The 230,686-nt window shown below is 46.5% G+C and carries 190 protein-coding genes and 1 tRNA gene (2 of these 191 running past the window's edge); 123 read left to right on the top strand and 68 right to left on the bottom strand.

Annotated features, from left to right (window positions below; all coding sequences use genetic code 11):
• From ACT6NU_RS08720 to ACT6NU_RS08685, 8 genes are all read left to right on the top strand, one after another.
• On the top strand, positions 1–1,250 hold the 3' portion of the coding sequence (locus ACT6NU_RS08720) for a GNAT family N-acetyltransferase (protein ID WP_445381292.1). The gene continues 289 nt to the left of window position 1, outside the view; only the last 1,250 of its 1,539 coding nucleotides appear in the window; the start codon falls outside the window, past its left edge; its stop codon occupies positions 1,248–1,250.
• Positions 1,251–1,266: 16 nt separating this feature from the next.
• Positions 1,267–2,241 carry a metallophosphoesterase family protein gene (locus tag ACT6NU_RS08715; protein WP_445381291.1) on the top strand — a complete coding sequence of 325 codons (975 nt, stop codon included), beginning with the start codon at positions 1,267–1,269 and terminating at the stop codon, positions 2,239–2,241.
• Between the two features lie 102 nt (positions 2,242–2,343).
• Positions 2,344–3,417, top strand: coding sequence for a pyridoxal-phosphate dependent enzyme (locus ACT6NU_RS08710; RefSeq protein ID WP_445381290.1), 1,074 nt, complete (start codon positions 2,344–2,346; stop codon positions 3,415–3,417).
• A gap of 48 nt (positions 3,418–3,465) precedes the next feature.
• The gene (locus ACT6NU_RS08705; protein ID WP_445381289.1) at positions 3,466–4,533 is read left to right on the top strand and encodes a DUF1611 domain-containing protein; all 1,068 of its coding nucleotides are present in this window, start codon (positions 3,466–3,468) and stop codon (positions 4,531–4,533) included.
• A complete protein-coding gene (locus tag ACT6NU_RS08700; protein WP_445381288.1) occupies positions 4,530–6,047 on the top strand; it encodes a hypothetical protein in 1,518 nt (505 codons plus the stop codon). The genes ACT6NU_RS08705 and ACT6NU_RS08700 overlap by 4 nt, the downstream gene beginning before the upstream one ends.
• Positions 6,031–6,828 (top strand): creatininase family protein, encoded by a 798-nt coding sequence (locus tag ACT6NU_RS08695; RefSeq protein WP_445381287.1) that lies wholly within the window; start codon positions 6,031–6,033, stop codon positions 6,826–6,828. Before ACT6NU_RS08700 ends, ACT6NU_RS08695 begins: the two co-directional genes overlap by 17 nt.
• A 1-nt stretch (position 6,829) precedes the next feature.
• The gene (locus ACT6NU_RS08690; protein ID WP_445381286.1) at positions 6,830–7,891 is read left to right on the top strand and encodes a mandelate racemase/muconate lactonizing enzyme family protein; all 1,062 of its coding nucleotides are present in this window, start codon (positions 6,830–6,832) and stop codon (positions 7,889–7,891) included.
• A 100-nt stretch (positions 7,892–7,991) separates the two neighbouring features.
• Positions 7,992–9,863: a CocE/NonD family hydrolase gene (locus ACT6NU_RS08685; protein WP_445381285.1), complete on the top strand. Its 1,872-nt coding sequence runs from the start codon at positions 7,992–7,994 to the stop codon at positions 9,861–9,863.
• A 30-nt stretch (positions 9,864–9,893) separates the two neighbouring features.
• Here ACT6NU_RS08685 and ACT6NU_RS08680 read toward each other — a convergent pair whose 3' ends face one another.
• The 15 genes from ACT6NU_RS08680 to topA form a co-directional block, all read right to left on the bottom strand.
• Positions 9,894–10,334, bottom strand: a complete 441-nt coding sequence (locus ACT6NU_RS08680) for an RDD family protein (RefSeq protein ID WP_445381284.1) — start codon at positions 10,332–10,334, stop codon at positions 9,894–9,896.
• Positions 10,331–10,807 carry a hypothetical protein gene (locus ACT6NU_RS08675; RefSeq protein ID WP_445381283.1) on the bottom strand — a complete coding sequence of 159 codons (477 nt, stop codon included), beginning with the start codon at positions 10,805–10,807 and terminating at the stop codon, positions 10,331–10,333. The genes ACT6NU_RS08680 and ACT6NU_RS08675 overlap by 4 nt, the downstream gene beginning before the upstream one ends.
• Before the next feature lie 285 nt (positions 10,808–11,092).
• A complete protein-coding gene (locus ACT6NU_RS08670) occupies positions 11,093–11,275 on the bottom strand; it encodes a CPXCG motif-containing cysteine-rich protein (RefSeq protein ID WP_445381282.1) in 183 nt (60 codons plus the stop codon).
• 1 nt (position 11,276) lies between these two features.
• Positions 11,277–12,599, bottom strand: coding sequence for a TolC family protein (locus ACT6NU_RS08665; RefSeq protein WP_445381281.1), 1,323 nt, complete (start codon positions 12,597–12,599; stop codon positions 11,277–11,279).
• Positions 12,596–15,892 carry an efflux RND transporter permease subunit gene (locus ACT6NU_RS08660; RefSeq protein WP_445381280.1) on the bottom strand — a complete coding sequence of 1,099 codons (3,297 nt, stop codon included), beginning with the start codon at positions 15,890–15,892 and terminating at the stop codon, positions 12,596–12,598. The genes ACT6NU_RS08665 and ACT6NU_RS08660 overlap by 4 nt, the downstream gene beginning before the upstream one ends.
• 3 nt (positions 15,893–15,895) lie before the next feature.
• Positions 15,896–17,044, bottom strand: coding sequence for an efflux RND transporter periplasmic adaptor subunit (locus tag ACT6NU_RS08655; RefSeq protein ID WP_445381279.1), 1,149 nt, complete (start codon positions 17,042–17,044; stop codon positions 15,896–15,898).
• Between the two features lie 142 nt (positions 17,045–17,186).
• Complete coding sequence (locus ACT6NU_RS08650; RefSeq protein ID WP_445381278.1) at positions 17,187–18,077, bottom strand: leucine-rich repeat domain-containing protein; 891 nt, start codon at positions 18,075–18,077, stop codon at positions 17,187–17,189.
• Between the two features lie 165 nt (positions 18,078–18,242).
• Positions 18,243–20,162, bottom strand: a complete 1,920-nt coding sequence (locus tag ACT6NU_RS08645; RefSeq protein ID WP_445381277.1) for an ABC-F family ATP-binding cassette domain-containing protein — start codon at positions 20,160–20,162, stop codon at positions 18,243–18,245.
• 79 nt (positions 20,163–20,241) lie between these two features.
• Entirely contained in the window at positions 20,242–21,306 is a 1,065-nt protein-coding gene (locus ACT6NU_RS08640) for an NAD(P)/FAD-dependent oxidoreductase (RefSeq protein ID WP_445381276.1), read from the bottom strand.
• Positions 21,307–21,409: 103 nt separating this feature from the next.
• Entirely contained in the window at positions 21,410–22,312 is a 903-nt protein-coding gene (gene porN / locus ACT6NU_RS08635) for a type IX secretion system ring protein PorN/GldN (protein WP_445381275.1), read from the bottom strand.
• Positions 22,313–22,390: 78 nt separating this feature from the next.
• On the bottom strand, positions 22,391–23,956 hold the full coding sequence (gene porM / locus ACT6NU_RS08630) for a type IX secretion system motor protein PorM/GldM (RefSeq protein WP_445381274.1): 1,566 nt from the start codon (positions 23,954–23,956) through the stop codon (positions 22,391–22,393).
• 59 nt (positions 23,957–24,015) lie between these two features.
• Positions 24,016–24,666 (bottom strand): type IX secretion system motor protein PorL/GldL, encoded by a 651-nt coding sequence (porL, locus tag ACT6NU_RS08625; protein ID WP_445381273.1) that lies wholly within the window; start codon positions 24,664–24,666, stop codon positions 24,016–24,018.
• An 81-nt stretch (positions 24,667–24,747) separates the two neighbouring features.
• On the bottom strand, positions 24,748–26,103 hold the full coding sequence (gene porK, locus ACT6NU_RS08620; RefSeq protein WP_445381272.1) for a type IX secretion system lipoprotein PorK/GldK: 1,356 nt from the start codon (positions 26,101–26,103) through the stop codon (positions 24,748–24,750).
• A gap of 115 nt (positions 26,104–26,218) precedes the next feature.
• The gene (locus ACT6NU_RS08615) at positions 26,219–27,376 is read right to left on the bottom strand and encodes a formimidoylglutamase (protein WP_445381271.1); all 1,158 of its coding nucleotides are present in this window, start codon (positions 27,374–27,376) and stop codon (positions 26,219–26,221) included.
• An 18-nt stretch (positions 27,377–27,394) separates the two neighbouring features.
• Positions 27,395–29,860: a type I DNA topoisomerase gene (gene topA / locus ACT6NU_RS08610; RefSeq protein WP_445381270.1), complete on the bottom strand. Its 2,466-nt coding sequence runs from the start codon at positions 29,858–29,860 to the stop codon at positions 27,395–27,397.
• A gap of 179 nt (positions 29,861–30,039) precedes the next feature.
• On the opposite strand from topA, the gene ACT6NU_RS08605 reads away from it, so the two are divergent.
• The 15 genes from ACT6NU_RS08605 to rodA all read left to right on the top strand — a co-directional run bounded on the left by ACT6NU_RS08605 (position 30,040) and on the right by rodA (position 47,809).
• Complete coding sequence (locus ACT6NU_RS08605) at positions 30,040–33,177, top strand: WD40/YVTN/BNR-like repeat-containing protein (protein ID WP_445381269.1); 3,138 nt, start codon at positions 30,040–30,042, stop codon at positions 33,175–33,177.
• 117 nt (positions 33,178–33,294) lie between these two features.
• Positions 33,295–34,740, top strand: a complete 1,446-nt coding sequence (gene miaB, locus ACT6NU_RS08600) for a tRNA (N6-isopentenyl adenosine(37)-C2)-methylthiotransferase MiaB (RefSeq protein WP_445381268.1) — start codon at positions 33,295–33,297, stop codon at positions 34,738–34,740.
• Between the two features lie 3 nt (positions 34,741–34,743).
• Positions 34,744–36,009: a sigma-54 interaction domain-containing protein gene (locus ACT6NU_RS08595; protein WP_445381267.1), complete on the top strand. Its 1,266-nt coding sequence runs from the start codon at positions 34,744–34,746 to the stop codon at positions 36,007–36,009.
• A 1-nt stretch (position 36,010) separates the two neighbouring features.
• Positions 36,011–36,541: an LptE family protein gene (locus ACT6NU_RS08590; protein WP_445381266.1), complete on the top strand. Its 531-nt coding sequence runs from the start codon at positions 36,011–36,013 to the stop codon at positions 36,539–36,541.
• Positions 36,542–36,545: 4 nt separating this feature from the next.
• Positions 36,546–37,478, top strand: coding sequence for a hypothetical protein (locus ACT6NU_RS08585; RefSeq protein ID WP_445381265.1), 933 nt, complete (start codon positions 36,546–36,548; stop codon positions 37,476–37,478).
• Positions 37,475–37,837, top strand: coding sequence for a preprotein translocase subunit SecG (gene secG, locus ACT6NU_RS08580; protein ID WP_445381264.1), 363 nt, complete (start codon positions 37,475–37,477; stop codon positions 37,835–37,837). The genes ACT6NU_RS08585 and secG overlap by 4 nt, the downstream gene beginning before the upstream one ends.
• A 141-nt stretch (positions 37,838–37,978) precedes the next feature.
• The gene (locus tag ACT6NU_RS08575; protein WP_445381263.1) at positions 37,979–38,257 is read left to right on the top strand and encodes a co-chaperone GroES; all 279 of its coding nucleotides are present in this window, start codon (positions 37,979–37,981) and stop codon (positions 38,255–38,257) included.
• Between the two features lie 68 nt (positions 38,258–38,325).
• Positions 38,326–39,960 (top strand): chaperonin GroEL, encoded by a 1,635-nt coding sequence (gene groL / locus ACT6NU_RS08570; RefSeq protein ID WP_445381262.1) that lies wholly within the window; start codon positions 38,326–38,328, stop codon positions 39,958–39,960.
• A 116-nt stretch (positions 39,961–40,076) separates the two neighbouring features.
• Positions 40,077–40,529 (top strand): GAF domain-containing protein, encoded by a 453-nt coding sequence (locus ACT6NU_RS08565; RefSeq protein WP_445381261.1) that lies wholly within the window; start codon positions 40,077–40,079, stop codon positions 40,527–40,529.
• Positions 40,530–40,618: 89 nt separating this feature from the next.
• Positions 40,619–42,151: a bifunctional phosphoribosylaminoimidazolecarboxamide formyltransferase/IMP cyclohydrolase gene (gene purH, locus ACT6NU_RS08560; RefSeq protein ID WP_445381260.1), complete on the top strand. Its 1,533-nt coding sequence runs from the start codon at positions 40,619–40,621 to the stop codon at positions 42,149–42,151.
• Between the two features lie 57 nt (positions 42,152–42,208).
• Positions 42,209–43,237 (top strand): rod shape-determining protein, encoded by a 1,029-nt coding sequence (locus tag ACT6NU_RS08555; protein WP_445381259.1) that lies wholly within the window; start codon positions 42,209–42,211, stop codon positions 43,235–43,237.
• 52 nt (positions 43,238–43,289) lie between these two features.
• Positions 43,290–44,108, top strand: a complete 819-nt coding sequence (gene mreC / locus ACT6NU_RS08550) for a rod shape-determining protein MreC (RefSeq protein WP_445381258.1) — start codon at positions 43,290–43,292, stop codon at positions 44,106–44,108.
• On the top strand, positions 44,098–44,604 hold the full coding sequence (locus tag ACT6NU_RS08545) for a rod shape-determining protein MreD (RefSeq protein WP_445381257.1): 507 nt from the start codon (positions 44,098–44,100) through the stop codon (positions 44,602–44,604). The genes mreC and ACT6NU_RS08545 overlap by 11 nt, the downstream gene beginning before the upstream one ends.
• Before the next feature lie 63 nt (positions 44,605–44,667).
• Positions 44,668–46,536: a penicillin-binding protein 2 gene (gene mrdA / locus ACT6NU_RS08540; protein ID WP_445381256.1), complete on the top strand. Its 1,869-nt coding sequence runs from the start codon at positions 44,668–44,670 to the stop codon at positions 46,534–46,536.
• Positions 46,526–47,809, top strand: a complete 1,284-nt coding sequence (rodA, locus tag ACT6NU_RS08535) for a rod shape-determining protein RodA (protein WP_445381255.1) — start codon at positions 46,526–46,528, stop codon at positions 47,807–47,809. Before mrdA ends, rodA begins: the two co-directional genes overlap by 11 nt.
• Here rodA and ACT6NU_RS08530 read toward each other — a convergent pair.
• Positions 47,806–48,624 (bottom strand): DNA/RNA non-specific endonuclease, encoded by an 819-nt coding sequence (locus ACT6NU_RS08530; protein WP_445381254.1) that lies wholly within the window; start codon positions 48,622–48,624, stop codon positions 47,806–47,808. The two genes, rodA and ACT6NU_RS08530, sit on opposite strands and share 4 nt — an antisense overlap.
• Before the next feature lie 125 nt (positions 48,625–48,749).
• Between ACT6NU_RS08530 and msrB the strand changes: the two genes are divergently transcribed.
• Positions 48,750–49,217, top strand: a complete 468-nt coding sequence (msrB, locus tag ACT6NU_RS08525) for a peptide-methionine (R)-S-oxide reductase MsrB (protein ID WP_445381253.1) — start codon at positions 48,750–48,752, stop codon at positions 49,215–49,217.
• A gap of 4 nt (positions 49,218–49,221) precedes the next feature.
• Positions 49,222–49,749, top strand: a complete 528-nt coding sequence (gene msrA, locus ACT6NU_RS08520; protein WP_445381252.1) for a peptide-methionine (S)-S-oxide reductase MsrA — start codon at positions 49,222–49,224, stop codon at positions 49,747–49,749.
• Between the two features lie 66 nt (positions 49,750–49,815).
• Here the strand turns inward: msrA and ACT6NU_RS08515 are convergent, their stop codons facing one another.
• Positions 49,816–51,945, bottom strand: coding sequence for a carboxy terminal-processing peptidase (locus ACT6NU_RS08515; protein WP_445381251.1), 2,130 nt, complete (start codon positions 51,943–51,945; stop codon positions 49,816–49,818).
• A 178-nt stretch (positions 51,946–52,123) separates the two neighbouring features.
• On the opposite strand from ACT6NU_RS08515, the gene surE reads away from it, so the two are divergent.
• The 5 genes from surE to ACT6NU_RS08490 all read left to right on the top strand — a co-directional run bounded on the left by surE (position 52,124) and on the right by ACT6NU_RS08490 (position 56,960).
• Positions 52,124–52,903 carry a 5'/3'-nucleotidase SurE gene (gene surE / locus ACT6NU_RS08510; RefSeq protein WP_445383846.1) on the top strand — a complete coding sequence of 260 codons (780 nt, stop codon included), beginning with the start codon at positions 52,124–52,126 and terminating at the stop codon, positions 52,901–52,903.
• Positions 52,896–53,180, top strand: a complete 285-nt coding sequence (locus ACT6NU_RS08505) for a hypothetical protein (RefSeq protein ID WP_445381250.1) — start codon at positions 52,896–52,898, stop codon at positions 53,178–53,180. The genes surE and ACT6NU_RS08505 overlap by 8 nt, the downstream gene beginning before the upstream one ends.
• A gap of 1 nt (position 53,181) precedes the next feature.
• On the top strand, positions 53,182–54,303 hold the full coding sequence (gene lpxB, locus ACT6NU_RS08500) for a lipid-A-disaccharide synthase (RefSeq protein WP_445381249.1): 1,122 nt from the start codon (positions 53,182–53,184) through the stop codon (positions 54,301–54,303).
• Between the two features lie 85 nt (positions 54,304–54,388).
• Entirely contained in the window at positions 54,389–54,943 is a 555-nt protein-coding gene (locus ACT6NU_RS08495; RefSeq protein ID WP_445381248.1) for a C40 family peptidase, read from the top strand.
• Between the two features lies 1 nt (position 54,944).
• A complete protein-coding gene (locus ACT6NU_RS08490; RefSeq protein WP_445381247.1) occupies positions 54,945–56,960 on the top strand; it encodes a ComEC/Rec2 family competence protein in 2,016 nt (671 codons plus the stop codon).
• Here ACT6NU_RS08490 and ACT6NU_RS08485 read toward each other — a convergent pair.
• Both ACT6NU_RS08485 and ACT6NU_RS08480 read right to left on the bottom strand, forming a co-directional pair.
• The gene (locus tag ACT6NU_RS08485; protein ID WP_445381246.1) at positions 56,957–58,486 is read right to left on the bottom strand and encodes a peptide MFS transporter; all 1,530 of its coding nucleotides are present in this window, start codon (positions 58,484–58,486) and stop codon (positions 56,957–56,959) included. The two genes, ACT6NU_RS08490 and ACT6NU_RS08485, sit on opposite strands and share 4 nt — an antisense overlap.
• Positions 58,487–58,501: 15 nt before the next feature.
• Positions 58,502–60,664: a S9 family peptidase gene (locus tag ACT6NU_RS08480; RefSeq protein ID WP_445381245.1), complete on the bottom strand. Its 2,163-nt coding sequence runs from the start codon at positions 60,662–60,664 to the stop codon at positions 58,502–58,504.
• Between the two features lie 153 nt (positions 60,665–60,817).
• Here ACT6NU_RS08480 and ACT6NU_RS08475 point away from each other — a divergent pair, with 153 nt between their 5' ends.
• Positions 60,818–62,137: a hydroxymethylglutaryl-CoA reductase, degradative gene (locus ACT6NU_RS08475; protein ID WP_445381244.1), complete on the top strand. Its 1,320-nt coding sequence runs from the start codon at positions 60,818–60,820 to the stop codon at positions 62,135–62,137.
• Positions 62,137–63,057 carry a GYDIA family GHMP kinase gene (locus ACT6NU_RS08470; RefSeq protein WP_445381243.1) on the top strand — a complete coding sequence of 307 codons (921 nt, stop codon included), beginning with the start codon at positions 62,137–62,139 and terminating at the stop codon, positions 63,055–63,057. Before ACT6NU_RS08475 ends, ACT6NU_RS08470 begins: the two co-directional genes overlap by 1 nt.
• Positions 63,058–63,109: 52 nt before the next feature.
• On the opposite strand, the gene ACT6NU_RS08465 is transcribed toward ACT6NU_RS08470, so the two are convergent.
• The 7 genes from ACT6NU_RS08465 to ACT6NU_RS08435 all read right to left on the bottom strand — a co-directional run bounded on the left by ACT6NU_RS08465 (position 63,110) and on the right by ACT6NU_RS08435 (position 70,825).
• Positions 63,110–65,230: a peptidylprolyl isomerase gene (locus tag ACT6NU_RS08465; protein ID WP_445381242.1), complete on the bottom strand. Its 2,121-nt coding sequence runs from the start codon at positions 65,228–65,230 to the stop codon at positions 63,110–63,112.
• 86 nt (positions 65,231–65,316) lie between these two features.
• Positions 65,317–66,594: a hemolysin family protein gene (locus ACT6NU_RS08460; protein ID WP_445381241.1), complete on the bottom strand. Its 1,278-nt coding sequence runs from the start codon at positions 66,592–66,594 to the stop codon at positions 65,317–65,319.
• A 16-nt stretch (positions 66,595–66,610) separates the two neighbouring features.
• Positions 66,611–66,814, bottom strand: coding sequence for a hypothetical protein (locus ACT6NU_RS08455; RefSeq protein ID WP_445381240.1), 204 nt, complete (start codon positions 66,812–66,814; stop codon positions 66,611–66,613).
• Positions 66,811–67,413, bottom strand: coding sequence for an LPS export ABC transporter periplasmic protein LptC (gene lptC / locus ACT6NU_RS08450; RefSeq protein ID WP_445381239.1), 603 nt, complete (start codon positions 67,411–67,413; stop codon positions 66,811–66,813). The genes ACT6NU_RS08455 and lptC overlap by 4 nt, the downstream gene beginning before the upstream one ends.
• Before the next feature lie 2 nt (positions 67,414–67,415).
• On the bottom strand, positions 67,416–68,786 hold the full coding sequence (locus ACT6NU_RS08445; RefSeq protein WP_445381238.1) for a tetratricopeptide repeat protein: 1,371 nt from the start codon (positions 68,784–68,786) through the stop codon (positions 67,416–67,418).
• A 41-nt stretch (positions 68,787–68,827) separates the two neighbouring features.
• On the bottom strand, positions 68,828–70,096 hold the full coding sequence (locus ACT6NU_RS08440) for a hypothetical protein (RefSeq protein ID WP_445381237.1): 1,269 nt from the start codon (positions 70,094–70,096) through the stop codon (positions 68,828–68,830).
• A complete protein-coding gene (locus ACT6NU_RS08435; RefSeq protein WP_445381236.1) occupies positions 70,097–70,825 on the bottom strand; it encodes a type III pantothenate kinase in 729 nt (242 codons plus the stop codon).
• A 102-nt stretch (positions 70,826–70,927) separates the two neighbouring features.
• Between ACT6NU_RS08435 and ACT6NU_RS08430 the strand changes: the two genes are divergently transcribed.
• From ACT6NU_RS08430 to ACT6NU_RS08415, 4 genes are all read left to right on the top strand, one after another.
• Positions 70,928–71,000 (top strand) — tRNA-Phe (locus ACT6NU_RS08430).
• A gap of 281 nt (positions 71,001–71,281) precedes the next feature.
• The gene (locus ACT6NU_RS08425; protein WP_445381235.1) at positions 71,282–73,036 is read left to right on the top strand and encodes a hypothetical protein; all 1,755 of its coding nucleotides are present in this window, start codon (positions 71,282–71,284) and stop codon (positions 73,034–73,036) included.
• A 354-nt stretch (positions 73,037–73,390) separates the two neighbouring features.
• Entirely contained in the window at positions 73,391–73,978 is a 588-nt protein-coding gene (locus ACT6NU_RS08420) for a hypothetical protein (RefSeq protein WP_445381234.1), read from the top strand.
• A 43-nt stretch (positions 73,979–74,021) separates the two neighbouring features.
• The gene (locus ACT6NU_RS08415; protein ID WP_445381233.1) at positions 74,022–74,633 is read left to right on the top strand and encodes a hypothetical protein; all 612 of its coding nucleotides are present in this window, start codon (positions 74,022–74,024) and stop codon (positions 74,631–74,633) included.
• 64 nt (positions 74,634–74,697) lie between these two features.
• Here ACT6NU_RS08415 and ACT6NU_RS08410 read toward each other — a convergent pair whose 3' ends face one another.
• Positions 74,698–75,051: a DUF6814 family protein gene (locus tag ACT6NU_RS08410; protein WP_445381232.1), complete on the bottom strand. Its 354-nt coding sequence runs from the start codon at positions 75,049–75,051 to the stop codon at positions 74,698–74,700.
• A gap of 312 nt (positions 75,052–75,363) precedes the next feature.
• A complete protein-coding gene (locus tag ACT6NU_RS08405; RefSeq protein WP_445381231.1) occupies positions 75,364–75,780 on the bottom strand; it encodes an RDD family protein in 417 nt (138 codons plus the stop codon).
• A 287-nt stretch (positions 75,781–76,067) separates the two neighbouring features.
• Between ACT6NU_RS08405 and ACT6NU_RS08400 the strand changes: the two genes are divergently transcribed.
• Positions 76,068–76,784 carry a hypothetical protein gene (locus ACT6NU_RS08400; RefSeq protein WP_445381230.1) on the top strand — a complete coding sequence of 239 codons (717 nt, stop codon included), beginning with the start codon at positions 76,068–76,070 and terminating at the stop codon, positions 76,782–76,784.
• 55 nt (positions 76,785–76,839) lie between these two features.
• Here the strand turns inward: ACT6NU_RS08400 and ACT6NU_RS08395 are convergent, their stop codons facing one another.
• Positions 76,840–77,304: a hypothetical protein gene (locus ACT6NU_RS08395; protein WP_445381229.1), complete on the bottom strand. Its 465-nt coding sequence runs from the start codon at positions 77,302–77,304 to the stop codon at positions 76,840–76,842.
• A gap of 667 nt (positions 77,305–77,971) precedes the next feature.
• Here ACT6NU_RS08395 and ACT6NU_RS08390 point away from each other — a divergent pair.
• Positions 77,972–79,153 (top strand): hypothetical protein, encoded by a 1,182-nt coding sequence (locus ACT6NU_RS08390; RefSeq protein WP_445381228.1) that lies wholly within the window; start codon positions 77,972–77,974, stop codon positions 79,151–79,153.
• Here the strand turns inward: ACT6NU_RS08390 and ACT6NU_RS08385 are convergent.
• The 8 genes from ACT6NU_RS08385 to ACT6NU_RS08350 all read right to left on the bottom strand — a co-directional run bounded on the left by ACT6NU_RS08385 (position 79,140) and on the right by ACT6NU_RS08350 (position 87,051).
• A complete protein-coding gene (locus tag ACT6NU_RS08385; protein WP_445381227.1) occupies positions 79,140–81,218 on the bottom strand; it encodes a hypothetical protein in 2,079 nt (692 codons plus the stop codon). The two genes, ACT6NU_RS08390 and ACT6NU_RS08385, sit on opposite strands and share 14 nt — an antisense overlap.
• Positions 81,219–81,361: 143 nt before the next feature.
• Positions 81,362–82,033, bottom strand: coding sequence for a hypothetical protein (locus tag ACT6NU_RS08380; protein WP_445381226.1), 672 nt, complete (start codon positions 82,031–82,033; stop codon positions 81,362–81,364).
• A 72-nt stretch (positions 82,034–82,105) separates the two neighbouring features.
• Positions 82,106–82,489, bottom strand: coding sequence for a hypothetical protein (locus ACT6NU_RS08375; protein ID WP_445381225.1), 384 nt, complete (start codon positions 82,487–82,489; stop codon positions 82,106–82,108).
• Positions 82,490–82,491: 2 nt separating this feature from the next.
• On the bottom strand, positions 82,492–83,331 hold the full coding sequence (locus ACT6NU_RS08370) for a hypothetical protein (RefSeq protein WP_445381224.1): 840 nt from the start codon (positions 83,329–83,331) through the stop codon (positions 82,492–82,494).
• A gap of 1 nt (position 83,332) precedes the next feature.
• On the bottom strand, positions 83,333–83,611 hold the full coding sequence (locus tag ACT6NU_RS08365; protein ID WP_445381223.1) for a helix-turn-helix domain-containing protein: 279 nt from the start codon (positions 83,609–83,611) through the stop codon (positions 83,333–83,335).
• Positions 83,612–83,687: 76 nt separating this feature from the next.
• Positions 83,688–84,581, bottom strand: coding sequence for a hypothetical protein (locus ACT6NU_RS08360; RefSeq protein WP_445381222.1), 894 nt, complete (start codon positions 84,579–84,581; stop codon positions 83,688–83,690).
• A complete protein-coding gene (locus ACT6NU_RS08355) occupies positions 84,581–85,849 on the bottom strand; it encodes a tyrosine-type recombinase/integrase (RefSeq protein ID WP_445381221.1) in 1,269 nt (422 codons plus the stop codon). The genes ACT6NU_RS08360 and ACT6NU_RS08355 overlap by 1 nt, the downstream gene beginning before the upstream one ends.
• 377 nt (positions 85,850–86,226) lie before the next feature.
• Entirely contained in the window at positions 86,227–87,051 is an 825-nt protein-coding gene (locus ACT6NU_RS08350; protein WP_445381220.1) for a DUF7151 family protein, read from the bottom strand.
• 160 nt (positions 87,052–87,211) lie between these two features.
• Between ACT6NU_RS08350 and ACT6NU_RS08345 the strand changes: the two genes are divergently transcribed.
• Positions 87,212–87,952: a DUF6090 family protein gene (locus ACT6NU_RS08345; RefSeq protein WP_445381219.1), complete on the top strand. Its 741-nt coding sequence runs from the start codon at positions 87,212–87,214 to the stop codon at positions 87,950–87,952.
• A 272-nt stretch (positions 87,953–88,224) separates the two neighbouring features.
• Here the strand turns inward: ACT6NU_RS08345 and ACT6NU_RS08340 are convergent, their stop codons facing one another.
• Positions 88,225–90,045 carry a hypothetical protein gene (locus ACT6NU_RS08340; protein WP_445381218.1) on the bottom strand — a complete coding sequence of 607 codons (1,821 nt, stop codon included), beginning with the start codon at positions 90,043–90,045 and terminating at the stop codon, positions 88,225–88,227.
• A gap of 230 nt (positions 90,046–90,275) precedes the next feature.
• Between ACT6NU_RS08340 and ACT6NU_RS08335 the strand changes: the two genes are divergently transcribed.
• On the top strand, positions 90,276–91,151 hold the full coding sequence (locus ACT6NU_RS08335) for a DUF6090 family protein (protein ID WP_445381217.1): 876 nt from the start codon (positions 90,276–90,278) through the stop codon (positions 91,149–91,151).
• Between the two features lie 340 nt (positions 91,152–91,491).
• On the opposite strand, the gene ACT6NU_RS08330 is transcribed toward ACT6NU_RS08335, so the two are convergent.
• Complete coding sequence (locus ACT6NU_RS08330) at positions 91,492–93,666, bottom strand: TonB-dependent receptor (protein ID WP_445381216.1); 2,175 nt, start codon at positions 93,664–93,666, stop codon at positions 91,492–91,494.
• Positions 93,667–93,865: 199 nt separating this feature from the next.
• On the opposite strand from ACT6NU_RS08330, the gene ACT6NU_RS08325 reads away from it, so the two are divergent.
• The 15 genes from ACT6NU_RS08325 to ACT6NU_RS08255 all read left to right on the top strand — a co-directional run bounded on the left by ACT6NU_RS08325 (position 93,866) and on the right by ACT6NU_RS08255 (position 108,738).
• The gene (locus ACT6NU_RS08325; RefSeq protein ID WP_445381215.1) at positions 93,866–94,453 is read left to right on the top strand and encodes a hypothetical protein; all 588 of its coding nucleotides are present in this window, start codon (positions 93,866–93,868) and stop codon (positions 94,451–94,453) included.
• A 75-nt stretch (positions 94,454–94,528) separates the two neighbouring features.
• The gene (locus ACT6NU_RS08320; RefSeq protein ID WP_445381214.1) at positions 94,529–95,665 is read left to right on the top strand and encodes a helix-turn-helix domain-containing protein; all 1,137 of its coding nucleotides are present in this window, start codon (positions 94,529–94,531) and stop codon (positions 95,663–95,665) included.
• A 184-nt stretch (positions 95,666–95,849) separates the two neighbouring features.
• The gene (locus tag ACT6NU_RS08315; RefSeq protein ID WP_445381213.1) at positions 95,850–97,229 is read left to right on the top strand and encodes a S41 family peptidase; all 1,380 of its coding nucleotides are present in this window, start codon (positions 95,850–95,852) and stop codon (positions 97,227–97,229) included.
• A gap of 64 nt (positions 97,230–97,293) precedes the next feature.
• Positions 97,294–97,839, top strand: a complete 546-nt coding sequence (locus ACT6NU_RS08310; RefSeq protein ID WP_445381212.1) for a hypothetical protein — start codon at positions 97,294–97,296, stop codon at positions 97,837–97,839.
• Positions 97,840–97,928: 89 nt separating this feature from the next.
• On the top strand, positions 97,929–98,696 hold the full coding sequence (locus ACT6NU_RS08305; RefSeq protein ID WP_445381211.1) for a DUF6090 family protein: 768 nt from the start codon (positions 97,929–97,931) through the stop codon (positions 98,694–98,696).
• 16 nt (positions 98,697–98,712) lie between these two features.
• On the top strand, positions 98,713–99,456 hold the full coding sequence (locus ACT6NU_RS08300; RefSeq protein ID WP_445381210.1) for a DUF6090 family protein: 744 nt from the start codon (positions 98,713–98,715) through the stop codon (positions 99,454–99,456).
• A gap of 17 nt (positions 99,457–99,473) precedes the next feature.
• Positions 99,474–100,217, top strand: coding sequence for a DUF6090 family protein (locus ACT6NU_RS08295; protein WP_445381209.1), 744 nt, complete (start codon positions 99,474–99,476; stop codon positions 100,215–100,217).
• Positions 100,214–100,981 (top strand): DUF6090 family protein, encoded by a 768-nt coding sequence (locus ACT6NU_RS08290; RefSeq protein ID WP_445381208.1) that lies wholly within the window; start codon positions 100,214–100,216, stop codon positions 100,979–100,981. The genes ACT6NU_RS08295 and ACT6NU_RS08290 overlap by 4 nt, the downstream gene beginning before the upstream one ends.
• Before the next feature lie 80 nt (positions 100,982–101,061).
• On the top strand, positions 101,062–101,403 hold the full coding sequence (locus tag ACT6NU_RS08285; protein WP_445381207.1) for a VOC family protein: 342 nt from the start codon (positions 101,062–101,064) through the stop codon (positions 101,401–101,403).
• Between the two features lie 48 nt (positions 101,404–101,451).
• Entirely contained in the window at positions 101,452–103,137 is a 1,686-nt protein-coding gene (locus tag ACT6NU_RS08280) for a VanZ family protein (protein WP_445381206.1), read from the top strand.
• A gap of 221 nt (positions 103,138–103,358) precedes the next feature.
• Positions 103,359–103,688, top strand: coding sequence for a hypothetical protein (locus ACT6NU_RS08275; RefSeq protein ID WP_445381205.1), 330 nt, complete (start codon positions 103,359–103,361; stop codon positions 103,686–103,688).
• Positions 103,689–103,700: 12 nt separating this feature from the next.
• Positions 103,701–103,997: a hypothetical protein gene (locus tag ACT6NU_RS08270; protein ID WP_445381204.1), complete on the top strand. Its 297-nt coding sequence runs from the start codon at positions 103,701–103,703 to the stop codon at positions 103,995–103,997.
• A 202-nt stretch (positions 103,998–104,199) separates the two neighbouring features.
• Positions 104,200–105,927: an amidohydrolase gene (locus ACT6NU_RS08265; RefSeq protein WP_445381203.1), complete on the top strand. Its 1,728-nt coding sequence runs from the start codon at positions 104,200–104,202 to the stop codon at positions 105,925–105,927.
• Between the two features lie 70 nt (positions 105,928–105,997).
• Positions 105,998–106,474, top strand: a complete 477-nt coding sequence (locus ACT6NU_RS08260) for an SRPBCC family protein (RefSeq protein WP_445381202.1) — start codon at positions 105,998–106,000, stop codon at positions 106,472–106,474.
• 131 nt (positions 106,475–106,605) lie between these two features.
• Entirely contained in the window at positions 106,606–108,738 is a 2,133-nt protein-coding gene (locus ACT6NU_RS08255; protein WP_445381201.1) for a glycoside hydrolase family 97 protein, read from the top strand.
• 91 nt (positions 108,739–108,829) lie between these two features.
• Here ACT6NU_RS08255 and ACT6NU_RS08250 read toward each other — a convergent pair whose 3' ends face one another.
• From ACT6NU_RS08250 to ACT6NU_RS08240, 3 genes are all read right to left on the bottom strand, one after another.
• Entirely contained in the window at positions 108,830–110,179 is a 1,350-nt protein-coding gene (locus ACT6NU_RS08250; protein WP_445381200.1) for an MFS transporter, read from the bottom strand.
• Between the two features lie 157 nt (positions 110,180–110,336).
• Positions 110,337–110,510, bottom strand: coding sequence for an Arc family DNA-binding protein (locus tag ACT6NU_RS08245; RefSeq protein ID WP_445381199.1), 174 nt, complete (start codon positions 110,508–110,510; stop codon positions 110,337–110,339).
• Positions 110,511–110,513: 3 nt separating this feature from the next.
• Positions 110,514–111,368 carry an SPFH domain-containing protein gene (locus ACT6NU_RS08240; protein WP_445381198.1) on the bottom strand — a complete coding sequence of 285 codons (855 nt, stop codon included), beginning with the start codon at positions 111,366–111,368 and terminating at the stop codon, positions 110,514–110,516.
• Between the two features lie 165 nt (positions 111,369–111,533).
• On the opposite strand from ACT6NU_RS08240, the gene ACT6NU_RS08235 reads away from it, so the two are divergent.
• The 10 genes from ACT6NU_RS08235 (at position 111,534) to ACT6NU_RS08190 (ending at position 123,607) form a co-directional block, all read left to right on the top strand.
• Positions 111,534–112,145, top strand: coding sequence for a MarC family protein (locus ACT6NU_RS08235; protein ID WP_445381197.1), 612 nt, complete (start codon positions 111,534–111,536; stop codon positions 112,143–112,145).
• Between the two features lie 416 nt (positions 112,146–112,561).
• Positions 112,562–113,617 carry a bestrophin family protein gene (locus ACT6NU_RS08230; RefSeq protein WP_445381196.1) on the top strand — a complete coding sequence of 352 codons (1,056 nt, stop codon included), beginning with the start codon at positions 112,562–112,564 and terminating at the stop codon, positions 113,615–113,617.
• A gap of 169 nt (positions 113,618–113,786) precedes the next feature.
• The gene (locus ACT6NU_RS08225; RefSeq protein ID WP_445381195.1) at positions 113,787–114,869 is read left to right on the top strand and encodes a 3-oxoacyl-ACP synthase III family protein; all 1,083 of its coding nucleotides are present in this window, start codon (positions 113,787–113,789) and stop codon (positions 114,867–114,869) included.
• A 101-nt stretch (positions 114,870–114,970) separates the two neighbouring features.
• The gene (locus tag ACT6NU_RS08220; RefSeq protein WP_445381194.1) at positions 114,971–115,606 is read left to right on the top strand and encodes an intradiol ring-cleavage dioxygenase; all 636 of its coding nucleotides are present in this window, start codon (positions 114,971–114,973) and stop codon (positions 115,604–115,606) included.
• A 6-nt stretch (positions 115,607–115,612) separates the two neighbouring features.
• Positions 115,613–116,128: a GNAT family N-acetyltransferase gene (locus ACT6NU_RS08215; RefSeq protein WP_445381193.1), complete on the top strand. Its 516-nt coding sequence runs from the start codon at positions 115,613–115,615 to the stop codon at positions 116,126–116,128.
• A 44-nt stretch (positions 116,129–116,172) separates the two neighbouring features.
• Positions 116,173–116,565, top strand: coding sequence for a hypothetical protein (locus tag ACT6NU_RS08210; RefSeq protein ID WP_445381192.1), 393 nt, complete (start codon positions 116,173–116,175; stop codon positions 116,563–116,565).
• 17 nt (positions 116,566–116,582) lie between these two features.
• The gene (locus ACT6NU_RS08205; RefSeq protein WP_445381191.1) at positions 116,583–117,515 is read left to right on the top strand and encodes a carbon-nitrogen hydrolase family protein; all 933 of its coding nucleotides are present in this window, start codon (positions 116,583–116,585) and stop codon (positions 117,513–117,515) included.
• Positions 117,516–117,605: 90 nt separating this feature from the next.
• The gene (locus tag ACT6NU_RS08200) at positions 117,606–119,342 is read left to right on the top strand and encodes a glycoside hydrolase family 13 protein (RefSeq protein ID WP_445381190.1); all 1,737 of its coding nucleotides are present in this window, start codon (positions 117,606–117,608) and stop codon (positions 119,340–119,342) included.
• A 42-nt stretch (positions 119,343–119,384) separates the two neighbouring features.
• Positions 119,385–122,504, top strand: coding sequence for a VPS10 domain-containing protein (locus tag ACT6NU_RS08195; protein WP_445381189.1), 3,120 nt, complete (start codon positions 119,385–119,387; stop codon positions 122,502–122,504).
• A 62-nt stretch (positions 122,505–122,566) separates the two neighbouring features.
• Complete coding sequence (locus tag ACT6NU_RS08190) at positions 122,567–123,607, top strand: zinc-dependent alcohol dehydrogenase family protein (RefSeq protein ID WP_445381188.1); 1,041 nt, start codon at positions 122,567–122,569, stop codon at positions 123,605–123,607.
• A gap of 57 nt (positions 123,608–123,664) precedes the next feature.
• Here ACT6NU_RS08190 and ACT6NU_RS08185 read toward each other — a convergent pair whose 3' ends face one another.
• Together ACT6NU_RS08185 and ACT6NU_RS08180 are read right to left on the bottom strand one after the other, a co-directional pair.
• Positions 123,665–126,940 (bottom strand): glycosyl hydrolase, encoded by a 3,276-nt coding sequence (locus ACT6NU_RS08185; protein WP_445381187.1) that lies wholly within the window; start codon positions 126,938–126,940, stop codon positions 123,665–123,667.
• Positions 126,941–126,991: 51 nt separating this feature from the next.
• The gene (locus ACT6NU_RS08180; RefSeq protein WP_445381186.1) at positions 126,992–127,525 is read right to left on the bottom strand and encodes a DinB family protein; all 534 of its coding nucleotides are present in this window, start codon (positions 127,523–127,525) and stop codon (positions 126,992–126,994) included.
• Between the two features lie 202 nt (positions 127,526–127,727).
• Here ACT6NU_RS08180 and ACT6NU_RS08175 point away from each other — a divergent pair, with 202 nt between their 5' ends.
• The 5 genes from ACT6NU_RS08175 (at position 127,728) to ACT6NU_RS08155 (ending at position 132,877) form a co-directional block, all read left to right on the top strand.
• Positions 127,728–128,183 carry a GNAT family N-acetyltransferase gene (locus tag ACT6NU_RS08175; protein ID WP_445381185.1) on the top strand — a complete coding sequence of 152 codons (456 nt, stop codon included), beginning with the start codon at positions 127,728–127,730 and terminating at the stop codon, positions 128,181–128,183.
• A gap of 85 nt (positions 128,184–128,268) precedes the next feature.
• On the top strand, positions 128,269–128,742 hold the full coding sequence (locus tag ACT6NU_RS08170) for a (2Fe-2S)-binding protein (RefSeq protein WP_445381184.1): 474 nt from the start codon (positions 128,269–128,271) through the stop codon (positions 128,740–128,742).
• A gap of 14 nt (positions 128,743–128,756) precedes the next feature.
• Entirely contained in the window at positions 128,757–130,934 is a 2,178-nt protein-coding gene (locus tag ACT6NU_RS08165; protein ID WP_445381183.1) for a molybdopterin cofactor-binding domain-containing protein, read from the top strand.
• 4 nt (positions 130,935–130,938) lie between these two features.
• Positions 130,939–132,468 (top strand): glycosyltransferase family 39 protein, encoded by a 1,530-nt coding sequence (locus tag ACT6NU_RS08160; RefSeq protein WP_445381182.1) that lies wholly within the window; start codon positions 130,939–130,941, stop codon positions 132,466–132,468.
• Between the two features lie 28 nt (positions 132,469–132,496).
• A complete protein-coding gene (locus ACT6NU_RS08155) occupies positions 132,497–132,877 on the top strand; it encodes a VOC family protein (RefSeq protein WP_445381181.1) in 381 nt (126 codons plus the stop codon).
• A 110-nt stretch (positions 132,878–132,987) separates the two neighbouring features.
• Here ACT6NU_RS08155 and katG read toward each other — a convergent pair whose 3' ends face one another.
• Entirely contained in the window at positions 132,988–135,234 is a 2,247-nt protein-coding gene (gene katG, locus ACT6NU_RS08150) for a catalase/peroxidase HPI (RefSeq protein WP_445381180.1), read from the bottom strand.
• A 349-nt stretch (positions 135,235–135,583) separates the two neighbouring features.
• Between katG and ACT6NU_RS08145 the strand changes: the two genes are divergently transcribed.
• The 9 genes from ACT6NU_RS08145 (at position 135,584) to ACT6NU_RS08105 (ending at position 142,311) form a co-directional block, all read left to right on the top strand.
• A complete protein-coding gene (locus ACT6NU_RS08145; protein ID WP_445381179.1) occupies positions 135,584–136,981 on the top strand; it encodes an alpha/beta hydrolase family protein in 1,398 nt (465 codons plus the stop codon).
• A gap of 60 nt (positions 136,982–137,041) precedes the next feature.
• Positions 137,042–137,830: a DUF6090 family protein gene (locus tag ACT6NU_RS08140; protein ID WP_445381178.1), complete on the top strand. Its 789-nt coding sequence runs from the start codon at positions 137,042–137,044 to the stop codon at positions 137,828–137,830.
• On the top strand, positions 137,827–138,342 hold the full coding sequence (locus ACT6NU_RS08135; protein ID WP_445381177.1) for a GyrI-like domain-containing protein: 516 nt from the start codon (positions 137,827–137,829) through the stop codon (positions 138,340–138,342). Before ACT6NU_RS08140 ends, ACT6NU_RS08135 begins: the two co-directional genes overlap by 4 nt.
• Positions 138,343–138,764: 422 nt before the next feature.
• Complete coding sequence (locus tag ACT6NU_RS08130) at positions 138,765–138,935, top strand: DUF6747 family protein (RefSeq protein ID WP_445381176.1); 171 nt, start codon at positions 138,765–138,767, stop codon at positions 138,933–138,935.
• Between the two features lie 59 nt (positions 138,936–138,994).
• Positions 138,995–139,126 carry a hypothetical protein gene (locus tag ACT6NU_RS08125; protein ID WP_445381175.1) on the top strand — a complete coding sequence of 44 codons (132 nt, stop codon included), beginning with the start codon at positions 138,995–138,997 and terminating at the stop codon, positions 139,124–139,126.
• A gap of 191 nt (positions 139,127–139,317) precedes the next feature.
• On the top strand, positions 139,318–139,938 hold the full coding sequence (locus ACT6NU_RS08120; protein ID WP_445381174.1) for a TIGR04282 family arsenosugar biosynthesis glycosyltransferase: 621 nt from the start codon (positions 139,318–139,320) through the stop codon (positions 139,936–139,938).
• 1 nt (position 139,939) lies between these two features.
• Positions 139,940–140,764, top strand: a complete 825-nt coding sequence (locus ACT6NU_RS08115) for a purine-nucleoside phosphorylase (protein WP_445381173.1) — start codon at positions 139,940–139,942, stop codon at positions 140,762–140,764.
• Positions 140,765–140,878: 114 nt separating this feature from the next.
• Positions 140,879–141,583: a DUF547 domain-containing protein gene (locus ACT6NU_RS08110; protein ID WP_445381172.1), complete on the top strand. Its 705-nt coding sequence runs from the start codon at positions 140,879–140,881 to the stop codon at positions 141,581–141,583.
• Positions 141,580–142,311, top strand: coding sequence for a TIGR04283 family arsenosugar biosynthesis glycosyltransferase (locus ACT6NU_RS08105; protein WP_445381171.1), 732 nt, complete (start codon positions 141,580–141,582; stop codon positions 142,309–142,311). Before ACT6NU_RS08110 ends, ACT6NU_RS08105 begins: the two co-directional genes overlap by 4 nt.
• Here ACT6NU_RS08105 and ACT6NU_RS08100 read toward each other — a convergent pair.
• Both ACT6NU_RS08100 and ACT6NU_RS08095 read right to left on the bottom strand, forming a co-directional pair.
• On the bottom strand, positions 142,274–143,314 hold the full coding sequence (locus tag ACT6NU_RS08100) for an N-acetylmuramoyl-L-alanine amidase family protein (RefSeq protein ID WP_445381170.1): 1,041 nt from the start codon (positions 143,312–143,314) through the stop codon (positions 142,274–142,276). The two genes, ACT6NU_RS08105 and ACT6NU_RS08100, sit on opposite strands and share 38 nt — an antisense overlap.
• A gap of 29 nt (positions 143,315–143,343) precedes the next feature.
• Positions 143,344–144,342 carry a glycoside hydrolase family 113 gene (locus ACT6NU_RS08095; RefSeq protein ID WP_445381169.1) on the bottom strand — a complete coding sequence of 333 codons (999 nt, stop codon included), beginning with the start codon at positions 144,340–144,342 and terminating at the stop codon, positions 143,344–143,346.
• Positions 144,343–144,449: 107 nt separating this feature from the next.
• Here ACT6NU_RS08095 and ACT6NU_RS08090 point away from each other — a divergent pair, with 107 nt between their 5' ends.
• The 4 genes from ACT6NU_RS08090 to ACT6NU_RS08075 are packed head-to-tail and all read left to right on the top strand — an operon-like array spanning position 144,450 to position 149,554.
• Entirely contained in the window at positions 144,450–145,754 is a 1,305-nt protein-coding gene (locus tag ACT6NU_RS08090) for an NAD(P)/FAD-dependent oxidoreductase (protein ID WP_445383845.1), read from the top strand.
• A complete protein-coding gene (locus tag ACT6NU_RS08085) occupies positions 145,751–147,334 on the top strand; it encodes a 4Fe-4S binding protein (protein WP_445381168.1) in 1,584 nt (527 codons plus the stop codon). Before ACT6NU_RS08090 ends, ACT6NU_RS08085 begins: the two co-directional genes overlap by 4 nt.
• A 43-nt stretch (positions 147,335–147,377) precedes the next feature.
• A complete protein-coding gene (locus ACT6NU_RS08080; protein WP_445381167.1) occupies positions 147,378–148,067 on the top strand; it encodes a glycosyltransferase family 2 protein in 690 nt (229 codons plus the stop codon).
• Positions 148,068–148,069: 2 nt separating this feature from the next.
• Positions 148,070–149,554 carry a cellulose synthase family protein gene (locus tag ACT6NU_RS08075; RefSeq protein ID WP_445381166.1) on the top strand — a complete coding sequence of 495 codons (1,485 nt, stop codon included), beginning with the start codon at positions 148,070–148,072 and terminating at the stop codon, positions 149,552–149,554.
• Between the two features lie 8 nt (positions 149,555–149,562).
• On the opposite strand, the gene ACT6NU_RS08070 is transcribed toward ACT6NU_RS08075, so the two are convergent.
• On the bottom strand, positions 149,563–150,072 hold the full coding sequence (locus ACT6NU_RS08070) for a VOC family protein (RefSeq protein ID WP_445381165.1): 510 nt from the start codon (positions 150,070–150,072) through the stop codon (positions 149,563–149,565).
• A 137-nt stretch (positions 150,073–150,209) separates the two neighbouring features.
• Between ACT6NU_RS08070 and ACT6NU_RS08065 the strand changes: the two genes are divergently transcribed.
• The 10 genes from ACT6NU_RS08065 to argH all read left to right on the top strand — a co-directional run bounded on the left by ACT6NU_RS08065 (position 150,210) and on the right by argH (position 160,615).
• A complete protein-coding gene (locus tag ACT6NU_RS08065) occupies positions 150,210–151,571 on the top strand; it encodes a mannosyltransferase (protein WP_445381164.1) in 1,362 nt (453 codons plus the stop codon).
• A gap of 208 nt (positions 151,572–151,779) precedes the next feature.
• Complete coding sequence (locus ACT6NU_RS08060; protein ID WP_445381163.1) at positions 151,780–152,394, top strand: GNAT family N-acetyltransferase; 615 nt, start codon at positions 151,780–151,782, stop codon at positions 152,392–152,394.
• Positions 152,394–153,581, top strand: coding sequence for an argininosuccinate synthase (locus ACT6NU_RS08055; protein ID WP_445381162.1), 1,188 nt, complete (start codon positions 152,394–152,396; stop codon positions 153,579–153,581). Before ACT6NU_RS08060 ends, ACT6NU_RS08055 begins: the two co-directional genes overlap by 1 nt.
• A complete protein-coding gene (argC, locus tag ACT6NU_RS08050; protein WP_445381161.1) occupies positions 153,578–154,552 on the top strand; it encodes an N-acetyl-gamma-glutamyl-phosphate reductase in 975 nt (324 codons plus the stop codon). Before ACT6NU_RS08055 ends, argC begins: the two co-directional genes overlap by 4 nt.
• Before the next feature lie 27 nt (positions 154,553–154,579).
• Positions 154,580–155,374 carry a pyrroline-5-carboxylate reductase gene (gene proC, locus ACT6NU_RS08045; protein ID WP_445381160.1) on the top strand — a complete coding sequence of 265 codons (795 nt, stop codon included), beginning with the start codon at positions 154,580–154,582 and terminating at the stop codon, positions 155,372–155,374.
• A 2-nt stretch (positions 155,375–155,376) separates the two neighbouring features.
• Positions 155,377–156,504, top strand: a complete 1,128-nt coding sequence (locus ACT6NU_RS08040) for an aspartate aminotransferase family protein (protein WP_445381159.1) — start codon at positions 155,377–155,379, stop codon at positions 156,502–156,504.
• Complete coding sequence (locus tag ACT6NU_RS08035; protein WP_445381158.1) at positions 156,501–157,445, top strand: acetylornithine carbamoyltransferase; 945 nt, start codon at positions 156,501–156,503, stop codon at positions 157,443–157,445. The genes ACT6NU_RS08040 and ACT6NU_RS08035 overlap by 4 nt, the downstream gene beginning before the upstream one ends.
• Positions 157,442–158,221 (top strand): acetylglutamate kinase, encoded by a 780-nt coding sequence (argB, locus tag ACT6NU_RS08030; RefSeq protein ID WP_445381157.1) that lies wholly within the window; start codon positions 157,442–157,444, stop codon positions 158,219–158,221. Before ACT6NU_RS08035 ends, argB begins: the two co-directional genes overlap by 4 nt.
• Entirely contained in the window at positions 158,218–159,297 is a 1,080-nt protein-coding gene (locus ACT6NU_RS08025; RefSeq protein WP_445381156.1) for a M20 family metallo-hydrolase, read from the top strand. The genes argB and ACT6NU_RS08025 overlap by 4 nt, the downstream gene beginning before the upstream one ends.
• 31 nt (positions 159,298–159,328) lie before the next feature.
• Positions 159,329–160,615 carry an argininosuccinate lyase gene (gene argH, locus ACT6NU_RS08020; RefSeq protein WP_445381155.1) on the top strand — a complete coding sequence of 429 codons (1,287 nt, stop codon included), beginning with the start codon at positions 159,329–159,331 and terminating at the stop codon, positions 160,613–160,615.
• Positions 160,616–160,622: 7 nt separating this feature from the next.
• Here the strand turns inward: argH and ACT6NU_RS08015 are convergent, their stop codons facing one another.
• The 5 genes from ACT6NU_RS08015 to ACT6NU_RS07995 all read right to left on the bottom strand — a co-directional run bounded on the left by ACT6NU_RS08015 (position 160,623) and on the right by ACT6NU_RS07995 (position 165,579).
• Positions 160,623–161,504 (bottom strand): pseudouridine synthase, encoded by an 882-nt coding sequence (locus ACT6NU_RS08015; RefSeq protein ID WP_445381154.1) that lies wholly within the window; start codon positions 161,502–161,504, stop codon positions 160,623–160,625.
• Between the two features lie 29 nt (positions 161,505–161,533).
• The gene (locus ACT6NU_RS08010) at positions 161,534–162,493 is read right to left on the bottom strand and encodes a carbon-nitrogen hydrolase family protein (protein WP_445381153.1); all 960 of its coding nucleotides are present in this window, start codon (positions 162,491–162,493) and stop codon (positions 161,534–161,536) included.
• Positions 162,490–163,395: a geranylgeranylglycerol-phosphate geranylgeranyltransferase gene (locus ACT6NU_RS08005; RefSeq protein WP_445381152.1), complete on the bottom strand. Its 906-nt coding sequence runs from the start codon at positions 163,393–163,395 to the stop codon at positions 162,490–162,492. The genes ACT6NU_RS08010 and ACT6NU_RS08005 overlap by 4 nt, the downstream gene beginning before the upstream one ends.
• A gap of 11 nt (positions 163,396–163,406) precedes the next feature.
• The gene (locus ACT6NU_RS08000) at positions 163,407–164,345 is read right to left on the bottom strand and encodes a mevalonate kinase family protein (RefSeq protein ID WP_445381151.1); all 939 of its coding nucleotides are present in this window, start codon (positions 164,343–164,345) and stop codon (positions 163,407–163,409) included.
• 151 nt (positions 164,346–164,496) lie between these two features.
• The gene (locus ACT6NU_RS07995; RefSeq protein ID WP_445381150.1) at positions 164,497–165,579 is read right to left on the bottom strand and encodes a diphosphomevalonate/mevalonate 3,5-bisphosphate decarboxylase family protein; all 1,083 of its coding nucleotides are present in this window, start codon (positions 165,577–165,579) and stop codon (positions 164,497–164,499) included.
• Between the two features lie 73 nt (positions 165,580–165,652).
• Between ACT6NU_RS07995 and ACT6NU_RS07990 the strand changes: the two genes are divergently transcribed.
• The 3 genes from ACT6NU_RS07990 to ACT6NU_RS07980 all read left to right on the top strand — a co-directional run bounded on the left by ACT6NU_RS07990 (position 165,653) and on the right by ACT6NU_RS07980 (position 168,785).
• Positions 165,653–166,135, top strand: a complete 483-nt coding sequence (locus tag ACT6NU_RS07990; protein WP_445381149.1) for a TspO/MBR family protein — start codon at positions 165,653–165,655, stop codon at positions 166,133–166,135.
• 399 nt (positions 166,136–166,534) lie between these two features.
• Positions 166,535–168,034 (top strand): glycerol kinase GlpK, encoded by a 1,500-nt coding sequence (gene glpK, locus ACT6NU_RS07985; protein WP_445381148.1) that lies wholly within the window; start codon positions 166,535–166,537, stop codon positions 168,032–168,034.
• 19 nt (positions 168,035–168,053) lie between these two features.
• Positions 168,054–168,785, top strand: a complete 732-nt coding sequence (locus tag ACT6NU_RS07980) for an MIP/aquaporin family protein (RefSeq protein ID WP_445381147.1) — start codon at positions 168,054–168,056, stop codon at positions 168,783–168,785.
• Here ACT6NU_RS07980 and ACT6NU_RS07975 read toward each other — a convergent pair.
• Both ACT6NU_RS07975 and ACT6NU_RS07970 read right to left on the bottom strand, forming a co-directional pair.
• Positions 168,782–170,068 carry an NAD(P)/FAD-dependent oxidoreductase gene (locus ACT6NU_RS07975; RefSeq protein WP_445381146.1) on the bottom strand — a complete coding sequence of 429 codons (1,287 nt, stop codon included), beginning with the start codon at positions 170,066–170,068 and terminating at the stop codon, positions 168,782–168,784. The genes ACT6NU_RS07980 and ACT6NU_RS07975 overlap by 4 nt on opposite strands.
• Positions 170,068–170,814, bottom strand: a complete 747-nt coding sequence (locus tag ACT6NU_RS07970; protein WP_445381145.1) for a glycerophosphodiester phosphodiesterase — start codon at positions 170,812–170,814, stop codon at positions 170,068–170,070. The genes ACT6NU_RS07975 and ACT6NU_RS07970 overlap by 1 nt, the downstream gene beginning before the upstream one ends.
• A gap of 142 nt (positions 170,815–170,956) precedes the next feature.
• On the opposite strand from ACT6NU_RS07970, the gene ACT6NU_RS07965 reads away from it, so the two are divergent.
• A complete protein-coding gene (locus tag ACT6NU_RS07965) occupies positions 170,957–171,388 on the top strand; it encodes a hypothetical protein (protein ID WP_445381144.1) in 432 nt (143 codons plus the stop codon).
• A gap of 50 nt (positions 171,389–171,438) precedes the next feature.
• On the opposite strand, the gene ACT6NU_RS07960 is transcribed toward ACT6NU_RS07965, so the two are convergent.
• The 5 genes from ACT6NU_RS07960 to ACT6NU_RS07940 all read right to left on the bottom strand — a co-directional run bounded on the left by ACT6NU_RS07960 (position 171,439) and on the right by ACT6NU_RS07940 (position 179,363).
• Positions 171,439–173,274 (bottom strand): alpha-amylase family protein, encoded by a 1,836-nt coding sequence (locus tag ACT6NU_RS07960; RefSeq protein WP_445383844.1) that lies wholly within the window; start codon positions 173,272–173,274, stop codon positions 171,439–171,441.
• 56 nt (positions 173,275–173,330) lie between these two features.
• Positions 173,331–175,154, bottom strand: coding sequence for a glycoside hydrolase family 13 protein (locus tag ACT6NU_RS07955; RefSeq protein WP_445381143.1), 1,824 nt, complete (start codon positions 175,152–175,154; stop codon positions 173,331–173,333).
• An 82-nt stretch (positions 175,155–175,236) separates the two neighbouring features.
• On the bottom strand, positions 175,237–177,543 hold the full coding sequence (locus ACT6NU_RS07950) for a glycoside hydrolase family 65 protein (protein ID WP_445381142.1): 2,307 nt from the start codon (positions 177,541–177,543) through the stop codon (positions 175,237–175,239).
• Positions 177,544–177,547: 4 nt separating this feature from the next.
• Positions 177,548–178,219 (bottom strand): beta-phosphoglucomutase, encoded by a 672-nt coding sequence (gene pgmB / locus ACT6NU_RS07945; protein ID WP_445381141.1) that lies wholly within the window; start codon positions 178,217–178,219, stop codon positions 177,548–177,550.
• A gap of 109 nt (positions 178,220–178,328) precedes the next feature.
• Positions 178,329–179,363, bottom strand: a complete 1,035-nt coding sequence (locus ACT6NU_RS07940; RefSeq protein WP_445381140.1) for a LacI family DNA-binding transcriptional regulator — start codon at positions 179,361–179,363, stop codon at positions 178,329–178,331.
• A gap of 355 nt (positions 179,364–179,718) precedes the next feature.
• Between ACT6NU_RS07940 and ACT6NU_RS07935 the strand changes: the two genes are divergently transcribed.
• The 9 genes from ACT6NU_RS07935 to xylA all read left to right on the top strand — a co-directional run bounded on the left by ACT6NU_RS07935 (position 179,719) and on the right by xylA (position 199,751).
• A complete protein-coding gene (locus ACT6NU_RS07935; protein ID WP_445381139.1) occupies positions 179,719–182,844 on the top strand; it encodes a SusC/RagA family TonB-linked outer membrane protein in 3,126 nt (1,041 codons plus the stop codon).
• Between the two features lie 19 nt (positions 182,845–182,863).
• Positions 182,864–184,471 carry a RagB/SusD family nutrient uptake outer membrane protein gene (locus ACT6NU_RS07930; protein ID WP_445381138.1) on the top strand — a complete coding sequence of 536 codons (1,608 nt, stop codon included), beginning with the start codon at positions 182,864–182,866 and terminating at the stop codon, positions 184,469–184,471.
• Positions 184,472–184,641: 170 nt separating this feature from the next.
• Positions 184,642–187,923: a VCBS repeat-containing protein gene (locus tag ACT6NU_RS07925; RefSeq protein WP_445381137.1), complete on the top strand. Its 3,282-nt coding sequence runs from the start codon at positions 184,642–184,644 to the stop codon at positions 187,921–187,923.
• Between the two features lie 8 nt (positions 187,924–187,931).
• Positions 187,932–191,273: a VCBS repeat-containing protein gene (locus tag ACT6NU_RS07920; RefSeq protein WP_445381136.1), complete on the top strand. Its 3,342-nt coding sequence runs from the start codon at positions 187,932–187,934 to the stop codon at positions 191,271–191,273.
• Complete coding sequence (locus ACT6NU_RS07915; RefSeq protein WP_445381135.1) at positions 191,270–194,509, top strand: VCBS repeat-containing protein; 3,240 nt, start codon at positions 191,270–191,272, stop codon at positions 194,507–194,509. The genes ACT6NU_RS07920 and ACT6NU_RS07915 overlap by 4 nt, the downstream gene beginning before the upstream one ends.
• Before the next feature lie 12 nt (positions 194,510–194,521).
• Entirely contained in the window at positions 194,522–195,883 is a 1,362-nt protein-coding gene (locus tag ACT6NU_RS07910) for a vanadium-dependent haloperoxidase (RefSeq protein WP_445381134.1), read from the top strand.
• Positions 195,884–195,944: 61 nt separating this feature from the next.
• Positions 195,945–196,850, top strand: a complete 906-nt coding sequence (locus tag ACT6NU_RS07905) for an AraC family transcriptional regulator (protein WP_445381133.1) — start codon at positions 195,945–195,947, stop codon at positions 196,848–196,850.
• A 96-nt stretch (positions 196,851–196,946) separates the two neighbouring features.
• Positions 196,947–198,422, top strand: coding sequence for a xylulokinase (locus tag ACT6NU_RS07900; RefSeq protein ID WP_445381132.1), 1,476 nt, complete (start codon positions 196,947–196,949; stop codon positions 198,420–198,422).
• Positions 198,423–198,425: 3 nt separating this feature from the next.
• On the top strand, positions 198,426–199,751 hold the full coding sequence (xylA, locus tag ACT6NU_RS07895) for a xylose isomerase (protein ID WP_445381131.1): 1,326 nt from the start codon (positions 198,426–198,428) through the stop codon (positions 199,749–199,751).
• 35 nt (positions 199,752–199,786) lie between these two features.
• On the opposite strand, the gene ACT6NU_RS07890 is transcribed toward xylA, so the two are convergent.
• Positions 199,787–201,439 carry a solute:sodium symporter family transporter gene (locus ACT6NU_RS07890; protein WP_445381130.1) on the bottom strand — a complete coding sequence of 551 codons (1,653 nt, stop codon included), beginning with the start codon at positions 201,437–201,439 and terminating at the stop codon, positions 199,787–199,789.
• Between the two features lie 218 nt (positions 201,440–201,657).
• On the opposite strand from ACT6NU_RS07890, the gene ACT6NU_RS07885 reads away from it, so the two are divergent.
• On the top strand, positions 201,658–202,509 hold the full coding sequence (locus tag ACT6NU_RS07885; RefSeq protein WP_445381129.1) for a hypothetical protein: 852 nt from the start codon (positions 201,658–201,660) through the stop codon (positions 202,507–202,509).
• On the opposite strand, the gene ACT6NU_RS07880 is transcribed toward ACT6NU_RS07885, so the two are convergent.
• The gene (locus ACT6NU_RS07880; protein ID WP_445381128.1) at positions 202,483–206,208 is read right to left on the bottom strand and encodes a metallophosphoesterase; all 3,726 of its coding nucleotides are present in this window, start codon (positions 206,206–206,208) and stop codon (positions 202,483–202,485) included. The two genes, ACT6NU_RS07885 and ACT6NU_RS07880, sit on opposite strands and share 27 nt — an antisense overlap.
• Before the next feature lie 37 nt (positions 206,209–206,245).
• Between ACT6NU_RS07880 and ACT6NU_RS07875 the strand changes: the two genes are divergently transcribed.
• A complete protein-coding gene (locus tag ACT6NU_RS07875; RefSeq protein ID WP_445381127.1) occupies positions 206,246–207,451 on the top strand; it encodes a Pycsar system effector family protein in 1,206 nt (401 codons plus the stop codon).
• Here the strand turns inward: ACT6NU_RS07875 and ACT6NU_RS07870 are convergent, their stop codons facing one another.
• Positions 207,452–209,812, bottom strand: a complete 2,361-nt coding sequence (locus ACT6NU_RS07870) for a GAF domain-containing protein (RefSeq protein WP_445381126.1) — start codon at positions 209,810–209,812, stop codon at positions 207,452–207,454.
• Between the two features lie 128 nt (positions 209,813–209,940).
• On the opposite strand from ACT6NU_RS07870, the gene ACT6NU_RS07865 reads away from it, so the two are divergent.
• From ACT6NU_RS07865 to ACT6NU_RS07845, 5 genes are all read left to right on the top strand, one after another.
• On the top strand, positions 209,941–210,834 hold the full coding sequence (locus tag ACT6NU_RS07865) for a metallophosphoesterase (protein ID WP_445381125.1): 894 nt from the start codon (positions 209,941–209,943) through the stop codon (positions 210,832–210,834).
• Between the two features lie 174 nt (positions 210,835–211,008).
• On the top strand, positions 211,009–212,325 hold the full coding sequence (locus tag ACT6NU_RS07860; protein WP_445381124.1) for a gluconate:H+ symporter: 1,317 nt from the start codon (positions 211,009–211,011) through the stop codon (positions 212,323–212,325).
• A 7-nt stretch (positions 212,326–212,332) separates the two neighbouring features.
• Positions 212,333–212,797, top strand: a complete 465-nt coding sequence (locus tag ACT6NU_RS07855) for a RidA family protein (protein WP_445381123.1) — start codon at positions 212,333–212,335, stop codon at positions 212,795–212,797.
• A 3-nt stretch (positions 212,798–212,800) separates the two neighbouring features.
• A complete protein-coding gene (locus tag ACT6NU_RS07850; RefSeq protein WP_445381122.1) occupies positions 212,801–213,919 on the top strand; it encodes a D-TA family PLP-dependent enzyme in 1,119 nt (372 codons plus the stop codon).
• A gap of 83 nt (positions 213,920–214,002) precedes the next feature.
• On the top strand, positions 214,003–214,653 hold the full coding sequence (locus ACT6NU_RS07845) for a hypothetical protein (protein WP_445381121.1): 651 nt from the start codon (positions 214,003–214,005) through the stop codon (positions 214,651–214,653).
• A gap of 10 nt (positions 214,654–214,663) precedes the next feature.
• On the opposite strand, the gene ACT6NU_RS07840 is transcribed toward ACT6NU_RS07845, so the two are convergent.
• Positions 214,664–216,841 carry an acylase gene (locus tag ACT6NU_RS07840; protein ID WP_445381120.1) on the bottom strand — a complete coding sequence of 726 codons (2,178 nt, stop codon included), beginning with the start codon at positions 216,839–216,841 and terminating at the stop codon, positions 214,664–214,666.
• Between the two features lie 222 nt (positions 216,842–217,063).
• On the opposite strand from ACT6NU_RS07840, the gene ACT6NU_RS07835 reads away from it, so the two are divergent.
• From ACT6NU_RS07835 to ACT6NU_RS07805, 7 genes are read left to right on the top strand one after another with little or no spacing between them, the layout of a single operon-like run.
• Positions 217,064–217,492 carry a SoxR reducing system RseC family protein gene (locus ACT6NU_RS07835; protein WP_445381119.1) on the top strand — a complete coding sequence of 143 codons (429 nt, stop codon included), beginning with the start codon at positions 217,064–217,066 and terminating at the stop codon, positions 217,490–217,492.
• A 6-nt stretch (positions 217,493–217,498) separates the two neighbouring features.
• The gene (locus ACT6NU_RS07830; RefSeq protein ID WP_445381118.1) at positions 217,499–218,377 is read left to right on the top strand and encodes a Fe-S cluster domain-containing protein; all 879 of its coding nucleotides are present in this window, start codon (positions 217,499–217,501) and stop codon (positions 218,375–218,377) included.
• Entirely contained in the window at positions 218,370–219,704 is a 1,335-nt protein-coding gene (rsxC, locus tag ACT6NU_RS07825; RefSeq protein WP_445381117.1) for an electron transport complex subunit RsxC, read from the top strand. The genes ACT6NU_RS07830 and rsxC overlap by 8 nt, the downstream gene beginning before the upstream one ends.
• On the top strand, positions 219,701–220,711 hold the full coding sequence (locus ACT6NU_RS07820; RefSeq protein WP_445381116.1) for an RnfABCDGE type electron transport complex subunit D: 1,011 nt from the start codon (positions 219,701–219,703) through the stop codon (positions 220,709–220,711). Before rsxC ends, ACT6NU_RS07820 begins: the two co-directional genes overlap by 4 nt.
• 2 nt (positions 220,712–220,713) lie before the next feature.
• The gene (locus tag ACT6NU_RS07815) at positions 220,714–221,310 is read left to right on the top strand and encodes an RnfABCDGE type electron transport complex subunit G (protein WP_445381115.1); all 597 of its coding nucleotides are present in this window, start codon (positions 220,714–220,716) and stop codon (positions 221,308–221,310) included.
• Between the two features lie 4 nt (positions 221,311–221,314).
• Positions 221,315–221,920 (top strand): RnfABCDGE type electron transport complex subunit E, encoded by a 606-nt coding sequence (locus ACT6NU_RS07810; RefSeq protein ID WP_445381114.1) that lies wholly within the window; start codon positions 221,315–221,317, stop codon positions 221,918–221,920.
• 1 nt (position 221,921) lies between these two features.
• Positions 221,922–222,497, top strand: a complete 576-nt coding sequence (locus tag ACT6NU_RS07805; RefSeq protein ID WP_445381113.1) for an electron transport complex protein RnfA — start codon at positions 221,922–221,924, stop codon at positions 222,495–222,497.
• A 22-nt stretch (positions 222,498–222,519) separates the two neighbouring features.
• Here ACT6NU_RS07805 and ACT6NU_RS07800 read toward each other — a convergent pair whose 3' ends face one another.
• A complete protein-coding gene (locus ACT6NU_RS07800) occupies positions 222,520–223,530 on the bottom strand; it encodes a 2-oxoacid:ferredoxin oxidoreductase subunit beta (RefSeq protein WP_445381112.1) in 1,011 nt (336 codons plus the stop codon).
• 2 nt (positions 223,531–223,532) lie between these two features.
• On the bottom strand, positions 223,533–225,392 hold the full coding sequence (locus ACT6NU_RS07795; protein WP_445381111.1) for a 2-oxoacid:acceptor oxidoreductase subunit alpha: 1,860 nt from the start codon (positions 225,390–225,392) through the stop codon (positions 223,533–223,535).
• Positions 225,393–225,543: 151 nt separating this feature from the next.
• On the opposite strand from ACT6NU_RS07795, the gene ACT6NU_RS07790 reads away from it, so the two are divergent.
• The 3 genes from ACT6NU_RS07790 to ACT6NU_RS07780 all read left to right on the top strand — a co-directional run bounded on the left by ACT6NU_RS07790 (position 225,544) and on the right by ACT6NU_RS07780 (position 230,100).
• On the top strand, positions 225,544–225,897 hold the full coding sequence (locus tag ACT6NU_RS07790) for a 4Fe-4S binding protein (RefSeq protein ID WP_445381110.1): 354 nt from the start codon (positions 225,544–225,546) through the stop codon (positions 225,895–225,897).
• A 226-nt stretch (positions 225,898–226,123) separates the two neighbouring features.
• On the top strand, positions 226,124–229,654 hold the full coding sequence (gene nifJ / locus ACT6NU_RS07785; protein WP_445381109.1) for a pyruvate:ferredoxin (flavodoxin) oxidoreductase: 3,531 nt from the start codon (positions 226,124–226,126) through the stop codon (positions 229,652–229,654).
• Positions 229,655–229,722: 68 nt separating this feature from the next.
• Positions 229,723–230,100 carry a HEPN domain-containing protein gene (locus ACT6NU_RS07780; protein WP_445381108.1) on the top strand — a complete coding sequence of 126 codons (378 nt, stop codon included), beginning with the start codon at positions 229,723–229,725 and terminating at the stop codon, positions 230,098–230,100.
• A gap of 110 nt (positions 230,101–230,210) precedes the next feature.
• On the opposite strand, the gene ACT6NU_RS07775 is transcribed toward ACT6NU_RS07780, so the two are convergent.
• On the bottom strand, positions 230,211–230,543 hold the full coding sequence (locus ACT6NU_RS07775) for a ferredoxin (protein ID WP_445381107.1): 333 nt from the start codon (positions 230,541–230,543) through the stop codon (positions 230,211–230,213).
• 22 nt (positions 230,544–230,565) lie between these two features.
• Positions 230,566–230,686, bottom strand: the 3' portion of a protein-coding gene (locus ACT6NU_RS07770) for an NAD(P)/FAD-dependent oxidoreductase (RefSeq protein ID WP_445381106.1). The gene runs 941 nt beyond the window's last position; the window shows 121 of its 1,062 coding nt (coding positions 942–1,062); its start codon lies off the right edge, out of view; its stop codon occupies positions 230,566–230,568.

Raw genomic sequence — 230,686 nt, 5'->3', positions numbered from 1 at the left:
CTGACGGGGATATGCTTTATGGGATAGAGGTAATTATTCGCAGGGAGTTCAGGGGGTTGCGGCTGGGGCGCAGGCTGTACGATTACCGAAAGGAACTTTGTGAAAAATTAAACCTCAAAGGCATCGCCGCCGGTGGCCGCATCCCCAATTACCACCGCTATGCAGATACGCTTAGTCCAAAGGAATACATCGAAAAGGTCCGGCGTAAGGAAATTGATGACCCCGTCCTGAATTTTCAGATCTCCAATGATTTCCATCCGGCGCGTATCCTGAAAGGCTACCTGGCAGGAGATCGGGCTTCCAATGAATACGCTGTTTTACTGGAGTGGGATAATATTTATTACGAAAAACCCGAAAAACAACCGGTGAGCCAGAAAACAGTGGTGCGCCTCGGCCTGATTCAATGGCAGATGCGCCCTTATAAAAGCTTTGAGGAACTCATGAACCAGGCTGAGTACTTCCTGGATTCCGTTTCGGCCTATCGTTCGGATTTTGCAGTATTCCCCGAATTCTTCAATGCGCCGCTGATGGCCGAAAACAACCATCTTTCCACCCCGGATGCCATACGGGAACTGGCAGGCTACACCGAAAAAATTGTGCAACGGTTCTCAGAGTTTTCCATTTCCTATAATATAAACATCATCAGCGGTAGTATGCCCGAGATGCGCGATGGAAACCTGTACAATGTAGGGTACCTGTGTAAAAGGGACGGGAGCACGGAGCGCTATGAAAAGCTGCATGTTACCCCGGATGAGGAAACGGTATGGGGAATGCAGGGAGGCTCAGAGCTAAAGACCTATGAAACCGATTGCGGCAGGATTGGGATTCTCATTTGTTACGATTCCGAATTCCCGGAACTCAGCCGTATTCTGGCCGATGAAGGGATGGACATTTTATTCATCCCATTTCTGACGGATACCCAGAATGGCTACTCCAGGGTCCGAAACTGCGCCATGGCACGGGCTATTGAAAACGAATGCTATGTGGCTATTACGGGAAGTGTGGGTAACCTGCCCAAAGTACAGAACATGGACATACAGTACGCCCAATCTATGGTTCTCACTCCTTGCGATTTTGCCTTCCCGACCAATGGGGTCAAGGCGGAAACCACTCCTAATACCGAAATGATTCTGATTGCCGATGTAGACCTGAGCCTGCTGCGGGAACTGAACCAGTTTGGCAGTGTCCGTAACTTAAAAGACAGGCGTAAAGACCTGTACGAATTGCGCAGGAAAAAACCCCGGAAATAACCATACCACCAACCCTATGAGTTTTAAGACCAATGCTTTAAGTTGTGTATTGCTGCTGTCCATTTTGCAGACCGCCTGCAAGAAACAAGAAGCAATACAGGCCCCTTTCCGTCACTCAATAACGGAAGGCCCTGTACCCTGGACTTCGGATCAGTTTGAAGAAACCGAAGAAGATTTCACATTCGCTATCATTTCAGACCTGAACGGGGGCGAAAGGGAAGGGGTTTACAGTAAGGCTGTGAACCAGCTGAACCGCCTGGATCCCACTTTTGTGCTAAGTGTCGGAGACCTGATTGATGGGGGTACCGAAGACAGCCTGCAACTGGCAAAGGAATGGGATTCCTTTGACCAGCGGACAGCTCGTTTGAACATGCCGTTTTTCCACCTGGGGGGCAACCACGACCTCACCAACCCTGCCATGCGGGAGTTCTGGAAAAACCGCTTTGGCCCGCGTTATTACCATTTCCTATATGAGGATGTGCTTTTTCTGATGCTGGATTCAGAAGATTATACAGAGGCCCGGATGATGGAAATATATCAGGCCAGGGATTCGGCTATCCGGATCGTCGCCGGGGAACTCCCGGGGATCTACGAAGAAACCACTTATTACCACATGCCCGAACGCAGGATAGGTGCCATGGGTACCGAGCAGTTAGAGTACTTTAAAGGGGTACTAAAAGAACATCCGCAGGTCCGCTGGACCTTCGTCCTCATGCATAAGCCGCTCTGGATGCGGGAAGATACCAAGGGCCTCGGGCCTTTGGAAGATGCCCTGGCAGGTAGGAACTATACGGTAATCAACGGACATTTTCATTCCTTCTCCTACCGCCAAAGAAAGGGGATGGACTATAGCATACTGGGAACTACAGGAGGCAGTCAGAACCCGGCCGATTCCCTTGCCTTTGATCATATCTCCCTGGTACGCATGGATACTGTACCCATTGTCACCCACCTGAGGATGGATGGGATCCTCAATGAAAAAGGGTTGTAAACCCAGTGGGCAAAATCCTCAGAAATACCCGGTATTTATCATGGGAGAGGCCATTTATTTTTTACATTTATTAAAACCCTGCAAGGGTTCTGCAAAATAAATATGAGTACAGCCATAAACATGCTGGATGGGGTCAAGCCCAATCCCATAAAAGTTACCCGGGACGTAAGCCTGCTCAGTGAGGAGGTCAAAGATGAGAACCTCTCTGTAGTAGACCGCCTTGAGGCCCTCGAGGATATTATAAACCTTGAGGTTGGAGATACGGCCCTGCTGCGTCTGCGCAATTTGGAACGCGAATACGGGATGCGACAGTTGTATATCAAATTTGAGGGAGACAACCCCACAGGGACTCAAAAAGACCGTATTGCTTTCGCCCAGGTATACGATGCACTGCGGAGGGATTACGATACCGTGGTGCTGGCTACCTGCGGGAACTACGGGGTGGCCATGGCCTTTGCCAGCTATCTGGCAGGGCTCAGGTGCCGTATTTATATCCCGAACAGCTACCATACCGAACGCATTGAGGAAATGAAGGCATACCGGGCGGAAATCGTCCGGGTACCCGGAACCTACGAAGATGCGGTATTGACCTCCAGCCGGGAGGCAAATGAAAATGGGATGTACGATGCAAACCCCGGGGGAACTAATACCCCCCTGCAGCTTAAGGCCTACTCAGAAATAGCCTTTGAAATCTATGATCAGCTGCGGGATGCCCCAAAATACCTGGCCTGCCCGGTTTCAAACGGGACCCTTCTGGCGGGGGTCTACCGGGGGTTTGTAAATTTATACAAACGGGGTAAAACCTCCCGCATCCCTCATTTTATCGCGGGTTCCTCGAGCAATAAAAACCCGATTGTTTCTTCCTTTAACCGCGGCTTGAAACAGTGCGTAGACCTCAAACCCGAAAAAATAAAGGAAACGTCCATCAATGAACCCCTGGTAAACTGGCACAGTTTTGACGGGGACGAAGCACTTTATGCACTGATCCATTCTCAGGGAGCCGCCGAACCGATCAGTGACCAGAAGATGCGAATGATGACCTCAACCCTTTTGAAAACAGACGGGTTTAAAGTTTTGCCTGCGGCAACAGCAGGGTTGATAGCCTTGCTTCAGAAACACCAGCAGGAACCTTTTCCCAATGACCGCTATGTGGCCATTGTGACCGCCCGGAATTAAACCGGTATTAAGCAGGACCTAAGGTGTCCTTATTTAAAACACGATTAAATGGAACGTATTATAGATGGAAATGCCCTGGTATATGCGGATGGGGCTTTTAATACCCCCAATGGCAAAACAGCACACGGCCTGGTCCGTTTTACAGAACGCTACAAGGTGTTAGGGGTGATAGACCGGCAATACGCGGGGCAGGACGCAGGCATGGTATTGGATGGCAAGGCCAATGGTATCCCGGTTTATGAAAATTTACAGCAAGCTGTGAAGGCCCATGCCGGACAGGAAATCCCTTATTTCGTAATCGGCCTGGCCCCAGATGGTGGGAGGTTGCCGGCTGCAGCCCAGTCCGTTATTTCAGAAGCCCTGAAATTGGGGATGAATATAGACAGTGGCCTGCACGATTTCCTGTATAAAAACCCTGACTTTGTAAAGCAGGCAGCAACCTATGGAGGTAAACTGAGGGACATCCGTAAAACCCCGGAGCGGGAGGATTTACATTTTTTCAGCGGTAAAATTGAAAAAGTTAATTGCCTGAAGGTGGCTATACTGGGCACCGATTCTGCTGTGGGAAAGCGCACCACCGCCTGGTTGCTGGTCCATGGTTTCAGAGATGCCGGACTGAAAGCAGAACTGGTGGGTACCGGACAAACGGCCTGGTTACAGGGAGCCAAATATTCCATGGTTATGGATAGCTGTATAAATGATTTTGTCTCAGGGGAAATTGAACATGCCGTATATGATGCATGGAAAAATGAAAATCCCGATCTGATTGTAATTGAAGGGCAGGGAAGCCTGATGAACCCGGCCTACCCCGGGGGGTTTGAAATTCTGGCTGCCGGAAGACCGGATTACGTCATCATGCAACACGCCCCCAAACGGCTTGAATACGATGGCTTTCCGGGATATCCCCTGCACCCACTGGACGAACAGATTGCCGCCATAGAGATGATTTCAGGACGTAAGGTAATCGCCATTACGGTAAACCATGAAGGAATGCAGCCGGAGGAAATTTCTCCGGCCTGCGAGGCCATTACAGCAGAAACCGGCCTGCCGGCCTTTGATGTGCTGGCACATGGCCCGGCAGGATTGAGCAACCTGGTCAAGTCTTATTTAAAATGAGCCAGTTATCAGACTTTTTGGTTATCGACCAGCTCAGGGTTCATCAGATCGAGGTCAAACCCGGCCAGATTAAAGCGGACTATACGGTGAAGCAGGCCGGCAGGCCGGAAGAACATTGCGAGCATATTTTTTCCTACAAAAAGCCCTTTTTCGACCCCCGTAAACCCGAAGATATCAACCTGGCCTGTATGGCCCTCTGCCAGGTAGCCCTGAATTATGGCTTGTTCTGCCGTGAAATTGTTCTGGACGGGCTTTTCGATACAGCAGACCAGGAATTCCTGAAAGCCATGCTGGAAAACACCAGCAGAGAAATCCTTACCAATAAGCTGCTGATAGACAATGAGTTCATCAAGGAATCCCATAAAAACCTGCAGGTTAAAAAACAGCAAAACTATACCCAGGCCAAACTGATATTTGAGAATACGGCCTACTCTGAATACGAGATCCCCAGGGTGCAGCAGCAGCCGGCCAGGGATCATTACGCCATTCTCAGCAGCGGTGGAAAAGACAGCCTGCTCAGCTATGGCATCGCCAGGGAATTGGGGACCGCCCATCCTGTTTATATCAATGAATCCGGAAGGCATTGGTTTACCGCCGTAAATGCCTACCGGTATTTCCAGGAAACGGAGCCGAACACCGTGAAACCCTGGACCAATTCCGACAGGGTTTTTAACTGGATGCTGAAACAATTTTCTTTTATCCGGGAGAATTATGCCCATATCCGGGCCGATATTTATCCCATACGTCTTTGGACCGTGGCGGTTTTCCTCTTTGGTGTACTTCCCGTGGTGAGAAAGCGCAATATCGGGAACGTCCTGATCGGGAATGAATACGATACTACAGTCAAAGGCAACACAGCCGGAATTTCACATTATAACGGCCTGTTTGACCAGAGTAAATATTTTGACAATACCCTGAGCCGCTATTACCGCAAGAAAGGGTGGAATATTTATCAGTATTCCATTTTAAGAAGCCTTTCCGAATTACTCATAATGAAAATACTGATCAGTCGCTATCCACAGTTGCAAGAGCATCAGGTTTCCTGCCATGCCGCCCACGAGCGGGACGGGAAGATGAAACCCTGCGGAAATTGTGAAAAATGCAGAAGGATCATTGGGATGATGGTTGCCCTTGGCGCAAATCCGGAAAACTGCGGGTACAGCCAGGAACAAATCCGGAACGGGCTGGCACAGCTGGCCTCTAAATCCGTAAAGCAAATCGGCAGCGATGCGGCACATCTGTACGCCCTGCTGCTGGAAAAAGGAGCTATTGCCTCTAATCCCTTTACCAAAAAAGCAGCCAGGGCTCATCCTGAGATTTTAAAGCTTCGCTTTGACAAAGAGCGCAGCAACCTTCAGGACCTTCCTGTTCATATTAGAAAGCCTTTGTTGAATATTCTTGAACCCTATGCACATGAGCTGGTTCAAAGGGAAGGTAAACACTGGAAAGCAGTAGCATTTACTGAGCTGCAATTAGAACAAACGAAATACAAACCTTATGAAATTCAATCCTGAACAATCCTATTTGTGGGAACAAATGAAATGGCCGGAAATAGCCGAAAAACTCAAAGTGATGGATACTGCCATTCTTCCCTGCGGCGCCATAGAACAACACGGACCCCACCTGCCGGTAGATGTGGACCATTTTGACGCCTATTATATGGCCAAGGCCATTGCCGAGCGTTGTTCGGGGATCAAACCCTTCGTCCTTCCCCCCATACCCTATGGGGTTTCCTATCACCACTCGGAGTTTAAAGGGACTATCAGCGTAAGCAATAATGCCCTGGCCGCCCTGATCCACGATATTGGCATGAGCCTGGCGCATAATGGGATCAAAAAAATAGTGATCCTGAACGGGCACGGAGACAATAAACCCACCCTGACCTTTGCGGCCCAGCTGATCAACCGGGATGCTAAAATATTTGTCTGTGTGGAAACCGGGGAAACCAGCGATATAGACCTCTACAATTTAATTGACACCCATAATGATATCCACGCAGGAGAAATAGAAACCAGCACCACCCTGGCCCTTCGCCCGGAGCTGGTAGATATGGACAAGGCGGTAGATGAAACCCTGGACCTGGAAAACGAATATCTGGATTTCACCTCAGACCGGGGCGTAAGCTGGTATGCCCATACCCAAAAGCTTTCCAGGTCAGGGGTTATAGGGAATGCCACCAAAGCTACTGCCGAAAAGGGGCATCAGATGTGGGAGATCTCCATTCAGAAAATGGTTGAATTTATCGAAAGCATTATGCATACTCCACTAGAGGAACTGCATCAGAACCGCTATTAACATGCGCATCCAAAGCCTGGAATACGATTTACTGGAGTTAAAACTGGCGGTTCCCTACCAGATTGCCTATGAAACCATAAGCAGCTGCGAGAATGTAATCCTCAGGCTGGTTACAGACAGCGGCTTTGTTGGCTATGGTTGTGCGGCTCCGGACTGGGAAGTGACCGGGGAAAAGGCCAGGGATATCATGCAACAGATAGAAGGACCCATTACCAGGCTGCTAAAAGGCAAAGACCCCTTCCAGCAGGGAAGGTACATGCAGGCCATTCGGAATACTGAAGGTATTGGTACCTCTGCAAGGGCCATGGTTGATATGGCCCTTTACGACCTGCTGGCACGAAAAGCGGGTTTGCCCCTTTATAAGGTGTTGGGAGGGTATCGACATCAAATTCCCACCAGTATCACCATCGGGATTCTTCCATTGCAGGAAACCTTGGAACTGGCCCGTAAATTTATAGGTCAGGGCTTTACCATCCTGAAACTAAAGGGCGGGATCAGCCCGGAAGAAGACCTTGAAAAGGTCCATAAACTGCGGGAAACCCTGGGCAACGACTTTGCCATTCGTTTTGATGCCAATCAGGGCTATACGGCCACCGAGGCAATCGAATTTGTTAAAAAATCCAAAGGCGCCCGTATCGATATCCTGGAGCAGCCCACCCCGGTGAAGCATCCGGAAGCCATGAAGGAGGTAAGCCTGAACACCTTTATCCCGATCATGGCAGATGAAAGCATAAAATCCCTGGATGATGCCTACCACTTTACCCGGCAAGGGATGATGGATATGGTAAATATTAAATTACAGAAAGTGGGTGGTATACTGGAGGCCTCCCATATCAATTCAGTAGCAAAAGCCGGAGGGCTGGAAGTAATGATCGGATGCATGGATGAATCGGCACTGGGGATCTCAGCAGGCTTGCATTTTGCCCTGAGCCGCCCCAATATACATTTTGCAGATCTGGACGGACACCTGGACCTGCTCGGGGATCCATTTACAGCACTCTTCACCATTGAAAACGGAATTATGATCCCGTCGGACCACCCGGGGCTGGGCCCAATTAGCTGAGCTTCAGAATTTACCCCTTGCACGTCCGGAAAGCTCAGAAATTAATTAACTTATGCTCCGCTACTGAAAAAATAATTGATCAACTAATTGAACCATTGAAATGTCTATTCGAAAATTCCTGTTACTACTTTCCCTTTGTTTTGTTATAACGGGCTTCGCCCAGGAAGAACTGCTTGAAGAACTGGGCGAAATTGCCATAATTGATCAGAAAGTTATGATGCCCATGCGAGACGGGGTACGGCTGGCAACCGACATCTACCGTCCTAAAGGCACGGAGGCTGTCCCCGTGGTCTTTTCCAGAACTCCATACAACTTCAATACCTGGGGAGATGGCGAAATGCGCACCCGTACGCTGCAGCAGGCCCTGGACTGGGTTCGCAAGGGTTATGCCTATGTGGTGCAAAATGAAAGGGGCCGCTATTTCTCAGAAGGGCAATGGGATATTCTGGGCGTTCCCCTTACCGATGGTTACGACGCCTTCAGCTGGCTTTCCGGGCAGCCCTGGTCCAACGGGAAAATAGGGACCATTGGTTGTTCTTCTACAGCAGAATGGCAAATGGCTGTGGCCTCTCTGGACCACCCTGCACATGCAGCCTTAATTGCACAGGGTTTTGGCGCAGGGGTAGGTAAAGTGGGGCGCTTTAACGAGCAGGGAAACTGGTATCGCGGAGGCGCACACCAGATGTTGTTTACGGCCTGGCTCTATGGGGTGGAACACGACAAATTCAAACCGAGGATTCCTGCCGGAGCCAGCCAGGAAGACCTGATCCGCATCTCCCGCTTCTATGACCTGGCACCTGAAAACCCCCGGGTAGACATGAAAGAAGCATTATCCCATTTACCGCTAACCGACCTCTTGCAGAACATAAAGGGGAAACGCGAAATATTCGATAAAATGATTATTCGCAAACCCAATGACCCGGCCTGGAGAACAGGAGGCCTCTACCACGAGGACATGCCCTTTAACAAGCCTGGATTCTGGTTCGTTTCCTGGTACGATGTATCCACGGGCCCCAACCTGGAACTTTTCAACAAGCTCAGGCAACACCCGGACCCGGCGGTTGCAGATTCGCAGTTTTTGATCATTGCCCCCACCCTGCACTGCCGCTATACCCGGGCCAAAGAAAATACGGTTGTGGGGGAACGAAACCTGGGCGATGCCCGCCTGGATTATTACAAATTGTACGATAAATGGTTTGAGGTATGGCTAAAAGGGGGTAGCCCGGACTTATTAGATGACATCCCAAGGGTACAGTATTACACCATGGGGCTGAACCAATGGCAAACATCAACCTCCTGGCCTCCTGAAGGAACGCAAATGAAGCGATTTTACCTCAGCAGCAACGGCCGGGCCAACAGCTTATATGGAGATGGAAAATTAATTGAAACAAAGCCGGAAAATGATCCGCCGGACACTTACGCCTATGATCCGGAAAACCCGGTTTATTCCTATGGCGGAAATGTTTGCTGCACCGGAAATGCAGTAGAAGGCGGGGCCTTTGACCAGCGAAAGATGGAAGCCCGGAACGACATTCTGGTCTACACTTCTCAGCCACTGGAAGAGGACACAGAGGTCAGTGGCTTTATAGAGGCTACACTCTTCGTTTCCTCAGATGCCAGGGACACAGACTTTACCATTAAACTTATAGATGTGTATCCGGACGGGACGGCCTACAACCTGGATGAAACCATACAACGTGCCCGTTACAGAAATGGCTATGACAAGGAACAATTCATGAAGGCCGGGGAAGTTTATAAAATAGAGATGAGCCCGATGTCTAGCAGCAATTATTTCAAAAAGGGCCACCGGATCCGAATCGAAATTTCCAGCAGCAACTTCCCTCGTTTTGCGAGGAATCTCAATACGGGAGGAAATAATTATGACGAAACGGAAGGGGTCATTGCTGTCAATAGCATCCACCACTCCGGGGCCTATCCCTCAGAGATCAGGATTCCTGTAGTTCAAAAATAGGGGCCCGAAACGGGCCCCATGAGAACTAAACTAATTAAACAAATGGTTTTTTACCGGCTTGCCTTGCGGGAAGACACTTGTATTGAAATAAGCATCGTGTAAACTGAATTCCCCTTCCCCGAAAAGGTATAACAAAGCTGAAACCGGGCAGATAATCATACTGACCAGTTTGAGCAGCGTCCGCTTTATAGACCGCTTGCGTTCCAGTTTTTGTCCGCTCATATCCCGTGTCTGAAGCTTCAATAGTTCCTTCCCCGGAGAGTCCCCGGAATTCGTAAAATCAAACAGCAGGAAATAGACTAAAAAAGTCCCGTAATACAGCAAGGTGCCAGTTTGAAGCACCCAACCGTACTGCTGGGTTGTTGTTAACCACTCCTCTGGGATAAAATTAAAAATAAGCGTGTAGGCCAGGCTTATGAATATCAAATCAATGATTAAGGCCCCTACACGATTCAGTTTAGCTATTTTCATTTGGTTGACGGTTTCAGATTGTTACGGATATACACCCTGTACTGAAGGTCTACTAACCGCTTCGTTTTTGCATCTAATGCATAAGTACCCGGGTTAATTTGGATATCGTACTGATTAAATTTAATAAAACTGGAGGATTCTATGGTTATTTCTTTAATATTTTGTAGGTTTTTTCCTCCAATAAAATAATCTATCACCTCCAGTACAGCCGGGGAATTACAAACCAGGTTCACACAGCAATTAAGTACGGTAAAACGCACTTCTCCGAAAAAAGGAACCTTGGCCTTAACATCGAACTCCTTGCATCCATTTACGGGCCAGCCTTTGGCAGTTAGCCCATCCTCTTCGCCAAGGAGGAACGAGAGGTCCCGGGTTACAAAATAATCGGGAGTGACTTCTTCTGCAGATTCCTCACTACAGGAACCGAGGAACAACACAATCAACCCCAGAAAGGGGATACATAAATTTTTCATAATACAGCTTTTAAGATTAGAAAATGGGAAATATCCGTCCGAAGCAGATATCAGTAACTGAAAGACGAGACAGATATTCCTGTATCCGCCTTAGATGGGTATTCCCTGTTTGCCAATCTTCCCGGCCGGGATTCCAATTGACGGTAGCGAAACTAATTTCCCGGGCTGCAGAATACATTCATCCTGGACAAACACCTGGCAAATTGCAGCACAATGACCAAAAAAAAATAGTGGGATAGGGTTATCCGGAATTCAGCAATGGCTTTCATACCTAATAAAACCGGGCTATTGCCCGAGTTCATTAGCCTCAAAAGAAATTACCTGCCCCGGTTCGCAGACTATCTGGAATTCCATAGGATTGCAGCAGATTTCGCAATCTTCCACATAGCTTTGCCTGCTAATGGAGGTATCTATAAGTACTGAGACTTCCTCCCAGCAAAACGGACATTGGAAAAAATGTTCAACCATTTTAGAAATCTTCGTTGAGCAGCTGACCGCTTACCTGCAGCAATTGTAATTCTGCGAGCTTGGCATTGTATTTTGCCTGGCTTTTGGCAAGCTCTGCATTCAGCAGGTTTAATTGCGCCTGACGGAATTCTATAGAGGTAATCTGCCCCAGTTGATAGCGCTCCTGAGACCTGTTAAAGTTGTCCTGATTGGTCTGCAGGTTCTTTTCCTGTACCTCCAGTACAAAGAGCGCATTCCGGTAACTGTCCCAGGCATTTTCAATATCCCGGGCCACTTCCTGTTCCGTTTGCGTTTTCAGAAGCTTTTGGTTTTCGTAATCGATACGGGCGTTTTTCCCGTTGGTAAGGGTAGTTCCCCCGTCGAAGAGGTTCCAGCTTATATTGACGCCGGCAGAAATCCCGGTACTTGTATTTTGCAGCACGAATGCCAGGGGGCTGTTGTTGTTGGATTCGTTCCAGCCGTAAGAGCCCGTTAAGCCCACTGTAGGCAGGTAACCGCTTCGGTTGGCTTTCAGGGAGTACTCCGAGATCTTGATATCCTTTTCTGCCAGTAACATCCGTACATTGTTCTGTTTGGCCTGATCCCGGATTTCTTCCATTTTCAGAGCCGGCACAAACCGGACTGTGGTATCGGCGGCAAAGGACTCACTCAGGTCCCTGTTTAAAATCAGGTTCAGGTCTCTTTTGGTGTTCCGCAACAACTGTTCGGCATTCAGCAGGTTTACACTGTCGGTGTTAACGTCTACTTCGGCATTGAGGACATCCAGGCCGGTATTTTGGCCGTATTCAAATTGATATTCTGCCCGCTGCAGCCTGCGTTGTGAAATAGTCAGTGCCTCCCTGAGGTTTAGGGCGTTCTCCTCCAGCCGGGCCACCTCGTAATAGACCGAAAACAATTGTAAAAGGGTTGTTTCAATCGTTTGCCTGACCTCCAGTTCGGACTGTGCAGAGCGCTCCTTAAAACGCTTATAATCATAGTACCGCCCCAATCCGTCGAACAACACATAATTCAGGTTTACAGAGGCGTTATACCTGCGGGTTTCAGCCCCGTCTGCCGTCCTGATATCTCCATTGGCCAATTCCCCTTCTGTGGTTTGGCGGTCAAAGGTTCCTCCTCCTATGGCTGTAACCGTAGGTAGATATCCGGAATTCAGAATACCGGCATTGTTCTGGTCTATTGCCCTGAGGTTTTCGGAAACCCGGATTCCCAGGTTATTTTCAAGGGTGATTGAAATCGCTTCCTGTTTCGTCAGAACAGACTCCTGGGCAGCGATGCTTACCGGCAACCCAATTGCAGTGATCAATAGCAGGTAAAAATGTTTCATTTGGAATGCGCTTCTATTACGTTGGACCCTTCTGCTTTCCCGGAAAGATCGTTTCCAGTACCAGCTGCGGCACCATTGGTTTCGGCCAGTTTATCCCGCAGATCATCCTGTGTCTTCATCTCTTTGATAACTCTTTCCACAGATTCCCTGTCTACAGCTTCCCCTGTCCGCAGCCACTTCATTTTGGCTTTGGTATCATTGACAAGGGATAAGAACAGTGGCAAAAGCAAAAGGGTTAGAACAGTGGCAATGCCTATTCCATACGAAATGGAAATAGCCATAGGTTTTAGGAATTGAGCCTGCCGGCTTTTCTCCAGCAACAAGGGAGCCAACCCGGCAATGGTTGTCAGGGAGGTCAGGAAAATCGCTCTGAATCGGGACCGGCCTGCTTCAAACAGGGCGTCGTCAAATTTCATGCCCTCCCTTAAATAAGTATTGAATTTCCCAATAAGCACCAGGCCATCGTTTACCATAATTCCAATGAGTGCAATAATCCCCAAAGCAGAAAGTACGTTGATAGGGAAGCCATGGATTACATGTCCCCAGGCCACCCCGATTATGCTGAATGGGATAAGCGACAACAAAATAACGGGCTGGCTGTAGGTCCTGAAGGTAAATGCTATAACGGCAAAAATGAGGAAAAGTATTACTGGAAATACCTTATTTGCCGAACTGGATAATTTCTGAGCTTCCCGGTTCTGCCCCTCGTAAGATACGCTCAGACCCGGGTAGCGGGACTGTAGTTCCGGCATAAAATTTTGCTGTATGTCCAAAAGGATTTCCGTGGCGCTTTCATTGGGGTCCTCCATATCGGCCTCGATCCGGATTTCGCGCTTACCGTCCAGGTGGCTGATAGATTCATCACCCCGGGCTATAGAATAGCCGGCGATTTCAGAAAATGGTACCCGCTGCCCAGCAGGTGTCAAAATACGCATGTCATCGAGGTCATTGATGGAAGAGCGGTTGGCCTTGTCGTAACGGACCCATACCCTTATCTCGTCCTGTCCGCGCTGAAAGCGCTGTGCCTGGGCCCCGAAAAATCCTGCCCGTACCTGGCTCATTACCCCCTGTAGGTTTAATCCCAGGGCATAGGCATTGTTTTTTAATTCAATACTGATTTCTTTGATTCCTTCCGGATCCGTATCCGTAACATCTGTCAGCTTCGGGTTGTTTTCCAGATACGTTCGGAGTTCATCCTTGGCCGACTCCAATTGCTGGTTGTTATTGCTCAACAGGGCAACAGAAACCGGGCTTCCCCCAAAGTTCCCCCCGGAACCGAAGGTAAGCCGTTCCACCCCATATACTTCTCCTACCGCTTCGCGAATGGCGTTGGTGATCACAGGGCTGGGAAAATCGCGTTCCTCTCCAGGCAGAAGGTTTACACGGATTGACGCCTTGTTATTTCCGGGACCCACCCGTTTGATAACATTTTCGACTACCTGCTGATTGCCGGTTTGCCTTTTGGTAAAATCCTCATTGACCTTCCAGGCAGCTTCCTCTACCCGGGTTATTACATCGTAGGTGATCTGTGGGTTGGTCCCTTCCGGCATGAGCAGGTCAATACTGACCTGATCGCTGGCGATACTTGGGAAAATGGTTACCCTGATAATCCCAGCCGAGATAGAGGCAAAAGTGATAATTAGTAAACCGAGGAAAACAGAGAAACTCATAAAGCGGTGTCCCAGCACAAAGCGCAGGGCCGGGGCATAGAGGGTATCCCGGCAAAAAGACATAAAGCGGTCCCCTACCCGGTTGAAAACACGCAGTTTCAGGAAAATTCGCTCCATAAAGTTTTTCTCGCGGGCTTTTTCTTCTTCAGTTTCCTGCACCAGCGCCTTGGAATGGGCAATGTGGGCCGGAAGGATTATCAGCGCTTCAATCAGGGATACCGAAAGGGTCAGTATTACCACCGTGGAAACTTCCCCGAAAAACTCCCCTATCCGGCTATCGAGGAACAGGAAGGTGGAGAATGCCAGAACAGTTGTAATGATGGCGGAAATAATAGGCGGGATCACCTCCATGGTCCCATCAATGGCGGCCTGAATGGGCGGTTTCCCTTTTTCGTAATGCTGGTAGATATTTTCTGAAATAACAATACCGTCGTCTACCAGGATACCAATTACGATTATCATCCCAAACAGGGAAAGTATATTGATGGTAACCCCCAAACTCCCGGCGAATATAAACATCCCTAAAAAGGAAATCGGCAATCCGAAGGCAACCCAGAATGCCAGTCGGGTATTGAGGAAAAAGGACAGGAAAATAAGGACCAGCAGTATCCCCACAGCACCGTTTTCGATCAAGAGGGCCGTTCGCTGTTTAAGGGTCACTGAGCGGTCAGAGACCACATCCAGATGAACGTTATTATTGGTGGCGTTGAAATTCTCAATGTATTCATTGATCTTGTCGGCTGTTGGGATGAGGTCTTCATTATTGGTATTGCTCACATCGATGTTTACAGCCAGGTTCCCGTTGAAATAACTGGAGTTTGGGGTTTCTGAAAAACGATCGCGGACCTCAGCCACGTCACTCAGGCGAATGATATTGCCGGAAAGATCGGATCGCACCACCAGGTTGTTGAGTTCGTCCCCGTAATAGGATCGATTATTGGCCCGGATCAGGTAATCTTCTTCTTCGGTCTTTATATCTCCCCCAGTAGTCAGGATATTGGCGCTGGCAACCGCCTGGGCCACTTCCTGAAAGCTCATATTATAGGCTAGCAGGTCGCTTTCGCGAACAGCAATTTCAATTTCTTCTTCCGGATAACCCGATATTTCTATCTGTGAAACCCCATCCATAGCCCGCAGGTCGTACTCTATCTGCCTTGCGATTTGCTTCAACGACCCCAGGGAGATGCCCTCACCACTTACTGCAAAACTAATAGTCGAGCGGATGGCCTCCTGTTTGGCTACCACCAAAGGCTCCATTCCTCCGGGGAAATTCGGAACCCGGTCCACCGCGTTTTTTACCTCTGTCAGGATCACATCGATGTCTTCATCCTGATCTATTTCCACTGTGATGCTCCCCCCATTTTCACGGGAAACGGAAGTAACCCGGTCAATCCCCACAAGGCCTTTCAGGTTATCTTCTATTTTAAGGACGACCCCTTCTTCAATTTCTGCAGGGGCTGCCCCCGGATAATTGATGCTTATGGAAATAATCTGGGAATCAATCAGCGGGAAAAAGGATGAACGCATCCTCAGGGCCCCGATTATCCCAAAAACCACAAAAGCCAGAATTACGACATTTACAGCTACGTCAAATTTTATAAAATAACCGATGATCTTTTTCATGGCTTACTGAATCTGGTTGGTCTGTGCCTTTTCGGACGGGGTTTCCGCTCCATAGACCTTTACCAGCATCCCCGGATAAGCTCCGGGAACCGAACGGGACAGGTAGATGGTTCCTTCAGGAATTCCTTTCAGGATGGCTGTCTGGTCTGTAAAATAGATCGGGTTTACAGGGATGACATCCAGAACACTGTCTTTCAGTATAAATAGCTCCCCCTGTTCTGTAATGAGCTTTCTGGGAATCTCTATGGCATCCTCCTCTTCTTTTCCTTCAATAATAGCCTCCAGATACATACCTTCTTTTAGTGAAGGATCCGAAACATCTATAAAAACAGAAACCGTTTGAGATTGCTGGTTTACTGCCGCGTTAATACGCGAAACAGTGCCTTCGTATTCCCGGTTCCCATCCAGGTTGGTGAGCGCAACCTTCTTACCCAACTTAAGAAAATCGCTGTAACTCTTGCTAACGGCGACCTCCAGTTCGTATACCGAAGGGTTGATGAATTCACCCAGTGACTGCCCGGGCCGAACAAGGGTTCCCTCCGTTACCTGCGCCTGCGTAAGCACCCCGTTGTATGGCGCCCGAAGGATATATTTATTTAAGCGCTGCTCTAAATTCTTGACATTGTAATAGGTAGTGACAATATTACGCCCGTTTATAAAATACCGCTCCTTCTCAGTGCTCATTTCCGGCAGCGGGGGCGTTGTACTGGTGATATCGAAGCTGTTCAGATAGGCCTGCCATTTTGGATAGATTTCGGGATAATCCAACCGCAAATCCGGTAAAGTGGATGTTATGAGGTTAAACAAATTGCTTTTGGCACTTTGCACGCTCGCCCGGTATTCGGAGGCGTCAATTCGGAGGAGCACCTCCCCTTTCCTGAAAGGCTGACCCGCTTTAAAAGGACGCGCACTATTGCGGAGGACCCCCTGTACTTCAGCAAAGAGCGATACTCTTTCCTTGGCAATAAGGTTTCCATTGGATTTTACCCTGACGGGGACGGAACTGAGCCGAACCGTATCTACAAAAACAGTCTTAATTTGTTTGGGAGGGGTGGGCCGTTTCTGATCTTCTCGATTTACAAGCAGGTATGATATCCAGCCTGCAAGTATCAGGACAAGGACTCCAAGTACATACAATAAAATTTTTCTCATTTGCGCGTTGGTTAGAATAGGTCGCAAATGCAAAATTATTATAAGTTTCTGCCAAGCCCGTTAAATAAATCATAAATGAAGTTAAACAAAATGGGGTGCCCAAGGCACCCCAAAACAGCTACGTATCAACCTAAAAAGCTATCTAATCATTCTCGTTGTCGTCTTCAAATTTTGTATCAGCCATGCGGGTCCTGGAGAAATTGAGGTCCCTGAAATCAATTTCGGCCTTATCCACATCGTAATCAAAAACCAGGAGCTGCCGGGTATTTAGCCTTCCCAGGTTGCGGTACTCCTCAAAATTATTGTGTTGTATCTGCAGTACTTCCAAATTGGCCAGTTGCCCGAAACTCTCCGGAATAGCACCCCCTAACTGGTTATTGGCCAGCACGAGTTCTTTCAGGGCAGTAAGGTTACCAATGGTCTCCGGAATATCCCCAAATAACTGATTTTCAAAAAGACCCAGGCTTTGTAACTGGCTTAACGAACCAACACTTTCGGGGATTCGCCCAATTAAATTATTACTGGAGAGATTTAAAATTTTCAATTCCTGCAAAGAGCCTATTTCTGCAGGAATCCTTCCGGATAAGAAGTTATTGAACGCGGAAAACTCTTGCAGTTGGGACAATTGCCCTATGGACTGGGGCAGATTGCCTTTTAAGCGATTCATTTCAATTTTCAGTACCTGAAGTTCTCTGAGGTTAAACAGGGATTCAGGAAGTTCCCCTGTAAGATTGTTGAATGCAAGGTTGAGGCGCTCCAGTTTGTCGAGCTGCCCCAGGCTTTCCGGAACAGGACCCATCAGATTATTGTGGAAGAGTTCCAGACCTACCACGCGGTTATCTCGTACCGAAACCCCATACCACTGCGATACCGGTTGTTTCAGATCCCATTTGCGTACCCAGTGCGTGCCATTGGTTACCTCATACAATTCCAGAAGAATTTCCTTGTCCTTTTTTAAGGACTGGGCCGGGAGAGCAAACAGCCAGAATAAACAAAAAATCAGAATTGGATTACAGCGCATTTTCTTAACCATTTAAGAATACTTACCTCTTGTATAACATTTTATCCTATACTGAAATAGGGAATTTACTTACAAGTATAAGAATTATCGAGGATTAAAAGCAGGTATTATCGATGAACAGCAGCCATTTTGTTGTGTAGGCCACAATTCTTGTGGTTTGCATTTTCGAAAACCTGTTTATTCGAGTGCTTCCAGCTGAGAGGATACCTCTTCCCACTGCTCCATCAGGCTCTCCAACTCGTCTTTTCGGGCCTGGTAGGCATCAAAAAAGCCGGGAGCCGCAATGGTCTGGTCGTACTCCATCAGGAGCTGATGGTCAATATCGGCCAACTCCTTTTCCTGTTGCTGTATTTTCGACTCCAGATTACTCAATCGGTTTTTGAGGGCTTTCCGTTTTTTTTGTGCTTTGTAATCACTACCTCCCTGCTTTTCAAATTTTGAAGCCGATTTGGAATCGGTTTCATCCCGTTTTTCTATAGCCCTGAAATTATCCACCTTCCGCTGCTCCAAATAGAAGTTGATATCCCCCAGAAATGGTTTAATCTGTCGGTTGCGGAACTCGTAAACCGTATTGGTCAACCCCTGCAAAAAATCCCGGTCGTGCGAGACCAGAATAAGGGTTCCCTCAAATTTCTGCAGGGCTTCCTTCAGCACTTTTTTGGAAGGGATATCCAGGTGGTTGGTCGGTTCATCCATTACCAGCACATTAAAGGGCTGCAACAACATTTTTGCCAGGGCCAGCCGGTTCCGTTCCCCTCCGGATAAAACTTTTACGTATTTGTCTACTTCCTCTCCTCTGAAAAGAAAGGCTCCAAGGATATCGCGAACCTTAGGCCGGTTTGTTTCGTTGGCTGCATCCAGCATGGTATCCAGCACGGTTTTGGAGCCATCCAGGTATTCCGCCTGGTTCTGGGCAAAATACCCGATCTGTACGTTGTGCCCGAGCTTGCAGCTGCCTGTGTGAGACAATTCCCCAACCAGGATGCGCGCCAGGGTGGTTTTTCCCTGTCCGTTCTGCCCTACAAATGCAATTTTATTCCCGCGCTCTATTGACAAATCTATTCCCTGCAATACCTTCTTTTCACCATAGGACTTTCCCAGGTCTTTTATCTCGGCTATCACTTTCCCTGGTTGCACGGAAACCGGAAAACGGAGGTTCATGGTTCGGGTATCCTCTACGTCTACCTCAATACGCTCCATCTTGTCCAGCTTTTTAATCAATGACTGGGCCATGGATGCCTTGGATGATTTTGCCCGGAATCGCTCGATCAGCCTTTCGGCCTGTTGTATCTCCCGTTCCTGATTTTTTTGTGCACTTAGCTGTTGCTGGCGGATTTCATCCCTTAATTCCAAAAAGGCAGAATAGGGCTTGGGATAGTCGTAAATCCTGCCAAGCGAAATTTCAATAGTACGGTTGGTTACCTGGTTCAGGAACATTTTATCGTGGGAGACCAGGACTACCGCCCCGCTAAATTGATTTAAAAAGTCTTCCAGCCATAGAATAGATTCGATATCCAAATGGTTGGTGGGCTCATCCAGCAATAAAAGGTCATTGTTTTGCAGCAGTAGTTTGGCCAGTTCAATCCGCATGCGCCAGCCGCCTGAAAAGGTGTCCGTCTGTTTTTCAAAATCTTCCCGCTGAAAGCCCAACCCCAGCAGTATTTTTTCGGTCTCCCCCTGATACTGATACCCGCCTATGAGCTCAAAACGGTGGGTGAGTTCACTTAAGGAAACCATCAGGTTATGGTAGCCTTCACTTTCATAATCTTCCCGCTCGGCCAGTTCCCCGTTCACCCTTTCAAGTTCCTGTTCCAGCTTGCGGATTTCCGTAAAGGCCGAATAGGCCTCTTCCAGAACGGTACGGCCTGTCTCAAATTCGAGGTCCTGTTTCAGAAAACCAACAGACTTTCCCTTTTCCCTGGAAATAGTACCTGAACTGGGTTCAGACTCTGCTGCCAGGAGTTTTAGCAGGGTAGATTTACCAGCCCCGTTTTTTCCGATCAGGCCGACCCGGTCTCCCGGATTCAGCCTGAAGGAGATTTCTTCAAAAAGGTCTTCCCCTCCAAAAGCTACCGATACCTTGTGAACATCTAACATTTACTGGTTTTATTAACGGTGTCTTTTCCGCGCTGCAAAAATCTGAAAAATTAAGTGGAAAATAAACCTCAGCCTTAAATTATGATTTTGTGGTTTTTGCGTAATGCTTTTCAAAGCGGCTGATATCCATTTCCGGAGGCAGGTTTTCCCCCTTGTGTATCAAATCGAAAAGTGCCTGGGATGCATAGGGAGCCAGGAGCACTCCCCTGGAACCAAAACCGTTTAAGGTGTATAAATTATGGTGTTCCGGATGCCGCCCCGCCAGTGGCCTCCGGTCTGCAACTGTTGGCCGGATCCCTGCGGTCTGCTCCACAATCTTGTAATCACAGCTAATTAGTTTTTCCAGCTTTAGGAGCAACTCCTCACGTGCTGCTTTGCCCGGTTCCGGGTTTTGGTCTTTCCAATTGTAGGTGGCTCCAAACTGATAGCGGTCATCCCCCAGAGGGAGCAGGAACATACCTGCCTTGATTGCCGCAGGCTCTTTTAAATCCGGAGCTTCAATAATCAGGTATTCCCCTTTGGTTCCCTGCAGCGGAAGATAGCTGAAGTAAGGGTTCTGCCGCATCCCGAAGCCCTCACAAAAAACGATATGCCTCGCTTTAATATCCTTATATGAGAGGGTATCCCCGTTTATCTGCAGCTGTTTATGATCGAAACGCTCTTCCCTGAAGCATGCGCTGTCTTTCATTAATTTCCTGAAGGCCGTCAAAAAAGCAGTAGTATGCAAGCGCCCACATCCCTGCAATTCCCCAAAACCAAAGGGGGCATCTATATGCGGGTTCGTGTTTGGAAGGCATTTGGGGTTCAGGAATTCGGATAAACCCGGCTGGTCGCTGGCTGTAACCCAGGTATTTTGTTCTTCCACGGAAGCCAGGCGGCGAAATATTCTGAGCTCTTCAAGGAGTTGCAGCCCAAGGATGGCTTCATATTTTCGGTAATAGGGAAGGGACGTCTGCATGAGTAACTGCCCCTGCCAGGTCATGTTGAAGCGTTTTAAGACCACAGGATTGTACAAGCCTGCAGCAACTTTGGAGGCCCGCTGAGAACCGTTTTCAAAAACCATTACCTCAGCCCCTTCCTCCAGCATTTTAAGTGCAAAAGCTGAGCCTGCCAAACCCGAACCGACAACAATTGTATCCAGCATGCCGCAAAGGTAGGTAACTATCTCTGGAAAACAGCCATAATAAAAGGGCCCGGACAGTATTGCCCGGGCCCTTATTTATTAAAGAATTGGAAATTGCAGGTCCTTAATAGGCCCACATATCTTGTTCGCGATCCCGGATAGACTCCTTGATCCGCTTGGCTTCCAGTAACTGGAAGAGTGCATTATCTGCAATGTAATCTTTAATCTCACGATCTCCGTGAACGTTTTCCTCTTTATAGATCACCGCATTGAATCGCCTGGCATTCAACAGCATGTCAAAGGATATCGGCTGGGCCGAATTCCGCTGGTTGAAAACCTTGGCTTCATGCAGGATATTCCTGGCGCTTGGGAACCAAACCCAGAAGAGTTCTACTTTGGCATCCTCAAAGGACATGGTCTCATCATCGATAAAGTTTACGTCCGGGGCCACCGGGGCGATCCCTAGTAAACGATACTTCAATTCTCCCTGCCGCTTGTCAAAATACCAGATTCCTTTAATGTGATATTCCTCAATATCCGCAGCGGTAAGTTCCCTCTGGTTAATAAATTCCGGGGAAATTTCCTCGCCTGCGTTGTATTGCTCATATCCGAGGTCGGTGGTATCCACCTTCTTGAGGGCGTCTTTCAGATCGTCCAGAGTCCTTTTCTCAGTAAAGTAACTGTCCGCATAAACGTCTGTAAGATTGCCATTACGCATATTCTTGATCAGTACGTCGTAAAGCGATCTGCGGTTTGCACTGATATCTACCGTATCGATCGGGTAATAGAGGGGGAAATTCACCCGCTCGTCCAGGTCTATGACCTCCCAGATCGTTGTAGACCACAGTATGTCGCGATCATCCACATAGCCGTAGTCCAGGGGCACATCATTATCAATGGCCTTCTGGTCTTCCGTTCGCTCTCCAATTTGCTCCGGCTTTTTTGCGTTCAGGATATTAGCCTGTGACAGACCGGTAAAAGGCAGCATTCCTACGAAGCCGACTACTAAAACATTTTTCCAATTCATTGTATTAATTTATTAGTCTGATTAAATGCCGGTGCAGCGAACAGCTGTTCAACCGCACCGGAATTTACTTTGCACTTTCTAATTAGTAACCTCGATAATAACCGGGGATACCTTCTTCAACTTATAACTCTTGTTGTTACTGATATACGCTTCGATATCAAATATCTGAACCGCATCGCCTCTGCCGGCTCTTCTCAGAGCAGACTTGGCCCTTGCATCCAGTTTATTTCCATTCACACTTACCGTAGGCTGTCCGGGTACCTTGATTTTGAATCCGCTCACCGCAAGGTTCAGGTCAAAGTCAAAGTCTTCCAGCACGGCACTGATGGTAGAAATCTCCAGGTTCTTCTTCGGCATCTTAACACTTCCTGTTTCCCCTCGGATTGCTCCGGAAGGCCTTGGGATGTCTTTGATACGGAATGTTTGTTTAGACGGGAAGGACTTTCCATCAATAGTTCCAGTAACATTAATGGTAACCTCGCGTCCTTTACCAGGATTCATAATATAATTACTACCAGCGCGTTTTGACAGGCCAGGAGCTGACGCACTAACTTTATTGTCAGGTACTCCGGGCATTGAGATGGTCATTGGATTCGCTACGCCACGGTAAACAACATTCATTTTATCCGCAGAGATAACTGCAGCGTTCGGCCTTGGGATAGTAGAGAAACCATTCTTTACAGGAACTTCGGTCTCTTGCCCATCCTGCATATAGATCAGGGTTCCGGCAATCTGGTGATCTCCGGGGCTCCCCGCTCCAATCAGCAACTCTACACCGCCTTCTTTTAACTGATAATCCTTTCCTTCGCTTAGTTTGCGTCCGTCCAGAGTCAGCTCAGCCTTAACCGGCTTGGCAGATTTATCCGTTTTTCCAAGGACAATACTTCCTTCAAATTTCTCGCCAGAATAAAAAGCATTTCTTTCCGTATCTAGCATAGTAGAGAAGTTTGTCAGGGATACCTGAGAAGTCAGCTCTCCCTGCAGCATGGATTTCAAAGCGGCCTCTTCGGTTGCCTTGATATCGGACTGCAAAGCTGTAAGCTTGGTAAGGGAAGCGATCAGTGGGAAACCTTCATAATTATAGTTAATCCAGTCTACCTTTACGCCATCCCGACGTTCAACCTTTCCGTTTTCATCTCCTGTTTTAAAACGTGTTTCCACGGTTTCTTTCACTTCCGGGAAGTCATCCCCAAGAATAGCGATTACAGAAGTACGGTAATCATTGATACGCTTCATAAACTCCTTTCCTTCCGGAGCCAGGTTGTCTCCCTGAAAGAATTTCTGGTCCAGGTAATCGGACTTATCCATGACCTGGTAATCCGTAGGATCTTCAATATCCTTGGTCATGAAATCTTTCAATTCTTCCAGGTAGGTAAAGTACTCCTGGGAAAGTTGCTTGATTTTTTGGGCGTCCTGGTACAGCTCCGCATACTTAGCTGCATCTTCTTCCGCCTTAGTCTCCAGGCTGGCCAGAAACGCATTGTTGCTCTCTGTAGCCTTGGAATTGGAAGCTTCAAACTTTTCGTTCATAAGACCGAAAGCAGCAAGAACTTCCTTGCTCATATTTAACGCCAGCATAGCGATGAAGATCAAATACATCAAATTGATCATCTTCTGACGTGGTGTTTGTTTTCCTGATGCCATTGTTTCTAATTAGTTGTTAATAGTTACTTTAATTTGGGAATACTAGAACAATGACGCCTTTAGTTTCTGTTCATTGCGGTCAGCATACCTCCGTAAACCCCGTTCAGGGAAGAAAGGTTACTGGCCAGAGACTCCATTTGGTCTTTAAGGGCACCGGCATTCTGTACTACTTCCTCATTGATGGAAGCCTGACGGCTGGCGCTCTCCAGTTGAACTTTGTAAAGGCTGTTTAATGATTCCATTTGAGAAGCTGCCTGAGACAGTTCCTCGGAATATTTCTTGGTGTGCTCAATAGCATCGGCTGTAGGGGCAATTCCCTTGGCAGCTCCTTCGAAGTTCCGGATACTTTCTCCCAGACTGTTGAACAGGGAAGCGTCAATATTGGCTTCCTTAAGCAGTTCATCAAGTTTTTTGGAAAGCAGTCCTTCTGCTTCTTTGGCTTCCTGAGCAGCATTCTTTTTGTTGCTCTTCTCTCCTCCGGCTAATTCCGGATACACCAGTGACCAATCGAATTCGTCGTCTACCGGTTCAAAGGCGCTGATCGCGAAAATAAGGGCCTCTGTAATAAGACCTACCGCGAGTAACAAACCTCCTGTAAGGGGTCCAAATTCCCAGTGAAGGATTTTAAACAACGCCCCGATGATCACCACCGAAGCACCCAGGCCGTAGGCCATGTTAAAGAGCTTTTTAGTTGATTTAGACTGTGCCATAATTTGAAATTTAATTTAGGTTAAAGTTAATAATAAGTATTTGGTTAACGTTTGATCTGTTTAGTTGGCCAGGGCCTGTTATTACTGAGTTGAATCTTCTTCACCCATGTAGTCCTGCACCGTGCGGAAGCCTATATAGCTCCTCGCGGAATCCTTGTATTCGTAATCTCGTGTACTCACCTGCAGGAAATAAGCCACATCCTTCCAGGATCCTCCGCGGATCACTTTTCGGTTGTTGTCCTTAGAATCTGCATTAGGGTTCATGGTGGAAGCGTATTCGTAGGAACCAGGGTAATAACTGGAGTTAGTCCATTCCGAAACATTTCCGGCCATATTGTACAGGTTAAAATCGTTTGGCTCATAAGATTTCGCTTCTACCGTATACATTGCGGCATCGGCGGCATAATCTCCCCGTTGGGGTTTAAAGTTGGCCATAAAACAACCTGTATCGCTGATCACATAAGGGCCTCCCCAGGGGTAGGTTCCCCCTTCGATCCCTCCACGGGCTGCGTATTCCCACTCCGCCTCTGTGGGCAGACGGAACTGGTTAACAAACTGCTTCCCGCGATCGCGCTGATCGTCATTCTTGAATTTGGTCCTCCAGTGGCAGAAGGCTTTCGCCTGGCTCCAGGAAACCCCCACAACCGGATAATCACTATAGGCATCATGCCAGAAGTAATCGTTGTGCATGGGTTCATTGTAAGAGTACTCAAAGTCCCGGATCCAAACAGTGGTATCCGGATATATCAGGGTTTCTTCCTGAATGATAAAATCTTTGCGGCGTCCGTTTTTGGAGCGCGCGGCAGACTCGATATCCATCCAGTTGTACTTGTACTTTAATTTGTTTACGTCTATGGTACGCTGTCCGTTGTAAGACTCTTCCTCCGGCAGGTACATGGAATCCATTACCTCAGCGTAGTATTCGTCCGGATAATCCGAAGTCTCCCAAACCAGGTCCTCATCCTTGTTTAAGGCGCGGCCCTCGTAATAGTCATCTCCCATCCCGGCGTAATTGTCCAGCATGTATTTGTCATAAACAGAAAGGTTGGCTGTATCTGCATCATTAAATGCATAAAGCCCGATTCCGTCATCTTCCGGACCCAGGCCCAGCTCATCGGCCAAAATGGCCAGTCTGGTGCGCACAACAGAATCCTTTACCCACTCCACAAACTGCCGGTACTCACTATTGGTGATCTCGGTGTCATCCATATAAAAGGAACGTACGGTAACCGTTTTGGTAGGGGCATTGAGAACTTGTGCCATGTCTTCTTCACTCTTACCCATAATAAAAGCACCTCTTGGGATCAATTCCATCCCATAAGGTTTTTCCGGGTACCATTTTTTTCCCTGCACGCCTACCAGTTCCCCCTTGGATTTGGAACCACAGCTGCTGAGCAAAAAAACAAACGCTATAGATGATAACAATAGCTTCTTCATACTTTAGGTTAATTTCAATTAAGACTGTAAACGATACTATCAATGATTATTCACTAAAACTGAAAATTGAATAATTTATTGTACAATACCCTTTATCTGGTGCAAATAAATTGGTTTAGTTAAAACCTTTCTTGTAGGCCTTAAACCACCTTTCCGGAATATTCTGATCGCAGGCGTCCAGATAGTCCTTCTCGGTGCAAGGTAATAACGCAGCTGAATTGGATTTAGTATGCGCACTGATCAGGTTGGGAACCTCTACCCACCATCTGCTGGTGAGGGCGCTTTTATAGAAGACTAATTCCTCGCTGTCACAAGGAACGATATATTTAGTAAAATCGGGGTGGGAATCGGAAGGGGATTCGTCTACTCGGAAGTTATGACCCTCCATAAAATACCAGATCATCTGGGCCACGAGCTGGTAAGACTGCATGTTGTTCTCAATTTCGAAAATACCCAAAACGGAGATGTCCTCCCCCATTCCCGCATAACGGGTAATGGCACAGATTTCCCTGCCTGTAAAGCCGTTTGGTGAAAAAGCCTCGTGCATCCCCATCTCACTGGCCCGGATAGCCCGCGCATCCAGGCTTAGCAGGTGGGCATTTCTCAGGGCCGGTTCCGCAAGGGTAATGTCTGAAGCAATCTCCCCAAGCCGGTAGGCATCGAAAAAAAGGCGCTCCATCAAATCAATTTCCTCCTGGGCATTGAAATAACTCTGGTAGCCAATATTGGTAAAATTGAATAAGTTATTGGGTTTATCCGTAATGATACGGCTCATATAGGAATTGGAAGAAATGAGTTCCTCATCGGCCCCAAAATCAAAACGACTGTCTACGGAAACCAGATTCACCATGTCCTGTATCCCGTCAAATGCGCGATATACAGGATAGGTGATATCCTGAGTGGCCCCGATGATTACCGGGATGATATTTTCCTCCAGCAGCCCGGCGATTATTTCGCGTACCACAAAATAAGTATCCTTTACAGTCTCCCCTTCCTCGATATCCCCCAAATCCAGGATCCCCTGTTCCCAGTTCCCCTGCATCAATTTATACAACTGAATGCGGATTTCGTCCAGGTTGAGGCGGGAGGTCTTTTTTACAAAGGCATTGCGCGATTCCAAAACCCCCAGTATTGCAAAAGTGGCTCCCGCAAGTACCGGCAAGCCTTCCTGTTCTGTATGCTTATAAATACTGTGACCCAACGCCTGTGGCGGTAGCAGTTCGGTATGTGCCAAAACTTTCTGGGAAACGGGTTTTAGAAAATCGAAAGCCATAATTGAGCTGCCGTATTGCTATTTGGATTTTTTAGTCGGTTTCTTTTGAGCCAGAAGTTCTTCAGCCTGTTCCAGGGTGAGCTCCTGAGGATCCTGTTCTTTGGCCAGGTTCACCTTGGTCTTGCCCTTTATTAAGGTGTGCCTGCCCCAGCGGGCCTTTTCTATGCGTATGTTTTTATCGGGCCATTCCCGAACCAGTTTTTCCGCCTCCTTTTTTTTCTTCTCCTCTATCAGGGTGCTGATATCTTCCTTGCTCAGGTTGTCAAAATCGTATTTCTTACTGACATTGATAAACATACCGTCCCATTTGATAAAAGGTCCGAAGCGTCCTTTGCCTTTGGTAACGTCTTTACCCTCGTAGTTGGCAATGGGTGCATCTGCCTTTTTCTTTGCCCGGATCAGCTCAATTGCGCGCTCGAGGTCCACATCAAAAACGCCCTCTCCCGGATCAAGTGAAACAAATTTCTTTCCGTAGCGTACATAGGGTCCGTAGCGCCCCACATTGGCTTCCACCTCATCCCCCTCAAAGGTCCCCAGTTTTCTGGGTAACTTGAAGAGTTCCATAGCTTCTTCATAGGTAATCGTACTGAGTGACTGGTCGGGAAGCAGGCTGGCAAACTGTGGTTTTTCCTCTTCCTCTGCAGTCCCGATCTGCACCATGGGCCCGAAACGACCCAGGCGTACGGAAACCTGACGCCCCGTCTTGGGGTCTTTCCCCAGTACCCGTTCGCCGCTGGCACGGTCTGCGTTTTCTTCCACGTCTTCCACCCTTGGGTGAAAACCTTTATAAAAATCCCTCAGGACCTCCTGCCAGTCTTCCTCCCCGGTTGCAATATCATCGAAGTCTTTTTCCACCTTAGCCGTGAAATTGTAATCCAGGATATTGGCGAAGTGGCTTACCAAAAAGTCTGTTACAATCATGCCGATATCCGTAGGAACCAGTTTCCCCTTATCGGAACCCACCGTTTCTGTGAGCTTTTTCTCATTTATTTTCTGGTCTTCCAGTATAAATTGGAGATAATCGCGCTGTTGACCGTCTACACTACCCTTTTCCACATAACCCCTGTTCTGAATGGTGGAGATGGTTGGGGCATAGGTAGAAGGTCGTCCGATGCCGAGTTCCTCCAGTTTCTTAACCAGGGAAGCTTCCGTAAATCGGTAAGGAGGGCGGGTAAACCGCTGGGTTGCGGAAATATTCCTGACTTTGAGGACTTCCCCTTCTTTCATGGCCGGGAGCATTCCGTCCTGTTCTTCCAGGTCCTCTTCATCCTTACCTTCCAGGTATACTTTTAAGAATCCATCAAATTTGATGACCTCCCCATTGGCACTAAAGAGGTCTCCCTGCTGGTCATTTTTAATTTTAACGTTGGTTCTTTCCAGTTTGGCATCGCTCATCTGGGAAGCGAGGGTCCGCATCCGGATCAATTCATATAACCTGGCCTGATCCCGCTCCAGGTTTGGATTTTGCAGATTCATATCCGTAGGCCGGATGGCCTCGTGTGCCTCCTGTGCCCCCTTGGATTTTGAACTGAACTTGCGGACTTTACTGTATTGCTCGCCAAATTGGTCCACAATTGTATTCTTTGCTGCGGTAATGGCTTCTCCGGACAGATTGACGCTATCGGTACGCATATAGGTTATAAGCCCCGCCTCATAAAGGCGCTGGGCAACCTGCATGGTTCTCGATACAGAGAAATACAGTTTTCGGGAGGCTTCCTGCTGCAGGGTTGATGTTGTAAAGGGGGGTGCCGGAGATTTGGTTGCCGGTTTGGTATCCAGGCTATCCACACTGAATTGGGCCGGGCTAACGCTTTCGAGGAATGCACGGGCCTGCTTGGCACTGTCGAAACTCTTAAGCAATTTGGCGGTAAATCCGGTGCCGGAACTGGTTTGGAATTCGGCAGCCACCTTAAAACTACTTTCGGGGGAAAATGCTTCAATATCGCGCTCCCGTTCTACAATGAGCCTAACGGCCACAGATTGCACCCGGCCGGCGGAGAGGCCCGGCTTTATCTTTTTCCATAGCACGGGAGAAAGTTCATAGCCTACCAGCCGGTCCAGGATCCTCCTGGCCTGCTGTGCATTAACTAAATCGTAATTGATGGCCCTGGGGTTTTCAATAGCCTTCTGAATGGCGGATTTTGTAATGGAATTAAATACAATCCGCCTGGTTTTGTTTTTATCCAGGTTCAGGGTTTCGGCCAAATGCCATGAGATGGCTTCCCCTTCCCGGTCCTCATCACTGGCCAGCCAGATAGTCTCAGCTTTGGATGCCAGGTCCCTGAGTTTTTTGACAAGGGCTTTCTTTTCCTTATCCACAATGTATTTGGGGGCGAAGTCATTATCAACATCCACCCCAAGCTCCTTGGAGGGCAAATCGGCAATATGGCCAAAACTCGAAGTGACCTTGTAATCCTTCCCGAGGAAGCGTTCAATGGTTTTTGCCTTGGCCGGCGATTCTACTATTACCAGATTTTTTGCCATTCATGTGAATTTTGGATCACAAAAGTAGGTCAATTTTTTTATTTACTTCTGCAACCTCTTTGCAGTTGTCCGGACCAGAATAGAATTCACATAGCCTTTTCCCCACTTTTTCACTTTTGCATAATTGTATATTCCGGGCTAAAAATATTCCTTATTTTTAAAGGATTAAACCAACGGAAATGAAACCGACCCATCCCCTTTTAATTTTTCTATTACTATTGTTGATCCCCCTGAATATGCAGGGGCAGCGAAAATCGAAAAAGCCCTCTAACAGTTTTGACCAGACCCTCTATAATGGAATGGAATGGCGTTTGGTTGGCCCCTTCCGGGGAGGGCGTGCCGGGACAGTCTGCGGAGTAGTAGGCAATCCTAACCTTTATTACATGGGAACCGCCGGAGGAGGCGTCTGGAAAACCGAAGATGCCGGAAGTAGCTGGGAATGTATTTCCGATGGCTTTTTTGGGGGCTCCATCGGGGCGGTTGCCGTATCCCAATCGGATCCCAATATAATATACGTAGGGGAAGGGGAACAGACCCTCAGGGGAAATGTCTCTTCGGGAAATGGCCTTTGGAAAAGCATGGACGGGGGGAAGACATGGCAATTTATAGGCCTTAAAGGCTCCGAACACATAGCCAGGATCCGCATCCATCCAAAAGATCCCAATACGGTTTATGTTGCCGCTATCGGAAACCTGTGGATTCCGAATGAAACCCGGGGGGTTTATCGCTCCACGGACGGGGGGCAAAACTGGGAACGTATACTCTACATCAGTGATAAGGCAGGTGCGGGAGACCTCATCCTGGACCCGAACAACCCGCGGGTACTGTATGCCTCCACCTGGCAGATGAAGCGCAATGGCTACCGAATGGATAGCGGGGGGCCAGACAGCCGCCTGTTCAAAAGCACGGACGGGGGTGACAACTGGACTGATATTTCGGAGCGCAAAGGGCTGCCGGGCTTTCCATGGGGCATCTCAGGTATTGCCGTATCCCCTGTGAATTCCGAAAGGATTTGGGTAATCATTGAGGCTGCAGAGGGGGGCGTATTTCGCTCAGACGACGGGGGAAAAACCTGGGCCAAGGTAAACGAAAACCGGGCCCTGAGGCAAAGGGCTTGGTATTACAGCCGCATCTATGCAGATACACAGAATGAAGACAAGGTATATGTAATGAATGTAAGTTACGGGGTTTCCTCCGACGGGGGTAAAACCTTTGAACTTAAAAATGCTCCTCACGGAGACCATCACGACCTCTGGATAGACCCGCTTAACAACCAGCGGATGGTCATCGCCGATGACGGGGGTGCCCAGGTTTCCAATGATGGGGGCAATAACTGGTCTACCTACTACAACCAGCCAACGGCCCAGTTCTACCGGGTAACCACAGACAATCAGTTCCCCTATCGGATCTATGGGGCCCAGCAGGACAATTCCACCGTACGCATAGCACACCGGACCAATAGCAATGCGATTACAGAACAGGATTGGGAACCCACTGCAGGAGGCGAAAGTGCCCACCTGGCACCGGACCCCCTGAACAATGAGATCGTCTACGGAGGAACCTACAAAGGCTATATGATGATGGAGGACCACAGGCTGGGGCAAACCCGTTCCGTAAATATATGGCCGGATAACCCGGCGGGCTCCGGAGTTGAAGTCATGAAATACCGTTTTAACTGGAATTTCCCTATCGCCTTCAGCATCCACAATCCCAAAAAGCTCTACGCCGGCTCCAACTACCTGCATGCCACCACCAATGGCGGACAGAGCTGGGAGGTTATTTCACCAGACCTCAGCCGCGGCCTGCCCGAAACGATCAAGTCTTCCGGAGGGCCCATTACACAAGACAATACAGGGGCCGAGTTCTATGCAAACCTTTTTGCCATTGCCGAATCGCCCTTGGAAGAAGGGGTTATCTGGACCGGCAGCGACGATGGACTCATACACATCAGCAGGGACAACGGTACAAGCTGGGAAAATGTTACTCCGGCCGCTTCACTATCCCCCAAACTGAATATGATTAATTGTATAGACGCCAGTCCTTTTAAAAAGGGAACAGCCTATGTGGCTGCTACTTCCTACAAGTTCGGGGATTATACCCCTTACCTCTATAAAACGGACGACTATGGAAAAAGCTGGAAACTGATCACTTCCGGGATTCCTGAAAATTATTACACCAGGGCCATTCGTTCGGATAAAGTTCGCGAAGGCCTGCTGTATGCAGGGACCGAATGGGGGATGTACCTCTCCTTCGACGATGGGGAAAGCTGGAGCCCTTTCCAACTGAACCTCCCCATAACTTCCATCAGAGACCTGCATGTGAGGGATAATGACCTGATTGCAGCAACCCACGGTAGGAGTTTCTGGATGATAGACGACCTGACTCCCCTGCATCAATTATCAGCAGAAGTAAAAAACAGTACATTTTTCCTCTACAAACCGGACAGGGCTTACAGAATGCAGCAATCCGGCTGGGGAATCCCGGACAGCCTCAAAGAAGGCAGCAACCACCCGAATGGGGCCATCATTAATTTTTACATCGGAAAACTGGCAGACACGGATACCGTTGAACTTGAAATACTACAGGCCAATGGCAGCAGCATCCGCAAATTCAGCAACAAGGCCAAAGCGCAAAAACACCAACCCGATGCAGCCGAACCTATAAAGGTCAAAAGTGGTGGCAACCGGTTTGTATGGGATTTGCGCTACCCCGGGTTCTTAAGTTTTGAAGGGATGGTACTGTATTCTTCACCCAATAACGGGCCAAAAGCCGTACCAGGGGATTACAAGGTACGCCTTAGCTATAACGGCCAGGTAAGCGAGGCTTCTCTTAGTGTTGAAAAAGACCCGAGACTACCCAACACAATGGCCGATTTTCAAAAACAATTCGATTTCCTGATTGCCGTTAGGAACGAAGTAAGCCGCGCCAACAGCGCCATTGTCCGTATTCGGAAAGTGGAAAAAGACCTGAAATACCTGAAGGAGAAAGCAAGCGAAAAACCCGAATTGCTGGAAATGGCCACAGCCTTTGAAGAAAAGCTCGAGACCATTGAAAACAACATCCATATGACCAAAAATCAAAGCCGTCAGGATCCGCTGAACTACGGTATCCGCATAAATAACCGCCTGGCATTCCTGCTGGCCGATTCACAGCGCGGGGATTACCCCCCTACTGAGCAGTCCCTCGCCTTTTTCGGTGAAATCAAAAAGGAATTGCAACGGGAACTGGATGCGCTGGACACCTTGCTGGCAAGCGAAGTTGATAAAATCAACAAAAGGGTGCAGGATGCGGGTATTCCAATGATATCGGCTCATTAAGTCAGGCATATCTTTTACAGACCCGATTTTTACAAAATTTTAGGGCCTGCCAAATTGTCATAATTGTTTTATGTGCTATCTTTGCTGCCCTCCCGCAAGTATCGGGAAGCATGTGGCATGGAAAAGACAATACGCGAAGAACAGCAGGGTACTGCCCTTGAGTTGAGGGGAAAAGACAACAACAAACGCAAACTCTACATAGAGAGTTACGGGTGTCAGATGAACTTTTCCGACAGTGAGATAGTGGCATCCATCCTGGGACAGGAAGGCTTTAACACGACCCAGGAAATGGAAGAAGCAGACCTGATCCTGGTAAATACCTGTTCCATCAGGGAAAAGGCGGAACTAACCGTACGCAAGCGACTTGAAAAATTCAATGCTGTAAAGCGAGAAAAACCCAACCTGAAAGTAGGTGTGCTGGGATGCATGGCCGAGCGCCTCAAGAGCCAGTTGCTGGAAGAAGAGCAGATCGTAGATATGGTAGTGGGCCCGGACGCTTACAAAGACCTGCCCAACCTGGTGCGGGAAGTGGACGAGGGCCAGCAGGCCGTAAACGTGATCCTGTCAAAAGAAGAGACCTATGGGGATGTGGCGCCGGTGCGGCTGAACTCAAATGGGGTAACCGCTTTTGTATCCATTACAAGGGGCTGTGACAATATGTGTACCTTTTGTGTAGTGCCCTTTACCCGGGGGCGGGAACGCAGCAGGGACCCTCAGTCTATTTTGCAGGAGGTGGGACAGCTTTGGGAAAAGGGATTTAAGGAGGTTACCCTCCTGGGCCAGAATGTAGATAGTTATTTGTGGTACGGGGGCGGCCTGAAAAAAGATTTTGAAAAAGCCAGTGCCATTCAGCAGGCTACCGCGGTTAACTTTGCCAATTTACTGGAACAGGTTGCCACGGCTTATCCGAAAATGCGTATTCGCTTTTCAACCTCCAACCCACAGGACATGACGGTTGATGTGATCGAAAGCATGGCCCGCCACCGCAATATCTGCAATTATATCCACCTGCCAGTCCAAAGTGGCAGCGACCGGATATTGAAAGCCATGAACAGGCTGCATACCCGTGAGGAATATATGGCCCTTATAGATACTATTCGGGACCTAATCCCCGATTGTGGAATCAGCCAGGATATGATTGCCGGTTTTCCAACGGAAACCGAAGAAGACCATCAGCAAACCCTGAGCCTGATGGAATATGTCAAATACGATTTCGGCTTTATGTTTGCCTATTCACAGCGCCCCGGAACCCTTGCAGCCCGTAAACTGGAAGACGACATCCCGGAGCCCGTGAAAAAAAGGCGGCTGCGCGAAATTATCGAACTGCAGCAGCAACACAGCCGCCTGAGGAACCAGCAACACCTCGGGAAGGTGGAGGAAGTTTTGATTGAAGGGACTTCCAAAAAATCTGACGCCCAGTGGATGGGCCGAAATACCCAGAATACGGTGGTGGTATTTCCAAAAGAACAGTACAAAGTAGGAGATTTCGTAATGGTTGAAATCCATGAGTGCACCTCGGCAACGCTTATCGGGAAAGCAGTCGGTTATTCTCAAAATATGTAATCCATGGAGCAGGTACAAGCCATAAAACAGCGTTTTGAGATTATCGGGAATGATACACACCTGAACCGCGCCCTTGAAAAAGCTATTCAGGTAGCCCCCACAGATATTTCGGTTTTAGTAACCGGAGAAAGCGGGGTCGGAAAAGAAGCCGTACCCAAGATCATCCATTCGCTTTCCCACCGAAAACACGCCAAATACATAGCGGTCAACTGCGGGGCCATTCCGGAAGGAACCATAGACAGCGAATTATTCGGGCATGAAAAAGGGGCCTTTACCGGGGCAACCCAAACCCGCAGCGGGTATTTTGAGGTGGCAGATGGCGGAACGATTTTTCTGGACGAGGTGGGGGAACTTCCACTTACCACCCAGGTTCGGCTGTTGCGCGTGCTGGAAAACGGGGAATTCCTGAAAGTCGGATCTTCCCAGGTACAAAAGACCAATGTGCGTATTGTGGCCGCCACCAATATAAATATGCTGGAAGCCATCCGTAAGGAAAAATTCCGGGAAGATTTGTTCTACCGTTTAAGCACAGTAGAAATCCATATCCCTGCCCTGAGGGAGCGGCGGGAAGACATTCATTTGCTGTTCCGGAAGTTCGCCTCGGACTTCGGCCAGAAATACAAAATGCCCACCATCCGCCTGGAAGACGATGCCATTTTGCTCCTGCAACAGTACCGCTGGCCCGGGAACATCCGTCAGCTTCGCAATGTAGCGGAACAAATCTCTGTACTGGAAAAAGAGCGGTCCATCTCAGCGGAAACACTCCGTTCCTACCTTCCCAATGCAGGAAGCCCGAACCTCCCAGCCGTAATTGAAAAAGGCCGGAAGGAAGGGGATTTCAGCAATGAACGCGAAATACTGTACAAGGTCCTGTTCGATATGAAATCGGACCTGAATGACCTGAAAAAACTCACCCTGGAAATGCTGAAGCATGAAGACAGTGAAAAGGTTCAGGAGGAAAATGAAAACCTGATCCGCAAAATTTACGGGGATGATGATGAGGCAACTGAGGAGCAGCCGGAAGTGGCTGTTTTACCGGCAGCCCCTTCCAATAAGGAAATCCGGGTGCCCCAGTCCCCGGTAGTGGAAGACAAGTACCACTTTGCAGAAGAAATCGAAGAAGAAGAAACCCTATCTTTACAGGAGAAGGAAGTGGAACTGATTGCAAAGTCCCTGGAGCGCAACAAGGGAAAACGAAAGGCCGCTGCCGCCGAACTGGGGATATCGGAACGCACCCTGTATCGAAAAATCAAACAGTACGACCTCTGATATGAGTTTAAAAAGAGTGGCCTTAAATCGAAAAGCCTTTTCCCTGTTTGCTGCACTGTTGCTCTGCAGTTGCGGGGTTTATAATTTTACGGGAGGGGATGTTGGCACCGCTAAAACCTTCCAGGTAAATTATTTCCAGAACTATGCCAGCCAGACCCCCGGCTCTGTATTTGACCCCGGCCTTGACAGGGATTTTACCCTGGCCCTGCAAGACCTGATCAACAGCCAGACCAGCCTGGACCTGGTGGGGACCAACGGGGACCTCCTCTACGAGGGGGAAATTGTGGAATACAGGATATCCCCCATGACGGCCACCGCACAACAACGGGCAGCACAAAACAGGCTTACCATAGCCGTGAATGTTCGGTTTTACAACAATACCAAGGAGGATGTAAATTTCGAGCAGCGCTTTTCGTTTTTCTACGATTATCCGGCCACTTCCCAATTGGCAGCGGTTCGCGATGAGGCCCATCTGGCTATTTTTGAGCGTATCCTCCAGGATATTTTTAACAAATCCCTTGCAGACTGGTAAGCCTATGAAAGTAAGTGACTTCACAAACCTGCTGCAAACACCTGAAAAGGTAAACAGCCCTTTGCTGGTAAAGCAGCTGGAGGAAGTTGCGCATTCCTATCCCTACTTTCAGGCCGCACGGGCCCTGCACCTTAAAGGTCTGAAAAACCTGAACAGCTACAAATACAATCAGGCGCTGAAATATACAGCTGCCTGTACCGCAGACCGGGAAGTACTTTTCGATTTTATCACTTCTGAAAATTTTCTGCAGAACAGCATTGCCGATGCCATTTCCGGGAAACAGTCCCTGGAGGAACAGGAAACTTTTGCAGAGGAAGTGGGCCCGAGCCCGGATACCGACACGAGCCTGGTTGAACAGGAAGAAGACAGCCCGCTGCCGAGATCCAGCAAGGAGGCAGACCAGATCCTGGACCCGAAACTGTTCCGTTCCAAAGACCCCAGTATAGATGTATCTATTGAAGCTTCGCGTAAGGCGGCAGAAAAGGAATTACAGCTGGGAAAACCGCTGGAGTTTACCAAATCCGAACGGCATTCCTTTACCGAATGGCTGCAGTTAACCAGTTTTAAAAAAGAACCCCAGAAGGAAAGCGGGAAACCGGCTGCCACTCCCGAATCAAAAGACCTTCCGGCAACCGGAACTACTTCCCGAAAACGCAAATTTGAACTGATCGACAAGTTTATAGAGGAGAATCCGAAAATTAGTCCGGACTCCAAAAACGTTGCCGAAGTCAACATAAAAGAATCGCTGCAGCTGGATAAAAGCGAGCTGATGACCGAAACGCTGGCGCGGGTTTATCTCGAGCAGGGAAAATTTAAAAAAGCCGTACAGGCCTACCGAATTTTAAGTTTGAAATATCCGGAAAAAAGTGGTTTCTTTGCGGACCAAATTAAAGCCGTGGAAAAGCTCCGGCAAGATAAACCGAATAAAAAGAAATGAGCACATTTTCAATATTCCTGATCCTGATCATAGTAGTTTGTTTGCTGCTGATGCTGGTGGTAATGGTTCAAAATCCTAAAGGTGGAGGGCTGTCTTCCTCTTTTGGAGGTGGCGGAAACCAGGTAGTAGGCGGGGTTAAAAAAACAGGGGATTTCCTGGATAAAAGTACCTGGACCCTTGCATCTCTGCTTATCGTTCTGATCCTGCTTTCCAATGTTGCCCTTAAGAGCAACTTTCAGGAAGCGGAATCCAAATTATTACAGCAGGATGATATCGAAAACGTTCCTGAAGTTCTGGACGAAATTCCCGAAGAAACCCCTGCACCTCAAAACGGCAGCCCGGTAGACACACTTCAGTAAATAACATTGAGAAAAAACTTATGAATGCCAGCTTTTGTGACAAGCTGGCATTTTTGTTTAACAAACTGTCAGGTTTTATGACTTGGCACAATTTCTGTCTTTTGAATCGCGAAACTTTAATATCCAATAAAATCAATCAATATGGCTAAAGTAAATATCAAACCATTGGCAGATAGGGTTCTTATCGAACCAATGGCTGCCGAAACCAAAACGGCATCGGGAATATATATCCCGGATACGGCTAAGGAGAAACCTCAGAAAGGAAAGGTTGTTGCCGTAGGACCAGGAACCAAAGATGAGAAGATGACTGTGAAGGTTGGTGATACGGTCCTGTACGGAAAATATTCCGGGACTGAATTAAAACTGGATGGCGGAGACTATCTGATGATGCGGGAAAGCGATATCCTGGCTATCATATAAAGACACCTCAAAATTATTCTGGCCGGAAACTAAGCCGGCTGTAAAAACTAAAAAACTCAAGTGAAATTATGGCAAAAGAAATAACTTTTGATATTGAAGCACGTGACGGCCTGAAAAGGGGTGTAGACGCCCTGGCGAATGCCGTTAAGGTAACCTTAGGGCCAAAGGGACGTAACGTAATCGTCAGCAAATCCTTTGGAGCCCCGGTAGTAACCAAAGACGGGGTTACAGTGGCTAAGGAAATTGAATTAGCAGATGCTCTTGAAAACATGGGCGCCCAGATGGTTAAAGAAGTTGCCTCCAAGACCAACGACCTGGCCGGAGACGGGACTACTACTGCAACTGTACTGGCGCAGGCAATCGTAAAAGAAGGCCTGAAGAACGTAGCGGCAGGCGCCAACCCAATGGACCTGAAGCGCGGAATTGACAAGGCTGTTGAAGCTATAGTAGAGAACCTGTCTAGCCAGTCTAAGAAAGTCGGCGATTCTTCAGAAAAGATAAAGCAAGTTGCCTCTATCTCTGCCAACAACGATGAAACCATCGGGGAGTTGATAGCAGAAGCCTTCAACAAGGTTGGAAAAGAAGGGGTGATCACTGTGGAAGAAGCTAAAGGTACGGACACCTATGTGGATGTGGTTGAAGGAATGCAGTTTGACCGCGGATACCTCTCGCCTTATTTTGTAACCAATTCAGAAAAAATGGTTGCAGATCTGGAGAATCCGTATATCCTGATCTTTGACAAGAAGATTTCTACCATGAAAGACCTGTTGCCGGTTCTTGAACCTGTAGCCCAGTCCGGAAAGCCCCTTTTGATCATCGCAGAAGATGTTGATGGGGAAGCCCTGGCCACCCTGGTAGTAAACAAACTAAGGGGAAGCCTTAAGATCGCAGCCGTAAAAGCACCCGGATTTGGTGATCGCAGAAAAGCCATGCTGGAAGATATTGCTATCCTGACCGGAGGTACAGTAATTTCAGAAGAGCGTGGATTCTCCCTGGAGAACGCCACCCTGGATATGCTGGGAACCTGCGAAAAAGTGAGTATCGACAAAGACAATACAACTATCGTAAACGGGGCTGGTGCCGCCAAGGACATCAAAACCCGAGTTAACCAGATCAAGGCGCAGATCGAGACTACCACCTCAGACTACGACAAGGAAAAACTTCAGGAGCGCCTGGCCAAACTGGCCGGAGGTGTTGCTGTTCTCTATGTGGGGGCTGCATCCGAAGTGGAAATGAAGGAGAAAAAGGACAGGGTAGACGATGCACTGCATGCCACCCGTGCCGCTGTGGAAGAAGGCATTGTTGCCGGAGGGGGTGTTGCCCTGGTACGTGCAAAGAAAGTGCTCTCCAAGGTGAGTGTGGAAAATGCCGATGAGGAAACCGGTCTTCAAATTGTGGCCCGCGCCATTGAATCCCCACTGCGTACCATCGTGGAAAATGCAGGAGGTGAAGGATCGGTGGTAGTTGCCAAGGTACACGAAGGCAAAGGGGATTTCGGATTTGATGCGAAATCAGAGACCTACGTAGACATGATGAAGGCAGGTATCATTGACCCGAAAAAGGTAACCCGTATAGCCCTTGAAAATGCAGCTTCTGTTGCCGGGATGATCCTGACCACAGAATGTGCCCTTACTGAAATCAAAGAGGACAATCCTCCAGCCGGCCCACCAATGGGCGGGGGTGGAATGCCCGGAATGATGTAATACGGCTTACGTGTATTAATAGATAAACCGGCAGGGCTTCCTGCCGGTTTTTTGTTTTTTAATATTAGTCGAAAGCAGTAAGAGTTTTGTACCTTTTGACCCTTAATAATATCAGCATGCTATCGAAACTGAAAACGGATGTGACTTCCATCCTTAAGGACCCAGAGCTACCGTCTAATGAACGCCTGCAGGGTATTTGCGAATTGCTCCGGGAAAATATTTCCTATTACAACTGGGTAGGTTTCTACTTCAGGAACGGAGACAAAGAGGAGCTTAAACTGGGGCCATATGCCGGAGCCCCCACAGACCATACCATCATCCCTTTTGGCAAAGGGATATGCGGGCAGGTTGCCCTGAGCAACCAGAACTTTGTAGTCCCCGATGTGGCGGCACAGGACAACTATATCGCCTGCAGCATTGACGTGAAAGCTGAAATTGTGGTTCCCATCTTTGTAAATGGTCAGAATATCGGACAGATAGATATCGATTCACACCATCCGGACCCCTTTACAAAAGAAGACGAGGAGTTTCTTGAATTTATCTGCGCTGAGGTAAGTAATATTCTTTAAAACTTTCGGGCTATTGTTGATAACCCACCCGGAATTTTTTGCTTAAATAAAGTACATTTGCTTGCCTGAACCCTATCAAACAAGCAATTATGAGTACCCAGAAAAAGGCGAAATCCGCCCTTATCTCCGTTTTTCACAAAGACGGGCTTGAGCCCATTGTCCGTAAACTCCATGAGCTGGGTATAGCCCTGTACTCCACCGGTGGCACGGAAGCCTTTATTCGAAAACTGGATATTCCGGTTATCCCTGTGGAAAGCGTTACGGGTTACCCGTCTATCCTGGGGGGAAGGGTAAAAACACTGCACCCAAAAGTTTTCGGGGGCATTCTGAGCAGGAGGGACCTTAAGGATGACAGGGCACAATTGCGGGAATATGAAATCCCCGAACTGGATATTGTTATAGTAGACCTCTACCCCTTTGAAAAAACAGTGGCCGAAGGTGCCGGGGAGCAGGAAATCATTGAAAAGATCGACATAGGGGGAATCTCGCTGATTCGCGCTGCAGCAAAGAACTATAAAGATGTACTCTGTGTGGCCACCATGCAGGACTACGGAAAACTGCTGGAATTACTTGAAAAAGGAAATGGGGAAAGCTCCCTGGAAGACCGGCAGGGCTTTGCAGCCAATGCCTTTAACGTTTCTTCACACTACGATGCGGCAATTTTCAATTATTTTAACCGCAAGGCCGGGATCCCGGCCCTGAAAATAAGCGAGCCCGGAGGGCGAAGCCTCAGGTATGGAGAGAACCCGCACCAAAAGGGTATTTTTTACGGAGATTTTGATGCCCTCTTTGAGCAGTTGCACGGCAAGGAGCTCTCTTACAATAACCTGCTGGACATAGACGCAGCGGTTAACCTGATGCAGGAATTTGCCGGAGACGACCCCACATTTGCCATCTTAAAGCACAACAATGCCTGTGGCCTTGCCACCCGCTCCAGCCTGTCTGAAGCCTATACCGACGCCCTGGCCGGAGATCCGGTATCTGCCTTCGGGGGCATCCTGATCTGTAACCGCACCATGGATGCCGAAACTGCTGCCAAGATACACGAGCTGTTCTGCGAAGTAGTCATAGCACCTGCTTTCGAGGCCGATGCCCTTGAAATCCTCAAAGGGAAAAAGAACCGTATCCTGCTCGTTCAAAAACCAACAGAGCTTCCAAAAGACCAGATCCGGACCTGCCTGAACGGAATCCTGTATCAGGACAAAGACCTTAAGACAGATTCAGAGGAAGACCTGAATTACGCAACTGAAAAGCGTCCCGATAAACGGGAACTGGAAGACCTGCTTTTTGCATCTAAACTTTGCAAGCACACCAAATCCAATACCATTGTCCTGGCCAAAAACAAACAGCTCTGTGCCAGTGGGACGGGTCAGACATCCAGGGTGGATGCACTAAACCAGGCAATACACAAAGCCGGGAGCTTTAATTTTGACCTGGACGGGGCCGTTATGGCCAGCGATGCTTTTTTCCCTTTTCCGGATTGTGTGGAGATTGCCCATGGCAGTGGAATAAGTGCTGTCATACAACCGGGAGGCTCTATCAAAGACCAATTGAGCATTGATTTCTGCAATGAAAACGGAATTGCAATGATACTCACCGGCACCCGTCATTTTAAGCATTAATTTTACTACTTTTGTCGATAAATTTTACCCGTTTAACGGGAAACAAACGAATAACCAATGGGATTTTTTGATTTCTTGACTGAGGAAATTGCCATCGACCTGGGAACGGCGAATACCCTCATTATCCACGACGATAAGGTTGTTGTGGACAGCCCCTCCATAGTAGCACGCGACCGGATCAGCGGGAAGATTATCGCTGTTGGCCGGGAGGCCAATATGATGCAGGGGAAAACACACGAGAATATCAAAACCATCCGACCGCTCAAAGACGGTGTAATTGCAGATTTCGATGCCTCCGAGAAGATGATCAATATGTTCATCAAAAATATCCCTGCCCTTAAGAAAAAATGGTTTCCCCCTGCATTGCGCATGGTAATCTGTATTCCTTCGGGAATAACGGAAGTGGAAATGCGGGCTGTTAAGGAGTCTGCCGAGCGCGTTAATGGCAAAGAAGTCTATCTGATACATGAGCCCATGGCGGCTGCCATAGGGATCGGCCTGGACATCATGCAGCCCAAAGGGAATATGATTGTTGACATAGGGGGCGGTACCACGGAAATTGCGGTGATCGCACTAGGTGGGATTGTCTGTGACAAATCCGTAAAGATCGCAGGGGATGTTTTCACCAATGATATCATTTACTACATGCGAACCCAGCACAACCTTTATGTTGGGGAAAGCACTGCAGAAAATATTAAGATCCAGATCGGTTCAGCTACTGAGGACCTTCAATCGCCTCCGGATGAAATGTCCGTTCAGGGTCGGGACCTGCTAACCGGTAAACCCAAACAGGTTTCTATTTCTTATCTGGAGATAGCCAAGGCCCTGGATAAGTCTATACTCCGGGTGGAGGACGCCGTTATGGAAACACTCAGCCAGACCCCGCCTGAACTGGCAGCAGACATATACAACACAGGGATTTACCTTGCCGGCGGAGGGTCTATGCTTAGAGGGTTAGACAGAAGGCTTTCCCAAAAAACAGACCTGCCTGTTTATATTGCGGAAGATCCGTTGCGGGCTGTAGTAAGGGGTACCGGTATTGCGCTGAAAAACCTGGAGCGTTACAAGAGTATCCTGATAAAATAATTTCGTTTTCAGCTAACCGGCAAGCTGCCGGCTGAAATAATAGGGCAAGCGCATGCAACGCATTATAAATTTTATTCTCCGGTATAAAACTAGCCTGCTGTACGCTTTCCTGATGTTCCTCTCCCTTATCCTTACTGTTCAAAGCCACAGTTACCACCAGGCGCGTTACTTTAATTCTGCAAACTGGCTGAGCGGCAACATTTATGACGCTTCTTTCTCCGTCAGCGGCTATTTTAACCTCAAAGAAGAAAACAAAAAGTTGCTGGAAGAGAATAAACGCCTCCGCACACGGCTGTTCAACAAGGAATTCAAAGAAAGTACAGCCCTGGATAGCAGCGCTTTGGATTATGTTGTAATGCGGGCACAAATAATCAAAAACAGCTATTCCAAACCCAACAACTACATTACCCTGAACCGCGGAAAAAATGACAGCATTCAACAGGATATGGGGGTGATTACCTCCAAAGGCATACTGGGTATTGTGGAAAAAAGCAGTGCCAACTACGCCTCTGTGCAAAGTATCCTCAATTCAAAATCGAATATCAACGCCAAAATAAAGAATACCAATTATTTTGGTTCCCTGGTGTGGAATCAGGAAGATTACCAGCTGGTTCAGCTGGAAGACATCCCCAGGCTGGTCCCGCTGCAAATCGGAGACACCATAGTAACAGGAGCCATGTCGAGCATTTTTCCGGAAGGCATCCCCATTGGGGCAATAGATAATTTTGAACTCAAGGAGTCTGCCAGTTTCTACAATATTGATGTAAGGTTGTTTAACGACATGACCAACCTTAAGGAAGTTTACATCATCAAAAACCGCAATCGGGAAGAAATCCTGCAACTTGAATCTGAAGTAGCCAATGACGAGTAACTATTTCATAGGTGCCATTCGCTTTATTGCGCTGCTGCTAGCTCAGGTGCTTATTTTTAATAACCTGAACATCTTCGGTTTCATCAACCCGATGATCTATATCATCTTCTTTTACTGGTACCCGGTAAAGGAAAACCGAACCCTGTTGCTGGGTATTGCTTTTGCGCTGGGCTTTAGCATTGATCTTTTCTCAGATACAATGGCCATGCATACCGCTGCATCCCTTACGACAGCTTACCTCAGACCTGCGCTGATGCGTTTTGTTTTCGGGGTAAACCTGGAGTTTCAGAATTTCAGGTTATCCAATTCCACCCGTGTACAACAAATCACCTTTTTGGCGTTATTAATACTGGTACACCACCTCGTATTCTTTGTGCTTGAAATTTTTAGTTTCTCTAATTTGCTATTAATTTTGAAAAGGGTACTTTTTACAGGGCTAAGCACTTTTATTTTTACCATTTTGCTGACCTCCCTATTCGCCGTTCGCAAAGAATAGTTTTAAAGAATTACAAGACAGGGGATCCTTGGGCCCCCTGTTCTGTCTGAACCGGAAAATTAGATGAAAAAGCTAGTATTGTCTTCTATCATTATCCTGATTGGGATAACCTTCATCGGAAGGTTGTCCTATTTGCAGCTTTTCCGGTCCTCCGCAAATCAAATCCTGGAAGACCCTGCCATTAAGGTAGTTTATGATTATCCGGAACGGGGCTACATTTACGACCGTAACGGAGAGCTGCTGGTGGCAAACCAGCCGGCCTACGATGTTATGGTAATCCCCAGGGAGGTAAAGCCCCTGGACACCCTGGAATTTTGCTCCCTGCTGGGAATCTCCAAAGAACGCTTTATTTCCCAATTGAAAAAAGCCAGGGTTTATTCCCCCCGGCTGCCATCGGTACTGGTTCCGCAACTTTCCAAGGAAGACTATGCCGGGCTTCAGGAAAAAATGAGGAAGTACAAAGGGTTTTATATTGAGAAACGCTCCCTCAGGGATTACAACACCCCTGCTGCCGCAAATGTACTGGGCTATATCAGCGAGGTAAATGAGTGGGACCTGGAACGAAACCCCTACTATGAACAGGGAGAGCTTACCGGCCGTACCGGGATCGAAAAGCAGTACGAAGAAGAACTCAGGGGAAGGAAAGGGGTTAAAGTTATTCAAAAAGACCGCTTTAACCGGGATATCGGCCCTTATAAAAACGGGACCCTGGATACGCTTCCGGAACCCGGTAAGGAAATACAACTAAGCCTCGACAAGGACCTGCAGGAATACGGGGAACGGCTAATGAACGGCAAGCGCGGAGGGATTGTAGCCATTGAGCCCGCAACGGGGGAAATCCTGGCCATGATCTCCGGCCCCACCTATAACCCTGCTTTGCTGGTGGGTCGGGAACGCTCAAAAAATTACAGCAAACTGCATTACGATACCATCTCAAAACCCACCTGGGACCGCTCAATCCTGGCCGAGCCCTCCCCGGGATCCCCTTTTAAAACTCTGAATGCCCTGGTGGCGCTGCAGGAAGGGGTAATCAGCCCGGAAACTACTTTTCGCTGCTATAACGGCTTTTATGTTGGAAACAAAAAAAGGGGCTGTCATTGCGGGGGCGGACTGAGAACCATGAACAGTGGAATTTACAAGTCCTGCAATGCCTATTTTGCGGGCACCTTCCGAAAATTCTACGAAAAATACCCAACTACGGACGAAGGCATGGATGTGTGGGAAAAGCACATGAAAAGCTTTGGCCTTGGCGACTATCTTGGCTACGATTTACCAACCGGTCGCAAGGGCAGGGTCCCCAATACCGAATACTACGACGGCGTTTACGGAGACGGGCGCTGGTCTTCCACCTACATTATATCCAATGCCATCGGGCAGGGAGAAGTGGCTGCCACCCCAATTCAACTGGCGAATATGACAGCAGCCATTGCGAACCGGGGTTATTATTACACCCCTCATTTTATTAAGAAAATAGGGGAGGAAGAGATCAGGGATCCCCGATATACCCAAAAAAAATACACCACCATCAACCCACAGCACTTTGATCCTGTCATTCAGGGAATGGCAGATGTTTATGAAAAAGGGACGGCAAAATGGCTGCAGGTGCGGGATGTTTCCATAGCGGGGAAGACTGGTACGGTTGAGAATTACACCCGAATTGACGGGGTTCGTACCCAACTGACAGACCATTCCATTTTTGTTGCCTTTGCCCCTGTAGACAATCCTAAAATTGCCCTGGCGGTGTACATTGAGCACGGCTATTACGGTGCCCGCTATGCCGGACACATTGCATCTCTGCTTATTGAAAAGTATATCAAAGGTGAGATCAGCCGAAAAGATCTTGAAAAGCGAATGCTGGAGAAAACACTGGAGCACGAATATGCGAAACCTTACAGTGGGGAAGAATTCAAGATAAACGAATATGTCTGGTAGCAATGTCCTCAGGCGGGTCGATTGGCTGACTGTTTTGCTTTACCTTGTCCTGGTAGGAATAGGTTGGTTAAACATCTATTCAAGCACCTTTAACGACGAGGCTTCGACCGTAATCGATTTTGGCGAGCGCTACGGCAAACAACTAGTCTTTATTCTTATTTCATTTGCAGCCATCATCCTGATCATGGCATTGGAAGCCAGTTTTTATGAACGTTTTTCCAGTGTTTTATATGTAGCCTCCATATTGCTCTTATTAGGGCTTTTTGTGTTTGGCAAGACCATAGCCGGAGCCACTTCCTGGTACGACCTCGGGTTTTTTAACCTGCAGCCTTCCGAATTGGCCAAAACAGCTACGGCCCTGGCCCTGGCCAAATACCTAAGTGACATTCAGACCGATATTAAGCAGCGAAGGGATCAGCTATTTGCCCTTGCCATTATTATTATTCCTGCGCTCCTGGTGGTGCCGCAACCGGATCCCGGAAGCGCCCTTGTATTTTTCGCATTGATCTTTGTGCTTTTCAGGGAAGGGCTTCCACTCTGGTATTTGGGAATAGCCCTGTTTGCTATACTGGTTTTCGCTTTAACCCTGATGTTTGGAACCGTCTGGGTTGGCATAGGGCTGGCGCTGCTAATAGGAATATTCCTGATGGTGAAACGAGCCTCCCTGAAAGTCAGGGTTTTGCCGCTTATTGCCATATATGCCCTGGCGATTTTATTTTCACTTTCCGTCAATTTTGTATTTGAAAATGTTTTTGAGCAGCGCCATCGCGATAGGTTCAGCCTGTGGCTGCGCCTTGAGAAAGATCCCGAAAAGCTTGAGCAAATACGCAAAACTATTGGATACAATACCTATCAGTCCGAAAAAGCGATCGAGGCCGGAGGAGCATGGGGCAAAGGATTCCTCGAGGGGACCCGTACAAAGGGAGATTTTGTCCCCGAACAGGATACTGATTATATCTTTACAACCATTGGCGAGGAGTGGGGCTTTATTGGTACGGCCGGGGTGGTTATTCTCTTCACAGCCTTACTGATGCGCCTGGTGATCCTATCTGAACGCCAGAAGAACCAATTTAGCAGAATGTACGGCTACGGGGTGATCTCTATTCTACTGGTGCATTATTTTATCAATATTGGAATGGTAATTGGCTTATTGCCAACCATAGGCATACCGCTGCCTTTTATCAGTTATGGAGGATCCGGGCTACTCGGTTTTACACTATTGTTGTTTATTTTCCTGAGGCTGGACGCCAACCGGCTGAATGAGTGGATCTAAAATTCCCAGTTTCCATGGGCTATCTTGCTTTCAAGGCGTTTCTGCAGAGTTTCCGGAAATTGTCGATAAAAATCAATTCCCGACAGGGACTCCAGTTCGTCTATGCTGACCATAAAAGCCTCCAGGGGCTCCTCAGAGGGCTGATTGGGAATTAAAAATGCAATAAGAGCTATCTCCGTTCCTTCTCCCCTGAAAACGAGTTTATAAAAATACTCGGGGACACTTACTGCTTCCTCTCCGATTGAATTAAGGCCACCCGAAAGGACGCCTCCTGTAATCACATAGAGCTTTCCGTATTTTTTACACCATCTCCTTACCTGCATTTCTAGGCGGTTCCATACGCCAGAATTAAAGTCCGGATGCTGCGGACTGATGTTACTGGTATAAAAGGTTTGGTTATAGGCCCATTCAGAAAAGCGACGGTCCCCTGCTGGGCAAAGATGCCCTCTGTTAAAATCAGACCCCCGATAATTCCACCAAGCCGCAGAACGCGTGGGAACCTTAGGGTCTTCAACGTAATAGGGACGTTTTCTTCGGGCCCTGGAAAGATGATCAGGTTGCAGGGTATAGGCTACCCAGGCTGCCTGTTCATGGGGTTCGCTATAGGCAAGGGAATAAAAGTCGTGGTGCACGATTTGTCCGCCTTCAAATTCGGGAAGATACAATTCCGGGAAAAAGGCAGTAGTGCCAGTGGTTTCAGCACTGCGAAAAGGATCCGGGCGGTAGTACTGCTCAAAGAGCCAGAACCCCAGAATACACAATGCAAGGAGCAATGAGTAAATGATTCTATTTTTGCGGAACCGGCCTGATGACATGCCGCAAATTTAAAGTAAATTCGCCTTAATTACCGATGACTTTCATGTAAGTCTGAGGACGAAACAACGACTGAAGGATCAGTAAGTAAGAACAGCCTTAATACCTATAAAAAGATTTAGCTAATATGCCTTCATTAAACTGGAATGACATCATCAGATACGCCAACAATGGCAGTCCGGAACCGGACCGGCGCGTAGAGAAAACCGAGGAACAATGGCGAGAGCAACTTTCCGCCGAGGCATTCCGGGTGACCCGCCAGCACGGTACGGAAGCCCCGCATACCGGAGCCCATTGCAGCACCTACGACCCTGGTATTTACGGTTGCGTTTGCTGTGGCACCCCCCTGTTCGATTCGCGGATCAAATTTGATTCGGGGACCGGATGGCCCAGCTTTACCGAACCTGTAAGGGAAAATGTTATCCGGTATCGGAAAGATACCTCCTTCGGGATGATACGGGTCGAAACCCTGTGCAACACCTGCGATGCGCATTTGGGCCATGTATTCCCTGACGGGCCGCCTCCAAGCGGTTTGCGCTTTTGTATAAATTCTGCGGCCCTGAGCCTGGATACCACGGAACAAAATGTATCCTGAGGTTATGGAAACTGCAACCCTGGGCGGAGGGTGTTTTTGGTGTACCGAGGCAGTTGTACAGCGTCTTAAGGGCGTAGTTGAAGTTGCGTCGGGCTATAGTGGCGGGAATGTTCCCGGAAGGCCTACCTACAGGGAAATATGCTCAGGGCGAACCGGGCATGCCGAGGTCATTCGGGTGACTTTTGACCCGGATGTCATTTCATTCAGGGATTTGCTGATTATTTTTATGACCACGCATGATCCTACCAGCCTGAACCGGCAGGGAGCAGATGTTGGAACCCAATACCGTTCTGTGATTTTTTACCACAATGACCGGCAAAAACAAATTGCCGAAGCCGTTATCGGGGAATTACAGCCTTATTACGAGCAACCCATCGTCACGGAAGTGAGCCCCCTGATCAATTATTACGAGGCAGAGGCAGACCATCAGAATTACTACAACCAGCATAAAACCCAGGGGTATTGCCAGTTTGTAATAGACCCCAAACTGCAAAAACTGCGGCAGGCTTACAGCGAGTTTTTAGCTGACTGATTTATTAGCAATGAAAAATTACTGTCAAAAAAAAAATCCCGGGAATTACCCGGGATTTTTTTATAACTATTTTCTGTTCTCCAGCCGGCTGGCCAGTTTATCCTTTTTGAAGTTGTTGAGCTTCAGATCTTCCAGCACATTTATGGCTTCTTCCACATACACATCCTTGGCCAGGTTATTATGCCAGCGATTGCGTTTTTCGCGAAGGACTGAATCTTGTGTAAACAGTTCTTTTTCGTATTGCAATGAACTGAAGGTCAACTTGGAGTCATAAGTCATATTAGACTTGAAGTACTGAGACTTTTCCTTGTTTCGCTGCTCCCGCTCCCTGTACAAATCATAGTTTAGGGGAACTGCTGTTTGCTCCTGCTGTTCTTTAAGCCATCTGGCATTCTCCTCTATAAGCGCAATCTGAGGATGAACTTTCATCCGGGCGCTGCTCTTGGCGATGGTAGCTTCATAATCGATATAGCCGTCCCATGGCTCATAGTCCGCCGGGCTGATCTTATCCCATTGCAGGGGGTTCTGCTGGTCCCTTTCCCCAAGGTCTATATAGCTGTAGCGGTCCGGGACAACCACATCACTCTTTACACCTTCCAACTGGGTAGACCCCCCGTTGATTCGGTAAAATTTCTGGGTGGTAAGTTTTATAGCTCCTAAATCCCCGTATTCATTGCTTCTTACAATATTTTCCAATGGGATTACATTCTGAACGGTTCCCTTCCCGAAAGTCTGCTTGCTTCCAATCACTACAGCTCTCTTGTAATCCTGCATAGCTGCCGCAAGGATTTCTGAAGCCGATGCGGACAACTCATTTACCAGAATTACCAATGGGCCATCCCATTGTATCCTTTCATCCAGGTCCTCATAAATTTCCTTGTCGCGGGCAGATGAACGCACCTGTACTACCGGTCCGTCTTTGATAAAAAGTCCGGCCATTTCAACAACCGTTTTCAGCGATCCGCCTCCATTGTCCCTGAGGTCCAGTACCAGACCCTGCATTCCTTCGCTCTTCAGCCTTTCAATTTCCCTGGCTACATCCGAGGCAGCATTTCGGTTGGTATAATCGTTAAAATCCACATAGAACTTCGGCAAATTAATCAGTCCGAATTTTTGATTCCCCTTGATTACTGTTGCCGACTTGGCAAAGGATTCCTCCAGCTCCACAACATCCCGTGTCAGGGAGATTTCCTCGACAGTCCCGTCTACCCTTCTTACAGTGAGGTCTACCACAGTACCTTTGGGTCCTTTGATAAGTTTGATGGCATCATCCAGGCGCATTCCTACTATGTTAACAGGAGGCTCACCTGCCTGCCCTACCTTCAGGATTTCATCTCCTACTTCCAGTCGCTGGTCTCTCCAAACCGGACCTCCTGAAATGATTTCCACGATTTTGGCTCCTTCAGGCTTTTTCTGCAAACGGGCGCCAATCCCTTCAAATTTCCCGGACATGCTAACATCGAACCGTTCTTTGTCTTCCGGGGCGAAATAATAGGTATGCGGATCAAATTCATCCACTATGGTATTGAGGTATTGTACAAACCAGTCTTTACGCTCCAGGTCATCCACAAAATCAAAAAATTCATCCAGGGTCTTTCGGGTAGATTCCCTGGCTGCCATTTCTGCCTCTTCGGGCGTCAGGGCTTCAGCCTTATTATCCGAAGATTTACTCAGGCTGAGTTTGGAATCATAGGTTCCTATGGTAGCGTACTTCAATTGTATTCTCCATCGCTCCTTTAATTCAGCAATTGAACCAGCGTATCCCTGTTTTTCATAATCCACTTTGATACTTTCCTCAACGTTGAAGTCAAAAGGAGTGTCCAGTACTTCGTCATAGATCTTCCTGGCATCTCCCATGCGTTGCATAAGGCGTTCGTATACCAGGTTGAAGAAGCTAATATCGGTATTCTTAATCTGGTCGTCTAATTGAAATTTATATTGTTCAAATTCAAAAATGTCAGACTCCAGGAAGTAGCGCTTGGTGGGGTCCAGTACGTCTATAAAATCTTCATAAACGCTTACGGAAAAATCATCATTGATATCTTTGGGTTCATAATGCCCTCTTTCCAGTACGTAGGTAATTAAATCCAGAAGTAGTTTGTCCTTGTCATCTGTCTCAAAAGAGCTGCTTCTGAAACTGCAGGAAGCCACTGCGATTAGGAGGACTAAACATGCTAACACAAAATTCCTTTTCATGTATATCTTTTTTGCCGCCGCAGGAATATCTGAGCCTGCGTCTATTAGTTTGTGATTCAACTCCCTAAGATACTGAAAAAACCATGCCAGTCTGGGCGGTCCCCATTAATTTTTTGTTAAAGCAGGGGCGGGAGCGCTATTTATGAAAAACGTATTTTTGTACGATAAAGTATACCGGATGTCGAAACCCCTGATATTAGTTACAAATGATGATGGAATTACAGCCCCGGGGCTCAGGCACCTGATTCGCTACATGAAAGAAATCGGGGATGTGGTTGTGGTGGCTCCGGACAGTCCTCAATCCGGTATGGGCCATGCCATTACCCTGGACAACACGCTCTACTCCAAGAAGGTTGTAATAGACCGGAACGAAGGGGCCCCTGAGGAATACAGCTGCAGTGGCACCCCTGCCGACTGTGTAAAACTTGCCCTGCAGGAATTACTCCCCAAAAAACCGGATATCTGCGTCAGCGGCATCAACCACGGGTCAAACGCTTCCATAAACGTAATTTACTCGGGTACCATGAGTGCAGCCATTGAAGCCGGTATTGAAGGTGTTCCGGCTATCGGCTTTTCCCTCTGCGACTATTCCTGGGAAGCGAATTTCAGCCCGGCAGAAGCCGCAATCAAACAAATTACCAGGGAAGCACTCCGCAATGGGATGCCCAGGGGGGTAGTTCTCAACGTCAATATTCCAAAAACGGAAGCCGGCGGCATCAAAGGGGTGAAAGTCTGCAGGCAGGCCCGTGCAAACTGGAAGGAAAAATTTGACAAAAGGACTAATCCCATGGGCAAGGATTATTACTGGCTGACCGGGGAATTCGAATTGCTGGATAAAGGGGAAGATACAGATGAATGGGCCCTGAGCCAGAACTACGTGGCAGTGGTCCCCACTCAGTTTGACCTGACCGCCCACCATTTCATTCAAGATGTAAATAACTGGATTCTCAATGAATAGAAATAAAGAAGTGCTGATAGGGTTTATAGTGGGCCTGATCGCCAATACTATAGGAGTATTATTATACATCCTCCTGTTTTCGGATCTGGGCATTATCGAGACCTATCAGGCCGCAGTAGAACAGGGCTATGTGGGAAGTTTGCTTGCCCTGGGGGCCATCCTTAACCTGATAGCCTTTTTCGCCTTTCTGAAAATTCGGCGGGATTACCGGGCCAGAGGCGTATTAATGGCTACTGTCCTGACCGCATTGATCATATTGTTTTACAAACTCAGTTAAGGTGAAATACTATCTGATAGCCGGAGAAGCATCGGGCGACCTGCACGGTTCCAACCTGATCAAAGCGCTGCATAGGGAAGATCCGGATGCCACTATCCGTTGCTGGGGAGGTGACCTGATGGAAAAGGCCGGGGCAACGCTTGTCAGACATTATAAAACCCTCTCTTTTATGGGGTTCCTGGAGGTTCTGGCCAATATCCCCGCCATCCTTAAAAACATCGCATTCTGTAAGAAAGACATTCAGGCCTTTCAACCGGATGCCCTTATTTTTATAGATTTCTCCGGCTTTAATTTGCGGATTGCCTCCTGGGCCAGGAAGCAGGGTTTTAAAACACATTATTACATTTCGCCCCAGGTATGGGCTTCACGGGAAGGCAGGATAAAGAAAATTAAACGCGATATAGATGCCATGTACGTCATCCTGCCCTTCGAAAAAGCTTTTTATGAAGAAAAGCACCGTTTTCCAGTGCATTTTGTGGGCCACCCGCTTATCGATGCCATGGATGGCCTGGTTTCGCCAAAGGGGGAAGAATTCAGAAACCGGCATGATCTGGATCCGGGTAAACCCATAGTTGCCCTTTTACCGGGAAGCCGCAAACAAGAAGTGGATAAAATCCTGTCCATTATGATTGAAGTTACTGCCGCCTTTCCAGACTATCAGTTTGCAATTGCCGGAGCCCCGAGCCTGGACCCCGAATATTACCATCCCTTTTTAGAAAATAAGCAGGTAAATCTGGTAATGGGGGAAACCTACCACCTGCTGCAGCTCTCTACCGCGGCCCTGGTTACCAGTGGAACGGCAACCCTGGAGACAGCCCTGCTCGAAATCCCCCAGGTAGTCTGCTATAAAGGAAGTTGGATTTCCTATCAGATAGCCAAACGGATCATAACACTTAAGTATATTTCTCTGGTGAACCTGATTATGGACCGGGAAGTAGTTCGGGAACTGATTCAAAAAGACCTGAACCCGCAGCTGCTGACAACCGAACTCAGAAAAATCCTGGAGGGACCCGGGCGTAAAAAGCAACTGGAAGCCTACCAGAGCCTGCGCGAAAAACTGGGAGGAGCAGGTGCCAGTAAGAACGCTGCCAAACTGATCGTAAATTTCAGCCGGCAGTCTTAGTTTGCATCCAGATAGAACAGCTGAGGCCCAATCCAATTTTTAATTTTTATATAATTTAGCAGTAGCTTCAGCGTTAGAAATTTGTATGAGGTACCTCCTTCCCATTCTGACTCTTGCCCTGCTTCTGGCCAGCTGCGGAAGTAAAAAAAGAACCTATAGTGCTACCCGCAGCCCGGAAGTAACCACAGACTCTATTACAGTACTTGCAAACTCCGGTCCTGAGAAAAATATCGAGCCGGATATTGGGGAACCCCGCGGTAAAATTGAAGCGGTTATCAAAACAGCCCTTACTTTTGCAGGGGTGCGCTACCGATATGGAGGCACTACCCGTAAAGGGATGGATTGCTCAGGCCTACTGTATACTTCTTTTATGGAACACAATCTGCCCTTACCCAGGACTTCAAAATTAATGGCTCAGGAAGGTCGCAAAATAGTGGAAGGAAAGATACGGAAGGGCGATTTGCTTTTTTTTAAAACCGGAAGGCGAAATAACAAGATCAACCATGTAGGCATGGTTGTGGATGTAAACGGGAAAGAGATTAGGTTTATCCACTCTACTACTTCCCGTGGTGTAATCGTTTCCAGCCTGGATGAAGGGTATTGGAATTACGCCTTTGTAAAGGCGACCCGGATATTCTGACATGCCCCAGCCAAAAACCCCGGTACTATGGTTGCTGCTATGGCTATCAGCTGGGATTTTAGCAGGCTATTATTTAAAACCCAGCCTGCTCCTTTGCCTTCTTCTGCTTTTGTGCTCTTTGTTGGTGCTTATCCCGGCGTATTGGAAAATGGGGAAAGCCCAGCCCTGGCTTCAGGCTTTTTTGATAGGTTTTGGATTTCTTGTTCTGGGCGTGCTTACTGTGGCGATCCGCCTGCCTGAAAACAATGCCACACATTTCGTACAACATTGGGAGAGTGGGAAGGGAAATATTCGCGCCCATGTTATCAAAAAACTAAGAGCTTCACAATGGAGCCAGCCTTTTCTGGCGGAAGTACAACGCCTGCAGCCCCCCCTGTATAGGGGCAAGGTATTGCTCAAAATACCCCGGGACAGTACCCATCAGCTACCGGCAGTCGGAGATCAATTACTACTATGGGGCGAGATTTTGCCTATAGGACCTCCTTTGAATCCCTATCAATTCGATTATAGTGAATACATGAGGAAAAATGGGGTCTGCGGGCAACTTCAGCTAAAACCCGGAGGCTTTTTGAGGATAGATGGAAAAAGCAAAGGGAAACAATCACTTGGAACTGTCCGGGATGATCTGGCAGCCGGCCTTTCTGAGACGGGCCTGGATGCTTCCGCCCTTGGCCTGTTCAGGGCACTGATCCTCGGCGATCGGACCGAATTAGATGCCGGCCTCTATCGTTCCTACCAGCGTGCAGGAGCCGCCCATATTCTGGCGGTTTCCGGCCTGCACATTGGCATCCTGGCAGGTATGCTGTACTGGTTTTTGAAACCACTTGCCCGCAGGTTGCAAAATCCCTGGCCCGTGTTACTGATCATCCTCTCTGGCTTGTGGGGATATGCCGCTCTAAGCGGCCTGAGCCCCTCTGTGGTACGCGCAAGCCTGCTTTTTTCATTTCTGAGTATTGGCCAGGCTTTTAAACGACCGGGATTTTCCCTTCATTTTCTTGGGTTGGCCGGGATATTTATGTTAAGCATCAACCCCTTATGGCTGTTAGATGTGGGGTTTCAACTGAGTTTTGCAGCTGTAGCCAGTATACTGGTATTCTTTAAGCCCCTCATGGAACTATGGCCCTGGAAAAAGGGAGTTTTAGGTAAAACGGGGGGGATAATGGCTGTGAGCATTGCCGCCCAGGCCGGAGTGCTTCCTTTCAGCCTGTATTACTTCCATCAGTTTCCCGGTATCTTTTTGGCATCTAACTTGTTGTTGATTCCGGGCCTCGGCCTCCTTTTGCTGCTGGGGTTTGTCTTTCTCGGTCTGTCTGTTTTGGGCTGCATCCCGGAATTTCTTACCACTCTTTACGGCCAATTGCTCAGTCTTATGAATGCTTCTGTCCGGATTCTCAGCAATATGGATGCCTTCTTCTTTGAAGATATCCGTTGGGATCTCCCGGCATCCATCTTCCTGGTATTGATGCTTTTGGGACTGGCTGCACTGAGGTTTCGGAATTACCGTTGGTTTATTTCCCTGTCCATTGCAGGGGTATTTAGTTTTCTGGGATGGAATCTTTATTCCGTAAAGCAGGATCAGTCTATCCGGGAATTCTGTATCCCACACAAAGTTGCGGCCAGTGGCTTCTGGCTGAGACAGCAGGGGAAGCTTGATTTATACGGCACAGACAGCCTTGCCTTTACACCCCTGTTGGAAGACTTGAAAGACCATGTAAGGATAGATCAACAGGCCTTTTTGCCTTTGCAGAATTCATATTCCCTGGCAGCATTCAAACTGCTAATCATTGACAGCAGCGGGGTTTATCCCTGCCCATTAAAAGCACCTGATCTGTTATGGCTCCGGGAATCCCCTAAAATCCATCTGGAAAGGGTATTGGCAGAGCTGAATCCCAAACTACTGCTAGTAGACGGAAGTAATTACAAAAGTGATATTTCCCGTTGGGAAAAAAGCTGTAAAAAAATGGGAATACCCCTGCATGTTACGGCTTCAGACGGAGCCTTCCGGCTAAATCTCTAATCGTCCATTTTCCTTTCGGCTTCCTCTACACCGTGGGTAAGCCTTTTAAGGGGTTTGATTATGGTAATTACCAATAATCCAAAAATGACGCAGAAAATCGTTATTCCGGCAAAAATGGTGAGTTCCCCTGCCTCGGAAGCCGATTCCCCCAACAAGCCGGCCACCTTGTTCCCAAGGCCTGTAGCGGCAAAATAAACCCCCATCATAAGCGCACCATATCTTACAGGGGCCAGCTTGGTGATGAAGGAAAGCGCCACCGGAGAGGCACTGAGTTCCCCTATGGTGTGGAAAAGATAAGCCAGGGCGAGCCAGTACAAGGCAGATTCTCCTTCAGCTTCATACTCCATGGACGCGAAAACCATAAATACAAAGCCCAGCCCCATGATGATAACACCATTCGCCATCTTGAATAGCGAAGAGGCCTCTTTCCCCCTGTTTTTCCACCACATCCAGAAGTTAGCCACAGGAACCGCGAATAAGATTATGTAAAAAGGGTTAAAGAATTGAAAGGCCGCTGCCGGTATCTCATAGCCAAGGAACATACGGTCGGTACGGTCCTGTGCATAAAGGTTCATCAGCCCCCCGGCCTGTTCGAAGGCACCCCAGAAGACAATGACAATTATAAATGAAAGCAGCAAAACTATATAGCGGTCCTTTTCCTCCCGGGAATCCAGATCCCCGAAAATAGCAACCATCATCCCCACAACCAGGGAGAGGAAGAGGAAGAAAATCATGTACGCCAATTGCTGGTCTTCAATAAAAAACCAGGCTCCCAGAAAAGAAAAAATTCCAAGCAAAAGAGTAACCACCAGCGGCGTCTTTTTACTGAATTGGTCTGAAAAAATCTTCCCGATGGAAACATGGGTGGAATCCAATTCCGCCTTTACCGGCTTGTTTCCCACCTCGGTGAGGTAACGCTGTCCGAATAAGTAGACCACCTGCCCTAAAACCATCCCGATTGCTGCCAGTCCAAATCCGGCATGCCATCCATAGAGATCGGCCACGTAGGCTACAGAAAGGGCTGCCAGGGCCGCCCCGGTGTTAATCCCGATATAAAATATGGAGAACCCCTTATCACGTTTTATATCCCCGGGCCGGTACAATCCGCCCACAAGGGTGGAAATATTGGGTTTCAGCATCCCAACTCCCGATACAATCAGGACAAGGCCCGTATAAAAGGCCCACATTTCTTCTATCGATAAGATCCCATGGCCCATTACCAACAAAAAGCCACCTATCATAACCGCTCGCTTCTGTCCGATTATCTTATCGGCAATTATCCCCCCGGGAATAGATGCCACGTACACCAGCATGGTATACCAGCCATAAAGCGAAAGGGCCTCTGCATTGAGCCAGCCCAGTCCGGGATTATCCCCCATGGTTTCGGCTGTTAAATACAGCACCAGGATTCCCCGCATCCCGTAATAGGAAAATCGCTCCCACATTTCAGTGAAAAAGAGGATATAAAGTCCAACAGGATGTCCGAAAAGTTGCTTTTTGTGAGCCGGTTTGGTTTGAGTCTGCATGGGTCGCTTTTTTGGTTAGAGGTTTTCCAGTACGAAATTGGTCATTTTATTAAACAGGTGCAGGCGCGTATTGCCTCCGTATATCCCGTGGTTTTTATCCGGATAAATAGCCCAGTCAAAAGGCTTGTTCGCCTGAACCAAAGCCTCTATCATCCGCATGGTATTCTGAACGTGGACGTTGTCATCCGCCGAACCGTGTACCAGCAGGTATTTACCCTTTAACTGGTCCGCAAAAAATATGGGCGAATTATCGTCATAGCCGGATGGATTTTCCTGAGGAGTCTGCATGTAGCGTTCGGTATAAATGGTATCGTAAAATCGCCAGCTGGTAACCGGTGCCACCGCAATAGCCATTTCGAAGACCTCATTCCCCTTTAAAATACAATTGGAAGACATAAAACCACCGTAGCTCCAGCCCCAAATCCCGGTCCTGTCCTCGTCAATGTAGGGCAGCTTACTGAGTTCCTGGGCAGCGGAAATCTGGTCTTCCACTTCGTATTTGCCCAGTTCTTTCTGGGTCACTTTTTTAAAATCCCGGCCCTTGAGCCCGGTTCCCCGGCCATCCACACAGGCAATAATATATCCCTTGGATGCCAGCATCTGATGCCAGTAATCGTTAGACCCAAACCAGCTGTTGGCAACCTGTTGGGATCCGGGGCCACTGTACTGGAACATAAAGAGCGGGTATTTCTTTGAAGGATCAAAATCCACCGGTTTGATCATCCACATATTCAGCTCATTCCCATTGATCGTTAGTGTACTGAATTCTTTTTGGGCCAATTCATAGCCTTTTAGCTTTTCTGCTAATGCCTGGTTATTTTTAAGTTCTGTGACCTGTTCCCCATCCGAAGCCTTGTGTAAGGTGTAAACCGGCGGCGTATTTACATTGCTGAAGGTATTGATGAAATAACTGAAATCGGCACTAAAGGAGGCCCGGTTGGTGCCCTGCCCTGCAGTAAGCCTTTGTTTGCCTTTGCCTTTATCACTTACGCTGTAGACATCCCTGAGGATAGATCCCTGCTCAGAAGACTGATAAAAGATCCGTTTTCGTTTGGCATCATATCCGTAATAGGAAGTTACTTCCCAGGGACCCGAGGTTAACTGGTACTGCTGCTCCCCATTGGCCTTATGCAGATAGATATGATTATATCCGTCTTTCTCGCTGGTCCAGATAAAACGGTCATCCGGGAGAAAAGTAAGGTTGTCCGTAATATCCACATAGGCTGCATCCCGCTCTTCCAGCAATACTGAAACCTCCATGGTCTTTGCATTGACCTTATGCAGGACCAGATGGTCCTGGTGCCGGTTCAGGCTCTGAACACTCAGGTGATCGGGGTGCTGCATCCATTCCATGCGCGGGATGTAGTAGGGCTTCCCCAGGTCCACCTCAGCAGTTTGCCCGCCATTCAGGTCGTGAATAAAAAGGGACACCTCGGCATTATCCTCACCGGCCTTGGGATATTTAAAGACCGATTGATCCGGATACAGTTCGCCGCCATAAACATCCATGGAAAACTCCGGTACACCGCTTTCATCAAAACGCATAAAGGCGATTTTATCTCCCGAGGCATTCCAGTCGAAGGCACGGACAAAGGAAAATTCTTCCTCGTAAACCCAGTCGGTTACCCCATTGATGATGGCGTTTCTCCTTCCATCCGTGGTAATCTGCATCCTGTCTGAATGCTGCAGGTCCAGCACATAGAGGTTGTTTTCAAAAACATAAGCCACCTTATCCCCGGTCGGGGACAGGGTAGGTTCCTGGATTTTGGCTTCTGATATTTTTACGATTTCCGAGGTTTTAAAGTCATAGATGTAATAAATCCCCAGGCGCGAGCGGCGAAAGATTGCCTCCACCTCCGTTGCGAGCAATACTTTTGATTCATCTTCACTAAAACTGTAAGAAGTGAAGAAGGGGATTCCCTTATCCGGATCAGTCTGAAGGAGGGTGGCCACCTGCTGTTGTGTCCGGTATTCAAATTTATCAATGGAACTTATTCTTTGCTCTCTGTCTGTATTGAGCACTGTGTAATGTTGCCCGTCATTCATGGAGCGCAGGACATCCAGCCCTTCAGTGCGGAAGGCACCTCCCCAGATTTCCTCCAGGGTTATTTCCTTCTGGGCTGAAAGTACAGCCCCGATCAGCAAACAAAAACACAATATCCAATATCGATTTTTCATGAATTGACAAAAATGGGTTAACAAACCTCCAAGTTTATGAATATTTTGCCAATTATAGCAATTTTGCCCCTATTTTATTACCCCTTTGCGTCTCGCTGAATGGCCGCTTAATTCTGGGGGTTTCCCTATCTTTGCCGACAGAAATACGATCTGATGACAGCACCCGTTGAAGGCTTTTCAAAACTGAGTAAAGAAGCAAAAATCCGGTGGATTGCCTCCCGATATACGACACATCCTGAGGCAACTGAGGCCTTGTTGAAACGCTATTGGAATGAAGATTCCAAATTGCAGCAACTACACGATGAATTCATTGAAAATACGATTACCAATTTTTATCTCCCCCTGGGCGTTGCCCCCAATTTCCTGATAAACGGGAAACTTTATGCCATCCCTATGGCCATTGAGGAAAGCTCTGTTGTGGCCGCAGCCAGCAAGGCAGCTAAATTCTGGCTCGAAAGAGGCGGGTTTAAGGCTGAGATCCTTGGTACTGAAAAAATAGGGCAAGTCCATTTCCTCTATCAGGGGAATCCGGAACTCCTAAAAAGCTTTATCTCGTACCTGATTCCGGTTATGAAACAGGATGCCTCCTCCATAACTGCAAACATGGAAAAAAGAGGTGGCGGCATTATTGGGATTGAATTGCGCGACAAAACTGCCGATATACCAAACTATTACCAATTGCATTGCCGTTTCGAAACCCGGGACGCCATGGGCGCTAATTTTATCAATTCCTGCCTGGAACAGTTTTCGGCCAGCCTGTTGAGAGAAGCTCAAAACTATGACGGTTTGATAAAGGACCAGGGAGATATAGAGGTGTTGATGAGTATACTCTCTAATTATACACCTAATTGCCGTGTGCGGGCCGAGGTGAGCTGCCCAGTGAAAAAACTGGATGAAGAAAGCGGGCTGTCTGGAGATACTTTTGCCCGTAAACTGGTACAGGCCGTTTCCATTGCCGACAACGAGCCCTATCGGGCGGTTACCCACAATAAAGGGATCATGAACGGCATAGATGCCGTTGTACTTGCCACCGGGAATGACTTCAGAGCTGTCGAAGCCGGAGTACATGCCTATGCTGCCCGCAGTGGGCAATACCGCAGCCTTACCCGGGCCGAAATCCAAGGGGGCCAGTTCAAATTTACCCTCGAAATCCCTTTGGCCCTTGGCACGGTGGGGGGGCTAACCAGCCTGCACCCCCTGGTCAAACTTTCCCTTGAAATACTACAGCATCCTTCGGCAGAGGAATTGATGAAAATTGTCGCAGTTGCGGGCCTCGCCCAGAATTTCGGCGCATTGCGGTCTCTTGTAACGGTAGGCATTCAACAAGGGCATATGAAAATGCACCTGCTCAATATTCTCAATCAGATGGGGGCCAGCAAAGCCGAAAAAGAAGCTATGGTAAATTATTTTAAAACCCATACGGTAAGCCACAACGAGGTTGTCAAAGCCCTGGAAGCGCACCGCAGCAACTAATGGAAAAGGAGTTTTACAGCCATGGAAAATTACTCTTATCCGGAGAGTACCTGGTGTTGGACGGGGCACGTGCCCTGGCCCTTCCATGCCGGTACGGACAATGGTTGCGCACCGAAACGCTGAAAGAACCGGTCATTCACTGGGTTTCACTAGACCACGAGAAAGAGGTCTGGTTCGAAACTACAATACCGAAGGTAAGTCTGGAAAAGCCGGTATCGGGCCAGCCCTTCCCCAAGGAGATCTCTCAAAGGCTTCTCTATTTATTAAGGCAGGCCCGCTTACTCAAACCTCAATTTCTTTCAGATCCCAACGGAGTCCGGGTTACTACCTTACTGGAATTTCCAAGAAAATGGGGCCTTGGCAGTTCCTCAACGCTTATTTCCAACCTGGCCCGGTGGGCTGAAATAAACCCCTATGACTTACTGGCGGGGAGTATGGGCGGCAGCGGCTACGACCTGGCCTGTGCCACCGCTTCAAGCCCGGTCTTTTACAGGCTGGATCTAAAATCACAGCCATTGGTTGAACAGGTTGCATTTGACCCACCTTTCCGTGAGCAGCTGTTTTTTGTCTTTCTCAATGACAAGCAAGATTCGGGTGAGGCCATCCGGCGTTACCGAAAAAAGAAATTCGACCAGAGCAAAATGGTCCCGGAAATCTCACGGATTAGCGAAGCCCTGGTACAGGCCACGGAATTGACCGACTTTGAAGCTTTGCTGGACCGGCACGAAGAGCTTCTTTCCCAGATCCTGGACCTGCCTCCTGTAAAACAAAGCAGGTTTCCTGGTTTTCCGGGTAGTATCAAAAGCCTTGGGGCCTGGGGAGGAGATTTCGTATTGGCAACGGGTCGTGCAGATGCGCGGCAGTATTTTGTCAATAAAGGATATCCTACCGTTATCCCGTTTGCTCAGATGGTATTATAAAAAAATCCGCAACCTGATGGTTGCGGATTATCCTTTTAAAGCGAAGTTTGTCTTAGTAGAAAACCGATCGGTTATCTTCTATTTCAGCTTTTTCTTTCAGGGCATTATAAACATCTGCTGCCACCCTTGAACCCAGGCTGTTTTTAAGCGTGTTTGCATAAGGGGCATAATTATCCAGTGAAGGCGCATCTTCCCTGTTGGTAACTTCCAGCTTGTATACTCCCGTTTCTCCCTTGAGTAAGCCTGATGTGCTTCCCTGATCCATGGCAACCGCTGTACCGACCACAAGGGGCTCTCTTCCGGCACCCGGAATGGTTGGGGTTTTAACATTCAGCGCACTGGCGCTGGCTATGGTAACTCCATTATCTGCTGCAATAGTCTGCATGTCTTTTCCTTTGTTCGCCTCCATGATCCGCGCCGTTTTCTTTTCTTTTCGCAAAATGGGCAACACCCTCACCGAAGCGTCTTCCACACTCATAAGTCCTTTCGCGTATTTTGCAGTAAGCTGGACAACGGCGTATCCATTACTTAAATCAAAGCGGCGGATATCTCCCAATTCGGTTTCGGGATTGAACGCCCATTGTACAATGCGGCGTTCAGAACCCAGACCTGGCAGGTTCTCATCCATGGCCTTTAATTTGTTCACAGGACGTGCCTGATACTCTTTCTTTCTCGCCTCCTCTGCAAAGGAAACCCCTTCGTTGCTTACAGCCATTTCAAAGCTGGTAGCCTCTGTAAACAGGCTATTAACTGTTTCAACCGAGGGCTCAATTAACCTGGCGAGCGTAGCCAGTCGGATAATATCCTGTTTGTCATCCACACGTACGATATGAAAGCCAAATTCTGTTTCTACCAGGCCAATGGTTTCCACCTCGTTTCCAAAGGCAAAGTCATTGAATTTAGGGGTCATAATACCTTCCTGGAAATAACCCAGATCCCCTCCCCTTGGGGCGGAAGGACCGTCGGAATTATCCCTGGCTAATTGTGCAAATACCGTTTCCGGTTTCTGGGCTTCAGCCAGCAATTCTTCGGCACGTTCTTTCGCCTCCTCCTTGGTACGTGTGATATTTGGGTTGGCTCTTTCCGCTCCTTCATACGTAATTAGGATGTGGCTGGCTTTTACACTTCCATTAAGCCGCTTTTCCATCATACGGCTCATCTTGAAATATTCCCCGTCGCGATATGGTCCGTATACTTCGCCAACGGAAAGGGACAGAAGCGAATCAGCATGCTGTGCGGGTAAATCGTTTCTAAGTTTAAAAATAGTATCGTACTTCAGATCTGAGTTCCTGTCCAGGAAGGCATCCATGTCTGTAGTGTTGCGGAACCCGGGGATAACCAGGGTGGTGTCTTCCTGGGCTATATACTCCTCCCTGTCGATAAAAAGTTCCTTCATGGCTTCGTTAATGGCCGCCTCATCTGCTATGGATGCTTTTTCTTCAAAGAAAACATATTGGATATCCCGGGCAGCCTCCTGCTGGTAGTCCTCTTCGTGCTCTTTAATATAGGCGGCAATTTCCTTCCTGTTTACATTTACCGTGCTGTCCGGGATACTGCTGAAGGGAATGCGTACATAACGGATGTCTACCTTGTCATTGGCAAGGTGGTAATCCAGCTCCCCTTCCTGAAGGCTGGCGCCTGCTCCGGCGCGAATCAGATCCATGTAGGTCTGTTCCTTTGCAGATTGGATAAGGGCTTGTTCATTTTGCAGCCACAGCCGGTATTGTTCGGGAGCATTGACCCTTAAATCTGCGATAAAGGAACGGAAAGCCGTTTCATCAAAAAACCCATTTTCATCCTGGAACTGAGGGTTCTGTGTAAAACTCGGATTGGTGCGGATCAGTTCCATAATCTGGTCCTGTTCTATATTGATCCCGAGCTTTTCGAATTCCTGTTGCAGTATAGTGGATCGCACCTCCTGATCCCAAACGGTATTGACAATTTGTGTAGCCGTAGCCTGGCTTCCAAATCTCCCGGAGGCCACTTCCATTTTTGCCCGGAAATCATCAATGGAAATTGCTTCCCCATTGATTTCTCCAACTGCAGAACCTACCTTGACCCCGCCAAAATTGTTTCCCGTGAAAATACCGGAAATCACGAAGGCGAAAAGTGCCATCCCTATAATGAAAATAAGCACCGTAGTGCGCTTTCTAATTTTCTCTAAAATTGCCATCCTGTGGATTCTTTAAATCAGTGGGCGAAATTAGTATTTTAAACGCAATAATAAAAGGGAAAAAACAGGGAATCAGGCCTTAGCCACTAATCCGAATCGATCAGCTGTAGCGTCACCAGGTCTATCTTGGTATTGGAGACTTCTAGAACAGTAAAGAGAAACTTGCCAATGCGGATTTCGCTGTCCTGTTTGGGGATATCGCCGGTCTCGTTTACGATCATCCCGCCCAGGGTTCCGTATTCATCGCTTTCGGGGAGTTCCAGGCGGTATTGTTCATTGATATAATCGACTTCCAGCCGGGCCGAAAATTTGAAAGTGTCTGCTCCGAGCTGTTCTTCAATAAGTTCTGTGCTGTCGTGCTCATCTTCTATCTCCCCGAAGAGTTCCTCAATGATATCCTCAACGGTTAGGATACCGGAGGTCCCCCCGTACTCGTCAAGGACAACTGCCATGCTTTTGCGTTTTTTGGTGAGAACATTCAGAATTTTCTGTATGAGCATGGTTTCAGGAACAAATTCCACCGGCAACAGAATACTTTTGATGGTCTTGGGCTTTTTAAATAGTTCATAGGAGTGCACATAGCCGATTATATTGTCTATAGTATCCTTGTAAACCAGGATTTTGGAGTAGCCGGTTTCGGAAAAAAGCCTGGTCAGGTTTTTGGGAGTTTCGTGCAACTCCACAGCCGTAATCTCGGTGCGCGGAACCATCACCTCACGGGCCTTGACCTCCGAAAATTCCAGTGCATTCTGAAAGATCTGAATTTCAGAATCTACCTCATCGGCCTCCTCAACTGTTTCCATTTGCTCGGTTATATAGTCGCCCAGTTCCAGTTTACTGAATGCCAGTTGTACCTGGTCCCCATCAGTCTTAAAAAAGGTTTTGAGGATCAGATCGGAAATACGGATAACAAATTCAGAAATGGGCCAGAAAACCATATAAAACAGAAAAGCTGGGATAGCAAGTGCTTTCAGCAGGGAATTCGCATATATCTGAAATAGGACTTTGGGCAGGAATTCGGCTGTCAGTAAAATGATAATGGTGGATATCAGGGTCTGGGACAGCAGGCTGAAATCTGTCAAAAGGAGTTGAAGCAGGGTGTATTCAGAGGGTAGCATCCCAAGGAACCATTGCATCAGTAATTCCCCCATATACAAACCGTACACGACCAGGGCCACATTGTTCCCGATAAGCATGGTAGCAATGAACTTAGAGGGTTTGGCCGTAATCCGGCCCAGGATTTTAGCCAGTATCCCCCCCTGTTTTTTCTCAATCTCAATATGGATTCGGTTTGCCGAGATATAGGCAATCTCCATGCCCGAGAAAAAGGCGGAACACAAAAGACTAATCAGGATTATAGTCATAACAGGTCAACAGACATTAGGCATCCGGGTTGTCCCGCCGCTTTTCAAATTTTTTACGATAATTTCTCCTGAAAAAAAACATGGCCGTGGAAACTACTGCGAAGAATATAAATATGTAAGTCTCTTTTGGGTTAACACCCCATAGCTCCCCAATTTTGTAAATGGAAATCAAGGCCACTGCCAGGTATAAATACTCGGTATATCTTAATATTTTAATCATAATTCTTCTTCTTTAACCAGCATTTCTCCGCCGGTTTTATGTGCCTTAAAATAGCTAAAATCGCGGTTAAAATCCATTCCAATCCCATTTAAAACAGTTCCCTCTTCCGGATTGCTGAAAGTAAAACGGTCCTGGGTAAAGATCCATTCACTGCTTCTGTCCCAATAAAGCTGCGGGGTCTCCAGGCGTTTTCCGTCATGTGTTTCCAGGACAACATTCCCTCTGAGGTCTATCAGGTTCGTTCGGGAATAAATGATAGCAGAGTCCGCAACAATAGTGCTTTTCAGGCCCTGTTCATCGTAATAATCCACTTGCAAACCACTGGGAAAGGTCCTGAACGGAAATTTCAGGTTGTCATAATCCTCGCTCAGGGGGCTTTTTAAAATGGCAATTACCCGTGAAGCGCTGCTATCCTGCGTATTTAATTCCTTTTGAGTTTCTGTGTATGTAAGGGTGAAATCGCTCGCAATTCCCTGTGGATATACCTGCAGGGCAGCCTCATCTCCTACCCGCTTATAGCTGTCTTCACAAGCACAAAAAAACATTGCCACAGCGCTAACCATGGCAATGTATTTAATGATATGTTCTTTCAAATGCATCCTTATAGGTTCGGAACCGTAACGCTGCCACCAACCCAGCAAGGGAAAGATACCTGTTTTCCGGCCATTCCGGAGTTAAAGATATCCGTTTTGGATGGTGCTTTAGCTTCGTAGCTGGCAGCCGACTGACTGGCTCGGCCACTTATGGATGGATCTACCCTTCCGGCCCTTCTGGCCATATCCGCAGCCAACCAGTAAACAGAGCGCTTCTCAAAAGGAGTGCTTCCACATTCGTTGGCACTGCTGGCATAAAGGCTTGCGATTAACAAGTAGGCGTTTCCGTTGGAGCCGTTGGCGTCAATAGCTCTGCGGGCATAAGCCCTTGCCTGCGACTTACTGAACTTCCGGGCAATAGTGGCCGCTTTATAAAGTATGCTTGATTTCTTCCGGGCATCCGTTTCCAGCTCGGCCGCCTTATCAAAATCTGCGATTGCTCCCCGGTTATCCCCGTCTTTGGCTTTTAAGGTACCCCCATACAGATACGCACTGGCAGAGGGCTCAAGGGCCAACTGGGCTTCAAACAATTTGCGGAAAAGCGGGTCGTCTGTACACTCTTTGGCGAACATCCTTCCAACGGCACGTTTTACCCAGGCAATGTCACCTTTCTTCTCCTCAAAGGACCTCTGGTAAAGCGGAATAAGGTTTTCACAATCGGCCAGGGCTCCCAGTTTGGAATCTATACTCCCGGCGATTTTACCGTAGTTTTCAGAGTAACTGTTGTAAGACTTCAACCTGCGGGCATCTTTTGAGGAAAGCGTCCCGGCCTCTTCCTTGGGAAGCAGCAAGTTAATTTGCTTGAGGTACTTCTCGTTCTCCTCTTCGATTTTCTCAGTAACATCATCGTAAACATCAAAAACTTCCTGCAGCTCCTTCTTGCCGGCCCCGTGCAGGTCTACCAGGCTGGAGAAATACAGGTAAAGGGATTTTGGATTATCGAAGTTGGCACGATCTTCTTTGAAGGCCTGAGACAATTGTAAATAGATCTCGTCGTCCGAAATCATCTTGTTATCATACATAAGGTTGACCTTATCTGTGATGTCTTCTGCCTTTGTATAGTTTTTTGAGAAATACTGTCGCCTGGTATCATAAAGATTTGTCAACTCCTTTATGAAAGCCTGTTTTTCAGCTCCACTGGAATTATCGATCTTATGTTCCAGAATTTTTTCACCATAGGAAAAGTTGGCCTTATTGATGCCCGGACAGGTCTCGTAAACCATTTTCCAGGGTTGATAAGCGGCTTCGTAGTTTTTTACTTTTGCATGTTCAGCATAAATGGAAAGATTGGTCATACATTCAGGGTTCTGCGCCTGGCCATAAGAAAGGCCGGCCATCCCCAAAACCAGAACCATCATTGCGTAAAAATCCTTTTTCATCTTGTCATTTATTTAGAGTGGGTTAATGTACTAAATTTTTATCAATTAATTTGTCTTTTCAGGAACCATCTGGCGTTGAGGGACAGCCCTATACTGACTTTAAAATAGCTTTCCCGGACCAGATTATTCATTGTGGTCCCCCTTCTTCCGAGCTCAAATCCGAGGTTCAGATTTGTAAAATCGGCTCCTATGGGTAGACCCATTCCAAATGTTATGCCAAAGTTGCTTAGCTCCTTGTCATTTACGACAAAACCACTATTATCCAACCGAAGGCCTGCCCGGTAAACCACCCTTTTTAAATAGGAGTCAAAGCTGGAGTAATCCGGGATAAAGTAGCCCCCAAAGGCAATTGCACTCGCATCTTCATAGCGCGTATTGGATGCCTCAAGAAACGGGCTGGAATAATCGCTGAATTGCTGCAAGCTGTACTCCCCGCCAACAAACCAATGCTTGTCTTCCCCTATACCCAGACCGAAGCTGTAGGTTGTAGGTATTTTTATCTCCGTAAACCGGAGGTTAACCTCGTCCAGGTTAACATCAAAAACCTCAATCTCATTTCCGCTGAGCGGAACAAAGGTCCCTATAGTTTGCGTATTCTCGGAAGTCAGGTTTGTCTGGGTCCGTACCCGTACAGAACTAAAAAGGGTGTGTTTTGAGCTGATTTTAGGTTCATAAGTAAGGGCGTAGTTAAAATCAAAACCGGAAATTTGAGACTCGCGCAGGTCCAGGGTTCCGAATTGTACACCTTCCGTAGTTTGCTGCCGGTTGTTTTCCAGTCGACCAAAATGGTAATTAACCGTTGCCCCCAGATGCAAGCCTGGCATCAGGCGAAATCCCGCAGAGAGGAAAAGTTGGTTTATACCCCCGTCTCCCGAAAACTGATTGGTTACGGCATTCCCGGAGGAATTTGTGCGCTCATCCAACAAGTTATAGCCCACGGAACTGAAGGGTTTAAGCCCAAAATTGAGCCCCATCCGCTGAACTTTTAAGGGTAGCGCAATGGCCAGGTAATCCAGATTGGTTACTGAGGTATTTTGCTCGGCACTAAAAGTTTCCAGGCGCAACTCCCTGTGCGAAACGGCCGCGGCATATATAGTCGGGCCAATTTTACCCAGGGAAGCTGGGTTGTTTATATTCAGGTGAATGCTGTCCGTATACATCGCCAGCCCTCCCATCATCTGGTTTTCGACAGTACTTATGGAGCGCAGGTCCCCAATACCGAAAAATGAATAAGGTGATACCGTTCCGTTCTGAGCGGAAAGTGTAATGGTCGCAAAACAGCAGATTGCGAGAACGATTTTTTTTACCATCTAGCTTTTGTTGTATTCCAGCAGCTGGTTTAAGCCCTCCAGGAGAAAATTAGAATGGGCAAATATGGTGTTTTTTAGCCGTTTTGACAAAAATTGAGCATCACCCCCTGTTAAAATCACTGTTAAATCTCTGAATCGCGATTTGTACTGCCCGATAACCCCGTCTATTTCCAGGCAAATCCCGTTTACTACCCCACTGTGCATGCTGCTTTCAGTAGCATTTCCTATAAAATCAAAAACCTCTTCCGGGGTAAGCAGCGGTAGCCTGGCAGTGTATTTATTGAGGGCATTATACCGCATATAAAGGCCCGGAGAAATAGCTCCACCCAGATATTCCCCGTGATCGTTGACCATATCGTAAGTGATACAAGTGCCCGCATCTATAACCAGGGTGTTTCCCTTAGGATTGTGATAGAAAGCCGCAGTGGCCAGAGCCAGCCGATCCGGACCCAGGGTCTGAGGGGTGGCATAAGAATTTTTAAACGGCAGCTTTAAACTCGGGTTTAACTCATATACCTCACAGAAAACCGATACCGCTTTTACCGTGCAGCGGTCCAGATTACTGACCGATGAAATAACCGCCCTGCTTATATTGGGATACTTTGTAAACACCCCTTTCAGGTGACTTGCAAAATCTGCCTCGTTACTGGATTCGACATGCAAAAGCTTGTTCCGCCGGAAGACGGCGAACTTGATTTGAGTATTGCCTGCATCGATTACCAGATTCATATTACAAAGATCAGAATTTACGAAAAAACAACCTCCTTTTTTCAGGTTTTTGTTGGTTGTTGCTAAAATTGAATTTATATTTGCCCCCGCTTAATTACCAATGGTACCTTAGCTCAGTTGGTAGAGCAACGGACTGAAAATCCGTGTGTCCCTGGTTCGATTCCTGGAGGTACCACCTTAAACCCCTATAGTCTTAACGATTATAGGGGTTTTACTTTTTGGTTGACAATCTGGTTGACAAAAAAAGTAGATCAGAAGATAATAACAACAAATTTGATCCTAGCCAACCGCAGGCATATTCCCTAGGCAACAAATATTCAAGTAACATTAAGTGTGACTTAATCCGAAATTTTGAATTTCAAATAATTTTAGCTTTCTTACGAATCCTCAAATATTTCACCAGGTCTTTGTCTTCTTTTGGCTATTAGGCGCCAACAAAATAATACAGCTATCCTGATGAACATTTATAAGCTATCTCTCCTCTTTTTTACTTTTCTAATATTGGTCAGTTGTTCTAAAAGTGATTCTGATACAGTAACTAATGACACTGATCCAATTAACATCAACGATAATCCTACTCCCACAGAAAAACCTACAGAAACAGTCGTTTCAGGTAGCATAAAGTTACCGGAAGGAAGTGGTTTGAATTTAAGCTCCCTTACCGTACTATCATCAACCAACAACAGTACGATTTCCAATGGTCGATTTGAACTGGATGTGTATGGAGATTACACAGCATTATACGTTACTGATTCTAATGACAATGTATTTTTGATTGGATACAAGTATCCTGGAAGTACAGACAATAACATAACTCCTACATCAACGGCTTTGGGTATGCTGATGATGTCACCAGCAGTTTTAGATCTCTCTGAACAAGGAAAAAGATTATTGATCAATAGATTTCTGGAAGACAGTAATTTTCAGATACTAGTAGAGGCAATTGAGCAAAATATTGTGGTGGGCAATGATTTATTTGACTCTAACAATACGGCAATAATGGAAGCCCTTGTTGCAGTTTTTCAGTCTTCCTCGTCTCGTTCTAGTATAAATAATGATGAATTGCCTGTTTTTATGGCAAGAGCAGGTAGGAATTTTGTTTTTAACGCCGGACAAGGCGATGTTCCTAATGTGTATAATACAACAATAGGAATTTATAAAGATGGAGCGAGAATTGATAAAATAAAGGTAGAAGGCGTCCAAATCGTACCTTCTTCCTTATCCGAGCTTTTTCAAGGTGGCGGGGGTTCTATAGGTGATCCAATTGATAAAGAGTACACCTTGCCAGGAGATGGTGATTTTACCTTTAAATTTAGAACAGGCAAACCCGGGACAAATGATGGTAGTACAGAGCATGAAGAAGCATTCTATGACAACTTAGGACAATTTTGCTATAATCTTTTAGTGACCGTATTTCCCTTTCTTGAATCTACTAATTGTGCTGCCAATATCGTCATTGCTTCTATTAGTGCCCTTCAAAGTAGTTCTGAAATTAGTTCGGATACTAAGGATATAGGCGTCCTCTTACAAGCTGCAGACATAGTTTTAGGTAAAGCAGAAAGCATAATTGGTAATTGTGTTTCCGAAATACCGTTAGATAATAAATGGTTATTTCGATTTTTAAAACATTGGAATTTTGTAAGTACAGCTTTTGGAGTAATTGCCAACGGCGCTAATACCACAATCTTTGGAACGCAATGGATAGCCTCTAATTCAATTACTGATTTATGTTTTAATGCGTCTGGGAATATAGTAGAGGCAAGGGATTGTTTAGACTTATCCGGGGTATGGAGAATACCTTTATTGGGATCAGGAGGCTTGGATTGTGTTACAGGGGATGGAAGTTTATCTTCTTTACAATTGCCTCCGGCATTTATACTTAATTCTGATGAGATGTCGGTCCAAGGAACTGAGGGAAAGAGAGGTTTAATACTACCACCTGGCGAGGGAACCTATACCTTTGACGGAAGCAATATCTTAATAGAATGGAGTGGTATCGCAGGTCCAAATGAAGTTACTGGTTCATGTACAGATCTTACAACTACACTTACTGAATATACCTTCTCTTTTAGTGGAGTTTATAAGCCAATAAATAAGTTATTTGAGGGAGAATATTCTTTTAAAAGAGAAATTATTGAGACAACAGCAGTTTGTAATCTTGGTATTATCAAGTCATGTGGAGGATTATCGATATTTCAAAGGGACCAATAGTTAGTACCAATGGTGAAAGTTTAGTTTATTGCGATTCCACATATAATTGTTGCACTACTCTTCTTAATTTCCTTTTTGAGGATTGCACTTAGAGCCAGTTCAGTTTAGAAATACCCAACAAATTCATTCATACTGTAGCGATTATATGGCGTCATAGGCTCAGATGAGTAGATGTGTATTTGCTGTAGTTGAAAGCTCTTGATACACCAGGCAAAGAAGGCCTTGCTTTTAATAGCTGGATTGGTCGCTGTCTTCCAAAGGCCCTTATATCTTCGACACTTACTTAGTTCTTTTTCTGCGAATTCTTGGAACTTCAACTCTTTTTTCATAACCTTTTAGAATAAATAATACAATATGTTTAAGACAGCCTTTTGGAAACCAATAAAGTTAGTATTGATTATTGGTTTTATTATTCCTTCCGCCTTTGGACAAATTACTTTCGAAAAATCGGAAAACCAAGAAATAAATATTGGTCGGGTTGGGAATATAAATGCCTTTGTTCGTGAATTAGGAACGGATAAATTGTCTTTAAGGTGGATAATATCAGATCTGCAAGCAACGGGGTCCGATAATATTTTTATGGCATATGAAACCGAGACGCATAATATTGAATTTGAAGCTTCTTATGAAGAGTTAAATGCTCTTAGCGACTGGATGGAAGAAAGACAAAAATCTAAAACAGGAGGCTCTGTAATGTTAGGAGAATGGAAGGTTACATACGCTCAGTCTGCTTTAGGTATGCCTCAATTTAATTTTGAAGGGACTTCAGGAAGCTTTGTTGTTGCATTTAGTTCTGAAATGAGAAAGCGTTTAATGCAACGTAGATATCTTGAAGAAGCAATTGAAGACTATAAAACACGCCAAGCAAAAGAAGCTGAACGGGAAGCAAAGCGAAAAGCTAGAGAAGAAAGACGTAAATCAAAAAATAAAGAAAAGGGGTAAATTATTAATTCTGCTTTTATTCAATTCACCTAAATTATCATTCATGTCACATTCTAAATCTGATTATAAGAATCAAAAAAAAGAATTTGAGTATATCCTTAAAGAGGTCAGAAAAGAAAAAAAAGAAATAAGGCAACTTTTAAATGACTATTCAGATAAAAATAACAGTAGAAAAGCCAATTGCGAAGTGTTTATTCAACAGAACGAATCTAGGATTGCCCTAGTAGACACAAAAGTTTCGATTATACTAGCCTCGTATGGAATTTTATTGACTTCAAATGAATATTTAAATGGTGTTCTTACTCTGTTAGATATTCCCGCAGAAATATGTTATATAATTCTTGTTCTAATACTCTTATCTGTTTTTTTCTTTTTGAATACCCTAAGACCACCCAGTATTAATACCTCAACATGGATAATTTTTGTCAATCATTTTTTTCATGCATGGAGAAATAATAGCCGAAAATTTTCAGATGCCTGGAATCGCAATAATGAAAGGCATAAGATTAATGGTTTGGAAGAACTCGATACTTGGCTTGAGAACTTAAGAGTAAGGAAATATTACTATAATAATTTAGGAATGTTCTTTTTAAAACTTTCCGTCTCAATATCAATATTGACACTATTTATTTATTTAGTAAAGTTCCATTTTTAAATAGCAATTAGGGAAACTTTTGTTTATTCCAATCAAGAATTTTCTTAAAGTAAGGATAATATTTCTATCCCCCATATTGCTGATTACTCCAAAAAAAACCTCCTTGCTCTAGGAATATTTTTTCCATCAGCTTTACATCTTTATAAGTGTTAAAGGAGTCTCGAATGCTAGATACTCCAAACCAGATAGGACCTATGGTGATAATTGGGACAATAATAATTCCCAGGATCCAATTTGTAATATCTTTCATATTCTCTTCCCTTGCAATTCTGGTCGCCTCATCCACATTGAAAAACATCATATAAATGAGGAATAAGCCCATAAATATTCCAATCAGACCAAACAAAGGTTTGATTACTCCTCGCCCCATCCAAAACAAAACTCGCTTATGGATCGACATGTCACTATACAGTTGCATCCTAGTCTTATTTAACGCTTTACAATAGGCACATTTAATGATCGGAGGGCCACAGTAACTATCTTCACCATACGTCATAAATTCCCAATTCTTCCCGCAATTACCACATTTAGTTGTTTGATAAATAGCCATATAATAATATCGTTTGAATCAAATAAGTTTAAATATTCTCCTTTTATACCTAGCGAAATTTTATTAATCTATTACCTATGAAGGAAACCAAATAATGAGCCAGGGAAAAGTTCTTAAACAATTAACTATTCTAATAATTAATATTCTTTTTACAATTTTAGTTTTGTATAAAAGCTACTCTTAAGAGGCTCGCTGAATGACTACAGAATTGGTAAGCCAATCGTGAAAAGTTTGATTCTTCTTGTTAAGAAAAAACATTAAGAATCCTAGTAAAAAGAAAGACGAGAAAAATTTATTTAATGTTCGAGCAGCGGCCCTTCTAAACGTAAGAGGCTCTCCATTTGTGCCGGCAACTTTTAGATTCATTACTTGCTTTCCGTAGGTTGCTTGTTTTGATCCGCTTTCCATTATCCCGTAATATAATATACCCGAAATCCAACCAATGGGATTTAGAAAGAATACAAAGACATAAAATTGAAAATTTGGTTCAGGTATTGGCATTGAAAGAAAATACCATATGAATGAGAGTGGAATTGCAATAATCAAATAGTCAATTATATAAGCTAAAAATCTATTACCGAAATCTCCGTAAATCACGACAAGCTGGTTATATTTTTAATCTGCATGGTATTCAAGGTCATACTTTATTATAACGAAATGATTACGCTGAAATTGTATCATTTTCAGAGCAATTGAATCAAAATGAACAACCCCAGCATTTAGCCAGGGAAGTCCAGAAAAGCATCAAACACGATGCTAATCTATAATCTTACTCTGCAAGTAGTATGCAGAGAAACTCTATCCCAACATTCGAACCTAGCTATCGCACCAAGACGTAAATTGAAAAACTTCATTATATTCCTTGTGTATATTAAATCCAGCATATGAGTCTTTTTAGCGATAAAGAACTAGAACCTATACATATAAACAATCTGAACAATCTTCTTCCAGAGAAATTTAGAAAGGAAACCTGGAAGATGAGTGACTTTAAAGGGCAAGAAAGTATTTATGAACGCTTTGAAAGTTTTTTAAGAGCTAAGCAAAAGGAATATAAAAATCTTCTCATGACACTTAATGAAAATGTGGAAGAGAGGGAATCCACTCAAATAAAGCACATCCAAATATTCAATATTGAATTGCATGAGGCAGAACCCTTGGGTATGGTTGATATTGGACTTGTAGAAAGATTTGGCGCTCAATCTTCAGGTGACAGGTTCGCAGCTGGTGCCATTGGCTACGCTATTGAAACAGCAGCTGATGATGCTTTCGCCAAAAGTAATATTCAGGAAAAAGCCGTGAATAATACAAAATATGAGTTACTAAAAAAGGCTAAGCAAATTTACCCAGAGTGTAACCTTCTATTTAAATTCGAAGTAGATTTCAGGGAAATTGGTTCTTCGGGGAATGTCTTCATTTACATGAGAGGGACGGCTGCAAAAGGTAAAAATGATGCTCTAATTAAGGCAGTAAAGGAAGTTGATGTTGAAATATCCAAGATTGAACAGAGCCTTTCTGAATTAAAAAATGAAATCCAGAAAATGCAAGAGATAAAGAGTAAAATTCCCCAAAATAAAAAGCAAATGGAAAAGCTTCTAAATTGAGTAAAACGTCACTTGAACTGTAAAGTTTTAACTGGTTATTTTAAGCGAAAAGCATTCATTTTTTCTTAATATTTAAAATAACTTCCCCTTGTAAAGTAACTCGTGATATATCACTATGGGATCTATGCGGACCATTTCTATTTTCATTATCATAATAATGACTTCCGAAACTATCAATGAAAATCAAGTATCTAATTAATGTTCCCTGGCCTTGGTTTACACGTGTAAGGAATATCTGAAAAGGCACACGGTCGCAATTAAGTTGTAAGCTCACCCCAGATGAATTTATATAATCCCAGTCGTTAATGTATCCTAATCCCTCTAAAGCAATGGAGTCTTCGGACAACTTCAATGAGCTAATTGGTATTTGCAACCTAAGTTTATATTTAAGATTAGCGAATGAGCTATATTTATGAAGCTTCAAGAAAGAAAAGCTTAAAATATCTTTACCCTCTGTTGAAATTTGCATTTCCTCTTGTTCGTTATTGTAAACTCCGAGGTACGGAACTACATCAAACATTGATGGGGTCCTTTGAGCTGTAGAACTTATTGATATAAATAAAATAATTAGTGCTAAGAATCTAAAATTCACTTCTTTCCTATTATTAGATCATTTAAAAAGTCTGATCATATTGGTATTTAGACTATCTATATTTTGATGCTCATGTCCGCAAAAAATAAACTTATTAATTTAAATTAAAAAGAAAACTTACTTTAATGAAAAATATAGAGGATTTCGGATTATTAACTTTTATTTATGTTCCAATCTGAATTAAAAAAAATCCCGATATAATCGGGAAAGTCTTAAATACCTCTAATCTCTTTGCCAAGAGGTTATTTACTCAGAAATTTACCTGCATTAACATATCCAAAAAAATAGCTATCTAGCTAAATCTTTGTTAATTTGAATTTATGGAAATGATGGAATTTCCTTACTATCTTGTATAATAGCCTCTTGAATTTTCCTCTTTTCTTATAATCAAAATATAATTAAACTGTTCGCTTCAGACTTCCTTTAAGATAGACTTTTGCAGCTTAACAAGAGACCATTTCCAGTCTGCTAGGTATTTCGACTAATGCATGTTCTTCTATTTTTGGCTTTCGGCAATGTCCTAGTACACATCCTACTTTTCAGTTATCATTTTCACAAATTCATTACCTTTCAAGTAAATCTTTCTTTATAGACAATGAGGAATATCCAATCTTTTTGCACTTTATTAATACCTTTAATTCTGATTTTACCCATACCCAGTAATTCACAGAGCATCATCACAAGTGGCATAACCAGCAACTACGAGATTGTTCAATCATCCGCAAGTTTCAAAACACAAATATCCCAATTGTTTCCTGCCGGTTATTCTTCTGAACTATTTAAAATATTAGAGAAAAGCGGAGAAATAAGCTTCAATTATGGAATGCTTTCAGCCAAATTAAACCCTAATGAAGACCTTACTAATATAAGTCTTGATCTGAAGGTGGTTGAGGTCTACGGGGGATTAAAAGGATCTAATAGATTTATTGGCCTATCGGGTAATTTTGGTGCTGTAGATATAGAAGTAGAAATTGAATTTGATCCCGGTTTACAGGCCATAACAGGATCAACTGTTGCATTTCCGGAAAATCAAAAATTTTCATTAAAGGTATTTAATAGAGTTAATAAAAGACTTATTTATCAAGTTGAGGGTGGAGGTGACGTTACAGATGCCAAACCTATTAAATGGGTCAATAATTCACGATCTATTCCATCCTCACTGAAACTATCGGATAAATTCTTTGAACAAAATCGAAATCTTTACCAAGGTAATCCTGGGAATATACATTTACTGGAGTCTTACATTCAATTAAACTATCCTCCCCAATTTGGTATGCTATTAATAGTCGAAGCAGAGTTTCCTCAAGAAGTTCAAGGAGGTATTAATCAAAGATTTCAATTTTATGCATATCAGAAGAAAAATCTTGACAATTTTTCAACTAATATTGAGGATTGGGTGATTTCAACCCCAATGAGTGATCTTGGTAAATACTCAAATTCTACTTTTTATCCCTCGAGGGAAGGCGATTTGTTACTGACTTATTCTCAAGATGGGCAGCGTGGATCTTGGACTAAGGTATTTACCATTTGGAAATTTAATCTTATCAAAGAAAGTGGCTGGATAATTCCTGAAGCCATTTATTCAAAAGAGTTCAATGCAGATATGAAGTATGACGTAACCTTCGAAATCTTAGCTTCAAATAGAAATATTAAATGTATTGAAACGCATTATTCATTTGAGGATTATAGTAGATCAATAAAAAATTCGAAATCAAGAATAATCCAATATTTTCTTGATTACAATGGAACTTTAATTGAACCTCTTAATCTTGATTAAAGAAGTTCAATTTTTTCTTTACTGTTTTACTATTAATTTCCCAAATTGTGTTTTCTGACTGACTTTTTACACTTGCAGTAGATAATTTCTCATACGGGGTTTTTGAATAAAAAGAATCCCATTGATCGAAGGGTTTAAATTCGAAATCTCCTGCACCGACATCATATTTAAGACCATATTTCTCAAATTCCCTTTTATCTTTTTGATTAGGCAGAATATTAACAGAGTATGGCAAGTAATATGTATCAGCCCCAGCATCGTTTCCGGCATAATAACCAGTTGACTTATTTTCAATTATTACTGTATAATCGCCAAATGTTATCTTAGAATTTCCATTTTTTTTAATTGTACCTGAATATTGATAAGTTTTCAGGTTTTCGAATAAGTCCAAAAATAACAAGTCCCTTTCATTCAAAATCCAAATGCTCCAAGGCATATTTCCAAGAGCAAAAAATTTTGTTGGGACTTGAGCACTTTTTACTTTATCAAAGAATTCCCAATTGGTAACAGTACCTGTTAAATTTTCTTTACGATGAATATTACTTAAAGAATCAGAAAATGAATTTAACAGTTTCTTATCCCCTGCCCCGATCAAATTATTAAATCGTATACTGTAAGGAAATATTCTATCTGACATACCGTCTCCTGTTGGCTCTTTGGTTATGGTAAGTTGTAGGATGCTCCCTTCCAACTCTATTATCTGATACGGTATACTTTGATTAAACTTATTCTTTAATTTGTAAACCTGAAGATTACCAATATCATTAATAAAAATGAGATTCTCCTCGGTAAGGTAAAGATCAGCAAATGGCTCTGTAAATATTCCTTGAAAGACAACGGGTATCTTCCCCGATTGAATTTGACTCTTTATTTCTTCTAAGTCTCTCTCCGTGATCTTTCTATTGGAATTATTAGTAATTAATTGTTTTATTTGAGGCTTTAATTTCATGTCTTTACCTCGTTTAAATACTTTGGTTTCTCTACTGTCTTGATGAAGATAGATTTCAAAGCGCTCAATTTGCCTAACACTTGATCTATGATCGGTCGGTTGGATTTCTATTCTAAATAAATTTGAAAAGTCATCATAACCATTTTTTTCAAAAAGTAGATTAAGGTCAATTACTTTACTATTTGGGTTGGGCCTTAAAAAGTAGTAGTAAACACCCTCTTTTTCTGCGTTCTCTTTATAATGAGGCTTTCTGTTCAGATGAGCGATTGGATAAATGTGCATCGAGTAATCAGGACCAGAAACAAAATCTTTCAAAGGATGATTCGATTTATTTACAATTTGTCTAAAAGTCGCTGAATAAGGATTCGATAAAGCTGGTGCATTGACCAAATCTGAGAGGTTTTCACTTAGTAAGAGCCCTTCTGAATCTAGAGTGGTTATTTTTAAATCATCTTCAAGTAGTCCAGTTTTGGAATTAAGAACTTTAATTTCAAGAACAATAAAAGGGAAAGAGACATTGAAAATCTTTTGATGGTCAAAATAATTTATAGGAGAAACTTCGTATGTAAATGGTTCGTTTAGTAGTTTTCCTTTTATATTCTTAGATTTTGCTTCTACAGCTATTTTAGATATTTCTTTCTCATTGTAAGGTTTTTTAGAATTGAAAGTTCCTCCCCAGGTACTAAATCGACGAATTATGATCCTCCCGGGGGATGATTTTATCGAGTATTTTAACACCTCAGGATCGTAATTTCTCTTTAGAATCTTTCTTGGTGAACTTAAAGGAGAAATTCCAAGAAACTTATTTTCTAACAATTCCTTGGCTTCCTTATTGAATATTTTAATTTCAAATTCTTTCTCCGTGGTATATTTTCGCAAATATCCTACCGGCAAAATATTACTATCACTATATCCGGTTGTTTGAGCGCAATCAAAACCCTCGCAACTAAAACTGACCATCGGAACTTTCCACTCCCGAGATTTTGATAACCAAAACTGAAATCTTGGAACATCATAATTTTTAGCAATACTTGGGGAATGAATATATAATTGAGCGAAAGAAGAATTAAATGAAAGTAAACATGTATATAAGACTATGATAGTAAGACGGCCCATTGTTTTTCTAATTTCTCCAATATATTAAAAATACGCAAGTTTAGTTTTTTGTTACGGCTTTAAATGGTTGAATTGCCTAACCTTATTGATTAGCGTTAGAGCAAATATCAATTCTGGCATATTCTCTAATTATTTTGCACCTGTTATTGCTGATTTTTATTTTTAATTAGCTCAATAAGAATTAAATCTTCAATCTGTTTTGTTGTTTTCTTTGGTAGCTGTTCAAATTCTTCTCTAGTAATCTTTAGATTATTTATCTGGATATAGTTGTTTATGTTGGTCGCTGATGATTTTTGGGAAAATCCTGTAAGTTCAATAAACGTCTTCAAGGCACCTGCGTTTCTATCAACCACACCAATGTAATAAAGATGCTCTAGTGCCTTTTTAACCATCAGTTCATGCTTTCCTCTTACCAATTTATCATAAGCCCCGAAATCGTCTAATTTTAAATGCCTATAAATAGTGGTTCGGGAAAGACCAGTTTCTCGCTGTATTGTTGTTACCCCTGGAAAGCCTACATTGTTTATAATGTGGTTATGTATGCAAGCACCTATAATTTGGTAATTGGCTTCATAGGTTGAGTTTCTGACTTTTAATGCTGCCTGCTGTTTCTTCTCCCATTCCTCTAATGAAACCAACAAATCTTCATATTCACTTTCGGTCCCGTTCTTTTCGCTGTAAGCCTCATTAAGCTTTTCAATAAAATACTCTCCTAAAGCATCATTATCATTTTGGGTATCTTCTAAATAATCATGAAGATCCTTAACCGTTTTAATAGCGGCAAAATCTGCCATCTTTTGTAAACCTTTTTCCATACGAATTTTTCAAGATTTTATACCCACGGTTTTTATTGTTTCATTATAAGAGCTTCGTAAAAACATTCCTACTCAAAATAAATCTTCGTTGTCCGATTTATTCCACATATAGCTCAGCTCTAATTCCAATAATCGTTTATCTTCTTTGAGTTTTTTTATGGATTCTGTTACTAGTTGGGTGGCATACTGTTGCAACCTAATGGCCATTTCGCTTCTCAAACGCAATCCAATTGCTATGGTCTCTTCTAGAGTAAAAACTTCTTGTAGCCTTTGTTTTCCGTCTCTCGCAACTGTGCGGATTTTCGCCCCGTTAATTAGTCCATCTTCCTGCAGATTCCTAATGTTATCCAATAAGGTTCTTTTAGGCACACAGTATAATAACTCAATTTGTTTATGAGTTGCATATACCCCATCATTTGTTTTGATTCCGAATTTTTGAAGTGATTTAATATCCATCCCTAAACTTGCTTTTTTTTGTTACCTACTAAAGGAGAAGTACCTAGTTCTATTCTAGGAGATGTTTCATAATAAATTCCTGTTTTACCTATAAAAAAGCCCCCATAAGACTCTGAGAGCACCAACTCTTCTAATCCCACTCGAGATTTTAACCTGGAAACCCTTTGTACATTTCTGCATTGGTGAATTAAACCTCTTTTTAGTAGCCTTTTTTTGAAATAGTGCCCAATTCTCTTATGGTTTTCGGTACTCCCTTCTTCATTTTTAAGTAATTTGTAAAAGCCTAGATTGGAAATCGTGCTGTTTGACAGGTAGCGGGATTTAATGGTCTTTAATCCACCTTGCTGAAGTAGCCTTTCAGAACGCTTATAATCAGCCTGGGTTTTAAGAGTGCCATTAAGTTTCTCCTTTAACAGTTTAATCTGTTCAGCCTTCCTTCCAATCCGGCTTTTTTGTTCTGTGATATTAGAATGTACCCTAACAAATGCGGCATATAACTGTGTGTCAGTAAATTTTGGACCAATTTGTATGGGGATTAATTTGTTGTATTGAATAAAGGGCAGGTTCCTTCTTGACCAGTTACGCCCTCTAATAGCCACATTGCCATTGTAATGAATATCAACTAAGCCATGTTCTATTAACAATGGTGTATATTTTTCTACAATTGCCCTTGAAAGACCTGTTCTAGCTCTCAATAATGATAATGCACCTTTTTTTCCCTCTGTCTCATAGACAACGCCTGGTTTATGGCACCTAAAAGTTGCAAAAAGAGCAATTAGAGGATCTCCACCGACGTTCAGCAGATAATGATATTCTATGTTTGAAAGGAGGATAGTTTTCATTTTATCGCTTGTATTTAAGCGATTTCACCTCCTGACAGGCACGGTCAAACTCCAATTGGGTAATAAGATATTTCCTGCCTATCCGCTCAGCCTTGATCCGGCCATCCTTTATCATTGCCCAAACAGTCTGAATACTTAAAGGAGTGTTCTCTGCTATATCCTTCGGTGTATACCTTTTGATCTCTTGATTTTCAGGAACCCTATCGAGAAGAAGGGTTAGATCCTTCTTTAGAGATCTTATTTCGTTTAAAATGGGCGTAAAAAAAATTGTAGAATCCATAACTTCGATTATTTGTTAATCGAGGATGAAACTACAATTAGTGGTAGGAGCTAACCGGTTGTAACCGGTTACGAATTTACAATAAGAACTTTTTCTCGAAGTTCGCTAATTCATTTATAGCCTTCCGTTGGGGTTCAATCAAATTGTCATTTCCCAACAATTCAATTACCTCTTTTAGGTTTCTTTGGTGGTTCTTGTTCTTCCTTTCTCCTCTATCAGAGTTTCGATCAGATGATGCATATTCAGCATATAATTGGGGGAGTTTAGTTGCCTTTGTATTTGAACCAATTATGTGTGATAGTTTTTTTCGAACAGTTTCCAAATTATCAATTCTAACAGAGATACCTGAATAAATACAGTAAAGGGCGACAACACGTAATCTAGGCTGGCTTTTGTTTTCTATATTGTTTCTTTTAAGAAATTCCTCTTTCTTAACAATATATGGGTATTCAGTGGCACTATCATTCCTCCTATAAATAGAATTGTTTTGCAACACGGTAGGTTCAATGAACTGTGAAAGAAAAACCCAAAACTTTTGATATTCAATTGACAGGTTAATTGATAACCTTATTTTCTTTAGTTCACTTTCAATTTCTACACTGGATAAATTAGCCTTCTCTTTAAGCATATACTTCTGCTTAGATTCCATGAAAGTTTCCAACTGATCTAAAACGCCTTCAACCTTGAGCAAAAGATAAATAAGCCTAGTATTTATAATTGATTGTTTATTTGCTAATTGCACTAGGTCCTTAATTAGATTTTTATTATCCAACCATGCTCCAGTATTTTTATTTGACTCCTTTAAGAAATCGTAAGTATTTTTATTTTCTTCAAAAATATTGTCTGTATTGTAAATATGATCCAGAGTTCCACTTTGAAGAAGATTTAGTATTTTCACAATGCTATAGTGATGTTCTATGGATTCCTCAATCCTTCTACTAATGGCATTTAATTCATAATGATCAGTCATCAATTGACTTTTCTTAGTGGGTTAATAATATCATTAAACACATCGCCAACCGCCTCCTTTTTAGCTTCTTGATCAACTTGATAATATTGGTTAAGAGTCTTCAGGTCACTATGTCCTGTAATCTTGGAAATGAGCTTGTCGCTTTTACCTTTTCTCTTCATCATTGTTATAAAAGTCCTTCGCGCTGTATGCGTTGATATTCGGTCGTAGAACGGGATCTTTTCACGCACAATGGTTTTTCCTTTTACTATAACCCTTTCAGTTTCCTGATTATATCCAGCCTCTTCAAAAACCTCTTTGATATACTCATTCTGTTTCTGGTTTGCAATTAGAGGAAGACAATAGTCGTATTTCCTTAGAATTATCTCCGAAAGATTATTCAAGGGGATTTCACGAGGTTTTTTAGTAGATCCCTTCTCCTCTTTAAGCATTATGTATCCATCTTTGATATTATGCTTGCCAATAAGTTTTAATTCTCCAAACCTCATTCCCGTAGAACATGCAAAAACAAATACATCCCTTGCACGCTCCAACCTAAGCTTGCTTGGCTTATAGTTCATTATTGCCGACAAGTCATCAGCTTTAAGGGCGACCTTTTCTGTAAATGCTTCTTGCATTCTCTCGAACTGCCTAAAATCGTCTTGGTAGGTATACCCATTATCAAATGCCCAGCGCATAAATGTCTTAAATAAGCCTACATTTCGTCTATGCGTATTTGTTGCATGCTGACGGTCTTTCATGCAGTAATCTGTGAACTCTGTGTGAAACCGCTTTTTTATCGCTTTAAATGTAATTTTAAAACCTTTTTCTCTCTCGAAATCCTGTAGTATATTTCTAATGTTCTGGTAGCGTTTAATGGTATTGACAGACCACTTTTGTTCCTTGATCTTTTCCTGCATAAATTCATCGTATGCCTTGTAAAACATATTCTTACCGGAAGGTGCATTCTTAAACTCTTTGTCAAATTCTTCTCTTAGTAACTTTGAAGTAAAATCTTGAGAATATGATTTACATCGTGCCTGAACCTCATAAAACTTCGATGAATAACGATTAAGTTGCCCCTGAATGGAACTTGCAAATGGAGCTTTATTCTTGCCACGTTTTATAGGTTGTCGCTTCTTAAAGTCCCAATTTTTCGGGCTGACGCATTCGCCTGTGGAATAAACAAATTTTCGTTCCTCGTATTTGAAATAACAAGAAAACAAAATCAATGTTTCTTTTTCGCCTTTTGGCTTCTTTAGATTGAAAGTGTGAGATAGGGTTGACATTCAAGTTGACAATATAGTTGACAAATAATAGATAAGTAAAACAAATTTTGACCTATATATAAAGATAATAAATGCTGTATTTACTGACTTAATAAGCTTTAAATATTATTTAACGACTTATTAACTATAAAAAGGTTCAATAACTGGAGGTACCACTTAAAGCGCCAAAACCCGCTCCGATTGGAGCGGGTTTTTTATTTTCAGGCGAGGGACCGGTCAGGAACAACGAGCGAAGCGAAGTTATTCCTGTTCTTGAAGCAGGCAGTGACAGTTGGCAGTCAGCAGAAGCAGGGTTTTGGCATTTTCAGGTACGAGATCAGTCTGTAGAAATTAGCGTAGATTAAATCGGGCTTATAGTTTTGTTTAACACGAGTTTCTTAATTTCTAGTCAAATACCCCTCAAAATATACAACTAGCGGATTTGAACTACTTGGATTTGGATTCCTGATAAGTACATAAAGCCTTTCGTTTACCAAACCAAAGTTTTCAAATTCCAGTCCTTCAATTACCCTGTCAGTCCCTATTAAAACCGCCACTGGGTCCATTCTGAATATACCACTGGTGGTGGCAACAAAACTTACTTGTTCGGCCAGTCTGTTATCGTAAAGAATATCAACATAATAGGTATCTCGACCATTCGTGCCACTGGGAACAAACAATGAATTGGATAAAGTCAATTGTATCGGTGATCCTTGTAAAACTTCATCTGTAGTCCAAACTCCATTTAGATTAACAATAGTATCGCCGCTTTCACCCTGACAATCTAATCCATTGTACTCTCCATCGCCGTTAACATCCTCAGATGGGTCGTTCACTCCATTTCCGTTAGTGTCCCAGCAGTTGATCCCATCAGATCCGTTTTGTCCATCCGTGCCATCCTGACCGTCCGTACCATTTTGGCCGTTACAAACAATTTCGGAACCCTCAACCTCATCTTGATCGAGCAGACCATTTTTATTAATGTCCAATCCAAAGAATATCTCAAACCCACCATTTAGGCAGGTTGTTCCAGGGTCAATTGTCACTGCAGAAACAACAGTATTATTTCCGTCCTGACCATCCTGTCCATCTTCTCCAGCATCCCCTTTGACACCTTGGATTCCCTGGATTCCCTGGGGCCCGGGTTGACCTTGAATTATAGTCTCCTTTGTACAGGATAGGCAAATCAAAACTGTCAGAAGAAAAAGAGAAATTTGTTTCATTGTAGATTGGCTGATACGGTTACAACTTGCATAACGAGCTGAATTGTTAATTATTGCTGGGAAATTCCAATGACATTTGGAACTTGTCATTTAAAACTTATTTATACGTTATCACAGATTCAGGTCTTTTTTCTTAATTTGAGAAAGCAACAACCAACCCATGCTCCGCTTCTTCCGCCAAATCCGCCAACGCCTTTTAACTGATAACAAAATCAGCAAGTACCTGCTATATGCCATTGGAGAAATCCTGTTGGTGGTGATTGGAATATTGATCGCCTTGCAGGTGGATGACTGGACCAATAAAAAAGAATTGAAGGCCGCAGAAATACAGACCTACGCTGTCCTCTTAACTAGCTTGCGTAAGGATTCCCTAGAACTGGTGCGGATCATTGATGTTCAAACCAAAAGTCTCAACGCTCAAAACACCATTCTAAATTCAAGTGCCAAAGAACTGTTGGACGAGCATTCGAACAGGGAAATCTCGGAATTAATTTTCGATGTACACAATGGGGCATATAGTTTTTTTCCAAAGTACGGGACGTATAATTCACTGGTATCCAATAAAGGAATTGACCTTATTAGTTCGGAAAAGATTAAGTCTGATCTCATCGACTTATACGATTATTGGTGCCCCAGGTATGAAAATGTTGATGATGTAATTGACATAAAATTCCACAACGTATTATTCCCCTTTCTTCAAAGAGAAGTAGGCTTTTTTGTAAATTCTGATTTGGAACTTACAATTATTGACCCTGTTCGCTTAGAAGAATCTTATGCTGAGCTGCAACTGCAGTGCGGGAACGTAAATTTCCTAACTACGCATTCCATAATCCAATTAAAGATCATACAAGAAAAAGTTAATTGGCTTATCGATGAAATAGAGTCTCAACGCAGTAAATAGATTTATAATAAAACTATAAACCAGAAATAACCCATGCTCCGCTTCTTCCGCCAAACCCCATGACAAAACGAATTAGCCTCCTCTTTCTAATGCTAAGTTCCACCGCCTGTCTACCAAAAACGGCATAGCAAAAGGAGGCAAAGTCTTAAGTTTATAAGAGAACCCTTAAAAATGCTCCTGAGAGAGCAAATTCCACCCCGATAGCCCCGATAGTTATCGGGGGGGGGGGACCAAATCTCAGGAATCAATCATTTAGCAAACCAACTATCAGCCTAATAGGGTCCTTTAGGAATATCATTAAACCCCATTTCCTCCATTAATTGCTCCCATCGGGGATCATCGTGCAGGGGCTCGAATGGAGGTTCCACTTTCAGCCAGAACAGCTCCACTTCTTTATCCTCCCGGGCCTTGTCAAGCCACTTAAAAGCGGCATCGTGGTCTCCTGTCTGGGCATGCACCATGGCAAGGTGGAAAGAAGGACTACCTATAGGGGAGGTAGAAGCCTGTATTTGCAGTTCTCCCATCAGGGATTCATATTCCTTCAGATGTCCAAGTTTGTAGTGCGCAGCAGCCAGGTAACCCAGGATTCGGCCAGGTCTTAAATCAGGTACCTGATCAAAATACGATTGGCTTGTATTGATAACCTTCTCGTACTTTTCCAATGCATAAAAAACACGTACGGCCGTACCCTGGATGACACCGTTTTTAAACGCTTCCATGGCCATGGCTTCTTCTAAGGTCTGTATCGCAGCATCATGCATTCCGTTGAAATATTCCGCCAGGCCCTTGGCGGTCCAGGAACTTGGCTCATATGGCGATTCCCTTATGCCAGCCATTGCCCACTGATAATGTTTTTCGGGATCCTCCCCTAATGCCGGCAAAAACAAGTTCCCCCTGCCTCTTAGTTTGGGAGTTAATCCCACGCCTTTCATATACAGAGCGTAGGCATTGAGATCCTGTTCATACCAAATCTTACTGATGGCCAGGTGAAGGTAGGCCATACCATAGGTGGGTGCCTTTTTAATAACAAATTCAAATAATGCATTTGCTTTTCCGATGTTTTCGTAGAAATCATCTGGCAATTCCCCCCCGTCCCATGTATACTGGGAGATCAGATGATATCCCAAATCGACGTAAGCTGCGTAGAATGAGGAATCCAGTTCAATCGCCTTTTCGAGATATTCTCTTACAATAGCGGGTTCTGCCCCGATAACCTTACTTCCTTCATACCTGGCTTTTTGCAATAGATCCCATGCCTGTGTATTTGATGTTCGTTCGGCGGCCGGGATCCTGATCTCTGAGGGGTTAAACTCATAATTGAGTTCACGCCCAACTAAGGTGGCTACTTCGTCAATAATTTCATTTATGGATGTCATATCCTCGTCAAAATTCCTGGACCAAAGCTGGGAAAAATCATCATTTGATATTAAAGTAACAATGATTCTGACCCTATCTCCAATACGTATGACACTTCCTTCCAAATAATGTGTCAATTCGAGGTTTTCAGCAAGGCTTTCCGGGGTGGAATTGGTGCTCTCCAAATAAGCCGCCGAGGGTCCTATAACCACCCTGAGCCCTTCTATGTTTTTCAGCGAATTATTTATAACATCTACAAGTGCCGAGGCGAGCCATTCATGGTCTGACGCCGGGCTGTTATCCCTGAAGGGCATCACGGCAATAGACTTTAAAGTATTATTCGAATTTATTTGCGTATTCGGTGTCTTATCTGATTCTGACTCAGAACTCCCAAACTGGTTGAACAGCAAAAGGATAACGGCAATGGACAAAAAGCCGATTATCACCCTGTTCAGGCGCCGCCCCTTGATCTGTGATGGGGCTTTAGAGTCTGGCAAATTCTCTGTTTTCTTAAGGCCGCCGGGCGTTACATCATAAACCCAGGAAAAGACAAGATTGACCGGGAATCCCAAGGCAAGCATTATGATCAGAGCCTTCAGTACTAAAGGAGGTGTGTCAAAAGCGGGCAGGACAGACGAGGCGACTTCAATAAGTACCCAGGCCACGGCAAGGTAAGCCACGGCAGCTTTGAATACCTTCCGCCTTTTGAGTTCCTCGAAGTACTTCTTAAAGTCCATGCTGGTCTGAAGATACTAAAATCTAGTAGCTCCACGGGCTGGTTCAAGCTACAAATCAATTATTTGCTTATCCTTAAAGGATTATCAGTAAGGCTTGTTAGTAATTTTCGGATTACTTTATGGAAAGTATATTCGAAACACCAAATTCCAAAGGGGCTACCTTTTGGTATTTTATAGTTTAACACGGCTTTAGCCCTTTTTTTGTAATTTGAAGGAGCAACAACCAACCCATGCTCCGCTTTTTCCGCCAAATACGCCAACGTCTCTTGATTGATAGCAAAATCAGTAAATACCTGCTATATGCCATTGGAGAAATCCTGTTGGTGGTGATTGGAATACTGATTGCGCTGCAGGTGGACAACTGGAATGAGCAAAGGCAGGAGAGGGATCGGTTAAACAATTACCTCTTTGAGCTAAAGAACTCTTTAAAAAAAGATATAATAGACCTTAGAGGACTTGAAAACGTTAACCTTTTTAGATTCCGCAGCCTCTACTACTTAACTGAAAATATGTCCGAAATAAAATCCAAGGAAGGTGGTCGAGCTAAAACGGGGTCAAAAAGCATAAAATTTCAAATTCATGACAAGGAGTTTTATGAGAATATTAACTCTGACTCCATTTCAAATCCGACACTCATTCTTGCCCTCCTGTCTCTGCATATCGATGATGATCCAGATAATGATAGTTCGGAAATTATTCAAAGAGCCTTTGATTATTTACATTTTCAACCTCTAATGAGAACAAACTCAGAAGCATATGAGGAATTAAAGAATACCGGATATTTTTCAATGATTCAGGATACGTCATTAAGGAGTGAAATTAACCGCTATTATACCTCCTCTGAATGGTATTTCAATGATCTAAGACAATCTATTGCCCTAAAGGAGATCGAAAAATGGAGATATTATTTGATAGAACATCACGGGATCCTAACAGATGAATTGGATGCCTCATTAGATCAATTTAAAATCTTGAATGATCCACTTACCCTCCTATACATTAAAGAATTAAGTTATACTGCCGAACACCGTTCAGTGCAAGCAAGGCTGATGAAGGAAGAGGCCTGGAAACTAATCAGACTAATTAATAATAGGTTAGGCATTTAAATTGAACGTCTGCCAAGGTTCAAATAATTCCAGGGGCGTGAATATAATTTACCGATCAATCCAACTAATTCCATTATGACCATAAGGTTAAGTCTCCTCCTTCTTCTGCTATGTTCCACCGCCTGTCGTCCTACAACCACAAAGTAACAGGACACAGTCTAGGGCAAAGTAGTAAGCATAGCAGGCGGAGACACCTGCACTATGCCATTGTATACTCCTGACAGAGCAAATCCCAAGTACCACCCCGATAGCCCCGATAGTTATCGGGGGGGCCAAATTCCAAAAATCGGGTTTTGGTATTTTCAGGCGCGCAACCGGTGGGGTAATATGTATACTCTGCTCACAGGTTCAACTTAAGCCCCCCATTGACCACAAAGCCGTCAACCGGGGCGTAAATATCCCGGAATTGAGGATCACTCAAGTCTCCCGTAAAAATGGTGTCGAAAGCCGTTTGGCGGGTGTCCAGAAAATTTTCAAAATTCAGGAAAACGGAAAGGTGTTCCCCTATCCTTTTCTCGGTCATGACCCCGGTAATCCAGTAAGATTTGCCCGTTGTTCCATCATTGAGTTGCTGCGGGCTAAAATAATACGCCTCCAGTCCTATCCAGAAATTATCGTGTTTCTCGTACATCAGGACATTATTGAGCCGGTGTTTGGCCACAAGCGGGAATTCAGACGTTACCCCGTTGTAATGCTCTTTGACGTTGGCATAGGTATACCCCACAAACAGTTTCAGGTCCCTGTAGCTCCACTTCAGATTTACTTCCACACCTTGTGTATCCACGTAACCTGCTGGCTGGGTAAATTCAAAAAACCCGTTTATGGATGTAAGTTGCAACGGATCGCGGATCTGAGTGTAGTAAAAAAGCAGGTTGGAAGTCATTATAAGATCCGGGGACAGGGGCATTCTGTGATTGATGTCAAAATTTGCGCCTACCGAGCGTTCGGCACTGAGCGCCTCTGTATCCAGCGGCCTGATGTTCCAGAATTGCAAACGCTCTGCCTCTTCCGAGAATACCGTGGGCGTCTTATACCCCAAACCACCACCGAGGCGGAAGGTCCAGGTGGAGGCCGGGTTGAACATCAGGGAAAAACGAGGCAGGGGAAACCAGCCATACTGATTCTGATAATCCAGTCGAAACCCGGCTTCCAGTGTCCAAAGGGAATGCAAATTCCAGGTATTCTGCAGAAACCCTCCCAGGGTCGCATTGGAGTAACTCAAATCTTCGTCAGGATTGCCTTCAGACTGCCGGAACTGATCCGTCCACAGGTTCAGCCCGCTTATCCATTCAATTTGATCGTCCCCCCAGGAAAAATTCAGCTCGCTGAAGGATGAAAATTGATTTCCTGCAAAAACATAGTCGGGGACTGCAATGGAACGATCGTAGAAATTCAGGCTGTTCTTGAATTCCAGGCGCTTCGAATCACCCATTTTGCTGCTGAGTTGCATTTGGGTGGAAATCCGCTCCGTTTTGTTCTCTTCAAAATAGGGGTCCGCAACCGCTTCCCCTTTGGCAAATTCCAGATTGCCCCCTACCCTATTTTCAGAAATGATATTTACCCCGGCATTCAAGGTGGTTTGGTCATTAAAATAAATGAAGAGTCTGGGGTTGAGTGTAAACCGATTAAAATCAGGAATGGCCGTTAAGCCTATATCTGCAGGATCATAAGGTGTTCCCAGGTTATAAGAGGCAAATACCGTTGTCCCGACCTTTCCATTGCGCCCGGAGAAAAAGCCGCTTGCATCCAACCCGAGGGCTGAAGTTCCGTTGAGCATGAAGCTCAGTTCGGACTCTTCCCCTGGCATTTTGGTTATGAGGTTCACCAGGCCGGCAATTGCACCTCCTCCGTAAAGCGTAGAAGTAGCTCCTTTAATGACCTCAACCTGTCTGAGGTCCAGAGGGGCAATCTGCATCAGGCTGAGGCCTCCTGAAAATCCTGAATACAGCGGCATCCCATCCCTGAGGAGCTGGGTATACTTCCCATCCAATCCCTGGATCCGAATACTGGAATTGTAACTGGTAGCCGAAGTTTGCTGGGTTTGAATCCCTGTGCTCTCATTGAGGAGCATCCGGATATCGCCGGGCTTCATATTGCCCTTTTCTGACAATTCCTCCCCTGCAATGAACTCGATCCGGGTAGGGATATCTTCTATGGATCGGGTACTTCTCGTAGAGGTAACGGTTACCTGTTCCATTTCCTCAAATGTGGCGTGTAGTTCTATAACGAGCCTTCCCTGGTCGGCTACGAGGGGAAACCTGAATGAACGCTCTAGGGTTTGGTAGCCTACATAACTAAAGCGCATCGTAAACTCGCCATCGGGTATGCCATCTATAGTTATTTCACCCGATTCTCCAGTAGTTCCCCCCATTTTCAGCTCGGGTATCAGCACGGTGACTCCGAAGAGCGGATCACCCGTTTCATGGTCAATGATTTGCGCCCTGAATTCATTCTGGGCGTGTAGACCGAAAATTCCACACAGGGCCAATACTGCAAAAATAATTTTGAGTTTCATCAAAGTGTAATCTAATAAATTAATCGTTGCCAAGTTCCAGAGTTTGCGGATAAGGTCTCAAATAATCTGAGACCCCTAACTCTTCATCTCGGAGGTCTCAAATCATGATTTAGGTCGATTGTGAAACAGCTCTTGTCTACTTTGGCCCTGAGATTCACAAAGAGGTGGATCCATTTTATAAACCTATAATTTAATTAAGATGAAAAAATTAGTATTAGTACTTGGGCTTCTTTTTGCCGGCTTTCAGATGTCTGCAAAAGAAAAGGTTGAAATTCCCGCCGGGCAGTCCGTAGAACGGACCTATGAAGAATTTGCAAACTATAATGTAAAACTGGTCAACAAATCGGGAAAACAGGTCAATGTTAAAGTCCTGGACAAGAATTCACGGAAACAGGTCAGTGGATTTGGTCTGGGGCCAATGGGCAATGCGGTCTTATATGTGGCAGAAGGCAACATCCTAAAATTAAAAAACACCTCTTCCAGGGATATTTCGATCACACTGCATTTTGTAGAACGCAAACCTGCTTCCGTATCCGGAACGGATGTCGAGAGAAAAAGCTTTACCCTTCACAATTCCTCATTAAAATCCATCCCCCTGATCATTCCGGGTGTTATGAACCCGAATCTTTCACCTGTTTCAAACAGTGGCGTTTCTTTGGCATTAGGCCAGAAAATCTACTATAAAAAAGGCCTATCAAAAATCCTGATCATGACCGTGGACGAAAATATAAGCGATGGAGACAAGGTTGACATTGCCAAACTTGTCAGGAATATCAAAAAAAGATAATTAACTTGACTAATTCCTAAGTTGTCGGGGCTTTCCTTTCCAAAAAGCCCCCATCTTTGGTTTGAAACCACAAATATGTCCTTATATACCACCCCGCTGCAAATCGGATACTTTTTCAGCCTGCTGATGTGGGTCCTTTTCAATATCAGGGGTTTTAAAGAACAACGCCTCTCGGATAAACTGCTGGGGTGGATCATGTTTATCCTGGCCATGGAACTGCAGGACTACACTTTTGGTTTTGCGGGCATTAATTTCCTCTGGAACGAACTGAATGGCTTTCCCAGGGGAGTGAGCCTTTTGTTCGGACCCATGGTGTATTTCTATTTCCGGGCCCAGGTAAACCGCGCATTCAAACTTAAAGGGGAACACCTTTGGCACTTTGCCCCTTACCTGCTCTATTTTGTATATGAAATTTCCGCATTTATTCAGGGGCCTGAAGCCGTCCTGCACAGGCAGGAAGCCCTCTATAACGAGATAATGGGCTATATACTGCGTTTTGTCTTATGGTCTTCCTATATCTATTACCTGGCGAAATGCCTGGGGATTTATAAAAAATACCGCGCCTGGGCTATCCACCAGTTCAGCAATACAGAACTCATAAATTTTAAATGGTTCCGGAATTTTGTCTATGCCATGATTTTCTGGCTTTTGTTCCGGGAGGTTATGAATGTTCTGGACACCTTTATGGACCTGGATTTTTACCAGGACTGGTGGTGGAACCTTGCCCTGGTAGCTGTGGCGTTGTACATCGGGCTCACGGGTTTTGCCCAACCTCAGCCTGCGCGTATTCATTTTGTCCCGCCTACAAAACAAGCTACATCTGAAAATTTTATCGATACAGCTCAGAATGAAACTGAAAAAAAGGATCAGGAACTATCGGCCCTTGCCAAAAAGCTGAACTCCCTGATGCAGGAAGATCGCCTCTTCCTGCACCCGGACCTCGACTTGCAGGAATTGAGCCAGCACCTTCAAACCAATACCGCAAGGGTTTCGGCTACAATCAACCAGGATTTTAAGCAGAATTTCAATGACTACATCAACAGCCTGAGGATTGAGGAATTTATCCGCCTGTACCGACTCAACAACCATAAATACACCCTCCTTTCCCTCGCCTTTGACTCGGGCTTCAATTCCAAGGCTACCTTTAACAGGGCTTTTAAAAAGATCAAGGGAATGTCGCCGAAGGAATTCTTTGAAACCTACCCCAGCTGAGCCCTGAAAAAGCTTTTTAAGAATGTAAAGAAGTGTAAAGCACATCGAACAACGGGTCTATTTCCCCTTTTTTGAATGGGATCAAATCCGGGCTGTCCTGCAATACTTCCTGTTATTTTCAAACCATCCCTGCAATACTTTCCTAATGATTCTTTAACTTGTTAACAATCGAACTGTAAAAAGAATGAAGAGAGGATTAAAAATTTTCCTGATCTCGACTTCAGTAGTATTTCTGATATTCGTCCTGCTGGGGGTGGCTTTTTACAAGCGCTTTGTTGTCTATCCCCCGGATCCGGAATTTCGCGAGGCCAGGGATATGAAAGAAGCACAGCAACAGGATCTGGACTATTTGGCCCTTTACCAGAACTACGATAAAAGTCTGGATACCCCGGAAAAAAGGAACGCCTTTAATACGGTCCTCAAAGAAACTTCAGGGCAGCTGCCCCTTTCCCGGGGCGCCTTTGAAATGGCGGTGTCCCGTGCACTCGCAACTGCAGACAATGCCCACACAAACACCAGCGCAGGTGCCCGTGCCCGCAGGCTTAATGCTGTCCCCCTGAGGTTTTATTGGTTTGAAGAAGGCCTGTATATTATTCTGGCATATGAAGGCTATGAAGAATTACTGGGAAAAAGGGTTGATAGTATTAACGGATTCACGCCCGATAGCCTTCTTAAAAAATTAAAGCCCTGGTACGGGGGGCCTGCAGAGGCGCTCAAAGACAGAAGCCCTCTGTTTTTTATGTCACCCGAGGTTTTGCACGCAACAGGACTTGGTAAATCTCCGGATACTTTACATCTATACTATAAAAACAAAACGGACCTGATCCATGCAGCCATCCCCATCTCAGAGGAGGAAAAAGACGTTCCGGGATACTGGCCGGCATATTGGTTAAACCCATTTTCCAGAATAGCTGAAAGCAATTGGAAATCCTGTATAAAGCAAGGAATATCGGCTGCCCCTTTCAGTGAACTGGAAACAAATGTAAATCATAGAACCATTGGAAGTACAATGTACGTACAGGTAAATGAAAATACTGATTCTCCGGATCGCAAACTGAGGAAATACCTTCGGAATGTTCAGCGGGAAATGGAAAATGGCAATTATGACAAAGCCGTTTTGGATCTGCGCTTTAATCCCGGCGGGAATTACAGATATGTAAACCCCTTTATCGAATTTCTGGATAAAAAATTTACCGACGGGCAGCAGGTTTACCTTATTACCGGAAATGGCACTTTTTCTGCAGGGATTATTACTGCCGCGTACGCCCAAAAGATCCTGGGGGAAAAAGTTATTATTTTGGGCGAATCCGTTGGGGACCGGCTTCAGTTCTGGGCAGACGGAGGGGCTAAAATGGTCTTGCCCAATTCCAAAATCTCCTTGCGGATCTGGACCGCTTATAACGATTGGGAAAATGGATGTGAAGACCTGAGCAAATGTTTTTGGATTACTTATTTTATTGGGATAGCTGCCGGAGAATTGAGATTGGACAAAGAAATTCAATTGTATTTCAGCGATTACCAGAATGGTAAAGACACCTCCCTGGAATATATTTTAAAAAGATAAGGTTTGAATAAAAGTAGATTGTTTTCCTTTTGGAGCACGAAAATAAAAACAACCAACCATAGCTATGCAACCTATCCTGCCCTTTAATAAACGCATCCTCTACACCCTTATCGTCTTTTGCGGTACCCTGATCCACATCTTGTGGGATTATTTTCATGATGGAGTCCCAGTCCACCATCCGCTGCAACGGGCAGACCTGCCGGGGATTTCCAATTGGTGGGGCCTTATAAGCCTTCCTTTGCTCTGCTGGATTGTTTTGGTCCGCATCAACAGTAGATATAAAAGCGAAACCATCATACGGGCCATGCAGCAAAAACGGGGTATTTACACCCGCTTTGCAGCCGGCCTGCTTTTTGGCTCCGCCCTTTCCTATTTCTTCATTATAGGATCTGTAGTTCCCGGATATATGATGGCGGTCCTTTTTGTAGTCGCTTTCATCATCCCCCTTTACCTGGGGGAATACCTTATTGGCTTTGCCCTTGGAACGGCACTTACGCTGGGTGGTGTCCTTCCCGTGCTGGTGGCCTGCATCCTTGCCCCTGTTTACTGGTTGTTGCATAAAATTGCACAGGCCGTGATACGGTTTGCCGGGAACCTTAGTAAATCCTGAAGGCTTTCCGGAAACAGCAGTTCGCGCAAGCAGCCTTTCCCGACTGTAATTATTTTGTACTTTAATGATCTGACAAAACCAACCAACCAATGATCAGTTTCTTACGAAAAATCCGCCGGACGCTACTAGCGGATCAGAAATTCACCAAATATCTGCTATATGCTATCGGTGAGATTGTGCTGGTAGTGATCGGGATCCTGATTGCCCTGCAGATTAACAATAGCAACGAGGCGCGAAAGGAACGGGCTAAAGAAATTCACTACCTCTCCAACCTGAAAACAGACTTACAAACCACCATTGAAGAACTGGACCGCTATATGGAAGTTCGCAATGGCAACATCCTGGCTGCTGAACAGATTATTGAGCATATAGAGGGAAAGCCCATTGAAAATCTGGAAGATTTCAACGCTTTGGGCTTGCCTATCTACAACTGGCAAAAATTCTATCAGAACAACAATACCTTCCAGGAACTGGTCAATTCCGGGAATTTGGCGCTCATTTCCAATGATTCCATAAAGAATACCCTGCTGAATATTGAGACCCTCTACAAAAAGCTAAAAAGTGAAGAGGAGCACTACCGTTTTGACACGGAAGAACTCATTTATAAACCCTTATACAACACCATGGACCTCAACCCCATGGTCAATAATTTTTTATATCGGGTAAGCGAGGGGGCCCAGGGGAAAAGTGACCCCCTCCCGGCAGACTATTTTGACGGGTTTCTGAAGAACACTCAGATAAAGAATGGATTTTTGATGACCATCCTGGAATACGGGACTATGAATGCCCAAATGCAGGAAATGAAAGCGATGGCCGAAAAACTTATCGGCCTAATCGATCGCGAAATACAGTCCTAATCATCTTACTTTAAACATGATCCAGATTTTCCGAAAACTCCGCCAACGCCTCCTTACTGATAACAAATTCAGTAAGTATCTTCTATATGCTGTTGGGGAAATAGCCCTGGTGGTAATCGGGATCCTGATTGCCCTGCAGATCGACAACTGGAATGGGCAAAGGGTTGCGGAATACGAAACCCAAACCCTGCTGAAGGCCCTGAAGGCAGACCTTATTCAGGATACGTTGCTAATTACAGCAAATCTGCCCGAAGTGGACCATCAGCTTGCCCTTAATGAATCTTTGCGCAAGCGTGTTGCCCAAAAACGGGCCACCCCTGATACGCTGGTGAAGATCATGCGGTTTGAGTTTAACCCTAATTGGAACGACCCCGTTATTTACAACACCAATGCCTATCAAAGCCTGAATCAGACCAATTACATTGAAAACCTTCCGGATACGCTTAAGTCGCATATCAAAAATTTCTACAACCGGAAATTCCACCTCAACAATAAAGTGCTCCGATTAACGGAAGATTACCGCCAAAAAGTTGCTGACTATGTTAACCGCTATACCTTTGGCTCCACCGCCCTGCACGATCAGGGGCCCCTTATCGATTCACTGGTTTGGGACAAAATTAACCTGTCAGACCTGGCCGCCAAGTTCCAGGGAATCAGCAATTTTAAACGGATCGTCTTTCGCCTGAGCCAGGACGACCTGCAATATTCCCTTCAAAATTCAAAGTTACTGATCGAACATATTAACACCCATTTGAAATAAACCCTTACGCGCTTACAATGATTACATTATTCCGAAATATTCGACATAAGTTACTCTCCAATGGCAGCCTTCCCCGGTACCTGCTATATGCAATCGGAGAGATTGCCCTGGTGGTAATCGGGATTCTGATCGCTTTGCAGATAGATACATGGAATGATGAACGCAAGTCGCAATCTGAAGAAAAGGCGATCCTGGCCAATTTGAACCGTGAATTCATGCAAAACAAGGAAGCCCTGAATGCGGTCCTGGACCTGAACGGGAAGTCTTATGAAAGCGGCCTGAAAATTATGGAATTAATCGGCGGCCAGCCCGGGGCACTCGGGAAGGTAAACACAGACAGCCTGATCTTTAAAACAGTGGATTTCCGGCGTTTTACCCCATCTGAGAACGCCCTTTCCGACCTTATCCAATCGGGGCGGTTGCAGTTGTTGCAGAACGAAACCCTGAAAGACCTGTTGTATGACTGGTCGCGGGTATTGAAAAAGGCGGATGACAATTTTGAAGGCTACGATGACAAGGTCGAAAGGGATCTGATCCCCTACCTTACCACCCGTTACCCGTTAAAAGACATCGATATTTATGGGGAGCTGCAATGGAAAACCAAATCTTCCCTTCAAGCAGACAAGTTTGCCATTTTCGGGGAGTTGGAGTATGAAAACCTGATGGACGACTTGTTATACCGCCTGTTGGTATACCGAAATGATCTAACGGAAGCAGGGGCTATAATTGATGGGATTATTGCAGAAACCGAAGCATTATGATTTCCTTTTTCAGAAAGATTCGAAACGCGCTTATGGCACAAAAGAAATGGCAGCAATACCTCGCCTATGCCCTTGGGGAAATTATACTGGTGGTAATTGGGATCCTCCTGGCGTTGCAGTTGGATAATTGGAATGACGAGCGGATTGAACAGAAAGCCCTTAAAAGTACCTTTGGCTATGTCTTGGAAGACCTGGCCAAAGACAGTTTACAATTGACTCAGCTAAAAGAGCAAAGACAGGAGGCTGTGGACTACTGCAGTGGGTTGATCCTTAGCTATCTCAAAGGTCAGCCCTTTTCAGTAGATACCCGCAAACAGCGACTGGGCCTGGTGTTTTATGAACAAAAATTTATCCGGAACCTGGAGAGTTTTAAAAAACTGGAGGTATCTGAATTATTTGAGTCGCCCGATTTTTATTCGGTCCGGGAAAAAATCGATGCCTACAAGAAGGAAATCAATCGATTGGTATACGATGAGGAGCGACTGAATTATTTTATCGAGGAAAATGAGCGGTCTATGATAGAAGATACCTCCCTCCTGGGTATTTACGAATATTACAGGGGTATAAAGGGTTATCCTATGACTGAAAGGCTCCCAAACGAGATCAACTGGCTGGGATTGCTAAAAGGCAGCCCTGCTTTCAGGGGAATCTTACTTCGTTTTGAGGATGACGTCTATAAATTGCTGCTCCCACAATATTCGGTGGTAATCGAGAAAGGGGCGGCCCTGAAACAGGAAATAAAAAAATATCTGGATAACTCCTGAATTCAAATGCTTTAGCACGCAGGCATTTTGATAATTAGAAAAAGCTTCTGGATGTTTAACAGCACATAATAAAAGTAGATATGCAAAACAACCACATAGACTACATCGAATTCAAAGCGCTTGACCTCGAAAAGACTAAAGCCTTCTACAGCAGTGTGTTTGAATGGAAATTCACTGATTACGGCCCTGCCTATACCTCTTTTGAGGGAAGCGGGGTTGCCGGCGGCTTTGAATTATCCGAGAAACCAGTCGTAAACGGCGCCCTGATTGTCCTTTACCATGAAAATCTTAAAGCCGTAATGGACAAAGTTGAAGCCGGCGGGGGATCGATAACCAAAGACATTTTCACCTTTCCCGGGGGAAAGCGATTTCATTTTCAGGATCCCAGTGGGAATGAACTGGCCGTCTGGACCGATAAGTAGGTGATATTTTCACCTTAAACGGCAAATAAGGTAGACATATAGCCCTTAATGAAATATTTCACTACATCACGGGAAAAAAAAAGCTGGCTCCTTGCTTTATTGGTTTACGGCACCATCCTTTCTACCTTGTTTATAGGAACACCCTTGTCTAAACTGCTGCGCAACCAGGATACACAGGTAATACTGTTTCTGAGCGGGATGGTCCTTATTGCCATATCTATTGGGTTACATTCATTCAGCAAACGACCCGCTAAAATGGAATTAACGGTCTTCTTTGGAATTGTTGCAGTCTACATTATGTTCTTTTTCCGTTTGGGGGCTCCCGAACGCAGCCATCTTATCGAATACAGCGTACTGGCCATATGCATACATATGGCAATGCAGGAGCGCATAAAGTCCAGGACCTGGGTTGCGGGAATAATTGCATTTGGTATCACTTTCTTCCTGGGGGCACTGGATGAGATTATACAATTATTTATCCCCGAAAGGGTTTTTGATTTTCAGGATATTGCCTTTAATGGGCTGGCAGCTGCCCTTGCCATCGGGAGCAGATTAGTTCTGAAATTGGTCTCCGGTCTTTTTATCTGCCTGTTACTTCTGTCAGTAAGTTGTAAAAATGAAAGTGATAAGGAGGCTGCCGGGCAGATACCTTTCCTGGAAGAAAGCCGGTATTATTATCCCAAAGAATATCCGAAAGGCGAACCCTACAAACAAAAACTCGTCTATAATTACAGCAATGGCAATCCATACAAGGTTTTGAAAATTGATAAAAACGGGGAAGTTTTTGAGGATTTTACTTTTCAATATGATTCAACCTGGAACCCATTAAATAAAAGAAATTCAGACAAAAAGGTTGCATCCCATTCTTTTGAAACGATCTCAATACTTGAAGGATATTCAAAATTCACTAAAAGAAATGTCCTGAAAAAATTCAGGGGAGATACGCTCATCGGGATACAGCTAACAGATCACATTCTAGAAGAAGGACACCCCTCCCATTCCGGAATTTATTATCCCGGGGTTTTGTCTTCTGCCCAATGGTCAGAAAATACCTTTAGTTTTTCTGAAAATGGAAACAGGATTTTTATGACACGGACAAAGGGATGGGAAACTCAATTTCCTTTTATAGCTAAAAAAAAGGCGGGAATATTTACCAGCCCTTTTCCTTTTGAGAGAATTGATTCTCTTTACAACGGTGCTATCTCACCAAGCGGAGAGAGGATTCTTTATTCCACACGAGTGGGAGATATAAATTCAATTTACTTGCTACAGAAAGAAAATGGCAATTGGAATATGCCCGTTAACCTTTCCGAAAAATCCGGAATTACAGGCGGCTACTTTTACTGGTACAGTGAGGAAGAGATTTACTTTTATATACCCGATGGAAACGGCGATTTAGTACGTGGCGAGTTAAAAGGGGGTAATTTAAGGATTGCAGATCGGCTGGAAAGCCTGAATAATCCAACTAGTACTGAGTTTAGCCCTTTTGTAGATAAGGACAAGCGATTTATAATCTTTACGCGCTATTTGGATGGAGCTGAATCACAGCAGGGATTTTTTGTTGCGTTCAATAAGGGAGCTATGTCTGAGCCTGTTTGGGGAATTCCCGTCCGTATCAACGAACTCTCATACGGATGGAATGCCTGGATATTAAAGGAAAAAAAATTATTTCTTTATACCAATGGTATCGATATTATGGGAGCTTCACTAGATAGTTTAAGCCTTTTGAAATGATTTATACCTTAAAAACAACAAAAGATAATCAGAAAATTTATGAGACAGCTACAAGTGGGGGTTTTGAAACCCTCAGAGTTAAAACGCTATAGAACCAGGGGCATCAAGTAGTAATAACCAAACGCGATAAAACCACAAAAAGTGCAAAAAAATAAGTAACTTATTAGCACTTAAAAAGTGCGATTACCTGCGTTTCCGTCAAATGCAAAATTCATAAAACAATGTCTTCAGAACTTATCATTATCATTATTGGAATTTTATTCCTGCTTCTGGGATTGAGTACGGCCATCAAACGGCAGGGAGAACCCATAGGACTAATCAATACCAACCTTGGGGTAGGCCTTGGACTAATAGGGATACTACTGGTCATTTATGGTGGGTTTTCTTATGGAACCCAGGTACCGCCCGGACAAATTGAAACGGTTGCAGTAGAAAACAAGAAACCGGTTGAATATCCGATAAAGGACATACAGGTCATTTCACCGCTGCAAGGGGACACTGTAAAATGCCGAATCCTCACCATGGGTGTCTACCCAGACGGACATAACTAGGATATATGGGTTTTGTTAAAACCTTCAGACGAGAGATATTATCCACAATCTGATAACACCAACACTTCCTTTAAGCACAATGGGGAATGGCAGGTTATTACCCGTTTCGGTGGAGACCAGGGAGAGGCCTTTGATGTGGTTATTTATGAAACCGATATGGCAGCCTCAGAATTCTTCAGCAACACTATTGCAGACTGGAAGGCTGCTGAAAGTTACCCAGGCCTGGAGGTGGAAGAATTACCTGTCGGGGCAGTAGAGGTAGACCGGATAACGGTATACCTTGAGGGGAATTGCAGGGGGGTATTTTGATTAATCTTCTTTTGTTTCAGTAACTAAAAATCTCAACAAAGCTCGTATCAACCTTCAGGACCCGGACGGCAACCTGCTGTTCCTTCCTGAAAATAAATAATTCCGAATTCCGGAAAGCTACAAAATTCACAATCCTATAGGGTGAATGAAAAGAAACATATCCCATTTAATATTGTAAATTCAACCCAATAAACGTAAACCAATGCATGTACAAAAAAGTGTCATAGGGAGCTTGCTGGCTGCCTGCCTGATTTTAACGGCCTGTTCCAAAACTGAAAAAGAATCGGCCACCTTATTGATCTTCGGAGGTCCCATCTATACTGTGGATACCACCCAGGCAGTGGTGGAAGCCGTTGCAACCAAAGACAATACCATACTCTTTGCAGGAAGCCTGGAAGAGGCAAGGCAATACCAGACAGAACAAACCCGGCTAATCGATTTGCAGGGGAAGACTATGACCCCTGGCCTCATTGAAGGGCACGGGCATTTTATGGGCCTGGGGTATAACGAACTGGACCTGGACCTGATGAATACCACCAGCTACCAGGAAATTGTGGATGCGGTGGCTGAAAAAGTGGCTTCCGCCGAACCCGGGGAATGGATTACGGGCCGCGGGTGGCACCAGAGCAAATGGGAAGAACTGCCAGAGGAAATGGTAAAGGGTTTTCAAACCCACGACTTGCTAAGTGCTGTTTCGCCGGATAATCCCGTCTATCTTCGCCATGCCAGTGGCCATGCCGGCTTCGCCAATGCAAAAGCCATGGAGATTGCGGGAATCAGCATTTTACCAGGAGAAGGCGCAAATACTTATGAAGTAGAAGGCGGAGAAGTCCTCAGGGATGACCTGGGTAGGCCCACCGGGATCTTTAACGAAAGGGCCCAGACGCTTATCACCCGCCACATTCCTGAAAACACCCCGGAACGGGATATAAAAGCTTTTGAAATGGCCGTAGCAGCCTGTCACAGAAATGGGATCACCGGCTTCCACGATGCAGGAATTGGACGGGAAACCATTGCGCTCTATGAACAAATGAAAGAATCAGGCAGGATGAATGTCCGGTTGTATACCATGCTAACTGGCTGGGATCCGGAATTACTGGAAGAATGGTATGAAAGGGGACCCCAGATAGATACGGCCCACTTGCTTACCATTCGGTCTGTTAAATTAAACTGTGACGGGGCCCTGGGATCCCGTGGCGCCTGGTTATTGGAGCCTTACACAGACCGTCCAGGGCATTTCGGGCATGAAACCCTGCCCATGGCATTTGTTAAGGAAACGGCACTGAATGGCCTTAAAAACGGTTTCCAGGTTTGTTCCCATGCCATTGGGGACCGTGCCAACCGGGAAATTTTGGATCGTTATGAGATCGCTTTTAACGAATATCCGGACCAAGCGAATGACCATCGCTTCCGAATAGAACACGCCCAGCACCTGCATCCTGAAGACATCCCACGTTTTGCCGAATTGGGGGTTATCCCTGCCATGCAGGCCATTCATATGTCTTCGGACCGTCCCTGGGCCATAGACCGCCTGGGAGAAAAACGGATTGTGGAAGGTGCCTATATGTGGCAGTCCCTGCTGCAAAGCGGGATTCCTATCGTAAACGGAACTGACGTTCCGGTAGAGCCGCTGGATCCCATCCCCAGTTTTTATGCAAGTATCAGTCGTAAAACCCTGAAGGGAACCCCGGAGAGAGGGTATGAACCTGCAGAGCGGATGACACGGGAACAGGCCCTAAGGTCTTATACCCTGGACGCAGCTTACGGGGCCTTTGAAGAGGACATAAAGGGATCTATTGCGCCTGGGAAACTGGCAGACTTTACCATTTACAACCAGGACCTGATGACAGTACCCGAGGCATCAGTGCTGGATACTGAAGTAATGATGACCATTTTTAATGGGGAAGTAGTTTATGAGAAGGAGGAGTAGGTCCAAAGACAAAACCAGCTAGCTCCGGGACCCTTAAATTAGTAGACAGGCCGAACAAAAACCAAAAACAATGGACTTGAAGAAATCGAATGCTTTTGCCGAAGCCGGAATGCTTATTCGCAAACCTGTCTCAGAAGTCTTTCTGGCCATAACCGACCCACAAATTACGACGCACTTCTGGTTTACCAAAAGCTCCGGAGCGCTTAAAGAAGGCCGGCAGGTTCGCTGGACTTGGGAAATGTACAACCACAGCGTAGATGTTTTGGTAACTAAAATAGAGCCTGATAAAAGTATAGAGATGCGCTGGGGAAACAAAGGGCAGCAAACTCAGCTCAGTTGGTCTTTCAGGCCCCTTGCGGATGATAAAACCTTTATTTCTGTTGTAAATAGTGGTTTTGAAGGGAGTTCAGATGAAGTCCTTTCGGCGGTGCGGGATGCAACTGGCGGTTTTTCCTGGGTACTGGCGGGTTTAAAGGCCTATCTGGAGCACGGCATAGAACTGAACCTGATTGCCGATCGCTACCCCAAAGAATTGGGAGCCCACTAAGATTTCTATAGAACTACCCAGATAAGCAGTACTTTCTTCCTGCTGATAAATTCCGTAAATTAAGGCCTCAAATTTCAATTTTCTGCAAATCCTCTTGCCTTAATGCAAGGGTCTTAAATACGTTTAAACCAATGAACAAATATTATTTTTTTTCCTTTATGCTCGTACTTTTCAGCTTTTCCTCCTGCGTAACAGAACCAGAATCCCTGACGCTCAGTTCGCCGGATGGAAACAACCAGATCACTTTTGACCTGTCTGATAAAGGAGAGCCCTATTACATCGTTTCGCATAAAAACGAAACGGTGGTAGACAGCTCTTATATGAGCTTCGAACTAAAAGACCTGCCGGCACTTGCAGAAAACTTCAGGATTACAGGCACTCAGGTAGAAACCATGGATGAGACTTGGGAAATGCCCTGGGGGGAACAGTTGCAAGTCCGTAACAACTATAACGGCCTGCTGGTTTCCCTGGAGGAAAAGGATGGGGAAAAGCGCAAGGTCAATATCCACTTTAAGGCTTTCAATGACGGGGTGGCCTTCCGTTATGAGTTCCCCGAACAGGAAAACCTGAAGGACGTCCTTATCCTTGATGAAAACACAGAGTTCAACCTTACCGGAGATCATACGGTCTGGTGGATTCCAGGAGACTGGGACATTTACGAACACCTGTATAACGAAACCAAATTCTCAGAAATTGATGCCCTCTCCAAGCGGGACGTCCCGGACCTGGCAGCCACCTATATTCCTGAAAATGCAGTGAACACCCCGGTAACCATGAAAACCGATGCCGGGCTATACCTGAGCTTCCATGAGGCCGACCTAACCAACTATGCCGGAATGACCCTCAAGGTTGACCCTGAAAACCACCGTATGGTTAGTGAACTGGTTGGTTCCGAGCGACTGGGCGGGAAAGCCCAGGTAAGCCTGCCCTTTAATACCCCCTGGCGGACCATACAGATAGCCGAAAAAGCAGGAGACCTTATTGAATCTAAAATGACCCTGAACCTGAATGACCCGAATGCCATAGGGGATGTTAGCTACTTCACCCCCATGAAATATGTAGGGATCTGGTGGGAAATGCATATCGGCAAATCTACCTGGGACATGGAGGGCAGCCAGGACATGAATACCTGGACAACCGGTAAAGTAGGGTCTTCCCAGCACGGGGCTACAACTGAAAACGCCAAGCGCTATATCGATTTTGCCTCTGAAAACGGGATCAAAGGCCTGCTGGTAGAAGGCTGGAATACCGGCTGGGACCAGTGGCTGAATTCCGAAGACCGGGAAGGTATTTTTGATTTTATGACGCCCTATGACGATTACGATTTTGACGAGGTAATGCGCTACGCCAATGAAAAAGGAGTAGAGGTAATCATGCACCATGAAACCTCAGCAGCACCCCTGACCTATGAAAAGCAAATGGAAGAGGCCTATGATTTTATGAAGGCCAATGGGATGAATTCCGTTAAAACGGGTTATGTAGGCAAGATCATCCCGAAAGGGGAATACCACCACGGGCAATGGATGGTAAACCACTACCAAAAGGTTCTGGAGAAGGCTGCCGAGAAAAAAATCGCCGTAAATGCCCATGAACCCATTAAGGCTACCGGCAAGCGCAGGACCTTTCCGAATGCCATAGCCCGGGAAGGCCTGAGGGGGCAGGAATTCAACGCCTGGTCTGCCGATGGGGGCAACCCTCCGGACCACCTGCCAACGGTAGCGTTTACCCGTATGCTTTCCGGCCCCATCGATTTTACACCTGGTGTTTTCAATATCAAATTTGAGGAATACAAAAAAGACAATAGAGTAAGTACGACACTTGCCCACCAACTGGCCCTGTACGTTGTAATTTATAGCCCTATACAAATGGCTTGCGACCTGCCCGAGCACTATATGCTGGATGGCAAGGTCCACCCGGCCTTTCAGTTTATTACCGATGTGGGGGTAGACTGGCAGCAATCCAAAGTCCTGAACGGGGAAGTTGGAGACTTTGTTACCATAGCCCGGCAGGAACGGGAAACCGGAAACTGGTTTGTAGGCGGAATTACCGATGAAAAGGAAAGGGACCTTAACCTGGCCTTTGACTTCCTGGAAGATGGGAAAACGTACTCAGCAAAAGTATACCGGGATGCGGATGATGCTCACTGGGAAACCAATCCGCAGGCCTATGCCATCGAAGAAATGGACCTGAATAAGGGCGACCAATTAGATATCCACCTCGCCCCGGGTGGTGGTTTTGCGATCAGTATTGTAGAAAAGGAGTAAATGAACCTATTGGTAAAAACCTGATCTCTGAATGCCAGAGCAGCACTAATGAAAAAGAGTTCTCTTATACCCTTATTGGAAAATTAAGAAATCAGTGCCCTCCCCCCATCGGAATGGGCGCATCCTCTTCATTTACGGATTTAGGCTCTTTCAGGCGAAGCGCCAACAGCCCGGCAATGACAAAAAACACCCCTCCAAACAGGATGGCATTGATGGCACTGTTGCCCAGCAGGTTTTTAACGATAGGGCCGAAAGAAAGGGTCTGAATCCCCATGGGAATTACAATCATCATATTGAGGATGCCCATATACACCCCACGGCGTTCCTGTGGCACTATTTTAGACACCATGGAATACGGTATCCCCATCATGGCAGCCCAGCCAATCCCGAATAAAACCATGGGAAACAAGACCAGCATTGGGTCATCTATATAGGGGATGGAGAGCATCGCAATGCCGGTGAGGAATAAACTGGCCGTATATACTTTCTTGCCGCCAAAGCGCACGGCCAGTGGCACCAGGGCCAGGGCAACAACCATGGTGGTAACATTATAGGTGGTATTCATCTTGGCAGCCTGGCTAAGCGCCTGCGACTGGTCAAAATTCATGGATTCCCTAAACAGCGGGGCTATAAATTGCCAATAAACAAACAGGGCATACCACTGAAAAAGATATACGCCCGAAAGTTTCCACATAAAATTGGGCATATCCTTAATGGCTTCCACAATTTCCAAAAAGGGAGCCCGGATGCGATCTTTCAAAGGTTTGGCATTATGGACTTTCATTTCCTCCATCTCTTCGTAAGAAGGCGGGATTTCCGGTGTCCTCAGGACCGACCACAAAATAGTGGTAACCGAAAGGATAGCCCCAATAAAGAAGGAGTAATACAGCCAGCGGGGAATGGAATCAGCCGCCTCGGTAACCGTTTCGGCCCCTCCAAACCAATCCTGAAAGAGGAAAATAGAAGCATTGGCCAGTACAATCCCTGCTCCCACAAACAGGCTTTGCATCTGGTAACCAAAGCTCATTTGCTTATCGTTTAACTTGTCTCCCACAAAAGCACGGTAAGGCTCCATGGCCATATTGTTCCCCACATCCAGTATCCACAATAGGCCAACTGCAAACCAAAGGGCCGGGCTGAACGGAAAGGCAAATAAACAGAGGCTTCCGATAAGGGCGCCTATAAGAAAGAAGGGCTTTCTTCTTCCCCATCTGGGAGACCAGGTTTTATCCGAAATCGCCCCGATTATTGGCTGGACAATGAGTCCTGTAACCGGTCCCGCAATATTGAGTATGGGTAAATCTTCGTGGTTGGCCCCTAAAAATGAAAAAATCGGGTTCACTGCGGTTTGCTGCAACCCGAAACTGAACTGAATCCCCAGGAATCCAACATTCATATTAAAGATCTGCCAGAACGTAAGCCTTGGTTTAATAATTTTCATCCCGGTGGTTTTGGGTGGTTTGGTTTGTCTGTATCCAACATTTCGGACCGTTAAATATAGAAATTATATCAGGACGTGAAGAAATATGAAACTTCAAACTAAAAAACAGGGCGTATCAGCCCGAAGAAAAAACACCTGAAATTGCCGCCAAGCATTATCAGGTGTCCTTCTTTTTTTGATCCCGCGGATGTCTTTTGGCATCTTTCAGGCTTTTGTTGATAATCCACTCCAACTGCCCGTTTACAGAACGGAATTCATCCTCGGCCCATTTTTCTATTTGCTTAAAGGTTTCCGGGTCAATCCTAAGTACAAAAGACTTTCGTTTACTCACAAACTAGGCATTTAGTGTGCCGGCATTCACTACGGGAACAGCCTCTTTATCCCCGCATAGTACCACCATCAGATTGCTGACCATTGCAGCTTTTTTGTCGTCGTCAAAATCGATAATATTGTCCCTGGAAAGCTGGGCCAGGGCATCCTCAACCATGCCTACAGCGCCTTCAACAATCTTTTTACGGGCCGCAACAATGGCGACGGCTTGTTGCCGTTTCAACATGGCATTGGCAATTTCAGGGGCATAGGCCAGGTATCCGATGCGGGCCTCCATTACTTTTATCCCCGCCATTGCGAGTCGTTCGGTTATTTCATTTTCAAGGGCCTCGTTTACCGCATCCATCCCGGACCTAAGCGTGAGTTCTGCTTCTTCATCCTCGAAATTGTCATAGGGATAGGAACCTGCGAGCTTCCGCACGGCTGCATCGGTCTGCACCCTTACAAATTCTTCGTAATTATCCACATCAAAGGCCGCCTTATAAGTATCCTGTACCTGCCATACCAGAATCACGTTGATCATGATGGGATTCCCGATCTTATCATTCACCTTTACGCGCTCGCTGTCAAAGTTTCGGGCCCTGAGCGATATCCTGCGGCGGGTATAAAAAGGATTGGCCCAGAAAAACCCGTTCTCTTTTACCGTACCCATATAAGCCCCAAAAAGAACCAGCACCTTTGAACTATTGGGGTTCACAATAAAGAAACCCCGCATGGTCAGGATAATAATCGGAAAAAGGATCAGCCAAAGCGGATTTCCCATAATGATCAATCCGGTTATCATTATGGCGATCAAGGCAAATAAGACGAATAGTATCAGATAGCCGCTACTGGGCTTGATGGTATTTTCATTTTTCATTTGATATCATTTTAATATCATAATAATACTAATTATTTTTTTATTATCAAAGGAAGTTGATCCAAAAAAGAGTTTACCTTTAATCGGGGATACAAAAAAGCGGACCCGGGTGTTTCGTACCCATCTGTTTGTGCGATCTCCGTTTAATTTTGCATTTAAAAAGGTATGGTAGAAATCCTTACAACTATTTTCTTTCTCTTTGCAGTAATTGACCCCATAGGATCTGTTCCGGTCTACCTGGAGGCGACCAAGGAATTCGATACCCTCCACAAACGGAAAATTGCCATCCGGGCCAGCTTTATTGCTTTCCTTATTTTGCTCTTCTTTATCATTATTGGACAACTAATCCTGGAAGGAATGTCGGTTTCCCTTGATGCCTTCCAGATATCCGGCGGCGTTATCCTCTTCCTTTTTGCCCTTACCATGATTTTCGGGGATGGAAAACCGGAACGCGAAAAAAGCCAGATTACCGACTATAAACACGTTACTATTTTTCCTGTCGCTATCCCATCCATAGCCTCCCCAGGAGCTATTATGGCGGTAGTATTGATGACTGATAACCACATTTATACCATAGAGCAACAATTACTTACAACGGCACTGGTTTTCCTTGTAATTGTGCTGACTGCACTTATTTTACTGGTTGCAGGGGTGGTACAGCAGCGGATCGGGACCTATGGGATTACTGTAATCAGTAAGATTATGGGGCTTATTTTGGCGTCCTATGCCGTACAAAGTATTTTAAGCGGGATCAGTAATTATTTTATGAAACTTTAGCTTCGGATTGTGAGGAATCCAAAAAAACGTCCGTATACCCCTGGCCCACCGCTACGAGGTAGATTCAGTCAATTAATCAAGTGGCTGTTCTATGGGTGCCACTCTGCGCCCTGCTGGCAGGGAATTTAACGAATACTTTTTCAGAAAAGGCTTCCTTTCAGGGAGGACAATTAGCCGTACAACTGTTCTGGATCTATAGCTACGGCCTTGTAGTGGCCCCCCTCCTTGTTTTATTGTGCCACTGGATTGCAGGATTTTTCCACGGCAAAAAGTCATTAGGGTAATCACTTCATTACATTACTTTTAAGCACAAAACAGTTTTGCTTTTGTATTAATAATCCTATCTTGTTGAAGAGCGCTGCCGGTGGAAATCAGCAAGCCGAGGTGGCCTTTTTACCCTTTAAACAACCTGACCCATGTATACAAAAAAAGTCTACCGCATATTTGACATGGTGCGCTGGACGCGTTACGAAACCCTGGTGTTTATACTTATTATTGGCCTTTGGGTCTGCGCCTATTTTTTCCTGGACCTGGATTGGCTCAGGATCCCCTGGACCCCTATGGCCCTGATCGGGACGGCGGTCGCTTTTATCATCGGGTTTCAGAATAACGCAGTATATGGCCGAATCTGGGAATCGCGGAAGATCTGGGGTGGGATTGTAAATACATCCAGGACCCTGGGCGTATATGTTAAGGATATGATCACCCTGGAACAGGGGCCGAAGGGATTCACTGAAAAGGATATCACCGATATCGTCAGAAAAGTCACGTACCGGCACCTGGCCTGGCTTACCGCTTTAAGGCATTCCATGCGGCAGCAAAAAAGCTGGGAAACCACCTTTAGGCATAAAACCAATTCGGAATGGGGCATTCTGCCCCCGGAAAGAAAATCCAGCCTGGAAGCAGATCTCAGGCCCTACCTTTCTGACGAAGATTTAAAGTATGTACTAAGCAAGGGAAATCCGCAGACAGCTGTCCTTTACCTGCAATCCCATCATTTCAGAAAGCTAAAAGAACAGGGGGTGATCTGGGAGTTTTCCTTTCTGGAACTGGAGGGCCTTGTACAGGAGCTCTTTACGCTGCAGGGTCAATCGGAACGCATCAAAAATTTTCCATACCCCCGCCAATATGCCTCCCTGAATCATTACTTTATGTGGTTGTTACTGATGCTGCTCCCTATGGCGCTAATCCCCCAATTCATGGATATCGGCAAGGAGTTATCGGAATCCTATCCGCTTATTTCTAGTGTATTTATCTGTTTCAGCATTCCCATCTATGTAGCGGTAGCCTGGATGTTCCATACCATGGAACGCATCGGAAGGACAGGGGAAAACCCCTTCGAAGGCACTTCCAATGATGTACCCATCTCCACTATTGCCAGGGGGATAGAAATAGACCTCAGACAGAACCTGGGGGAAGATGCTGACAACATCCCACAGCAATTTCCTGCAGATTTTGGGGTGCAGTTTTGAGCGGTTTACGAAAAAAAACAGGGGATCGGCTGGGATACAGCGGAGGATATGGAATTCTTGCCGTACCTTTACAAAACAGGATCCACAGTATGACCCCAGAGCCGCTTGGCGTTTGTCAAACTCCTGTTTAAAAGGTATTTAATAGCGGCAATTCTTGCCAGGTTGAATTATGAGTAGTAAAATTTACAGCGTCATTACGGGGACGGGAAGTTATATACCGACCCAGAAGGTGAAAAATGAAGCCTTCCTTGAGAATGAATTTTACGGGGCTGACCAACAAAAGTTAAAAAAGTCCAATCAGCAAATAATCGAAAAACTTGAGGAAATCACAACCATCAGGGAAAGGCGCTATGTAAAGGACCACCTCGTTACCTCAGACATCGCATACTTTGCAGCCATGGATGCCATAACCTCTTCAGGAGTGGATCCGGAGACCCTTGACTACATTATTGTGGCCCACAATTTTGGGGATGTAAAACACAACAGCCAAAGAATTGACCTGGTACCCACCCTGGCGGCAAGGGTTAAACATAAATTGGGCATTAAGAACCCTGCCACGGTTGCCTATGACCTTCCTTTTGGTTGTCCTGGCTGGTTACAGGGACTCATTCAGGCAGATTACTACATCAAATCAGGGGATGCAAAGAAGATCCTGGTAATTGGAGCAGAGGTTCTCTCCAGGGTAATCGATTCGCATGACATGGACAGCATGCTGTATTCCGACGGAGCCGGAGCAACGCTTCTGGAGGCACGGAAAAGTGAGCAGCCAACAGGGATTCTTGCCCATTCGACGCGATCGGATACCTATTTGTATTCGGAAATGTTGTATATGGGCCCCTCCTATAAACCGGAAACTAAAAAATCGAGGAATATTTTCTTAAAGATGCACGGGCGCAAACTCTACCAGTATGCCCTGGAAACCGTGCCGCAGGCTATTAAGAGTTGTTTGGAAAAAAGCAATACCCCCATTGAGAAGGTCAAAAAAGTTCTGATCCATCAGGCCAATGGAAAGATGGACGACGCAATCCTGAAAAGGCTATACGCACTCTACGGGATAGATTCCTCCCCGGTAGGTGTTATGCCCATGACCATTGATACCCTGGGAAATTCCTCTGTTGCTACCGTGCCCACCCTGCTGGATCTCATCCTGAAAAACCAAATGGAGCCCCATAACCTGCAAAAAGGAGACCTTGTTGTTTTTGCCTCGGTAGGGGCAGGAATGAACATCAATGCTGCCGTTTATAAAATGTAGTTCGAAGCGAATTACAATCACCGGAATCCAGACTTTGGCCAGCCGATAATTTAATAGGTTCTTAAGAAACCTCATATTGATTTTTGACTACCTTAATAGGTATGAAAAAAGCTTTCAGTTTTTTATGGGGAGTTGTTTTCCTACTCAGCTTTTCCTGCGGGCAGTCCCAGTCTGGAAAGACAGCTGCCCTTCCCATAGGTGGTGGCTGTGAAGGATGCGAAGCACTTTTGGAATTTGGCAGGCGTGTCCTTAGCCCGATAGATACACTTCCTAAATTCTCTGAGACAGAACCCAAACTTAAAATCACGGGAATTGTTTATCAGAACGATGGACGCAGTCCAGCCGCAGATGTTATCCTGTATGTATATCAAACCAACCGAGAGGGGATTTATGAAACACATGGTAATGAAAAAGGCTGGGCGCGCAGGCATGGCATAATTCGGGGCTGGGTCAAAACTGCTGAAGACGGGCGGTATACCTTCTATACTTTTCGCCCTGCCTCCTACCCGAACAGCCTTGAACCGGCCCATATCCACCTGACGGTCAAAGAGCCTGGCAAGGACCCTTATTACATGGATTCTTTTGTTTTTGAGGATGACCCGCTTCTCACCCCAAAAGAGCGCTCTGCTCTGGAAAACCGGGGTGGCTCCGGTATTTTAAATCCACCTTTGGAAAAAGGGATGAAAGTCGCCACCCGCGATATTATCCTTGGTCTGAATATTCCGAACTACCGCTGAGCCCAAATGGACTTACAACCCACCCTGAAAAATGAACTCCTCAAAATAAGGCCGCTTCAGGCAAATGACAAAGCAGCCCTTTTTAAGGCAGCCTCCGACCCGCTCATCTGGGAACAACACCCGAATAAGCGAAACGAAGCTGCAGAATTTGAACGCTTTTTTGCGGAATCCCTGTCATCCGGTGGGGCACTGGTAATCATCGGCAAGTCATCCCAACAGATTATCGGAAGTTCGCGATTCAAGCCGGTTTCAGGTTTTCCAACTGGAATTGAAATTGGCTGGTCTTTTCTGAAAAGGGAGTATTGGGGCGGAACCTACAACCGCCTTTTCAAGGAATTAATGATTAACCACGCTTTTGAGCAGGTAGACTATGTTTTCTTCCATATTGCCCCGGAAAATATCCGATCACAGAAAGCAGTTGAGAAACTTGGGGGAAAACCCATAACTCCCGGGCTCAAAAAGCAGCTCCCTGAGCGCAAGGACCGAATTACCTATTTCCTGGAAAAACAGAAGCAGCCCTGAATACCCAGAGGCCCGCTTTTCAATATTTCCCTATCTTTAAATATATGAAAGCCGGCCTTGCAATTTATGGGCATCCCATCCGCCTTTACCCAGGGCTATTGTTTTTTTTTGGTCTGTTGCTGGTTTTTTCCTGCACCCCGGATGGGGATAAAGCGGAGGAAAGCCCGTTCGACAAAACAAAATGGGGCGAAAAGCAGGGGGATAACTACCTCTACAGAGAGGCCATGCTCAATGGAATCCTCTATAATGACAGTATCCGGGAATTACGGGAGGAAAAGATTATGGAACTGCTGGGGAAACCAGACCGGCGAAACGGGGAGTATCTCTATTACGAAATCTCCCGCCGGCGTTTATTGGGCTGGACACTGCACGCTAAAACAATGGTAGTGAAAATGAAAGCCGATAAGAGTGTAGACTGGATAAAAGTGCATCAATAAACTTAAGTGTGAGATAAATGACCGTTAAGGTATGCTTAATCCAGGACAGCCCGGTTTTCTTTGACAAAGTCGCCACCCTGGACAAAATCGAAACCCTGGTACAGACCTATTCCAGGAAAGGTGCAGAACTCATTGTTTTTCCTGAATCCTTTATTCCCGGCTATCCCAGGGGGTTTACGTTCGGGACCAGCATCGGGAGCAGAAGTGCCGAAGGCAGGAAACTATACGCTGAATACCACGAGCAAAGCCTGGACCTGGATTCCCCCGACCTGAAACGGCTGGAAGTGCTATCCAAAAAAACCGGGGCCTACCTGGTAATAGGAGTTACCGAAAAACAACGGCAAAACGGCAGTCTGTACTGTTCCATGCTTTATATCTCCCCCTCGGAAGGGTTGCTTGGGGTACATCGAAAAATCAAACCTACTGCTGCCGAGCGATACGTTTGGGCAGAAGCCGGTGGCGATTCCCTGGTTACTTTTCAGACGCGTATCGGTATACTGGGAGGCCTTATTTGCTGGGAGAATTACATGCCGCTGGCCCGAATGGCCATGTACCGGCAGGGGGTTGAAATCTATATAGCCCCAACCGCAGATTCCAGGGAGAGCTGGGTTAGCAGCATGCAACACATTGCCCTTGAAGGTCGCTGCTTTGTACTGGCCTGCAACCAGTATTTTACGAAAGCCATGTATCCCGGGCGTTTTCAGGACCAGCTTTCCGATAACCCGGAACCCTTTTGCAGGGGCGGCAGCCTGATCGTTTCCCCCCTTGGAGAAATCCTGGAAGGGCCCCTCTACGATACCGCCGGTGCCCTGATGGCTACGCTCAACCTGCAGAAAATACCCGAAAGCCGAATGGACTTTGATCCCGCCGGGCATTATTCACGTGATGATATCTTTAAATTCGAAGCAATCGGACAACCTCCTTTAAAGAAAGAGCGATCAGATAAATAATTGATGATTTAATTGTAACCTGCTTTGAGCTATTAATTCTGAATGTAAAGCCTTAAATTTAAGGTTCCGGCCCGCTTAAAACCAAACCATATGAAAAAATCACTTTATCTCTTACTGCTACTGCTGATTCCCCTGGCCTGTGTGGAAAATACGAACAAGACTGACGAAAAAACTGAAATTGCAAACCGCGCATGGTGGAAGGAAGGGGTTATTTACCAGATTTATCCCCGAAGTTTTAAGGACAGCGATGGGGACGGGGTTGGAGACCTGAGAGGGGTGATTGACAAACTGGATTACATTGAGAGCCTGGGGGTGAAAATGGTCTGGATGAATCCCTTTTTTGAGTCTCCCATGGTAGACAATGGCTACGATGTAAGTGATTACCGGGCTATTTTACCAGCCTTTGGCAGCATGGAGGATTTTGACGAATTGCTGGCAGGCCTGCACCAGCGCGGTATCAAATTTGTGCTGGATGTGGTGGTGAACCACAGCAGTGACCAGCACGAATGGTTTAAGCAGTCCAGGAGTTCCAGGGACAACCCCTACCGGGATTACTACCACTGGTGGCCGGCAGAAAAAGGGGACCCCCCTTACCGCTACAGCCTTTTTGATGCAGAAGGGAATGCCTGGAAATACGACTCCATTACGGATGCCTATTACCTGCATTATTTTGCGGCCGAACAACCGGATCTGAACTGGGAAAACCCAAAAGTCCGGGAAGAAGTATATGACATCATGAAGTTCTGGGCAGATAAAGGCGTTGATGGCTTTCGCCTGGATGCCTTCCAGTTTGTCAGCAAGGATACCACTTTCCCTGCCTGGCCCAAAGGCTATGAAAAGGATTTTATCAAATACGTGGGCATGGGCCCGCATCTGCACAGTTACCTGCAGGAAATGAACCGGGAGGTTTTCAGCAAGTACGATGTATTCTCTGTTTCCGAAGGGGCCGGCTCTACTTTTGAGGATGCCCATTTACTGGTAGATGCAGACCGGAACGAATTGGATATGGCCTATCATTTCGAGACGGTAGACCTGGTAAATTCCCTGGAGGGCTATAAGCTGAAGGAATTAAAAGAGGTCTTTTCCAGATGGGACAGTGCTTTTGCTGAAAAAGGCTGGATTTCCATTTTCCTCTCTAACCACGACGTTTCCCGTATTGTCAGTCGGTTTGGGAACGATACCCCCGAATACAGGAGCCCGTCTGCCAAACTGCTGACAACCTTTTTACTGAGTATGCGGGGTACCCCATACACCTATTACGGGGACGAATTGGGGATGACCAATATCGATTTTCAAAGCATTGAGCAGTACCAGGATATCGCCGCTATAAACGGCTACCAAAAAGCACTATCGGAAGGTGCCGATATGGAACTGCATATGCAGGCCCTCAATTTCCTCTCAAGAGACAACGGTCGTACCCCCATGCAGTGGGACAGTACAGAACATGCCGGGTTTAGCACGGCAACCCCCTGGTTGCCGGTAAATGAAAATTACACGGAAATCAATGTAGCCGCCCAGGACTCCGATCCGAACAGCGTGCTCAACCATTTCCGTGCGATGACTGCGCTAAGAAATAACAACCAGGTACTGATTTACGGGGATTACGAAATGCTGGCCCCCGAGCACGAACAAATTTATGCCTATACCCGAACCCTGGGGGAAGATCAAATGCTGGTCTTGCTGAATTTTTCGGAAAGCACGGCCCGGATGGTATTAGCCGACGGCTGGAGGAGTGCCAGGGAAGTAATAAACAACTACACAACACTCGAAAATGACGGTACCACAGTGTCCCTTAAGCCCTGGCAGGCCGTCATCATGCAACCCTAATCAGATAAGACAAGAACTAACATCCTCTTTAAACCTTTTAAAATGAAATCAACCCGAACACTGATAAGCCTGATTGCCCTGGGCAGTTTTCTGATGGTAGCCGCCCAAAAAAAAGATTCGAAGAATACTGCAAATTACACCCTCCCGGCAGGTTTTTATGAAGGCATGGAATGGCGCAATATCGGACCCAATCGGGGCGGACGTTCCCTGGGGTGCGCTGGCAGCCCCAGCCGACCCTATGAGTATTATTTTGGAGCTACAGGGGGCGGTTTGTGGAAAACCACGGATGGCGGGAATGAGTGGAAACCCGTTACCGACGGGAAAGTTAGCAGTTCTTCTGTAGGGGCAGTGGCCGTGGCCGAAACCAATCCGGATATTGTTTATATCGGGATGGGGGAAGTGCAACTCAGGGGAAGTATTACCCAAGGGGATGGGGTTTATAAATCAACAGATGCAGGGGAAAGCTGGGAGCATTTAGGACTAAAGGAGACTCAGGCCGTGGCCCGCATCCGGATCCATCCCGAAAATCCCAATATCGTTTACGTGGCAGCCCTCGGCCATCCTTATGGTGAAAACGAGGAACGCGGGGTATTTCGTTCAGAAGACGGGGGCCAAACATGGGAAAAAGTTTTATACGCAGGCCCCAAGGCAGGGGCCGTAGACCTTATTATCGATAGAAACAACCCTGAGGTATTGTACGCCAGTACCTGGCAGGTGTATCGCAAGGCCTGGAAGATGTGGGGTGGCGGGGGCCAGAGTAAACTCTGGAAATCCACCGACGGAGGAGACAACTGGACCGACCTGACCGGCAACGCTGGTATGCCCGAAGGCCCGATAGGAAAAATCGGGGTTACGGTTTCTCCGGTTGATTCCAATCGGGTCTGGGCCATTGTAGAGGCAAACGAAGGAGGGGTTTTCCGATCCGAAGATGGCGGTAAAACCTGGGAACGTACCAATGACGAGCGAAAACTCCGGCAACGTGCCTTTTACTATTCCCGGATTTACGCAGACCCAAAGGATAAAGAAACGGTGTATTGCCTGAATACCCGTTTATACAAATCTACCGACGGGGGTAAAACCTTTGACACTACCCTTCCGGTACCGCATGGCGATAACCACGACCTCTGGATTGACCCTGAAAATCCTGAGCGCATGATCAACTCCAATGACGGCGGGGGAAATGTGAGCATCAATGGCGGGAAGACATGGACCGAGCAGGATTACACCACTACGCAATTCTACCATGTTATGACTACTAGTGATGTGCCGTATCACGTCGCAGGCGCACAACAGGACAACAGTACCCTGGCCATGCCCAGTGATGGCTGGGACCACATGCAGGCCAGAGGGCCCAACCATGGCTGGTATTATGCCGTTGGCGGCGGGGAAAGTGGCTGGATTACCCAGCATCCGGACAAACCCGATGTTTTTTATGCAGGCAGCCAGGGTGCCCTGCTTACCCGCTATGACCGCAGTAACGGCCAGATCAGGGACATTCAGGTGTACCCACGTTTTTTCTCGGGTGAACCGGCAGAGGCCCTTCCGGAACGCTGGCAGTGGACCTTCCCAATCATGTTTGCCCCTCAGGATTCTCGGGTTATGTACACCTGCTCCCAACACGTGTGGAAAACCACAGACGACGGGCAATCCTGGGAAAAGATAAGTCCGGACCTCACCTATGCCGATCCGGAGACCCTTGGAAAAACCGGGGGAGTCATTACCATGGATATGAACGGTCCTGAAATTTACGCTACGGTTTTTGCCCTGGCACCCTCCTATCACGACATCAACACCATCTGGGCCGGTTCGGATGACGGGAAAGTGCATATTACCCGGGACGGCGGCAAAAACTGGCTGGATATTACCCCCAGTGGCCTTCCGAAATATTCCAGGGTCAGTATTATTGATGAGTCCAGGCACAGGCCGGGAACCCTCTACCTGGCGGCAAACCGCTATCAGGTAGACGACCGGCAACCCTACGTCTTTAAAACGCATGATTACGGAAAGACCTGGACTAAAATCATAAATGGGATCGCAGACGGACATTTTGCCCGGGCAGTCAGAGAAGACCCGGTGCGGCAGGGCCTGCTGTTCCTGGCAACCGAACACGGCGTTTATTTTTCAATGAATGACGGGGCCTGGTGGCAACCCCTGCAACTTAACCTGCCAGACACGCCTATTCGCGATCTGGTAATCAAGGATGATGACGTGGTCCTCGGGTCCCACGGACGGGGTTTCTGGATCCTGGATGACATCCATTCGCTGAGGCAATACCAGCCTGAAATGAAAGATGCCGGCGCCGTGCTTTTCAAGCCCTCAGATGCGATCCGCGGGATCAGCGATGCAGCCATACCCTATTACCTCAGCAAAGAAATTGATAGTATTACTTTTGAGATACTCAATGAGAATGGCCAGCTCATTGACACTTTTACAGGAAGCCAGCCCAAATACGAGGTAGATCCGGATCTCCCCTGGTGGCAACGGGGCGGCTCCAGCAAACCCACAACGGCCAAAGGCCTGAACACCTTTACCTGGGACCTTAGGTACCCGGGAGCCACAACCTTTGACGGGATGATCATCTGGAGCGCCCGTCCGCAAAGGGGACCCAAAGCCCCGCCCGGGGAATACAGAGTACGGATGAAAGCCGGATCCTATGAACAAACCTATCCGTTTTCCATCCAAATAGATCCCAACCTTAAAGGGGTTACAGAAGCGGACCTTAAGGAACAATTTGATCTCGCATCTGAAATTATGAAAAAGACCAGTTTAGCAAACCAGACGGTCATTGATATTCGCAAGGTTCGCGATTTTCTGGAATCCAATAAACCCGGAATTAATGAGCCAGGCTATACCAATATCATTGTTCCGCTTTTAGGTAAATTATCTGTCATCGAAGAAAACCTCTACCAGGTCAGGAACCAATCCGGGCAAGACCCTCTGAATTTCCCGATTAAATTGAATAACCGCCTGGCTTCCCTGAGGAGAAGCGTGGAAACAGGGGATGCCCGGCCCACCGATGGGGCTTATATCGTTTTTAAGGAGCTTTCGGCAGAATTAAAGGAGTATGTTGTTGCATTTGGGAAAGTCATGAATGAAAACCTGCCAGAGGTGAACCGTTTACTGGAGAGCTCTGGCATCACCCCAATAGGTGACGGAAAGTAGCCACAGGCCACGTATATAATTTGACAGGAACAGGGAAATGAGACAAATATGAATGAGCGCAGATGAAAGCATTGATTTATGATGCCTTCCAGGAAACCCCGGAAATCCGGCAGGTGCCTGATCCGGAACCCAATCCTGACGGAGTGGTGATCCGGGTTAAAGCCACCGGCCTCTGCCGGAGCGACTGGCACGGATGGATGGGACATGACCCGGATATTTCCCTGCCCCATGTTCCCGGGCATGAATTGGCAGGCACGGTGGAGGCTGTTGGACCGGAGGTGAGGGCCTTTAGAGCAGGCGACCGGGTTACCCTTCCTTTTGTCTGCGGCTGCGGTCATTGCAGGGAATGCGCCTCCGGAAATCAACAAGTTTGTGATAAGCAATCCCAGCCGGGCTTTACGCACTGGGGCTCCTTTGCAGAGTATGTGGCGGTTGACTATGCAGACACCAACCTTGTTAAGTTGCCTGATGATATTGAGTATGCCACCGCAGCCGTGTTGGGGTGCCGGTTTATCACGTCATTCCGGGCCATCGTGGCACAGGGAAAGGTTAGCGGGGGCCAATATGTAGCTGTTCATGGTTGTGGGGGAGTAGGGCTTTCCGCCATTATGATTGCCTATGCATTGGGAGCAGAGGTAATAGCAGTAGATATCCGGCCAGCAGCTTTGGAACTGGCACGCGAACTGGGAGCGCAGCATTGCCTGAATGCCAGGGAAACAACCGATATCGCGGGGGCCATAAGATACCTGTCCGACGGAGGGGTACAGGTTTCACTGGATGCCCTGGGAAGTCAGGAAACCTGTTTCAATTCCATCTCCGGCCTTCGAAAAAGGGGAAAGCACATTCAGGCCGGCCTGATGACAGGAAACCATAAAGCTCCAAAAGTGCCCATGGGCAGAATAATTGCAGATGAACTTCAAATTCTGGGTACTCACGGGATGCAGGCGCATAAATACCCCGAAATGCTTAAAATGATCCAGAACGGGATCTTAGAGCCACAAAAACTTATACAAAAGCGGATTTGCCTGGAAGAAGCCGCCAGGGCCCTCCCCTTAATGGATAGCTTTGACCATCCGGGCGTACAGATAATTGACTCCTTTTAACGGGTCAGGACTGCTTCCTTTTATTCCAACCCAGTTACCGTAAAAATTCCTTCAGGGCTAAAACCTGCGACCTGGAGTGTAGGGGGCTCCCGCTTTTTCCATATCTGACTCCAATTGCTGGAGGGCATCCAGAAAGGAGCGGATCTTCGGCTGAAAAACAGAAAAGGCCTCCCCTGCCCTGGCTATGCTTTGCTTTTGGGTTTCCGTAGGAGTGCGGGTAGTCTCCCAATGCCCGTAAATAACGCTTCCCACCATAGCTTGAAGGCTGGGCGGGCTATTTTCATTAAGGCGTTGTTGTGCCCGATTCCCCGAGAGATCTGTTTGGAGGTCTGCCCTGCGGTCTTCCAAAGACTTAAGCCGGTTAAAGAAATCCGGCCCTGCTTTGGCGGTTTGTGTCAGGGCTGCTTTCATATAGCGCATCCGTTCCCCGGCCTCCCTTAGTTGGCGGTTAGCAGAAGCAAGCTGGCGGGAAAGTTCACTGGTCTGTTGCTGGAAGGCAGCTACCTGGCTAAAATCAGCGCTTCCCAATAGGGCGGGAATAGGTTTCACTTCAAATTTCTGGGGCGGGCCCTGGGGTTCCAACGTACCGGAAAACATCACAAAGAGCTCTGCACTATAGTTTCCAGGAGCCGCAAGCGGGCCCTGTTCTTCTCCTGCCCAGGGGGGTACAAACCCGGGCTGTGTTAAATCAATTGGGTCGGGCGCAGCGTATCGCAAATCCCAGTTTATACGGTGCATTCCTTTGGAAGCCGGAGCTTTCAGCCAGCGAACCGGCTCATTCGCTTCATTTCGGATGAGTACCAGGGCCACTGCCGCTTCATCCTTGTTTTCCTCCAGTAAGTTTTCCCAACCGGGGAAGGGGATGTCTTTACCTTCTTTACGCAGGGTTTTTTCATTTTGCTGCCTTTTACTTTTTGCAGTTTGGGGTATGTCCTGAAGGAAGAAAGTAATAAAGGCTCCATAGGGCGGGTTATCTGCCACAAAACTGCTGGTTCCCAGGGTAGGCATCCCTTTTGCCTGCATGGGAGCGTTGGGGATATACCACCAGGCATCCCGTACCGGGAAAAGGGTATTTTCACCTGCCTGCGGCATGCGGGCAAGTGTGCGTAGTGGGCTGTAATCGTCCAGGATAAAGAAGCCCCTGCCGAAGGAAGCCCCAACCAGGTCGTTATCCCTGGGGTGCAGCTCAATATCCCTGAATGGAATGGTAGGCACTCCAGCGGTTAATTGAATCCAGTTCTTACCATTATTGAGGCTGAAATAGATTCCGTATTCCGTTCCAATAATTAACAAATCCGGATTCAGATGGTCTTGTTTTACAGACCAGACGATTGTCTTAGCCGGCAAATCGCCGGTAATGGATTTCCAGCTGCGACCCCGGTCTGAACTCATAAACAAATAAGGTTTGAAATCACCAAGCTTATGCGCATCTGCAGCGGCAAACACCACCCTGGAGTCATGAAGGGAAGCCTCCACATCGTTGATAAAAGACCTGGCGGGAACCTGAGGCAATGCTCCGCTTTTCCTCCAGTTCAGACCGCCATCTTCACTAATATAAATCAGGCCATCATCCGAACCGGTATAGAGTAAGCCTTCCTCCAGGATAGATTCTGAGATATTCGTTAGGGTTGCATATTTAGACATGGCACCATTGTCGTAAAGGGCATCCACACTCCAGACCCTGCCGATCATCTCTAGTTCATATCGGTTAGTATTGGTAGTCAGGTCACCACTTACGGGAGTCCATGAATTGCCCTGGTCATCGCTCCTCCAGAGGCGCTGGGAGCCATAATACAAACGCTTGGGGTTATGCGGGCTGATCAGTATCGGGCTATCCCAGTTCCAGCGCTCCGCAGGGTCATTGGGCCCGGGCTTTGGCTGGATATTGAGCACCTCTTCGTTGCTTTTATGGTAGCGATGCAATTGTCCTTCCTGTATCTCCATATAAATGATATCCGGATCTTCCGGGTCTACAGCTGTATCATAACCGTCTGCGCCCAGGGGAACATACCAGTCCTGATTACGGACTCCTTCCGTATTGGTGGTTGCAGAAGGGCCAATGAGGGTCCCGAGATCCTGTGCCCCGCCGACGATATTGTAAAATGGTTGGGAGTTATCCAGTGCAAGTTTGTAGAACTGGGATATTGGCAGATTTGGAAAATGCCGCCAGCTTGTGCCCTCGTCAAAGGACTCGTACAAGCCGGCATCGGTACCGGCCAGCAAATGCGACCCATCTGCCGGGTCAATCCAGAGGGCGTGGTTGTCACTGTGCTTTTCCCTTCCGGTGCCGAGGTAATCAATGGTTTTGCCCCCATCCCGCGTTACGTGCAAAAAAACATCCATCTGGTATACCAGATCCGGATTGGTGGGAGACGCTTCAATCTCCTGATAATAATGCGGTCCGGTCCCCCCGGAGATATAACTGTTTTGTTTTTCCCAGCTTTCCCCTTTATCCGAGGAGCTATAAAACCCTTTTTCAGCATCATCAGCCTCTATGGTCGCGTACACCCGGTTTGGATCGGCAGGGGTAACCGCCAGGCCTATTTTTCCCATATCCCCTTTAGGCAGACCCGTTTGCAAACGCTTCCAGCTTTGGCCCCGGTCAGAAGATTTATATATTCCGGAAGCAGGGCCCCCAGCCAGCAAAGACCAGGTATGCCTGCGCCGTTGATAAGCCGCCGCGTAAAGCACATCCGGGTTGGAAGGATCGAATTCTATATCGGTTACCCCGGTATGCCCATCGACCTCGAGTACCAGATCCCAGCTGTTGCCGCCATCTTCGGAGCGATAAAGCCCTCGTTCTCCCCCGGAAGCCCATAAGGGACCTTCGGCGGCTACATAAATCAGATTGCTGTTTCGCGGATCGATTGCAATTTTTCCAATATGTTCTGAACGACTCAAGCCCATGGATTGCCAGCTGTTTCCGCCGTCCAGGCTCCGGTAGACACCATCTCCCCAGCCTACGTGCCTTCCACTGACATTCTCCCCGGTTCCCACCCAAATTACCTGGCTGTTATTCGGATCTATGCTCACTGCTCCAATGGAATACGATGGCTGGTTTTCAAAAACCGCCTGCCAGCTAATCCCGCGATTGGTTGTTTTCCAAACCCCTCCGGAACCTGCAGCAATATACCAGGTATTGGGATTATCCGGACTAACCGCTATATCTGCTATTCGCCCCCCCATAACAGCAGGCCCAACAGCCCGCATTGAAAGCCCTTTAACGGCTTGCTCAATAATTGTTTTATTACTTTGTGCCAGCGATTCCACTGAAAGAAACAGGCATAAAAAAGTGAAAAGGAACAGGGGTTTAAGGGCTGGTTGGTTACTCATATTGAGGACTGTTAAAATCTGGTTTTTCGTAAATATAATCAAAGCTGCTGCTTACCAGGTATACTCCGGGGGTTCTATGTTGTTCATCCGAAGATACAGATTGGCCTTTGCCCGGTGATTTGCCATATGGTCCTGCACGTAAAAGAAAGCAAATGCACGACTTACGGTATTCCCGCTGTGATACATTACACAGGTTTCATCAAGCTGGTCCTGTTCAATTGCAAAAATGACTTCATTGGTATAGGCAAATCCTTTTTCCAGCAATTCCAGGATTTCGGCTTTACTAAGAGAAGCCGCATCCGGAGGGTTTGGAGTTACCTCCATCCCCTCAACATAGCGCTTGGTTAAAAGCTCGATGGTATAGGCAATATGAACCATCTGTTCCCCAAACGACTTGCTGACTTTTGTGGGTCGGTAGCTGTATAATTCTTCAGGCATTGCCCTGGCAACGGCAAGGCAATGATCGCGCGCTTCCTCCCAAACAGGCAAATACATTTGTGTAAACGGGGTTTTAGGAGTCCTTTGTTCCTGCCCAAATCCCAGGACGATTCCAAACAACAAAGCAGCCAGTAAAATATTTTTCATGATACGATTCTTTTGTGCCACATACAAGATACTCAATCCCTCCAAATCTGCGAGAAAAGGTACCTGCCTTCCGGAAATCAGTACTGGATTTTCTCTTCTTTCCAACTGTCCGATCCTGACAAAACCTTATTTTTAACCTGAGATTGGTTTCCTTACTGCAGTTTAAGAACCGTCTGTTTGTAACCTATATTTTACAGCTGCCTTGATTGAAAAACTAAATCATTCCGAACCGGGGATTGCCCAAAAAATACGCGCGGTTTTCCAGGAATCTTATGCCGTTGAGGCCTCGTTACTGAAAGCAAAGGACTTCCCCCCTTTACGTAGGCCACTGAAAGGTTTTACACATAGTAAAAATGATTTTTATGCCTATACCTCCGGCGGGCAAATCCTGGGTGTAATAGAGATTGACTTCAGGCAGGATACCACTCATATACAGAGCCTGGTGGTCCTTCCGGCTCATTTTCGCAAAGGAATCGGAAAATCCCTGGTAAATTTTGCTTTTAAAACATATCCTTCAGGGCGGTTTACAGTGGAAACAGGATTGCAGAATGATCCGGCAACAACCCTTTACCGGAAATTGGGATTCAGGGAGGTGGGGCAGTATATAGCTGAGGCAGGCATACGGAAAATTCAATTTGAGAAATCCATTACGGGTTAGGTTATTTCCTGATTTCAACAAATCCTTAAATTTCTTTTCTGCGCCAATTACTCTTTTTCAGTAACTTATACTAAATTTTATTTCCATGGCTACATTCAAGCTTCTTGTCAATAATGAATCCCATGAGGTTAGCGTGGCTGAAGGAACTTCGCTGCTCTGGGTACTTCGGGAACATTTAGGACTTACCGGGACCAAATATGGTTGTGGGATTGCACAGTGTGGATCCTGTACCATACACGTAGACGGAAACCCCGTGAAAGCCTGTATTCTGCCCGTAGACAACTTTGCCTCAGGGCAACAGATAACCACTATAGAGGGATTGTCGAATGGGGAATATACCCCTCTTCAGAAGGCCTGGATAAGTGAACAGGCCCCACAATGCGGCTATTGCCATTCCGGGCAGATCATGCAGGCGGCGGCCCTTCTTAAATCCAACCCGGATCCCAGCCGGGATGAGATTAAATCATACATGAATAGTATTCTGTGCAGGTGCGGCACCTATATGCGCATTATCAGGGCCATCGAAAAAGCGGCAGAAGAGAACAAATCCATCAGTTAGAACAAACCAATATTATGAAAGCCCAAGCCCAAAACATTCAAAGCCGACGTGACTTTTTAAAAGCTTCCGGTGGCGTAGCCCTTTTAATAGGAGTCTCTGGTATATTGCCGGGATTGATTTCCTGTGAGGATTCCGGTAAAGTACAGGAGGCTCTGGAAAAACATAAGGTAACCGCCTGGGTTCAGATAAGCCCCGAAGGAGATATCATAATTTATAACCCGGCTGCTGAAATGGGGCAGGGTTCCATGACTTCCCTTCCGCTGATACTGGCAGAGGAAATGGATGCCGACTGGTCCAGGGTACGCGTGGAGTTCTCTCCCCAGGAAGCTGATATCTACGGTTCCCCAGGGTGGGCCCCGGGCAGTAAGCTCATGTTTACCGTAGGGAGCCGCACCACCAACAGCTATTACCAGGTAATGCGAAAGGCTGGTGCCCAGGCCCGTTTTGTTTTGATGCATTCGGCTGCGCGGTTGTGGGATGTTCCAATTGAAGCGTTATCGAGTTCGAACAGTGAGATCATCCACTCCATAGAGAACAGGAAAATAAGTTACGGGGCACTGGTGCCCCATCTGAGCTGGCCGGATGAAATGCCGGATTTTAAACCTTCCGATTTAAAACCCCAAAGCGAATTTAAACTTATAGGCAAGCAGATTCCCAGAACGGAGATCCCCTCCAAAGTGGATGGGAGCGCACAATTCGCGATGGACATACGGCTTCCCGAAATGGTATATGGGGTAATGGAGAGAGGCCGCCTGCACGGGGCTGCACCCAAATTGATGAACAAGGAAGAAATCCTTGGACAGCAAGGCGTTCTGAAAGTAGTAACGCTCGATTATGCCATTGGCCTGGTGGCGGAGACCCTGGAACAGGCCCTTGCCGCCAAAAAATTACTGGAAATTCAGTGGGAAGACTCTGAAGCTGCTGGTTACAACAGCCAGGAAGCGTTCGGCAATTACGAAAAATTGGCAACTGAGGCAGGGCCCGGACAGGTAATTACCGAAATCGGGGATGTGCAGAAAGCCCTGCGAAGGGCCCCGAGAAAGTATTCTGCTGATTTTAAGAATGACTATGTCTATCACTGCCAGATGGAACCGCTTAACGCTGTGGTTCGCGTCTCGGAAGACCATACTGAGGCAGAAGTTTGGGTAGGCAGCCAGCAGGGGCCAGACACCAAACTGGGGGTACCGGCCCTGCTTGGGATCCCGCACGAGAAAGTAACCGTACACCTGCAGTATCTGGGAGGGGGGTTTGGTCGCCGAAGCATGAATGATTTTGTAGAGGAATGTGCCCTGCTCGCCCGGGAGATGGCCCCTGCCCCGGTAAAACTGATCTGGACACGGGAAGACGACCTTACTTACGGGGCTTTCAGGCCTTTATCCTTTCAACGCCTTACTGCAGGGGTAAATTCCGATGGGAACATTACAGCTTTTTCCCACTGTGTGGTAGGGGACGGAGGCAATCTGGTGGCCAGCGGGGTAAAAAACGACCATTACAATATCCCGAACCAATTCGCCGAGTGGCGGGAAGCAAAACACGGTATCCGTTTAAAACACTGGCGCTCGGTGGGTCATGGGCCAAACAAATTTGCTATTGAATGCCTGTTGGATGAGGTAGCGCTGGGAGAAGGGAAAGATCCGGCAGCCCTCAGGAGGGAATTGATGCGGGACTCTCCCAGAGCCCTTGCAACCCTCGAGAAGGTTTTGGAGTTATCAGACTGGGAAGCTGAACTTCCTGAAGACAGGGCAAAAGGACTTTCCTTTGTGGAGCATGGATCATTGGGAACCGGGGTTTGCGAAATTTCAGTTGACCGCCAGTCCGGACTAATCAGGGTGCATAACTTCTGGATTGCCCTCGATGCCGGGGTAGTGATACAACCCGACAATGTTACAGCCCAAATGGAAGGAGGGGTCATTATGGGAATGAGTAGTGTCCTCAAAGAACAAATCACCATTGAAGATGGCCGGGTGAGCCAATCCAATTTTAATGATTACCAGCTACTGAGAATACAGGAGGCCCCGGAAGCAATTGAAGTTGCAAAAATCCCGTCTGATGAAATACCTCAGGGAGTTGGGGAAACGGCAACCCCAATGGTTGCCGGTGCCATAGCAAATGCTTTCCTGAAATTGACCGGCAAACGCCTGCGGCACCTGCCTTTTAGTCCGGAGCGTGTATTGGAGATTCTAAATAGCTGAGCAAATGCTGTCCCGAAATAATCTGATCCTGGTATTCTTGATCCTGATCAAATTTCTGGTTCAGTACCTGGCCATTGATTCCGGGTACGAGCTCCACCGGGATGAGTATCTTCACCTGGACCTTGGAAAACACCTGGCCTGGGGATATCGTTCTGTTCCGCCGCTTACCGGGTTTATATCCTACCTTATTCAACTGCTGGGGAATGATGTTTTTTGGGTAAAGTTTTTCCCAGCTGCTTTCGGGGCCATGACCATCGGAATTGTATGGAAGGCAACAGAGGCCCTTAATGGAGGCCTTTTTGCGATGCTACTTGCCAGCAGCTGCGTCTTTTTTTCAGCCCTTTTGCGTATCAATACCCTGTACCAGCCTAATTCCCTTGAATTTATGTTGTGGACCCTGGTTTTTTACACGGTGCTGCAGTTTATTCGAACAGAAAACATCAAATGGATCTGGATTGGAGCGCTGGCTTTTGCTATCGGATTTCTGAATAAATACAATATTGGCTTCCTGGCCCTGGGGCTCTTTCTGGCATTGCTGGTATCGCCACAACGCAAAATTTTTGGTAAGCGCGAGTTATATGGAGCCCTTGTCCTTGTGGTATTGATTATCCTCCCTAACCTCTATTGGCAATACACCCAAAATTTCCCGGTAGTAAGGCATTTAAGTGAATTAGCCAATACCCAGTTGGTCTATGTAAACCGGATGGATTTCCTGAAAGAACAGTTTTTGTTTTTTGTAGGAGGCCTGCCCGTACTATTAATTGCCTTGTTTTCATTTTTCACCTATCCCCCATTTAGAAAATATCGCTTGTTTTTCTGGAACCTGTGCTTTACACTCTTATTGTTCACTTATTTTAAAGCCAAAAGTTATTACGCCATGGGGCTGTACCCCATCTTATTCGCCTTTGGGGCCGTTTACGCCGAAAGCTTGCTGAGTGGGAACTGGAAAAGGTATCTCCGCCCGGTTTTGCTGGCTATACCGTTGCTAATTATAATAGTAATGTTCCCTATAATGGTTCCTGTGCTTTCTCCTCCTGAAATTGTCGAAAAATCCGAAACTTTTGAAAAATTTGGCCTGCTTCGATGGGAAGACGGAAGGAACCACCAGATCCCGCAAGACTTTGCGGATATGCTCGGCTGGAGTGAACTGGCCGGACTTGTAGACCAGGCATTAGAAAAGGTAACCGACATAGAACATACGCTTATCCACTGTGATAATTACGGGGAGGCCGGGGCCATAAATTACTATTCAAAGCAGCTTTATACAGACGCTGTTTCCATGAATGCCGATTATATTGACTGGTACCCTCTGGATGCATTTGAAATCCGGAATGTAATTATGGTGAAGAGTACTTATGATGATGACCCGGAGCGGAAGCGGGAGCGGGAATTTTTTGAAAGTGTTGAACTTATTGGGCAGATAAACAATCCGTACGCCAGGGAATATGGAACCCGGGTTTGGTTGTTGAAAGGAGCCAAAGTTTCGGTAAATCAAGTCTTAAAGGAAGAAATTCAAAGGGAAAAAGCAGAGTAAGTAAATAAAGTTAAGCCTCCTAAATAGTATGAATCTAAATCAGATAACCCTACCCACCCTGGATGTGCAAAAGTCCATTTCCTTTTATACCCTCCTGGGTTTAAAGCTTATTGTACGAGCCCTGCCGGATTATGCTCGCTTTGAATGCCCGGAGGGGGATGCCACTCTTTCCCTGCACCGGGTTGAAGAGATGGCCGAGCGCGAAGGTCCTGTAATTTATTTTGAATGCACAGATTTGGATGAAAGGGTAAAGTCCCTTCAAAGGCAGGGCGTCCTTTTTGATTCACCCCCTGTAGATAAACCGTGGTTGTGGCGGGAGGCCCGCCTCAGGGATCCCGATGGCAATCCCCTGGTGCTTTTTTACGCCGGTAAAAATCGAAAAGATCCGCCCTGGAAACTTTCGGGCTAGCTGTTGCTAAGGCCCTTAGTAAACAAAAGAAAAAGTGGCCCGGATGGGGCCACTTTCAGAATATATAATTCTACAGAAAGCTTGTTGCCTTCCTGCTTAAGATTCCCGAATCAGAAGCGGTCCAGATTCATTACCTTATTCCAGGCGGTGATAAAATCCTTTACGAATTTTTCCTTAGAATCGTTGCAGGCATACACTTCAGCCAGAGCTCTTAATTCAGAATTAGAACCAAAGATCAGGTCAACCCGTGTTCCGGTCCATTTCAGGTCTCCGGACTTTCGGTCCCGGCCTTCAAATACCTGCTCCTTAGCATCGACTGGCTTCCATGCGTTATCCATGCTTAGCAGGTTAACGAAGAAGTCATTGCTCAGGGTTCCTGGCTTTTCTGTCAGAACGCCGTGCTGAGAACCGTCGTAGTTTGCATTAAGCACCCTCATTCCCCCTACAAGGACAGTCATTTCAGGAGCTGTAAGCGTAAGCAATTGCGCCTTGTCCACAAGGAGTTCCTCTGCACGTACGGAAATACCGGATTGCTTGTAATTCCTGAATCCGTCCGCCACTGGCTTCAGGTGATCCATTGCTTCAGCATCCGTCATTTCCTCGCTGGCGTCAGTGCGGCCCGGACTAAAGGGAACACTCATTTTATAGCCGGCATCATGAGCTGCTTTTTCAACAGCAGCGCATCCGCCCAAAACAATCAGGTCGGCCAGGGAGACTTTTTTATCCCCTGACTGAGCATTATTGAAAGATGACTGAATATCGGTAAGGGTATCGAGTACTTTTCCAAGTTCTACCGGATTATTGACTTCCCAGTCGTTTTGCGGGGCCAGTCTGACCCGGGCTCCGTTGGCACCTCCCCTGAAATCCGAGCCTCTGAAAGTAGAAGCCGAAGCCCATGCGGTTTTAACCAGCTCAGAGATACTCAATCCGGAAGAAAGAATGTTTTTCTTCAGGCCTTCAATGTCCTTCGCGTCTATCAACTCATGGTCAACCGCAGGAACCGGATCCTGCCAGATCAGGTCTTCTTTAGGAACTTCAGGTCCCAGATAACGGTTCTTAGGGCCCATATCCCTGTGGGTGAGCTTAAACCAGGCTTTCTGGTATGCTTCCTTAAATTCATCCGGGTTTTCCAGGAAATGCCTTGAAATCTTTTCATAGGCAGGATCCATTCGCAGGGAAAGGTCGGTTACCAGCATAAACGGATCGTTTTTCTTTTCCGGATCATGTGCATCCGGAACTGTTCCCGCACCTGCCCCGTCTTTGGGCTTATACTGCCAGGCGCCTGCAGGGCTCTTGGTCAGTTCCCACTCATATCCGAAGAGGTTCTCCAGGTATTTGTGGCTCCACTTAATGGGCGTGTCGGTCCAGGCTCCTTCCAGGCCACTGGTGATAGTATCTGATCCCTTCCCGCTACCAAAGTTGCTTTTCCATCCCAGGCTTTGCAGATGAATTGGCGCCCCTGCAGGTTCTGCCTCCAGAAATTCAGCATCACTGGCTGCACCGTGGGTCTTCCCAAAAGTATGTCCTCCGGCAATAAGAGCTACGGTTTCATAATCATTCATCGCCATCCGTCCAAAAGTCTCTCGGATGTCGTGGGCGGCAGCCAGAGGATCAGGATTACCGTTTGGCCCCTCAGGGTTAACGTAAATCAGGCCCATATGAGCAGCTCCCATTTGTTTTTCCAGCTCTCCATTTTCATTATATCTGGCCTCATTGCCGAGCCATTCCGTTTCAGAACCCCAGTAAATATCTTCCTCGGGCTGATAGATGTCTTCCCGGCCACCTGCAAATCCGTACATGGGCAGCCCCATGGATTCATGCGCCACATTTCCGGCGAGGATTAGCAAGTCTGCCCAGGATATCTTCTTCCCGTATTTTTGTTTTATCGGCCAAAGCAGTACCCTGGCTTTGTCCAGGTTTGCATTGTCCGGCCAGCTGTTCAGCGGGGCAAATCGCTGGGCTCCGGTTCCTCCCCCGCCACGTCCGTCGGCGATGCGATAAGTTCCGGCAGCATGCCAGGCCATCCGGATAAAAAATGGTCCATAATGACCATAATCTGCGGGCCACCAATCTTTACTGTCAGTCATTAATTCGGTCAGATCTTTCTTAACCGCATCCAGGTCAAGCGACTTGAACTCCTCAGCGTAATCAAAATCAGGGTCCATTGGGTCAACTTTTTCTGAATGTTGACGCAGGATGTTAAGATTCAGTGCATTAGGCCACCAATCCCGGTTAGTAGTTCCACCACCGGCAGCCTGCATCATTTCCCCATTCAAAAACGGGCATTTGCTGGCATCAGCTCCTTCATTGGCATGATATGCAGCTCCGGAGCCGTTACTATTTTTCAGATCTTCCATAAGACGTATTGTGTTTTTGTTTGATTCTTTCAGTCCTCTAAATTACCAATATTTTAGCTATTAAAACTTAAATATTCATAGATAAATACTATTATCCATATTGATTTCCAATACATCCTTTATCTTCTGTAAAACAGCCTGTTAAGGGTCGGCTAGGGCCAGTTCAACAGCCCGAAAAAGATGCGTTTGAAAACCCGCAAAAGAAATGGCATTTAAGTGAAATTACATATGACCTGGATCAGCCAGATTTGCCTTATCCCTTTTCGTTTTCCAGATCCACATGAATCTTATTCCAATGCATTGGCTGATATCCCCTATTATTTTAACTTTAGAAGATATTCGGCTCCCTATGAAAAAATCAATATTGGTCTTATTTGTTTTAAGTACGGCCCTCGCCTGGACACAGGAAATAAGTGGAGAATGGAATGGGGTTTTAAAAGTGCAGGGGTTGCAGCTCCGGCTTGTTTTCAACATACAGCAAACAGAGGACGGCACCTACTCAGCCACTATGGACAGCCCGGACCAGGGTGCTAAGGGCATTCCGGTAGATGAAACCATATTTGTAAATGACAGCCTGAAACTCAGTATTCTTCGGGCGGGAATCCGGTATGAAGGAATCCTCACTGAACAACAGGAAATAACAGGCACATTCAAACAGGCGGGTCAGTCGCTGCCATTGGACCTTCGTCGTGAAATAATTGAAAAAACACCAGTTATCAGGCCTCAGGAACCGAAAGAACCCTACCCTTACCGCTCCGAAGATGTCACTTTTGAAAATCCTGAAGCGGGAATTACCCTGGCAGGAACCCTGACCTTGCCAGTGTCCGGTGAAAATTTTCCAGCCGCAATTCTGATAAGTGGGAGCGGACCTCAGGACAGGGATGAAAGTCTGTTAGGGCATAAACCCTTTTTGATATTGTCCGATCATTTGACCCGAAGTGGTATTGCCGTTTTGCGATATGACGACCGTGGTACCGCCTCCTCCGGTGGTGAATTCAGTTCGTCAACCAGTCTGGATTTTGCCTCAGACGCAGAAGCTGCCCTGGCCTATTTAAAAACCCGCACTGAAATAGACCATTCCAGGCTGGGCCTGATCGGGCATAGTGAAGGCGGCCTGATCGCACCTATGGTTGCCATTTCTTCCAAAGAGGTCAGCTTTGTTGTGCTGTTGGCAGGACCCGGAGTAAGTGGTTATGACATCCTGCTACAGCAGACCGAACTGATTCTCAGGGCTGATGGTATGGAAACTACGAAGGTACAGGCCGAATTAAACCTGCTTCAGGGAGCCCTGGATATTATTGTAAATTCCCGGGAGGCGAACGCATTACAGCCGGAGTTAAACAAGTATTATTTGCAAAAACTTGAAGAGAATCCCACACAGGTTCCCGAAGGGATGACGGCTGAAACCCTTGCACAAACGTATGCGAGCCGCCTGGGCACGGTATGGATGCGCTATTTCCTGTCTTATGATCCGTCTCCGGCCCTTGAGCAAATCAGCTGCCCGGTGCTGGCCCTCAATGGGTCCAAAGATTTGCAGGTACCGGCAACCCAGAATTTAAATGCTATTCGGAATGCTTTGCAGAAAGGCGGCAATAAAAATATTACTGTAAAAAGCATGGATAACCTGAACCACCTTTTCCAGGAAGCAAAAACCGGATCCCCTTCCGAATATGCAGCAATTGAACAAACCTTTTCGCCAGTTGCCCTTGAAGTAATTTCAGATTGGATCATTAAAAGTATAAACTAGTTTTTCTGGGATGCAGGGAAAAATTCGCAACTGGCAATTCAAATTATTGAAATAAGTTTTATGTTAAGACTATTCCGCAACCTCAGGAATTCCCACAACCAAAATAGCGGTATCAGGAAATACCTTTTTTACGCCATTGGAGAGATCATTCTTGTGGTTTTGGGAATTCTGATAGCCCTGCAAATAGACAATTGGAACGAAGACCGAATAAACAGGCAAAAGGAGGTTATTCTACTGAACCAGCTCAAAAGGGAATTTAATGGGGCACTTGCCCAACTAGGTGATAAAATTGAACAACGCAACCAGATTATGCGCTCTTCCAAATGGTTGCTCAATCTCATTGACAGCTCGGAAAGGAACACTTCAGACTCCGTCTCCTACCATTTGAAGCGTACTGTTTTTGTCCCAACCCTGAACGTCAATACAAATGACTTTTTTGACGCCCGGGATGTGGGTTTAATCCGAAACGATTCCCTTCGAAACTTGTTGGCGGAATGGCCGGCGCAGGCTGAGCAGCTTATTGAAGAAGAGCAGGGCTGGAGCCGCTATCGCGATTTGTACCTGGTACCCTTTCTCTTTGAGCACTATCAGGCAAGAAACCTTTACAATGCGGTTCAGACAGATTTAGCCATGATGCGTACTGTTTTCCTGGATAAGGATAAAACCTTTCAGGTTATGATCGGAAATTCAAAAACAACCCCTGCTGTAACCGAATTACTGAAAACTCCGGTTTTCGAGGATCATCTGGCATATAGTATTATGATAAATAACATTGCGAATATTCAGTCGTATACCCTGGGAGAGCACATTGAGAAAATATTAGAGCAAATAAACACAAGCATTAGATGAATGCTGAACACAAAAAATCCGAAGCGCTAATCCTACCTCCTAATATCCGGGTGATCGATCCCATTTTGCTGGTTGGCAAATGTTGTGAGATGTCTTTGTCTGACCCAAAAACATTATTGCTTTGGAGTACTTTTATGCCTCTCAAAAACAGTATTGAGAATCAAATTCCCGATCTGCTTTACTCGGTAGAGATTTATCCGGAAGGCTACTTTGAAAGTTTTGATCCCCAGCGGCAATTTGTCAAATGGGCTGCAGTGGCAGCGAAGCCAGAGGGTAAAACTCCCCATTCCATGGAAAGTCTGAATATTACGGCTGGTTTATATGCCATATTCCGATATAAGGGGCTCCCGGAAGAAGTTTCATCATTTTACCGCTATATTTTTACGAAGTGGTTATTCCAAAACAGCTATAAGCTGGACTCCCGGCCCCATTTTAGCATAATGGGAAAAAAATATAGAAACGGGGATCCGCATTCCGAGGAAGACATCTATATCCCGGTTATCCCGGCATAAGATTGCAGAAAACATATTTACGAAACCATCTCTTAATGTTTAGGAAACCCGGATTAGAGCAAAATTGCCGATTTTTAAAAACTCATTCATTACTACAAGCTGTTTGAGTTAGTTTGGTTGAAAACCGGTACACCATGTGCCGGTTTTTGTTTTTTGATAGCGCCTCCAAAAGGGTAATGGCGTTGCCATAGGATATGGGACCATTAAGCTGCTTTTAAGCGATAAATTCCGGGGTTTATGGAGTTGATGGAAATTGTATTTTCTCGATAAATAGCTTATTTCTTCGATTTTTTGTTCCCGTACATGCGATTGATCGAGCTTTTCCCTCACAAAATCCAAATACGCCAAAACTCTGTAAAGAAGGCTGCAACTTTGTTTCAAATGAAATTGAAATTATTAATCTGTTTAAAAACAACCCCCCTATGAAAACAGTTTTACTTTTTAAAGAACTCTACCTTGAAGCTTTCAGGGATTTCGGAAACTTTGTAGTCCGCAACTATTTAAAGGCATTTACCTGGTTTAGCTTTGCACTTTTTTTTATAGTACTCTACGCCTTTGTATTCAGGCTGTTTACAGGTTTTGTCTGGGATTAGACATTTTGTAGTCTAATCCAGATTTGAAGGTATAGCTCTTTTACGAGAACACATATATTATGAGAGAACTACACTATTTTGAAACTATTCAAAGGGCCTGGCAATTTATATTGCGCTACAGAACCGCCTTTTTCTTTTGGTTCTATCTAATGGCCATTATGGTCTATTCCTACCAGGCGGTAACGGTCTGAAAGGAAATAGAGTGAGGCGAACAGCAGAACCTTTGGACCCGGGGTTCAAATACGTGTATTGAGGAAAGCCCCCCGTAAACGTTAAAAATACTGTAAACGCAAGCGGGTTCTTTGCTTCAAAACAATATATTTGTGGGTGAACACGGCTGACGAATAACCATTTGTTATATCAGTCAAAACACCCATTTTCTTTGCCCCGAAAGTCCACCTCAGCCCTGCTTATTTTTACAAGAAATCCGGAATTGGGTAAATGCAAAACACGCCTGGCCGCAACGGTAGGTGAACAGGCTGCCCTGGAAATCTATATCTATTTACTGAAACATACTGCTGCCATTTGCACTGAGGCAAAAGGGGCAGACAAGTATGTTTATTTCAGCGAGAAATTAGGTGAGGGAACACTTTGGGACCCGCTGCAGTTCCAGTTTAAAGTACAGGAAGGTAACGGTCTGGGAGAACGAATGAACAATGCCTTTAGCAGGGCGTTTAGGGAGGGCTATCAAAAAGTCGTCATTATCGGGAGCGACCTGTTAGACCTAAGCAGTGAGGACATAGAAACTGCCTTTGAGAAACTGGATGAAAATGAAATAGTAATAGGGCCCGCCTCAGATGGCGGATACTATCTGCTGGGGATGAAAACACTTCATCCCGGACTGTTTCAGGGGAAAGACTGGGGTAGTGACAGCGTACTTAAAGACACCCTCGAAGACCTCAGGGAAATTGACTATTTTCTTTTACCGGTTCGCAACGATATAGACCGCTACGAAGACATTTCCGGGCGACCCGAATTTAAACCCTATTTAAAAACGCATTAAGATGACCTTAAAACAATTGGAGAGTTCCGTAAAATATCTCAAAGAAAAGGGTTTTGAAGCCCCGGAGATTGGAATAGTCCTCGGTTCGGGCCTGGGCCGGATGGTAGAAGAGATTGAGGAGCCTCTTGTTGCACACTACCATAATATACCTTTTTTCCCTTTGGCAACCGTTGAATTCCACAGTGGGAAACTGGTTTATGGAAACATCTCCGGGAAAAAGGTTGTGGTTATGCAAGGCCGCTTTCACCTTTATGAAGGCTATGATTTTAAGGATATTACCTACCCCATAAGGGTAATGCAAAAACTCGGAATCAAAAAACTCCTGATTTCCAATGCCGCCGGGGCCATAAACCTGGATTATAAGAAGGGAGACCTGATGCTGCTGGAAGATCACATCAACCTGCAAGGAGGTTCGCCCCTGGCTTTTAAGAATGTTGCCGAATTCGGGAATCGCTTTGTGGATATGAGTGAACCCTATGACAGGCAAATGCGTCAGATGCTGCTGGATATTGCTTCTGAAAATGACATCAGGCTGCAAACCGGGGTGTATGCGGCAGTGGTCGGACCTCAGCTGGAAACACGGGCCGAATACCGTATGTTGGGCAGGATGGGGGCCGATGCCGTTGGTATGAGCACTGTCCCGGAGGTAATTGTGGCCAATCAGCTCGAATTGCCCGTTATAGCTGTTTCCGTGCTAACCGATGAATGTGACCCCGATAACCTGCAGCCGGTTAATGTTTCAGAAATCCTGGCGGTAGCAGCAAAGGCCGAACCAGGGCTGGTCAAACTTTTTAAACTGCTTATTGCCGGGTTAAAGGATAACTGATCCTAAGGGAGAGGTGTAAGTTTTTAATCATTTTAGCTACTGAGGAGGTATATTATTCAAGATATGCTAAGAGGAATTTTTATTTGTTTTTTGCTCATAGCCCATGCCGGCTCAATGTTGGAAACTTTAGCTGATGCAGATTTGGTTAATCAGCAGGATAAAGTGCCCAGCCATGAGTTGTGGGACCAGCTACTGAAAAAGCATGTAAAGGAGTCTGGGCTTGTTAACTATCAATCCTTCCAGCAGGATTATTCGAAATTAAGCAAATACCTGAAGGACCTTGCCGATCATCCGCCAACTTCAAAATGGAAAAGGGAAGAAATTCTCGCCTACTATATCAACCTATACAATGCCGGTACCGTTCAGCTTATTCTGGACAATTATCCGCTGGCGAGCATTCGGGATATTAAGCGCCCCTGGGATCAAAAAATTCTGCGAATGGGCAGCCGGGAAATTTCCCTGGGCATGCTCGAGCATGAACTGCTCCGGAAAATGGACGAACCCCGTATTCACTTTGCGATTAACTGCGCTTCCTATTCCTGCCCTAAACTGGTTCGGGAGGCCTTCACCGCCCGGGGCCTTGACAAACAACTGGAGCAGGCTACCCTTGGCTTTATAAAAGATCCGGCTCGCAACAAGATATCCGCAGCCGGCCTGGAACTCAGTAAAATTTTTAAATGGTATAAAGGAGATTTTACAGTCGCAGACCAGGGATTGGTCGAATTTCTGAACAGATATTTGGATACTCCCCTTAATACCGAAATCAAAATCAACTACCTTCCCTATAACTGGGATCTGAATGAAATAAAAACTCCTTGAAAGAGATCAGTATCATCATTCCGGTTCTCAACGAAGCCAAAAACCTCGAAAAGCTTCTTCCCTATTTACAGCAAAACAGCTGTCCCTCCAATATCCTTGAAATCCTGGTAGTGGATGGTGGCAGCAGTGATGGAAGCAGTTCAATTGGCAAATTGCACAGCGCCAGGGTAATTAACAGCTCAAAGGGTCGGGCAGTTCAGCTTAATGCCGGTGCCCGGCAGGCATGTGGTAATATCCTTTATTTCCTGCATGCAGATTCGCTCCCTCCCAGGGGGTTTGACCAGATGATACTACAGGCCATGAATAAACAAGCAACTGCAGGATGTTTCAGGCTACAATTTGACGAGGACAGCTGGTTTCTAAGATTTTTTGCCTGGTGGACCCGGTTTAACTTTGCCATTTGCCGGGGGGGAGACCAGTCGCTTTTCCTTCCAAAATACTGGTTTGATGAACTTGGGGGGTTTAATGAAGCCTACCGAGTATTTGAGGACAATGAATTTATCCAAAGGATTTACAAGCGTTTTCCCTTCACTATCCTGAGGCAGCGAGTGCTTACCTCAGCCCGAAAATACAGGCAGATTGGGATGTTCAGATTGCAATACTATTTCGGGATCATTCATTTAAAATATTACCTGGGGGCAAGGCCTGAGCAACTACATGAATATTATAGCAGGAAAATTGCCGGGAGGGTTAACGCGACTCAAAATCCAGAAGCAAGCCTTCGCTAATCCAATTGGCAAGTGCCTGTCTGTTATCCGGATCCAGGATGCGTCGCTGGTCTTTGCTGTTGCTGATATTGCCAATTTCGATAAAGGCCATAGGTGGCAGGGTCTTTTTAACCAGATACAAACTGCTCCTGTCCTCAAAAGAACCTGTATAAACCCTATTGGGCTGGTAATACGCATACTTTTTCCGGAAGGTTTCATGAATGCGCTCTGCAAGTAATTTGCCGCTTTTGCTTTTGTGGTGGTGGTAGAAAAAGACATCGATATTCTGCCCACTACTCCTGCTGTCTACGTGGGTAACAATAAGCCGCTGGTATTTTCCGATATTCTGACGGTACAATTCATTGACGGCCTCAGTCCTTTGTTTCAAGCGCTCTAACTGATTCAGAGGAATTTCAAGTTCCGGATAAATCACTTCATCCCGGTCCATTTCCAGTATCCGCTCATCCCGGATCCCGTCATCCGGATCCCTTACAATTATGTAAACCGCAGCACCTTGCTCCAAAAGCAGGCGTGCCAGGCGGAGGGTAACATCGTAGGCGTATTCATCTTCCGAAATACGGGTGTTTCCGTAGGAAGTTACAGCACCAGGGTCTGGGCCTCCATGTCCGGAAACCAGGTAAAATACAGCTCCTTCCATTGTGTTATCCCTGAACCGGACCGTCTCGTAGTCTTTCCCGAATATTTCAAAAGTCCCCTTTGCCACGGCCTCTTCAGCCTCCCTGGGAACAGCTTCCCCGGCTGCCTCGCTTATCTCCCGGTCTACCGGAATCAAATAACTGACCCCTTCAAATAAATGCAGGCCATCGCGCAGGTTGGCCTCGTTCAGGGCAATAAATTCATCCAATTGATTGAAGGGGTCTGCCCCGTGCTTGCGAAGCAGGGAGTACACCCCGTCTCCTTTTTCAGCGATCACCGTCATTAGCGAATCCTGAGCCATCAGGCCGGGCAGTGCCAGTAAACCGAAAAAGATCAGAACAAAACGCTTTCTAATTGCTTCCTCCATCTTGGATAACTACTATTCAAATATACTTGTTATTGTTTTCGATAATAATCCCGGATCACAGCCTCGGCAGGTTTATTCTGCGGGGTGAACCGGTTGTCTGAAGGCCCTCCTGCTCTGGGGTGGTGTATAAACCATTTCCACACGAAGCCGCCCGCAAACCAGGATTCCTTCCAGAATTCCTCAAAGAGGGCTTTTTTGGCATTGGCCTGGGCCGTCAGGTTTACCTGCTGCTCCCCACGATCCACCAGCCAGGGCTTTTTTGCCGTATAATCCATGCTGCGGTAACCGTATTCAGTAAACAATACGGGCCTTCCCACAGACCGGGATAGTTCGCTGATTTGCTTTTTCCATTTCTGCCATCCTTCCCGGAGCTCTTCCACACCGGGGTTTCGTTCTTCTGACAATGGAAAATAGGCATCCATCCCAATATAATCCAGTTCCCTCCAGAATGGCGTCCGCGGATATTCGTCCCAGTTGGCGGCATAGGTCAGCTTTCCTTTATACCTGGATCGAATCTCTTTAATGAGTGACATCCAGAATTCCGGCCGGGCCTTTACAAATTCCTCCAGCTCCGTTCCTATACAAAAAATGGCTGTCCCGGTTTCCTCTGCCAGATCTGCGTAGGTGAGGATAAAATCGGAATATTCTTTCTCCAGGCGCTTCCAGTCTGCTTCTGAATTCATTTTTAGGTCTCCCGTAAATACCCCCCGCCAAATCCAGATTTGTGGTTTGAGCATTACCCGTATCCCATTCTTCTGCAGCAATTTTATATACTGCCGGGCTCCTTTACGGGTTTCCCCGTACCATTGCCGATCTGTATCAAAAATAATTTCAGGGCTTCCCAGTTCCCTGATAAATCCAAAGGGCATTACCGCTGCGTGATCTGCATTTACATTCATGACCGCCTCAACATGTTCCTGATCGGCCGGATCCCTGGAACCCACAAAACTTACCCCGTTAATCTTTTCAAGCTTTTGTCCGCAGGAAAACTGTAGAAAAAACAGAAGCAGGATACCTAATTGCCGCATGTCCAGAGGATTTATAGATTAAAAGTAAATATTTATATCGATTCTAAATTAAAAGGTTCTGTTAAGTTTGTAAATTGACTCCGACCGAGCTAGGGAAGCAACATCAAATTATGCACATACTAATTATCGGGAACGGAATTTCGGGGATCACTGCCGCCAGGCACATTCGAAAACTCTCGGATTACCGGATCACTGTGGTTTCGGCCGAATCGGATCACTTCTTCTCCCGAACCGCCCTGATGTACATATACATGGGGCATATGAAATATGAGCACACCAAACCCTATGAAGACCATTTCTGGAAAAAAAACCGTATTGACCTGCTCAGGGCAAGGGTAAAAAGCATAAACTTTGAAAAAAAGTCTGCCCACCTGGAGTCCGGATCTTCCCTGCCTTACGACAGACTGATTTTAGCAACCGGTTCAAAACCCAACCTGTTCGGATGGCCGGGGCAGGACCTGGAGGGGGTTAGGGGACTCTATTCCAAACAGGACCTCGAATATCTGGAACAACAGGCGCCTGATAAACTAAAATGTAAAAGGGCCGTTATTGTGGGCGGCGGGCTTATTGGCATTGAATTGGCAGAAATGCTGCGAAGCCGGGAGATCCCTGTAACCTTTCTGGTCAGGGAAAAAAGTTTCTGGAATGGCGTACTGCCGTCGGGAGAATCCCAAATGATCAACGAACACATACGAGAGCACCATATCGATTTGAAGCTGGGCACCAACCTGCTTGAAATACTGCCGGATGAAAACGGCCATTGCAAGGCATTAGTTACCGACCAAGGGGAAACCATTGAATGTGATTATGTGGGGCTCACCGCAGGGGTCAGCCCAAATATATCCTTCCTGAAGGATTCCGGGATCGGGCTTGGGAAAGGTGTTTTGGTAAACCGTTATCTGGAAACGAACATTCCGGATGTATTCGCCATAGGAGATTGCGCCGAACAAAAGGAGCCCATAGGCCAGCGCCGTCCGGTGGAAGCCGTTTGGTATACCGGACGCATGATGGGTGAAACCGTAGCGCATACTGTTTGTGGTAACAAACGAGAGTACCGCCCGGGGCATTGGTTCAATTCGGCCAAATTCCTGGATATAGAATACCAGACCTACGGCTGGGTATTTAGCGAGGAGCGGAAATCCGAAGAGGAAAAACATTTTCACTGGAGGCACCCAAATGAAAAAATCTGTCTGACCATCGCCTATCACAGGGACAACCGGGAACTTCTGGGTTTGAATACCTTCGGGATCCGACTAAGACATGACGTTTTGGATACCTGGTTATCCCAAAATATAACGGTGGATAAAGCCGTGGAAAACCTGGGTGCTGCGAACTTCGACCCTGAATGGTATACACGATATGAACCCGAGATACGGGATGCCTTCAAAAAACAAAACACGGTAAAAATATGAGTGAGTACCAATCCATGGCCCTGGCATCAGGACCCCCAAAAAGCCTCAATACCTCTCAGCGCCTGGCGGTTTTCATTGGGTTCACCGGCTTATTTATAATGGCCCTGGCAGGCTTGGGCCTGGATTTCCCGAACCGTCCAGCCTGGCTTTCTGCTGCACTGCTGAGCATTCTGGCAGGGGTGGTATGGTTCAGCCGAGAGGCTTACAGAGGAATCCCCAAGGGAATTAAGAACAACGGAGTATGGTTTAAATCCGTTTCAGCCCGGGGAATCTGGGGTTGGGCAACCGGAATTATGCTCACTGGGTTTTATATAGTCCTGTACTTCTACCCGCAATACCTGGGCCTGGTTGGCGATGGCCCTAACAAAGGGCTAATTGCACTCTTTGATCCGCTTAGCCGGGCCCTAAGCGGAAACCCCGCGAGCCAGTGGTTTGTATATGGCACTCTTTACACCCTGGCCATTCTGGCATTCGGCATTAAATTTATCTGGAAATACAGGCACAACCGCTATGAGGTGATCCGTACCCTGAGCGTCGTGTTTTTCCAGACTGCCTTCGCCTTTATCATCCCTGAAATTATGGCCAGGCTCAATGGCGATTTACCCTATTACGACCTTAAGAATATCTGGCCGCTTAACTATTACAATTTTGAGCGCTACCGAATAAATGCCTTCATTGATGCAGGGGATATTGGGCTTGCCATGCTCATTTTCGGCATCGCCTCAATCCTGATCATAACTCCTGTACTCACCTATTTCTATGGAAAAAGGTGGTATTGCTCCTGGGTTTGCGGTTGCGGTGGGCTGGCGGAAACTGCAGGAGATTCCTTCCGCCATCTCAGTGACAAAAGCACCTTCGCCTGGAAAGTGGAAAGATGGGTGGTACATTCCGTACTTGTTTTCGTGGTCTTGATGACTACGGCTGTGGTTTATTCCTACCTGGGCCCGGATAACTCGAAATACTGGCTGAGCAAATCCCAGTTCCTTATAGGGGTTGGCTCACTGCTCACTATTATTTTCGCCTGGATAATGATCTTCAAACGCGATCAGCTCAAAAAGGATGCGCGTTATGGAGCTATAGGGTACTTTGCAATAATCCTGGGCCTGCTGGCCTTCCATTTTGTAGGCGATTCCCAGCACGTCTTCCTGTTTAAATCCGAGACACTCAGAAAATCGTATAGCTTTCTTATAGGAAGCATCTTCTCAGGGGTTATCGGTACCGGCTTTTATCCAATCTTCGGGAACAGGGTTTGGTGCCGCTTTGGTTGTCCGATGGCGGCTATCCTCGGGCTACAGCAACGCCTGTTCTCCCGTTTTAGAATAACTACCAACGGCGGGCAGTGTATCTCCTGCGGGAATTGTTCCACCTATTGCGAGATGGGGATAGATGTCAGGGCCTATGCACAAAAAGGAGCCAATATCGTCCGGGCAAGTTGTGTGGGTTGTGGTATTTGCTCAGCAGTTTGCCCCAGAGGGGTTCTTAAGCTTGAAAACGGTCCCCTCCCGGGCCGCATAAATAGCCAGGAGGTCCTTCTTGGAAATGATGTGGACCTTATGGAACTGGTAAATAAATCTTCCTGATTTTGTTTAAAGTTTTACTTCTTTTGCAGCAGATTTCGTCTTTATGAAGAACATCAAGCTGATTATTCCCGCTCATAATGAGGCTGCATCCATCGGTTTGGTCCTGGCTGAAGTGCCTGAAATTGTATCTGAAATTATAGTTGTTGACAATGCCTCAACGGACCAGACAGCCCGTGTGGCGGCAGATGCCGGAGCCACCGTACTAAGTGAACCCAGAAAGGGATACGGTTATGCCTGCCTGAAAGGAATTAATTACCTGTCAGAAAAATCCAAGCAACCCGATATTCTCGTATTTATGGATGGTGATTATTCGGATTATCCCGAAGACCTCCTTAAGGTGATCGCCCCCATAGACAAAAGCGATTTGGATTTTGTTATCGGGGCCCGCCGCAGGGAACTCAGGGAGCCCGGATCCATGACCCCGCAACAGATCTTTGGAAACTGGTTGGCAACTTTTTTAATGCGCCTTTTGTTCCGAGCCCGATTTACAGATCTCGGGCCGTTCAGGGCAATTAAATTTGACGCCCTTACCAGCCTGAATATGGAAGATAAGACCTATGGATGGACTGTTGAAATGCAGTTAAAAGCCCTCAGGAAAAAACTTGCATATACCGAAGTCCCAGTTCGTTACAAAAAAAGAATTGGGGTCTCAAAAGTTTCAGGAACGGTAAAAGGTAGTATATTTGCGGGCATAAAAATTTTGGGTTGGATTTTTAAATACAGTTTTAGGTAAAAATGGCAATAACAATAACGTACATCATCATCGGGATTTACAGCCTTGCGCTGCTTCTGATATTTTTCTACAGCCTTTCTCAATTGAACCTGCTGTTGAATTACCTGAGCTTTAGAAGGAGTGTTAAAGTTGCTCCTAAATTCAACCTGATGGACCCAAAGGAAATTCCCTTTGTAACCATTCAACTTCCGATCTATAATGAGGAATATGTTGTAGAGCGGCTGCTTGAAAATATTGCCAAGATAGAGTATCCAAAAAGCAAGCTTGAAATCCAGGTACTGGATGACTCTACTGACCAGTCGGTAGAGCACACTGCCAGCCTAATTGAAGACTTGCAAAAAACCGGCCTAGATATACAGCATATTCGCAGAGAAAACCGAGAAGGGTTTAAAGCGGGAGCCCTCAAGGAAGGCCTTAAAATTGCCAAAGGCGAGTTTATTGCCATTTTTGATGCAGACTTCCTTCCGGATGCAGACTGGCTAAAAAAGACGGTCATCTATTTTAAGGATGAGGAAATAGGGGTAGTTCAAACCCGCTGGGGACATATTAACCGCGACTACTCTACCCTGACCAAAATACAGGCTTTCGCCCTTGACGCCCACTTTACCCTGGAGCAGGTTGGCCGAAACGCTAAGGGACACTTTATCAATTTTAACGGAACCGCTGGTATCTGGAGAAAGGAGTGTATTCTGGATGCCGGAAACTGGGAGGGAGACACCCTTACCGAAGACCTCGACCTCAGCTACCGGGCACAGTTGAAAAACTGGAAATTCAAATACCTGGAGGATGTTGAGACCCCTGCCGAACTGCCTGTTGTGATCAGTGCGGCCCGTTCACAGCAATTCCGATGGAATAAAGGTGGAGCCGAAAACTTCCGGAAAACCGTCTGGAGTGTCATCACGGCCAAAAATATCTCCTTTAAAACAAAATTTCACGGGGTTATGCACCTTTTGAACAGTTCCATGTTCTTATGTGTGTTTACCGTGGCGCTTTTGAGTATCCCGATGCTCTATATCAAAAATACCTTCGGCCATCTGGACTGGGTATTTGAAGTAACCAGCTTCTTTATTGTCAGTACCATCATCCTGTTTGTCTGTTACTGGTTTACCTACAAGAGTATCCAGGGAAGTAGTTTTGACAGCTTTGTGGACTATATCAAACTCTTTTTCACCTTCTTCTCTGTGGCTTTGGGCTTTTCCCTTCACAACACGGTTGCAGTACTGGAGGGGCATATGGGCAAGCGCAGTGAATTTGTCCGTACGCCAAAATTCAACATCAACAATATCAGCGACAGCTGGAAAGGGAATAAGTACCTGGCTAAGAAGTTATCGCCCAATATGATTCTGGAATTCGCCCTGATGCTGTATTTCCTTTTTGGGATGTACAGCGCCATCCCGTTGAACGACTTCGGTTTGTTTCCATTCCACTTTATGCTTTTCCTTGGGTTTGGCTTTGTCTTCTTTAAATCGCTTACAGCGAAGGCATAATCTGGCACTTAATCCGGGGGGGACACCAGTTCCACAAAAACACCGTCCGGGTCGCGTACGATAAGCACCTGGAAATTCTCCCTTTTTACCCAGCCCACAATGGGGACCTTTGCTTCTTTCAGGCGCTGGCTAACTTCCTTCAGGGAGTTAAATTGCAAGGTCAGGTAGTTCATTCCGGGATAGGCATCTATACCCGTCTGGCGGGGCCGCTCCCCGGTATCTTTAAAATGAACGAGTTTAACCTCACTAGCCTCGGGCCTGTCTTCCATTTTAAAAACCTTAACCTGAAAAGGCCGGTTGTTTGAAAAGCCGGCTTCCCTGCTGAAAATGGAATCAGTGGTCCAGCCCCCCACTTCTTCCATCCCGATAATATTTTTGTAAAAGTATTGGGAAATATCTATATCCGATACCACCAGTCCAACCCCGGCAACACCCAAATCGGCCGGGCTTTCCTGAGAGGGACTCCACTGAACAATAAAAAACAGGATTGCCGTGGAAATGATTTTTGATGCGTTCATTCTGGTCGCTTTTAAATTCTTAAACTTAAAAGGTACAAAAGCATTCGTAATTTGTATCGGTTCGGTAGAGCGGTCCACTATTTGTTGCCTGATTTCTCAAATTTTCCTGTTATTTGCAAGACCAATACCCAACCGAAATGCCCAATGCCCTCCTGACCTTCTGGAACCTGCACAGGATTTCTATCCTGATGGTGTTGATCAGTCTGGGTTTTTACACAGCTTTTGGCTACGATTTGCAGCGGTCCGACTCCCTAAAACTGCTGGGGCTATACGCCGCTCTTTTCTTTCTCTGCTATAAACTGATCCAATTCGAGAAATGGAACTTTCGCTTCCTGGTGGTTAGTGGCGTCTTATTCCGGCTGGTGCTGTTATGGTCCCTGCCGGGGCTTTCACAAGACTTTTATCGCTTTGTGTGGGATGGATCTTTAATACTTGAGGGCATTAATCCGTATGCCTTTAAGCCGGAGACGCTGATGGCCGGGGCCGAAAATCTATTCCCCCTGGCAGACCAGCTTTTTGGAGGGATGGGGGAACTCAGCCAGCAAAATTACAGCAATTACCCCCCCTTGAATCAATATGCCTTTGCCACAGCTGTTGCGCTCGGCGGAAAAACGCTTATGGGATCTGTGATTGCGATGAAACTTATGATCCTCCTGGCCGATCTGGGAATCCTGTATTTTGGCCGAAAGCTGTTAAAGCAGCTCAACAGGTCCCCGCATCTGATCCTCTGGTATTTTCTGAATCCGCTGGTAATTATAGAGTTGAGCGGGAACCTGCATTTTGAAGGGGTAATGTTATTTTTTTACGTGCTGGCGATGTTCCTCTTATTCCGCGGGTCCTGGCTGCTGGCAGCCATCCCTTATGGCCTGGCCATTAGCCTTAAACTGATCCCCCTGATGTTTTTACCGCTCTTAGTTCCTTTTCTCAGCTTACGCAAGAGTCCGGTATTTTTCCTTGTTACCGCAGGGGTGGTCCTGGCCTGTTTGTATCCTCTCTATTTCCCTGATTTCGCCTCGCATTACAGCCAAACCCTGCGGCTGTGGTTTTCAAATTTCGAGTTTAATGCCAGTCTGTATAACCTCAGCGAGGCTTTGATAACAGGAGAAGATCTAAGGCCCTGGGAATACATCCGGATTTACGGGAAGTATATTCCATTTCTGACCCTCTTAACCAGTCTTGCGGTATCCTTTCATCCTGCAGTTAAAACCCGTGGCGGTTTTATAGGAGGCTCACTGCTGATCCTTTGTGTATACTTTTTTACAGCTGCTGTAGTACACCCCTGGTACATTATTTTCCCAGTGTTGCTCGGTATTCTTTCGGACTTCCGATTTGTTTTGGTATGGTCGGCAACCGTAGTTTTAAGTTATATGGCTTATGCAAACAGCCCTGTGGAGGAGAACAGCTTTATTTTAATTATTGAGTATTCTGCAGTTTTCGCCTTTATCGTTTATGAATTATTCAGAAATAAACGCTTTCGATTACCCATCTTTAAAAATTAATTATTTCGGGAGGCTAGTCCGATTATATTTGTACATTTGAGTGTTATGAGGAACACACTACTTCCTGATTATCTCTGTAGCAGTCTTGCTGTTACTCCTCGTTTTCGCCGCCGCCCGTAAGGGTGTACTGTATCTTTGGAATTAGGTGAGTCCATTTCCGCAAAACCGTTTCACAAAAAACTTATCAATAAATACTAATTAATTGGCAATGAACATAATTGTTGCTGATGCTTCACATATTAAATACGCGCAGGTAATCTGTGATACCATTGCCGAATCTGCCAAGGTTCGCGGGACAGGGATTGCTAAACGAAGCCCGGATTATATCATAAAAAGGCTGAAAAACGGCAATGCCATCATTGCACTTGACGGGGATACCTTTGCAGGCTTTTGCTACATTGAAGTATGGGGGCATCAAAAATATGTTGCAAACTCCGGATTGATCGTTCACCCGGATTACCGGAAGCAGGGACTCGCCAAGCGAATTAAAAAAGCCATTTTTGATCTTTCCAGATCGAAATTCCCGGATGCGAAAATATTTGGCATCACCACTGGTCTGGCTGTAATGAAGATGAATTACGAACTGGGCTACCAACCCGTTACCTTTTCGGAACTGACCGATGACCCGGAATTCTGGAAAGGTTGCCAGACCTGTAAGAACTTTGATATCCTGACGCGGACAGAGCAGAAAATGTGCCTTTGTACGGGCATGCTCTACGACCCGGCCAAAAATAAGCAACCACAAAAAAAAGCAATCAATAAGAAATCCTTTGAGCGGCTTAAAAGTATTAAGGAAGCCCTTTTATTAAAGAAGAAGAAATAATGGAAAAATTAGTTTTAGCCTATAGCGGTGGCCTGGATACTTCCTATTGTGCCCATTCCCTTTCCCATCAGCAGGGGTTTGAAGTGCATGCCGTTACCGTGAACACCGGCGGGTTCCACCCAGCAGAACTGGCGGAAATCGAAACAAAGGCCCTGGAACTTGGTGCGCATTCCTACAAGGCGGTAGATGCGGTACAGACCTTTTACGAAAAAGTAGTCAGGTACCTGATCTTTGGAAATGTGCTGCGCAACAACACCTATCCGTTGTCCGTAAGTGCGGAGCGCATTGTACAGGCCATAGAGATTGCCAATTATGCGAAATCGCTGGGGGCCAAATACATCGCTCATGGCAGCACGGGAGCGGGCAATGACCAGGTCCGTTTTGATATGATCTTTCAGATCCTCGCCCCTGAAATAGAGATTATAACCCCTATCCGGGATCAGCAATTATCCAGAGAAGCCGAAATCAGCTACCTTCAGGAACATGGAATCTCCTATAGCTGGGAAAAGGCAAAATACTCTATAAACAAGGGCCTCTGGGGGACCTCAGTGGGAGGGGTTGAAACGCTGGGATCCAAACTGGCCCTGCCGGAAGAGGCCTACCCCAGTCAGTTAAAAGTAAAAGATCCCGTTCAAATCCGTCTGGGTTTTCGCAATGGCGAACTGCATTCCCTTGATGGCGAGCAGGCAGATCCGGTAAGTATTATCCTTAAACTGGAGGAAATGGCCTCCGCTTACGCCATTGGCCGGGATATTCATGTTGGGGATACCATCATCGGGATTAAGGGAAGAGTCGGTTTTGAAGCTGCTTCCGCATTGATTATCATCAAAGCGCACCACCTGCTGGAAAAACACGTGCTCAGCAAATGGCAACAATTCCAAAAAGACCAACTTGCAAATTTTTATGGGATGCTTCTGCACGAAGGGCAGTACCTGGATGAGGTAATGCGAAACATTGAAGCCTTTATGGAGAGTTCACAGAAGTACGTAAGCGGGGAGGTTTATGTTAAATTGCTCCCATACCGTTTTGAGCTGCAGGGTATTTCTTCAGAAAACGACCTCATGAATCCTTCTTTTGGGAGCTATGGGGAAATGAACAAAGGATGGAGTGCTGATGAAGCAAAAGGTTTTATCAAGTTGCTTTCCAATTCCGGAAAAATCGCACAGGAAATACATTCAGACTCATGATAACTGCAGGTATAATTGGCGGCTCGGGTTACACCGGCGGGGAACTGATCCGCTTGCTGGTTCACCACCCGGAGGCAAGCCTTAAATTTGTTTATAGCACTACGCGGGCAGGTAAACCCCTCAGCAGTGCACATGCCGACCTGCTGGGACAGACCGATTTGCTGTTTACTGATCGGCCCAATCCCGATGTGGATGTGGTTTTCCTTTGCCTTGGGCACGGAAATTCCAAAGAATTCCTGAAGGGCATGAAATTTTCAGATAAGACCCGTATCATAGACCTCAGTAATGATTTTCGCCTGGCGGCAGACCAGCATTTTCAGGGAATGGACTTTGTATACGGCCTGCCGGAATTGAATAAAGAACGTATTAAAAAGACACAGTATTTGGCCAATCCGGGCTGCTTTGCCACGGCTATACAACTTTCACTCTTACCCCTGGCCAGCTCCGGATTGCTGCAAGACAGCATTCACGTTCATGCCCTTACCGGAAGTACCGGGGCCGGTGTCAGCCCATCGGAAACAACTCATTTTAGCTGGCGCGATAACAATGTTTCCTGGTACAAGCCTTTTACCCACCAGCACCTGGGAGAGATAAACGAAAGCCTTAAAAGCCTGCAACCCGATGCTGCTAACCTCTTATTCCTTCCCATAAGGGGTAATTTCAGCCGGGGTATTTTTTCGACTGCCACTACCCGGGTAAAAGCGCCTTTGGAAGCGATCAGGAAAATGTATGAGGATTATTACAAGGATGCCCCATTTACCCATGTTTCAGGGGCGCCCCTTCACCTCAAGGCAGTTGTGAATTCAAATCAGGCCTACCTGCATCTGCTCATATACGAAGATCAATTGCTGGTAACAGCCGTAATCGACAACCTCTTAAAAGGGGCCTCCGGGCAGGCCGTACAAAACATGAACCTGATGTTTGGGCTAAATGAAGCAGCAGGCCTGCAACTTAAAGCCAGTGCATTTTAAAAACAGAAATGAATTAAAGCAAAAGAGATGAAAATAGCTATAATAGGAGCCGGGAATCTTGGTCTTTCCATTGCAACAGGCATCTTGCACAGCGATGGGGCCACCTCCATGTATTTGACCCGGCGGAATCTGGAATCGCTGCAGGAGTTCGCATCCTACGGAAATGTAAATATAAGTTCTGATAACCCGAAGGCGGTTCGCGAATCGGATATACTGATTTTTGCCGTGCAGCCGGGGCATTTTGCCGGCATCCTTGAATCCGTAAAAGACCTGCTCACCGAAAAACACGTGATCATATCGACCATTACGGGCTTTAGTATTGAAAAAATTGAAGCGATCATCGGGGCGGAAAATTATATCATTCGCGCCATGCCCAATACGGCCATCTCGGTGGGCAAGTCCATGACCTGCCTATGCAGTAACCAAAAAGGTGAAAAACGGCTGAAACTCGCCCAGTCCATTTTTAACAGGATGGGGCATTCACTTGTAATTCCGGAAAGCCAGATGCAGGCGGCCACGGTAATTTGTGCCAGCGGGATTGCCTTCTGGATGCGCCTGATAAGGGCAACTACCCAGGGTGCCATACAGCTGGGTTTTGATGCGGCAGAAGCACAGGAACTTGCCATGCACACCTGTGGGGGCGCTGCTGAATTGCTTATTAGTTCGGGCAGGCATCCGGAAGAAGAAATCGACCGGGTTACCACCCCAATGGGATGTACCATTGAAGGCCTGAACGAAATGGAGCACCAGGGCCTGAGTTCTTCCCTGATCAAGGGGATCATTACGTCTTTTGACAAAATCTCACAAATCCGTAAAGGCTGACCATGGAACTATTTGAGGTATACCCGCTATACGATATTTGCCCGCAAAGCGCCAGGGGGTGTTGGGTTACTGCCGATGATGGTAAGGAGTACCTGGACCTTTACGGGGGGCATGCCGTTATTTCAATCGGGCATTCCCACCCGCATTTCGTGACTAAGCTGCAGGAGCAACTGGCTAAAATGGCCTTTTACAGCAATTCCGTTAAAAACCCGCTGCAGCAGGAACTGGCTTCTAAATTAGGAGCCCTTTCAGGATGCGAGGACTACCAGCTCTTCCTCTGTAATTCGGGAGCTGAGGCGAATGAAAATGCTCTGAAACTGGCCTCCTTCCATACCGGGAAGTCGAAGGTGATCGCATTTAAAAACAGCTTTCACGGGCGAACCTCTGCGGCTGTAGCAGCCACAGATAACCCAGCCATTATTGCCCCGCTCAACGCCCAGCACCAGGTCGAACTTTTACCATTAAACGACATAAGACCTCTGGAGGAAGCCCTGCAAAAAGAAGATGTATGTGCGGTTATCCTGGAAGGGATACAGGGGGTAGGTGGCCTGGATATGGCCACCCCTGAATTTTATAAAGCCGCTGATAAACTTTGCAGGAAGCACGGAGCCGTATTAATTGCGGATGAAGTACAGGCAGGGTTTGGAAGGAGTGGAAGATTTTTTTCATTTCAACACTCCACTGCTATTCCGGGGATCATCAGTATGGCAAAGGGCATGGGAAATGGCTTTCCTGTAGGCGGAATCCTTATCCATAAGGAGATCAGGGCCTCCCATGGCCTGTTGGGAACAACCTTTGGCGGAAATCACCTCGCCTGCGTAGCTTCAATAGCCGTATTGGATACAATCAAAAATGAAAACCTGATCTCTCACGCTGCTCAGATGGAGGCCTTTTTCAGGAAAAAGGCGGCCAAATTTGATGCCGTAAAAGAAGTAAAAGGCAGCGGGCTGATGCTGGGCCTGCGATTCGATTTTGAGGTTGCTGACCTCAGAAAAAGGCTGATCTTTAATCAGCGGATATTTACGGGCAGCGCCAAAGACAAACAGGTACTGCGTATCCTTCCCCCTTTAAACATAAGTGAAAAGGAATTCGAATTGTTCTTCAGGGCGCTTAAAATAGAATTGGAATGAATCATTTTAGAAGTATGGAAGATATCCGGGATTTTGAGCATTGGCTGCAGCTCGGGGAAGAAATGAGCGGAAATCCGGGTTTGTTTCAAAACAAGGGGAGGGGTAAAACTATCTGCCTGTTGTTCTTTAACAACAGCCTGCGTACAAGGCTCAGCACTCAAAAGGCGGCAAAAGACCTCGGGATGGAAGTGATGACTATGAATTTCGGGGCAGAGGGCTGGATGCTGGAGTTTGAAGACGGTACCCGCATGGATGGCAATAAGGCCGAACATATCCGGGAGGCAGCGGCAGTTGTGGGTCTTTATGCAGATATAATTGGTATCCGCGCCTTTGCGGGCCTGAAGGACCGCGATAAGGACCTGGCGGAAGAAGTGCTTCAGGGTTTTGTGCGTTATTCCGGGGTTCCCATTCTGAATCTGGAAAGTGCCAACGGTCACCCCCTTCAGGCCCTGGCTGATTCGCTGACTATTCACGCGAACCGGACCAAACCCAAACCCAAAGTAGTGCTCTCCTGGTCTCCCCATCCGAGGGCTTTACCCCAGGCAGTTCCCAATTCCTTTGTAAATGCCATGCGAAAAATGGATGTTGAATTACACATTACCCACCCTAAAGGCTATGAATTGAACCCTGATATAGTTGGCGCCTATTCCCCTGTTTACGATCAGGAAGAAGCGTTGCAGGGGGCCGATTTTGTATATGTCAAAAACTGGAGCAGTTTTACTCAATATGGACAAGTATTGTCACAGGACGCAAATTGGATGATGACCGCTGAGAAACTGGGTGCGGCGCGCTTTATGCATTGCCTTCCGCTGAGACGAAATGTCGTGGTATCGGATGAGGTCCTGGGCGGCCCAAACAGCCTTGTACTTGAACAGGCTGCCAACAGGGTGGTTTCTGCCAAACTGGCCCTTTTGTATCTTCTCGAAGCCATGAACACATGAAAGAAAAAGTTACAATAGTCAAAATTGGAGGGGCTGTACTGGAGGATCCCGATCAGCTGGAAGCCTTCTGTATCGCTTTTTTACAATTGGCAGGCCCAAAAATAGTAGTACACGGAGGCGGGCAGAAGGCTTCTTCCCTCAGTCGGAGTCTGGGTTTTGAGCCCTTGATAGTTGAAGGCAGGAGGATTACGGATGCAAAAAGCCTGGAAGCAGCCGTAATGGCCTATGCCGGATGGGCAAACAAACACCTGGTCTCCAGGCTACAGGCCAAGGGATGCAATGCCCTGGGGGTAAGTGGTGCTGATGGAGACCTGATCCGTGCCTCCAAACGACCCGTTGGGTCCATAGATTATGGGTTTGTTGGGGATATTCGTTCTGTAAACACAAATAACCTGAAGGCCCTGTTGCAGGCTGGTTTTGTTCCCTGTTTCTGTGCACTCACCCATGACGGGGCCGGGCAGCTCCTCAATACCAATGCCGATACCATTGCCGCCGAACTGGCAATTGCCCTGAGTTCGGAATACCGAAGTGAGCTTTACTATTGTTTTGATAAAGCCGGGGTCCTTGCTGATATTGAAGACGAAAAAAGCCTGATACGCACCATTGACCGGAAAACCTATGAGGAACTCTCCCAAAGCCGGAAGATTGCCTCCGGGATGATCCCCAAGCTTCACAATTGTTTCCACGCACTGCAGAAAGGGGTGGAGAGGGTTTTTATTGGCTCTGAACAAATGCTCTCCTCTCCGGAATCACCTAAAACAGAAATTACGCTATGAGTCAGATTGAAAATCTTACAGAAAAGGCCATAAGCCTGTTGAAGCAACTTATTGAAACGCCTTCATTTTCCGGAAAAGAACAGCATACTGCAGATTGTATTGCCGCCTGGCTAGATGCTGCCGGGATTCCCTTTAAAAGAAGTAAGAACAATATTTACGTTTTTAATGCAGACTACGATCCGGAAAAGCCCAATCTGTTGCTGAATTCACACCACGATACAGTTCGCCCTAATGATGCCTATACACGAGACCCCTTTAAGGCAACGATTTCCGAGGGGAAATTATTCGGTCTGGGAAGTAATGATGCAGGAGGCTGCCTGGTTTCCCTGCTGGCCTGTTTCGCTTATTGGTATCCCAAAAAAGACCTTTCCCATAACCTGATTATGGTCGCTTCTGCCGAAGAGGAAAATTCAGGGCCAAACGGGCTGAACAGCATGCTTAAAATACTACCGGAGATCGATGTGGCTATTGTGGGGGAACCTACTTTACTGGAACTCGCCATTGCCGAGAAAGGCCTGGTTATCTTTGATGGTACCGTAAAGGGCACCCCATCCCATGCAGCCCATCCCAATCCCAACAATGCCATTTACAATTCTATCGAAGTCCTTAAATGGTTTCGGGATTATGAGTTTCCAAAGGTTTCTGAAGTATTGGGCCCTGTAAAAATGACGGTTACCCAGATAAGTGCAGGTACACAGCATAATGTGGTCCCTGCCAAGGTAGACCTTGTGGTAGATGTTCGGGTCAATGATTGTTATTCCAATAAGGAAATCGCTGAAATCCTCAAGCGGGAAGCTCCCTGTGAACTTAAGGTACGATCACTGAGGTTGAATTCTTCCTCCATAGACCGGGAGCACCCTTTGGTACAGGCAGGGATAGGCATGGGAAAGGGGACTTACGGCTCCCCCACCCTTTCGGATCAGGCTGCACTGAGCTGTCCTTCCCTGAAATTGGGGCCCGGAGACAGTACCCGTTCCCATTCTGCGGATGAATTTATTTATCTTGAAGAAATTCAACAGGGGGTCCGGCTATATATAGCAATGCTCGAAAAATTTTTACACCCGAAAGAAAACTAATAAACAAGCAGGAAAACAAAAGGATACAACTATGAAGTTATGGGACAAAGGAAGTAGTCCGGATTACAAAACAGACCTGTTTACGGTTGGCAATGACAGGGAACTGGATCTGGTTTTGGTCAAATACGACCTGTTGGCCTCAAGGGCGCACGCCAAAATGCTGGGCCATACCGGGCTGATCAGCAAGGAAGAAATGCTTGCCCTTGTGGCAGAGCTGGACCTTATGCTTCAGCAGGCTGCAGAAGGGAAATTTACCATAGAGGAATCTTTCGAGGACATGCATTCCAAAATTGAATACCTGCTGATTGAGAAACTCGGGGATACCGGGAAAAAAATACATACGGCCCGATCCAGGAATGACCAGGTACTGGTGGCACTGCAACTGTATATCAAGGCAGAACTGACTTCAATTTCGGATTTAGTATCTGATCTATTTGATAGTCTGTTGGACCTGGCAGGAACCCATAAAGACATTTTAATGCCCGGCTACACCCATTTGCAGGTGGCGATGCCCTCTTCCTTTGGGCTTTGGTTTTCGGCCTATGCAGAAAGCCTGATTGATGATATTTATTTCCTCAGGGCGGCGGTCAGGGTTGCCGATCAGAACCCGCTTGGGAGTGCGGCCGGCTATGGAAGTTCTTTCCCGATCAACAGGGAGTTTACCACCAGGGAACTGCATTTCAGCAGCATGAAATACAATGTGGTAGCAGCCCAGATGGGCCGGGGCAAAGTAGAACGGGCAGCCGCCACGGCACTTTCTGCAATTGCAGCAACCCTTGGAAAATTTGCGACGGATATTTGCCTTTACTTGAGTCAGAATTTCGGGTTTATTGCTTTTCCGGACAACCTTACTACCGGCAGCAGTATAATGCCGCACAAAAAGAACCCGGATATTTTTGAATTGATCCGTGCCAAATGCAACCTGATTCAGGCTGTCCCAACCCAGCTCAGCCAGCTCTCCGCCAATCTGCCCAGCGGGTACCACAGGGATTTCCAGCTAACCAAGGAGGTGTTGTTGCCTGCGGTTGAACAACTGAAGGCCTGCCTCGAGATGATGCACACCAGCCTGAAGCAAATTGAAGTTAAAAAGAACATACTGCAAGATGCCAAATACGATTACCTCTTCAGTGTAGATACGCTCAATGAAATGGTCCTGAATGGGGTGCCCTTCAGGGATGCCTATAAAAAAATGGGGGCGGCAATTGAGGCGGGTACTTTCAGGCCAGTAAGAGATGCCAAACACACGCATGAAGGAAGCATTGGAAATCTATGCCTCGAAGAAATACGCCTGAAAATGGATGCAGCCTTGTCCGACTAAGAGCGGGCTACTGAATCATCCCCAGGTTGATCACCTCCTGCTGGGTTAAATGCCTCCAGTGCCCTCTGGGAAGATCTTTCTTGGTCAAGCCTGCAAATACAACCCTGTCCAGTTTGACAACCTTGTAGCCCAGGTGTTCAAATATGCGCCTCACGATGCGGTTTCTGCCGCTGTGTATTTCCACGCCCACTTCACGTTTGGGGCTTCCGTCCACATAACTGACTTCATCTACCTCGATACGACCGTCCTCCAGTTCCAATCCCTCCTTAAGCAGCTGCATATCAGAAGATTTAAAGTTTTTATCCAATTCGACGTGATAGATCTTACGAACCCCGTGTTTGGGATGTGTCAATTTTTTGGCCAGATCCCCATCGTTGGTGAAGAGCAGCAAGCCCGTTGTATTCCGGTCTAATCGTCCTACTGGCAGCAATCTGGAGGCGCTGGCCTTGGAAACCAGTTCCATCACGGTGCGCCTTCCTTTTTCATCCCGGGTGGTGGTGATAAAATTCTTAGGTTTATTGAGCAGTACGTATTCTTTTTTCTCCCGTTTAAGCAATCGGCCGTCGAACCGAACTTCGTCATCCTTGCTGACTTTAAAGCCCATTTCCGTTACCGCCTTCCCGTTTACTGTTACATTCCCTGCGGCGATATAGGTGTCGGCCTCCCTACGGGAACAAACCCCGGAATTGGCAATATATTTATTCAGGCGGATCAGGCCATCGGAAGCCTGTATGTTTTTATCTGTGGAACGAATGGGCGCATTGCCCCTGGAATAGCTTTTCTTGCGGAAGGTGCCACCCTGTCTGCCGGATGCCCTGCGACCGTTGTCACCCCCTGTGGATTGTCTCCCAGAGGATTTCCTTCCCTTGTTCCCTTCCGATCTGCCCATAAAAACTTTTTGACAAAGGTATGAAATTGCTACTCCTTCTCAGGGTTGATCTCAAGAATAGATTGACGGGAGGTGTTTACCATCAAACGGGTAACATCCGGCCTGCTGTAATGACCTGAAGGGTCAAAATTCTGGCGTTCTTCAAAGATGCGTTCCAGGGAGAGGCTGGCCGTAAAAATACCCTCCTCCATTTGGGGTTCCAGTACCCACTCTCCATCAGGGCCGGCAATACAGGAACCGCCATTGGAGAGGACTGCCGGGGCCTTCCCTAAAATTTCCTGTACAAAAGGTGTTTCTTTGGGAAAATCTTCCTTTCGCATCAGCGCCGATGCGGAAATTACATAGGAGCGGGACTCCCTTGCGATAAAACGTGTGATGTCTCGGGTGTTGTAATCGCTGCCGGGCCAAACGGCGATGTGTACGTTCTCCCCCTGCCCGTACAAAGCAGTGCGTGCCAGTGGCATCCAGTTTTCCCAGCAATTCAGGCCTCCGACCCCAAATGATTTTAGCGGATGAACCTTCAGCCCGTTTCCATCCCCCGGGGACCAGGTAAGGCGCTCATCATACGTAGGCTGTAATTTACGGTGCACGGAACAAACAACTCCTGCAGTATTGATATAGACAAGGGAACAGTAAAGGCTGTGAGAACCGCGGTCAACAGGGCGTTCAACGATTCCCAGATAAACCGCCATCCGATACCTGGCTGCCATTTCGCATATACGTTTGAGATCTCCAGCTTCAGGGCTTAAAGCGTTGGCCAAATAGTGGGCATGCAAAGCCTTGTTGATTTTGGTATTCCATGCCGCGCCATCCGTATAGGCAAGCCAGTATGGGTACCCGGGCCAGAAGGCTTCCCCGAAGACCAGTAGCTCCACCTGCCGGGTGGAAGCCTCTTCCATGGCCTGCAGAACGCGTTTTTGGGTTGCTGATTTGTTCAGCCACACCGGTGACAACTGTGCAATCCCTACTTTCAGCTCTTCGTTTTTCATAAGATTCGGTTTAAAACCAGGTCTACGTCAATGAGCAGGATACCAAAAACCCCGGAAACAATTATAAACTTAATAATGTTGTGCAACCAGACATAGTGTTCCTTGGTGCTGGATCGCCAGAGCAAAAACAGGAAGAGCAAAAGCAAAAGGCTGCAGGCTATAAAATACAGGTACATATAGCCCACATCAAAATACCGGATCAGTAAAAAGGCAGGGATAAGGGCTAACAGGATCAGTGCGCTTATACACCATTTTGTAAACCGGTTTCCATATCGCACCGGCAGGGTACGGTAATTCTGCGCCAAATCTCCTGCAATATTTTCCATATCCTTTACCATTTCCCGGCTTAAAATCAGCAAAAAAAGAAAGAGGGCATGCACGAAGATTACGAGTTCGAAATTCCGGTAATAAACGAAAACAGCAAAAAAGGGCGCGATGGCAAGGGTTGCAGAAACAAAATTCCCAAGGAAAGCGATCTTTTTAAGCCGGTGGGAATACAACCAGATCCCAAAAACATAGGAAGCAAAAAATAAGGCAGCCTTAAAGGAAACATAACTGGCCAATAAAACCCCTATAAAATTGAGCACGAAATAAGCGTAGATTTTGGTCCGCTGCCGTACCAGGCGGTCCAGCATACTCTTTTGGGGTTTGTTGATCAGGTCCTTCTCTGAGTCGTAGAAACTGTTGATGATATAACCCCCGGCTATTACCAGGGCCGAAGACAGGACAATAACAAATAAGTTACTATCCAATATTACCTCCCTGAGCGGCAGGTTGGGAGACAGGATATAAATGGCAGCCAGATATTGTGCCAGTACAATAACAAGGATGTTGTATCCCCTTACAATGGAAATAAGACTGATGGTCTTAAGCAGGATAAGTCTGTTCCGCCGGTTGAGCATCCCGGGCGGCCCTAGAAGTTGTAAACTACTTCCAGGCGGTGCCCTTTAAGCGCTTTACGCGCCTTGCTGAGGTCTTCAGTAAAACCCAGTATATATCCGCCACCGCCCGAACCGCAAAGTTTCAGGTAATAGGCATTTGTCTCAATCCCCTGTTTCCAAAGATGATGGAACTCTTTGGGAATCATCGGCTTGAAATGATCCAGAACTACATGAGAAAGCTGCTTGATGTTTCCGAACAGGGATTTTACATTCCCGCTGATAAAATCTTCCACACATGCGTCCGTATACCGGATAAACTGATCTTTGAGAACCTGCCGAAACCCTTCCTGCTTCATCTTCTCCATGAATATCTGCACCATTGGCGCTGTTTCACCCACAATGCCGCTGTCTAGCAAAAACACGGCGCCCTTTCCCTCTGTATGCTGGGAAGGAATACTGGTAGATTCGATATTGTCCTGGGAATTAATCAGGATAGGCAGGCTCAGATAACTGTTCAATGGATCCAGTCCGGAAGACTTGCCATGGAAATAAGATTCCATCCGGCCGAATATCCCTTTTAATTTTAACAGCTTGTCGCGAGTGAGATTCTCCAGTATCGTAATTTTCCCGATAGCATAGCGGTCGTAAATAGCTGCCACCAGGGCACCGCTGCTTCCCACTCCATAACCCTGTGGAATAGAGCTGTCAAAATACATCCCCTCTGCCAGATCTGAACGCAATAACTCCAGGTCAAAAGCCACTTCAATGCTTTCGTCTTCCTGCACTGTTTCCAGGTGCTCGGCAAAACGCTTCAGATTCTCATTAGACTTTAGGGCTGCGCCACGGAGATTTTTGGATTTCTTCAATGCCCCCTTAAAAAAATTGTACGGGATGGACAGGCCTCTGGAATCTTTAATAATTCCATACTCACCAAAAAGCAAAATTTTTGAGTAAAACAGGGGTCCTTTCATAAACAGCAATTCTAAACGCTCACAAAAATATAAAACTTTCTTCTAAAGGTACTGTTAATATTGATAGGGTAGGTCATTTTCAATCAAATAGTTAGGAGGTGTCTATTCAACTTTTCAGGGACGATCCCCACTCACTTAATTTCCGCATTATCTATAATTTCCGGGACCCCTTTCCCACCCGGTCACTGATGTGCTGTCCGCCTTCGCAGAACGGCAACAAGGCTTCCCTGATAAAGGAATATACAGGCCCTGCAGCACTTTCGGGGTACAAAACGTGAACATTGGCTCCCGCATCCAGGGTAAAACACACCGGATGGCCGCTTTCCTTTCTGAAACTCCAAATCCGTTCGATGATTTCCAGGGTGCCGGGTTTCATCAGTAAAAAATAAGGCATGCTGCTCATCATCATGGCGTGAAGGCTCAGGGCTTCAGACTCGACTACCGACATAAAGGTTTCCAGGTCCCCGGATTTAAAGATGGGCAGAAGCTGATCCAGATGCCTGCCTGCCTGCAAAAAGCGCTGGCTGGCAAAGGGGTGCCCTTTCATAAGTCCGTGCCCCACCGAACTGCTAACTGTTTTGCGCCCTTTATCTACCAGAAGAATAGTATCGCAATAGGATTCGAAAATTGGGTGAACTTCAAGGGGGTAGCGAATTCCATATAAATCGGAGCTGTCGCTGAGAGATGGATGCGATCCCCATAAAACCAAAGGTCCGAGAATACTCCGGGAGGCAGAACCTGATCCCAGCCGGGCAATAAAAGAAGCCTTGGTATGGAAATAATCCCCATCAGTTTCCGGGTAAATTTCCTGTTCCAAATCCATCAGGCAGAGGGCCAGGGCGGCCATGCCACTTGCCGAGGAGGCAATTCCGCTGCTGTGCGGGAATGTATTGGCAGTACTGATCTCAAAGCGGTACTCTTGTAAAAAAGGCATATAAGCCAATATCCGATTGAAAAAAGCGCTGATCTTCGGTTTAAAATCCGGGGCCGCAAGTCCATCGAGCAATATCTCAAAATCAGGGGTTTTCCAGGGCTCAGAACGTTTCTGGCAGGTCAGTTCTGTACGGGTGGCAGAAGCACTCAGCGTAAAGCTCACCGAAGGGTTTGTTGGAAGCTGTTCTCCTTTTTTTCCCCAGTACTTGACCAGGGCAATATTACTGGGAGCTTCCCATATAAAACGCCCTTTTTCCGGTAAATCTTCCGTTTTTTTGGCCTTAAATTCGGCTGCAGTCATATTGAGCAATTTTGGCAAAGATAAGCCTTCGGCATTTTACACCCAGATTCCAAAAAATTGCTAATTTAGGGAGATGCAGCTTCGCAAAAAAAATATGGTCCGCATAGGAATTGCCGTAATGGTGTGTCTTTTAATTGGATTCCTTTCGGGTTTTGCCACCCAAAGTTCGGTAGGCACCTGGTATGCCGGCCTGAATAAACCCACTTTTAACCCGCCAAACTGGATCTTCGGACCCGTCTGGACGGTCCTCTATATCCTGATGGGGATAGCCGCGGGCCTGGTCTGGTCCAGGGGATTTCATCACAGATGGGTCAAAACCGCCCTTTATTATTTTGGCTTTCAGCTGTTGTTTAACGCTGCATGGAGCATCGTTTTCTTTGGAATGCAGGATCCGGTTTGGGCATTGGTTATCCTCCTGGCCCTGATTGTGCTGATCGGATTTACAATCAAGTGGTTTCGAATCGTAAATCGCCTGTCGGCCTATCTGATGCTCCCCTATTTACTCTGGGTAATTTTTGCCGGGATTCTCAACTATAAAATCATAGAATTGAATTAACCGCTTCGGTCTGAGGCCAGTTCAGCCAGTTTCAAAAGGGTCCGGTAGTTCAGGGTACCGCCCTTTACTCCGGCCCGACCTTACAGGTATTTATTTTTCAGTTTTGCATTTCCATACCCTTTGTGACACTTGCTAAAAAAACAATTTACTCCCGGCGCCCACTCTTCGCTGACCATGTTTGTGGCTATTAATTTTCGGACAGCTCGCCCCCCTCGGGGGTTTTCATTTTCACCGGGTTTTTCCTTTTGCATTTATCCCTCTTAAGTGGCCAATAAATACTTTTAGTTGCCGCGTTTTAAGGGTTAGCATCCAGTCTCGGGCAGTGAATTATGTATATAGGGATAAATCTGTTATTTTTAGGCACGCCCCCATAAAAGGAGCTAAAAAGTCAAAATTTTTATGGACACCTATATTTTATCTCTGGACCAGGGTACTACAAGCTGCCGGGCTTTATTATTTGACAGAACCGGCAAAATAGTTTCCACCGCACAAAAAGAATTCAGGCAACACTTTCCGAAAGCGGGCTGGGTTGAGCACGACGCAGAGGAAATATGGGCCGTTCAGTCCGGAATGGCAGCTGAAGCCCTGGCTAAAAAAGGGATTAAACCCAAACAAATTAAAGCCATTGGTATTACCAACCAACGGGAAACGATCGTGGTCTGGGATAAAAACAGCGGCGAACCCGTTTACAATGCCATTGTCTGGCAGGACAAACGAACTGCCGAATATTGCGAAATCCTTAAAAAAGAAGGACGGCAGGAATGGATTCGCAATAAATGCGGGCTGGTAATAGACTCTTATTTTTCAGGTTCAAAAGTGAAATGGATCCTGGATAATGTTGAAGGGGCCAGGGAGAAGGCAGTAGCCGGGGATTTGCTTGTGGGAACCATAGATTCCTGGCTGATTTGGAAAATGACGGGCGGGAATCTCCATATAACCGATGTTACCAATGCCAGCAGGACCATGCTGTTCAATATCAATGAGATGACCTGGGACCCTGAGCTGCTCGAACTGTTCGGTATTCCGGAATCCATGTTGCCGGAAGTCCGTGAATCCAGTGAGGTATACGGAACTACCGACGAGGGCTTTCTGAAAGAGGGCATCCCTATTGCGGGAATAGCAGGAGACCAGCAGGCAGCCTTATTCGGACAGATGTGTATAGAGGAGGGCATGGTAAAAAACACCTATGGGACGGGATGTTTTATGCTGATGAATATCGGACACTCCCCCATTGTTTCCCAGAACAACCTCCTTACTTCCGTTGGCTGGAAAATAAACGGTAAAACTACTTACATCCTGGAGGGTAGCATTTTCATAGCAGGAGCCGTGGTACAGTGGTTGCGCGACAGCCTGAAAATTATTAAGCGATCAAAGGATGTGGAGCCACTGGCTGAAAGCGTAAATGATACAGATGGTGTCTATTTTGTACCGGCATTTGCCGGACTGGGGGCACCCCATTGGAACCAACAGGCAAGGGGGTGCATGTTCGGGCTTACCCGTGGCACCACCAACGCACATATTGCCCGGGCTGCACTGGAATCTATTGCCTACCAGACCATGGATATTCTCAAAGCCATGGAAGCGGATTCCGGAATACCCATCCGGGAACTGCGGGTGGATGGCGGGGCTACAGTGAACAAGCTGATGATGCAGTTCCAGGCCGATGTTCTGAATACGGAGACGATCCGACCTAAAATCATAGAAACAACGGTAATGGGGGCGGCCTTTCTTGCCGGCCTGGCAGTCGGTTACTGGGAATCACTGGAAGAAATAAAAGAAATCTGGCAGACCGACACCCGCTTTACCCCCACAACTGAACGATCCGATATCGAAAACAGGATTAAAGGCTGGTACCGGGCAATCAGGGCCCTGGAAACCTGGTCTGCTGATGAAAATTAAATAAATCTAAATTCACGATATGAGTGCATTCACTGCCGAAATTATAGGTACTTTTTTATTGATGTTGCTCGGTTGCGGCGTCAATGCCAATGTGGTACTGGAGGGTACCAAAGGACAAAATAGCGGGTGGATAGTAATTACAACGGGCTGGGCATTTGCCGTTTATGTAGGGGTAGTGGTGGCCACCCCTTACAGCGGCGCACATATTAATCCTGCGGTTAGTATAGGCCTGGCAGCGGCAGGCAGTTTTCCATGGGAGCAGGTACCTGCTTACATACTCGCTCAATTTATCGGAGCCATGCTGGCTGCCTTATGCGTTTGGGCGATCTACAAGGATCACTTCGACAGGACAAAGGCAGAGGGCATGCAACTGGCCGTTTTCAGTACTTCGCCGGCAATACGCAACCCTTTTTTAAATATCCTTGGAGAACTTGCAGGTACTTTTGTACTGGTCTTTACCGTCCTCTATTTTACGGATGCCAGCATCCTGGATACCGCCTCGGTCATTGGCCTCGGTTCTCTGGGGGCACTTCCCGTTGCGCTGTTGGTATGGGGGATCGGCCTTTCGCTGGGGGGCACAACGGGATACGCAATAAATCCTGCGCGAGACCTCGGACCGCGAATAATCCATGCGATTGTTCCTTTAAAACACAAGGGAACCAGCAATTGGGGATATAGCTGGGTCCCTGTTCTGGGGCCTGTCCTGGGGGCACTGACTGCTTCGGGTCTGTTCCTCCTCCTCTCGGCTTAGTCAGATTGGAGGGATTCAACGATGCCCTGAGCCGCCAGGTAAGCACCGGTCCAGGCATTCTGAAAATTGAATCCTCCGGTAACCGCATCGATATCCAGAACTTCCCCTGCAAGAAAAAGGCCGGGATGTATCTTGCTTTCAAACCTCTTAAAGTTGAGCTGTTTCAGGGAAACCCCTCCGGCCGTAACAAACTCTTCCTTAAAGGTACTCTTTCCGTGTATCCTGAATTCTCCGGCGGTAAGCTCCTTGCAAAGAAGTTGCAGTGTATCGCGGCTCACCTCCGCCCATCGGGTCTCAGGGGTGATCCCGGATGCTTCAACCAAACGTCTCCACAACCTTCCGGGAAGGGAAACTGCCCGGCTCTTTCCCACCCTCTGGGCGGCATCTGCCTGTTTTACCCCTTCAAAATAGGACCTTATCCCATCTGCATGGTACTGCGGAACCCAGTTAATGCGTAGCACAAAACGATAGTGCGTTTTTTCCAAAAACCTTGCAGCCATAGCAGAAAGCTTCAATACGGCAGGTCCGCTCAAACCCCAGTGAGTAATCAGTAAAGGTCCTTCACTCTGGAGTTGCTTGGCTTTTTTTGCCCGCCGATAGTAAATGCCCATCTCATTCTGGCCTTCAGGGATATCCGGTATTATTTCCAGTTTTGCCTCACAACTCAGGCCCTGCAAGCCTTGCAGGCGACTATCAGCAACATTGAAGGTGAAAAGGGAGGGTACAGGGGGAACGATGGTATGCCCCAGTCCCGATAGCATGTCCCATACTTTTTTACTGCTGCCGCTGGCAACCAGTATTCGCCTGGCTTTCATAGAGCCGGAAGTAGTCTGTAATTCCCAGTGGTCAGATTCAGGGCCGGGAGGGTTTAATGCAACCAGCTTGCTTTGGGTGTGTACTTCTATACCCAGGCGAGAAGTTTCGCTGAGCAAGTTGTCAATAATGGTTTGTGAATTATCGGTAACCGGAAATACCCGGCCATCGGCTTCCGTTTTCAGGGCTACTCCCAGGGATTCAAAAAAGGCCATCACATCGGAACTTCCATGGCTGTAAAAAGGCCCTATCAATTCACGGGACCCCCTTGGATAGTTCCGGGCAAATACTTCAGGGGCAGCAGGGGAATGCGTCACATTACAACGCCCACCTCCGGAAACCTTTACTTTACCCAAAACCTGTTTCCCCTGTTCCAGGATACCGATACGCAATGCCGGAGCCTTCCTGGCCGTGTGTAGCGCACCGTAAAAACCCGCAGCTCCTCCTCCAATTACCAGCAGATCATACATTATTGCATCCGATCTGGAAAATCAGTGAAAACACCATCTACCCCCATCTGTTCCAATTTGCGAAATACTTCAGCCTCATTTACAGTCCAGGCGTATACCTTAAACCCTGCTTCATGAATTTTTTTTACTTTCTCTGCAGTTAACTGAGAGAAATGCGGATTGATCGCCTCTGCGTTTAATTCCCCGGCAACTTCAAGGGCTTCCAGAGGATCTCCTTCCGTAAGTACAGCAATTCGCGCTTTGGGATCAATTTTTCGATACTCCCTGAGTTCATCCCATTTGAAGCTTGAAATCAGGAAATTCCTGCTATCCCAGCCTCTTTTGGTACTGTAATAATCGGTAATGAATTGTACCCTGTTAGTGGTACCGGCACCTTTGAGTTCTATGTTGAGCGCCACACGATTATCAATGGCTTTCAGTACGTCCTGTAATATCGGGATCTGGTGGCCGCCGTCCAGCAAGAGACTCTTTAATTCCAGCATATAATAATCCTCAATGAAGCCTTCACCGTTTGTTAATCGGTCTACCTTCTCATCGTGAAAAACCGCAATCTCCCCGCTTTTAATCTTGAAGACATCAATTTCTATCATATCCACACCCAGCTCCATTGCTTTTTCAATGGCGGCAACACTATTTTCTGTTTCGTATCCCATGGCCCCGCGATGGCCAATAATCAGCGGGGAATCAGAACCTGTTTTACACCCGATCATAAGAGCAATAACTAGTAGGCATCCAAAAATTCTCATTTTCTCTCATTTTGAAAGTTCTAAATTACAAAGTCCCTGGATTTTTGAATCCTGATAACCCCAATTAATTTTGATTCCCCCAACTTAAACTCAGAAATCTTTTGGTATATTTAATTCATTATTAACCAATTAACCGAGCAAAATGTTTAGTAAACAAAATTTATTGGCAACGGTGGCAGCCACCATTGCCATGTTTATCCTGGGGTACCTGATATGGGGGATGGCCCTGATGTCTTTTTTTGAAGAGCACAGTATTGTGGATGTTATGAAAAGTGATGAAGAGATGAGCCTGGCGATGGTTTTCCTGGGGAATCTTGCCACGGCATTTGCGCTTAGCACGCTTTACGGCAAATGGGCCCGCGGTCATCACAGTGCCGCACAGGGTTTTCAGTTTGGTGCCTGGGTCGGATTCCTTATCGGGGTCGGAATGGGCCTTATCTGGTTTGGGACTTCGAACTTTATGGATCTGACCGGACATATTGCAGAGGCCATTGTAGATATTTTGTACTATGGGGTAACCGGTGCAATAATTGCCCTGATTTATGCTGCCAGTGCACCCAAGGCAGCAGCCTGATCGGTAAAATATTACAACATTTTAACCGACCCTTTTCAGGGCCGGTTTTTTTATTTCAATTTGAGGATTACAGACTCTAAGGGGCTCAGATTGATTGGAATTGCTCCCGTTTCCCCGCTAATGTTCATTTGCAGCTCCCTGTCTCCATAAAGCATCTCTTCCAGCGGATGGTCCCCTGGCTGCAGATTCCATTCCGAAATAAGGGTTTCGGGGATTTTCAAGCTTATGTTGTAGGAGCGTTGCGCGTCAAAATTACTGACGATTATTAGCTTTTCATTTGCAGACCATCTTACAAAGGAATAAATCCTATGATCATAACCCGGGCTGTGGTCCTTGTTATAGTAATGAATGTCTGCGTAGGAACCCATCAACCCATCGCTTTGTATTACAAAAGAAAGCAACCTTTTGTAAAAATCCCTGAGCTCCTTTTCGGCTTCAGAAAGAGCGCCCCCATCAAATTTTTTCCCGTTTATCCAACGCTGGTGGTGAGGCACCCCTATATAATCAAAAATGGAGGTCCTGGAAGGTTTGCCGAAGCCGGCATCCTCCGCTCCGGGCTCCCCAACTTCCTGCCCAAAATACAGCATGGTGGGAGAGCTGCTCAGGGTAGCTGAAACCACCATGGCCGGTTTTCCTATCCTGGCATCCCCTGCAAATTCCGGACTGGCGATGCGCTGCTCATCGTGGTTTTCAAGGAAATGCAGCATGTGGTGTTCAATATCCAGCAACCCGTTTTGGACAACAGGGATATGATCGGTCCAGCCATGACCCTGCATAATGTGTTTCAAACTGTCATAAAGTTCCACCTTGTCGTAGAGGTAATCCATTTTTCCTTTGTGGATATAAGTGCGATAAAGGGCAGGGTTGTATACCTCAGCAATCAGAAAGGCCTGAGGATCCTTCATTTTAATACTCGAATTCAGGTAGCTCCAGAATTCCACAGGGACCATTTCGGCCATATCGTAGCGAAAGCCATCCACCCCAAAGTCAATCCAAAACAGGGCAATATCCCTGAATTTGATCCAGCTTGGCGGGAGTTGTTTATCCTTCCAGAATTCAAAATGTGCACGATAATCCATTTCCGCAAAGGAATCGGGAAGTGATTCAAAAGCGAATTCCCCTTCGGGACTCACCCCATAATTCACTTTAACCGTTTCGTACCAGTCATTCATATCCGGACGCGCCAGGCGCGACCCGTTTCCGGTCCACTTGGCAGGGCTCTCCAAAAATCGGCCATCCGCCTTTGGATGGGGCATTCCTCCTAAAGGCTCGTAACCATCCCGCCACTGAGGCATCTGGAAGTCCTGTCCGGGAATGTAATAAAAGTCGTTTGTGGGAAGGTATGAGACGGAGGTATCGTCTGCTGCACCAAAAGGCTGCTTTCCCTGCGGGGTGGATTTACCTTCGTAGCTACGCGCAACATGGTTCGGAACTATGTCTATGATTACCTTTAACCCGGCTGCGTGTGAACGTTCCACCAAGGCTCGGAACTCTTCAAGCCTGTTGGCAGGGTCCTTTGCCAGGTCCGGATTTACATTGTAATAGTCCTTTACAGCGTATGGTGACCCCGCCCTGCCCTTTACCACGTCCGGATCGTCACCGGGCAACCCGTAATCACTGTAATCGGTAACCATTGCATGGTGTGGCACCCCTGTATACCAGATATGTGTTACCCCCAGGTCCCTGATTTCTGTAAGCGCCTTTGGGGTAAAGTCCTCAAACTTACCAACTCCATTTTCCTCCAGGGTACCCCAGGGCTTGTTGGTTGTATTTGTATTCCCGAACAGGCGCGTAAAAACCTGATAAATTACAGCTTTATGCTTTTTTTCCATTTCAATCGTATTCTCGCTTGAGGAAATTTTTTCTTTTGGTTGCTGACATGCCATATCCAGCAGACTAACAACTGCCAGGCCCGATATTGCAAACGCTCTTAACTGATTCTTCATTTAACCATCCATATATATGCTCCCGGCTTCTGAAGCACTATTTCGGCATCCCAGCTAATGACCTCCCCGGTAATGAGGTTTTCCAAATCTTTTCCTGCCAGCTCCAGTTCTGAAAACCGGCTGGTCTCCATCTTTACTGATCCCTTATTTTTATTGAGCAACAGTAGTACGGTTTCATCATCATACCGTCTAAGAAGCAGGTATAAGCCATTCTCCGGCGCAAAATGAAGGGTAGATCCCCTGGTAATTGCCTTGCTCGTTTTTCTGAATTGCAATATCCTCCTCAAATATTGTTGCATCTTCAGCTCTTGTCCGGAAAGGCCTTTTCCAGTAAATGCATTTTTGTTGTCGCCTTTCCACCCACCCGGAAAATCAGTCCGGATAAGTCCATGGTCTCCGGGTTTTGCCGAATTTTCCATGAGTATTTCCGTTCCGTAATAAAATTGAGGAATCCTGGGTGCCAAAGCGATAAAAGCCAATGCCATTTCCATTTTTAAGGGGCTTTCTCCTAATTGGGTAAAGAGCCTGTCCATATCATGGTTATCCCCAAAGAGCATGATATCTATAGGCCTTGGGTAATAAAAATCATTGGCCAGGGCCTCATAGAGCAGGTTTAACCCGCTGTCCCATTCTTCCTCTGAGTTCAGGGCTTCAACCAGGGTACGCTGTAGCGGAAAATCCATGGTGGTCCTCAAATGGGACGCATAGCCGTCCGTGGTCCGGGAACCGTGTTGCCAGTAGCCCACCAGTAATGGATTATAACTCCATTCTTCCCCTACAATATTGAAATTCGGGTATTCTTCCATAATAGACCGGGCCCAGTCAGCCATAAAATGCTTATTCGGATAGGGATAGGTATCCTGTCGAATCCCTCCGAGTTGCAGAGTTTCTATCCACCAAATACTATTCTGAATCAGGTAGGTAGCCAGAAAGGGATTGGATTGGTTCAGATCTGGCATGGAGGGCACAAACCAGCCCTGGTTCATGCGTTGCTTGTCTGCATGGGATGCATAGGGGTCCTGATTTACCGTCCTCCTGTGGTTGGTAACTGTAAAGGGGGCATCATTCAGGAAATTTTCCTGGTAGTGAATCCAGTCCGGAAAAGGTAAATCTTCCATCCACCAATGGTACAGGCCGCAATGGTTCACCACCTGATCCATTATCAGTTTGATCCCCTTTCCAGCCGCCTCCTGCGCCAGTTTTTGATAGGTTTCCAGGTTTCCGAAGCGCGGGTCTACTTCATAAAAATCGGTAATCGCATATCCGTGATAGGAAGCCCTGGGCATGTCATTGGTCAGTAGTGGGCTGGGCCAGATTGCCGTAAAGCCCATCTCCTCAATATAATCGAGATGCTGGCGGATACCCTCTATATCGCCTCCATGGCGCCCGTAATCATCTTTCCTGTCCAGTTTTTCCTCGCGCATCCCTTTTACAATATCGTTGCCCGGGTTTCCGTTGGCAAAGCGGTCCGGGGTAATCAGGTAGATGGCATCCGAGGCGTCAAACCCTTTAAATGATTCCGCAGGCTTTTCACGGTTCTTTAATCGATAAGAAATTGAAATGGGGGATTTTTCAGGCCGCCTTAATTGGATCTCGAAGGTCCCTGCAGAGGCAGTCGGCCCAATTTCCAGGTCTATAAACAGGTAATTGTCACTGGCCCCGGGGTGCCAGGCCACAATGCTGACCCCCTCATAGTTTAATCCGGGGGTGTAATGTGCCAACCCCTCCCCGTGCAGCATAAGTTGCAGGCGGGTATTTCGCATACCTGCCCACCAGTTGGGCGGTTCTACGCGCAATTGTGCCTGCATTGAATTACTCATGAATAATATTGCGGAAAGCAGTAAGCAAAACATCCCCTTAAAAGGAAATCTGAATGGGATGAGCATCCTGTTAAACCTACCATTAAACATGAACTGTTTTTTGAGGAGTCAGTACCACCCTCTCCCCGTTGACCCGGATAGACATGTCTTCCTTGCCATCCAGCACAAAACTGCTGCCCTCGGATGAAATCTTCACGGTAAGGATCCGGTTGCGGAAATTTATTTTAAATGAATATGATTTCCATTGTTTCGGAATCCTCGGGTTAAAGGAAAGCTTGTCATTCAGAATACGCATGCCCCCGAAACCTTCAACTATACTCATCCACGTACCCGCCATGGAAGTAATATGCAGGCCTTCCTCTACTTCCTTGTTATAATCGTCCAGGTCCAGGCGGGAGGTCCTCAGATAAAACTTGTAAGCCTGTTCCATCCTGCCCAGTTTGGCAGCCTGTATACTGTGAACGCAGGGAGACAGGGAAGATTCATGAACCGTAAAGGGCTCATAGAAATCAAAGTGCTTTTCCAGTTGCTCCAGACTAAAGTGATCTTCAAAAAAATAAAATCCCTGAAGGGTGTCTGCCTGTTTGATGTATGGAGATCGAAGAATGCGGTCCCAACTCCATTTTTGATTGATAGGCCGCTCGGTTCGAGCGAGATTTTCAACCGTAATCAGTTCTTTGTCCAGGAATCCATCCTGTTGCAGGTAAATGCCGTGCTCCTCTGAGAAGGGCAGGTACATATTGCCTGCCACCTCAGCCCATTTGTCGGTTTCTATCTCTGTAAGCTTGGTAATCCCGATAATGCGTTCGTAATCTTCCGGATATCCTTCCTTGACCTTTTCCAGCTGCTCAAGGGTGTACTGAATGCACCAGCGGGCAGCGTAATTAGTATAAAAGTTATTGTTTACATTGTTTTCGTATTCGTTAGGACCGGTAACCCCCAGAATAACGTATTGCTTTTTAGGCTCGGAATAGCTCGCGCGCTGATGCCAGAACCGGGCAATGCCAATTAACACCTCAAGCCCCATTTCAGGGATGTAACTGTAATCTCCCGTAAATCGGTAAAAATTATAAATGGCAAAGGCAATGGCCGCATTGCGGTGAATTTCCTCGAAAGTAATTTCCCATTCATTATGGCATTCCTCTCCATTCATGGTTACCATGGGGTAAAGTGCCGCCCCATTACTGAATCCGAGTTTCCGGGCATTTTCTATAGCTTTCTGCAGGTGATTATACCGATATTTCAGCAGGTTACGGGCAACATGCTGGTCTTTAGTAGCCATATAAAATGGGATACAATACGCTTCGGTATCCCAGTAGGTACTTCCTCCGTATTTCTCGCCTGTAAATCCTTTCGGACCAATGTTCAGGCGGGAATCCCGGCCCGTATAGGTCTGGTTTAAATGCAAAATATTAAACCGTATCCCCTGTTGTGCCTTTACGTCTCCTTCAATAGTAATATCGCTCATTTCCCAGATACGCGCCCATGCATCCTGCTGTTCGGTCAGCAGACCGTCAAAACCTTTATCCGTAGCTGAGTCGAGGATTTTGGTTGCTGCACTAATCAATTCCTTGACCGGGTGGTTGGTGTCTACAGTATAGCCTCCATACTTATATATAGTAAAGGTGCTCCCTGCGGAAACAGCGGTTTTATAACGGTGGCCCAGATAGGTGTCCTTTTGAATCCTTTCCGCTTCCAGCTCCAGGCTATTGCCATCCAGTTCAAAACGCGTATCCATAAAAGTGCAGGTATGGAATTTTGTTTTAAGGGTGTGGGCTTCAATAAAGCCTTTGCTGCCATCAGACTGCACATTGGTGGTTTGCCAGAACTGGTCGTCCCAGTTCGTATCTTCGTTGGTGATCCCGCTGTCCAGATAGGGTTCTGCAACTACATCAGCATTTTGGCCCAGTATTCGGAGACGGTATCTGATGGCTCCCAATTCATCCCGCGTCATAGACAGGAAGCGGGTTACCTCTACAGCTACTTCCGTCCCGTTTTGAAGAACGGCCTCGAAGGAGCGCTGATACCATCCCTCCTTCATGTTGAATTCCCTTCGGAAATTATTGACGACCTTACAGGAGTGCAGGTCCAGCACCTCGCCGTTGAGTTCGATCCCGATACCAATCCAGTTGGGGGCATTTATAACCTTGGCAAAATATTCCGGGTAACCGTTTTTCCACCAGCCAACCCTGGTTTTATCCGGATAATAAACCCCGCCAATATAACTACCCTGGAAGGTATGACCGCTGTATGCTTCTTCAAAATTGGCCCGCTGCCCCATAGCACCGTTCCCCAGACTAAATAAGCTTTCCGAGGATTTCACCCTGCCGGGATCAAAGCCCTCTTCAATTATTGACCAATCATTGGGGAGTATATAATCCTGATTCATGATATTATGATTTTCTGGGTTTATGTTCCATTTGTGTAAGTTGTTCTATAAAGTCCAGGTCTATTTCCGTAAAATCCCTGAAAACTCGGTCTGCCTCACTGAGCACCTGGGCTTCCCCTATACCAATACTGAGCATGGAGGCCGCATTGGCCGCTTCTATCCCCGCAAGGGCGTCCTCAAATACCACACATTTTTCCGGTACAACATTCAATAAATCTGCAGCGATGAGAAAAACCTCCGGGTCGGGTTTCGCCCTGGTTACAGCTGTACCATCAACTATGGCATCAAAATAAGATAATAATCCAACTTTTTCCAGGATCGGGCGCGCATTTTTACTCGCAGATCCAAGGGCCATGGGAATATTTTTTGATTTCAGGTAATTGAGGACCTTGGGTACGTCAGGAAGAATCTCGGAGGCATTCATTTTTGAAATATACTGAAGGTAATCCTCATTTTTTTCTGCAAGCCAACGGTCAAATTGTTCTGGTGAGACCTCTTTGTTGCCCATTTCAAGCAGAATTTCAAGACAGCGCTTGCGGCTTACTCCTTTGAAGTTCTCATTGTCTTCCTCCGTGAAAGGAATCCCCAATTCATCCGCAAGGTGTTTCCATGCGAAATAATGATATTTGGCTGTGTCTACTATCACGCCATCCAGATCAAAAATAAATCCTCTCATTTCAGCTATATAATGTATGAAATCTTTCTGATTCGATTATCAGATCCCGGAATCAAATATAGAAAGGAAATTGGTTTTGTCTGCCTTTTGGCCGGTTCGGAAGCAGGTGTTAGTCATTGAGCAAAGTAGACTCTCTCTCAATGAGCGAGGCCTGAATAATTTTTGTCTGATAAATCCCTCTATCGTTCTCCTCATTTTGTTGTTCAACTTTTTCAATGAGCATTTCGGCAGCAAGGGCTCCCATTTGTTCTCCGTGCTGAGCAACTGAGGTAAGTGTTGGCATGGAGTTCTTGGAAAGTATTCCATCCGTAAAACCAACGAAGGCGATATCCTGTGGAATCCTGAATCCGTACTTCTGAGCCAGTCGCATTCCCCTGATGGCAAAAATTTCATTTACGCTTAATACAGCGTCAAATGACTGTTCTTTAAAAAACGTATCGCTTAAATTTTCGTTTTCGAACTGGAAAGGCAATTTCAGGATGAGTTCTTCCCGAATCGGGATATTGTGCTTGCGCAAGGCCTTGCGATATCCCATCGCGCGCTTCTCGCTGACGTTCAGATAACTCTCAGTGGTAAAGAGGGCAATGTTTTTTTTCCCGGATTGAATGAGGCGCTCGACTGCCTCACAAGCTGCTTCTTCATCGTTAATGATGACCTTGTCGCATTCAATTTCATCGGTGACCCTGTCAAACAACACCAATGGGATTCCCTGTTCAGTAATTTCCCGCAGGTGATTAAAATCATTCTTTAACTGTGTCTCTGCCGACAGTGCTACAATAAAACCGTCTATACTGCCATTAGCGAGCATTTCCATATTGATGACCTCTTTGTCAAAGGATTCATCCGAAACGCATACAATTACATTATAGCCTTTCTGATTCGCATACTTTTCTATCCCCCTGAAAACCGTAGTAAAAAAATGATGGACAATCTCGGGAATAACAACTCCTATATTCTTGGTGCGCTTATTTTTGAGGCTTATGGCAATATTATTTGGTTTGTAGTTGTAGAGCCTTGCGAAAGCCTGAATCTTTTCTTTGGTATCCCGGCTTATTTCCTGGCTGTTTTTTAAAGCCTTGGATACAGTAGATATGGAAACATCCAATTCTCGAGCGATGTGCTTTAGTGTGATTTTTTTGCGCACCTTAGCTATAGGGATTAGTTATACAGGTGAAGGTACATATTATTACAATATTTAACATTTGTTGAACAAAAACTTCGCAAATCCCAGTAATTACAATTGCTTCTCAAAAAAAAACTAAATTGTCAGGGGAATAAAAAAATACTATATTTGATGGTGTTTTGCCATTTCAAACACCTCCACATTATTGAAAAGGCAAATGAACCGACCAAAAATTAGTATATTCATATAAACCATAAGTTATTAACACGAAACCGTTTTCGTACACGTTAACCCCTCTAAAAATAGGATATTAACATTTTTTTTACATACTTTGACCTCTTGAATTAAATTAACTAAACTTAAAATTTAACTATTTATGAAGATTACGCTACTCAAGAGCTTTTTGCTTGTTGGGGCATTTTTATGCTTCGGACTTGCTCAAGCGCAAGAAGTATCAGGTACTGTTTCTGATGCAACGGGGCCCCTGCCAGGGGCAAGCGTTGTGGTTAAGGGAACTACCACTGGTACGCAAACTGACTTCGATGGGAATTATACCCTTGATGGAGTAGATGCCAATGCAGTACTTGTTTTCAGTTACATTGGTTACGCTACACAGGAAGTCCCTGTAAATGGTCGTTCAACCATAAATGTCACCCTTGAGGAAGATGCCCAGGCATTGGACGAAGTGGTGATAATCGGTTACGGTCAGACCACAGTTAAAGATGCAACTGGTTCTGTGACCGCAGTTACCTCTGAAGACTTCAATGGGGGTGTGATCTCCTCCCCGGAACAATTAATCCAGGGTAAAACTGCCGGGGTTAACATCCAGCAAACCAGTGGTGAGCCGGGTGCCGGCATCCAGGTAAATATCCGGGGTGCTAACTCTGTACGGGCCAACAACAACCCGCTTTTTGTGGTTGATGGAGTGCCACTTTTCGGACAGAATACGGATGCATCCGGAGATACCGGGCAAGGAGGAAGTGATGTAGGTAACCCCTTGAACTTCCTGAACCCAAGTGATATCGAAAGCATCAGTATTCTGAAAGATGCTTCTGCAACCGCAATCTATGGTTCCCGAGGAGCCAATGGGGTTGTTATCATTACAACTAAAAGCGGTAAAGGTGCTGAAGGAGGCATTATTGAGTTTTCTTCCAACCTGAGTATTTCGACTCCACGCGGTAATTACAACCTTCTTGGAAGAGAAGGGTTCCTCGATGCCGTTGAGGATTATGGAGGTAACCGTGCCAATGTTGATTTTGGAGCCGATACAGACTGGCAAAGTGTAGTATTGAGAACAGCCGCATCCACCAACAATAACATTGCTTATTCGCACCGTTATAATAATGGAAACGTTCGGGCAACTTTTGGATACCAGAAACAATTTGGTGTTGTGGAGAAATCCGAATTCGAAAGGATTACCGGTCGTTTAAACCTGTCCCACAAGTTTTTCCAGGATCGCCTTTTATTAGGGCTTCAGGCTTCTGTTTCCCGAGTGAACAGAGACCAGCCACCCCTTTCCGGTGGTGCTGGATTCCGCGGGGATATTCTGGGAGCAGCCTATTCGGCTAATCCTACCTGGCCAAGTAGCCCTAACTTCGATGATGGTGGAGGGCAGATCCAGCCAGCAAACTATCTGCGTGAAACCCAAAACAAAACAAATACAGACCGTTTCCTGATAAACGGGTCTGCCGAATATAAATTCACCGCCGAATTATCCGGTAAAGTGAATTTGGGTTATGACAAGTCTGAAAGCCAAAACCTTTCAGTATTATCTTCCCAACTGCAGAACTTCCAGGGGATAGAAGGTACTGGTTTTGGTACTTATAATACTCTGTATAGGGAAAACAAGACGCTTGAAGCTACTTTAAGTTATGTTAAAGACTTTGGGAATTCCAAAGTGGACGCCCTTGTGGGTTACGCTTATCAGGATTTCCGCACCTCAGGGCGCGGTGCCGCAGGACGCGGATTTGGTACAAGTGACCTGAATTTAATGGCTGAAACCCTTAAAAATACGGTTAATGCAGCTGCAAGATCCATTGATGGTTCTTATCAGCAATTCTACTACGGAAACAATACTTCCGGTTTGGTTGTAAACAGGCTGTTTCCAGAGGTGATTGCCGGGGAGGTTATCCCCTTCCAGTTCCTTAGAGAGGTTCAGGCTGTTACTGCCGACACAGGCGATAATACTGACGAGCTGCAATCTTTCTTCGGAAGGGTTAACTACAGCATTGCCAGCAAGTATTTATTTACAGCCACCATGCGTGCGGACGGATCTTCGCGATTCGGTCCTGAAAACCAGTATGGATATTTCCCATCCGGTGCTTTTGCCTGGCAAATTGGAGAAGAAGACTTTATAGGGGAAAACATTTCTACCCTTAAGCTTCGACTGAGTGCGGGTATTACCGGTAACCAGGATGGACTGGGATATGGTAACTTCGTTGCCCGTCAGCGTTTTGCCGGCCTGGGTATTAACAACGATGCCACTGTAAACCAAAATGGTTTGTCTATTGTTGCTACTGATGTTCCTGACCTGAAATGGGAGTCTACCCTCAACTTTAACGTTGGTCTGGATTTTGGTTTCAACCTGGATCGTTTTAGTGGTAGTATTGATGTTTACCGATCCGAAACACAGGACCTTCTGTTACAGACGCCTCCTGCTGCTCCATCGGTTAACCCGTTCCAGTTTGGTAACGTAGATGCAATTGTACTGAACCAGGGTATTGAATTGGCCCTCTCGTACGACTTCCTGCAATCTGAAGATGCATCTTTCTCAGCATCCTTTAACATTGCATACAACAAAAACGAGATTCAGGATTTCGCCGGATCCATCAATACAGGTGAGATTGCCGGTCCCGGACTTTCAGGAGCTTTTGCCCAGCGCTTTGAAGCTGGTCAGTCCCTGTTCTCCTGGTACATGGCTACTTTCGAAGGTTTTGATAGCGACGGAAACCCTATATATACTGATATAGACGGAAACGGTGTTGGAGATCCGGATGCAGATAAGTCCTTCGTTGGCGAAGATGCATTGCCTGACGTAACTTCAGGTCTTTCTCTGAATTTCGGTTATAAGAACTGGGATCTGAGTGCTTTCTTTAACGCTCAATTCGGATTCTCGGTTTATAACAACACAGCGAACTCCTTCTTCAATGCCGGACAGCTGACCACCGCCCGTAACGTGACGGTTGCTGCTGCCAATGCTGGTGAAAACGGAGGCGCTTCAACAGCTGTTTCTACTCGTTTCCTGGAAAAAGGAGATTTTGTTCGATTCCAAAACGCAACCCTTGGGTACAATGTGCCTCTAAGTGGAGACGGGACGTTCAAAAGTTTACGATTCTCCCTTACCGGACAGAACCTGTTCCTGATTACGGATTACAGTGGAATTGACCCTGAGGTAACCGTAGCAACCGGATCGCTGGGATCAGGAATTCCAACCAGGGGAATCGACTGGGCAGCCTTCCCTAACCCACGAACTGTTACATTTGGAATTAATGCAACATTTTAATTAAAAAAAATTGTAGATCATGAAAAGATGTAATCTTAAATTACTAACACTTACTTTACTCACGGTCTTCGGGCTCAGTTCATGTACTGACCTGGAGATTGAGGAAACCGACTCATTTATCAGTGAGGGTTTCCAGGGGTTGGAGGATCCGGCCTCAGCCCTTAACCAATTATACGGACAGGTTTATGGCGCATGGGCCGACCAGGCTGCGCGTTACGCCCTCTACGAAGTGACCACTGATGCCCTTTTAGTACCTACAAGAGGTGCTGACTGGGGGGATAACGGTCGCTGGAGAAAGTTACACCAGCACGAGTGGGGCCTGGAAGAAGCGGATATCATTACTCCCTTCAACCAGTACAACGCCAACCAGTTACTGGCTTCTCAGATCCTGGATTCCAGGTCTGGTGCTACTGCTGATGTTGCCGCTCAGGCTCATTTCCTGAGAGCTTATAACATGTTCACCATTCTGGACCTGTTCGGACAGGTTCCGTTCCGCGATGTTACCTTGTCATCTTCCGAAGTACCCGCAGTACTTTCAGGTGCAGAGGCAGTTAACTTTATCCTTGCGGATCTGGATGCTGCCATCACAGGCCTTCCATCCGTAGCAGCCGCCACGGGTGATTTGAAACGCGCCAGTAAAGCTGCTGCTCGCTTATTAAAAGCGAAAGTTCTGTTAAACCGTCATATATATGACAACCAGTTGGCTCTGGCTGCCGGTGAATTGAGTATCCCTACGCCAGCTGCATCGGATATGGCAGAAGTAATTTCACTTGTAGATGCTATTACTGCCGAGGGTTACGCTCTTGAGGATGACTATTTTGACATGTTCAGAGACACCCCGGACACTGAAACTATCTGGTGGGCAGAAGCCTGTGTATGTAACCGTATTTACAACGGCCTGCACTACAACTCTACCGGATTAGGTGGAGGGGGATGGAATGGTTTCAGTACTCTGGCCGAATACTATGACCTTTTCGAAGGAAACCCTAACGACAATGCTTTCACCGATGTATTATTCTCTGCACCGGCCAGCAATCAGGAAGAGCGTCGCGGAGGTGTCCCTAACATAGGAAATGGTAATGCCGGATCCAATGTAGGAGTTGGTTTCCTGATCGGACAGCAGTACGCTCTGGACGGTACCCCGCTTCAGGATCGTCAGGGAGGGCCACTGGCCTTTACCCGTCAGTTTGTTGATGGTTCCGGTAACGTAAGCCTTATCAACAACAGTGAGACCACTGGAATCCGTGTACAGAAATATCAACCACAGTACAATGATGGGTTCGGAGCGCACAACCTGATGTTCCGTTACGCTGACGCCTATCTGATGAAAGCAGAAGCCATGTTTAGAAGTGGTGGTGACCCAACAACTATGATTAATACTCTGCGCACTCAAAGAGGTGCCAGCCCTCTTGGGTCTGTTACAGAGTCTGATATCCTGGACGAAAGAGGTCGTGAATTATTCGCTGAAGGCTGGAGAAGAAACGACATGGTTCGTTTTGGCGCCTACCTGAGAAACTGGGAACTGAAAGGAGATGGTCAGGCTGGAAACACCACCCGACTGTTATTCCCTATCCCATTACCACAATTACTGGCAAACCCAAATTTGGTACAAAATCCTGGATACTAATCCATTTGGATCATAATAAGAAAAGGCTGTCCTGAGGACAGCCTTTTTTATTTTACTAAGCCTTCCACTCATTTACCTTAAACTTTAACTTAATGAAAAATTAACACAGCTGGTTTCATTGGCCTTTCTTGGGGTTTCTGCTTAATTTCGTAAGCTGTCTTCAGAAACTTATGAGAATTCTATTAATTGGAATAGCCTTTTGTTTATTGCTGGGTGGTTGCGCCAAAAGTGACCCTCCTGTGTTTCGGGAAATGGCCCCCACTGAGACAGGTATTACCTTTAAAAATCAGCTTACGGAAACGCCCGATCTCAATATTCTTACCTATCTCTATTACTATAACGGAGCAGGTGTAGCCGCTGCAGATTTTAATAACGACGGGCTTATTGACCTCTACTTTACAGCAAATCAGGGAGCAGATGCCTTCTACCTAAATAAAGGAAGTTTCCGTTTTGAAGAGGTCAGCAGCAAAGCGAATATTATAAATTCTAAGGGATGGACCACCGGGGTAACCCATGCCGATGTTAACGGGGATGGCCTACAGGACATCTATATTTGTAAAGCTTCCGGTTACCGCAGCCTAGAGGGACGAAACCTTTTATTCGTAAACCAGGGGAACAACGAAAAAGGTATTCCTGTATTTAAGGAAATGGCTGAAGGTTACGGCCTGGATTTCAGTGGCCTCTCTACACAAGCCGCTTTCTTTGACTACGACCTGGACGGAGACCTGGATATGTTTTTGCTAAACCACTCGGTACATCCCAATCGGAATTACGGTAAAGGCTCTCAGCGAAGCGAATTTGACGCTCTGGCAGGGGATCGCTTATTCAGAAACGACGGGGATACTTTTACAGACGTAAGCCGGGAAGCGGGTATATACCAGGGCAAGGCCGGTTACGGTTTGGGCATAGGCATCAGTGACCTGAATAATGACGGTTACCCTGATATCTATATCAGCAATGATTTCTTTGAAAATGACTATCTCTATTTCAATCGCAGAGACGGAACCTTCCAGGAGGTTATATCCAAAGAGACAGGCAGTATAGGCCATACCTCCCACTTTAGTATGGGCAACGATATATCGGATATAAACAATGACGGACTTCCTGATATTCTCTCACTGGATATGCTACCTGAAGATTTGATTACCTATAAAACCTCCGGCCTGGAATACCCCTTCCCCATCTACAGGCAGTACCTGAACAATGGCTTTGCACCCCAATACATGCAAAACACCCTGCAACTAAATATGGGCGGGGAACAGTTCTCGGAAATTGCGGAGCTTACCGGGCTTGCTGCCACGGAGTGGTCCTGGGGTGCCCTGATCGAAGATTTTGACAATGACGGGCTGAAAGATGTATTTATCAGCAACGGAATCAAAGGGGCTACCAATGACATGGACTATATGAATTTTATTGCCAATGAGGCCATACAGCGTCGTATAGACCGCGGGATGAACACAGACGACCTGCCCCTGACTCAGGAGATCCCCCCAAAAAAGGTCTCGAATTACTTCTACAGGAATAATGGGGGCTTAACTTTCACGGACAACACTGAAGCCTGGATAGGAAGCACTCCCAGTTATAGCAATGGATGTTCCTATGCCGATCTGGACCAGGACGGAGACCTGGATTTAATCGTAAACCAGGTGGATGCTATTGCCGCGGTATATGAAAATACTTCACAGAATGCTTCCGGCATTTCGGTACGCCTGAAGGGATCCGGAAATAACTCTAAGGGCATAGGCGCCAAAATCCTGGCCTACTCAGGGGACACTCTTCAATTCCGTGAAAATTTCAGCAGCAGGGGGTACCTCTCTGCCGTCCCAACCCAAATCCATATTGGCCTTGGCACGGCCAAACAGCTCGATTCCCTGCTCGTTGTCTGGCCGGGTGGGGCTTATGAAAAAATCCAAAGCGTACCTTCAGGAAACAAACTCATACTTTATGAAGACAATGCCGGGGGCAATTATTACACCCGCAATCCTAAAGGGACTCCCTGGCAGGTAAATGATTCCCTACTTCCGTTCCGACACAGGGAAAACATCAGCATCGATTTCGACAGGGAGCCATTAATAGCTTTTGCCAATTCCAACGAAGGGCCGGATATTTCCGTGGCCGATTTTAATAAGGACGGTCTCGATGATTTATTTATCAGCGGGGCTAAAAATCAAGCCTCTTCCCTATTTCTGCAACAATCCGACGGATCCTTCGCCCCCCTGGCAACAGAGCTGTTAGAAGAAGATGCCCTAAGTGAAGACACCTCCCAGGCAGTATTTGATGCCAACGGAGATTCATGGCCCGATATACTTGTTGTTAGCGGAGGAAACGAATTTCAGCAGGGCAAGGCGCTGCAGCCCCGCTTATATTTAAACCTGCAGGGGAAAACCTTTCAAAGATCGGAATCCTTCCCGGACATTGAAGCGAACGCTTCCAGGGTCGGGGCCCATGACATTGACAGGGACGGGGATTTGGATGTATTTATCAGTTCGGATGGGATTGCAGGGAATTTCGGAAAAAATACGAGGCATTTCCTCCTTGAAAATGACGGCCTTGGCAACTTTACCGACGTTACGGAAAAATACCTGCCGGGCCTGCAGGATTACGGGAATATTCAGGATTTCATCTGGCAGGACCTTAATGGAGATGAGCTAGTTGACCTCATTGTAATTGGCCATTGGAACGCCCCGGCTGTTTATTTAAACAAGGCAGGGCAATGGGAACTGCAGGAAGATAGCGGCCTTGAGGCCCATAAAGGCTTATGGAATACCGTTAAAGTTGCAGATATAGACCAGGACGGGGACCTGGACATCCTGGGTGGGAATTGGGGGCTGAACAGCAAACTTGAAGCCTCCCCCAAAGAACCGCTTACACTCTATCGATACGATTTTGATCAGAATGGCTCTATTGAACCTTTGGTAACCTACTATCACAAGGGAATTGAAACCCCCTTCGCCTCCAAAGACGAACTGGTCAAACAAATGCCGTTCTTAAATAAGAAATATCGCACTTATAATACCTTTGCCAGGGCAAAGTTACAGGATCTGTTTGGGCGGGAAGCGCTTTCGAAAGCAGATCAAAAAAAGGTTACGGACTTGGCCAGTTGCCTGTTTATTAATGACGGGAACGGGAAGTACCACAGGCAACGATTACCCCTTCTGGCCCAGGCCTCGGTTATTTACGATTTCGCACTAGATGATTTTGACCAGGATGGAAAGGTAGATCTGCTCCCGGTTGGAAATCACCATCAACTTAATACCCAACTCGGTAGATTGGACGGGTTGAATGGTTTAATTTTGATCAACCAGGGCAATGCCCGGTTTAAAGGGAACAGCCGCAATACGATTCCCCTTTCAGGGGCCGCCAGAAATATAACATCCCTTGTCATCAAAGGGGAAAAAACCTATGTGATCGGAAGGAATGATGACAGTCCGGTCTTTTTTAGAATGCAATGAAAACGAATATGAAGTTCAATAGAATAATCGCACTTGGAATGGTGCTGCTCCTGGGCAGTTGCGCCGAAGAGCAGACCGAAGGAGCAATCCCGGAGCAGGAAGAAACCCTGTTCACCCTCCTGAACACAGACAGCACTGGGGTAAGCTTTGTTAACTCTGTTGAAAACCAAAAGGATTTCAACATTTTCAAATACCGGAATTTTTACAACGGGGGCGGGGTGGCCCTGGGCGACATCAATAACGATGGGCTGGTAGATATCTTTTTTACTGGGAATATGGTGGCCAACAGATTGTTTCTGAATAAAGGCGATTTCCGTTTTGAGGATATATCAGAATCGGCAGGGGTAACCGGAAACAAACCCTGGTCTACCGGGGTGGTCATGGCGGATATCAATGCAGACGGTTTGCTGGATATATATGTAAGCAATGCCGGGAATATGGAGGGCAACAATCACGACAATGACCTCTATATCAATAACGGGGATCTGACTTTTACAGAACGGGCTGCCGAGTACAACCTGGCCGAAACCGGTTTTACTACCCACGCCACATTTTTTGATTATGACAAAGACGGAGATCTGGATGCCTATATCCTCAACAACAGCAACATCCCCGTTAGCAGCCTGGGATACGCCGAACAAAGAGAAGTGCGTGCCCAGGACTGGGAAGGTGTGCCCCATATATTCAGGGGTGTTGGAGACATGTTACTCCGGAATGACGGAGGGAAATTTGTAGACGTAAGCGAGAAAGCCGGGATTTACGGGAGCCTGATCGGCTTTGGACTGGGAGTAATGGTTACCGATTTTAACCAGGACCTCTACCCAGACCTGTATATTTCCAATGATTTTTATGAAAGGGATTATTTGTACATCAACAACCAGGACGGCACTTTTTCAGAACAGATTAAAGACTGGACGGGGCACCTCAGCCTGTCTGCCATGGGGATAGATGTTGGCGATATCAATAATGACGGTTACCAGGATATCTTTATTACGGATATGTTGCCAGAACCCGAACAGCGCGTTAAATCGGTTATGGAGTTTGAGGGCTATAATGTTTACAACCTCAAGAGGGGGAAAGACTTTTTCCAGCAATACATACAGAATACCCTGCAGCTCAATAATGGAAATGGCACCTTTTCTGAGGTAGCCTATTTCAGTGGCGTAGATGCAACAGACTGGAGCTGGGCAGGCCTGATGTTTGACATGGACAACGACGGCCTAAAAGACATCTTTATCACAAACGGAATCAACCACGATCTGACAGATTTGGATTTTGTCGACTTTTTTGCCAACGAAATCATTCAGAAAATGGCCCTTACCGGACGCAAGGAGTCTATTGACTCCATCATACAGAAAATGCCCATTGAACCCCAGCCGAACTACGCCTATCGCAACAAGGGGGACATCACTTTTGACAAGGCCAATGAATACTGGGGGTTTGATTTACCAACCCGCTCCAATGGAGCCGCTTACGGCGACCTGGATAATGACGGCGACCTGGACCTGGTAATCAACAATGTCAATATGGAGGCCTTTATATACCGCAACAATACGGACAAACAGAAAAACAATAACTACATCCGTCTCCAGTTTAAAGGACCAGAAAAAAATCCGTTTGCAATCGGGACTACTGCCAGGGTTTATTTTAATGATCAGGTTATTGTACAGGAATTAATCCCATCCAGGGGTTTTCAATCTTCGGTAGACTACACCATGGCACTGGGCCTGGGAAAAGCCAGCCAGATCGATTCATTGCGCATTATCTGGCCGGATGACCAAACGCAGCTACTCACAGGGGTACAGCCCAACCAGGAATTGTTGTTAAAACATTCGGACGCGACTGAAACCTACAGGCTACTTCCCCCGCCAAGAACGGAGACCTTTTTTACGGAAGTCCCCCTCAATAATGTGCAGGCTCATAAAGAAGACCTCTATAATGATTTTGACCACGAGGGGCTGATCTCCCACAAACTTTCGCAGGAAGGACCTGCCCTGGCCATAGGAGATGTGAACGGAGACGGTAATGATGATTTCTACCTGGGCGGCGCAAGCAACCAGGCCGGAAAACTCTATCTCCATATGGGAAAAGGACAATTAAGGCCTGTAAGAAACCTTTCATTTGAGCAGGATGCCTCCTATGAGGATACCGCCGCAGCCTTTTTTGATGCTGACGGGGACAACGATTTAGACCTGTTGGTAGCAAGTGGGGGGAATCAGGTTTCCCAAAAACAAACCTACCGGCCTCGCCTCTATCTCAATGACGGCAAGGGGAATTTCCAAAAATCCCCAGAGGAACTACCCACAGCCTTGAAGAATATGTCAACGGTCAGTCCATTGGACTTTGACCAGGATGGAGATATGGACGTATTTATCGGATCGCGCTCAGTAGTGGGTGTTTACGGGGTTGACCCGGATCACCTTTTTCTGGAGAATGTTGGAAATGGTCAGTTCCGCAATGCGACAGACCGCATGGCTAACGACCTGAAACAAGCCGGCATGGTTACCGGTTCCCTGTGGGCAGATATGGATGGAGACCAGAAACCCGACCTGGTTACCGTGTCAGACTGGGGAAGCCCCAAAATTTTCAGGAATAACGGCAGGCGGCTGACCCGCATCAATACATCCCTGGACAGCCTGCACGGCTGGTGGAATTCTGTTCAGACTGCAGACCTCGATAATGACGGGGATCTGGACCTGGTACTTGGGAATCAGGGCTCTAATATCCATTACAAACCGGAACCGGGAAAACCCATGCGCCTGTGGATTAATGATTTTGACAACAATGGGACCCTGGAACAGATCATGACCCTGTCCGAGGAGGGAGGGGACTACCCTATTCATCAGAAAAAAGAACTCACCGGCCAACTCGTTTCCCTGAAAAAAGAAAACCTGAAGGCTTCTGTCTATGCTACCCGGACCATTCAGGAATTGTTTCCACCGGAGCTGGTGAGCAACTCCATCATAAAACGCGTAACCCTATCTGAATCTGTGGTGGCCATAAACGAAGGGGGCGGTTCTTTTACAATAAAAAAACTCCCAAGCCGCGTGCAATTGTCCTGTATCTGTGACATTGCCTGCATGGATGTGAATGCCGACGGAAATACCGACCTGGTGATGGCCGGGAACAACTATGAATTCAAGCCGCAGTTTTCAAGGCTGGATGCAGGTTACGGAAACGTACTGCTGGGAGACGGCAAAGCCGGTTTTCAATGGCAGGACTTCAACAAAAGTGGTTTTATGATAGACGGAGAAGTAAAGTATTTGCGAAAACTATCCGATAAAGACGGCAACATTTATATTCTTGCCGCACTAAATGAAAATGTTCCCAAGCTCTTTAGCCTGCAATGAAAAAAACATTATACATACTTTTATCAGTGAGTGTCTTCTGGGCCTGTAAGGAAAACGCAAGCCAGTTCCAGGAGGTGAACCCGGATGCCACCGGCGTCGCTTTTTCAAATGACCTGAAGGAAACGGATGCCCTCAACATACTGGACTACCTCTATTTCTATAACGGAGGCGGGGTAGCCGTTGGTGATATCAACCAGGACGGACTTCCTGACCTGTATTTTTCCGGGAACCAGGTTAAAAATAAGCTATACCTCAACAAAGGCAATTTGCAGTTTGAAGACATTACCGAAGCGGCCGGGGTAGCCGGAAACAGCAGCTGGAACACCGGGGCAGTTATGGGCGATGTAAATGGGGATGGGCTGCTAGACATTTATGTGTGCGCAGTAGTAGGTATCAACGGTTTTTCGGGACACAATGAATTGTTTATCAATAACGGGGATAATACTTTCTCGGAGCGTGCTGCCCAGTACGGTCTGGATTTCGACACCTTCAGTTCCAATGCGGCTTTCCTGGATTACGACCAGGACGGGGATTTGGATTTATATCTGCTCAATCATGCGGTACATACGCAGGATTCCTATGGCAGGGCAGCCCTGAGGTACGATCGTAACTACGATACCGGTGACAAATTGCTGCGGAATGACGGAGACCGTTTTACTGATGTTAGCGAGGAAGCCGGTATTTACGGGGGGATTAACGGATACGGCCTGGGTCTGGCGGTATCAGACTTCAACTTGGATGGGTATCCTGACCTGTATATCGGAAATGATTTTCATGAGGATGATTATTTCTACCTGAACAACGGGGACGGAACCTTTACCGAAAGCCTGCGGACTTATTTTGGCCACAGCAGCCGCTTTTCTATGGGTAGTGACGTGGCCGACATCAACAATGACGGACGGCCGGACCTGATTTCATTGGATATGCTGCCGGAAGAAGAAGTCCCCCTGAAATCTTCGGAAGGGGATGACAATGTACAGACCCAACGGATCCGCATCCAGAACTTTGGTTACTACTACCAGTTTACCCGTAATATGCTCTACATCAACCAGCCCGACGGGAAGTTTATGGAAACGGCCCTCATGAGTGGCGTGGCCGCAACCGACTGGAGCTGGAGTGCCCTTTTCGGAGACTGGAACCAGGATGGCAGGCAGGATTTATTCATATCCAATGGCATCCCCAAACGGCCAAATGACCTCGATTTTGTAAAGTTTATCTCAAATGAGCAGATCCGGGCCAAAATAAACAACACCAAGTTAATGGATCAGCAGGCCCTTGAAATGATGCCCAGCGGGAATGTGCACAACTATGTATTTGAAGGGGGCTCGGATTTGAAATTTACCGATCGCAGCGGGGAGTGGATTAAAAAAGATACTATTTTGTCAGGGGCTACCGCCTGGGCCGACCTCGACAGGGATGGCGACCTGGATCTGGTGGTCAACAACCTGAACCGCAAGGCCAGTATCCTGGAGAATAAAAACCCGCAAAACCATCAATCCCTGAAACTAAGTCTGCACTACTCAGATAAAAACCCCTACGGGATTGGAAGCAAAGTTTACGCCTGGGCCGACGGGGAAATGCAATTTCGTGAACTGTACACGGTCAGGGGCTTCCAGGCCTCCTCAGAACCGATGGTTCATTTTGGTTTTGGAAATTTGAAAACCGTTGATTCCCTCAGAATCATTTGGCCCGGAGGAGAATCACAGATACTAAAAAACATTGAAACCGGCCAAAGTCTGGCAGTCCGGGCCGAAGGACCTGCGCTGGCTAAAAGACCTCTGGCTGCCTCAGAGCCAACGCTTCTTTTTAACAAGCTCAATGATTCCGCCATTCTTCCATTTGAACATATGGAAGACAACTACACAGACTTTAACCGTGAAAAATTACTGCCCTACAGCCTGGCAGACCGCGGGCCCGCTTTCGCCAGTGGCGACCTGAACAATGACGGCCAGCCCGATTTGTTTTTCGGCGGTTCCAAATCCAACCCGGCACAAATATTTCTGCAACGGAACGGGAAATATACCTGGGCATCCCTTCCGGCTATCCAAAACGACAGTATTGATGAAAACATAGCAGCAGTTATTGAAGACCTGAATGGAGACGGTAAAATGGATATACTCATCGGCAACGGGGGAGGAGATTTTTATGGGGAAACACCCCCATTACAGAATCGATATTACGTACAGACCGATACCGGCTTTATTAAAAAGGCGTTTCCCAAATATTTTGCAAACACATCCGTTATCCGGCCTTTTGATTTTGACGGGGACGGGGATTTCGATCTCTTTGTAGGGAACCAGACCATCACCGGGAAGTTTGGCAAGCGGCCGGACAGTTTCCTTTTCGAAAACGAAGCTGGAGTATTTAAAGTATCCGCCAAATTTGACGGCCTCAACCTGGGAATGGTAACCGATGCGCTATGGACCGATTTTGACGGAGACGGAGACAGCGACCTGATTGTGGTTGGGGAATGGATGTCTCCCCGCTTCTTCGAAAATGACGGGAATGGGTTTAAGCCGTATGTTTCCCCGCAGTTAAATGGATTATGGCAGCGTGTTGCCCCCTTTGATATGGATGGGGACGGAGATATGGACTACGCTCTTGGCAACTGGGGGCTGAATTCCAAATTCACCGCCACTGAAAGTTATCCGCTGCAAATGTATTTCTCGGATTTCGATGGCAACGGAAGTACTGAAACACTGATAGCTACAGCAAAAAACGGAAAGTACTTTCCCCTGGCGGGCCTGGATGAGCTGGCTTCTCAGATGGTGATGCTCAGAAAGAAATACCCCAAGTACAGTGCCTTTGCCGGGCAGGATCTGACCGAGATTTTCGGGGAGGAAACCCTTGAAGCAGCTGAAAAATTTGAAATATCAGAACTGCGTTCCGGATTCCTTAGAAATGAAGCCGGCCGTTTTAGCTTCGTGCCCTTTGCCAACCCGCTTCAGGCAGCTCCCATAATGGAGTTTATTAATGCAGATTTTGACGGGGACGGAAAGCAGGAAATACTGGCTGCAGGAAATTATTTCGGCTTAAAGCCCTATCAGGGGCGCCTGGATTCCTTCCCGGGAGCCTTGATAAAAAATGAAAATACCATTATTTTAGCAAACCAACTGGGGCTGGACCTGATTCACAAATCTGTCAGGCATATGGCCATTTTCCAATTAAAAAACAAACCTTGTCTGCTGGTCGTTTTCAATAACGCTCCTGCAGAAGTTTACGAATTGATGAATTGATAATACAGTAAGATGAAAACTTTTTTAGGATCGATCCTTTGTACAGCCGTAGTCATGGTTTCCTGTAATAAACCTGCAGAACCCATTGAGATTACAGCTGAAGATTTCCACGCCTCGGTAGATAAAGTAACAGAGGTGATGGTTCATGACATATTCAGCCCGCCGGTTGCCAGCCGTATTTATGCGTACCCCAATATTGCCGCCTATGAAATCATGGCCTTGCAAAACGAAAAATACACTTCCCTTCAGGGCCAGGTGGATGGCCTTATGAGCATTCCGGAACCTGAAAAGCAGGAGGCCGTCAATTACAAGCTTTCAGCACTTATCGCTCATATGGAGTTAAGTAAAAGGCTGATTTTTTCCGAAGAAAGGATAGAAACCTACCGGGATAGTTTGTACGGCATATGGAACAGGCAGAACAAAAGGGAGTTTGAAGCTTCCAGGGATTATGGCCTGGAGGTAGCCGAGTTTATCGCAGGCTGGATGGACCAGGATAACTACAAACAAACACGGACCATGTCCAAATTTACGGTTGATACAGAAGACCCGGCTCGATGGCAGCCTACTCCGCCCGCTTATATGGAAGGAATAGAACCGCACTGGAACAGGATCAGGCCTTTTGTGCTGGATTCGGCCTCTCAGTTCAGGCCTGCCCCGCCCCCGCCTTTTTCAATGGAGGAGGGATCTGCCTTTTACAAGGAGTTGAAGGAGGTCTATGATGTAAGCCAGGAGATTACCGCAAAAGGCGACAGTTCAGAGGAAGTAGCCATTGCCCAGTTTTGGGATTGCAACCCTTATGTATCCGTAAACCGGGGGCACCTGATGTTTGCAACCAAAAAAATCAGCCCCGGGGCTCATTGGATCGGTATCACTAAAATAGCCTGCAGAAAAGCTGATTATGGATTTGACGACAGTGTTTTTGCTTATGCCAAAACCTCCATTGCCATTGCCGACGGGTTTATCAGCTGTTGGGATGAAAAATACCGTTCTAATCTGATCCGCCCGGAAACACTGATAAACGAGCATATAGATGACAACTGGAAACCCGTTTTGCAAACGCCCCCCTTTCCGGAATACACTAGCGGGCACAGTGTGGTCTCAGGGGCCGCAGCTATAACCCTGACCAGTATTTTCGGTGAAGATTTTGCATTTGATGATGACACCGAATTGCAGTATGGCCTTCCGATACGCAGTTTTAATTCCTTTATAGAAGCTTCGGAAGAAGCGGCTATCAGCCGGATGTACGGGGGTATTCATTATCGTGCAGCCGTAGAAATCGGTATTGATCAGGGGCAATCACTGGGTCGGTTCATCAATGACCAGCTCAGTATGCGAAAGACCGGCGAATTGGCCGATAATAAACCCCAATCCTAAGATTAAAATAAAACCCTTGGGCAACTGAATTGCTTCAAACAGAAAAACCCCAGACCGGAATATGAAAAAGATACTTATAGGAACCCTTGCCATTACAGGCCTTGCATTGGTTAGCTATTTATTTATTTACCCTTATGATTACATTGTCCGTTTTAAGGCCGATACCTTTCCTGGCACCATTAACCAGAGTATAAAACTTTGGCATGATACTGCTGGAGTTATGAATACCGAGGTGGAACAGGAAGATTTATACAACCTGCAGCAGCAGGTACAGGTCGGAGATTCGGTACACATCTACAACTGGTCCATAGAACCGCTTACGGACAGTACCTCCACTGTAGTGGTAAAAGTTAAGGATCCGGAGCACAGTCTCATGAATAAAATAAAGGCCCCTTTCGGAGCTTCGGTTATCGAGAAAGCCACTGTAGACAAATTGGAGGAATTCCTTGAAGGTCTGGAACAGCATCTCTCCGAGTTCCGGGTAACCATTGTTGGGGAGGAAGAATTAAAGAGCACCTATTATGCCTATACGACCATTAGCACCACGCAATTGCGGAAAGCAGCTGGCATGATGGACAATATTGATTTCCTTGGGCTGGCCCTGACCAATGCAGGCGTGGAACTCAACGGCACCCCCTTTGTAGAGGTTACCGAGTGGAATCAGGCCAATGACAGTATCACCTTTAATTTTTGTTTCCCCATTATCCGTTCGGAAAAACTTCCAAACCATCCAAGGATCAAATACAAGCGGCTCTTTGAGAAAAAAGCACTCAAAGCCATTTACAATGGGAATTACATTACTTCAGACCGGGCCTGGTATGCACTGTCAGATTATGCTGAGCGCAATGATATCTCGGTTGAATTAAACCCTATAGAGTTCTTCTACAATAACCCTAATATGGGAGGAGACGCACTGAAATGGCGGGCCGATGTTTATTTGCCGATTGCGGAGATCCCTGAGGAATAAACGATAACTGAAAGAACGCCGGACCCTGCCGAAATATCGTCAGGGTTTTTTTATATCTTACATAAGTACCTGTTAAGCAAAGGTTAACCGCTCTTTATGTATTATCTCGGATATGATTTAGGTAGTTCTTCACTCAAAATTGCACTGGTAGAACAGGAAAGCGGAAAATTAAAGGACCTTATCACATGCCCGGAGACTGAAATCCCCATAAAGGCTCCACAGCCCGGATGGGCTGAACAGGACCCGGAAATGTGGTGGTCCCTCTTCTGCGCGGGTACACAGGAAATTATTCGTAAAAATGGGTTAAATGCAAATCAGATCAAAGGAATCGGTATTGCCTATCAAATGCACGGACTGGTTTGTATGGATGCTTCCGGAAAGCCTGCCAGGGATGCTATTATCTGGTGCGACAGCCGGGCAGTTTCCATTGGGGATGAAGCTGCAAAGACGCTGGGAGAAAAAGTCTGTAGGAGCAGGCTCCTGAATGAACCCGGAAATTTTACAGCGGCTAAACTCAGGTGGGTGCAACAAGCAGAACCCCAGGTTTTCGAAAAAGTCAAAAAGATACTCCTGCCCGGAGATTACCTGGCCTTTAAACTCACCGGAAACTATACAACCACTGCCAGCGGGCTTTCTGAGGGTATCCTTTGGGATTTTAAGGCAGATATGCCCGCCTATTTCCTTTTGGATCACTGGAATATTTCCCGCGATTTGCTCCCTGCTATTGAACCTTCATTTGGAATACAGGGAACGGTAAGCGAAAAAGCAGCCTCTCAAAGTGGTCTTGCTGCGGGAACCCCTCTCCTTTACAGAGCTGGCGACCAGCCCAACAATGCACTTAGCCTGAATGTATTTGAGCCCGGGCAATGGGCAGCTACTGCCGGAACATCGGGCGTACTTTACGGAATTACTGAACAGCTTCCGCCAGCTGAAATCCGCCGTGTCAATAACTTCGCTCACCCCAACCACAGCAAGACACAACCGCGTATCGGGAAATTACTTTGCCTCAACGGTGCCGGAATTCAATATCGCTGGCTTAAGCAGCAGACGGCAGCTCCGGATTACCATAGCATGAATATGCAGGCAGCCGCCATCCCCATTGGTTCGGAGGGGCTGCTGTGCTACCCTTTTGGAAACGGCGCAGAACGATTACTGGGCGGGCGCTCCCCAGGGGGTAGTTTTATGTGCCTGGATTTTAACCGGCATCACAAGGGGCACCTTTACCGGGCAGCCCTGGAAGGTATAGCATTTGCACTTATTTACGGTATGCAGTTTACCGCCTCAGAAGCAGATTCCCAAATACGGGCCGGAACCGATAATCTGTTTCAATCCGGGGTTTTCGCAAAAACGATAGCCAGCCTTTCCGGCAAACCGGTAGACTTATACAATACAACCGGGGCAATAGGTGCAGCCCGTGCCTGTTCCGTACTGGAAAGAGGCATCTCTTTTTTAATTTCCCAGGTACGGGAAAGGGATTATTTGAAAACTGTTTTCCCGGATACGGATAGTGAACCCTATCTGCGGGCATATAATAATTGGAAAGAGCAACTGGAAACGATACTAAATACCTAAATCATGATACTACTCGGGGACAAAGAATTTTTTAAGGGGATAGGAGCCATCAGGTACGAAGGGAAAGGATCAGACAACCCCCTGGCCTTTAAGTATTACAATCCGGAACAGCTGGTAGCAGGAAAACCCATGCGCGAGCACTTTAAGTTCGCGGTAGCGTACTGGCACAGCTTCTGTGGAACCGGGTCAGACCCGTTTGGGCCCGGAACACTGGTGCATCCCTGGGATGCCCCCTCAGACCCGCTGGAAGCGGGCCGCCTGAAAGCAGACGCTGCCTTTGAATTTATCACCAAACTGGGTTTTGACTATTTCTGTTTTCACGATTTTGATTTGGTTCAGGAGGCAGATACCCTGGCCGCCTCAGAACAGAGACTGCAGCAGATTAGTGACTATATCCTTAAAAAAATGCAGGCCTCGGGGCTTAAGCTACTTTGGGGTACTGCCAATTGTTTCAGCCACCCCCGGTATATGAATGGGGCTGCCACCAATCCTGATTTCAGGATTCTGGCCCGGGCAGGGGCCCAGATTAAACTGGCACTGGACACAACCATAAAACTCGGTGGAGAAAACTATGTCTTCTGGGGCGGACGGGAAGGCTATATGTCCCTGCTCAATACCAACCTGAAGCGGGAATTGGACCACCTGGGGCGATTTTTGGGGATGGCACGTGATTATGGCAGAGCTCAGGGGTTTAAAGGCACCTTTTTTATAGAGCCAAAGCCCATGGAACCCATGAAGCATCAATACGACTATGATGCCGCCACTGTGATTGGTTTTCTTAAGCAGTATGGTTTACAGGACGATTTTAAACTCAACCTGGAGGTAAACCATGCCACCCTGGCCGGGCACAGCATGCAACATGAAATGGAAGTTGCAGCGGCCCATGGAATGCTGGGAAGCATAGACGCCAACCGGGGAGATTATCAGAATGGATGGGATACCGACCAGTTTCCAAATAACATCAATGAAGTGACCCTGGCCATGCTCACCTTTCTGGAAGCAGGAGGCCTGCAGGGGGGAGGCATTAATTTTGATGCCAAGCTCAGGAGGAATTCCACAGACCCTGAAGATCTTTTCCTGGCCCATATAGGCGGAGCGGATACCTTTGCCCGGGCATTGCTGATTGCCGAAAAAATATTGGATTCCTCTCCCTACAGGGTTCTGCGCAAAGAGCGTTATCAGTCTTATGACTGGGGCAAGGGCAGGGAGTTCGAAGCGGGGGAACTGGACTTTAAAGACCTGTACCATATAGCCATGGAACAGGGCAAGGTCCCGCTTCAGAGCGGAAAACAGGAATTATTTGAAAACCTGATCAATCAATATATTTAACCATTAGCTAATGCCGGTCAAGGAAGCTGTCCGGCTTATTTGGCAAAGGCGATATAGATTACGACCACAATAGCCACAATGGAAATCCCAACCTGCTTCACATATTTGTATGGGGTAATCTCTACCTGACCCGTGTACTCCAGCTGGTAAGGAACTTTATTGGGCCAAATCCTGCCGATAATAAGCATCACAGCCACATTCAGAACAAAGAGAATCGCCATAATATGGAGGTAATGCGGATAGGCATCGGCTTCTACCATCCTCAGGCTGGCAGCATCTGTAATTCCTGAATCCCTGGCGGCTTGCAGGGCATTGTCTACCATGTTTGGGCCAATGATAAACTGACTGATGATGTACAGCCCTGAACCGAGGAAAATAGATATTTTGGCAGCTATAGCGGGAACCCGGCGCGTAAGGTAGCCCACAACAATAATGGTGAGTATCGGGATATTATAAATTCCGTTTACCTCCTGCAGGTATTCAAAAATACTTCCGGCCCTTTCTATGACCGGGGCAACAAACATGGCCGCCAGGGCCAGGACTACCCCGAAAACCTTACCGTATTTGACAGTGGTGGCCTCGGTAGCATCTTTGTTAATATGCTGTTTGTATATATCAATCCCGAAGAGGGTCACAGAAGAGTTCAGGACACTGTTAAAGGAACTCAGGATGGCCCCGAAAAGAACAGCAGCAAAGAAGCCAACCAGGTAAGTTGGCAATACCGCCCGGACCAGTTCCGGGTAAGCCATATTGCTGGAAGCCAGGTCCCCCTCAAAATAATAATAAGCGATCATTCCCGGAAGTACTAATATTACAGGACCCAGTATCTTAACAAAGGATGCCAGCAAAAGGCCTTTCTGTCCTTCTGCCAGGTTCTTGGCTCCCAGGGCCCGTTGTATGATTTGCTGGTTGGTTCCCCAGTAAAACAATTGTACCAGCATCATCCCTGTGAAAATGGTGCTAAAGGGTACTTCCTGTCCATGCTCCCCGGTTGAATCAAAACGGGCCGGGTCGGATTCGTATAAATTGCTAAGGCCTTCCAGGACGCTTCCATCGCCAATAGCCATCAAACCGAAAACCGGAATAAGTACCCCCCCTATCAGTAAACCAATAGCGTTAATACTGTCTGAAACTGCTACCGCCTTCAGGCCTCCGAATACGGCGTAGATGGATCCTACTATGCCTATTCCCCAAATACATAACTTGAGGGCTGTAGACTCCGAAACCCCCAGTAAACCGGGAACATCAAACATCCCACTGATCGCTACCGATCCGGAATACAGGATTACCGGTAACAACACCACAACATATCCCGTCAGAAAAAGGGCGGAAGTGATGGTTTTGGTGGTAACATCAAACCTTTTGGCCAGGAATTGCGGAACGGTGGTAAGACCGCCCTTCAGGTAACGGGGCAGGAGGAATACAGCGGTAATTACCATGGTGATCGCTGCAAGCGTTTCCCAGGCCATTACTGAAAGGCCATCCAAGTAGGCGCTTCCATTCAGGCCAACAATTTGTTCTGTTGAGAGGTTGGTCAATAAAAGAGACCCTGCAATCACACCAGCGGTCAGGCTTCGGCCTCCTAAAAAATAGCCGTCGGAAGTTGTTTCATTTGTTGTTCTGGTAGCAAAATAGGATATGATTGCTACGAGCAGGGTAAAACCCACAAAGGAAAGAATGCCTATCATGATTGTCGGTATTGGTTTGTTTGGATCTCTAAATATATCCCTTTATTCCTAAACTTTTAAAAAGCCGCGCCAATTATCCTTTGTCCGGACCTATTTGAACCTGCCGTAATCCGCCATTCACAATTAAAACTGTATTTTTAAAGTATTCGATTACAAAAAACGTTGCCGCCATTAAAGCAAAGAGGAAATTAAACCGCATTCTCGTTCTAAGCTGCTTGTTGCTGGGATGGAGTTGTGCCCAGTATGGGCAATTGCGTTATGTGGCGGAATTACCAAAAGCCATAAATGAATGTTCTGGCATCATCAGCCTGAGACCTAATGAAATCTGGCTGATTGAGGACAATGGCAATCCGGATAATCTCTACGCGGTAGACAGCAGCGGGCAAATGCTGAAATCCTTTAAGGTAAAAGAAGCCAAAAATGACGACTGGGAAGCCCTTACCATGGACCGGGACAGCCAGGTGTATATAGGGGATTTTGGTAACAATGGCAATAAACGGAAAAACCTGCGCATCTATAAAGTTCCGAATCCTGTCATAGAGCCCGGGGATAAGATCGAAGCCAGGAAAATCAGCTTTCGTTACCCAGATCAGGATGCCTATCCGCCTGAAAAAAACGCACTGTATTACGATGCCGAGGCCTTCTTCCATTACGAGGGCTTTCTCTATATAATCAATAAAAACAGGGGGCGGCCCTTTAACGGGAAAGCCAGGGTTTACAGAGTACCGGACCAACCCGGCGACTATACAGCAGAATGGGTTGCCGAATTTACAACCTGTGAAGATTACCGGCAGTGCCAGATTACAGATGCTGCCATTTCGCCTGAGGGGAACCGCCTGGCTTTATTGGGATACGGGAATTTATGGGTGTTCGAAAATTTTAAGAGGCGTGGCTTTAAAAACGGCCCAACCCGTATGATAGCCCTGGGTGCCAACACCCAATTGGAATCTGTCTGCTTTATTAGTGAGACAGAACTTTACCTAACCGATGAACGCAGTCACGGGAGCGGCGGCAATCTATACAGCTTTACCATTCCCCTTCCCTTAAAAGGCAAAACCCAGCCCGAATGAAAACCGCAGCCCGTCTCCTCCATGGAAGAGGGCGAAGTTGATATTGCTCACATTGGCACCATTCAGGAAAAATCCTCCCCCGTAAGAGGTATGCCACTTTGACGAGGACTCCGAGGGTTCCCATACCCGGCCGTAATCGAAGCCCGAAAACAAGCCAAATGAAAGGGGGAAAAGTCCTGTTTTCATCTGCCTGAACTGCAAACGCAAATCCGTGAGCTGATAGTAGGCCGTTTTCCCCGTAAAGCGCTCATTCCTGTAGCTTCTGGGGCCGTTATTGGCCCCGATTTGTGCGGCCTGGTAAAATTCATAGCCGTTTCCAATGTTGAAATGCGCTTTCCATTTGGTTGCCAGAACCAGGGCTCCGGAAGATACCAGGCGGTGATCCAGGCTCAGGCTGGGAATCAGGTAAGCAAAAGTAGCCCCGGAACCAAAATACTGGGACTTTGCACCAAATTCCAGGCTACTGCTCATCCCCAAAGTAGGAAAGGCCGTATTATCCCTGTTCTCGTAAAAATAGGCGCCATGCACCCCCAGAAATTCAGTTTGGCTTTCTTCCCCATTAGCCGTCAGGAACACATTAACAAAACGGTCTGAGGTTTCTTCAACAGAGATATTCTCGTAAGATAGCCCAGCTTTAAAACGTGCCCCCAATGCACCTCTCCACACCAGAGAGGGCTTGAAATGCAGGTTTCTGAGCCTAACCCGGTTATAGTCCAGACCTAAATCGTCATCCGGGTTCTCCGTTTCGTTACCAAAACCAAAGAAATTCCTGCTGAAATTCGGGCTGGTGTAACGGGCCTCAAGCTGCAGGTTCCAATTGCCCAGCAGGTTTGCGAACTCCCCGGTATAACTCAAATCATAGCCACTGGTAGCAAAGAAATAGGCTCCGTTCAGGGTATGCTGATAGGTAAAGGGGTTTCTTCGGAAGCCATAATGCGTATAGGTGTATCCCAGCCCAAGCAGAACCCCGTCATCCGGGTTAAACCCAAAGCCCGGAGTGAACTGGCTGGTATAGTTTGCAAGCTTAAAAGGCTGATAGGTGTTGAGCTCGTAATCATCTGTACGCACAATTCGGGTACGGGAAACCTTTCCTTCATAGACAGATTCCCTGCTTTTATAATCGTAAATGATCGCTTTGCGGGTCCCGTTCAGGTCGTAATAATCCTTTCCCCGACCACCTACAACACGAATGCGGATTTTATTTTTTGGGTGCAGATCGAAGACGTATCGGTCTTTATCGTCCAGGCCGTATATCCAGATTTCCTGTGTCAGCGAAGGGTCGAAGGTATAGTCGTAGAATTTTTTCTCCTTCTCCCCGTCTATGATCCGGTATCCCTGTACCTGTAGCGTTTCGGGAGTTGGGCTCTTGATATCAAACCAGTCGTCTTTATCAGTTCCATAAATAACCACATATTTTTGCAGCACCCTGTAGTACCTCTCTGCAAAGGAATCCAGGTGTGATAAGCGGGCCAGCAGGATTCGCTTGATTTCCGCTGTCGTTTTCCCGCGAACTTCGGGGGGAAACCCTTCAAATGAAGCATCGATCACCGCGGCGTTTATCCTTTCCCTGATAAATGCAGACTGTTTCAGCCAGTCTTGCAGGCGGGTATTGTTAAGCAAAACCCGGTCCAGGGCAAAGGCATTGGCATTGAATGTGCGAACATTGCGGATCTCCTCTTTAAAACCTTCCCATTTCTTCATGGGGGGCATTAAACGTACCAGAAGCCCCATCAGGGCGCCGTCTCCCATATTGGAAAAAACCTGGTCCCGGTCCCTTGGAATGGGGCGGTAGATGACCCGGTCTGTATCCTTTATTTTAAATTCAGCCCAGCGCCACTGGTCCTGGTGCCTGTCCCAGTCGCCTACAAGCATATCAAAAAGGCGTGCTCTGAGATATAAGTCTGTATCGATTTTGTATTTTTCATCTTCCCTCAGCTTATTGAGCATATCATAGGTGCTTTCAATGTCCCTGGCATATCCAAAGCTGGCAAGCTCTTCGTGCCCCTCAGATACGTGCTCTTCTATCATATATAATTCCCCTCCGAAATCTTCATTGTACTTTCCAAGGGCAGGCTGTTTGGGGACAAAGAATATCCTGGGGTTGGTATGGTACAGCCCAAGGGAATCGGACATAACATCCAGGGCAAAGGGTCCGTAAGGATGGGCTCCGGTGTAAAAATCTTCCAGCAGGTTTTCAGTAAAGGTTCCATCAAACTGACCCATTACAAATTGCTCCTGGAAAGCCGCTGCCTGCAGAAATTGTTCGGCCTGTTTCCTGAGGGCTCTCATTACGTATTCTTTGCCGCTCGAATGTTTTAACCGGAGGGATTTGGATTGCTGACCCCCTCCCTTTCGAATAGGCTGCAGGCCCCCGTAAAGCGTGTCAAGGCTTACGGTGGATGCTGAAATCTGCGTTCCATAATATTTCCTGTAACGATTGCCCCAGACAAACCGTGACAAGCCGCTCTTATCAACCTCCCCGGGCCGGTAAACAGATGACTGTACCTGTTCCGCAAATTCGGAAGGGTACTGCCGTCCATCTGCGTAGTCCACTTTCTGATAAACCTCGGTTTGAAATAGCTGCTCTTCCCTGCCGTTTTTGTCTACCCCAAAGTAGGTTACCCGGGAACTCCCGTCCTTGTAGACATCCAGTTCTGCATAACCCCACATCCCGGTTGAAAACTGGCTGCCTCCCAGTAAACGGGTTGCTCCCTGTTTGGCCCCGGCACCACTTACAATTTGTGTGACTCCCTCCTCCACTATGTGCTGAAGGGTGTGTTCATGGCCCGAAGCGATAATGACGCGATCCCCGTACTGGGCAAGCGTTACGAGCCGCTTGCGCAATTCGAGATACCGCTTGTTGAAAAGATCTTCTGTAGATACACCTGTCGTTTTTCGGAACAGGTTAATTGCATTGCCAATCACAGGAAGCGGGCCTTTCCCTTTTGAGGGGTAGAATTGTTCCTGAAAGGTGTATTGCCCGCCGTGTACCCCGTAGCTGAAAACGGGATGATGGGTCGTGATCAGTATTGTTTTATCTGCATTCTTTTTAATCTCACTTTCCAGTTCAGCCCAGAATTTATCACGACTCTTCAATACGCAATCGTCATTAATTGCGGGTTTGGTATCCCAGTTGGTCAGGTACCATTCGGTATCCAGAACAATTACGAAAATTTCATCATCCAGTTCGATGGTTTCCAGCGGGCAGCCGTTTTCCGGAAGGAACACATCTTTCTGGTCCAGTATATCCTCTATGTATTTTTCCTGCCGTTTCAGGCCCTTGATGCCTCCACTGTACCAGTCGTGATTACCCGGTATAAAAACAGGCCTCCCCTTAAAAAGTTCCAGAGTCTTGATCTGGGCATCCAATTGGTTCCTGGCCAGGGCATACCCAGCCGGATCCTCATCTTCATCCGGCAATCCGGAAGGGTAGATATTATCGCCAAGAAAGAAAGCCGTACTGTTTTCAGGGGCTGTTGCCAGCCGGTCACGAAACCGGACCAAAACCGGGTTAAGACCCCCTATAGGGGAATATCCGGCATCCCCAATAAGGTAAAACCGGTGCAAAAGCTCCCCGGCAGCCCCGTTTTCTCCCTGCTGCTTGTTTGCATATTTAGGGGCATAGGTTGCGCAGGAAGCTGTTATCAGCAGCAATAAAAGGCCTAAATATTGTTTTACGGTTGTAAAAGGTGAAGCCATTAAAATTTTGTAATTTGTACACTTTAATACCTAACGTATGACCACCCAGATTCTGGAAGATGCAGAAAAATACGTATCCCATCTGCTTACAGAAAAGTTGGACCAGCGCTTCCTGTACCATAACCTGAGGCACACTCAAAGAGTCGTTCAAAGTACAAAAGAATTACTGGACAACCATAAATTAAGCCCCGAGGAAAAGGATTCCCTGCTAATGGCTGCCTGGTTTCACGATACGGGTTATACCAGGGGTTGTACCAATCACGAGGAGAGTAGTTGTGAAATTGCCAGGGCCTATTTAAAAAAAGCAGGTGTACCCTCTGAAACCACAGATCGTATTTGCGATCTTATTCTGGCCACACGGCGCTACCACGAGCCGTCTGGTATTCTGGAGAAGATTATCAGGGATGCAGACGCATCCCACCTGGCTCAAAAAAGCTATCCTGAAACTGCAGAATTGCTGCGGGAAGAATTAAAATTACTAGGAGTCGGAGAATACTCCCTGGAAGAATGGCGGGAATTAAACCTGCAGATGTTCCGGACCGAGCATCGCTTTTATACGGATTATGCCCTGGAACACTGGCAGGCAGGCAAAGACAAGAATGTACGAAAACTGGTAAAGGAAAAGAAAGCCCGTAAAAAACTGGCTAAAAAAGAGCAGTTAAAGGCTAAGTTCAAAAGTGAAAGCCCGGAAAGGGGGATTCAAACCCTTTACAGGGTGTCTATGCGAAACCACCTGAAACTGAGTGATATTGCAGATACCAAAGCCAACATACTGTTATCCGTAAACGCCATTATAATTTCACTTGTGATTGCCAACCTGATCCCAAAACTGGACAATCCCTCCAATGACTATTTGATCTACCCCACGGTCGTGTTCCTCATATTCAGTATCATCTCCATGATCCTATCAATACTGGCGACCCGCCCCAATGTGACCAGCGGGGAATTTACCAAGGAAGATGTTGCCAAAAAGAAAGTAAACCTGCTGTTTTTCGGGAATTTTCACAAGATGAAATTGCAGGACTATGAATGGGCCATGCAGGAACTGATTAAGGATAAGCAATACGTATACGATTCACTGACCAAAGACCTCTATTTTCTGGGCGTGGTATTAAACCGCAAATACAAATTGCTCCGGTGGACCTACACTTTTTTTATGATAGGTATGATACTGTCGGTGCTGGCCTTTTTTATTGCCCTCAGGTATTTTGGCCCGGAAAGGATTCTGGATATACCGGCCTGATCAGTTTTTCAGGGTTTCCATCAGGTCCTCATAGGTGTACATGCGGTCCTTATCTTCACCGGATTTATATAAGACCTCTGCCCTTATAGCCTTCAATCCGGAAACGCCCTGAAGGCCTTCCAATTCAACAATCTCAATATTGTTTGTAAAACACCCCTTGGATTTCAAGAAAGAAATATACCTCAGGTATTCCAGTTCATCGCTCTTTTGGGAATAGACGATTACCAGTTTCCCGGCCTGCGTTAGTCTTTGTTCGGTCCCCTTAATATAAGATTTGTCTATCCGCTTTTTGATTACCTCATAACGCGCATTGTAAGTGCCGTCCACATCGAAGCGCTTTTCATCCATGCGGAAACGAATGGATAAAGAGGTGTTGTACACCAGTACCAGGGAAGCCACATCCAGTTTTACAGGCAACTCCTTCTTGAGGTTGTAATACGCATTCTCCATTTCGACCATCACCTGTAATTGCCATAACCTCAGGTTGCTGAGATAGAGCATGTCAAACTTCTTGCCCGAGGAGATGGAATCCCCAATATACATGTTGTGTTCAACCCCATCCGTCTTATAGCGTTCAAAGTAATGCGGATACATCTGCTGAGCATCCGACTGCCGTTTATCGAGCAGGCCTGCCAGGGTTTTATTCGTACGCATCACGCTTTGGTCGTAATTGCGCCTATGGTCATAAAATGATTGTGTTTCCGGATCTATTTCTGCTTCATATGCCTCGATTTCAGCAGCTAAATCCGTGTTTTCCTTTTTCAAATGAGCTAAAACAGGCACCATTTCTTCCTGAATAAAATTAAAAATAGCCTGCTCACTATTGGTGTGGAGCATCTCTTTAATCTCATCAATATGGTTTGCTACCCTGAAACTTAATTCTTCATAAATGGGCAGGGAAGTTGAAGCCTTGGCCTTCTCCATAATAGAATTAATCCTGGATAACTGGATAATGAGATCGCGCTGAATAGCCGCATTGCGTGCCGTTGAAGACCCTTTGATATCGATTTGCCCATATAAGGGATAGACCTCATCGAAAACTATTTCCTTAAAAGAAGGCTGCCGGCCCTGCAATTCATCAATTATAAACTGTTTTGCCTCTTCTTTAAACCTCCAGAGCACCGAATCGTGAACCGTGGTATACTCGTGCTGAATGATCGCATCAATCAGGTTTTCCTCTTCTATCCTGGAACGGATCACGGCAGACACAATGTATGGCATAACATCGTCCAGTTTCGTGGCATTTACCCCATTGAGTACTTTCTTCTGGCCCGAGACCACCTCTAATATGCCTAGCAACTCCCCTTTGCTGGCTATAGGCGCAAAAATGGCGCTCCCGACACCTTGTTTTTCCAGGTTCTTGTAAAACCCTTTGCCTTCAGCCATAGCGGCATATTTTTTAACGTCGGGTACAACAAAGTAGGTTTTTTGCCTAAGGAGTTTGTCATAAGAACCATTACAGAGGGCTTCATTGCAAAATTCCATGTCCTTTTCATGGAGGATAAAGCTTTTTATTCCATTTCCGTATATTCGCTCGAATCGGTTATCCTTATGGTTGTATTTTATAAATCCAACTTTGAGGTCTTTCAACCTGAAAAAAGAACGAAAAGTATCCTGAAGTTCGTCCATAAAACGATCGCTCCCCCTCTTGTCGCTGGCAATCAGCTCAGATTTAATTGCAGAAATTGAGTGCTCGGCCGTCACGTTGAACATATTGACAATTACAAATCCCTTGCCCACAAAACTCTCAGGCGGGATTCTGGATTTCCAGAACTCCACGTCTTCCGGACGGGCCAGTAACTCATCAACAATATCCTGTGTGATTTCCGGGGAATTTTCGGTTGGAAAGATCTCCATAAAATCCGCATTGTAAAGGACGCGGTAATAATTTATCACGCCTTTAGCATCTGGGATTTCAAAGAAATAAGGTCTGCTGAAATCCAGATGATAGCCGTAATGGAAGTTCAGGATAACCGTACAGGCCATGATATAATCCAGCCCCTCCTGCTGATTCTTTAGTTCAGGGGTAAAATCCGGGCCCGCTTCCTGAAGTATTTTCCGAAGCCGGCGCGACGGATTGAACATCTCATTGAAATAAGGAAAGGATACAGCTTTTATTTCATTATCGCCAAGCACATCCGCAAAGGAATCCTGCAGTATTACCTGTATCACTTCTTCGTGCTCCTCCAGCAGGTTTACATCTGCAAAACCATCCCTTAAAAAAGGAAAGGGCTTTTGTGCGTTTAGTATTTTTTCGGCCTTCTCCCTTTCAAATGCAGAGCCGTGATTAAGCAGCTGGTCATAATGACGCAGGTACTTATCAAAACTAATAAGCGGCTTAATGGGTAATTCTTTGTTCATAAATGGACGTCTGTAAAAACCTTAGTCTGCATTTTCCCTTTAAAATTACAAAGTTTTCTCCACTGTTTAATTTTAGGGATCCATGCTGTATTTCCACTTTTTTGTGATCTTTATGGAAATTTATGTACATGTCCTCGCAAAATCGGCTTAGCCGGGCCTATAACAGGGCGAAAGTCATCCCCTTTAACGACCGCTCAAAGTTTATACTCTTCAGCGATTGCCACAGGGGAGACAACAGTTTTGCGGACGATTTTGCAAACAACCGGAATATTTACTTTCACGCCCTGCAGCATTACTACAAAGCAGGCTTTATTTATTGTGAACTGGGCGACGGAGACGAACTTTGGGAAAACCTGCATTTCGAAGCCATTTTTGAGGCCCATAAAAACGTTTATGAGCTCCTTAGAAAATTCTATCTGGACAAGCGGCTTCATATGGTCTGGGGAAATCACGATATGGTTTACAAGGATCCCAAATATGTCAGGGAACACCTCAGCAGTTACTTTGAGCCCATAGAAGGCAAAAATAAAGAGCTGCTGGAGGGTATTCAGTACAATGAGGCTATTGTCCTCAAGCACGAAGAGAGCGGGCAGGAAGTATTCCTTTGCCACGGACATCAGGCAGACTGGTGGAATTACACCTTCTGGAGATGGAGCCGTTTTCTCGTACGGGTCCTTTGGAAACCCCTGCAGGTTTGGGGTATTGCAGACCCGACCTCCCCGGCGAAAAATTACAAAGAACTGATCCGTCTGGAAAAGCGGATTAAAAAGTGGATCGTGGCACATAACCTGAGGATCACCATTGCCGGCCACACACACCGGCCCAGGTTTCCAGAACCGGGAGAAATCCCGTTTTTTAACGATGGTAGTTGCGTACATCCCAGAAGTATAACGGGCATTGAAATAGAAAATGGTCAGATCAGCCTGATCAAATGGCATATCGCAACAACCGAAGAAGGGGTATTGAGGGTGGTAAGGGTATTGCTGGAAGGACCGCAAAAACTTGAAGACTATGCGCTCTGAGGCTCCAGAAAAAAGCTACAAGGCACATACATAAAATATAAAGCCACAACTGTTTTGGTGCTTTATGCCCAAAGTGACCGCCCACAGGAAATTTTGCCCTATGGGAGTGAAACAGGCAGGTCACCCACTCGGATTTAGTATCTTTAATTCCAAATCACTAACAACCCGGCCCGCATGCCCTTAATCATTGTAATTGGCGGTATCCTGCTGCTTTTTTTGCTGATAGCCCGTTTTAAACTCAATGCCTTTATCAGTTTTATCATCATCTCGCTGCTGGTTGGGCTGGCGGAAGGTATGTCCCTGGATGCGCTCGTTAGTGCCATTCAAAATGGCATTGGCAATACCCTGGGGTTTCTGGTTATCATACTGGGGCTTGGTGCCATGCTGGGGAAACTGGTCGCGGACAGTGGGGCAGCACAACGAATTACCTCCGGCCTGGTTAAACGCTTCGGCAAAAAATATGTCCAATGGGCGGTAGTCCTTACCGGGTTTATTGTTGGAATCCCGATGTTTTACACCGTCGGCTTTGTGATCCTGGTCCCTCTGGTATTCACGGTTGCTGCAACTACCCGGCTGCCGTTGTTATATGTTGGAATGCCCATGCTGGCTTCTCTTTCCGTCACCCATGGATACCTGCCCCCTCATCCGGCACCCACTGCTATTTCTGAAATTTTTCAGGCAGATTTCGGCAAAACCCTGCTCTACGGGATTTTGATAGCCATCCCTGCCATCATCGTAGCAGGCCCCCTGCTTTCGCGCAATTTTAAAAATATACCGGCCAGCCCCTTAAAGGAATTTGTAAATCCTAAAATCCTGAGCGATACGGAAATGCCGGGGATGGGTATCAGCATATTTACAGCTCTCTTACCGGTTTTATTGATTGGCCTGGCAACACTGAGCGAACTTTTATTGCCAGCCGGAAGCCCTGTTAAAAAACTGCTTGGTTTTGTAGGGAACCCCGTTATTGCGATGTTACTGTCCGTTTTAATGGCTATCTATACTCTGGGTCTTGCCCGCGGAAAACAGATGAAAGAAGTGATGAAGTCTGCATCCAGTTCAGTAAGTGGTATCACCATGGTACTGCTGATCATTGCCGGGGCAGGAGCCCTGAAACAAGTACTGATAGATAGCGGGGTAAGTGAATACATAGGAGGCCTGCTCCAAAACAGTAGTATTTCTCCGCTGGTACTCGCCTGGGGAATTGCCACAGTTATCCGGGTCTGTGTTGGATCGGCTACGGTAGCCGGCCTAACTGCCGCTGGCATCGTCTTACCCCTGGTTGCCCAATCCGATGTTTCCCCTGAACTGATGGTACTGGCCATCGGGTCAGGAAGTCTGATGCTATCCCACGTTAACGACAGCGGTTTCTGGTTGTTTAAAGAATATTTTAACCTGTCTGTTAAGGATACCCTCCGCACCTGGACCGTGATGGAAACCACAGTTGGAATTATGGGACTGGTAGGGGTACTTTTTCTGGACACTATAATCTGAAAGCTTTATGGAACAAAATTATGAAGAACGTCTAGCGGCCCTTGGCCTGCAACTTCCTCCGGCCCCTCCCCCTGCAGGCTTGTACAAACCCGTGCTTGTAACCGGAAAATATTTGTACGTGTCCGGGCAGGCACCCATGTTAGCTGACGGATCATATATTACGGGAAAAGCCGGGATCGACCTGAACCGGGAGGAGGCCAAAAAAGCAGCCAGGCAGGTTGCGCTGACCATGCTGGCTACCATCAGGACCCACTATGGCTCCCTGAACGATATCGAGAGGTTGGTAAAAACCCTGGGGATGGTCAATGGCAGTGCTGCATTTCACGATTACCCTTACGTCATAAACGGGTACAGCGAACTGATGGCTGAAGTGTTCGGACCAGATGCCGGAGTGGGGGCACGCTCTGCGGTCGGGATGGAACTTCCCGGGAATGTTGCAGTTGAAATTGAGGCAATTTTTAAATTGAAATAACGCATGGAACAGGCCGGAAAAAAATGGTATGCCCTTAGTCATCCGGAGGGGCAGGTATCTCCTTCCCTGCTGATTTATCCTGATCGGATAAAACACAATATTGACAAAATGCTGGAGATTGCCGGAAGTGCCACCCGGCTGCGCCCGCATGTCAAAACACATAAAATGGCTGAGATCATCCGTATGCAGCAACAGGCAGGAATCTCAAAATTTAAGTGTGCTACCCTGGCAGAGGCTGAATTATTGGGCAGGTGCGAGGCAGCGGATGTGCTGGTAGCTTACCCATTGGTAGGGCCGGGGCCTGAAAGGTTCCTGCAAATCCAGAAAGCCTATCCCAATACGCGTTATTCCTGCCTGGTAGACCATTTCCATACCCTCGAGAGCTTACATACATTTGCCGAAAAGAAGGCAGATTCTTTTGAGGTCTTCCTGGACCTGAACGTTGGGATGAACCGCACGGGAATTGCCCCGGGAAAGAGCGCTTTTGAATTGTATGCAGCCCTCTGCAAAGATGCCCTTGTCCATCCCATAGGACTGCATATTTACGACGGGCATCTCAGAAACCCGGATCCCTTGAAAAGAACTGCTGAATGCGACCAGGCTTTTGCAGCAGTCCTCGATCTTAAGGACCAATTAATGTCTGCAGGCTTCCCTGTTGAAACTTTGATTGCAGGAGGGTCCCCCAGTTTTCCTATCCATGCCCGTAGAAAAGATATCGAATTAAGCCCGGGGACCACCTTATTGTGGGATGCGCGCTACGGTAGTTCCTTTCCGGAAATGCCCTTTTTACCAGCGGCTACAGTATTATGCAGGCTAATCAGCAAACCTTCTGAGGATATACTTTGCCTGGACCTCGGGCATAAGGCCCTTGCTGCGGAAATGCCTTTTCCCAGGGCTGTTATCCCCGGGCTGGAAGGAGCTACCCAGATCAGTCAGAGTGAAGAACATCTGGTGCTAAGCACTGACCAGGCTTCAAATTTTAAAATCGGACAGGAATTTTACGCTATCCCCATGCATATTTGCCCTACCGTAATCAAATATCCAAAGGCGGGAGTAGTTGTAAATGCTGAGGTAACCGATCATTGGGAAATAGCCGCAAGGGACTACCAACTAAGCCTTTAACCCCCAGGCAAAGGGTGCATTTTAACGAAAATTAATGATGATATGGCCCGGTATTTGCTACTTTTATACCGTAATACTCATGTATGCGCCCTTTACTCTTTTCCATTTTATTAATCTGCGGCATCTTCAGTAGCCGTGGCCAGACCGATGTTCCTGAGACCAAAAAGCTACGCATTGACGCAAAACCGGATAAGGGTGTTAACCTTAATCCGAATAAAGGCCCTGGCCTTAGTTTACCTCCTGGATTCGGTACTACGCCAAATTTTGACCTGAAAGACTCCAAGAACAAAAACGCGGTAAATATGTTGCCGGAAAGGGAATTAAAACAGGCCGGACACGACCTGGTTTTAAAACCGAACATGGGGGAAGGTGAAAAAGGCAATTCGGGAAAACACTTTGGAGACATGTATCTGGGGGATGTTAAGACCGCCGCCAAATTTGTCGGTATTGTGTGCCGGGACCATGAATTTGTAGACGGAGACCGGGTGCGAATCTATCTTAACGGGGTGGTGGTAGAACCGAATATACTGTTAACCGGTTCCTTTAAAGGCCTGAACCTGGATCTCGACAAGGGGTTTAACCGCCTGGATTTTGAAGCGCTCAACCAGGGATCTTCCGGCCCTAATACGGCCCAGGTAGACGTGTATGACGAACTGGGAAAGCTGATTTATTCCAATAAATGGTTGCTTTCCACCGGTTCCAAAGCTTCCCTGATTATTGTCAGGGATAACTAAAACACCGTACTTATTTTACCCTTTTGCCTGGCTGATATTCTTCTTCCGCCCTGGCCAGCACATCTTCCTTGTAGTAAGGAACTTCCTTGAAATTTGCATTGGCGTAGCGTTTGGCCTGATCATCAAAATGCGGCGAATCAGGATCCCCGCTCTGGCCTCCTGCCAACAAAGATTTGGCCATGACTTTAGGGCCAAATTCTACTACGGCTACAAAGCTGTTTCCCCTTGTCCCGTATATTTTTTTGGTATTGTTGTTATACCGTGCCCCATAGGCAGCCAAAGCACCCCATCTGCCCGAAGCAAATCCGATGGGAATACTCGGTTTGTCATCATCAAAGGCCTGGCGGATGTCTCCATTGAGTCGTTGATACCGGTTTACTTCCCCCCAGGGGATATCCCAGTTGCCAAAATCTGTACGAAGGAGCGTTAACACGTCCCTGAGCGCATCCAGTCTTTCCGGCACTGGGCTATTGGACCCCAGGTACTGCATCAGTTCCATATCGCTCAGGCCATCTGGCCGGGTAGCCGTCCGGGCAAAGTAAGTCGCGTAGTAATGGGCAAGGGTCATGGCTACAGAGGCTTCCGAGGTTCGGTAATCCCATTCCCTTAATACTTCTATGGCCTCTTTCAGCTCGGAGTTTGCTCCCGGGCTGGCATCGTAAGCAGCTATCAGTCCCGGGACCAGCGCTTGAAAAGCAGGCAGATACGGGTCATAAGCCAGTTTGATCAGGCTGTCCAGGGTGTATCCGGAACGACCCTTAAGCAGTTCAATGGCATGTACCCCACGGAAATTTTCCCGATCCAAAGACATGTATTTTGGGTAATCTTCTCTTTTGGGACTGAATTCCAAAGCTGAGGTATAGGGTGTTGAATTACAATTCTGTATCCAGCCATTTGGCGGGTTCAGAACAAGGATGTTTTCATCTACGGAATGCAATCCCTGCCAGTCTGTTGCCGGATTGCTGCCGTCCACAGCTTCGCGGTAATTAAAGGTTGTATCCCTGCGTGGGATAAAATTGCCGTGGAAGTAGGCTATATTCCCGTCAGCATCGGCATATACAGTATTGTTTGAAGAATTGGTTCGTATATCCATCATCTCCCGAAAGCCTTTATATCCGTCTTGCTTGGTGCGAATAAAAGACTGCTCCAGAGCCCTTGCGGGATCCCACATCATGGCGGAAGCCACAGGCTTTCCGTCCTTTTGGTGGGTAATGGGCCCGTGATGTGTATGATACATGGGAAAAGTTCTCTTTTTCAGGCTGTCGCCAGCTTTATAAGACAGGCTTACCTCAGACTCCTTAACCCTGCGCCATTCCTCTCCGTACTGGTACATGGGCGCACCTTCAATTGTTGTGATGTTTTCTATAAATTCATCCATAACATCCGTATATGTAGAGGTATGCATCCAGCCGGTTTTCTCATTAAAGCCCTGGTAAATAAAGAACTGCCCCCAGGTAACCGCCCCATAGGCATTCAGTCCTTCTTCGCTTACCACGTGAATCTCCCCCCGAAAATAAAAGGAAGTATGTGGGTTAATCAGCAACATGGCATTTCCGGAAGCCGTCAGGTCCCCGGAAATAGCAATGCCATTGGAGCCCTGTGGTTCCATTTCGGCTTTCTTTCGCTCCATTTCAATGGTTTCAGCCTTCGGAAAATCAATACCTTCCTCGTAATAGGCTTTTAGTTTTTGGGTGCTGATCCGCTCGATATCCCCCCCTATTGAACCTTCACTGAAATACATGGGCATCCAGGGTTCAAAACGGCTGAGCAGCTTTGGTTGCACCTCGGGATGGGTATGCAGGTAATAATTGATCCCGTCAGCGAAGGCATCACACAACTTTTTGAGCCAGGGAGGGCTGTTTTCATAGGCCTCAATGGCTTCCTGCCGGTCCATAAACAAGCGGGCCCTCAGGTCGCTGTACAAAGCCTCTTCCCCCTCCACCTCTGCAAGGCGGCCAATGGCCCAGATATAGTTTTGTTCAACCCGGTTAAAATCGTCTTCACACTGGGCGTATAACATGCCGAATACAGCATCTGCATCTGTCTTTCCGTATACATGAGGGATACCAAAATCATCCCGGATGATCGTTACTCTGGAGGCCTGTTCTTCCCATCTCTCAATTTCATTCTGAGGGCCTTGGCTGCATGAAGCCAGGGCTATGAACACTGACAGTACAAAAATTCTCATACTTAGGTTTTTAGTTGCCATTTATCTGCTTACTGAAATAGCTTCCGGATATTTTATAAGGTTGTGGAAAGCTGTTCCTTTTCCCCATAAATGTAGGGCTAAAATATTTTTTTAAACAGAATGGAATCACAGGCGGCTTTTGATCGCTGACATATATCATAAAATGCCTTGCCTAATATCAGTAGCTTCACTTGATAAACGGATTGGACAAGTTCGAGAGTCATGAGTTTAACAGCAACAGAGAAGGATGTATTCATTCATTCCGGAGTAATTAGCGGGCTTACGGCTGAAACGGTAACGGTTACCCTCAGTAATAATATTCATTGCGAGTCCTGTTCTGCCAAAGGTGCGTGCGGGGTTTCTGATGGGGTTGACAGGTCTGTTGAAATTGAAGCTCCCGGGTCCGAATATGCCATTGATGAGCCTGTAGAGGTGATCCTGAAAAAGAATCTGGGCTACAAAGCGGTTATCTGGGCCTATATCTTACCCTTTGCACTGATGCTGATAACTCTTGTAATTGCTTCATTTTTCCTGGAAGAATGGCTGGCAGGCCTGCTGTCGATTCTGGTCCTGATTCCTTATTTCAGCCTGATATATAGCCTGAAACTCTATTTCAGAGATACTTTTAAAATTACACTCCAACGCAACTGAAACGCCATGGGAGATTCCATACTAAACAGCGTCCTGTTATTGACCCTCCTGGGGGTAGTTGCTGCCCTGATCCTCTATGTGGTCTCCAAAAGATTCTACGTTTATGAAGATCCGCTGATCGCACAGGTTGAGGAACTGCTTCCTGCAGCCAATTGTGCAGGTTGCGGGTTTCCCGGTTGTAGGTCGTTTGCCGAAAAACTAGTCACCACAGAGGATATTTCTGAGCTTTTTTGCCCGGTCGGGGGGAATGACGTCATGCTGCAGGTGGCGGCAACCCTTGGCAAGGAGGTAAAGGAGCAGGAACCTACAGTGGCCGTAATCCGCTGTCAGGGAAGCTGCGAGGTCCGTCCCCGCACCTCCGAATATCAGGGTCCGAAATCCTGTGCAATTTCATCCCTTATTTACAGCGGGGAAACCGATTGCCAGTACGGTTGTCTTGGGGAGGGGGACTGCGTGGCGGTCTGCCAGTTTGATGCCATGTATATGGACGAAGCCACAGGCCTGCCGGTGGTAATCACCGATAAATGTACCTCTTGCGGCCTTTGTGTAGATTCCTGCCCAAGGGATATCATTGAAATGCGGCCGAAGCAGAAACGAGACCTGAAAATTTTTGTGGGTTGTCTGAACGAAGAAAAGGGGGGTATTGCAAAAAGAGCCTGTTCGGTAGCCTGTATTGGCTGTTCCAAATGCTATGACATCTGCCCGAAAGAGGCCATAGTGATGGAAAACAACCTGGCCTATATAGATCCCGAAATCTGTACTTTATGCAGGAAATGCGTCCCGGTTTGTCCTACACATTCAATTATAGAGACAAATTTCCCTCCCAGAAAAGAAAAGATAACGGAACCTAAAGCCGAAAAGCTTAATCCTGAGAACAATGCTTAAAACCTTCCCAAAAGGGGGTATTCATCCTCCGGAGAACAAACTGACCGCTTCCAGGCCTATAAAAATACTCCCGGTTCCCAAAGTGGTATACGTCCCTGTATCCCAGCATATAGGTATTCCTGCTGAAATTGTAGTGGAGCGAAAGGACAAAGTTCAGCTAGGGCAGGTTATTGCGAAATCCGGCGGTTTTGTTTCTGCAAACATACATGCTCCGGTGGCCGGAACCATTACCAAACTGGATAAGATTGTAGATACACGGGGTTACAAAAAGCAATGTATCGTCATCCGAACAGACCTCAAAGATGAATCGAATTTTGAGCCGTCGGAACTGCCCCTGAAAAAAGAAATTAAACTGGAACCGGCAGCAATCCTGCATCGTATTTCGGACTACGGAATAGTTGGCCTGGGAGGGGCTACTTTTCCGGCCCACGTTAAACTGAATGTTGGGGATGATAAGCCGCTGGACTGTCTGGTAATAAACGGAGTGGAATGCGAACCCTACCTGACGGCAGACCACCGGCTAATGCTGGAACGGCCTGAAGAAATTCTGGTAGGTATTAAAATCCTGATGCATGCCCTCCATTTAAAAAGGGCTATCATCGGGATTGAAAACAACAAGAAGGACGCTATTGCCATTTTCAGGGACCTTACACGGAAAGAGCCTGAAATACTGGTAGCCTCCTTAAAGGTCAAATACCCGCAGGGAGGTGAAAAGCAACTGGTAAGGGCGTTGCTCAACCGCGAGGTACCCAAAAATGGCCTGCCGCTTGACGTAGGAGTGGTAGTACATAATGTGGGAACCGTTTTTGCCATATATCAGGGCATTCAGCATAACAGGCCCCTGATTGAGCGCGTAGTTACAGTTAGTGGTAAAAAGCTGGAACAACCTTCCAACTTCTGGGTAAAAATCGGCACCCCTGTGCAGGACCTGATTAATGAGGCAGGGGGTATCCCGGAGGGAACCCGTAAAATTGTAAGTGGTGGCCCTATGATGGGAAAAGCCCTGAAGAGTCTGGATGTGCCCATAACCAAAGGCACCTCAGGCATCTTGGTGATTCCTGAAGATGAGGCCAGCAGGGGGGCGCCCAGGGCCTGTATTCGTTGCGGCGATTGTGTTTCGGTTTGCCCAATGGGGCTGGAGCCCCATTTGCTGATGAATCTCACTGAAAAAGGGATGTTTGAAAAGGCCGGATTAGAAGATATCCTGACTTGTATTGAATGTGGTTCCTGCAGCTATGTATGTCCTTCACACAGACCCCTGCTGGACTACATACGATTTGGAAAGTCTGTTGTCCGGCAGCCAAAAAATCAAAAAAAGCAGGCATGAGCAATCCTTCCATAATTGTTTCCGCTTCTCCTCATGTTCATTCAGACAGAACTTCCAAAAAGATCATGTACGATGTGGTCATTGCCCTGCTTCCTGCCTTTCTGGTATCCATCTATGTTTTTGGGTATAGTGCATTGATCGCAACCGCTACAGCTGTAATTTTCTGTTTGCTCTTTGAATACGTCATCCAGAAATATATAATGAAGGTGGAAGTTACCATTGCAGATGGTTCGGCGCTTATCACAGGAATTTTACTGGCCTTCAACCTGCCTGCCGGAATCCCGATATGGATGATTGCAGCAGGGAGTTTGGTTGCCATAGGGGTAGCCAAACTATCTTTTGGGGGGCTGGGCTATAATGTTTTCAATCCGGCACTGGTAGGCCGGGTCTTTCTCCTGATATGTTTTCCCGTGCAGATGACCCTGTGGCCCACAGCTGTTGAAAATAATACCTCTGTAGTGGATGCCGTAACCGGCGCGACCACCCTGGGGATCATTAAGGAAGGTGTACAATATGGGGAGACTATTAGCTCTCTGAGCGACCGTATCCCATCCACCCTTAACATGTTTATGGGGATTACGGCAGGGTCACTGGGGGAGATTTCGGCCATTGCCCTCATCCTGGGGGGCGTTTACCTGATAGCGCGAAAAGTGATTTCCTGGCATATTCCATTAACGGTATTGGCCACCATCGTCCTGTTGACCGGAATTTTTTGGAGGGTAAACCCTGAACAGTACGCAAACCCTATAATACACCTGCTGTCTGGCGGAGCAATTCTGGGGGCCATTTACATGGCTACAGACCTGGTCACCAGCCCTGTAACAAAAAAGGGAATGGTTGTTTTTGCCATCGGTATAGGTTTGATAACCGTAATTATCCGGCTATTCGGGTCCTATCCGGAAGGAATATCCTTCGCCATTCTGATTATGAACGCATTCGTTCCCCTGATCAACAAGGCTTTTAAACCCAGAAGGTTCGGAGCCAGAATAAAAGCCAAAATCATGTAGAGATGAAGCAGAAAAAATCAACACTCCTGAACATGATCCTGGTGCTCTTTATGACTACCCTGGTCTCAGGCCTGTCCCTGGGTTATGTAAATGACCTGACGGAGGCCCCTAGGGCCCGCGCCAAACTCGCCAAAAAAGTAACCGCCATCAATGCCGTATTGAATACATATGACAACAACCCCCTTGCCGAAGTCATTCGGGTTCCTTCTGAAGGAGGGAAAGACAGTATAGAGATATATCCGGCCTTTCGCGATAGTGTATTTATTGGAGCAGCCGTTACCGGCAGTTCAGACAGGGGTTATAACGGATTGATCAAACTCATGGCGGGTTTTAATGCAGAGGGTAGCATTATCAGAATTGCTGTGCTCGAACAGAAAGAAACTCCGGGTTTAGGCACCAAAATCACCGGGAACAGATTCCTGGATCAATTCAGGGACCAGGATCCGGGCAAATACAGCCTGAAGGTTAAAAAGGATTCGGGTGATATAGATGCCCTGTCAGGAGCTACTATCAGTTCAAGGGCCTTCGCCGAGGCGGCTCAACAGGCCTATGACCATTATATGAAAACCAGGAAAATAGCAGAACAACCCAATCATTAGGACCATGGCTGAAAACACGGATTACCGACAAAACTTCCTGAAGGGCATCATCAGGGAAAACCCTGTATTTGTTATGCTTTTGGGAATGTGCCCTACCCTGGGGGTCACCTCATCAGCCGTAAACGGGCTTGGTATGGGCATAGCCACTTTGTTTGTACTGCTCATGTCCAACGCCGTTGTTTCCCTTATCAAATCTCAGGTACCTGCAAAGGTGAGAATCCCGGTTTTTATAGTGATTATTGCCTCTTTTGTGACGGTGGTGGAAATGGTACTGGAAGCTTACCTTCCCTTTTTATATGAGCAATTGGGGATATTTATCCCACTTATTGTAGTAAACTGCCTCATCTTGGGAAGGGCAGAAGCCTTCGCCTCCAAAAACAGGCTGGGAGCTTCCCTGATAGATGCGTTGGGAATGGGCCTGGGATTTACCCTGGCATTAACTGTTCTTGGAGCAATACGTGAAGTCCTCGGGAGCGGCAGTATTTTTGAATACCGATTCATTTCTGAAGAAGCCAATACCCTTATCCTTTTCATTCTTCCCCCCGGGGCCTTTATTGCCCTGGCCTATCTGGCAATGGCCTTTAAGAGATTAACCCGTAAAATAGCCTGAAATGGAATTTCTGATCATTCTAATTAGCGCCGTTTTTGTCAATAATATTGTACTGTCGCAATTTTTGGGTATCTGTCCCTTTTTAGGGGTTTCCGGCAAAATAGAAACCTCAGTGGGGATGTCGGGTGCTGTATTGTTTGTGATGACAATCGCCACCACCGCCACCTATTTATTGCACAATTATATTCTGACTCCTATGGGCCTGGAGCATCTCAGGACCATTTCATTTATCCTGATCATCGCAGCCCTGGTACAGATGGTGGAAATTATTCTCAAAAAGGTAAGCCCGCCCCTCTATCAGGCCCTGGGGGTATTCCTCCCCCTGATCACTACAAACTGCGCTGTATTGGGCGTAGCCATCCTGGCCCTGGGCCTGGCAGACGGAACCTTGCTGAAAGCTGTGTTTTTTGCATTTTCCAGTTCTATCGGCTTTGCCCTGGCTATAATTCTGTTTGCCAGCATACGGGAATATCTGGAACTTGCCGATCTTCCTGAGGGCATGAAGGGTGTACCCATTAATTTGCTGATTGCCGGGTTGCTGTCTCTGGCATTCCTTGGCTTTGCCGGAATAGTCTGATGCCCGTATTCTTTTAAATGCTTTATCTGACCTCGTAGGTTTCTCCTGAATAGAAAAGGTCGTCGGTTTTGGAGAAATCCGAATCTGCCTTAACCTGTTCCATGAGTGCATCAGCTCGCTCCTCCAGGGTAAGGTCCTGAAAACTCCTGATAATTCCGGTTACTATTGGATCATCTAAACGAACCAGCATTTGGTGCAGGGTTGGGTCCTCCTCTTCGGAGTTATGAACCAGCAGGTCTGCTTCGGTTATTCCATTTTTCCCAAGCTCCACAACTTTCAGTTTAAGCCCTTCAAGCACAATGCCTTTATCCCGGTTTTTTCCAAATATCATAGGTTCACCGTGTACCAGGTGCAGCTGTTTGTCTTCCCGTACGGTTTTGTCCGTAAATTCATCAAAACTCCCATTATTGAAAATAACGCAGTTCTGAAGCACTTCAATCAGGGAGGTGCCGTTGAAATTTTCTGCAGCGATAAAGATGTCTGTCATTTCTTTGGGGGAATTACCCGCAACCCGGGCAAAAAAACGGGCCTTCGCCCCCAGGGCCAGTTCCCCGGCAGAGAATGGTGGCTGTGTGTTCCCATAAGGGGAAGATTTAGTCTTTTGCCCAACTGAGGAAGTTGGCGAAAATTGTCCTTTGGTCAGTCCGTAAATCCTGTTGTTGAACAAGATCATATTTAGGTCAATATTGCGTCTTAAAACGTGGATAAAGTGGTTTCCCCCTATTGCCATACTGTCCCCGTCACCTGTAATAACCCAAACACTGAGTGCCGGATTTGCCAGCTTTACCCCGGAAGCGATGGCAGGAGCCCTTCCGTGAATCCCGTGAATCCCAAAAGTATCCATGTAGTACGGAAATCGGGATGAACAGCCAATACCGGAAATAAACACAACATCTTCCTTCTTTACGCCTACTTCGGGTAGGGCTTTCTGTATAGACCTCAAAATCACATAATCGTCACAGCCCGGACACCACCGTACTTCCTGATCGCTGGCAAAATCCTTAAACGTGTATTTCTTTTCTTGTGTTTCCATAACTATGCCAATACTTGTTTGAATTTCTGAACCAGTTCCTCATTACCGAAGGGAAGGCCCTGAATTTTGTTATACTGATAAAAATCCTGCTCGGTGAAACGGGTTCTGAGAAGCTGTACAAATTGTCCGTTATTTAACTCACAGACAACGCACTTTTTAAAGCGCCCTATCACTTCCCCGGTATTTTTGGGAAGTGGGTTAATATAATTGAAGTGGGCAAAGCCAATGCTTCTAATGCCTTCCTCGTGGAGTTGTTTTACGGCGGTATGAAGGGCGCCATAGGTACCCCCCCAGCCAATTACCAGAAGTTCCCCTTCCTGTGCAAATTCAGGCACGATCTCCGGAATATACTCCTGCACACGCATTACTTTTTCGGCCCGTACCTTAACCATATTTTCATGGTTTTCGGGCACATAGGAAACGTTCCCGGTGGTTCCGTCTTTTTCCAACCCCCCTACCCGGTGTTCCAGGCCAGCCGTACCGGGAATGGCCCAGTCGCGTGCTAGTGTCTCTTCATCCCGGTCATAAGGATGCCAGGTCTCAGGGACTTTTTTCAAAATTCTATGTTTGATTTCCAGCATCTCATCAACCGATTGTATTTTCCAGGGAGCTGAACCATTTGCAATATAGCCATCGGTCAACAGGATTACCGGGGTCATATGTTCCAGGGCCAATTTAGCCGCCTGATAGGCAAAATCGTAGCAATTTGCAGGTGTACTGGCAGCAATTACAATAACAGGGCTTTCCCCGTTTCTTCCATACATGGCCTGCAGCAGATCGGACTGTTCTGTTTTGGTTGGCAGCCCGGTAGAGGGCCCCCCCCTTTGAACATTTACTACAACCAGTGGTAATTCAACAATCATGGCCAGGCCAAGTGCTTCTCCCTTGAGGGCCAGCCCGGGGCCCGAAGTGGTGGTAATAGCCAGACTGCCTGCAAACGAGGCCCCTATTGCGGAAGTGATCCCCGCAATTTCATCTTCAGCTTGCAATGTTTTAACCCCAAAGTGCTTGTGTTTTACCAATTCGTGCAAGATGTCCGAAGCTGGAGTTATAGGGTAGGATCCCAGAAAGAGATCCAGCCCTGACTTTTCAGCTGCTGCCAAAAATCCCCAGGCTGTAGCAGTATTTCCCATAATGACCCTGTAGGTACCCGGGCTCATCTTTGCCGGGGCAATATTATAGGAATTGGGAATGAGCTCCAGGGTTTCTGCATAATAGTATCCTGCATTCAGGACTTTGGTGTTCGCCTCTACCAATTCGGGTTGTTTAGCGAACTTTTTCCTGAAGAAATCAATGGTGTGCTCCGGGGAGCGATGGTACATCCAGTAAACCATCCCCAGGGCAAACATATTTTTGCTCCGGTTAATGGTTTTGTTGTCCAGCCCCTTCACATCCCGCAGCGCTTCCTTTGTAAGGCTTGTCATGGAGACTTCAATAACCCGGTAATTATGCAGGCTTCCATCCTCCAGGGGGCTGGAAGAATAATGCGCTTTTTCAAGGTTCTTTTTCGTAAAGGAGTCTGTGTCAACAATAAGTGTATGACCAGGCTTTACTGCATATAAGTTGGTCTTCAAGCCTGCCGGGTTCATGACCACCAGCAAATCAACATTATCCCCTGGGGTACTTACCTCAATACTCCCAATGTGTACCTGATAGCCGGAAACCCCGTACAGGCTCCCCTGCGGGGCCCGGATTTCCGAAGGATAGTTGGGGAAGGTGGCAACGTCATTTCCAAACATGGCCGAAGTATCTGTAAACTGGGTACCGGTTAGTTGCATTCCGTCTCCGGAATCTCCTACAAATCTGATTACAACCGCTTCCAGTGCTGTGCTTTCCTTTTTTTTACTTTTTACATTGATCATGGTTTCCACGGCTTTAACAAGAAGATCCAAAATGGATTTCAGGACGATACATTAAATATACCTTAGATGCAGGGAAGAAATCCTGACTTTTATCATTTAAAGCGGCGTTTGTGAGTCCTAATTTTACAGGTAACCTTATAAATAAAATACCATGGCCATCATTATCACAGACGAATGTATTAATTGTGACGCCTGTATTTCGGAATGTCCAAATAATGCGATCTACGAACCCGGAGAGGAATGGTCCTATTCCGATGAAACAGCCCTTAGCGGAAATACAAGCCTGCCATCTGACGGAAGCGAGGTGGATGCCGACGCCCAGAACGACCCCATTTCTGACGAATTCTATTTCATTGTCCCCGAAAAATGTACGGAATGCAAAGGTTTCCACGATGAACCCCAATGCGCCTCCGTATGTCCGGTGGATTGTTGTGTTCCCGACGAAGCCCATCAGGAAAGCGAGGAAGAACTGCTCACCAAAAAAGCCTGGCTCCACGGGGAATAAGCCGGGATTCCGTTAGCTGTCGTATCTGTCGGAAACCTTTGGATACGCGACCTGAGGCTACAGCTGCCAAGGATACTCATATCGATGATAAATATCATATTATGAGATGCTTAGGCTGCGTATTTTTATAAGAATCGGTGGACTCTCCAGGAGTGTAAACCAAAAAGCTGCACGTACAGAGAGGCTTCCGTTATGGATATCCAGCATTATTATAAACCTTCCTGTCATGAAAAAAGAATTCCCTAAGCTCATTTGCGATGCCAATGAAGCAGTAGCCAGAATAGCGCATAAAACCAATGAGGTCTGCGCCATTTACCCCATCACTCCGGCTTCGCCCATGGGGGAGCATGTAGATATCTTCAGCTCAAGAGGAGAAAAGAACATTTGGGGCAATGTGCCCAGAATTGTAGAGATGCAGAGTGAGGGCGGGGCGGCCGGTGCCGTTCACGGATCCTTACAGGGAGGGGCGCTAACTACCACTTTTACAGCTTCTCAGGGATTGTTGTTAATGATCCCGAATATGTATAAAATAGCGGGGGAACTGCTCCCGGGCGTTATACACATTGCAGCGCGAACAGTTGCAACACATGCTCTGTCCATTTTTGGGGATCACTCGGATGTAATGGCTGCGAGGCAAACGGGCTTTTCAATGCTCTTTGGCGGTTCTGTACAGGAAGCAATGGATTTTGCACTTATTGCACAAGTTGCCACGCTTAAGTCCAGGGTGCCTTTCTTAAATATTTTTGACGGCTTCCGGACTTCACATGAAATTTCCAAAATTGACGCCATTCCGGATGATATCATAAAGGCAATGATGCCAGAGGAGGCCATAATGGCCCATAAGGAAAGGTCACTGGATCCGGACCACCCTGTAGTGCGCGGCACCTCCCAGAATCCGGATGTATTTTTTCAGGCCCGGGAGGCCTCCAACCCCTATTACGATAAAGTGCCGGGGATCGTACAGGACACTATGGATGAATTTTATGGCCATACCGGGCGCCAATACAAGCTATTTGAATACATCGGCCACCCCGAAGCTGAAAAATTAATGGTAATTATGGGCTCCGGTCAGGGACCGGTTGTTGAGGCGGTAGACACCCTGGTTAAAAAGGGCGAAAAAGTAGGAGCCGTCATTGTCCGGCTTTTCAGGCCCTTTTCGATTGCACATTTTATAGACTGCCTGCCCAAAACCGTATCCAAAGTTGCGGTCATGGACCGAACCAAAGAACCCGGAGGCACAGGGGAACCTTTATACCTGGATATACTCACCGCCTTTGCAGAGAGCGATCGCAAAACCCCTTTGCTTATTGGTGGACGTTATGGGCTATCCAGCAAAGAATTTGATCCTGCCATGGTAAAAGCGGTCTTTGACGAGCTGGACAAGGAGGCACCAAAAAACCATTTTACAATTGGGATTACAGATGACATTACACACAAAAGCCTGGAAGTAGGGCAGCGCCTGGAAACTGTTAAAAGCACTTTTAACTGTATGTTCTATGGCCTGGGATCTGACGGAACGGTTGGGGCCAATAAAAATTCCATTAAAATTATCGGGGAAACCACCGATAACTACGTGCAGGGATATTTTGTATACGATTCAAAAAAGGCAGGGGCACAAACCGTTTCCCACCTGAGATTCGGACCAAATCCCATTCATTCCACTTACCTGATCCACAAGGCTGATTTTATTGCCTGCCACCAGTTTAATTTTATAGAGAAGTACGAAATCCTGAAAAATATCAAAAAAGGAGGGACTTTCCTCCTGAATGCCCCCTACCCGAATACTGAAATCTGGGACAAACTACCGCATGGCATGCAGAAACAGATCGTGGAAAACCAATTGGATTTTTACGTTATCGATGCTTCCAGGGTAGCCGAAGAAGCCAAACTGGGCAAGCGCACCAACACGGTACTGCAGACCTGCTTCTTCGCTATTTCAGGAATTCTTCCAAGGGAAGAAGCCATTCAGAAAATCAAGGATGCCATCGTGAAATCCTACGCTCATAAAGGGGATAAGGTTGTACAGATGAACTTTAAGGCAGTAGATACGGCCCTGCAACACCTGAAAAAAGTGGATTATCCCGATGAGGTTACCAGCAAAACGGACCTTAAATCCATGATGACGGGAACAACGGACCCCTTTGTCAGGGAAGTACTGGGGTCCATCCTGGCCGGCAGGGGAGATGAGCTCCCGGTAAGTGCATTTCCGGTTGACGGTACTTTTACCACAGGAACATCCCAATACGAAAAAAGAGGTATTGCCAATTTTATCCCCGTCTGGGATGATGCCGACCTTTGTACCCAATGCAACAAATGTGTTGCCATCTGTCCGCATGCGGCCATTCGGGCCAAAGTAGTTCAGAATGACTTTCTGAAAGATTCCCCGGCGAGCCTGAAATCAGTACCTGCCAAGGGAAGGCCGTTTAACAGCGAGACTGAATCCTATATTTTGCAGGTTTCCCCTGAAGATTGTACCGGCTGTGATCTCTGCGTGGCGGTATGTCCGGCCGAGAGTAAGCAGATTGAGAACTTCAAGGCCATAAACATGAGGAAAAAAATCGAGGTAGATCAGGTGGAAGACGCCAATTGGGACTACTTTGTTAAGCTGCCAGATTACGACCGTGCAGCCCTTCAGATAACCAATATAAAAGGATCTCAGTTCCTCGAACCACTATTTGAATTTTCGGGAGCCTGTTCCGGATGCGGGGAAACCCCCTACATTAAAATGCTGACCCAGCTCTATGGGGATAGCATCTTAATTGCAAATGCAACCGGCTGTTCCTCCATTTACGGAGGTAATTTACCCACTACCCCTTACAAGACCAATAAAGAAGGTAGAGGCCCTGCCTGGGCCAACTCCCTGTTCGAGGATAATGCTGAATTTGGCTTTGGGATGAAACTGGCCCTGAAGAAAAAACAGGAAATAGCGGCTGCCCTGCTTCGTTCCCAGGAACCCCTGGTCGGAAAGGAATTGGTTCAGGCCATACTGGAAAACCCTGAAACCAATGAGGAGGAGCGCAGCCAGAAATTTAAAGACCTGGAACGCCTTCGCAATATCCTTAAAACCAGTGGATCGGCCGATGCGAAAAAACTGGTTCGACTAACGGATTACCTGCGCAGAAAATCAGTTTGGGTAGTTGGCGGAGACGGCTGGGCATACGACATTGGATACGGAGGTCTGGACCATGTGCTGGCATCCGGGGAAGACATCAATATAATGGTGCTGGATACGGAAGTATACTCAAATACCGGCGGTCAAACCTCCAAGGCTACCCCCTTGGGCGCAAGCGCCAAATTTTCCGTATCCGGGAAAAGGACCAGTAAAAAGAGCCTGGCCCTGCAGGCCATTTCATATGAAAATGTATACGTGGCGCAGGTAGCCATGGGCGCCAAAGACCTGCAAACCTTACGTGCCATTGAAGAAGCTGCAGAGTATCCCGGACCCTCCCTGATTGTGGCTTACTCCCATTGCGGGGAACACGGTTATGATTTGAAAGATGGCGCCCTGCAGCAGGAAAAAGCAGTTGCTTCGGGCTACTGGCCACTGTTCAGATTTGATCCGTCCAAACCCAAAGGCAAAAAATTCAAACTGGATTCCAAACAACCCAGTATGCCTATCAGTGAATTCATGTATAATGAAACCCGCTTTAAACGGGTTGCCAAGGAGAATGCTGATTTAGGCGAGGAATTGTTGCAAAAGGCTCAGGAAGAAGTCGAAAACCGATGGGAACGTTTGGAATTGTTCAGAAATATGTAACCCTTAATAAGCACATAAGATCTACATATGTAAACCATAATAAAATTCAACCATAAAATTTGTCACTCATGAAAAATCAAGCCAGTCTCTTGTTTGAGGATGCCATCCAAAAATTGAGGGAAGCAAATGATGAATTATGCCGTCCGGAGGAAGATGTTGTTGCTCCCCTTGTTTGCAGCAATTCGCATGCGGCTATTGAAAATTACCTGAAAGGGTTCCTGATTCTTAATTCCATTGAGCCACAAGCCGATGAGAGCATCGATGGCATGTACGAAAAATGTAAACGTATTAACAAGAATTTTGAAGAAGTTCATCTGTCCGGATTCAAATGTACTGATCACAAAGACGAGTCGCGTTTTAAAAATGAGCCGTCAAAATTCAGCAGGTGCTTTGACATTGCAGATAGTCTGGACACCTTTCTCAGAAGGGAGAAGATCATCGCCTAAGCCGCCTTTACAGGCTGTAGGCCTTGGCCCAAAAGGGCAGGAACCTGTTGGTTAAAACGGGACAGTGTTTTTGTGGACCTATAGCCCGTTTAGATCAAAACGAGCTTTATTCAGGAGCCTTCAGGGGCGAGTTCTACCTGCAGCCCATTCAAATCATTGGTAAGGTGGATCTGGCAGCCCAGTCTGCTTTTTTCATTCACGAAAAATGCTTCAGACAGCATGGCCTCTTCATCATCCGTCTTTTCGGGAAGATCGTGATCGGAATTGATATAAAACTGACAGGAGGCGCACATTGCCATCCCTCCACAAACTCCTATGGTTCCTTCCGGGGCCAATTCATAGGCCCGGACCAGTTCCATGAGATTCATGTTCATATCCGTAGGCGCATCTACCTGGTGACTAACCCCTTTCCGGTCTGTTATATGAACCCGTATTTCACTCATAACAAAGTTGTGATTTATTGCCTTATTCAATGGTTTTCACCACCGCTTTGGGGGCTTCTTTCTTACTGCCGTCAAACCCCTGTATACCACCTACAGTGGTATATTTGAGTACATACCGCTTATTGGGGTAAATTCGCTGATAG

The organism is Robiginitalea rubriflava, from assembly GCF_052540725.1.
The sequence above is the reverse complement of the archived record's forward strand: the minus strand, read 5'-3'. Positions and strand labels throughout refer to the sequence as shown.

Excerpts from the sequence above, each read along its gene's own strand:
- ACT6NU_RS08160 (WP_445381182.1), top strand. The coding sequence starts at position 130,939 with ATGCTGTCCCGAAATAATCTGATCCTGGTATTCTTGATCCTGATCAAA.
- ACT6NU_RS07965 (WP_445381144.1), top strand. The coding sequence starts at position 170,957 with ATGTTTAGTAAACAAAATTTATTGGCAACGGTGGCAGCCACCATTGCC.
- xylA (WP_445381131.1), top strand. The coding sequence starts at position 198,426 with ATGATACTACTCGGGGACAAAGAATTTTTTAAGGGGATAGGAGCCATC.
- ACT6NU_RS08435 (WP_445381236.1), bottom strand. The coding sequence starts at position 70,825 with ATGAATCTGGTAATCGATGCAGGCAATACTCAAATCAAGTTCGCCGTC.
- ACT6NU_RS07850 (WP_445381122.1), top strand. The coding sequence starts at position 212,801 with ATGGAACAGGCCGGAAAAAAATGGTATGCCCTTAGTCATCCGGAGGGG.
- ACT6NU_RS07805 (WP_445381113.1), top strand. The coding sequence starts at position 221,922 with ATGGAATTTCTGATCATTCTAATTAGCGCCGTTTTTGTCAATAATATT.
- ACT6NU_RS08295 (WP_445381209.1), top strand. The coding sequence starts at position 99,474 with ATGATTACATTATTCCGAAATATTCGACATAAGTTACTCTCCAATGGC.
- rodA (WP_445381255.1), top strand. The coding sequence starts at position 46,526 with ATGTCTGGTAGCAATGTCCTCAGGCGGGTCGATTGGCTGACTGTTTTG.
- ACT6NU_RS07920 (WP_445381136.1), top strand. The coding sequence starts at position 187,932 with ATGAAGTTCAATAGAATAATCGCACTTGGAATGGTGCTGCTCCTGGGC.
- ACT6NU_RS08665 (WP_445381281.1), bottom strand. The coding sequence starts at position 12,599 with ATGAAACATTTTTACCTGCTATTGATCACTGCAATTGGGTTGCCGGTA.
- topA (WP_445381270.1), bottom strand. The coding sequence starts at position 29,860 with ATGGCAAAAAATCTGGTAATAGTAGAATCGCCGGCCAAGGCAAAAACC.
- ACT6NU_RS08140 (WP_445381178.1), top strand. The coding sequence starts at position 137,042 with ATGTTAAGACTATTCCGCAACCTCAGGAATTCCCACAACCAAAATAGC.
- ACT6NU_RS08070 (WP_445381165.1), bottom strand. The coding sequence starts at position 150,072 with ATGAACGCATCAAAAATCATTTCCACGGCAATCCTGTTTTTTATTGTT.
- ACT6NU_RS07925 (WP_445381137.1), top strand. The coding sequence starts at position 184,642 with ATGAGAATTCTATTAATTGGAATAGCCTTTTGTTTATTGCTGGGTGGT.
- porK (WP_445381272.1), bottom strand. The coding sequence starts at position 26,103 with ATGAAGAAGCTATTGTTATCATCTATAGCGTTTGTTTTTTTGCTCAGC.
- ACT6NU_RS07905 (WP_445381133.1), top strand. The coding sequence starts at position 195,945 with ATGAAAAAGATACTTATAGGAACCCTTGCCATTACAGGCCTTGCATTG.
- msrB (WP_445381253.1), top strand. The coding sequence starts at position 48,750 with ATGCCTTCATTAAACTGGAATGACATCATCAGATACGCCAACAATGGC.
- porL (WP_445381273.1), bottom strand. The coding sequence starts at position 24,666 with ATGGCACAGTCTAAATCAACTAAAAAGCTCTTTAACATGGCCTACGGC.
- ACT6NU_RS08280 (WP_445381206.1), top strand. The coding sequence starts at position 101,452 with ATGAAATATTTCACTACATCACGGGAAAAAAAAAGCTGGCTCCTTGCT.
- proC (WP_445381160.1), top strand. The coding sequence starts at position 154,580 with ATGAAAATAGCTATAATAGGAGCCGGGAATCTTGGTCTTTCCATTGCA.
- ACT6NU_RS07975 (WP_445381146.1), bottom strand. The coding sequence starts at position 170,068 with ATGTATGATCTGCTGGTAATTGGAGGAGGAGCTGCGGGTTTTTACGGT.
- ACT6NU_RS08370 (WP_445381224.1), bottom strand. The coding sequence starts at position 83,331 with ATGAAAACTATCCTCCTTTCAAACATAGAATATCATTATCTGCTGAAC.
- ACT6NU_RS07890 (WP_445381130.1), bottom strand. The coding sequence starts at position 201,439 with ATGATAGGCATTCTTTCCTTTGTGGGTTTTACCCTGCTCGTAGCAATC.
- ACT6NU_RS08565 (WP_445381261.1), top strand. The coding sequence starts at position 40,077 with ATGCTATCGAAACTGAAAACGGATGTGACTTCCATCCTTAAGGACCCA.
- ACT6NU_RS08470 (WP_445381243.1), top strand. The coding sequence starts at position 62,137 with ATGGAAAAGGAGTTTTACAGCCATGGAAAATTACTCTTATCCGGAGAG.
- ACT6NU_RS08375 (WP_445381225.1), bottom strand. The coding sequence starts at position 82,489 with ATGGATATTAAATCACTTCAAAAATTCGGAATCAAAACAAATGATGGG.
- ACT6NU_RS08425 (WP_445381235.1), top strand. The coding sequence starts at position 71,282 with ATGAACATTTATAAGCTATCTCTCCTCTTTTTTACTTTTCTAATATTG.
- miaB (WP_445381268.1), top strand. The coding sequence starts at position 33,295 with ATGGAAAAGACAATACGCGAAGAACAGCAGGGTACTGCCCTTGAGTTG.
- ACT6NU_RS07980 (WP_445381147.1), top strand. The coding sequence starts at position 168,054 with ATGAGTGCATTCACTGCCGAAATTATAGGTACTTTTTTATTGATGTTG.
- ACT6NU_RS08655 (WP_445381279.1), bottom strand. The coding sequence starts at position 17,044 with ATGAGAAAAATTTTATTGTATGTACTTGGAGTCCTTGTCCTGATACTT.
- ACT6NU_RS08210 (WP_445381192.1), top strand. The coding sequence starts at position 116,173 with ATGAAAGCCGGCCTTGCAATTTATGGGCATCCCATCCGCCTTTACCCA.
- ACT6NU_RS08110 (WP_445381172.1), top strand. The coding sequence starts at position 140,879 with ATGTTGGAAACTTTAGCTGATGCAGATTTGGTTAATCAGCAGGATAAA.
- ACT6NU_RS07815 (WP_445381115.1), top strand. The coding sequence starts at position 220,714 with ATGAAGCAGAAAAAATCAACACTCCTGAACATGATCCTGGTGCTCTTT.
- ACT6NU_RS08645 (WP_445381277.1), bottom strand. The coding sequence starts at position 20,162 with ATGTTAGATGTTCACAAGGTATCGGTAGCTTTTGGAGGGGAAGACCTT.
- ACT6NU_RS08040 (WP_445381159.1), top strand. The coding sequence starts at position 155,377 with ATGGAACTATTTGAGGTATACCCGCTATACGATATTTGCCCGCAAAGC.
- ACT6NU_RS08530 (WP_445381254.1), bottom strand. The coding sequence starts at position 48,624 with ATGTCATCAGGCCGGTTCCGCAAAAATAGAATCATTTACTCATTGCTC.
- ACT6NU_RS08485 (WP_445381246.1), bottom strand. The coding sequence starts at position 58,486 with ATGCAGACTCAAACCAAACCGGCTCACAAAAAGCAACTTTTCGGACAT.
- ACT6NU_RS08360 (WP_445381222.1), bottom strand. The coding sequence starts at position 84,581 with ATGACTGATCATTATGAATTAAATGCCATTAGTAGAAGGATTGAGGAA.
- ACT6NU_RS08415 (WP_445381233.1), top strand. The coding sequence starts at position 74,022 with ATGTCACATTCTAAATCTGATTATAAGAATCAAAAAAAAGAATTTGAG.
- ACT6NU_RS08340 (WP_445381218.1), bottom strand. The coding sequence starts at position 90,045 with ATGGACTTTAAGAAGTACTTCGAGGAACTCAAAAGGCGGAAGGTATTC.
- ACT6NU_RS08715 (WP_445381291.1), top strand. The coding sequence starts at position 1,267 with ATGAGTTTTAAGACCAATGCTTTAAGTTGTGTATTGCTGCTGTCCATT.
- ACT6NU_RS08285 (WP_445381207.1), top strand. The coding sequence starts at position 101,062 with ATGCAAAACAACCACATAGACTACATCGAATTCAAAGCGCTTGACCTC.
- ACT6NU_RS07830 (WP_445381118.1), top strand. The coding sequence starts at position 217,499 with ATGGGAGATTCCATACTAAACAGCGTCCTGTTATTGACCCTCCTGGGG.
- ACT6NU_RS08410 (WP_445381232.1), bottom strand. The coding sequence starts at position 75,051 with ATGCAACTGTATAGTGACATGTCGATCCATAAGCGAGTTTTGTTTTGG.
- secG (WP_445381264.1), top strand. The coding sequence starts at position 37,475 with ATGAGCACATTTTCAATATTCCTGATCCTGATCATAGTAGTTTGTTTG.
- ACT6NU_RS08180 (WP_445381186.1), bottom strand. The coding sequence starts at position 127,525 with ATGAAAAATATTTTACTGGCTGCTTTGTTGTTTGGAATCGTCCTGGGA.
- ACT6NU_RS07930 (WP_445381138.1), top strand. The coding sequence starts at position 182,864 with ATGAAAAGATGTAATCTTAAATTACTAACACTTACTTTACTCACGGTC.
- ACT6NU_RS08670 (WP_445381282.1), bottom strand. The coding sequence starts at position 11,275 with ATGGTTGAACATTTTTTCCAATGTCCGTTTTGCTGGGAGGAAGTCTCA.
- ACT6NU_RS08240 (WP_445381198.1), bottom strand. The coding sequence starts at position 111,368 with ATGAAAAATGAAAATACCATCAAGCCCAGTAGCGGCTATCTGATACTA.
- ACT6NU_RS08400 (WP_445381230.1), top strand. The coding sequence starts at position 76,068 with ATGAGTCTTTTTAGCGATAAAGAACTAGAACCTATACATATAAACAAT.
- ACT6NU_RS08605 (WP_445381269.1), top strand. The coding sequence starts at position 30,040 with ATGAAACCGACCCATCCCCTTTTAATTTTTCTATTACTATTGTTGATC.
- ACT6NU_RS08085 (WP_445381168.1), top strand. The coding sequence starts at position 145,751 with ATGAGTGAGTACCAATCCATGGCCCTGGCATCAGGACCCCCAAAAAGC.
- ACT6NU_RS08575 (WP_445381263.1), top strand. The coding sequence starts at position 37,979 with ATGGCTAAAGTAAATATCAAACCATTGGCAGATAGGGTTCTTATCGAA.
- ACT6NU_RS08125 (WP_445381175.1), top strand. The coding sequence starts at position 138,995 with ATGAGAGAACTACACTATTTTGAAACTATTCAAAGGGCCTGGCAATTT.
- ACT6NU_RS08135 (WP_445381177.1), top strand. The coding sequence starts at position 137,827 with ATGAATGCTGAACACAAAAAATCCGAAGCGCTAATCCTACCTCCTAAT.
- ACT6NU_RS08260 (WP_445381202.1), top strand. The coding sequence starts at position 105,998 with ATGGACTTGAAGAAATCGAATGCTTTTGCCGAAGCCGGAATGCTTATT.
- ACT6NU_RS07970 (WP_445381145.1), bottom strand. The coding sequence starts at position 170,814 with ATGAGAATTTTTGGATGCCTACTAGTTATTGCTCTTATGATCGGGTGT.
- ACT6NU_RS08275 (WP_445381205.1), top strand. The coding sequence starts at position 103,359 with ATGTCTTCAGAACTTATCATTATCATTATTGGAATTTTATTCCTGCTT.
- ACT6NU_RS08255 (WP_445381201.1), top strand. The coding sequence starts at position 106,606 with ATGAACAAATATTATTTTTTTTCCTTTATGCTCGTACTTTTCAGCTTT.
- ACT6NU_RS08460 (WP_445381241.1), bottom strand. The coding sequence starts at position 66,594 with ATGACTATAATCCTGATTAGTCTTTTGTGTTCCGCCTTTTTCTCGGGC.
- ACT6NU_RS08185 (WP_445381187.1), bottom strand. The coding sequence starts at position 126,940 with ATGAGTAACCAACCAGCCCTTAAACCCCTGTTCCTTTTCACTTTTTTA.
- ACT6NU_RS08015 (WP_445381154.1), bottom strand. The coding sequence starts at position 161,504 with ATGGGCAGATCGGAAGGGAACAAGGGAAGGAAATCCTCTGGGAGACAA.
- ACT6NU_RS08390 (WP_445381228.1), top strand. The coding sequence starts at position 77,972 with ATGAGGAATATCCAATCTTTTTGCACTTTATTAATACCTTTAATTCTG.
- ACT6NU_RS08000 (WP_445381151.1), bottom strand. The coding sequence starts at position 164,345 with ATGAAAGGACCCCTGTTTTACTCAAAAATTTTGCTTTTTGGTGAGTAT.
- argH (WP_445381155.1), top strand. The coding sequence starts at position 159,329 with ATGAAGTTATGGGACAAAGGAAGTAGTCCGGATTACAAAACAGACCTG.
- ACT6NU_RS08505 (WP_445381250.1), top strand. The coding sequence starts at position 52,896 with ATGAATAGAAATAAAGAAGTGCTGATAGGGTTTATAGTGGGCCTGATC.
- ACT6NU_RS08205 (WP_445381191.1), top strand. The coding sequence starts at position 116,583 with ATGACCGTTAAGGTATGCTTAATCCAGGACAGCCCGGTTTTCTTTGAC.
- ACT6NU_RS08170 (WP_445381184.1), top strand. The coding sequence starts at position 128,269 with ATGGCTACATTCAAGCTTCTTGTCAATAATGAATCCCATGAGGTTAGC.
- ACT6NU_RS08475 (WP_445381244.1), top strand. The coding sequence starts at position 60,818 with ATGACAGCACCCGTTGAAGGCTTTTCAAAACTGAGTAAAGAAGCAAAA.
- ACT6NU_RS08675 (WP_445381283.1), bottom strand. The coding sequence starts at position 10,807 with ATGAAAAATTTATGTATCCCCTTTCTGGGGTTGATTGTGTTGTTCCTC.
- ACT6NU_RS08490 (WP_445381247.1), top strand. The coding sequence starts at position 54,945 with ATGCCCCAGCCAAAAACCCCGGTACTATGGTTGCTGCTATGGCTATCA.
- ACT6NU_RS07870 (WP_445381126.1), bottom strand. The coding sequence starts at position 209,812 with ATGAACAAAGAATTACCCATTAAGCCGCTTATTAGTTTTGATAAGTAC.
- ACT6NU_RS07910 (WP_445381134.1), top strand. The coding sequence starts at position 194,522 with ATGAAAACTTTTTTAGGATCGATCCTTTGTACAGCCGTAGTCATGGTT.
- ACT6NU_RS08595 (WP_445381267.1), top strand. The coding sequence starts at position 34,744 with ATGGAGCAGGTACAAGCCATAAAACAGCGTTTTGAGATTATCGGGAAT.
- ACT6NU_RS08650 (WP_445381278.1), bottom strand. The coding sequence starts at position 18,077 with ATGGTTAAGAAAATGCGCTGTAATCCAATTCTGATTTTTTGTTTATTC.
- ACT6NU_RS08455 (WP_445381240.1), bottom strand. The coding sequence starts at position 66,814 with ATGATTAAAATATTAAGATATACCGAGTATTTATACCTGGCAGTGGCC.
- surE (WP_445383846.1), top strand. The coding sequence starts at position 52,124 with ATGTCGAAACCCCTGATATTAGTTACAAATGATGATGGAATTACAGCC.
- ACT6NU_RS08100 (WP_445381170.1), bottom strand. The coding sequence starts at position 143,314 with ATGGAGGAAGCAATTAGAAAGCGTTTTGTTCTGATCTTTTTCGGTTTA.
- ACT6NU_RS08335 (WP_445381217.1), top strand. The coding sequence starts at position 90,276 with ATGCTCCGCTTTTTCCGCCAAATACGCCAACGTCTCTTGATTGATAGC.
- ACT6NU_RS07950 (WP_445381142.1), bottom strand. The coding sequence starts at position 177,543 with ATGAATCAGGATTATATACTCCCCAATGATTGGTCAATAATTGAAGAG.
- ACT6NU_RS07775 (WP_445381107.1), bottom strand. The coding sequence starts at position 230,543 with ATGAGTGAAATACGGGTTCATATAACAGACCGGAAAGGGGTTAGTCAC.
- ACT6NU_RS08025 (WP_445381156.1), top strand. The coding sequence starts at position 158,218 with ATGAGTCAGATTGAAAATCTTACAGAAAAGGCCATAAGCCTGTTGAAG.
- ACT6NU_RS08315 (WP_445381213.1), top strand. The coding sequence starts at position 95,850 with ATGAAGAGAGGATTAAAAATTTTCCTGATCTCGACTTCAGTAGTATTT.
- ACT6NU_RS08300 (WP_445381210.1), top strand. The coding sequence starts at position 98,713 with ATGATCCAGATTTTCCGAAAACTCCGCCAACGCCTCCTTACTGATAAC.
- nifJ (WP_445381109.1), top strand. The coding sequence starts at position 226,124 with ATGAAAAAAGAATTCCCTAAGCTCATTTGCGATGCCAATGAAGCAGTA.
- ACT6NU_RS08220 (WP_445381194.1), top strand. The coding sequence starts at position 114,971 with ATGAAAAAAGCTTTCAGTTTTTTATGGGGAGTTGTTTTCCTACTCAGC.
- ACT6NU_RS07845 (WP_445381121.1), top strand. The coding sequence starts at position 214,003 with ATGCGCCCTTTACTCTTTTCCATTTTATTAATCTGCGGCATCTTCAGT.
- ACT6NU_RS08235 (WP_445381197.1), top strand. The coding sequence starts at position 111,534 with ATGGTAGAAATCCTTACAACTATTTTCTTTCTCTTTGCAGTAATTGAC.
- ACT6NU_RS07900 (WP_445381132.1), top strand. The coding sequence starts at position 196,947 with ATGTATTATCTCGGATATGATTTAGGTAGTTCTTCACTCAAAATTGCA.
- ACT6NU_RS08345 (WP_445381219.1), top strand. The coding sequence starts at position 87,212 with ATGCTCCGCTTCTTCCGCCAAATCCGCCAACGCCTTTTAACTGATAAC.
- ACT6NU_RS08385 (WP_445381227.1), bottom strand. The coding sequence starts at position 81,218 with ATGGGCCGTCTTACTATCATAGTCTTATATACATGTTTACTTTCATTT.
- ACT6NU_RS08545 (WP_445381257.1), top strand. The coding sequence starts at position 44,098 with ATGACGAGTAACTATTTCATAGGTGCCATTCGCTTTATTGCGCTGCTG.
- mrdA (WP_445381256.1), top strand. The coding sequence starts at position 44,668 with ATGAAAAAGCTAGTATTGTCTTCTATCATTATCCTGATTGGGATAACC.
- ACT6NU_RS07835 (WP_445381119.1), top strand. The coding sequence starts at position 217,064 with ATGAGTTTAACAGCAACAGAGAAGGATGTATTCATTCATTCCGGAGTA.
- porM (WP_445381274.1), bottom strand. The coding sequence starts at position 23,956 with ATGGCATCAGGAAAACAAACACCACGTCAGAAGATGATCAATTTGATG.
- groL (WP_445381262.1), top strand. The coding sequence starts at position 38,326 with ATGGCAAAAGAAATAACTTTTGATATTGAAGCACGTGACGGCCTGAAA.
- ACT6NU_RS07935 (WP_445381139.1), top strand. The coding sequence starts at position 179,719 with ATGAAGATTACGCTACTCAAGAGCTTTTTGCTTGTTGGGGCATTTTTA.
- ACT6NU_RS08440 (WP_445381237.1), bottom strand. The coding sequence starts at position 70,096 with ATGGTAAAAAAAATCGTTCTCGCAATCTGCTGTTTTGCGACCATTACA.
- mreC (WP_445381258.1), top strand. The coding sequence starts at position 43,290 with ATGCAACGCATTATAAATTTTATTCTCCGGTATAAAACTAGCCTGCTG.
- ACT6NU_RS07880 (WP_445381128.1), bottom strand. The coding sequence starts at position 206,208 with ATGGCTTCACCTTTTACAACCGTAAAACAATATTTAGGCCTTTTATTG.
- ACT6NU_RS08710 (WP_445381290.1), top strand. The coding sequence starts at position 2,344 with ATGAGTACAGCCATAAACATGCTGGATGGGGTCAAGCCCAATCCCATA.
- ACT6NU_RS07855 (WP_445381123.1), top strand. The coding sequence starts at position 212,333 with ATGGAACAAAATTATGAAGAACGTCTAGCGGCCCTTGGCCTGCAACTT.
- ACT6NU_RS08380 (WP_445381226.1), bottom strand. The coding sequence starts at position 82,033 with ATGGAAAAAGGTTTACAAAAGATGGCAGATTTTGCCGCTATTAAAACG.
- ACT6NU_RS08615 (WP_445381271.1), bottom strand. The coding sequence starts at position 27,376 with ATGGCTTTCGATTTTCTAAAACCCGTTTCCCAGAAAGTTTTGGCACAT.
- ACT6NU_RS08320 (WP_445381214.1), top strand. The coding sequence starts at position 94,529 with ATGTCCTTATATACCACCCCGCTGCAAATCGGATACTTTTTCAGCCTG.
- ACT6NU_RS08190 (WP_445381188.1), top strand. The coding sequence starts at position 122,567 with ATGAAAGCATTGATTTATGATGCCTTCCAGGAAACCCCGGAAATCCGG.
- ACT6NU_RS08055 (WP_445381162.1), top strand. The coding sequence starts at position 152,394 with ATGGAAAAATTAGTTTTAGCCTATAGCGGTGGCCTGGATACTTCCTAT.
- ACT6NU_RS08700 (WP_445381288.1), top strand. The coding sequence starts at position 4,530 with ATGAGCCAGTTATCAGACTTTTTGGTTATCGACCAGCTCAGGGTTCAT.
- ACT6NU_RS08555 (WP_445381259.1), top strand. The coding sequence starts at position 42,209 with ATGGGATTTTTTGATTTCTTGACTGAGGAAATTGCCATCGACCTGGGA.
- purH (WP_445381260.1), top strand. The coding sequence starts at position 40,619 with ATGAGTACCCAGAAAAAGGCGAAATCCGCCCTTATCTCCGTTTTTCAC.
- ACT6NU_RS07840 (WP_445381120.1), bottom strand. The coding sequence starts at position 216,841 with ATGAGAATTTTTGTACTGTCAGTGTTCATAGCCCTGGCTTCATGCAGC.
- ACT6NU_RS07795 (WP_445381111.1), bottom strand. The coding sequence starts at position 225,392 with ATGATCAATGTAAAAAGTAAAAAAAAGGAAAGCACAGCACTGGAAGCG.
- ACT6NU_RS08420 (WP_445381234.1), top strand. The coding sequence starts at position 73,391 with ATGTTTAAGACAGCCTTTTGGAAACCAATAAAGTTAGTATTGATTATT.
- ACT6NU_RS08290 (WP_445381208.1), top strand. The coding sequence starts at position 100,214 with ATGATTTCCTTTTTCAGAAAGATTCGAAACGCGCTTATGGCACAAAAG.
- ACT6NU_RS07915 (WP_445381135.1), top strand. The coding sequence starts at position 191,270 with ATGAAAAAAACATTATACATACTTTTATCAGTGAGTGTCTTCTGGGCC.
- ACT6NU_RS08075 (WP_445381166.1), top strand. The coding sequence starts at position 148,070 with ATGGCAATAACAATAACGTACATCATCATCGGGATTTACAGCCTTGCG.
- katG (WP_445381180.1), bottom strand. The coding sequence starts at position 135,234 with ATGGAAGATCTGAAAAATAGTAACGGCTCCGGAGCTGCATATCATGCC.
- ACT6NU_RS08350 (WP_445381220.1), bottom strand. The coding sequence starts at position 87,051 with ATGAAACAAATTTCTCTTTTTCTTCTGACAGTTTTGATTTGCCTATCC.
- ACT6NU_RS08265 (WP_445381203.1), top strand. The coding sequence starts at position 104,200 with ATGCATGTACAAAAAAGTGTCATAGGGAGCTTGCTGGCTGCCTGCCTG.
- ACT6NU_RS07820 (WP_445381116.1), top strand. The coding sequence starts at position 219,701 with ATGAGCAATCCTTCCATAATTGTTTCCGCTTCTCCTCATGTTCATTCA.
- ACT6NU_RS08325 (WP_445381215.1), top strand. The coding sequence starts at position 93,866 with ATGAAAAAATTAGTATTAGTACTTGGGCTTCTTTTTGCCGGCTTTCAG.
- ACT6NU_RS08310 (WP_445381212.1), top strand. The coding sequence starts at position 97,294 with ATGCAACCTATCCTGCCCTTTAATAAACGCATCCTCTACACCCTTATC.
- ACT6NU_RS08660 (WP_445381280.1), bottom strand. The coding sequence starts at position 15,892 with ATGAAAAAGATCATCGGTTATTTTATAAAATTTGACGTAGCTGTAAAT.
- ACT6NU_RS08495 (WP_445381248.1), top strand. The coding sequence starts at position 54,389 with ATGAGGTACCTCCTTCCCATTCTGACTCTTGCCCTGCTTCTGGCCAGC.
- ACT6NU_RS08155 (WP_445381181.1), top strand. The coding sequence starts at position 132,497 with ATGAATCTAAATCAGATAACCCTACCCACCCTGGATGTGCAAAAGTCC.
- ACT6NU_RS08685 (WP_445381285.1), top strand. The coding sequence starts at position 7,992 with ATGTCTATTCGAAAATTCCTGTTACTACTTTCCCTTTGTTTTGTTATA.
- ACT6NU_RS08215 (WP_445381193.1), top strand. The coding sequence starts at position 115,613 with ATGGACTTACAACCCACCCTGAAAAATGAACTCCTCAAAATAAGGCCG.
- ACT6NU_RS08395 (WP_445381229.1), bottom strand. The coding sequence starts at position 77,304 with ATGTTTGATGTAGTTCCGTACCTCGGAGTTTACAATAACGAACAAGAG.
- ACT6NU_RS08130 (WP_445381176.1), top strand. The coding sequence starts at position 138,765 with ATGAAAACAGTTTTACTTTTTAAAGAACTCTACCTTGAAGCTTTCAGG.
- ACT6NU_RS08065 (WP_445381164.1), top strand. The coding sequence starts at position 150,210 with ATGCCCAATGCCCTCCTGACCTTCTGGAACCTGCACAGGATTTCTATC.
- ACT6NU_RS08080 (WP_445381167.1), top strand. The coding sequence starts at position 147,378 with ATGAAGAACATCAAGCTGATTATTCCCGCTCATAATGAGGCTGCATCC.
- ACT6NU_RS07990 (WP_445381149.1), top strand. The coding sequence starts at position 165,653 with ATGCAGCTTCGCAAAAAAAATATGGTCCGCATAGGAATTGCCGTAATG.
- lptC (WP_445381239.1), bottom strand. The coding sequence starts at position 67,413 with ATGCATTTGAAAGAACATATCATTAAATACATTGCCATGGTTAGCGCT.
- ACT6NU_RS08115 (WP_445381173.1), top strand. The coding sequence starts at position 139,940 with ATGACCTTAAAACAATTGGAGAGTTCCGTAAAATATCTCAAAGAAAAG.
- ACT6NU_RS08305 (WP_445381211.1), top strand. The coding sequence starts at position 97,929 with ATGATCAGTTTCTTACGAAAAATCCGCCGGACGCTACTAGCGGATCAG.
- ACT6NU_RS08200 (WP_445381190.1), top strand. The coding sequence starts at position 117,606 with ATGAAAAAATCACTTTATCTCTTACTGCTACTGCTGATTCCCCTGGCC.
- ACT6NU_RS07860 (WP_445381124.1), top strand. The coding sequence starts at position 211,009 with ATGCCCTTAATCATTGTAATTGGCGGTATCCTGCTGCTTTTTTTGCTG.
- ACT6NU_RS08230 (WP_445381196.1), top strand. The coding sequence starts at position 112,562 with ATGTATACAAAAAAAGTCTACCGCATATTTGACATGGTGCGCTGGACG.
- rsxC (WP_445381117.1), top strand. The coding sequence starts at position 218,370 with ATGCTTAAAACCTTCCCAAAAGGGGGTATTCATCCTCCGGAGAACAAA.
- ACT6NU_RS08250 (WP_445381200.1), bottom strand. The coding sequence starts at position 110,179 with ATGAAAATTATTAAACCAAGGCTTACGTTCTGGCAGATCTTTAATATG.
- ACT6NU_RS07960 (WP_445383844.1), bottom strand. The coding sequence starts at position 173,274 with ATGGCATGTCAGCAACCAAAAGAAAAAATTTCCTCAAGCGAGAATACG.
- ACT6NU_RS08095 (WP_445381169.1), bottom strand. The coding sequence starts at position 144,342 with ATGCGGCAATTAGGTATCCTGCTTCTGTTTTTTCTACAGTTTTCCTGC.
- ACT6NU_RS07865 (WP_445381125.1), top strand. The coding sequence starts at position 209,941 with ATGTCCTCGCAAAATCGGCTTAGCCGGGCCTATAACAGGGCGAAAGTC.
- pgmB (WP_445381141.1), bottom strand. The coding sequence starts at position 178,219 with ATGAGAGGATTTATTTTTGATCTGGATGGCGTGATAGTAGACACAGCC.
- ACT6NU_RS08690 (WP_445381286.1), top strand. The coding sequence starts at position 6,830 with ATGCGCATCCAAAGCCTGGAATACGATTTACTGGAGTTAAAACTGGCG.
- ACT6NU_RS08515 (WP_445381251.1), bottom strand. The coding sequence starts at position 51,945 with ATGAAAAGGAATTTTGTGTTAGCATGTTTAGTCCTCCTAATCGCAGTG.
- ACT6NU_RS07790 (WP_445381110.1), top strand. The coding sequence starts at position 225,544 with ATGGCCATCATTATCACAGACGAATGTATTAATTGTGACGCCTGTATT.
- ACT6NU_RS07800 (WP_445381112.1), bottom strand. The coding sequence starts at position 223,530 with ATGGAAACACAAGAAAAGAAATACACGTTTAAGGATTTTGCCAGCGAT.
- ACT6NU_RS08365 (WP_445381223.1), bottom strand. The coding sequence starts at position 83,611 with ATGGATTCTACAATTTTTTTTACGCCCATTTTAAACGAAATAAGATCT.
- ACT6NU_RS08330 (WP_445381216.1), bottom strand. The coding sequence starts at position 93,666 with ATGAAACTCAAAATTATTTTTGCAGTATTGGCCCTGTGTGGAATTTTC.
- ACT6NU_RS08225 (WP_445381195.1), top strand. The coding sequence starts at position 113,787 with ATGAGTAGTAAAATTTACAGCGTCATTACGGGGACGGGAAGTTATATA.
- ACT6NU_RS07810 (WP_445381114.1), top strand. The coding sequence starts at position 221,315 with ATGGCTGAAAACACGGATTACCGACAAAACTTCCTGAAGGGCATCATC.
- msrA (WP_445381252.1), top strand. The coding sequence starts at position 49,222 with ATGGAAACTGCAACCCTGGGCGGAGGGTGTTTTTGGTGTACCGAGGCA.
- argC (WP_445381161.1), top strand. The coding sequence starts at position 153,578 with ATGATAACTGCAGGTATAATTGGCGGCTCGGGTTACACCGGCGGGGAA.
- ACT6NU_RS08680 (WP_445381284.1), bottom strand. The coding sequence starts at position 10,334 with ATGAAAATAGCTAAACTGAATCGTGTAGGGGCCTTAATCATTGATTTG.
- ACT6NU_RS08005 (WP_445381152.1), bottom strand. The coding sequence starts at position 163,395 with ATGCTCAACCGGCGGAACAGACTTATCCTGCTTAAGACCATCAGTCTT.
- ACT6NU_RS08640 (WP_445381276.1), bottom strand. The coding sequence starts at position 21,306 with ATGCTGGATACAATTGTTGTCGGTTCGGGTTTGGCAGGCTCAGCTTTT.
- ACT6NU_RS08195 (WP_445381189.1), top strand. The coding sequence starts at position 119,385 with ATGAAATCAACCCGAACACTGATAAGCCTGATTGCCCTGGGCAGTTTT.
- ACT6NU_RS07780 (WP_445381108.1), top strand. The coding sequence starts at position 229,723 with ATGAAAAATCAAGCCAGTCTCTTGTTTGAGGATGCCATCCAAAAATTG.
- ACT6NU_RS08480 (WP_445381245.1), bottom strand. The coding sequence starts at position 60,664 with ATGAAAAATCGATATTGGATATTGTGTTTTTGTTTGCTGATCGGGGCT.
- ACT6NU_RS08145 (WP_445381179.1), top strand. The coding sequence starts at position 135,584 with ATGAAAAAATCAATATTGGTCTTATTTGTTTTAAGTACGGCCCTCGCC.
- ACT6NU_RS08705 (WP_445381289.1), top strand. The coding sequence starts at position 3,466 with ATGGAACGTATTATAGATGGAAATGCCCTGGTATATGCGGATGGGGCT.
- ACT6NU_RS07875 (WP_445381127.1), top strand. The coding sequence starts at position 206,246 with ATGACCACCCAGATTCTGGAAGATGCAGAAAAATACGTATCCCATCTG.
- glpK (WP_445381148.1), top strand. The coding sequence starts at position 166,535 with ATGGACACCTATATTTTATCTCTGGACCAGGGTACTACAAGCTGCCGG.
- ACT6NU_RS08445 (WP_445381238.1), bottom strand. The coding sequence starts at position 68,786 with ATGAAAAAGGATTTTTACGCAATGATGGTTCTGGTTTTGGGGATGGCC.
- ACT6NU_RS08465 (WP_445381242.1), bottom strand. The coding sequence starts at position 65,230 with ATGGCAATTTTAGAGAAAATTAGAAAGCGCACTACGGTGCTTATTTTC.
- ACT6NU_RS08010 (WP_445381153.1), bottom strand. The coding sequence starts at position 162,493 with ATGAAAAACGAAGAGCTGAAAGTAGGGATTGCACAGTTGTCACCGGTG.
- ACT6NU_RS08695 (WP_445381287.1), top strand. The coding sequence starts at position 6,031 with ATGAAATTCAATCCTGAACAATCCTATTTGTGGGAACAAATGAAATGG.
- ACT6NU_RS07955 (WP_445381143.1), bottom strand. The coding sequence starts at position 175,154 with ATGAGTAATTCAATGCAGGCACAATTGCGCGTAGAACCGCCCAACTGG.
- ACT6NU_RS08165 (WP_445381183.1), top strand. The coding sequence starts at position 128,757 with ATGAAAGCCCAAGCCCAAAACATTCAAAGCCGACGTGACTTTTTAAAA.
- ACT6NU_RS08590 (WP_445381266.1), top strand. The coding sequence starts at position 36,011 with ATGAGTTTAAAAAGAGTGGCCTTAAATCGAAAAGCCTTTTCCCTGTTT.
- ACT6NU_RS08060 (WP_445381163.1), top strand. The coding sequence starts at position 151,780 with ATGAACATAATTGTTGCTGATGCTTCACATATTAAATACGCGCAGGTA.
- ACT6NU_RS08035 (WP_445381158.1), top strand. The coding sequence starts at position 156,501 with ATGAATCATTTTAGAAGTATGGAAGATATCCGGGATTTTGAGCATTGG.
- porN (WP_445381275.1), bottom strand. The coding sequence starts at position 22,312 with ATGAATTGGAAAAATGTTTTAGTAGTCGGCTTCGTAGGAATGCTGCCT.
- ACT6NU_RS08585 (WP_445381265.1), top strand. The coding sequence starts at position 36,546 with ATGAAAGTAAGTGACTTCACAAACCTGCTGCAAACACCTGAAAAGGTA.
- ACT6NU_RS08355 (WP_445381221.1), bottom strand. The coding sequence starts at position 85,849 with ATGTCAACCCTATCTCACACTTTCAATCTAAAGAAGCCAAAAGGCGAA.
- argB (WP_445381157.1), top strand. The coding sequence starts at position 157,442 with ATGAAAGAAAAAGTTACAATAGTCAAAATTGGAGGGGCTGTACTGGAG.
- ACT6NU_RS07995 (WP_445381150.1), bottom strand. The coding sequence starts at position 165,579 with ATGACTGCAGCCGAATTTAAGGCCAAAAAAACGGAAGATTTACCGGAA.